Below are 230,686 nucleotides of genomic sequence, written 5' to 3' on the forward strand. Positions count from 1 at the left end.
CAAATTGCGCTAATAGAACCCTAACAGATCACGAAAGTCACCTCAGATCGGGGTATGGACAGGGTATTCCGCCGGCCCAATCGATGGATACGGGGGTCCGGAGGTTTCCATGACTCCCTGCTGGATCGTTCCATTCCGGCCAGCACCGGCCTTTTTTACGCTTACTACCACACATATTATGAGAATAGAAACTGATTCAGTACTGTTGAGCACCTCCGTATGGGCAATGAATTTTGTATCGGGATGAGCAGCACTACGGGAAAACAAAAACATCATGGTGGGTGAAAATGGCGTCTAACGAATCAGCAGCGGTAACAAAAATTCTGAAAAAGATCGAGTCGGACAAAGTAAAATTCATCCGGCTCCAGTTCACGGATATCCAGGGCCAGCCGAAAAATGTCTCGATTCCGGTGATCCAGGCAGAGAAAGCACTGAGCGAAGGTATCTGGTTCGATGGGTCGTCCATCGAGGGTTTTGCGCGGGTTGAAGAGTCCGACATGATCCTCAAGCCGGATCTGGCAACATACGCTGTGCTTCCCTGGAGGCAGGCCGAGGCAAAGGTTGCCCGGTTCATCTGTGACATCCAGACCTATGGGAGCAAACCCTTCAATGGCGATCCCCGGTATGTCCTTCATAAGGCGATTGCCGACGCTTCAAAGATGGGTTTCACCTTCAACACCGGCCCCGAGCTTGAGTTCTTCCTCTTCCGGATGTTCAACGGTCTCCCGACAACCGAGTTCGAGGACCACGGGGATTACTTTGACCTTGCACCCACCGATTCAGCGGAAGATGTCCGCCGTGATGTCGTGCTCGCTCTGAGCGATATGGGGTTCGAGATCGAGGCATCTCACCACGAGGTTGCCGACAGCCAGCATGAGATCGACTTCAAGTATGGCGATGTCCTGACCACTGCCGACCGGGTTATTACGTTCAAGTTTGCCACCAAGTCCATTGCCCTGCAGTATGGTCTCCATGCATCATTCATGGCAAAACCGATTGCAGGAATTGCCGGGAGCGGGATGCACACGCACGGATCGCTTTCGAAGAATGGCAAAAATGCATTCTTTGATCCCAATGCGGAACTCCAGCTCTCGGACACCGCGATGTATTATATCGGCGGCATCCTGAAGCACGCAAAGGCGATCACCCGTCTTGCAAACCCGACCATCAACTCGTACAAACGTCTCGTCCCCGGGTACGAAGCCCCGTGCTATATCTCCTGGAGCGCAGCCAACCGTACCGCACTTGTCCGTGTCCCGGCCGCCCGCGGCAACAGCACCCGTGCCGAGTTCAGGAGCCCTGACCCCATGTGCAACCCGTACCTCACCTTTGCCTGCATGCTTGCAGCGGGTCTTGATGGGATCAAAAACAAGATCATGCCGCCGGAGATGACGAACTCCAACATCTACCACATGGATGAAAAGACGCGGAAGAAGAACAAGATCGACATGCTGCCCGGAAGCCTCATGGAGTCCAATGCTGCGCTCCTGAAGGATGATGTGCTCTGCAAAATTCTCGGCGAACACGTTGTCACGAACCTGACCCGCATTGCGGAGATGGAGACCGAGTCCTTCAACCTTGCAGTCCACCCGTGGGAACTGGACCGGTATCTGGCAACCTACTGATTTTGTCCAATTTTTTCTCTCGTGTTTTTCTAGTTTTAGAAAATCTGTACGGGTGAGTGATAGATTGTGATGGAGCCACGGGCGCTCGGGGTCTGTCGACCCTCGCCCCGTGAAGCATAATCTTATCCGGGTATTCAAAGAAACCAAATTGGGGGTCAAGGGGGCTTGCCCCCTTGGGCTGCCTCCCCCTCTGGGGGAGAGAGGGGGTCACACTCATAACTCCACTGAGTGTGTTGCGAAAAGGATTTCTCTGGAGTTTTTTCCCTTTTTTTCCGAATGAGCTAGTGGTCAAAGAATCTGACCTGCGGATAGATTACTGATATCTTTCCATGTTTCCAGGATGGAACACCCAATCTTACCAGAAAAAAAAGATCCGTAGCCTGCATTCCGGAAAAATTAATGCTTCTTGTTCTTCTTTATCTTGGCCTTTGCCAGTTTCTCAACCGCTGGTACATCTGCCCCTTCCTTGACAAGAAGTTTCTCCCCCCGCACCGCCGCATCGACAAATGCCTTGCCGGTAGCATTCCTGACGAGGAGCGTGGTCTCACCCGCCGGGCTGCCAACTGATCCGGCCGAGATATCCGCATTCAGCGCGGTAAAGTCCGTGCAGGAATGACAGCCTTTTCTGATGCAGGACTCCAGTTCCGCGAGAGGAATGCTCGTTGTGCTGCCATCGGTCTTCTCGATTGAGAGTTTTCCTTTCACATCGAGTTTCTTGATCTCGAATGGCTCCAGGTTGTGGCGGACCCGGAGCTGGGTGTTAATGAGTGACGAATAATCAAACGACTCGGTGCAGAACAGGCCGATCACGAGGCGGATGGCGTTCGCGTAGGGCACGAGGAGATCATTGTCGCTGGTATGGATCTTGCCGAGTGCCTGGACAGCACAGGGGACCCCGACAACCGCAATCCGCCGGTATTTCTTCTCAACTACGGCGGTTTTGAGTGCTGCAAGGAGCGGCACCCACCAGCTGTACCGGCTGCCGGCAACGCTGATGAGCGCTTCGGATCGTGTGATGATCGCCGATGAGGGTTTCAGGGTGAACCGGTCCTCGCTCACGGTAACAACGGCATCAATGAGCCCTGCGTCAAGAGCGTGTGCAAGGATTGCCGTGACGGCTCCCCCGCTCTGCGCATGGGGGACTTCTGATGCTGACCGGGCAGAGAGGAGTTCGAGGTACGTGCCCAGCGTCTCCTCGCCTTGTGGCCCTGTCCTCGGGCAGGCAGCATAACATGCGCCGCAGGCAACAGAATCGGTTGCCTGTTTGCAATAGCCTGAACTGACCGGGCTTGTCACCATCTCCCCTTTTGGAAACGACAATGCATCTGCCGGGCAGACGGCAACACAGGCTCCGCAGCCCGAACATATCCCGGTCTCCCAGACCTCCTTTTTCAGATCAAGATAATTTTTTTGTGCCATCGATCTCACTCCCACGTGTACTTGCTGGCAAAGGGCCGTTTGCTTGCCGGAACGATCTTCGAATATTCTGCGGAGAAGACCGGGTCCGGATCGATCGTGAATGTCCGGACAAAATCTTCCAGGATCGGACGGATCGCCTTTTTCTCATCTTCGGTGAGTTTCTTCTGTTCTGCTCCGCCCCCAAGGCAGGTGGGGTCAACGCGGCCCCGGATTATGATCTCACCGCCATGAATGCCACTGCCGACGCCCCGCTCGCTGACCGGGGTGACTCCATCCACGCCGAGGACGATGACGAGGCCTCCGGCCATGTACTCTCCGAGGAACGCCCGGGCAGAGCCACCAACCACAAGGATGGGGCGTTTTGTCTGGTACTCTTTCATGTTGATGCCCCCGCGGTACCCGATATTGTCCCGGACATAGACCCGGCCGCCCCGCATGCTGTGGGCCACCGCATCCCCGGCACTGCCGTGGATGACAACCTTCCCGTTATCCATGGTGTTGCCCGGAGCATGATCGGCATTGCCGTTGACGATGACGGTCGGCCCGCTCATGAACATGGCGAGATCGCCGCCCGGTACCCCATTGACCGTTATCGTAACATCGTCTCCCCGGATCCCATCGCCGATGAACCGCTGGCCGAGGACGTTATCGAGAATGATGTCCTTCTCGCCGCTGGCAACAAGAGCCCGGACCCGCTGGTTGAGGACCTGGTACGGCATGTCTTTTGCATTGATGCGAACTTCTCCCATTGCCTATGCTCCTACCGTCTTTACATCAAGCACGTTCATCAGCCCTTCATCCAGCATGTATCCCCGGAGCCGGTCGCGGTTGCCGCGCAGGCTCTCGATGCTGTTGATCCCGGCGGCTCCCATCAGTTCGGCAAGTTCGAGAGTCCACCCGTGGATCAGGTTCTCCACCTGGACTGCATTGACTTCGGGGTCCAGCCGTGCAACAAGTTCCGGCTTCTGGGTGGCGATGCCCCATGCGCAGGTGCCCCGGTAACAGGTGCCGCAGACCCGGCAGCCCATGGCAACGAGAGCGGACGTTCCGATGTACACGGCATCGGCGCCAAGGCAGATGATCTTCGCTACATCAGCGCTCTCCCGGATGCCGCCGCTTGCGATGATGGAGACTTCGTTACGGATCCCCTGCTGGCGGAGTTTTGCATCCACGCTTGCCACGGCCGCTTCCACCGGAATGCCGACATGATCCCGGAATACCCGGGGTGTTGCACCGCTGCCTCCCCGGAACCCATCCACCACAACGGCATCGGCACCGGACCGGGCAATCCCGGCCGCTATCGCAGCCGAGTTGTGGACCGCGGCGATCTTGACAAAGACCGGTTTTTTCCATTCCGTTGCTTCTTTCAGGCCGCGGACAAGCTGCTTCAGGTCCTCAATACTGTAGATGTCGTGGTGGGGTGCGGGACTTATCGCATCAGTCCCTTCCGGGATCATGCGGGTGCAGGAGATATCGGCACAGACCTTGTCCCCCGGCAGGTGTCCCCCGATACCCGGTTTTGCTCCCTGCCCGATCTTGATCTCGATGGCCGCTCCCCGCTCAAGGTAATTGATATCCACGCCAAACCGGCCGGATGCGACCTGGACGATCATGTGGCTCTGGTAGGGATAGAGCGACTCGTGGAGCCCCCCTTCCCCGGTGCCCATGAAGGTCCCGATGCGGCTTGCTGCTTTTGCAAGGGCAGTCTGGGCATTGAGGCTGATCGCCCCGTAACTCATGTGCCCGATCATGATGGGAGTCTCGATCTGGAGGTTGGGTGAGAGTTTCGTGCAGAGCTGGACCTCGCCGTTGTCCCGCTGCCGGAGGTCAAGGGATGACGGTTTTTTCCCGATGTAGGTGCGCAGTTCCATGGGTTCCCGGAGCGGGTCGATGCTGGGGTTGGTGACCTGGCAGGCATCCAGGACGAGCCGGTCAAAGATGATCGGGTAGGGCTGTGCATTTCCCATACCCGCAAGGACGATCTTTCCGGTCTTTGCCTGGTTGAAGATCGTTTCCCGTACTTCGCGCGTCCAGACCGGGTGGCTCCGGTAATCCCCGGGTTTTTCTTCGATCTCAATGGCATCGCGCGGGCAGAATGCAAGGCAGCGGTGGCAGGCAACGCAGTTCCGTGATTGTATCGCGATCTTATCACCCTCTTCCCGGAACACGCCATACGAGCAGTTCTCGATGCAGCGTTTGCACTGCATGCACCGCTCCGTGTCGATCTTCACCCGGTATTTCATGGGAGTGCTGCCGATGCTCATGAGTAGACCCTCCCGATCACCGGCTCACCGGCACCGGGCATCCGGATGTTCGTTACATCATCATCGATCCTCCGGATGGCCGCCTCTTCGCTGGAGATGAAGAGCCGGTCGCCGCTCTCCGCGGTTACGAGTGGCCGGAGCTTGATGCGATCGGTGAACCCACAGAGCAGGTTCTCGTTTGCCACGCAGATTGCAAACGGTCCGTTCATGAGCGCAGGGCCGTAGGCAAGCCGGATCGCGCGGTTGAGCTCCTGCTCTTTCTGTTGCATGCGGTCGATCTCATCCCAGAACGGGGGCGCAAATGCCCGGACTGCCATCTCTTCTGAGAGCCCGTGCTTTCGTATCAGGAGATCGATGAGATAGGCAACGACTTCCGTGTCCGTGTGCATCGTGCACTTGTACCCGAAACTTTCTATGTACCGCCGGTTTGTTCCATAGGAGGTGATCTCACCGTTATGGACAACGCTCCAGTTCAGCAGGTTGAACGGGTGTGCCCCGCCCCACCAGCCGGCCGTATTGGTCGGGTAGCGGTTATGCGCGAGCCAGAGGTATCCCTTGTAGTCCTGGATCCGGTAAAAGTTCGCCACATCTTCCGGCCAGCCGGCCGCTTTGAAGACGCCGAGGTTTTTTCCGGAAGAGAAGATCAGAGCGCCATTCCTCTCGCTGTTGACTTTCATCACAAGCGAGGTGATGATGTCCTCCTCCGGCGAGGTGCTCTTGGGCATCATGCTCGGGTTGGGCCGGAAAAAGTAGCGCCAGGGAGTATGGACCTTTCGTAAGCCGGGCTGCTCATAGGTCTTGATCTGTTCATCGTGGATGATCATCCCCCATTTCTCAAGCAGGTTTTCGAGCGGGACTTTGTGCTCCCGGATATTGTCAAAGAAGACATGGAGGGCATAGTACTCCTTGTAATCCGGGTAGATCCCGTATGCAACATACCCGGATCCTTCGCCGCTGCCCCGCTCGTTCATGGACGCGAGCGCCTCCCGGATCTTGGAGCCGTCCATGCACTGGCGGCTCCGGTCAATTACACCAATTATTCCACACATAGCATCACGAATAACCCTGGTTTCTGCTGTTGGACATTGATTCCTGATCCATTAAGCGGTTGCAAGGCTGCATAATCAGGTTAGTTCAATAACTATTTATATTGGTGGGTGGAACATTCCTTCCATTATGACCACGGACGTACAAAAACTCCTGAAAAAAATGGAGACGGAGAACGTCAAATTCATCCGCCTGCAGTTTACGGATATCCAGGGTTTGCCGAAAAATGTGGCAATCCCGGCCATTCAGGCAGAGAAGGCATTGACCGATGGGATCTGGTTTGACGGGTCTTCCATTGAAGGCTTTGCGCGGATCGAAGAGTCTGATATGCTTCTCAAACCGGACCCTTCAACCTATGCAATTCTCCCCTGGAGGCAGGGGGAAGGAAAGGTCGCCCGCTTTATCTGCGATATCCAGACGTACGGCAACAAGCCGTTTGAGGGAGATCCCCGTTTCGTGCTCCGGAAAACCATTGCCGAAGCAGCAAAGCTGGGATTCACTTTTAACACCGGACCGGAGCTCGAGTTCTTCCTGTTCCGGATGATCGATGGCATGCCGACAACCGAGTTCGAGGACCGTGGGGCATATTTCGATCTTGCTCCAACGGACGCGGCCGAAGATGTCCGCCGCGATGTTGTTCTCGCCCTCAGTGATATGGGATTTGAGATCGAAGCCTCCCACCACGAAGTTGCGGACAGCCAGCATGAGATTGATTTCAAGTACGGCGATGCCCTGGTAACTGCTGACCGGGTCATAACCTTCAAGTTTGCAGCCAAGTCCATTGCGCTCCAGTACGGGATGCATGCATCATTCATGGCCAAGCCGATTGGCGGCATCAATGGCAGCGGCATGCATACCCATGGATCGCTTTCGAAGAATGGGAAAAATGCATTCTATGATCCGGGTGCCGAGCTCCAGCTCTCGGACACCGCGATGTACTATATCGGGGGTATCCTGAAACATGCAAAGGCGATCACGCGCGTGGCAAACCCGACCATCAACTCGTACAAGCGTCTTGTGCCCGGCTATGAAGCGCCCTGTTATATTTCATGGAGCGCAGCCAACCGCTCGGCCCTCGTCCGCGTCCCGGCGGCCCGGGGCAACAGCACGCGTGCGGAGTTCCGGAGCCCGGATCCGATGTGCAACCCGTACCTCACCTTTGCCTGCATGCTTGCTGCCGGGCTTGACGGTATCAAAAACAAGATCATGCCGCCAGACATGACAAATTCCAACATCTATCACATGGATGCGAAGCTCCGGAAGAAGCTCCGCATCGACATGCTGCCGGGAAGTCTTGCCGAGTCCAACGCAGCACTTCTCAAGGATGACATACTCTGTAACACCCTTGGCGCTCACGTTGTCGAGAACTTAAGCCGCATTGCCGAACTGGAAACCGACGCGTTCCGGCTCACGGTTCACCCATGGGAACTTGACCGGTACCTGGCAACCTATTGACGCAGAATTGTTGTGATTACGTATGGAACACGGGATGATAATCGGAGGCCGGAAGAGCGGGGAGCTGAACCGTTCCTGCGCCCCGCCAGGAGTTATCCCGCGTCCTGCATTTTTTTCCGGATTGAAGGCAGTTGTTCGTGCGGGTAGCACCCGGACCCGCAAGCCGGTCCGGCGTTTGTCATTTTTTTTCCCGCATGCCCGGAGGTTATGAGATGCATGACCGGGTAAGCACCGGGATGACCGGTTTCGACCGGGTGATCGATGGCCTGCGGCTGGGGGACAATGTTGTCTGGCAGGTGGACTCCATCCCTGATTTCCAGCGGATGGTGGAACCCTATGCTGCCCAGGCTCTCTATGATGGCAGGAGGCTGGTATATGTCCGGTTCGGGAGCCATGAACCGCTGTTAAAGGATGCACCGGAGATCCAGGTGTATCATGTTGATCCAACGCTGGGGTTCGAACACTTTGCAACCGAAGTGCATAATCTCGTGGAGTGCGAAGGCAAGCGGGCCTTCTATGTCTTTGACTGCCTGACGGACCTGTTGCAGTACTGGTATTCAGACCTGATGATTGGCAACTTCTTCAGGGTCAGCTGTCCCTTCCTGTACGAACTGGACACGATTGCTTATTTTGCCATCATGCGAAACGCCCACACGTACGGGACCATTGCCGGTATCCGCGAGACCACCCAGCTCCTCCTCGATCTCTATTATGTGAACGGCAGGATCTACATCCACCCGCTCAAGGTATGGCAGCGATACTCCCCGACAATGTTCTTCCCGCACCTGATCCGCGGGAATGAGGCCGTCTGCATCACCGCCAGTTCTGAAGTTGCAGAACTGTTCTCCAGTGTCGAGCGGAAAGGTGAGAGGCTGGACTACTGGACGGTCGCGTTTGACCGAGCCCACGAGGCACTTGCCCTTCCGGTAAAGCAGCAGGAGCCCGTCAAGCGTTCACTCATGAACATCCTGATCGGCAGGCCTTCCCGGATGTTTGAACTCTGTGCCCGGTATTTTTCCCTTGCCGACATTCTCGCGATCGCTTCAAGGGAAGTCGGGACCGGCTTCATCGGGGGGAAAAGTGTGGGCATGCTGCTTGCGCGGAAGATCCTGGAGAAGGACGGGGGCGACCGGTTCACGCCTCTCCTTGAGCCGCACGACTCGTTCTACTTAGGCTCCGATATTTTCTACACGTACATTGTCCAGAACGGCTGGTGGCGTCTTCGGACAAAACAGAAAACCCGGGAGGGGTATTACAAGTATGCCCCCGAACTCCAGGATAAACTACGGGGGGGCGAGTTCCCGAACACGATCCGCGAAGAGTTCATGCAGATGCTCGAGTATTTCGGGCAGTCGCCCATCATCGTGCGTTCCAGTTCGCTGCTTGAAGACGACTTCGGGAATTCCTTTTCCGGAAAGTACGAGAGCGTGTTCTGTGCAAACCAGGGGAGTCCGGAAGAACGGTACGAGGCATTTGAGAAAGCAGTCCGCACGGTATATGCCAGCACGATGGGTGAGGACGCTCTCGATTACCGGATGACGAGGGGACTTGTTGACCAGGACGAGCAGATGGCGATCCTTGTCCAGCGTGTCTCGGGAGACCAGTTCGAGGATGACTATTTCCCGCATGTTGCCGGTGTGGGGAATTCTTCGAACCTGTACATCTGGGACAAGACCATGGACATGGATGCCGGGATGCTGCGGCTGGTCTTCGGGCTCGGCACGCGGGCAGTTGATCGGACTGTGGGGGATTATGCGAGGATTGTCTGCCTTGACGATCCCACCCGGCTTCCCCCGATGAGTTTTGGTGATGAGAAAAAATTTTCCCAGCGCATGGTCGATGTTCTTTCGCTTGAGGAGAATGCGTGGCGCAACCGGGCCCTGGAAGCATTTGTGTCCTATGACCTGAAGACGGACAAAACTCTCTTCATGAGCATTGACACCCAGACCATCACCCGGCTGCGCGAGATCGGACGGACCGATATCGAGATACCGTACATTCTCGATTTCAAAAAATTACTGAACGACACTGAATTCCCTGCCCTGATGAAGGACATGCTTGCGCAGCTCTCCACGGTCTATGACTATCCGGTGGACATCGAGTTCACCGCGAATTTCAAATCGGAAAGTGACTTCCGGGTCAATCTTTTGCAGTGCCGCCCGCTGCAGACCCGGGGCCTTGGCCGGTCTGTGGAGCTGCCGTACCTCGCCGATGTCAATGACTGCATCTTCTCCGGCAAAGGAAATTTCATGGGAGGAAATGTCAGGATCCCGCTGGACTTCATCATTTATATCAGCCCGCAGGAATACCTCCGGCTCAGTGAGCAGGATAAGCATGCGGTTGCGCGGCATATCGGCGTCCTGAACAGCAAACTGAAAGGAAAGAACGTGATGCTGCTTGGCCCGGGACGATGGGGCACCACAACTCCGATGCTCGGGGTGCCGGTCCGTTTTGCTGAGATCAGCAACATGGCAATCATCGGTGAGATGGCGTCAATGGAATCGGGGTTCATGCCCGAATTATCGTATGGCAGCCACTTCTTCCAGGATATTGTCGAATCCGGAATATTCTATGTGGCAATTTTTGACGGGCAGAAAGATGTTGTCTTCAATCCCCATCGAATCCTGGACCAGGCAAACCTTATAGGAGAGATATCGGGCGCGGATAATCAGCGTGCCTCCGTTATCCATGTCATCGCCGCATCGGGTATTGAAGTGTACTCAGATATTATCACGCAAACAGTTCTTTGCAAATAAAAAACCGGGAAATTTTTTTTGAAATTTTTTCCTGTTTCTTCATTGCGAATTATTTCTGATATTTTTTTGAAAGGATCAATTGAATTTTTTGCGCGCCATGTCGTGCATGCGTATGCGCAATTGCTGTAATCATGTCAACTCACAAGCATGACAAATTGTGCATATAACAATAATTTTAAATATTCATGAAGGAAACTTCTTTCTACCAAAAACAAAACAGAAAACTGAGAGTACGCGGACTCTGGAACAAAAAGGAATGCAACTGCCAAGTGAGGTACCGGATTTATCTTCCGGCATTAGCCTCCTGGTGGGATTCATTCCTTTGAGATTGCCGGAAGAACGGTAATCTCACTGCCAAGGGGATAATGCAAACAGATAGCAGGTGAAAAGAGTGGCACTAGATTCTGGAGCAACTGCATGGATCCTTGCCTCAACGGCGCTTGTCATGCTCATGACGCCCGCGGTGGGATTCTTCTATGGGGGACTTGTTCGCAGGAAAAATCTGATCTCCATGATCACCCTGTCGTTCGTCGCCTTTGCACTGGTAAGTATCCAGTGGGTAGTGATCGGGTACTCGCTTGCCTTTGGATCCGATATCGGCGGGTTCATTGGAAATCTCGAGTACCTTGGGCTGAACAACGTGACAATGGAACCCGGCGCATTCAGTCCGGTTGTGCCGGGACTCCTGTTCATGGTCTTCCAGCTGGTCTTCGCAGCGGTGACGATGGCTATCGTAACCTCGGGTATCGCTGAGCGCGTGAAATTCAGCGCATATCTCGTGTTTGCCCTGCTCTGGACAACGATCGTCTACGATCCTCTCGCCCACTGGGTGTGGGGAGGCGGCTGGGCAGCACAGTTCGGTGCGCTGGATTTCGCCGGGGGGACGGTTGTCCATATCAGTTCAGGGTTTGCAGCGCTTGCACTTGCCCTCGTGATCGGTAAACGTGTCGGCTTTGGCAAGTATGTCATGGAACCAAACAACATTCCGCTGACCATTCTTGGGGCAGCGCTCCTCTGGTTCGGGTGGTTCGGGTTCAATGCCGGGAGCGCAGTTGCAGCAAACGGCCTTGCAGCGAATGCGTTTGTGACAACCAACACGGCAGCAGCCGCCGGGGCACTTGCCTGGATGCTGGTCAGCTGGTTCAACGGCAGGCCAAGCTCTCTGGGCTTTGTCAGCGGTGCAGTGGCCGGGCTTGTCTCGATCACGCCCGCCGCGGGATTCGTGACGCCGATGGCAGCGATCCTGATCGGTGCGGTTGGCGGTGTGTTCTGTTACTGCATCATGCTCTGGCGCATCAGGAAAGGCCTTGATGAGAGCCTTGACGCGTGGGCAATCCACGGCATGGGCGGTCTCTGGGGGGCACTCGCAACTGGTATCTTCGCTGTAGCTGCCGTGAATGGCGCATCGGGCCTGATCGAGGGCAACGTGCACCAGTTTGTTGCAAATGCAGCAGGGGCGCTTGCAGCAGTGGCCTACGCATTCGTGGTTACGTATATCCTTGCGATCGTGATCGACAGGACAATCGGTCTGCGGGTGTCGGAAGAAGAAGAGTATGTTGGCCTTGATTTATCGCAGCACGGAGAACGCTGCTGAGGAGGTGAACCAGTATGAAAATGATAAAAGCAATCATCAAACCGGAACGGTTTGAGTATGTAAAGAAAGCACTGGAGGAGAATGGCTTTGCCGGCATGACCGTGACAGAAGTCCAGGGACGGGGCGACCAGAAAGGGATCACCCTGGAGTACCGGGGCGGCCACATTACCGTTGACCTCCTGCCCAAGATCCAGATCGAGATCGTGGTTGATTATGACATGGTCGAACGCGTTATCACCACCATCTCAGAAGCATGCCGTACCGGAAAAGTAGGAGACGGGCGGATCTTTGTCATGCCGGTTGAGCGGGCCATCCGGATCCGGACCGGGGAAACCCTTGAGGAAAAAGCCGTGGGCGGGACGTTTGGCATCCCAACGCCCAATCCCGTTGAATTCACGACAAGTGTTGAGGATGAAGAGATGATGGTCTGGCTGGATCTCGCGAATCCGCAACCGGCAAAGAAGAATGGAGTGTGATACCCCTGAAACTGGTGAGGGCACTATTCCCCCCGGAGAACCTCATGGTCATAACAAATGCGCTTGAAGCGAATGGGTTTACCGGTATGTTTATCTCTCCCGTTGATGGAAAAGGGAAACAAAAACCATCCTCTTTTTTTCAGTGTGACAGCTTAAGAAAATCGGATCTCCTGCCACGGATACAGCTCGATATGGTGGTTGACTATTGTCAGGCAGATGACCTGATCGGCACGATTGTGGAAACCTGCCGGATTGAATACATCGACGTACATGTCTTCGTCCTACCGGGAGAAAAATCAATACAAATTCAGAAAGAAGAGGTCTTTTTGGAATCCCCGGCAGGAGATTCTTTCGTAGCCATCATTTAAGGATGTACGGGATCCGGGGAATTTCCTGATCGAGAAAATGGGAAGTCCTGTCTCCAGGAAATCTGTGCCGGTAAAAATCGTTATTGTGATTTCTGCCGTTCATGGATAGTGAACGCATCGATGATTTGTAGTGTGATCCGGGCCCCGAGCGTAGGCTGGATGGTTTCCAGCCAGAGGAAAAAACCGACCTTGGGGGGTGTCGGGCGTTCAAACTTGAAATGCCCGTCTTTCATCTGCACGAGTTTATGGTACTCTTTCTTCTGCCGTGACCGGAGGTAGATGATCAGTTCATAACCGGGAAGATCGGTTGCAATGATCGCCTTGGAATACAACTGGGAGAAATCCTCAATTACAATTTTCTTGCCTTTCACGGTTATTCCCCACGTCTCGCAGACCGCCTTGACCGCCGGGGGGAAGAGCCCTCCATAGAGCACCTTTTTCACCAGCTGGCCGGTTGGCCCGGGAATTTCCGGGCTGATCCGGCCGGGCGTATGTGCGATCGCGGTAAAGATCCGGTTCCTGACTTCGTCGTGATAGCCCTTGTAATTGAACGGTTGTTTCATCGGGATGTCCGTTGCCCGGATCAGTTTCGGGTGGTCCTTTGGCTCATTGTAGATGATGCGGGGGCGGTAGTGCTTGACAAGCGACTTGATCTCCTCGCAGGAGCTGGTATGGATGATCGCGTTGGTCTTGTCTTTTGAGAGCCGTTTGACAACGGAATAGTTGGAGAGATCGATGGATGAGACAAGGATGAACGGCGTTATCGTCTGCCCGTACAGGTACCCGAGCAGTTTCTTCTTGTACGCGATCTCCACTTCGAATTCTTTTAAGTCGGAAGGTGACGTGATGACTTCGCCAAACGCCACGTGGCCTCCTGAGTCTACCAGCAAAAAATCGAACTCTGCAAGGTCCTGGCCATTCCCCCGGATCGTGATATCGCCGTACTTTGAATAGAACAATCCGTTCTGCCCTATCCTCACGTTCTCACGACGGCCCGGGGCATCGGCCCCTTTCATTGCAACGTACTTGATCGTACTGGATTTTTTTGCAATGTCAAGGAACATCTCGTAGACAATCGCCTCGAACCACCGGCCTTCCGCAGTCCGCATCGGCTCGATGTCCGGAGAAAATAGTTTCCTGCGCTCGATCTTGTTCATGTGCCGCGTGGCATTGATGGCAATGGCTGCCGTCGGTTTGAAATGCCGGAAATTCGCATTGAGCCACGGGATCATGATTATGACAATGAATCTCTCTCGTAATAGTAAATAACCATCTGCCTTGCAGGGATGCGATTGCGCGGTTCCGCAGATTTCAGGGCAGGATTAATAATACCCGGGGACGATGGCGTGCGGTCGTTGCCGAATCAGAAAAAAAGGATTAGAAAATTCCCTGGGCCTTCATGGCGTTGGCTACTTTTAAGAAACCTGCGATGTTTGCACCGGCAACGAGGTTTCCTTCCATGCCATACTCTTTGGATGCATTGTAGGAATTGTGGAAGATGTTGACCATGATCCCCTTGAGTTTCTCGTCAACTTCTTCAGCGGACCAAGAGAGGCGCTCGGAGTTCTGGCTCATCTCGAGACCAGAGGTAGCGACACCGCCAGCGTTGGATGCTTTTCCGGGAGAGAAGACGATCTTGGCTGCAATGAATGTCTCCGCAGCTTCGGGTGTGCAGGGCATGTTTGCACCTTCGCAGACTGCGATAACCCCGTTCTTCAGGAGGGTCTTTGCATCTTCAGCATCAAGTTCATTCTGGGTGGCACACGGGAGTGCAACCTTGCAGGGGATCTGCCAGATCTTCTTGCAGCCCTCGTGGTACTCGCTGCCGGGCACCATCTTTGCGTACTTGCTGATCCGTTCCCGCTCAACTTCTTTGAGCTGCTTGATGATGTCCAGCTTGATTCCCTTGGGATCGTAGATATACCCGGAGGAATCTGACATTGCAACGACCTTGGCCCCGAGCTGCGTGGCTTTCTCAGCCGCATAGATTGCAACGTTACCGGAACCAGAGATGACTGTAACTTTCCCCTTGAAGGATTCTTTCTTCATGACCGCCATCGCTTCCTGCGCAAAGTAACAGAGGCCATAGCCGGTTGCCTGGGTCCGGACAAGTGAACCGCCAAAGGACAGGCCCTTGCCGGTCAAGACACCCGTGAACTCATTCCGGATCCTCTTGTACTGGCCGAACATGTACCCGACTTCCCTGCCACCGACACCGATGTCACCTGCGGGAACATCGAGGTCTGCGCCGATATGGCGGCAGAGTTCGGTCATGAACGCTTGGCAGAAACGCATGATCTCGGCATCGGATTTTCCCTTCGGGTCGAAATCGGAGCCACCCTTGCCGCCGCCCATGGGCAGACCGGTGAGGCTGTTCTTGAAGATCTGCTCAAAGCCGAGGAACTTGATAATGGAGGCGGTGACCGAGGGGTGGAAGCGGAGACCTCCCTTGTACGGGCCGATTGCCGAGTTGAACTGGAACCGGTACCCGCGGTTTACCTGGGTCTTGCCCTTGTCATCTACCCATGCCACACGGAACTGGATGCCCCGCTCGGGTTCAACGAGTCGTTCGAGAAGTCCGTTCTCAAAGAGTTCAGGCGTCTTCTTGATGACCGGTTCGAAAGACTGGAACACTTCGAAAACGGCCTGGTGGAATTCTTTCTGGTCGGGGTCTCTCTTGACGACTCCGTCATACACTTGCTGTAAGTACTTATCTTTTAAAGAAGCCATGCAATTCACACTCGCTTATTGCCGTATGATACATCAATTAAATGATCCATAAATGGGTTTGGATATCTTCCCAGGTAACACCGGATATTTTTTGGCTGCAGAATAATCTGGCATATCGAAGGTGTTGTCTGATGAGGGGCTCTTCACAAGCCGGTTACATTTAATATCTATTCAGTAATAAGCCGTTGCTTTCCATCCTCTTATAAACATATTGTTTTATACGGGCCCTCACGCGATTTTTTCACCGGATTTTTTGGAAAATCACCGGGAAAAAACAAAAAAGAGGATGAATTTTTACACGTATTTTAAAAATCAGATTTTGATGAGATCATACTTGCGCGATCCCATCCCGATCTCCTCAGCATACCGGACCTGCCGGTACCCATCAGTCTGCTCATGAACACCTTTGAACTTGTCCTCACCCGGATGGTGATGAGCGGTAAGGAGTGAGTCCTTATACCCCTGCTGCTGGTTCACGAGGTCGAAACTCGCGGCATCGATCGCCACCGGGTCCTTCGATGCAAGGATGCCGATATCCGGCACAATCGGTGCATCGGAGAACGGGAAGCAGTCGCAGTCCGGCGTGATCCGGATCAGGAAGTTCATGTACCCGACCTTCTCCTTCTTGCCCTCTACCGCCCCGTACGCGTACTCGACCATACGCTCCATGAACTGCGGGATCTCCGTTTCCCAGTCAATGTCGATCGCATGCTCCGGGCAGGCGTGCATGCACTCGAAGCAGCCGATACAGAGTTCCTGGTCAATGACCGACTTTTTCTTCTTCACAGCGATCGCATCTTTCGGGCAGACCTTCATGCACGATGCGCAGCCCGTACATTTTTCGGGAATGGTGAACGGCCGTGCATTGTGCTGGGCCCGCTTCCCTTCCGGCGGGGCGCAACCCATGGCAAGGTTCTTGATCGCCCCCCCGAAGCCGGAGACGATATGGCCCTTGAAATGGCTCAGCACGATCAGGCTGTCCGCTGCCGCAATATCCCCGGCAATCGAGACCTCGTCAAAATGCTTCTTCCCGATTGAGACCTTCCGGATATTTTTCCCGTTCAGGCCGTCAGCGATAATCACCGGTGCCCCGGCAACTGCGTAGTCGAAACCGTGCAGGATGGCCGTGCCGATATGCTCAACGGCATTGGACCGGCCGCCCATGTACAGCGTGTTCGTATCCGTCAGGAAGGGCAGGCCTTTCTTCTCTTTGACCTTCTCCACGACCTGCCGGACATAGACCGGGCTGATGAACCCGTCACTCCCCGCTTCGCCGAAATGGAGTTTGATCGCGGTCTTGTCCTGCGGTGCAACAAGGTCCGGGAAACCGGCACGGTCGAACAACTGGCGTACTTTTTCCGTTGTGCTTTCCTTTTCGGAAAATGCCCGGAGGCTCGCAAAGTATACGGGACTTTTCACTACACACACTCCCCTTGCGGGGAATGTTGACACCCATACCGTATAATCTCTCGCGTTGTCGCTCGCGGTCACTGAGATGCAGGAGGGCAGATCATAAAAAAGAAAATGGATGGTAAAATTATTCCCGCTTGCCGAGCTGGTGGTCGAGCCAGAAGAGGTGGCCGACAACATCGCCGAGGATCCTGATCTGGTTGAGGATCTCGTTTGCATTCTCCTCCTCTTCCACCTGCTCCTTGACAAACCACTGCAGCATCTCGAACGTTGCATGGTCCTTCTCCTTCATGGCGATGTCCACAAGGTTGTTGATCATGCCCGTGACTTTCTGCTCGTGGGCATACACTTCCTCAAAGACCTTGCCGGCAGAGGCCCATTTCGCTTTCGGGGCTTCAATCGCTTCAAGGGATACAACCCCCCCGCGTGCGATCACGTAATCGTAGATCTTCATCGCGTGGCCCTGCTCTTCCTTTGCCTGGAGCCGCAGCCACTTTGCAAATCCCTTCATGCTCGCGGTCTCAAAATATGCAGACATCGACAGGTAGAGGTATGCAGAGTACAACTCGCGGTTGACCTGCCGGTTTAACGCTGATTCCATGGTTTTTGATATCATCCGGACTCCTCCGTTTGATCGTCCATTGGTTTTTCGTTGGATAATGTTTTGGATGCTGCCAATGGTACGGGCGGGAATACATCAAAAGAGAAACGTGGAAAAATTATTTCCGGACTTTTTTACTCTCTGCCTGGATGTCGAGGATGATCTCCAGTTCAAGAGACCGCCCGTAGGCCTCCTGCGCCTCGTCGCTCCTGCCGACTTCATCGAGGCAGACACCCTTGATGTACCACGCGTTCACATCATTCCCGTTCAGCGAGGCGGCCCGTGTGCTGGCAACGATGGCATCATCGTACCGCTCCAGGTGGTAGAGGGCGAGCGCTTTCTTCGACCATGCATCCGAGTAATTCTGGTTAAGGGCAAGGGCTTTGTCGCAGTCTTCAAGCGCTTCCTTATACTTCCCGGTATCGATATAGATCGACGCCCGGAGGAACAGACCCTCCGCACATCTGGGGTCAAGGCTGAGCGCCCGGTTGTAATACCCGAGGGCTTCCTTGTATTTGGTGCGCTTTGCATAGGCATGCCCCTTCTTTAAGAGTTCAATCGCTTCTTTTAGCGCCATACCACCGGGCCTCCTGTTGGTCTCCCGATGCTCATGATCCTGAGTCCTCCCATGTATCGGTAATGAGATCGCCAAAGATCTTTTTCAGCGCATTCTTCTCGTACTCCTCTTTTTTCTCATGCGCTGCGAGCAGGTGCCGGGGCGGCTCCCAGACATACCAGTCTCTCATCGTCATGTAGGAGACCAGGTTGTCTGTCACGAGGACGCCGACTTTGTAGAGATCATAATAGTAATCAAGCGTGGGCTCATCTACCTTCCAGTTCACCTGCCCGAGCGGCTTGTCGATGATCGCGAGCATATTGTCGCCAAAGACCTTGGACTGGTACCAGGCCGTGTGCGTCCACCTTGTCGTCAGCATCTCCTTGACTTCCAGGTGGTTGAACTTCTTCATCTGGGGGATGTTTAAGACCGGCATCAGCTCGTCTGCCGGCAGGGTCTTTGCAAGGAACATGTCGCGGGCATAGAACATCGCCTTGTCCAGGACAAAATACCGGCGGGGGATGATGGACTCGTGTTCGATCATCTCGTCCATGTCGTTCTTGCTCTCCTTCATGATATGGTAGAGCTGGGTCTTCCGGATCTTCGGCATGCGGTGGTACACGCTCGCGTTCATGATCGCGTTCCACGGCAATTCGTTGATATCGTCGTTGAACTGGGAGAAGAGGATGAAGAGCATCTGGATGAGTTTCTGGACCGGGAGTTTCTTCTCTTTCTTTGCCTCGTCCTTGAGTGCATCGATGTAGATCTGCCGCAGGCCGCTATACACCGAGTCTTCCGTATAGGAGACGATCTTGTAATCGCGTTTTTCCGTTGCTGCGCCCTTGATGAGCAGGTTCGTGCAGTGTTTTGCAATAATGAAGTCTTTTAAGAGGCCGACATATTGTGCGGGAAAGATGATGACGTTTGTATCCATATCGTAGGTGTATTTATCGACAAGGGTACCGCCCGGCTCCGCCTCCGGCTGGCGCAGGAGTGAGATCTCTGTATCAAGCAGTTCCTCGGTCTGGGTAAGGAACCTGCGGATTGGTTTGGATAATGGCATCTCTGTTTTCATGGAGGTCTCCGGGACCTGCCTCATGCCGGCAAGCGGGTCATCACTTATTAACAATCTTCTTACCCGTGGCTTAATAATATGCACGAAAAAAATTCACGTAAAAAAAAGGAAAATTCTCCGGAATCACCGGAAAAAAAGGATAAAATAGGGAACTTTCTGCAATTGCGCGGATGTGCCGGTCCGGATTACACAGCGTATTTTGCCGGGTCTGTATCGAATTTCTTCTTACAGCCCGGGGCACAGAAATAATATTTCTTTCCCTTGAAATCGCTCGTGAACTTCGCAGTTTTTTCATCTACTGTCATACCACAGATCGGATCAATCGCCATACAACACCTCAGTTATTCCTGCCTTTCTTTGCTTCAGGTATATAACTTTTCAACAGGAGCGAGAGGGTGACAACGGTCACGGAACTCGCCGCCATTGCAAGCGCCGCGAGCTCGGGCCGGAAGGTGATCCCGAACGAGGGGTAAAGGATCCCCGCCGCAACCGGGATCAGTGCTGCGTTGTATGCGAACGCCCAGAAGATGTTGCCCTTGATCCTGCCCATCACTTTCTTTGAGAGCTGGATCGCAGCAACCGCATCGACAAGGTCGTCCCGGACAAGCACGATGTCCCCGCTCTCGATCGCAACATCGGTACCGCTCCCGATTGCAATGCCCACATCAGCCTGGGCAAGCGCGGGCGCATCGTTGATCCCGTCACCGACAAACGCGACCACCTCTCCTTTTGCCTGCATGGCCCGGACCTCCGCCTCCTTGTCCTGCGGCAGCACCCCGGCAATCACGCGTTCGATCCCGATCCGGCCGGCAATCGCCTCGGCAGTCCGGCGGTTGTCCCCGGTGATCATCGCGACATTGATCCCCATCTCGCGGAGCCGGGTGATCGCTTCCTGTGTGGTAGGCTTGACCTGGTCCGCAATGGCGATCACCCCGGCAAGTTCCCCGCCCGCGGCAACGAGCACCGCGGTCTTTCCCTCGAATTCAAGTTCCGTGATGCGGGAATCCGTGACGGGAGGGATTACCACGGACCGTTCTTCAAGGAACGCCCGGTTCCCGACAAGCACGGTCTCGTCCAGCACGGTCGCCGCAACGCCTTTCCCGCCAAACGTATCGAAATTTTTGGCGTCCTCAACCTTCGCACCCCGCTCCTGCGCTGCCTTCACGACGGCAACAGCCAGCGGGTGCTGCGAGTTCTTCTCGACACTGGCAGCGAGGGTGAGAAGCGTCCCCTCCGGAATGCCGACCGGTACAATATCCGTCACTTCCGGTCTTCCTTTCGTTAAGGTCCCGGTCTTGTCGAAGACAACGGTGGTCACCTTCCCGGCCAGCTCCAGTGCCTCACCATTCCGGATCAGGACGCCGAGTTCTGCGCCCCGCCCCACTCCCACGGTTACGGCGGTTGGCGTGGCAAGACCCAGTGCACAGGGACAGGCGACCACGAGGACTGAGATGAGGGCGGTCAGCGCAAAGAGGGCAGTCTCGTGGAAAACGAAGTACCAGAGCGCGAACGAACCAAAGGCAATGATGAGCACTGCCGGGATGAAGTAGGTAACGGCAACATCCGCGATCCGCTGGACCGGCGGTTTCGAGCCTTGTGCGTCTTCCACGAGCTGGATGATCTGGGCGAGCACCGTGTCCTTCCCGACCTTCTCCGCCCGGACCGTGAGCACGCTGTTCGTGTTCAGCGTCCCGCCAACTACATGACTGCCCGGGGTCTTCAGCGGGGGCACCGGTTCCCCGGTGATCATCGACTCGTTGACATAACTCTCGCCGGCTGTCACAATGCCATCGACCGGCACGCTCGCGCCGGGTTTCACGATGACAAGGTCGCCGACAACCACGTCTTCGACCGGCATCTCCCGCTCGGTCCCTTCGCGGATCACGGTGGCGACCTTCACCCGCAGGCCGGCCAGCTTTTTGATCGCATCCGATGTCCGGCCTTTTGCCCGCGCTTCGAGATACCGGCCCAGCATCAGGAACGCGGCGAGCATGATCGCGGTGTCATAGAACATGAACTCGTGCGTGAGAATGATCCCGAATGTGCCCATCACGCTGGCAACAAACGATACGCCCGTGCCCATCGCGTACATGACATCCATCGAGAGCATCCGGTGCGAGAGCGAGATCCACGCGGCCCGGAAAATCGGGGCTGCCACGTACACAAAGACCGGGGTCGAGATGACAAGCATCGCGTATGCCAGCGTCTGCATTGAGACCGGGAGCGGGAGGTACATCGCGAGCATCAGCGGGATACTCACCGCAAAACCAACCACGAAGCGCACGAACTTTTCGTGCAGGTCCGCTTCCCGTGCCTTCTTCTCTGCCTCCTCGCTCACCTCGCCCGAGAGCCCAAGGTACTGGTAGCCCGCGTCCTCGATCGCCTTCTTCATGTCAGGGATGCCGGAGAGCGAGGGGTTGTAGGTCACGTACGCTTTCTCGGTGCCGAGGTTCACCGTGACCCGGACGACACCCGGCAATTCCCGGAGTGCGGCCCCGATCGTCTCCACGCAGGTGGCGCACATCATGCCGCCGACCTTGATAGTGACCTCACTGTTCACAACATCATACCCGGCATCTTTCACTGCTTTTTCCAGCGTGCCAAGCGTGACCTTTGCCGGATCAAATTCAACCTGGGCCTTCTCGGTCCCGAAGTTTACCTGGGCCTTCGTATCAGTCCCGATCTTTGATATGGACTCTTCGATATTCACGGCACACGTGGCGCAGTGCATACCGGAAATCTTCAGTTCGGCTTTCTTCTTATCCGGCTCCGGCATACGCGTCTCCTTGTGTGGTGTCTCTGGTTACGGGATAATAATCGTTGTGAATGGGGTAAGTTCCTCCCGTGTGCTTCTCCCGACTAAAGATTTTTTCATGACCGGGCCGGGTTTTTCTCTCCGGACAACGAACTGGTTCTCATGGGTGTGTTCAGGTACGACAACAAATACGCAGCTCCGACAAAGGAGCAGCGCGAGCGGTACATGCGGGGAGAACCGGAAGAACATGTTTTCGGGGAGGATGAGGAGATCCTCCTGATCGTGTACGACGAGGCAGCCTACCTCAAAGATGACCGGGAAAACGTCCGCATCCTTTTCACCGGCATCCACGACAAGCAGAAGGTACATGATGAGATCCGGCGGATGCTCGAGGAGCACGCGCAGAAGAAGCAGGGCCCCCGGGAGTTCTCGTCCGGGGATCGCTGAAATGGTTGCCCGGCTGGTTGACGGGATTCATTTTTCACGTTAAAGGGAGCACCTCTCACGCATGGGAATCATCATCAGGGTCCGTGACGGTCTCTCACGGCTCTTCCGTAAGAAAGAGTATCCCGTGTACGGGACCTGTGCGGTCTGCGGCGAACGGGTGTACCTCCCGTTTCACTGCGAATACTGTAACCGGTACTATTGCGATAAGCACCGGCTGCCGTTCGATCATAACTGCAAGAACATCGATCAATGGAAGAACCGGCCGAAATGAATGGTGGAAAAAAGATCGCCGCACCCGGACTCCCGCCGGGTCCGGTGATGGAAACCTTTTGTAGTTTCATTATATAAGAATGATAAATCAATAATCTGTGATCACTATGACTGAAAAGACTGGGCGCTTTGAGAAGGGGGTCTGGGTGGAAGAACCCGTTGCCCCTAAAACCCCCGCAGCCGCGAACAATGAGAACCCGATCGATGCCCGCCTTGCCGCCGCGAGCCGCTCGGTCATCTCCGCCATGGACGACCTTGCAAAGGCCACGCATGATCTTGTTGCAACGGAAGAGGGCAAGAAGCATATCGGGAAGACCGTGAAAGAGAAAACCGATGAGATCGAGAAGTCCTTCAACGATATCATCAGCAAGGTAAAGGCTGAGGTAGAGAAGGCTGCAAAGCCGAAAAAATAAATCCTGAAAATTATTCTTTTTTCCAGGATCTTTTTACGGGTTATTCGTTCCCGACAAATAATTCCCGTACGCTATACCTTGCCCCGGTGTCCGTATGCCGCTCTTTTCCTGCCGGTGCGCAGGTGAACTGGTGCACACGCCGGAAATCTGTGGTGCCTCTCACTCCCGGATCATTGTCAGCGTCATCTTGAACCGCTGCCGGGCCTGGACGGCGTGCGGCTTGTTTGCCGGCAGGATGATCATCTCGCCGGTTTTGACGGTGAACGGGACGCCTTCGATTGTGACATCTGCCTCACCATCGGTGACCGTGAGGATCGCATCGTACGGGGCGGAGTGCTCGGAGAGCCCCTCACCCGCGTCGAATGCAAAGAGGGTGATCGTGCCGGCCTTCTTGAAGACGATCATCCGGCTCGCGACCGTCCCGTCCTGGTACTGGAGCAGGTCGTTTGTCGCAAGGACTTTTGCTGTCAGCTCCTTGCGTTTTTTGTCAGCGCTCGTCACTTCTTCACGGGGGTCTGTCATGGTTGTTCTCGTTCTTGGATATGTGCGCCGGGGATTATAGGGATATGCCCTGGGATACGCGGATCATACGGCAGGGACCATGCGGGTGCTGGAATCGAAGATCAACAAAAGCGCGTGCGGCAGGCAGGACTGCGGAACATGCGTGCTGTGAGTGAATAAATATGGATGAAACAAAGACTATCAGCAGGATTGGAATATGACGGGCATTGAGTCGCTGTACCGGAAAGAGGATGGCCGCGTCCTGATCGAGATCAAATTATCGTCAGTTGCCCAGCTCTTCAACACTTTCGATCCCGCCCCGTTCTACGTGAGGGCGCTGGACCATGAAGCCGCCGATTATATTGTCGATACCGTGCGGGATTTTCCGAGAAAAACGGAGTTCCGGATTGTCGTGTACCTGCCGGCAGCTATGCTGGACATGCAGGAGGCCCGGAAGATTCCCGATGCGATCGTCAACCACTTCCGTTACATGATGATGGTGCAGGACCGGAAATTCCGGCAACTGTCGATATACGGGAAGTTCACGATGGTGGTAGGACTCGCATTTCTCGCGATTGCGATGATTGCAAGCAAGATTGTTGCGGAGACCTTTCCCGACTCATCCATCGCCCAGCTGGGAGCCATTGCCCTTGAGGTCGCGGGCTGGGTGGCGATGTGGGAACCGGTGACGATCCACCTCTACAAACTCTGGCCGATCATCCAACAGAAAAAGGTGTACGAGAGAATCACCAACATGGAGATCAACGTCTGCCCGTACCCGGAGTCCGGCGTTCCCCCGGGGCAGGGGTGCCTGCTGTTCCGGGAAGGTAGACTGAAAGAGGAGTGAGAGATGGATTGCCGGGTTGGCCGTTAACCGGCATGAACGTTTTTTAGGGCGGCCGTGATATTTCCAAAAAGGAAAAAAATTAGGGCTCACTATTTTAGACTTTCACAAGGATTACCATCGTCATTGGCATCGAGTTTGTGGATATCACCCATTCCCATTGATTTACAATACGCATAACAAGCTTGTGCCTCGGCATGAGATGTGAAATCCTTACAATTATATGCGTCAGATGTGCAAGTGCATGTTCCCGACACACTAGAAGCAGAAACAGATGTTGTTGTGATCTCTGTGGTAGGAATTGTCAGTTCTTCAGTAGGTTCTTGGGTCGGTTCTTGAATCGCTGGAGTTGTTAGTTTTGTTGTTTTAATTATCATAGTAGGCCGAGGAGATGCAACAGTATTTTGCGGTGCCAATCGAGTTATTTGCGTAGTAGGGTGTGAAGTTATGAGTGGCGTGTTTGTTGGCGTCAGGATGTCATTGCCAGACTGCGATGAACTACATCCAGCCATTAATACAAAACCTATCAACAAGGCGATTAGTATTAATTGCCATTTCATAAGATGAGACTCGTGTAGTCAACGATTAAGTTTTTTATTTGGTTGTAGGAATCGTTTTCAATGATTTAACGTCAATATTTTTTCAGAATGATTTTGCTCAATTAAAAAAAATGCGAGAAAATTTGAAAAAAATTCTCACTGTCCAAAGCCATCATATTTCTATAACGATGTCACCCCCTCCCTGTTGATGCAGGGAGTCGCCCGGAGGGCTCGTATCCCCCTCGCCGGGTAAGGGACGTGATCATTTTTTCGTTCAGGTAAGTGCGTAGCGCAAAAGTCGATAGAAATCAGTCGTCGCATCAGCGAGGACTGGTTCGAGAAGCCATCAGGCTTCGAATCGTTTTGCGCGTCAGGTATTCACAATAAATCTGAAAAAATCTAAAAAAATTTCTGACCATTTCATGCGTTCCCAATATTTTTCCGGGTCTCGCTGTAAAACGTTTTCAATTTTTTTCGTACAGAAAATTTCCGGAAAAATTCTAAAGATTTTCCGGAAATTTTTTTTTTAAAATATTTTCCGGAATTTTTCCCGGCCCTGAACAAAACCGGCTTCCGTCTTTCCGCCTCAACGCTGGAAAACGTCACTGGAACCACCCCCCGGAACACCCTTTTTTCCGATCCGGACCATCCCCAATCCGGCCCCTATACAGGCTCCGATTCTCCACTTTTCCGGAAAGAAGCCCTCTACGCGCCCGGATTGGGATCCGCCGACCCCCTGTTTCATCGAAAACTCCTGGAAGTTTTTCACAAACAGGGGGGCCGGCAGATAGTCCAACGACGGTGATACAGGTTTTACGTCGGAGATAAGTCCTGCGAAATACCATGGAGAAGATGCGTTCCGGCAAAGACGGTTCTCAATCGAAGAGTCCTGCGGACTCTTCTCCTGCTCCAGGATCTGATGACCTGTCGCACGTCGGAGAATGATCTCGGGTAGCTGACCCGGCCCGCCCAAAAGTGCGTAATTCCCAAAAAACGGTACAATGAGGAGATTTTGTCGGGCGATACGGGCCCGGATTTGATTTTCTCCGTCAAAGAATAAAAAACACGCTAATAGACGCAATTGGATGGCCGATCTCCTTCCAAACAGGCTAGAGTACCGAAAATTGAAAAGAACCCCTGTTTTGGATCGCAGTTTTAGGGGTCCCTAATACGGGTCAGTTGACCTGTCACAGGTATCTGACCCGTGACAGGTCAGGTGCATCGGACAGGTCAGTGACCTGTGACAGGTATTTTGCATGAGGCCGGATCTGCACTATCTAAGAGGGGGGTTCCAGAGCTGGATTCCGTCGTATACCGGTGTGGGAGGGGGGTTTTGATCCCCCCACTCCCCCTCACAAGAATATTTTCCCTACTCCCTCCTCGCCTTCTGGATCTCCTTTCCGAGTTTCGCGATTCCTTTCCAGCGTTTCCTCTCGGACCGGACAAGTCCGATCTCCGCTTTGTCCTGCTCGAACGCAAGCTCCCGCGTAAGCCGGTGGAAATTCTCCAGCCGGGCTGCGGAAAGAGTGCCGGCCTTCACGGCATCCTGCACGGCACAGCCCGGCTCCTGCTCGTGCCGGCAGTCCGAGAACCGGCAGCACTCCGCCAGTTCCCGGATATCCGGGAACGTCTCACTCATGCCGGTCGAGGCGGTGCCGATGCCCACTTCGCGGATCCCGGGATTATCAATCATGAGCGAACCGCCTTTCAGGATGAAGAGCTGGCGCACGGTTGTCGTATGCCGGCCTTTCCCGTCATCCTCACGGATCCCCGAGGTCTTCTGCGTTTTTTGGCCAAGGAGCCGGTTGATCAGGGTGGACTTGCCGACACCCGATGAACCAATAAGTACGATCGTTTGACCGGGCCCGAGGTACGGGTCAAGCAGGCCGATCCCCTCGCCGCTCATGGCACTGACGGGAACGACCGGGATGCCGGAGGAGACCGGGATAATCTGTCCGGTGAGCGAGGCGGGATCTTCCGCAAGATCGGATTTGTTGATGACGATCACCGGCCGGGCACCGGATGCGTTGACAATCGCGAGATATCGTTCGATCCGGCGGGCGTTCAGGTCAGGGCCGGCTGCGGTCACAATAAAGACTGTGTCGATGTTTGCTGCAATGACCTGATCCGTTCCCTCCCGACCCGATGCTCCCCGCGTGAACACCGTCTTTTGCGGGAGGATTGCAACAATCGTCGTGGATCCGGCCTCCGGCTGGTGGAGGAGCACGACAAAATCCCCCACTGCCGGAAAACTCCTGAGTTTTCGCAGGGCTCCGGAGATCCCGGCCATGACAGGTCCGCTTCCGGTGAATACTTCCCAGACGGTCTTCTGCCTGCAGGCTACGCGCCCCGGTATGTAGGGTCCCGGATATTTTCTGAATGCTTCCTTGTGTTCTTCTGTCCAGCCAAGCTGTTCCAGGGTACAGGGATGCGGTTGCCCGCATCCGGGAATGGATTGGTTCATAAAAAAAACCTGAACTTTTGTGATGAAAGGTGATTTTTTGCGGACCAAGTGCTTTGTGGTCACACTCTCATGCCCCGGCGCACACTTCGTTTTCAATCATATTGACAAAGTTCTGTGAGGAAAATACCGGGACTTTCCCAGTGCCTTTCACGCTATAAAACCTCTGGGGATACCATCTCCCGAAATCCTTCTGGAAGACCTTTTCCGGTCTTCTGCGGCGATCCCCCCCACTCTTCATGTGCGGAAGGTATGACAAGGCAACACCGTCTGCGACCGTGTATTACCAGAGAATGCTGCCGGGATCACAATTGGAAATATTCGAGGACGCTTCGCACTCGCACCACCTTGAGAAAGAGGATGAGTTCCTTGCCATTGTGTGTGATTTTTTTGGAACAAGTACATCCCAAAAAACAGATCTTCGCGTGGTGGAGTGTTGGGATGGACCTTTCCCCGTCTGAAAAGTGTCAGTCGCCGGATAAATCCTGACCTGTGACCCGGAAAATCCCGCAAAATGCCAGACTTTTCTCATTCTGAAGATACAAAAGACCCCCCCACTTTCGGGTAACTGGAATGGATGTGTTTCCTTTTCATTAAATTCTAATAGTGGGATAACTTATACTAGTATGTGATGTCCCATAATGTCCGACAACCCCTGGATCCCGATAACCTCATTGAGGCTCTCTTGCGGATGAAGCATTCCACACCGATAAAGATCTCCGAACTCCTCATCCTGGGATTGTTATCCCATCGTCCCCTGAGCGGGTACGAAATTTTCCGGTTTATGGAAAACAAGGCAGACTCATCAGGCTCTTGGCTCCGGCTGAATAAGACCACCGTGTACAATACCTTGTCACGCATGAAGGCGATGGGGCATATCCGGTTAATGGAGCGGATAGAAGAACAAAACAAGCCCCCAAAGATAATTTATGAGATCACAAATGAGGGAAAGGAGCAGCTGCGACAAATTCTGCTTATCAGTTCAGAAAACCCACCGGGGATTTTTGTAAATTTTTATCTTGATCTGCCTTTCTACCATATTCTTGAGAAAGATGAGATTGCACATATCCTGAAGCATCGTGTCGCTCAGCTTGAAATTCTCATTGAAGCATCAGCTCTTTATTCTGCCACCATGCCCGATTCTCTCATGAAGATCCTTATTGACAGCCAGACCGAAATATTCCGTTCCGTCAGAACATCGATCTTCCATATTCTGGAACGGATAGACAACAACGAAACGCCCGAATTCTTCAAGATCGGAGAGATCAGTGATGAAAAGATTTTCAGATCCATGAAAACGGTCCAGGATCCGCGGAGGGGCCAGTCATGATCACCGTCAATGATCTCTCTTTTTCCTATCCCGGTGCATCCGCACCATCGGTCGGAGGAATTTCATTCTCGATACAGAAAGGTGAGATCTTTGGTTTCCTCGGTCCAAACGGTGCCGGCAAGAGCACGACACAAAAAATACTGATTGGTCTCCTTCGTGGATATAGCGGGAATGTATCAGTTCTTGGAAAAAAACTGGATACTTGGTCGTCGGATTACTATGAACAGATCGGTGTCTGTTTTGAACTGCCCAACCATTACCCGAAACTCACAGCCCGGGAAAATCTTGCGCTGTTTGAATCATTCTATACAAAAAAGACAACAGACATAAACACCCTGCTCCGGATGGTAGGACTCGAGCAGGACATGGATAAACTCGTGGGATCGTTCTCCAAGGGGATGAAGATGAAACTGAACCTTGCCCGCAGCCTTCTCCATGATCCGCAGATCCTTTTCCTTGATGAACCAACCTCGGGTCTGGACCCTGCAAGCGCCCGCCTGGTCAAGGACATTATCATAAGAAAGAAAAACGAGGGAAAAACAATTTTTTTGACAACCCACAACATGGCGCTGGCTGACGAACTCTGCAACAGAGTATCCTTCATGGTGAACGGGAAAATTGCCGTTACGGAGAGTCCCCATATATTGAAAGTGCAGTTTGGAAAACGAATCGTCCGGGTCGAATACCAGACGGGCACCGGAAATCAATCTTCAGAATTTCCCTTGGACGGGCTGGGTAGCAACAAAAATTTTTTCGATCTCTTGAATCGTGCGGATATCCGGTCCCTGCATACTGACGAAGCAACTCTTGAGGATATCTTCCTCTCGGTAACCGGAAGGGGCCTGCAATGAAACACCTTGCATCGATGATCCGGTGGTATTTTCTGCTTGATTACCGGTTTTATATCTTCCATATCTCGTTTGTCACCGTACTTCTTTGGAGTCTCCTCCTCAATGCCTTCCCTCATGCAAACCGTGGAACGATTGTCAGTGCGCTGATCCTTTTGGATCCTGCGATTCTCGGGTTCGTGTTTATCGGTGCACTCGTCCTTTACGAAAAAACCAACCGGTCCCTTCAGGCACTGACTGTGACTCCGATGGAAATCCGCGAATACCTGCTCACCCATATCACCACGCTCACTGCAATCGCCATCCTTGCCAGTTTCCTGCTCCTCGTCATGACAATGGGGGTGGCAGTGAATTACCTGTATTTTTTCGCAGGTGTGATCCTCACATCTGTCTTCTTTGTCCTTGCCGGGTTTGTTGCTGTGAGCAGATTTACGAGTGTGAATGAGTACTTCATAGCTGGTGCAGTCACCCTGCTCATCCTGAACATTCCACTCATCCATCACTTCGGTCTTTCGAACAGTTGGCTATTTTACCTGTTCCCAACCCATGCATCGCTGCTGTTGTTATCCGGGATCTTTGAGCCGGTTACCCTTACAGACAGTATCTACGCATTACTCATGTTGTCGGCATGCATTGCTATCTGTTACGTTCTTGCCGAAAGGATGTTCCATACCCATATCGTTCTTGGGGGATCGTAACATGACATCTATCCTCTCGCTTGCAGCAAACGACCTGAAAATGATCATACGGGACCGGATGCTCGTCGCGGTCTTCTGCCTGCCGCTTCCCCTCCTCTTACTTAGTGCATGGATTATCCCCGAAATTTCTGAACAGTTCTATGATCTTGTGCCATACTCTTGCCTGATCCTCTCGTTTGCTTTTATCCAGATGGCGGTTATCTTTGGATTTGTCTATGCATTTCTGATGATTGATGAACGGGATGAGAATATTCTCAGTGCATTACGTGTCGTGCCGGTATCGCCTGCGGTTTTTATCCTCTCCCGCCTGTTGTGCGCCACTCTCTTTGCATTTTTCTATTCAGTTCTTGCGTTTGTTATTCTCGGACTTGCGGATGTTCCGGTTCCGGACATCATCCTCATCTCCTTCATGTTTGCACTACTTGCACCGATCATTGCTCTGACGATTGTTATTCTGTCCGGAAATAAGGTTGATGCAATTGCGGTTTTCAAGGGAATCGATCTCGCAGTCCTGCTGCCGCTTGTTAGTCTTTTCATCCAGAGTTCATGGAAGTATATTTTTGCGATCTTTCCCCACTTCTGGACGATTCTTGCGTTTGGTGGGTTGCTGCTCTCGGGATCACTTGACTATCTTTCGCTCTCTGTAGGGCTGGTCCTGCAGTTCGTGCTTCTTGGAGGGCTGGTTTACCGTTTCTCCCGGATCTGACTGAGCCCTCCCGTTTTTATTTCCTGGCTATTCATCGGATATTGACAAATCATCAACCGGCTCATTGTACACTTTCCCTATCCCACCACTGCCAACCATCCCCAATAGATTATAATTCGGAGCATTGCCAGCGGCAGCCCGGCGGCCCGTTCGGAAAAAAAGATCGAAATGAAAATTATTTCCCGGTCCCTTTCTCGTATGCGATAATGGCCGCGACCTCCCCTTGCAATAATGGAATCTTATTGACAATGATGTCCCAGAGAATCTCCAGATCAATACCAAAATACCCATGGATGAGCATGTCGCGGAACCCGGCAACCGATTTCCAGTCCGTCTCTGGATACCGCGCCTTCAGATCTCCGCTCAGGTTTTTAACGGCTTCACCAATGATCTCAAAATTGCGCACAACCGCATCGACCCGCATCCGATCGTTCCTGAACTATTCGAATGTCATGGTGCCGACATAGGACCGGATATTTCCCGCCGCCTCATCAATATCGTTGAGGTACAGCAGCTGGGACCTAGGCATACACGACTTCCTGCAGGATTGGGTCGCGGATGAGTGGTTTGAGTGCGGCATCCGTCACCAGATCAACTTTTCTATTGAAGAGATCTTCGAGATAGAATTTTAGTCCCATGAAATTGTCGAACGTCTTTTTATCTTTCTGGAATGTAACAAGGACGTCAACATCGCTCTCCGGGCGTTCTTCCCTGCGTGCGAATGAGCCGAAAATACCAATCTTCGCTACACCAAACCGTTCCTTCAGTTCCGGTTCATGCTCGCGGAGGAGCGAGAGCGCATCCATGATTTTCCTGTATGTGTGTGGTTGGTGTGTTCTTGTTATTAATCCATTGACAGTAAGGATATTTTTTCGCAATCACAGGAAGAAGTGGATATATCTGGCACTCTCCTGGGGAGAAAAAGTGCTATGAAAAAAGTCTTTTTCTGTTAAGGAATGAGCAGCGCTGAATGACTATAAAATGTATTCAATTGAGTAAAAAATGTATTCATTTGGTAGACTGCTATCAGATTTCGATCGGGAGGCGGGTTACCCCATCATCCCCAGCCATCCCCAGTACACCATCACCTGCAAGACAGTGAGTGGCAGCCCGACCTTCATGAATTCAAAAAAAGTCAGGGTCGCACCCTGCTTCTCCGCGTTCTGGATGATGATCACGTTGCTCGCCGCGCCAAGGATCGTGAGGTTGCCGGCAATCGTGCTCCCGACTGCAAGCGCCATCAGCTGTGCGGTGCCGCTTCCTGCCTCCATCACGAGCGGCTGGAAGAGCGCAACGAACGGGACATTGGAGATGAACTGGCTGAGCACAACACTCGTGCCAAGGAGCAGCGGCACCGATGAGAGCATCTCCCCGCTGACCAATGACTGGAAGAACCCGGTCTGCCAGACGCTCTCCATCAGGACGAACATCGCGGCAAAGAAGACGAGCGTGCACCAGTCGATGGTCCGGAGGATCTCAAACCGTTTATACGAAAAGATGAGAACGGGGAGAGCGGCACCGATCGCGATCAGCGGCAGGGCAACGAGCATCGAGCCGGTGATGAGCGATGTGCAGATATTCAGTAACGCGAGCAGCAGGATGATGGCGAGGGAACATTTTACCAGCACGGTCAGCCGGGGATCGCACGGCGGGATGGGCTCGTCAGCAGTCTCGCGGGGCAAAAACTCGTCCTCGTAAAACCAGCGCAGCACTATCCATGCAACACCTATGCAGATGAGAGTCGGTACGGCAAGGTAGAGTGCGAACGTGACAAAGGGAGAAGCCATGCCGGAGTTGATCGCAATGAGCAGGTTCTGCGGGTTGCCGATCGGGCTCATCACGCTCCCTGTTGTGATCGCGATCGCGAGCGTGAACAGCAGGAGTTTCGGAGACATCCGCCGGCCTGCGGCAAGGCCGATCATGAGCGGCGTGCCGATTACCGCAAGGGTATCGTTCATCAGCAGGGCCGAGAGGATGCCCATGCCAAAGAGGATGAAGAGGACGACCTGGTCAGGATTCTTTGCTCGCGCAAAGAAACGGTGGGCGATGCAGGAGAGGTACCCGCTCGCAACGAGCGCCTCGCCGATAACGAACATGCCGAAGAGGAAGAGCATAACGTCACTATCGATTGCGTGGAGTGCATCGATGGGTGAAATCTGGCCGGTGACGAGGACTGCCACCGCTCCGCCCAGCATGATCTGCCAGATCTTAAGATTGAACCTGCCTACCTGACGGACCGTGATGAGGAGGAAGACGGCGGCAAGGACGATGATGGGGATGTACGTACTGGATCTCTCTCATTGCCGGGTGATGAGGATTGGGATTCGGGAATTATTTTCCTTTCATGATGTGATTAAGGGAGGATTCCTATATCTCCGATTGTGATGCTTGCCGCCGCCCCGAAGGGCGCCCCGCGGCGGCCTCAATTACCGTACAGAGATTGCAGGTAATTGTCCCGCCGTGCCCCGCGAGGGGCCCTGAGGCGGGGAGCCCTCATATAGAATAATTTTGAAACAAAATTTTTTAGTTACACATTCATATATATCTCCATCTGACTCGCTGGAAAATCCAGAGTGGCCCGCGATAAGGGATACCTACAGGATAAAAAACCTGAAGGAGTTTGATGGTGTGGGGGTTGTTATAATGTATAAACAAGGAAAGGAAAACGATGATTCCACTTTACGCAACCATACTCCTATGGATATTAATTTTGTTCGGAATCGGATGCATTATTTATCTGATTATTCGAGCGGGAATTGATACGATAGACTCCCTCATAGATGAGGTAAAATCATTCTTCAAATAATTTTTTTATTTTAATAGTTAAGTATGTTATTTGAAAATTAAAGAGAAAGTTTTGATTTTATAATTAATCACAGTTGACTGTGTATTGCTTTCCGATATTTTTTATGAACAGAAAAAGGAACTGTTTCAATCAATGTTCCACGTTCCAGTGGAGGAGGACACCCTGTTCGATCTTGCGGGATTCAAGGAGTGTGAGCTGGCAGAACTCGGCTTCCCTGATAAAGCCCTCTCCGTCTGCCAGAGTCGGTGCGTCCTTCCCGCCGATGATGATGTTGCCGACAAATGTGTAGATCTCGTCCACCAGGTCGTCAGCAATAAGACCGGCGATCAGGGTTCCGCCCCCTTCCACCATGACCCGCCTGATGCCCAGGGTGCCCAGCGCATCCATGAGCTGCACAAGGTTGACCCGTTCGTCCCCCGCAATGATGACCGTGGCAAGGGTCCTGAGCTGTGCGACTTTCTTCTCATCGGCCTGTTCCGATACCGCAATGATCCGTTTTCCCGGTCCCTTGTGGAGCACCTTCGCATCCGAAGGTATACGGGCGTGGCTGTCGACCACGATACGGACCGGGTGCTCGTCAACGCCCCGCTTGATCCGGTTGTTACGGCACTCATCCGCCTTCACGGTCAGTGACGGGTCATCGGCAAGGACCGTCCCGATCCCGACCATCACGGCATCGCTGCCGGCCTTGAGCCGGTCAACGCGGTTGAAGTCCTGGACCCCGGAGATCTTCACCTGCCGCCGCTCCCGGGTGGAGAGCTTGCCGTCCGCACTCATCGCCGTATTGACAATCACGTGAGGTCGCATCTTCCATCGATGGTTGCGTTCCCGGTTATATCAAACCACCGGTTTTTATTTCCCATGATGGTTTTTTCCCGCCAGTCACGTTCCTGCATTTTTCATACAAACCGTAACACTTTGGTAAAAAGAACGGTGTCCCGGTCATAATATTCGGATCCTTACCGTGATCTTCAAATAAAAAGAAAATCAAATGGCGAGTGAAGCCATGGGAGAAAAAGTGGTCCGGATCCTCCGGCATACCCTTACCGAGACCGATCTCGTCCGGATCGTTGTCATCTTCTCACTGACCGTGTCGTGTATCCTGATCACATGGTTGTCGTTCTCCCTCCCGTTTTTCATGATCACGACCCCGCTCTTCTTCATCCCGATCATCTATGCCGTCTATTTTTTCCAAAAACGCGGCCTCTACATTGCCGGGATCTGTGCTGTCGTCTTCCAGGCGATCGGGTATTACTATAGTTTTCCTGATTCCCTGGCACTGGTGAGTATCTCTGCCGAGGCGATCCTCTTTGTCCTTATCGCCGCGATCATCACCTATTTTATCGAGCAGATCCGGGCCGGGGAAGCCCGGTACCGGACGGTCTTTGAACACTCGCAGCTCGGCATCCTGCTCTTCGATGCTGCGACCTTCTCCATAAACCAGACGAATGAGAAGTTTGCCCACATGCTGAATTATTCTCCCGAGGAGATCACGAAGAAAACCGTTCTCGATGTGCTCCTTACTCCCCGGGAGAAGAGCCGGTTCCTTGAACGGATTGGCAAGCAGAAGACCACGGAAAACTTCGAGACACGGTTTGCAACAAAAGACGGGGCTTCCTGCTGGGTGAACCTCTCCTGGGACCACATCGATGACAAAACGGTCAGCTGCTCGGTGATGAACATCAATACCCGCAAGCTTGCGGAGAAACTGAACAACGACAACATGATGAAGTACCGGCAGCTGACCGAGAGCTCGCCGACATCGATCCTCATTGTCCAGAACGGTTATATCCGGTTCGCCAACCCGTCCTTCTCGGCATTCCTGGGGTACCCTGCGGCAGAGATCACGGGCAAGAACCTTGCCACGTTCATCGATCCCCGTGACTCTGAATCATTTGCAGAGTTCTCTTCACAGTGGGGCCAGAAACTTCCCTCCCCGCTCGCAAAAGAGTTCCGGTTCATCACGAAAGACGGTGAACTGCGGGGCGGGGGGATCTTCACGACCCCGATCCGCCACCTTGACAATCCCGCGACCCTCATCAACCTTGTCGACATATCGGAACGGCAGCGGCTTGAAGAGAGGATCCACCGGGACAACGAGCACCGCCGGGGGATCATTGTCACGGTGGCCCACGAGCTGCGTACACCGCTCCAGCCTATCCTCGGGTACCTCAACCTCCTGATCTCCGATCCGGAGAGTTTTGGGATCAAGGACGATGCGAAAAAGATCCTTGAACGGTGCCTGGTGAGTGTCGACCGTGAACGGCAGATCATCAACCAGATGCTGGACCTCTCGATCCTCGAGAGCGGGAAATTCCATCTGAGCTGCTCGGAATTCCCTCTTGCACCCCTTGTCAAGCGAGTCCTTGACGATGGCGGGTATGCGACCAAAGCGGAGCTGACCGTTGCGATCGAAGACTCGGTCACGGTCACCGCGGACATGGACCGGCTGTACAGCATCCTCGAAGCCCTCCTGACCAATGCGGTGAATTACTCCAAGCCCCCGCGGAAGATCGGGATCTTCTACCGTTCGGGGATCGAGGACAAGCAGCACCACATCGCGATCCGGGACAATGGTGTCGGCATCCCGCAGGACCAGTTCACCTCGATATTCGAACCGTTCCAGCTGGTCGATGGCACGGTCCTCTCCCGGAAATACGAGCGCCTCGGCCTGTCGCTCTCGATTGTGAAGAAGCTTGTCCAGATGCATGGCGGGGACATCACGGTGGAGAGTGTCGTGAACGCCGGCAGTACGTTTACCATCCATGTACCCCGGGAACAGGAAGTGCACCATGATGCGTAAGATCATGCTTGTTGAAGATGACCAGCCAATTCTCGACATGATGGACATCATCCTCCGCAAGATCGGATACGAGCCGGTCCTTGTCCCGGATGTGCTGGACGCGCTCGAACGCGTGAAGAGTGATCCCCCTGCCCTCATCCTGCTGGACATTATGATGACCCCGATGAATGGCTGGGAGTTTTTGGAAAAGCTCCGGACGGAATATGACAATAAGGAACTGCCGGTGATCCTGTTCACGGCCTCCCCCTCGGTCGAGGAAAAGATCGCAGTCATGAACGACCCCTGCCTTGGCGTGCTCCAGAAGCCCGTATCGATACCGGAACTCAAGGCCGGCATCGAACGGTTCCTTGGAAAATAAAAATCAGAAAACAAGAAAAATTTTCTTTCTTTTTTGCATGAACCCCGTGTCCCGGTTACGGCACGGTATTTTCTGCGGACGTGGTGTCCGGTGCGTTCATGATCTCTTGAGAGATCTCGTGGCCGACTTTGTTGATCCCCTGACCAAGGTCACTGAGCTGTTTGTCCAGCTCGGCCTTGTGGATCTTCGCTTCAACCTTCTTCATCTCTGTTCCCAGATCGTCGAGCAGTGTCATGATAATCGCTGCAAATCCTCACAAACCATGCGATCTGACACAAAAAAAGACTTTTGGTCGAACGGCCCCCGTGCACGCGTCCGAACCGTTCTGTTTACGCCCTTGTGGTGCAATCTTTCGCAAATCCCGGAAATTTCAGGCAGGAAGTACGAGTTTTTCGAGGAGTGCGACCACCGAGTCTCCTTCGAGCAGGGCGATCCCCCACTGGTCGTCCTCCCCGATGAGGAGTGCAACAGGCTGGAGAGAACCCATCATGCCGTACTCATGGCAGGCCGACACTTCACGGACAACCGGGATGATCGTCCGGTTGCCGTACACCTGCGGTAGCTGGAGCCGGAATTCAGCGTTCATGCCCCGGCTACCCCCGGCTGTTTCTTTGACACGGCTTTTATCGTGTCCTGCGTAGCCGGGTCAAAGAACAGCGTCAGGCCTGCGATCAGAACGAGAAGCGGGTGCTCGATCTTTTCCCGGACGGTCAGGTCAAGTTCGAGGACAACACGGTCAAAGACCGGTCTCATCCCGATATCGATGCGGGACGCGAGGAGGATAAACCGGGACGCCCAGTAGAACCCATAGACCTCGCCGGTCACTGACGGGCTGCCAAGCCCGAGGGTCACCGTACCCGTTGCATTTTCGAACCGGCTCTGTTCCCGGAACACTGACAGGAACGTCCCGACCGGCCCGGTCATCCGCTGCACGATACGGATGAGTTCCCCGGCATCCAGTTTTCCGTTACTCCCAAGCACCTGCTCCGGTATAATTTCTTCGTCGTGTTTCTCCTCCGGTATTTCGCGTGGCATGGTATGTGAAACGATCACGTGGTCCAGGATGAGGGCCTCAATGACCTGACCAGCTCCGTATCCGGAAATCCGGAACGCAATAATACTCCACGAGACCTTGACGGTCTGCTTCTTGTCATCTGCCGTATGGATGAGCGTGGCAGCGGCCCGTACCGGGACTGCATAGAGCAGGAGCATCAGGGCAAGGACCGGGACAAGGAGCCCAAAGAGTATGAAGACCGGGATGAGGAGTGCGTCCATAAAAAAAGATCGAACTTTTTAGAGATCTTCCTTTTTCGTGTCCGGAGCCTTGTTCCGGGTCATGGTCTTGACCGCATCGATCAGCTGCGGTGCGAGCGACTCGCTCAGCGCAGAAATTACCTGCGCGATCTGGCTGTCCTTCTTTAAGGACATGACCTGGACACCTTCGGGACCTTTTACGTCCTTGTGGAGGATGACGAGCGCAACGGGTTCGATCCCGCCTCCGGCCCCGGCCCCCTGTCCCCCGCCGTCTTTTACGTGGCTGCCGCCGGCACCGAACCCGAAGCCATAGCGTGCCACCGGGACCACGAGTTTGTCGCCGAAATCGATCGGTTCGCCCATCACGTTCTTCGTGGAGAGGAATCCTTTCAGCTCGGATGCCGTCTCCTTGAGCATCTGTTCATTGGACATGGTATTCACCGGTGAATCTATTATCGTTCCAGTATTTGAACATGGCAGCAGCCCGGGACAGATCAATCCATTGCGATGCGGTCCGCGAATGAACGGAAACTGGCAGGGAATATCGTGTGCCGGGATCAGGAGACCGGGTTTTCCTCCCTTCGGAAGAGGTGGCGGATCTCTTCTGCCACCTGGTCCGTGGAGAAGATCAGGAGTGCATCGCCGGCCTGCAGGCAGGTGCTGTCGTCCGTTGCGATCATCGCGTTGTTCCGGCGCACGCCAAACTCTGCGACGCCAAAACGGCCCTTGAGGTCCAGATCGTTGATGGCCTTCCCGTCAGCACAGCATCCCGGTTCGACCGTGAGCACATGGATGCGCAGGGAAAGGAGGACCGTGTCCATTCCCATGGCCGGTTTATCGCCGTTCTTTGTGAACTTGGAATAGCCCCAGTTCTGGAGCTTGCTGACGATCTTTGCGATCTCTGGTTCCGGCAGCCGGTATTTCTTGAGTGCCCGGGTGAAGATCTCGCGGGCCGCCTCGAACTCTTCCGACACCACTTCATCGGCGCCAAGGTCCAGCAGGTACTGTGCATGGCGGATGTGCTCGGTACGGGCAATGATATAGATCTCCGGTGACATCCTGCGGGCCTTGTGGACAATGCGGGGCACGGCCTCCTGGTCGGAGACGGCGACAACCAGTGTCCGGGCATCACGGACACCGGCATGTTCCAGCACCTCGTCCTGGACCGCATCGCCAAAGATGAAGTACGGCCGGCGGGCGGATTTCTCCCGGCGGATGATCTCGGGTTTCATCTCGATGACCATGTACGGGATCCCGGTGATCTCGGCAGCGCGGGCAACGCTCTTCCCGGTGATGCCATACCCCGCGATGATGATGTGGTCCTTGAGCGTTGTCCCCCCATATTCCAGGTCAGGTGGTGCGAACAGGTCTTTTTTTGGCAGGTAAGGGATCACCCGGTAGTAGAGGTCGGTGAACCGGGGCGCGGCGTTCATCATGAACGGGGTCAGCGCCATGGTGACAATCGCCGATGCAATGAAGATCTGGTAGATCCGTTCCGGGATGAAACTCGCATCCAGCCCGGTCTTTGCGAGGACAAACGAGAACTCCCCCACCTGGCAGAGGGCAAAACCGGTGAAGATGCTGACGCGGGCCGGCATGCCGAGCGCGGCGGATGCAAACGCGCCGGTCAGGATCTTGATGACGATGATGAGGATGACGATGACGATGATCATCTCGACCAGGGTGGCCTCGGAGAGGAGGAGCTGTATGTCGAGGAGCATCCCTATCGAGAGGAAGAAGACGCTCGCAAAGACGTCGCGGAAGGGGATGATGTGGCTGAGTGCATCGATGTTGTAATCCGATTCCCCAATGATCAGGCCGGCAACGAATGCTCCCAGCGTATAGGAGAGCCCCGCCTGGTTCGTGAGCCAGGCAACGATGACACAGATGCCGGCGATCGTGATGAAGAAGAGCTCGCGGTTCCGCTGCGAGGCGACGCGGTACAGCAACCGCGGGACGACAAAGCGGCCAAGGATGACAATCAGGGCAAGGATGACGACGACTTTTATTATCTCCAGGGGGAGGGCACCCAGGTCAGGGCCGCTGCTGCCCATGAAGACCGGCAGGATCAGGATCATCGGGATGATGGCCAGGTCCTGGAAGAGCAGGATCCCAAAGAGTGTCCGGCCCTGCGTGGTATCCATTTCCCGCCGCTCCTGCAGGATCTTCATCACGATGGCGGTACTGGAGAGCGAGATGATGAACCCGAAGACGAGTGCCGACGTGAAGGGTACGGAAAGGGCGTACGTGACGGCCGTGACTGCGACAATGGTCGTGACGAGCTGGATGAGCCCGCCGATGAGGACGATCCGCCACGATTGTAAGAGTTTCTCGAACGAGAACTCGAGGCCGATGGTGAAGAGCAGGAGGATGATACCGATCTCGCCAACCGTCTCGATCGATTTCTGGTCGGTGACGATACCGAATACGTACGGGCCGGCGAGCATGCCGAGGATGAGGTAACTGACAATGCTCGGGAGCCCGAACTGCTGGCCTACGTAGAGTAAGACGATCGCGATGAGGGCAACGCTGACAAGGCCCATCATGAAGTCCATGGTGCAGTCGCCTCCACAAGGGTGTTACGGTGTTCCATAATGTTCATGCACCGCGGGAAAACAGCGGTACGTTTGCTCGTAAATATGTGTGGAGTGAGATGATATTTTTTATCGCGGGGTATCGCATGCGTCCGGTGAGCCTGAACTCTTTAAGGGAAGATCGGGAAAAAGAAGTGCCCCAGGCCTGATTTGAACAGGCGACAACCAGATCTTCAGTCTGGCGCTCTCCCGGGCTGAGCTACTAGGGCAGGGATACAATTGTTGTCCCTGTTGACTAATAAATGATCTGTTCTTTGGTCTGTTTTTACGAAATGACCGTTCATTTTTATACGCCGGAATACGAGTATTAACCAATGGCGTCCCCGAACAGCAGCGAAGATTCCGGCCTCGCGAGCGCGGTAAAAAGCCGCAGTGCGCATGTCGTCCACCTGACCCACAACGACCTCGATGCTGTGGGTGCGGACGCGGTGCACCGGATGAAGTTCGGCAATGACGGTGTATTCACGATCTGGAGCTCGGTGGGAAAATTTTCGTCCCTCTTCTCCCTTGTTGCCGCGTGTGACGGGAAGGGCGATCTCCTCTCCATCTCGGACCTCGGGTTTCACAACGACACAGAGTCCATTGCGGCAAAAGCAAAAAAGAACGGCTGGGTCGTGGAATGGCGGGACCACCACCGCTGGCGCGAGGAGGAGATAAAGAAGATCGAGAAGGTCGTCCCGCTCCTCCGGATCGATACCTCGTCCTGCGGGTCCGGCATCGTTGCCCGCGACCTCATGCCCGGCGATCCGGTTGCAACGGAAGTTGCCCGCGTGGTCTGCGATTACGACCTCTGGAAACATGAGGACCCACGGTCAGCTGTGCTGGGGCAGGTGCTCCAGCGGAAAGCGAACCGCGACCATGTCCGGGACTGCCTCATCAAAGGGATCTTTTCGGACGAACAGATCGAGCGCGAGTACCGGGAGATCAAGGAGGAGATGGAGTCGATGATGCGGCACAGTCTCCGGCAGGCGACCTTTGCCGGCACGAAATACCGGATCGCGTTTGCCCCGATGTACGGGTACCCGAGCGAGACCGCCCATTTCATCCGTAACGAGAAGAAGACCGATATCGAAGTGATCATCGGCAGGGACGGGAAGTTCTCGATCCGGTCGGTCCCTCCCATCAGTCACCTCATCGCCCGCGAGTTCGGCGGCGGCGGGCACCCGGGCGCAGCGGGCGGCTCGTTCAATTTTACCGTCGTGGAGCGGTTCACGTGGTGGCTCTTTAAGAAGAGCCGGCATTTCGATGAACTCGTGAAGGTTGCCGAGACGCTCTGACCTTCCCGTTTTTCTGCCCGTTTTTTTCCAAAAGGCTAACCCTTATATGCATGGCGGGAAATCTGGTGTGATCAACCTATGAAGCATTTCCTACTCTGTCTTCTCCTTGCGGTGCTCTGTATCAGCATTGCGCCTGTCTCGGCATCGGCACCGCCCGGGGGATCGGGCTGGCTGACGATCAACAGCAATGTTGATGGCGCATCGGTCTATCTCGACAATACGTATAAAGGAACCATCTCCGGAGGATCGCTCGATATCGAGAACGGAGTCTATGCCAGTTCGTATAAAGTAACAAAGGACGGGTATTACGATGCCAGCGGGGATGTCAATTATGTCCCGGGCGGCAATGCGAACCTTGAGATCACGGTCAGCCTCACGCCAAAACCCACCGGCAGCGGCAAGGGCTGGTTTGCGGTCCACAGCAATGTCGATGGCGCAACCGTCTCGTTTGATGGAGTAACGAAGGGAACGGTCAGCGGCGGTGTCTTCTCATTCGAGATCTCCACAACGGGAACGCCGTATACTACCTACTCCGTGAGCAAGAGCGGGTACGTGACCTATTCCGACAGCATCACCAGCATGCCTTCCGATGGCCAGACCGTCAGCCTGTACGCGACCCTCAACCCGGTCCCGACAGCGCAGACATCCGTGCCGACAACGAGCACGACCATCATCGGCGGTGACCAGGGATGGTACAAGGTCACGTGCAACGTGAACGGTGCATCCGTCTATCTTGACAACTCCTACAAGGGAACGATATCCGGCGGATCGCTCTCCATACCGGTGTACAGCACCGGAACACCGTATTCCACCTACCGTGTTGAGAAGAGCGGGTATGCCACCGCCACCGGAAGGGTCCCCTCATCACCGGCAAAAGATCAGACCGTCACCTTCCATGTCGCCCTGACTCAGACCGGCACGGCAGCCCCGACTACGGTGGCGACCACGATCGCGAGTCCCCTGGGCAGTGGCAAGGGATACCTCGCCTTCCATACCAATGTCGACGGGGCAACCGTAACCATCGGCACGTTCATGGCCGGGATCACGAAATCCGACGGCCTCCTGACCGTCCCGGTCTCCACCACCGGTACGCCGTTCGAGGCATTCACCGTCACCAAATCCGGGTATGCGACTGCCACCGGCACCGTCCCCCGCCAGCCGGCACAGGGTGAGACGGTGGATATTTACGTCACCATGACGGCAGAACAGCCGACACCGGTCCCGACAACGCAGTCCCCGGTCCCTATCCCGGTCATCCTTGCCGGTGTGCTCGGGGCAGCGGTGCTGATCAGTGTCCGGCGAAAATAAACCCGGGATCCCCCGGACCTTTTTTTAAAACCCGTTGTTCCTTATCACGACAATGGATTATTATCACTCAGGTCATCCAATAATTTTTTAAACAGTATTTCCCAATGACCCATCACCATGAAAAAAAGACTCTTCATCATGACCGGACTCTGTATCCTGGCGTTTGTGGTGATGCCGGCGCAGGCATTTTCCATGAAATCGCTTTCAATAAACGTCGCAGAGAACGGCGATGCACAGGTCGATGTCCGGTATGACCTCTCATTCATCGAACAGAGCGCGGTGTTCTTCCGGATCGCAGACCCGGCGAGCGAGCTCCAGTCTGCGTTCGCATACGGGTCCTCGCAGCCGGTGACCGTGAGCCAGGCAACGAGTTCTTCGTCCCAGATAATCATCCCTTCCTATGCATCGGTATCCACGAAGGATGGATCAACCACCATGACCACGCCTTCGATGTCATTTGAACAAGCCCAGGCCGTCCTCAACGGGTACTGGTTTGCCCCGCTCGTTTCACCGGATTTCTCCCCCACGCTGACAACGGTCATGTTCCCGGACGGGTACCAGGAGCGGTTTGACGACCAGATCGCCATCCCCTCGATCTCCCACACGGTCCCGTCATAATTCCCCTGCTCCTCTCTTTTAATCCCGGTGAGCAATACGGGTTTTGCGATCATCATCTCAGGGAAAAAATGATGGCCGGCTCAACGCACGTACACTGCCTTTGTGACAAGGTCTTTCCAGTACTCAGTGCAGTCGCCGGTGCAGTATCCTCCCGCAACAATCTGGTCAGGGTCGAGATGCGAGCGGGCAAGTTCGATCGCTTTTTGATCCGGGTCGATGATGAACACTTTTTTGAGGGTGTATTCATTCGTGAGATCAATGAGGGTAGAAAGATGGTCCTTCCCAACGGCGACCCGGTGCTGGTACTCCATGAGCGCCGCGAGGCTTTCCCGGTCAGGCTCCGGCTGGAAGAAGAAGCATTTCTGCCGGGCCAGTGCTGCAAGCTCGGCGTCGTCCATGATATCGCAGACCAGGACATGGCCGGCAACACCGGTATCCCGCATCGCCCGCATCAAGGCCTTGTACGTCCCGCAGATCGCGTCCGACCATTCGTCCCCGTCCTCATAGTACGCATCTTCGATCCCTAGGACATGGGGCGCCGGCATGGCACACTCTGCCCCTCTCTTCTGCACGACAATGCCTGCGGCATCTTCAATAATTGCCGGGGAGTCAAGGTGAAGTTCCCCGACCGCCCGGTTGTCCGTGATGCCGGTGATGCTCTGCCGGATCCGGTCATGGTAGAATTTCCCGCCGGCACAGGGCGACATGATCCCTGCTGAGGCCTGCGGGGCGAGCGACTGGTGGAGCTGGTACGTGATGATGTCCGCGGTCCTGCCCCGGTGCTCCGCAATCCATTCCGCGAGTGCGGCCACGTCCGGCTGCACGGGCTCTGCCCCGAATGCCCGCGTTGCCAGGTTCAGCCGTTTCACCATAATAGAGATCTTATTACTCATAAGCATCTAAAACGTAGTGATGAATAACCAGCCGCTGCTCGTCACCTGCGGGCTGCCGTACACGAACGGCCCCTGCCATTTAGGCCACCTGCGAACGTACGTCCCTGCCGATATGTACGTCCGCTACATGCGGCGGGCAGGCGAAGAAGTTGTCTTCGTCTGCGGTTCGGACAACCACGGGACCCCCATCGTGGTCTCGGCCGAAGAGCAGGGTATCTCCCCCCGGGCGCTCTCGGAGAAATATCACAAGCATTTCGACGAGACCTTCAAGCGGATGGGCGTCATGTTCGACAGGTTTGGCATGACCGATGACCCGGCCACTCACCACCGGACTCAGGCGATCGTTGCCGAACTCGAGAAGAACGGCTACATCTACAAACAGATCGTCCACCAGGCCTACTGCACGAAGTGCAAACGCTTCCTGCCGGACCGGTACGTGGAGGGCATCTGCCCGCACTGCGGCAAGCCGGCCCGGGGCGACGAGTGCGACCAGGGATGCGGCAAGCACCTTGAGCCGGGCGAGATCAAGGACCCGGTCTGCAAGGTCTGCGGCACGAAGGCGGAGTTCCGCGACCAGGAGCACTACTTTTTCAAACTCTCGGAGTTCAGGGACTTTCTCCTCCCCTTCCTCGACAAGGTCCGGGGCACGACCAACGCGAAGAACTACGCGATCGGCTGGATCAGGGACGAGCTCCATGACTGGTGCATCACCCGGACGCTCGAATGGGGCGTGAAGTTCCCGGGCCGTGACGACCTCGTGGTCTATGTCTGGGTCGATGCCCCCATCGGCTACATCGCCTTCACCGAGGAATGGGCGAAAGCGAACGGCAAGGACTGGAAACGCTACTGGTGCGGGGAGAACCGTGTCACCCATTTCATCGGCGGCGACATCATCTACCACCACTCGATCTTCTGGCCGGCGCTCCTCAAGGGTGCCGGTTACGGCGTCCCGCACGCGATCGTGGCAAGCGGGATGGTGAAGGTCGACGACCACAAGTTCTCCAAGTCGCGGGGCTACGTGGTCTGGACCAATGACGATTACCTTGACAAGGGCCTGCCCGCCGATTACCTCCGCTACTACCTGCTCGCGTATACGAGCCATACGAAAGAACTGAACTTCTCGTGGAAGGTCTTCTCCGAGCGGATCAACAACGAGGTGGTCAACATCTTTGGCAACTTCGTGTACCGCACGCTCTACTTTGCGCAGAAGGAGTTCAACGGCGTCCCGCCCGGCGAGGTCGATCCCGCCATCACGGCCGAGATCGAGAAGACCCTTGCAACCGTGGACCAGCTGATGCGGGACTACGAGTTCAAGGGCGCTGTTGACGCGATCATGAACCTCGCAGCGTTCGGCAACACCTACATCCAGACCAATGCCCCGTGGAAACTGATCAAGACCGACCGGGCAGCAGCAGCACAGGTGATTAAGAACGCGATCCAGATTGTCAAGGCCCTTGCCCTGCTCTTTGAGCCGGTGATGCCGGATGCGGCATGGCGGTGCTGGAAGCAGCTTGGGTACTACGATGCCGTTGCGAACCACCCGGTCAGCGATGCCACGCACCCGGTGCCCGAGGCCTGTCTCCACCCCCCCACGCCGCTCTTTGTGAAGATGGAAGAGGACCAGGTAAAAGAGCTTGAAGCCCTGCTCAATAAACGCGTCGCGGAGGCGAACAGGAAGATGGAAAAGACACCCGCCATATCGATCGAAGAATTTGCAAAAGTTGAGATGAAGACCGGCATTGTCCGTGCTGCCGAGGCAATCCCGAAGTCCAGCAAATTGCTGAAGCTGCAGGTGGATATCGGTGGCGAGAACCGCCAGATCGTGAGCGGCATCGCCCGGTTCTACAAGCCGGAGGATCTCGTTGGCCAGAACGTGATCGTGCTGACAAACCTTGCGCCGGCAAAGATCTTCGGTGTCGAGAGCAACGGGATGATCCTTGCAGCGGGTGATGCGGCATCCCTGCTCACGCCGCTCAAGGCCGTGGAACCGGGCACGAAGATCCGGTAATCTTTTTTTATTCAATCATATTCCGGAAGTCCCGGACAATTTTTTTCAAAAGTGAAGAGGAGAACCCATGCCGGTTTGTACTCCCGGCACGGGTGTGGATGAGGTAAGTTACCGGTCCCATGTGCAAAGGACCGGTTCAGAGTGGTGCGGGTGTTACCGCCGAGTCGCGGTGGCGCTGGACGATGGTTGTCGTGCGCCAGTTCTCGCTCGGTGCGATCTCCCCGATCCATCCCATGGCCGGCATCCGGTATGGTCTGGCACGGTTGCCGGTCCGGGATCCTTCCCGGGCATGATGGCAGGTCTCTTGATGACCTGTTCCCGTTGGGGAGTTGCTGTTTGTGGTCATGACATAGTCTCCTGGCCGCCTGCCTGCACGCCATGGCTTGATGCCGTGCTGCCGGCGGTCCGAATGTCTCCTTGCTATCCGTTACCGGCATGATCGCCCCATTGCAGGATCCACCGGGGAAAGTGTGCAGGTGGATCCTTCATGAGGCCGCATGCGGGAGATTTGCGGATACGAGTGCTGTTCGTCCCGTTCCTGTTGGGGCGAAACACTCTGATCAGAGAGTCAGGTGCCACTGCACTTATATTCGTAAAATATGCCGGGTAAGATGGTAGTACCACGCGGTTCAACCAATGAACGAAAAAATACAAGGATACTGGCCCGTTGAGTTTTTTAATAACCCGGCAGAAAAGCCGCAGGCATTCACATCATCATTCATAGATCTGCCGGCTCGTGGTATACCCGCGCCCGCACTTTTCATAGAACTGCTGGTGGCACGCTTCGGCCGGCCAGAACGTGGACGCGGGGAGGAGCTCCGTTACAATCGGGCGGTCACCGTACTGTTTCGATGCCGCGAGCCGGTCACGGGATGCAAGCGCGGCTTCTTCCTGCTTCTCATCGTGATAGAAAATGGTTGACCGGTACTGCGGCCCGGTATAATCGCCCCGCCCGTCCGGCCGGGTCGGGTCGTGCATGGCCCAGAAGATGCCGAGCAGCTGATCGTAGGAGACAACCGCCGGGTCAAAGACAATTCCCAGCGCTTCGACATGGCCGGTCGATCCGGTGCTGACCTGTTCATAATCCGGATCCGGCTCGGTCCCGCCCGTATATCCCGCAACGGTTCCGGCAACGCCCTCAACGTTCCGGAACGCCGCCTCGAGATCCCAGAAACAGCCTCCGGTAAAAGTCGCCTTACTGAGTTGAACGGGTCCGGTCATCCAACGTTGATTGGTGCCGGAGGTTTTTGGGTGTTGCTATCCTTCCCGATACCCTTCAGAAAAGAGGTGTCCGGAACCCAGTACTATTCCGGGGCCGCTACGGGCCCCTTTTGGCAATCCGGGGATCGTGATCTCCACCGAAATGGGAACAATGTCAACGCTTGAAAAAAAGTCCCTGTAAAACCAGTATTTTCAGGATCTGGGGAAATTTGTTCGTTTTAGACCTGCTAAAATAGCGGCCTTCCGGCAGCCCCTGAATTTCCCGTGGGCTCATGGAGGGTGCCAGGGCACAAAACCCCTGTTTTGCGATCCCCGGTTATTTTATCAGGGCCATCTGCTTTACCGTCAGGAGCCAGTGCAGTTCCCCGGACGGGCGCCCGGCGTATGAAAAATTCCGGATCTTTGCAAGGCCCCCTTTTGTCATCACGATGCCGGCACCCTCATTTCCGGAGATGATCCGGCTGATGAGCGATGAGAGCAGCGGTTCGTGGCCGACAAGGAGGACGGCGGCATTGTCCGGGTACCGGCCGATCTCCCGGCAGACGGTATCCGTGTCCCCGCCCGGGACCAGCACCTTCCATGTCGCCATCTTCTGTGGGACTTCCAGCACGTCCGCTATGATCGCTGCGGTCTCCTGTGCACGGGCAAGCGGGCTTGCCGCGATCAGGTCGAACTCAGGGTCATGCGCCGCGATCCAGAGCGCAACCGCGAGAATATCATCGCGCCCCTTCTTTGTCAGCGGCCGGTCCGCATCGCGTCCGCCCGGCTTTGCCACCTCTGCCTTCCCGTGCCGTAAAATGAAGACGTCCACACATGGACTGCTGCATGCGGGAGGATAAAGATTGTGAAAAAAGAACCGGATTATTCGAAGAGCCGGTAGTTCGGCGCCTCGTCCGTGATCATGATATTGTGCGGGTGGCTCTCGGTCATGCCGGCATTCGTGATCCGGACGAACCGTGCCTTCGTGTGCATATCATCGATCGTTTTCGCACCCGAGTATCCCATCGCGGACTTGAGCCCGCCCACGAGCTGGTAGATCACTTCCCCGACATGACCGACATAGGGGGTGACCCCTTCCACGCCTTCGGGCACGAACTTCGTGCTCCCGATCTCCTTCTTCTGGAAGTACCGGTCGCTTGATTCGCCGCTGCTCATGACACCGAGGGATCCCATGCCGCGGTACTGCTTGTACCGCCGGCCTTTCATGGTGATGACTTTTCCCGGGGACTCGTCAGTACCGGCAAACATGCTGCCCATCATCACCGTGTCTGCTCCGGCTGCGATGGCCTTTGCAACATCGCCGCTGAACCTGACGCCGCCATCGGAGATGACCGGGACGTCGGCACTCTGTGCAACCTCCGCTACCTGGGCGACCGCGGTGATCTGCGGCACGCCCGTGCCGGCAACAATGCGGGTTGTGCAGATCGAGCCCGGCCCGATACCGACCTTGATGCCGTCAACGCCTGCGTCCAGCAATGCCTCAGCGGCAGCCTTTGTCGCAACATTTCCTGCCACGACGTCCGCCTTCACGCTCCCTTTGATCTCCTTGACTGCCGCGACCACCTTCATGTTATGTCCGTGGGCACAATCAACAACCAGGGCATCGGCGCCGTTCTGGTCAAGGAGTTCGGCACGGGCGAAATCGAACGGGCCGACCGCGGCGGCAACGCAGAGGTTGCCTTTTGCATCCCGGCTGGCAAGAGGATATTGCCGCTTCTCAAGGATGTCCTGCATGGTGATGATACCGATCAGTTTTCCTTTTGCATTCACGACCGGAAGCCGCTCGACCTTGTTCGTGTACATGACCTCGAGGGCTTTGATTGCGGTGATATCTTCGCCGGCAACGATCGGCTTCCTGGTCATGATGGTCGTGATCTTCTCGTTGCCGCTCTTCTGCACGATCGCCCGGACATCCCGCCGGCTGACAATACCGATAATCTCTCCCTTGTCGACTACGGGCACGCCACCGATATTGTATTGCTGCATGAGGTGTTCGGCGTCGGAAACCGTTGCCGTGTCTTCAACATACAGTACGTCGCGCTCAATCAGTTCCTCTGCCTGCTTGACCGCAACGAGCTCCTGCATCTCGTGCTCGGGCGTCATGTTGCGGTGGATGACGCCGATACCTCCCAGCCGTGCGAGCGTGATTGCCATCGTGGCTTCGGTCACGGTGTCCATCGCGGCCGAGACGAGCGGGATATTAACGCGGATATTTTTCGAGAACCGCGAGCGCGTGTCAACCTCGGAGGGTTCAACCCATGATGCCAGCGGTTCCAGGAGGACATCATCGAAGGTTAACGAGAGTGGAACATCCAGTTTTTCAATAAACATACGTCACCTGATCATCGCGAGTGCTTTCCTGATCAAATCTTCTCTCACGGTTGCATTCCGGTCCCCGCCGCAGACCATGCCGCGGACGCCAATGATATCGGGGTCGATCCGCCTGAGTGCATCGATGTCTTCGAATTTCAGGGCGCCTGCAAGCGCTGTCCCGAGGCCGAGTTTCCGGTTCCCTTCCGTGAATGAGCGGAGTGCGTTCTCGTCCATGAACGCAAAGGTGCTCTGGCGGTCCTTGATGCCGGTGTCAACCATGGCAAAGTCGGCCTCGCACTCTGCGGCAATCGGTGCAACATCAAAGGGCGAGATGGTATGCATGCGTTCGTAGTCGGAGTACGCGGCGATGACCACATACTTCTTCGGGAACGGGTCTTTTACCGCTTTCACGACAGCCGAAATAACTTCGCGTGCCTTGTCCTTTCCATCGAACGCGAGCCCGATCTTCACGTAGTCAGCCCCGGCGCACGCGGCACCGTATGCAGCAAGCGAAGCACCGCCCGGCTTGTAATCAAAATCACCAATCGCAGCGCTCACCGGTTTCTGTGCAAACTCCTTGATCTCGCGGATCACCCAGGGGAAATTGGCACCGAGCGAGCCTTCGGATGGTTTCTTGACGTCGATGATGTCAGCGGCAACGGAGTCTTTAGCCTCGTTGAGAGAGCTTGGGCTGACCAACAATTGCATAAGATTTAATGATCTTTTGACCTAATAGTGGTTTGCGTTCGTCTATGGAACTCGTACTGGCGATGGATTTGAAGAATAATCTGGTCGTGCACGGCAAATCCGGGCAGCGGGACCGTTACAAACCGCTCGACTGGGGACGTTCCCCGACGGCAGAACCGGTTCGGTTTGTCAAGGCGATCCGGCCCAGGTCCATCTATATTGCGGATCTCGACCGCATTAGCGGAACCGGTTCCCATGACATGGTTGTCCGGCAGTGCGCACGCGAAGTGTCGGCCTGTTACATTGACCGGGGCTCGCGGTCGCCCGGCGACCGGCTCGAAGGCTACCATATCAAAAATATTGTTGGTACGGAGACCGGGGGCGACGATCTCGTACAGTACCCGGGCGGTTTCTTAAGCCTCGATATCAAAAACGGCCGGGTCATCCCGTCCGGCCGCGACCCGGTAGACGTGCTCCGGCAGGCCAATGGCTGGAAGTTTGAAGGATGCATCATCCTCAACATCACGGCCGTGGGAACGGAATCGGGGATCGACCGGCAGCGGCTCGAAGCCATGCGGTCGGCCTATCACCGGAAATTATACTATGGCGGGGGAGTCTCGACCATCGCGGATCTCGAAGCGATCAGCGCTGCCGGGTTCGATGGTGCGATCATCGCAACGGCCCTGCACCACAAAACAGTCCCCATCGAATGGATCAGGAGGGGTCGCTGTTGTTAGTCACACTGGAAGGCATTGACGGGAGCGGGAAGAGTACGCTGCACACTGCGCTCAAAATCCTGCTCGCGGATCTCGACCCGATCTTCACCCGGGAGCCCGGGGCCACGTGGGTGGGCGATTCGGTCCGCCGGGCCATCGCGGAGCAGATCGATCCGGTAACGGAAGCGACATTGTTTGTTGCGGATCACGCAGCCCATCTCGCAACCGTTGTCCGCCCGGCACTCAAAGAGGGAGTGCTCGTTATCTCCGACCGGTACAGCGACAGCCGGTACGCATACCAGTCCGTGACCCTGCAGGGCATTGTGCCAGAACCGGAGAAATGGCTGCGGGCCATGCACAATGGCTGGACGATCATTCCCGACCGGACATTCCTCTGCGTGCTTCCCGTTGACGATGCCCTGACCCGGCTCAAGCCGGATGCCCAGCGCGAACACTTCGAGAAGCGCGAGATTCTGGAGAAAGTCCAGAACAATTATCTGGCATATGCAAAAGCCGAGCCGGGTCGGTTTGTGATTGTGGATGCGATGCTTTCTCCGGAGATTGTTGCGAAGTTTGTCGCTGATGCGATCCAACAGGATTTGAAGACCGGGAAGAAGAGAGGAGATAAGAAACGTTCACCGGAATAATCGTGCATAAATTCTCCGGATATCGGTATCACGTTCCCCCCGTCACCTCATCCCGGTGACCGTTTTCCAGTCATCATAGACCCGCTCCTTGATCTCCTGTGCCCGTTTCGTGTATACGGATACCCCCTCAAAATTCGGGATACCGGCATGGTGCTGCATCAGGATCCCGTCGTCACCAAACCAGCGGGGAAGGGCCCCGCCTATGAAATACCCTTTTGCCCGGAGGATGCCGACCGCCGTGCCAACGCAGGGCATAGTGAGGGGCAGGATAACCTGCGTGATGACCGGTGCGGCTCCTGCTGCTTCACTCTCGCGTTCCTGTATCCAGCCGGAGAAATCACTCCCCACCCCGGTAACAGTGATCCGTGCAATACCGACATTTTGGAGCACGTCCATCGACCCGCCCGTGCGGGTGCCTCCCGGCAGTTCTCCACCAGAGATCGCAAGCGTGGACCCGTGACCGATCTCCTCGTAAAGGAAACGGAAGAGATCCTCGTACACGCAGGGGATATAGAGGGTCTGGGGACGTTCCGTGGTTATCTTGAAGAAGAGAACTGCCGAGACACGGCCCCCGACAGACAAGCACGTCGGCAGAGGTTTATCGGATTTAGGTATGATATCCATCTCAAGCCCGGTTTCGATATAGTCATTCTGTTCAGCCATCTGCTGGGAGACGAGGTGGCTGGTAACTGCCTCCCCCCAGATATCGAGAGTATGGTTCTGGATAATCTCGCGGGCAAATGTGTGATCCAGCTGGGAACCCACGCCCTTCTTCCGGTAATCCGGCCGGATCATCAGCTGCCCGATCTCGTACAGGTTCCGGTTGGGCACCGTCAGGATAGAACGGTAGACTGCAATATGCCCGATCACCTCCCCCTCCGGGTTGCGGGCGACCATGCGGAGAGTCTCGCGTGTTTCCTCCTGCCGAAGGATTTCCCGGGCATCGTAGATGCTCTTCACCGGGTAATGATCCCCGTACACGGCACGGTATAATGCAACGACGCCGTCTGCGTCCTTTGGCCTGAAACAGTCAATCTCAAACGGGATGTCTTCGGTCATTTTCAGTACTCATTCCATATACCGGAATCCGGGCGTTCATCTGTCACGCAATGCTGCTCCTGAGCGCCTGAACGAACCCCTCCATGACGGGCAGGTCGTGAAGGGTGACCCGGATATGGTTGGGGAAGCGGAACCCCGTCATGGTACGGACCATGTAGCCTTTTGCCATGAGCCGACGGTATACCAGCGTATCGGATACCGGGAGCCGGATCACGACAAAGTTGCCTTCCCCCGCGATCCAGGGGAGATTCATGCGGTCCAGTTCGCTGATCAGAAACTCCTTCGATGCTCTTACCAGTTCCCGCGTCCTCCGGATATGGGAACCGTCGTCGGCCAGAGCGCCGAGCGCTGCCTCCTGGGCAAGCGTGTTCACGGAATACACGATGCAGGTGCGGCGGATGATGTCGACAAGGTTGCGGTTCCCGGCAAGGTAGCCGATGCGCAGCGCGGCCAGGCCGTACATCTTTGAGAACGTACGGAAGACGACCAGGTTGGGGAACTCGCTGATGAGGTTCATCCCCTCGGGGTAATCCGGCTGGTCGACAAACTCGGCATAGGCTTCGTCCACGACTACGATCTGCCTGCCGTCAACCCTGCGCAGGAAGGAACGGAGCCGGGCCTCGCTCCAGTAGGTGCCGGTCGGGTTGTTGGGGTTGCAAATGAAGATGACCTTGGTCCTGCCATCGATCGCGCCAATCATCGCTTCTTCATCGAACGCATGATCCTTCAGGGGTACCAGCCGGGCCTCGACGCCGGAGAAGCCGGCTGCCCACTCGTAGACCGCGAAGGTCTTGTCAGTTGTGATAATGTTGTCCCCTTTCTGACAGAACGTTTTAATAACGAAGGTGATCACCTCATTTGCCCCATTGCCGATAAGAAATGAACAGGCCGGGTGCCGGAACACTTCGGAGAGCCGGTGCCGGAGGTGATAACTGTCCCCATTGGGATATATCGCTGCCCGCTCCGGTGTAAAGTTCATGATAGCCTCGATGGACTTCTGCGGGGGGCCGATGACGTTCTCGTTGTTGTTCATCCGTACAAGGGACGATGTATGGTACATGGACCTGAGCACATCGTCCGGTTTACTGGGGACATAGGCCTCGATCTTCCGGATGTACGGCGGGACCAGAGTATCGAGCGGAGGTTGCGTCGGGGCCATCTCATGACCCCTGCCTTTGCCTATGTTCAAAGACCACGATGTCCCCGGTTCCTCCCCATGGGAGGAGGTAGCAGGGGGAGAAGCCCGCGGACCGGAGCGCAGGTACCAGGACCTGTTCGGATTCATCCCCGAGATCCAGCTTGAACCTTATCCGCGTGATTCCGTCGTCATCCAGCGACGACACGTACTGGGCCAGGATGTGGGCCGCGTCCCTGCCGGCCACGATGGTCGAGAGGATTGCAAGATGCCGCTTCCGGGCCACCTGAACCCCGAATGCCGCATGGGGCTCGATGAACTCGCCGGCATAGGTGGTGACAACGATGTTCCTTGGCAGGACAAGGCGATCGATACACTGGCGGACGAACGGCTCGAGGTTGGGATGGACATAGACGGTGGACCCCGTATCCTCATCCAGCTGGCGGTAGAGGGGCCGTTCGCATAAAAGCCCGTTGTCCTCTACCTGGGGGGGAGCAAGTTCCTCGAAGAATGCTTTCGGGACATCGGGAACCGGCAGCCGGTTCACCATGCAGACCGCACCTTTCCTGCTTACATTTTCAAGGACCTTCTGGATGATCGCCTCGGCAAGACCGGGCTGCGGGACAAAGACGTACGGCCCGAGGGAATCGATCATCTTTTCTCCCTGCCGCCAGAGCATGCCGCCGCCGATATTTCCTTTGCCGTCGGTGGCGAGCTGGATGCCAAACTCCCTGCTCCGGACCATATCCGCGACCTTCCCCGGGAAACGGAAGAACTCCGGGATGACCGATGGGTATGCCTGCTGGACGCGCTGGGCGAACTGCTTGATATCCTCCTGGCCGTAGGGGCCCGGTGCATAGGGCCCCGGGGGAAGCACCTGTACCGGAAGGATCTGTTCCGGATAGATCTTATCCATCGTGAAGCAAATCGACATCAGGCCATCCTGTTCCCGGACAAGGCGGAGACTGTCCACAACGCGTGCGGCCAGGACGATGCCGAGGTTCTCGATGACCGATTCGTCATATGGGTTTTGCACTTTTGTCACGTTCAGGGCGGATACCGGGATCCGGTGGGGCGGGAAATAACAGCAGGCCTCCGTGTAATAGCCCCCGTCCCTGACCGTGACACGGATTTTTTCACCGGCGCCGGGGGCGGCGGCAAGGACATTGAGGAGTTCTTCAACGGCAAGGCAGAGATTCTGGGCACCCTCCTTTGTGAGCCCGAAGGTGATTGCCGATTGTTCGACCATGCCGGTAACGACCGGGAGATACCGGAGGTCGATTCCAACAATCAGTTCTGCAGTGTCCGCTGTATTCATGGGAACCGTTCTTCCGTTGCCGTCAGGTGGATCTCTCCCGGCAATAGCTCCATCTGCCCGTGCAAGAGGATCCCCGGCCGATAGTATCCGAAAGAGTTCCTGACTGCGTTACGCACGATGCGTTCAGCCCGTGCGGGTGGCATCCCTCACTTCCATGGTAAGGTTCATCAGATCGACTATCATGTATTTCGGGGCAAACACGATCTCCCGGGATACCAGGGGGGTATCCCGGAGAAGATATGCCGTTACTTCGGACGCCATGAGCGTGCCTGCCATGTTGGCACCGATGCTTGTGGTTGCATATTTTCCCGTTTCTGCTGCGGTCTTGTCGATCCGCTCCATGGTAATCCTGTTGAACCGTTCTGACATAACAGAAGGCAATGCACCGCTGGTGGATTGGGATTGTGCATTCACCAGGTCCCAGAACTCATCCGGCATCATGCCCTGCGGGTGATGGTTGATCATGATGGTCCCAAACCCGATTGCCCCGGACGTAAAGAGAGGGATATTGAATTTTTTCAATAGTTCCGGCGTCTTGGCCTTGACATCAAACCCTTTTTCAACATCGATGATCCCGACGTACACATCGGATCCTTTGAGAAATGCTTCAAGGTTTCCTGCTGACAGCCCTTCCGGAACCAGTTCCAGTTCAATGTCGGGATTGATATCCCGGGCCAGTTGTACATAGACATCCAGCTTTGGCTTTCCCATGGTTGATTCATAGGCACCGACCTGGCGGTTCATATCCGGGGGATCGAAGATGCCATTTTCTGACACCCGGAATCTCCTGATTCCCAGGCGCACCATGGCAAGGAACATAACCCCCCCGATTCCGCCAAGCCCGCCAATAGCGACAACGGGTTTTGACAAAGCATCGATTCCTTCTTCTGTCAATATGGGACGTGTACGATCGCGGAATGTTTGCATGACTTCTGTGTATTTTTGTAATATTTTAAATACCTTTTAAAATGATTCCGCTCCGGAAAAGATCGCGATTCTTACTGCCCGGACACCGGTTCCCCTATTATTCACATTCTCCCTGCTCCGTAGGGAGTCAGTACGATGAGTCGAAGTTACCACTTCTCCAATCCATCTTCGTTGATGCAAAGATGGCTTCCTCTCGGGTCGCGCCTGGGCAAGGTTCTGTAATGTTGATTGCAGGAAATTGCCAAACCGTGAAATCCCCTGTCCACGGGGGTGTGTTAGGCCTGTAAACTCTTGTGAAATCATCTCCTTGTAAATCGCTCCGATTGGCGAACGGAGCCCATTTTGAAAAACGGGTTTTCTGATACTCGCATTTTTTTGCGAATTATAGAACAGTGTTTTTGAAAGAAGGCCATATCATCGATATTTTGCGGATATGAGTGGCATTTCAGCCCCTAAAAAACGTCTAATTGTTGCCTTTTGGATGAGCGACTACTGCCAAAACGGCAGTAGGAGCTTGAGAAAAAGGCCGGCGGCCTTTTTCGAATCATGATCCCGAATCGAAATCCAGTAGAAACGGCTACCGGTGAAACCGACTGGACATCCGTTCAGGAGGTCGAGAAGATTCCATAGAAATCTTCGAGTTTGGCGGGGGGTTTATAGGAGTTCCCCCGAAGAGGAACCAAAAAAATTATCCCTTGAGTGAAACTTCACCGGCAGGAAGCGGGCGCATGCAGAGTTTTTTCTGGTGGGCGTCCCGCATGACGCCATCAATTTTCCGGGAGATCGCGGCCGTGTAATAGGCTTCTCCGCATTGCTCGCAGACATACGCAGGTACATCTTTGATAACAATGACCTCCCCGGCAGCGTGCGCCAGAAATTCCGTCTTTCCTTCGCGGAGTTTTCCTTTGCAGAAACTGCAGTGATCCGGAATCATGGTTCAGTCCTCCTTTTACGATACTCAATCCATTTGTCTTCTTCCGGGATATAATCTGTAATGACCCGGATATGATCGGTGCAGACTGCAATTACGGTGTGGTACGCAATCGTCACAATCACATCGCCAATAGTGAGCACATCCACCATCGCTCCCTATTCAGGTCAGGGAAATTGCGACCGTTCATCTGCCGTTGCTGGAACTAGTCAATGTTGGGAGAAAAAGACTATGTTCGGTTTTTTCCGAACAATCCAATCTGGTTTTATATATTTTAATCCTGAACTAGATATTGTCTCAAAGTATTCTGGTTTTAGATACGTGGGGAGAGATGTCAATGAAAAGATATTTTTTAATATTGATAACCGGTTGCCTGCTGGCCGCCATGTCTGGTCCGGTAAGTGCACTGCCAGCAGCACAGAACTCTGATTGTTCAGATACCTCTCTGTCAGCGTACGATGCATTTACCGAAGATACTGATGGCAACACCATCTCTAAATTACCCGTCATCTTAACCTAATATGATGCATTCAAGGATTTGGGTTTGGACCGCTATTATTGCCTCCATAATTCTTATTCTTTCAATATTTTTTTTAATACCACTCGTGTCTCCTTCAGGACATGAACATCAGAAGGAACCCATTCACATGACATACTGGATACTGTCGTCAGGTTTGGAACGTGGGCCTTATGCATTTGAGCACCCTGTCATCAATTATGACAAAGAGAACGGCGGAACATGGCAAATCCGGGATAAGGATCGGTTGAACAACGCGATAGTAATCGAAGATCGCAACAGTAATAATCAATCCTCCCGGGTAGACTCCTTGTACACTCCTGATGTAGCAATTGATGGTAATAATATCAGTCTTGATTTTTTGATCTGGAATGGTGCCGGTGAAGACTGTGCCAGCGCTGTTCTTAACATGACGACCGATTATGTGACCCTGAACGAAGAAACGGGTTCTCCCGAGGGACCTTCCTTCACAGGTACCGCAACCCAGATGCATATACTCAATTTGTCGTCAGGGGAATCTGCGGAAGTCCGGGTAACGGTGGATCTTCCGAAACCAGACCCTGAAAAAATACTCCGTCTGACGATAACACTTAAGTCTCCAGATGCATTCATGACCAAGACGGGCACTTTGCGCACGTATGATCCTCATAGGCTTCCACAAGGAACAGCAATGTTTGTAGTAAAAGAAAAGGATGCACCAGAATTAGAACCGGCACCAACACTCCGTGCAGGATGTGAGAGACCCACCCCCAAATCTTGGGGAGCCCGGCGGTTTGCCGAGACCTCGCTGGGCTAGGAACCTGATCAAAATTTTTGTACAGGTAAGTGCGTAGCGCAAAAGTCGACAGACCTTTTGCGCGTCTGGCATCGCAATGATTTTTAAAAATCCTTGAAAAAATTTCATATTCACTTACGCTTTCTCAATTTTTTCTGGCCTTGTCGCAAAACGTTTCAAATTTTTTCATACACAAAATTTTCCGGAAAAATTTCGAAAAGTCCCCGAAATTTTTTTAAATTTTTTTTCGAAAATAATTCCCGGCCCGGATTGAAAAAACCCGGCCTCTAAACCCTGCTCCCACAACTGAAACAATCCAGGAAACTACCCGTTCGGGATCCTCATTTTTCGAGTTGACAACCTTCCAAATCCAGGCATTCTACGTGCCCCGTTTCCCGGAAAAGTGCTAACAGGCCTCAAATTGAGCCCCGATTGGGATCCGACAACCCCCTGTTTGATGCGAAACTCCTAGTGTTTTTCTATAAACAGGGGGGCCGTAAGAAGTTCTTCGACGAAAGGAGATATTCTCCGACGTGATACTTCTTGTTCCAGGAGATGTGTTTGCCCTGTAAACACCCTTAAATTTATCTCCCCGAAAAACAGTCCGTTTGGCAATCGGAGCCCATTTTGAAAAACGGGTTTTCTGATACTCGCGTTTTTTTGCGAATTATAGAGTACCGGTTTTAAACGAGGGCTTAATTGCCGTTATTTTGCCCATATGAGGGTTATTTCAGCCCCTAAAAAACGTCTAATTGTTGCCTTTTGGATAGTCATGGAATTGAAATCCTGTGGAAAAGGCTGTCCGGTGAAATGGCGGGGGGTTGGATCTGGGGCATCTGCAGGGAGAAATTGGGAATTATCCATTCTTCGATAAACTTATTGCTCCTTTTATCAATTATGCAAATATGTGCGATATTCCAAAACTGTGGGATACTTACAAATGATGGATAATAGGAGCCATTATCCTTATCGGAATTATGATGACACCGTTTGGTTCAATTCTCTTTGCCATTGGATTGATCCTAGTTCTCGTAGGATTTGGATTTGGGATCTACTATTTTTCGATTAAAAATTTTTGGCCGAGAATTCTATTTTTAATTATCATTTGGGCAGTTCTTATTGGAGTTATGATGATAACAAATGAAATAGCCGCTGATAAAATTCAGAGTCTCTTAAGTTTGTTTGTCACAATTAATATTGCAATAATTACAATTGCGTTTGCAGCAATAGCGATAAAACCTGAAAGTTTTCTATCGATTAAAACAGATTTTCGAAATTTTCTGTTGATTACCGCTTTTTGGATTTTACTTGAAATAATGGTTTATTGTTTAAGTTTCTTTGATATTTTCGATAAATCGATTGGTTTTAAAGTTTTTTTAGCCGGCTCAACGATTATCCAGATCGTCTTAATATTCAATCTGATGTTTTATACAATAAAAATGTTTGATGCGGTCGTTGTTCCGGTTGAGAAAAAACCGACTGATTAGACTTTTTTTATAGGGTCAAAAAATGAGATGGTAGTAAAAGAACCAATCTCACTTCTTCGCAATCGTCACGATCACATCCCCAACCGTTAAAACATCCACCTTCGCCCCTTCCTCCATGTAGGAGTACTTGGGCGTGAACACGTTCTCCGGCAGGGCGACTTCGGTACCACCGAACTGGATCGTCTTGGGCGGGTTTGCCAGCTGCTCCGGTGAGAGCGCCTTCACCGCGTCCATGAATGCCTGCCCCTCCTTCCGGAATGTCTTGCCGACCACCGAGCGGTTGAAGTCGATATCGGTTATGGCCCGGTCAAGTTTTGCCGCATCGGTGCGCCAGTGCACATCAGCGTTAAGCGTCCGCCCGGTATCTCCTTCATCATTGACCGTGTGCGGGGCATAGATTGTAACCTTCCCGAGCGGGGCATTGAGGGCCATGCCATTGTCGTGCTTGTACTTCCGCACTTCCGCCACTACCAGCACGAGCGTGTTGCCCTCAACCCGCGCCGCTTCGTCATCGTACGTGAACGAGACCCACGGTTGCTTGTGGACACTCTGTCCCGGGTTGAAGTACGAGTAACACTCTTCGGCAAAGTAGGGCGTGAACGGGGCGAGCATCCGGCAGAGGGCGTCGAATGCGGTGTGGAGCACGAGGCATGCGCTTGCACGGGATGCGTCCTGCTGGTAGAGCCGGCCCTTGACGAGTTCAATGTAATTGTCGGCCAGTGCGTCCCACGCGAACTCTCGGATCGCCTTGAGTGCGACATCGAACTGGTATGCCTCCATTGCATCACTGACCTGCTCAACGGTGTCCGAGAGCCGGACCAGGAGCCAGCGGTCGGCGAGCGCCGTGACGGGCGTGTTCTTGTCAAAGCCACCCTTTTCGAGCTGGATCAAGGCGAACTTCGTGATGTTCCACATCTTGGTCTGGAACCGGGACGCGGAGACCACGTCGTTCCAGTTGAACATGATGTCGGAACCGGTTGCGGCTCCCATGGCGCCCCACTGCCGCAGTGCATCGGCGCCGTTCTTTTCCAGGATCTCCTCCGGGACAATGATGTTGCCCCGGCTCTTGCTCATCTTGAACCCGTCCTCGCCCAGCACCATGCCGTTGACAAGGATCTGGTCCCATGGCCTGCTGCCGGTCAGTGCTACCGCCCGAAGGATCGTATAGAATGCCCATGTCCGGATAATATCATGGCCCTGCGGGCGGATCTGGGCGGGGAAGTAGGGCGGCTTGCCGCTGCCGTCCCAGCCGGTCACGTTCAGGACCGAGATGGATGAGTCCATCCAGGTATCGAGCACATCCACTTCGCCGTCAAACTCGGTACTGCCACACTTTTTGCAGGCATGCTTTGGTTTCACGAGCGTGGGGTCGATCGGGAGGTCTTTCTCGTCCGGCACCACCATCTCGCCGCACTTCCTGCAGAACCAGACCGGGATCGGGGTGGCGAAGATCCGCTGGCGGGAGATGCACCAGTCCCACTCCATCTGCTCGACCCAGTTCCCCATCCGGAGGAGCATGTGCCCGGGGTACCAGGTGATCTCGTGGGCCGCCTTCTGGATCTCGTCCGGCTTGATCTTCACGAACCACTGGCGCTCGGAGAGGATCTCGATGGGCGTCTTGCAGCGCCAGCAGGTTCCTACGCGCTGGGCGAGTTTCTCCTGGCGGTGGAGGATCTTCTTCTCCTTCATGTCGGCAAGGATCGCGGCCCGGCAGTCCGTGCTGTTCAGTCCCTGGTACTTGCCGGCAATCGCGGTCATCTTTCCCTGCCGGTCGATTGCCTTCCGGAGCGCAAGATTGTGCTGCTTCCACCAGTGGACATCCTGCTTGTCACCGAAGGTACAGATCATGACCGCACCGGAGCCGAATGCCGGGTCGACCGCTTCGTCCTGCACGACCGGGACATCGTGGCCGAATAGCGGGACCTTCATGGACGTGCCCTTCAGCTTGTGGTACCGCTCATCATTGGGGTGGACTGCGACTGCGACACAGGCAGCAAGGAGTTCGGGCCGGGTGGTCGCGATCTCGACGCCGTCAAAATCGAAGTAGTTGAGCTGGGTCTCGCGGTCTTCGTAGGCAACTTCCGCGAACGCGATCGCGGTCTCGCACCGGGTGCAGTAGTTCACCGGGTGCTCACTCTGGTAGATGTACCCGGAGGCCAGCATGCGGAGGAAGGAGAGCTGCGTCTTGCTGTAGTACTTCGGCGTCATCGTGATGTACTCGTTGGACCAGTCCGTGGAGAACGCCATCTTACGGAGGGTGATGCGCATTGCCGCGATGTTCTTCTCGGTCAGTTCGCGGCACATCTTCCGGAACTCTTCCCGTGACACGTCATTCTTTGTGATGTGGTTGAGTTCCTCCACTTTCACTTCCGTGGGAAGGCCGTGGCAGTCCCAGCCCTGCGGGAACATCACGTTGAAACCCTTCATGCGTTTGTACCGGGCAAAGAAATCGATATAACACCAGTTCAGTGCATTGCCGATATGGAAATTCCCGGTCGGGTACGGCGGGGGGGTATCGATGACGAACTGCGGCTTCTTCGAGTTCCGGTCAAAATAATGATCCTCGTCGCGCCAGGTGCTTCGCCAGCGCTCCTCCACTTCAGCGAAATCATAGTTTTTCGGCAGTTGATCTGATGACGCCATTCGGGACAAGGTTGGTTGTTGAATAAAATATAGTGATCGCATTGCGCAGGATGCGGCACGATAAAACTCTTTTTCCTTGAAGACAAATGACTGTTCAATGCAACGACAACCGGGCCTGGGGTATGCAGCAGCGCTCGCCGGTGGGACAACGCTTGTCGGCCCCTACCTGAAGCCCGACTGGCTGATGGCCCTTATCGTTATCCTGTATGCCCTGATCCTCTGGAAGTTTTTCGATTCAAAATATCTTACCTACACGATCTGTGCCCTTGCCGCGCTCTACGGGGTCGGGCTCCTGCCGTTTTTTGTCTTTGCAACCACGCTTGCGATGATCGTCCTGGGGGAACTGGTCTTCCAGAACGGTGCCGATGACCTGAATACGTACCTGTATTATATTATCTCGACTGCCTGGGCCGGCGTGCTCGTCATGGCGTACCTCCACGAGAACGCGATCCTGACAATCATCTTTGGTATCATCGCCGCCGTCCTTCTCAAGGTGATCCTCCTGAAATTCGAGGATTCGCTGGTTATCGAGGGGATCGGCACCGCGATGACGATGCTGCTGATCCGGGAACTCAATTTCCAGGCCGACCTCCAGATGGTGGTGGCGGCAGTCATTGTCGCATTCGCGTTTGCGTATTTTGCCTACCGCTCGAAGACCGCGGACCTGTCCGGGCTCTTCTCCATTGCCCTTGTCGGCATCATCCTCCTTGTATTTGCCAACCCCCGCTGGCTCATGGTCATGATAGTCTTCTTCATGCTGGGATCGATAGCTACGAAGTATAAATTCGAATATAAAAGGCGGATTGGGGTCGAGCAGGGCCAGAGCGGGGCACGGGGATACAAGAATGTCTTTGCAAACGGGATTGCCGCGACCGCCGCGGCGGTCCTCTACGCGGTTTTCCTGCACCCGGTCTTCATTGTCATGTATGTCGGCTGTGTGGCAACGGCGGCAGCGGATACGCTGGCCAGCGAGATCGGGGTCACCGGCGGGATCCCGCGTCTTATCACGACCTTGAAGCAGGTCCCGATCGGTACGAACGGCGGGGTGACTCTGGTGGGCGAGGTGGTTGCGCTGCTTGGCGGTTTTATCGTATCCCTGGCGGCATACCTGCTTGGGGTCATCACGCTTCCGATGCTTGCAATCTGCACGCTTGTCGGATTTATCGGCACCAACATCGACAGTCTTGTCGGGGCAACGCTTGAGAACCGGGGATTCCTCGGGAACGCGGGAACGAACCTGCTGGCCACCTTCGGTGGCGGCATCGTGGCTGCTGTGCTGTATCTTCTGATCAGCGGATAAAAAAGGATCCGGTATCCTTTTTCGGGATACCCGGGTAGTGATTTTTCTTTCAGGTTTTTTGGATCAGTATTTGTACCACCGGCCCTTGCTGTCATACTCCCCGCTTTCCTGCCGGATTTCAATGGTGTTGGCGGCGAATTTCCGGAAGAAACAGGCCTTGTAACTGATGATGACGGGTATCAGCACGAGCCCGGCAATAAACAGGATCACCGCAGTCACCCAGATGCCGTCGGTGCCGATCAGTGCCAGCAGCTGGTCCGGGGTGAATGCCTGCAACTGGGCTTCCGTGTACCGGGTCAGAGGTTCGAGACGGGAAAACAGGAGTGCTTCCCAGATGACCATCAGGCTGAAGATGAGCGCAGAGCAGACGATGGCACACGTTACGAAAAACAGGATTGCCCGGGAAAAGTTATTCGTGACCTGTTCAATGCTCCGCTGGATGGAGTCGAACACTTTCCTGTCCTCAAAGACTGCTGCGATATCCGTGAAGAACGTGAAGAGGATGCTGGGTATTGTGACGCCGAACGTGAGGAATACGATGAGTGTCGGGTCGGGAGTGGTCCCGATAAGTGTCAGGGTCAGGATGACCAGCACGAAGACCAGCACGATCATGAAGGTGACAACGAGCAGGGGAAGCAGCACGCGGAAATAATACTGCCGGCCTCCCGCTATCATTGACCGGATGTCCCCGCCATCATTTTTGATAAGGGTGAGTGATCCGGTGATGAAGAACAGGAGTACAAGACCTGATATGATGAGGAGCCGGCCGGCAAAGAATGTCCCTGAAAACATGAGGACCAGCCAGAGAGCGCCGGCTAATAGTCCGCCGGCAATGCCCGGTATCCAGAGAAGTGGCATGCGCCGGAGAAGATGCAATGCCTCGCTGAGTGCTGCCATCGCCATTGTTAACGGACCCTCGGCATGGCGACGATCTCGCGCACCTGGAGATCAAAGAAATTTGCCGTGTGCGCCGGGTGGATGACACAGACCGTGTCTGCCCCGCTCGCGGTTCCCCCGACTGCAATGACCTCTTCGGTGACCCCGATTGCACCCTGGTCGGCTGCGATCAGCACGCATTCAACGCCGACCTTGAGGCCAACTGCGACCGTGCGCCGGAGTGCTTCGGCAATCGCTTCGGTGCGGGACCCGCCGCCGACTTTGGGCGAGCGCGAAAGGGCGCGTTCGAGACCGGAGAGCGCGTGAGTGCCCATGACGATCTTCACGCCGTCCTTCCGCAGCTTTTCCGCGATCTCTTTCGAAAACTCCCACTCGCCTGGTTTAGTGAACCCGACAACGTGGGTGACCACAACGAGCTGGAGCCCGGAGCCCTTCATCGCGTCAAAAAACGTCTGCGCGGTCTTTCCCGAGGAACTTGCCACCACGATGGTTTTCAGGCCCAGTTCCTTTGCCCGCTCGACCGAAAACCGGGCGGCATCACCCGTATTTGCCTCCCCCGGCGTATCAAAATAGTAACATTTCTTCTGAACAAACGTCATAAGTACCTTTTAATAAGCCGCAGGGAAAAACTTTGTCAGATTCTGTCCGGGTATATCCGGCATCACCATTTCATTTATATGAGGAACAGATCATGCTCACGCTTGCACTTGCAGGAAAACCCAACTGCGGGAAATCCACCTTTTTCAAGGCGGCCACGATGGCAAATGCCGAAATTGCCAACTACCCGTTCACCACGATCAACCCGAACTTCGGGGTTGCCTATGTACGGACGAAATGTGCCTGCACCGAACTCAAGGTGAAGTGCAGCCACTGCGTGGACGGGAACCGGTTTGTTGCCGTCAACTTAATCGATGTGGCCGGGCTTGTGCCCGATGCGCACAAGGGTAAGGGCCTCGGCAACCAGTTCCTTGACCACCTCCGGCAGGCGAACGCGATCCTCCACATCATCGATGCGAGCGGCGGGACTGACAGCGAGGGAAACCCGGTGGGTGTGGGCAACCATGACCCCGCAGAAGACGTGAAGTTCCTCGGGTACGAGATGACGATGTGGGTTCACGGCATCCTTGCCAAGCACTGGTCCCAGATCAGCCGCGGGTCGCAGGGGAAAGGCGCCGCGATCCAGCAGGGTATTGCCGACACCTTCGTGGGCCTCGGGATCACGCTCGAAGATGTGCGCGATGTGGAACTGAATCTCAAGCTCGATCTCGTGCACGCGAATATCGAGGACTTAATCCCGCTCTGCGCGGAGATGGTGAAGATCTCAAAGCCGATGCTCATTATCGGCAACAAGTTCGATGAAGCCCCCGAGGCACTCCGGACAAAACTCGCAGAGCAGAAGGTGGCATTTGCGAGCGCGGCATCCGAACTGGCGCTGCGCAATGCGGCAACCGCGAATGTGGTGAAGTACCTGCCGGGCGATGAGCAGTTCACGGTTGTTAACGAGGCATCGCTCTCTGCACCGCAGAAGGCAGGCCTCGCAAAGATCGCGGGCGTGATGAAGGAGTGCAAGGGCACGGGCGTTCAGCAGGCGATCAACCGTGCGGTCTTCGAACTTCTTGACATGATCGTGGTCTACCCGGTGGAGGACGAGAACCACTACTGCAACAAGCAGGGCGACGTGCTGCCCGATGCCTACCTGATGCGGAAGGGTTCGACACCGCACGACCTGGCATACCAGGTCCACACGGAGATCGGCAAGGGATTCCTGTACGCAATCGATGCAAAGACCAAGATGCGGATCAAGGAGACCCACGAACTCAAGAACGGGGATGTCATCAAGATCGTTTCAGCTGCCAAGTGAAGGCAGGCGCGGCGGGTACCCGGCGGTGTATGACGGTTGTCATCCAATCGTCAGACAATCCAGCCGCACTTTGCCAAAATGTCTCTTTTTTATCGGTTTTTTTGCGCAAAAACCGCAATTTTCCCATAAAGTTTATAAGCGGGCAATGAGAACAGTCCATTTACCGAATAGAAGGCAGGAGGTGGAGAAAATAGGAGGAGAGATCTATCAGGCCCAGGTGATCAGGAATTTCTTTGACTGCATCACCGGCACCGACCGGAACCTGACCCGGATATACATGTGTGTCATGAGCCTTGCAAAACTCCGCATGGAATCCCCCGAGAAGATGGCGGCACTGTTCGACCAGCTCAAGAAGAGCAAGATCCAGAAGGAACTGTCGGTCGACATCCTTGACTACATGTGCGATGCCGCAAACCAGCTCGAACTCACCCAGGTGCAGACTGCCTTTGGTGTCAAGGATATCCGGGAAGTTGCGCAGGACTTCACCGGGATCAGCATGGATAGTTTGTAACCGGGCTGTTCACCGCTTTTCTTTTTAATTAACATTTTTTACGACCAAATTTTTTTGAATAATACACAAATTAATGGGGATTATTAAAAAAAAAGTAATGCCCGAGAGATTACATTAATGATAGATCAAACGTACTTTTTTTTATGACAGATATTATAATGCCAGATTATATCTTTGCTGTTTTTTTGTTTGCATTTTGTGCTCTCATTGTTTTCAGCATTGGTAGAAATATGAACGATCATTCAAATATGAAGCACACTCAAAAATTAAAAAACAATATATCATTTAGTAATTTTGATTCTTCAGAGAAAATCACGATAGTATTAGGAATCGCTATGATAGTGGCGGTTCTAATATTTTTTTTAGGATTATTCCAACTTAATTCAATAATTCCATCAATAACATCAGAGACTGTAAAACAAGACATCAATGCACTGATGTTATCCTTTTTTGGATTAGGTCTTGCAATGTTTGCTATGTGTATAAATTTTTTATTTACAATTTCTAATGGTGCAATCTCAAGACTTCGACATGAAGAGGTTATTGGGTACTTAAAGAAAATTCCCTCAAAGTAAGGGTGCGTCATTTAGGCCTATACCTCTATTTTTCACAGGATTTAGTTATGCTAAAAAAAGCTTTTTCACTCCAGAATGTCTCCTTTATTATTAGTTGAACAAGGACTGTGCAGGGAGTCGCTCGGGTACCTGCCGAACCTTCGCTTAGCAAGGGTGTGGATCGGTATTGAAAAACGGTAAGTGCGTAGCGCAAAAGTCGACAGACCTTTTGCGCGTAAGGCATCGCACTGGGCCGGTACTTCCGGAACTGGTTAAATTTTCACAACCAAAGTCTGCTCAAAATTTTTTATCCAAGGTCTAGTTGATCCGGATCAGCATTTTAATCGCGATCGTGATCGCGCCGAATATTTTTCAAGCAAGGTCCGGCAAAAAAATTTCAATCAAAGTCTGCTGAAATTTTTTTAATCAAGGTTTGATGAAAATATTTCAAACAGGGTCTGGTTGTTTTCCCGGATTTCTTCACGTCGGAGTATAATTTTCCGGATGCAGGTTCATACAGATCTGTTTAACATTTCACAACCAAGGTCCGGCAAAAAATTTTCAATCAAGGTCTGCTCTGAAAAATTTACGCAAGGTCCGGTTGATCCGGATCCGGTTTTCAATTGCGATCGGTTTTGCGTTCAAAAAATAATGGGCACGGTCCGGTTAAAAAATTCAGAACGAATCCGGTTATTTTTACTGTACCAGACCCCCCGGCATTCTGTACCCATGTGACCCCCCACCCCCGCCAAAAAAATGCAGCGCTTGTGCTTAAGCATACACCAAATCTCACACGTGAAAGAAACAGGAAAATTTGCCCGGCATCTGCAATGTCCGGTCAGATAAAAAAAGAGTTTATTCCATGCCCATTGCTTTCTTGTAATCGGTCAGGAGCCGGATGATCGTCCGGCGGTGTTCGTCAAGTGTCTCCTCGTCATCCGGGGAGGTGATGAGCGCGACAACGTAGATCAGGATGAGGGCATTGTCGAGTTCAAGCGTCCCCGGGTCCTCATTCATCTCCGGAGGGATATTGATTGCAGTATACGTGTGTTCATCGGGGGAAAACGCAATAGAGTGGTTTGCGGTGACCTGTGCATTGTTCCGGTCCTCGGCATTTGCACGGATGATCATGAGGGCTTTTTTCAGCGCAGCATTCGCGGCACTGTCGGGAATAAGCGAGATGGCGTTCGTGCACTCAGTGGCTGCCTTCTCGTACAGGCCGTACTTGAAGGCCAGGAATGAAGATGCGATCTCGTGGGCGGTCCCGGACGGGAAATGGGGATAGTGTGTTCTCATGCGTCCGGTGTATGCGTCAAGGTATTTTTCCATCAGGTCAGTCCTCCCGTTCACGGTCCACGGGTGGTTGTATGTTTCGGGCCGTAATCTCCCGTGGATACCCGTAATGTGCCGCAGTTCTGGAATCAGGAACCCCCGCGGCACCGGGCTACCGGATAATTATGTGAACCGGTGTCACATGAACATATCCATGGGGATAGGTTGAACCCCGGGTATCAATGGTATATATCAGAAAGAAACACCAATAAGTTTCCTTACGGTATGGGTGCAGTTATCTTTTCTGATGTGCACGCTGATGTGGACGCGATTGGGGCGTTTGCATCCTGCATCAGGTCACCGGCATTCGGCAAGGAATTCGGTCCTGTTGATGTCCTTGTAAATATGGGTGATCTTCTTCACCGCGGGAGCCGGCCGCAGGAGACGCTTGAGAAAGTCCACACCCTGTCGCAGGAGTTCCGGCTGGTATCGGTGCTTGGCAATCACGACCACGCGTTCCTTAACGGTATTCTTGTGAGCGGCAGCGATGCGGCAAGCACGTACCGTCACGAACAGCTCCGTGACTCGCCGCTCCTCTCCATTTTCGATACCATGCCCATGGAATGGGTGGACAACGGGATGTTGTTTGTACACGGCGGCCCGCTGGACTTAGGTGACCAGACCCTCCGGCTCAAGTGCTGGCAGCGCCTCTCCCACGAGAGTGGGGATTTTTTTACCGGGTACCATTATACGGCACCAATGGCATTCGATGCACTTTCCAAGCGCGGGCTGACGCATATGTGCTGCGGCCACCAGCACGAACATATCTGTTGCCGGAAGACTCCGGACGGAATCATTGAGCAGCAGCTGGATTTCGTTCCTCTGAACCTGACCGGTGGGACGAGCGATGTCAATCTTGAAGTTGCCCGTGTCCCCCTTGACTACCCGACCCTCTTACGCGTTGGCGGGTGTCACGGAGATGCTCCGGAATTTGCGTACGCGGATTCTTCTGCGTTCACATTCATCCGGTTGCTGCCGGATGAGTGATGACTGCGGCAGCATGAGGAGTCCGGGTCCTGCCGGCTATTTTGAAAAATCCTGATCTCGATAATTTTCGGCTTGTTTTGTCATTGCATATAAAGTCAGACGCGTATTTTCGCATTTTCTGAGATATATTTATATGGTGTAACCACAAAGTGGTAATTATGCCTCGTGCAGGCGAGGGGCGATCCATACGAATCGATCCTGAGGTGTATGAGGCGCTTCTCACACTGAAGTGTGGGAATATGACGTTTTCGGACGTCATAGCAAAAATGCTCCATGACTTCTATGGCTGGTCGGATGATTGTTCCGCGAGCCAGAAGGAACTGGAGGATTTCATCGAGATGCCGTCCCGTTGAACCAACGGGCTCGTCCCGCGGGAATGTTCCCGACTGATAAAAAGGAATGAAACCTTATGACAGGATCAGCCAGTCACCCTGCTACCCTCACAAAGGTGTCTGGTCGATAACCTGAAATTGCACGTTATCCCCCATCATCCCCTCGATTTTTTTCCGGAGTTCCTCCATAAGATCGGGTATCCGTTTCTCGGTCTTCAAACACCACTCGTCAAGTTCCGCGAGCATAGCATTTTCTTTGACAAGCATGGCCGCAAGCTGTGTTTTTTCCCGTTCAAGGGACTCCCTCTTCATGACAAGCGGGTGGGTGGAGAGAGATTTTTCCGCCTTCAGATATTCCGCTTCCAGGGCACGGAGGGATGAGGCGGCCGTGGAGATATCCGAACGGAACCGGGCCGTGTCGGAAAAAACCGTGCGTTCTTCCTTGTTCTTCAGGACAATTTCTGCATCCGCGATCATCCTTTCCGCTACCGGGCATGCAGCCGAAAGCGAATCGTTCATCTGTGTCATGTCCGGAATATCATGGTTTGAGAGGAGATCCATGGCGTGATGAAGCACCGCGATCTCTGATGGGTGGTGTTGCCGCGTGGCAATTTTTTCCGCTTTCCGGAGGACATGGGATGCAGTCATGGAGAGTGCTGAATATGTCCGGGCCGCATTGTCACGTTTTTGGGTAATGGCCTTGAGTGCGTCGTTATGGATGGAAATCTCTTCCATGCGGGGGTCGTCGGGGATCGTGCCCAGTTCTTTCTCAATTTCTGCCTGTCGGGCCGTGATCTCAACCACCCGTGCATGGGCCCTCCCGACTTTTTCCCCCGACTTCCCATAATCGGTTTTGAGATCAACGATGGCATCGCAGAGGGATCGTGCCGCTGCAATGTCCGTCATCTCTTTCCGGTAGGTGGCAAGCAGTGGATTGATAGTGTTGATCCCGTGCCCGATCGCATCGATCCCCTGCCGGACATCTTTCATCTCTTCCTGGAATATGGCCTGGAGGTACCGGCCCTGGCCGTGCGAACTGTTGATGCAGCCTTTCACGCACTCTGCTGCAGCAGTATAAAATTCCTCGATGTCGTCCGGGAGCTCCTTTGCAAGGGATGCGTTCATTGCCCTGACAAACTGCGGCAGGGAATTTTTGGCAATTGTCCTGAGTTTCGGGTGGAGGACCGGGTCATGTTCTGCCCCTGAGATCCCGTTGACTATGAGCTGGAGCTGGGCGGTCGCATTCCGGATCGCGTTCATCGGTTCTTTGGTACTGGAAACGAGGGTTGCTTTTACTGCACTTTCATGATCTGCCAGCCAGGGTGGTATGGCATCAAGCGCCATGCTCTTTGATACCGGCTCGCTCCCGCCAAAAATTTTTTTCAGGAACTTATGCATGTGTATCCTCTGTGTGTATGGTGAGTGAGAGAAATTTTACAAGACATCCGTATGCTAATCATCGCGGGAAATCTGGCGCAGCCGCTTCTCGCCATCGATCTCTTTCAACACCTGCACGACTGCCGGGGGAACGAGTTTCTTCCATGGTTCGCCCTGCAGCATCCTTCGTCGGATCTCGGTACCGCTCAGTATCTCCCTCTCGTACATCGCCGGTGACTGGACTTTAACTCCGGCCTCACGGAAAAGCCGGACAACAAGCGGGTTTGAGGAATAGCAGGTATCAAACGGTGGCGCCATGGAACGGACATGGGCGACCCAGAGGGCATTGCGCTGGAGGTCCTCTATGGGGATGACATAGTATGGGCATCCGAGCGAGGTGAGGGCGCGGGTGATCATGAGCACCCGTTCACCGGCTGTAAACGGGTTGTCCACATGGTGGGACAGCTGCGCGCTCCCGATACCGATGATGATCTCGTCGACTTTGTCTGCGATGTGTTCGAGCACGGACTGGTGCCCGTTGTGGTATGGCTGGAACCTTCCGATATAAAACCCGCGTTTCATGATCCTTCTCCTCTCCCTGCTCCCATGTTGGCGATCTGCGCTGCAAACGCCCCTCCAGTAAATCCGGCATCGATGTTGACGACCGCGATGACCGAGCAGGACTGGAGCATGCTTGCAAGGGCTGCTTTCCCTTTTCCCATGTACCCGTACCCGACGCTGACGGGAATGCCAATCACGGGTCTGTCAACGAGCCCCGCTACAACGGCAGGAAGGGTTCCCTCACGCCCGGCACATACGACAAACACATGGGCCCCGAGAAGGGGTTTGAGTGCCGGGAAGAGCCGGTGGATGCCGGCAGCGCCGACATCGTAGGCCGTACGGACCTCGCATCCCATCTCCTCTGCGATGATGCGGGCCTCATCAGCGACCCGGATATCTGATGTCCCTGCGGTGATAATGGCAACAATCCCCCCGGTACGTTTTGGCACCGGACTATTGCCGGCAACAAGGACGCGCCCCTGCTCCCGGTATTCGACAGTAATACCTGTTTTACCGGCCTGTTCCCGGATCCCGGTAGCCTGTTCAGGAGTCACCCGTGTCACAACGCATCGCCCGGCAGTCCCGGCAATGCGAATGACGATCTCTGCAAGATGGGCCGGGTCTTTACCCTCCGCAAGGATGACCTCGGGCATGCCGCATCGCACATTACGTCCAAGATCGATACACGCGAAATCGCCAATACGGTCGAGCCGCAGCCCTTCGATCGCTTCCGACGCGGATTCAAGCGAAATCCGGCCATCCCGGTACTGCTCGAGAAGATTCTGTAACTCTTGGTTTGCCGGCATGATTGTAATAATACAGATATGGATCGGCGTATAATAATACGTTCATTGTCATGTCGTACCTCATTTACGTTGCCGTGTTCGGGACTGCGGTTGTGATCTTTCTCTGGCTGCGTGATACGAGGATCTTTTTCCGGACCGGCCTTGCGGGATACCGGAAGGCCGCATACTGGGGTGTTGCCTACGGCGCGCTTGCCATGTTGGGCTTCCAGATCGCCAGGTACATGCCGGATTACGAGATCCTGGGCCTGGGCCTGATCCTTGGCGCGCTCTATCTCCAGTCCAACCGCGTGAAGGAGAAGGTCTGGAGGAACGAAGGCACACTCGAGCGTCTCCTTGGCAGCGTGCCCATAACAAGGACGAATAAGAAATAATGGGATACGAACAGAATTAAAATAGGGATTTTTCATCATGCTCCAGAAACCACGAGGAACCAGGGATTTTTTACCGGATGAGATGGAGGCCCGGCGTGCGGTTGAGTGGCGCCTGCGGGATGTGGCGCGGCGCTGGGGATACCGGGAAGTTTGTACTCCCGAGTTCGAGGATCTCGAACTCTTCACCATGCGCTCAGGAGAAGGGATCATTGGGGAGATGTACGTCTTTGAGGACAAGGGTGGGCGGAAACTTGCCCTGCGCCCGGAGATCACCGCTGCGGTGATCCGGATGTACATCAACGAGGCAAAGGTCGCCCCCAAGCCCCTGCGCTGGTGCTACTTTGCTGACTGCTTCCGGTACGAGCGGCCGCAGAAAGGCCGGTACCGCCAGTTCTGGCAGTTTGGCGTGGAACTGATCGGCGCCGATACGGCCATTGCCGATGCCGAAGTGATCATGCTCGCCGCCGACATGCTCAATGCAACGGGCGTGCGGTACGAACTGAAGGTTGGCCACCTCTCGTTTGTGAAAAACCTCTTGAAGGATGTGGAGCCTGCCCTACAGCGGACGATCCGTGCGCAGCTCGATAAGAAGGACTTCGAGGGGCTGAAGGCGACCCTCGATGGCATGAACCGGCCGGAACTCGCCGAATCCTTAATGACCATCGTCTCCTGCCAGGACCTGAAGAAGGCCTTCGAGATCGCGGGGGACATTCCTGAACGGGAGCGGATCGAGCAGACCATGGGATATCTCGATGCTGCCGGTGTCCGCTACTCCCTGAATCTCGGCATTGCCCGGGGACTCGACTATTATACCGGCATCGTCTTCGAAGGCTTTGCCGACAACCTCGGGGCCGAGAACCAGATCCTGGGCGGGGGCGTGTACCGCCTCGCCCACCTCTTTGGTGGGGACGACGTGGCGTCCTGCGGGTTTGCCATCGGGTTCGACCGGGTGATGGTCTCGCTCGGGGAGACAGCCCGCACCAAAGAGACCGTTGCTGCCATTGTCTGCACGGATGAGGGCAGGACACGCGCCCTTGCCGTGGCACGGGCATTCCGTGACGCCGGCATCCGCACCGAGATGGACCTTATGGGCCGGGGCTTTGGCGCGCAACTCGGGCACGCTGCCAAGTCCGCCACCTTTGCCGTGATCATCGGCCAGCGCGAGGCCGCTTCGGGAGAAGTGACCCTCAAGAACCTGCAATCGGGAGAGCAGAAGACCATCACGCTGGAAGCCGCGCTGGCCGAGGTGGGTGCCGTTGGTTCTCGCGGATGAGCTCGCCAAGCAGCAGCGCAGTATCAGCGTAGCAGAATTCTTCGAGAAGAACAAGCACCTGCTCGGTTTCGACTCCCCCACCCGCGGGGTAATTACCACTATTAAGGAAGCGGTGGATAATTCCCTTGATGCCTGCGAAGAGGCACAGGTGCTGCCGGACATTTTTATCAGCATCAAGAAGACCGGCAATGATCTCTTCCGCATTATTGTCGAAGACAACGGGCCCGGCATTACACCGGCGCAGGTCCCATTCGTCTTTGGAAAACTGCTCTATGGCTCACGGTTCCACCAGATCCGGCAGACCCGCGGGCAGCAGGGTATCGGGATCTCCGCCGCCGTTTTATATGCCCAGCTCACGAGCGGGCTTCCCACGATCGTTATCTCCCGCACCGGTGCAAAGGAGCCTGCTCACCGGTTCGAGATCCAGATCAAGATCGAGACCAATGAACCCGATATCATCGCGCAGGAACCGTTCGAATGGGACCGGATCCACGGGACCCGGGTGCAGATCGAGTTCAAGAGCACGATGGCCGCAAAGAAGAAGCTGCTCGAATATCTCCGGTACACTTCGGTTGTGAACCCCCATGCGCGGTTCCGGGTGGAACTCGATGATGAGGCATTCACCTTCGAGCGCGTCAGCCAGGAAGTGATCGTCTGTCCGGTCTCTATCCAGCCCCACCCGCACGGCATCGAACTGGGGCAGTTCAAGCGCATGGCGGCTGCAAGCGACCAGAATCTGATCGATTTCCTTGTCGAAGGGTTCAGCAGGGTCGGGAAGAAGATCGCACAGGATATGTGCGACCGTGCCGGACTGAAGAGCACCTTAAAAGCAAAGGGACTTTCGGCCGATCAGCAGAAAGTCCTGCTCGCGGCCATGCAGGAGATCGCGGTTCCTGCGCCCCCGATCTCCCAATGCCTCTCACCCATCGGCGAGGAACTGATCCGGCGCGGGCTTGATAAGGAGTTCCAGATGGACTTTGTCGCTGCCCGAACGCGCGCAACTTCTGTCTTCTCGGGCCACCCGTTCATGGTCGAGGCGGCGATCGGATACGGGGGGAAGCTGACCTCGGAAGGGAATGCGGTTATTCTCCGGTTTGCCAACCGCGTCCCGTTGATGTACCAGCAGGGTGCCTGCGCCATCACGGAGTGCATCATGAACGTGAACTGGAAGGCCTACAACCTCTCGCAGCAGGGGCTCCCGATGGGCCCGGTGCTGATCCTCGTTCACGTGGCCTCGACCAATGTCCCTTTCACGAGCGAGAGCAAGGATGCGATTGCGAGCATCTCCGAGATCGAGAAGGAGATTGTGCTGGCCCTGCAGGACCTTGGCCGCGAACTCAAAAACTTCGTCTCGCGCCGGGACAAGAACAAACTCGCCGAGGACCGGGCCCGGGCGGTCTGCGCAATCATCCCGGAGATTGCGGAGAAGGTGAGCGAGATTGTGGAGAAGCCCCTTATCGATACCACGCCCATCGAAGGAAAACTGATGAAGAAACTGATTGCGAAGAAGGCAACCCGCAACGGGAAGGTCACGCTGGAACTTGCCAACTACAGCAGTTATGACGGGGAGATCACGGTCTACGACATCTCTGCCGATGATGCAGCCGATGCTGTGCCCAAAGCCGATTTTGTGAGCGAGATGGACGGGCAGTTCACAAAGGTCTGGAAGATGGTAATCCCCCCGAAAACGGTCTGGCATGCAGAGTATTCCGGCAAGGGCGGGGGCATCCTTGATGTACGCGGGATAGACGACAACAAGAAGATGGTGGTGGATCTCGATGTCTAAAGAGGAACTGGAGAAGAAGGCGCTGGTATCGCTCCTCAACATTGCAAGCGCATGGTACGACCAGATGAAATCGGGTGAGATCCCCTCCATCTCGCTCCCCACGCGGACGAAGTATAATATCGAGTTCGACGATGCGAGCGAGGTCTGGAAGTACGGGGACAAGGAGAGCATGCGGACTGCCGCCTCCGCCAAGAGCGCCACGCACCTGCTGAAGATGGCGTACGTGATCGCGTTCATCAAGCAGCAGCTGGCCGAAAACCGCTCGTCAACGCTGAGAGAGATGTATTACATCTCGGAAGGCTGGAAGCGCGCGAAATTCGGCGCACAGGACGAGAGTAACTTCTTAATTGAAGACCTTGAGATCCTGTCGGAAGTGCCGCGCGAGGGTTTCCACCTCCATCCTGAAGAGAACGGGGCCTCGATCTACGGCCCGATGCGGATCCGCGAGGAGACCCGCCGCGGAATGAAGACCCTCCACTGCCAGGATGATGTCGGGCAGGCCGGCTACACGATCCCGAACAACGTGGAGAACATCGAGTTCGTGGACCATGATGCGAAGTTCGTGATTGCCATAGAGACGGGTGGTATGTACGACCGTCTGATCGAGAACGGGTTCGACGAGGAGCATAACGCAATCCTCGTCCACCTCAAGGGCCAGCCGGCACGGTCGACCCGCCGCATGCTTAACCGCATCAGCACGACCTGGGACCTGCCGATCCTGGTCTTCACGGATGGCGACCCATGGTCTTACCGCATCTACGGCTCGGTTGCCTACGGTGCCATCAAGAGCGCCCATATGTCGGAGATGCTTGCCACCCCGAAAGCCCAGTTTCTCGGCCTTCAGCCCAGCGACATCCGTGACTACAATCTCCCCTCCGACAAGCTGAGCGATAAGGATATCGAGGCGTTACGATCCGAACTGACGGATCCCCGGTTTGCCACCGATTACTGGAAGAAGGAGATCAACCTGCAGATTGAGATGGGGCTCAAGTCAGAACAACAGGCGTTTGCAGCGCGGGGGCTGGATTTTGTGACGAAGAAGTATTTGCCGGACCGGCTGAGTGAGATGGGGATTATTTGAACACGATTATGACTATCGCTGTCTCTTACCCGGACAAATATTCCGTTGAGGAGGCCTTCCAGCTCCTTAAAATACCTTGGGTATGGTATGAGGAGGGATGCCACTATGATGTGGTCATTGCCCATAAGGCGGATGTACCCGGATATGACGGACCATTGATTGATCTTACGGATAATGATTTTTTAAAAAAAAACAGCGACCTGCTTAATGCTGGGCAGCAGCATCTCCATGAGCCAGTATGTGATCTTCTGCTCGACAAGATTCGGGAAGAGCTTAAAAAATACGTGATCCTTGTGGAGATACCCCCAGTACCCTGGGGATATCCCTATATGGTGGCCCTTACCCATGATGTGGATGTTACCTCTGTCAGGGATTGCAGGCTTGTAACTGTGGGATATGCAGCATTCCAGTGCATCCTGCATGGTTCGGTTTATGCAGGACTCCGTCTTGGCCTTTCACGCTTTGGGATCGGAAGTGATTCCTGGGCTCTCTTTGACCGCTGGAAAACATTTGAGGATCAACTGGGTGTGCGCTCGACATTCTTTTTTGTTCCAAAGAAAGATGATCCGGGTGTTCGGGCACACCCGTACCGGGCCGTTGGTTATGATCTCAACATGGATGTGCTTCGAGATCTGACACAGGGTGGATGGGAAGCCGGTGTTCATGGTATCGACAACTGGACTGATTCCCAACGGGGAAAACAGGAGATGGCCCCGATCAGTCCCTGCGGTAAGATACCTGGTAACCGGACGCACTGGCTCCTCTTTGACCAGAACAGCTGGAAGGCACTCGATGAAGCGGGCTACTTGTACGATACCACATTCGGGTACAATGATGATGCTGGTTTTCGTGCGGGAACGCTTCAGGTATACCGGCCGCGCACTGCACAGAAACTGCTGGAACTCCCGCTCCATATACAGGACCTCGGGCTCTTTGGTAAATTCTGCTGGGCAACAACTGGCAATGAATGGGTAAAGACACCCTGCCTGCACCTGGATGCCCCAGCAGCACTCACGTACTGTGATCGCATATTTGGTTTTGCAAGGAAATACGGAGGGGCAGTTACATTACTCTGGCACTACGAGAACCTGACCCCCCCCAGGGACTGGTCCGGCACGTATGCGGAACTGGTGAACCGTGCGCAGGCCGATGGTGCATGGGTGACAACGGCCGGATCGGTAGTCGGATGGTTTGAGGTACGGAGGAAAACGGGTATTGGATATGAAATGAATAATAAACTAATTACTATCAGGATCTGTAATCCGGATTCCGGCCATCAACCCCCGATGCGCGTGCGGGTCCATATCGATCCGGCCATGGTATCCTCTGTAAATGCTGAGCACAAACCGGGGAACGGTTACCTTGATATTGAATGCACCTGGCCGGAAATAACGGTGGCACTCAAATGAACGTCCTTCTGACTGATGGGAATTTCAAACATACTCTGGCAGCGGTACGCTCTCTTGGGAAAAGAGGCATTGAGGTAACTGTCCTATCACATCTTTCTGTCAGCATCTCATTTTTTTCTAAATATTGTCATCGCCGTGTGATTGCACCGGATCCTGAAAAGGATCCCCTGTTTGCAGCATTTCTGCTCGATTACGTCAAAAAAAATCATGTGGACGTTGTGTTGCCAGTCAGTTTTGCTGCGGTGATGCAGGTCTCCCGGATTCGCCACGAACTGGAAAAATATACGAAAATTCCCCTTGCGGATGAAACGGCACTGGATATTGCCGGGAGCAAGGACCGTACTATCCAGTACGCTGAAAAGATCGGGATCCGGGTCCCGAAAACCTGGTACCCCCGCACAGAAGCCGAAGCCGGGGCAATTGCACACGAGGTTTCGTATCCTGCTGTGATCAAGGGGTCAGAAGAATCGGGATTTGTCAGGTATGCAAATGCCCCTTATGAATTATCTGAAAAATACCGTTTTATCGCCAGATACTCTCCGGTAATTCAGGAGTACATTACGGGTGAGGGGTACGGTTTTTTTGCTCTTTATAATCATGGGACTGCCCGGGCGATCTTCATGCACAAACGGATCCGCGAATATCCGGTTACCGGTGGGCCAAGTGCCGTAGCAGTAAGTGTCAATGATCCGGCATTACGCGATGCGGGACTACGTATCCTTGATAGTCTGCACTGGCATGGTGTTGCAATGGTGGAGTTTAAAAAAGATGAGAAGACCGGCGCATTTGTCCTCATGGAGATCAATCCAAAATTCTGGGGTTCTCTTGGACTCTCCATTGCAGCCGGTGTGGATTTCCCGTACCTTGCCAGCAGGATGGCAATGGATGGCGATATCGAGCCGGTATTCCACTATGAGTCCGGTGTAAAATACCGCTGGCTTTTCCCGGCGGATCTCTTTAATGTGATAACAAATCCCCGTTCGTTCCCGGATTTTATCAGGGATTTCGGGGATAGATTCATGCAATACGATATTGATATGCACGATCCCGTTCCTGCGTTTATTCAGATGGGCATGACCGTTGCTGAGTTTATGCTCCGGGTAAAACAGAAACGGTTCTGGAGACCTCATGGACGACCTCATTGCTGATTTCCATATTCATTCAAAATACTCCCATGACTCGGTGATGTCACCGGAGAGTATTATAAAACGGGCAAAAAAGGTTGGGCTGACCTGCATCGCGATAACGGATCACGGGACGATTCGCGGGGGTCTGGAGGGAAAACGGGTTGCACGTACTCATGGTATTGATGTTATTGTTGGTACTGAGATTGCGACCGATTGCGGGGATATAATCGGGCTCAACCTCCATGAGGATATCCTGATTACCCGGTGGCAGGATGTTATCCCGGCGATACGGTCGCAAGGGGGCAAGGTTATGTTTCCACATCCATATCGCGATCATTCTTCTATTGAAGAGATTGCAGAATGTGTGGATTTTATTGAAATATGGAACGGCCGGTCGACCCTCCAACAAAATATGGCTGCACAGGATCTGGCAACCCGCTTCTCAAAACTGGTGATGTACGGAAGCGATGCCCATGTCAGTTCAGAAATTGGATCTGTAAAAACCCGTATCGATCCAGAATCCTTCCAGTTCAGGGAGCTGCTCACAGAACGTTATTCCACGGCTTCTGAAATTCATCGCAGCCAGATCATCAGCCTTGTGAAACAACGAAAATGGGGAACATTGATTTCTCAGGGGACCAGGTATATTGGCAGAAAAGTATGGCGGTTCCCATAACCGGTAAGAAGTTTTTCTGAGGTTATTTTGTCTTATGTCTAAATTCGAGCCCGTTCCGCTTCGAGCATATCTTGTAATGTCTTTTTAAGGGGAATCTCCGGTTTCCAGGCTGTGACGTTGTAGATCCGTGAAATGTCACTCTGCTGCGAGGGGATAGTGATCTGTTGTGGATCTGTTGGAAGATTGACAGGATACTTCACTCCAGTGATCTTCTCCAGTGTTGCGATCACCTCAGAGATCGGGCACGATCTTCCCGAGCCGATATTGAAGGCTTTTCCGGTACAGTCCTCCTCAAACCGGGGATGGGTCACAAGTGCCCAGTATGCCCTGACGACATCCCGGACATCAATAAAATCCCGGGCTGATTGAGTTTCCAGAAGATCAAGTGAATCTCGTTTTCCCTGTTCGAATTCGACGATCTGCCGGATAATTTTTCCGCACAAAAATGTGTCAGCCTGGCCGGGACCCGTGAGATTGAACGGGCGGGCAATTGTCAGGTTGATGCCCCTCTCCCGGTAATGCATCAAGGCAAGATTATCCTGTGCAGCTTTTGCAGCACCATATTCGGTCAAAGGCTGGAACGGAGATTCCTCGGTTATGGGTGATGATCCCGGGTATCCGTATACTGCAGATGAACTTGTTATGAGGACCCGGCAATCAGGATTTGTACTGGATATAACCTCAATCAGGTGTTGAGTACCACAGACATTGGTCATGAATAAATCCGCGGCTGAGCCGCGGTTCAGACCGGCAAGATGGATGATCGCATCCGGTTTAACGGAGGATACCAGTGTAAAAATACGATCCCGGTTGAGGAGATCTGCTGCAACCCAGGTTATGTCTCCGCCGGGATATGGCCGGGATGGTACGTTTCGCGCAAGGCTGGTAATCTGGATATCCTTGTCTGGAGCAAGAAACCGGATCAGGGCAGTTCCGGTAAAACCGGATGCCCCGGTAACCAGAAGTTTCATGGAAGAAAACGATCTTTATAGCGCTCGAACTCTTCGATAGATCGGGCATAGTCATCCGGCCTACCGATATCCAGCCAGTAACCGGTATGAGGATAGCTGTACACTGCCTCGTTCTTTGCCGTAAGAGCGTACATCAGCTGGTCAAATCCGAACGGTTCTCCTTCCGGGACATAGTCCAGCACCTTTTTTGAGAATACATAGACCCCCATGCTGACATCGAAGTGGAATGTGGGTTTCTCCCTGAATGCCGTTATCTTACGGTTCTCGTCCTTTTCAAGGACACCGAAGTCGATATTCACATCGCGCTGATAGGTTGCCACGGTTGCGATGGCCTTGTTCCTGCGGTGGCTCTCAATAAGATCAAGATATTTGATATCGGTCAGGATATCCCCGTTCATCACAAGAAATGTATCATCAAGATCATCAATGAGCCGGAGCGGGCCGATCGTTCCAAGCGGTGAATCTTCGTGTACATAGGAGATATTGAGGCCAAGCGTCTTGTTGCTGTCAAGGTATGCATGGATTAGTTCGTGCAGGTACCCGGTACTGATCGTTACCCTTTCGAATCCGCAGTGTTTGAGCTGACGGAGGATCACCTCAAGGATGGGATAATCTCCGATAGGCATGAGTGGTTTGGGAAGCACTGTGGTATACGGCATCAGCCGCCGGCCTTTTCCTCCAGCCAGAATGATCGCTTGCATAAATTCCTCCTAAACGGTATATACTCCGGTTTTATACGAAGCAATGTGATCCTTCATCCATCCGATGGTCAGGTCAAGTCCGTCTTCAAGGGTAAATGACGGTTGCCAGCCCGCCAGCTCTTTTGCCGACCGGTTATCGCACAACAATTGTATAACTTCGCTCTTCTCCGGGCGGATACGCTCCTGCTCGCACACGATTTTTGCCTTGGGGTTGACTTTTTTGACGATAATATCTGCGAGTTCCCCTATAGTCACACCGCGGCCTGAGCCTGTATTGATCGTCTTGCCCACGGTATTCTTGCTCTCCGCGAATTTAATGAAACCGGAAACCGTGTCCGCAACATACGTGAGATCGCGGACCGGTGTAAGCGAGCCGAGTTTGATCTTGTTAGAGGTGAGTGCCTGGGTGATGATCGTAGGGATTACTGCGCGTGTCGATTGCCGGGGCCCGAAGGTATTGAATGGACGGATGGTCGTGACCGGCAGGCCAAACGAGCAGTAAAAGGATTCTGCTATTTTATCGCCGCCAATCTTACTCGCAGAGTAGGGCGACTGACCCTGGAGCGGGTGTTTCTCGTCAATGGGTGTATATTGTGCCGTCCCGTATACTTCGCTTGTTGATGTATGGACAACGCGGTTGACACCTTCATCAATACATGCCTGCATCACGTTCAGGGTGCCTTTTATATTGGTATTGACGTAGGATTCCGGGGCAACATAGGAGTACGGGATGCCGATGAGTGCTGCAAGATGGAAGACATATTCTTTATTGGCAACCGCGTTTCTTACAAAGAGCGCATCAGTGACATCACCGGAAATTACCGTGAGATTCGGTGTTGAATCGGAATAGCGTCCTTCCAGCATGCCCCAGTCATTGCGGGCATTGTAATGTACAAATGCGGTGACGTCTGCTCCCCGATGCAGTAACTCGTCAACAAGGTGACTGCCAATAAAACCCCCGGCACCGGTCACCAGTACTTTTTTGTCCTGCCATTTCATGGTGAGTCCTGTCTATATGTTTTTATGAGTTCCTGATAATCTTTCTCTGCCTGTGCCATGAGTATTTTCCATTGCCCGGTATTTACGACAACCTGCCTGGCGGCGATTCCCATCTGTTTCCGCAGTTCCGGATCACGGGCAAGTTTGAGAAGGGCAGATGCAACTTCATCCGGAGATCCAGGTTTGATTAAGAGTCCCGTACTATTGTTAGTTACCCATTCCGGAATGCCTCCGACAGATGTAGCAATGCAAGGAAGGCCGCTTGCCATGGCTTCGAGGATCGAGACCGGGGTTCCGTCAGAAATTGAAGTTGTAAGGAAAATATCCGTATCTCGGTAATCCTGAGGCACGTCACAATATTCGGTTTTTTTCCTGAAGGTGATCCTGTCATTCAATCCCAGACATGAGACAAGGCTTCGGATAGATGGTTCATCCGGGCCCTCCCCCTTGATTGTCAGGTAAAGTCTCGGGTCTTTTTGGCACGCGAGTCCGAATCCCTTGACCAGGGTAGCATTATCATAGACCGGGAAAAAACCACGGTTTGAAAAAACATCTATCCTGTTTTTGTCGCGGGTATCATGTTCACAATCCGGCACAAATAGATCGGTATCTATGCCAAAAGGGAGGTATCGGACCGTGGATTCCGGAATGTGATAATCCTCGATAATGTGTTTCCTGATATCTTTAGAGACGGAGTATATGAGATTTGAGGAACTGAGAACTTTTTTAGTGAAATACCGAATTAATACGCTTTTTTGTGGAAGGATGAGTATATCATCGCCCCATGCGGAGACGACTGTGGGCCGGAAATGAAGCCCCGGTAAGTGGAACCCGAATTTTGCTATGAACTGGGCATGAATAATATCAGGCTGAATTACTCGTATGATCTTTTTGATCTGCAAGTGGCGGGGGATGAACGCGAGATAGAGATTGTTCCATCGCGAGGATAATACATGTTCAGTTACTCCCGGCAGGATGCGGTTCATGGGATCATATGTGATAAGGTGGACTTCGTGACCGGACTCGGCGAAATATTCAGCCCAGCGCTGGTTATGTGTGCTGCGGCCGTCAGCGATGAGGAGGAGGATCATAGCGTTGGAACTCCTTCGGGAATATGCTTCCATGATTCGAATTTAGGAAGGATCATAACTCGGGATTGTTTCAATGTGTTCATTAACAGGTTTCTTTTTATGTTTGTGGCCATGCGATCTTATACATTCCGGATGTATTATCTCGGATTGGCTGATTGTGTTTCTGAAGAATAATCAAAAACCCGTGCCATTTCATACTATTTTCAGCCTTATAATGTCGTCATCAATAACTGTCCCTTCGGGAAAAAAATAATGCTCTTACCATCTTTCTGGGGAGGGACCAGCTTATCAGGAGTCCCGCAGGGAGAATTATTAAGAGATCCCGGAGTTTACCGAACATCTGGGAAATGGAATCGGTTTTTTCCATGGTCCAGCATGTAAGTGAGAACCCGGTAAATATTGATGGTGAGAAACCGGGCATAGCATCCCCCCGAGTGAAGCCCGCAAACAGGCAGTCGTTAATGAAACGCCGCTGTGCCGCAAGAAGTTCACCGGTATACTGATCTGATTCGTTTCCAAGATCCATCTTGATTTGGACAAACATCCTCAACATATCCATATATCCCTGGGGCGATGAGAACATAAATCGGAACGTTTCAGAATGCTGCCCCTGATGGTAAAAGAGACAGGCACCACTCACAAATCCTATATCATACCTACGCGCAATTTTCAACCACTGGTAATAATCGGAAGAATATGGATATTCAAGACTGAATGATCCCACTTCCTTGTAGATGTCGCGCCGGACCATGACTGATGGGCATACAATAAATGAACGGGCGGAAAGCAGACTCCGGAATCCATCCGGTGCCGAATAAACTCTGTCCGTATCGTTGTATGACATTTCTTTATCCTCCGTTTCAGTCACAATGCGAGCACTGGTAGTTGTCAGAACCACCGAGGGATGCTCCTGAAAGAACGCTACACACCGAGAAGTAAAACCCGGATCGATGAAGTCATCGGAATGGAGGATATGCAGGTATGTGCCGGTTGCCAGCTCGATGCAGCGGTTGCAATTCCCAAACAATCCCAGGTTTCTCTCATTTTTTACATACCGAAGCCTTTTGTCAGAGTGGGACGCCACAACGGTAGCAGTATTGTCATTGGAATTATTATCTACAACAATCACTTCGATATTACGATAGGACTGGGCAAGCGCACTCTCAATCGCTCTGCCGATCATGCCGGCCCGGTTATACGTCGGGATACAGATGGAAACAAGGGGAGTGTCAGGCATAGCAGTAATCCTGCAGGTTGTGTATCCGGATACGATAGGACATAACGGGTAGTCTGATCTGCATCATCTAAGGTCTTTCTGCTGGAAAAAATCCCTGAACCATGCAACGGTCATCCGTATGCCCTCATCGAGTCCACGTTGTGGAGTCCAGTGAAGTTCATCTTTTGCCTTTGTAATATCTGCGGAATTATACCAGACTTCGTTAGGCCTGTGTGCTACTGATCCCCAAGGCAGATTGATATCTGAACCGATATTTTCCCGAATCTTCTCTACCACAGAACGGATGGATACCGGATTACCCGTGCCAATATTGAAGATGGCATGATCATTCCTGAATGGATATGATTTCAGCACGGCCACGTAAGCATTGACAATATCATCGACGTAAACAAAATCCCATTCCTGTTTTCCGGTCGTAAGGTTTGGAGGAGTGTTTTTCAGGATGGATTCGATGACATAGGGAATTAACCGTCGTTCATGATCGCCGGGACCGAATGGTGGAAACACGCGGAGGGTCACACAGGGGAGATGAAACGTACCAGCATAATAACTGCACGCCTCCTCCGCTTGGATCTTGGTGAGCGCGTACATATTCTGGGGTCTGATGGTGTCGTCTTCCCTCAAGCGGTGCTTTTTCTCTTCATAGACGGCACACGAACTGGTATTCACAAAGAGCCTTACGCCACCGGTCTCTTTTGCAGCTTCCAGAAGATTTATCGTTCCCCTCACATTTGTGTCCGTCATTACGCCAATTTCATCGGCACGATGCATAACCGCGTAGTAGGTGACAAGGTGAATGATGGCATCCGGTCTAAAAGCAGACACCGCAGATGAGAGATCATCGTAATTCCTGATATCCCCTGTAAAATACGAGACCCCATCGGTTGTCCCGGCAGGTTTTGATGACGATGCAGATCGAACCAGTGCACCGACATCATAGCCTTCAGAGATTAACCGGCGAACCAGATGCCGGCCGATAAAACCCGTTGCACCGGTCACAAAGATCTTTTTTATTGTCATAGTGATGAAATCCCGGATTATCCGTGACGAATATCCCAGTTATACCCGATCCTCTTATCAAATGGGTTCAATCGTTCAATCTCACTCGGATCATGAGGGATTGTTGAACAGTTTGCTACAATCGAAGGGGTTGTCCCCACACCTTTGAAGCCATTCCAGACAAGAGGGGGGATCTGGACAAGGCAGTAGTTATCAGATCCAAGGAAAATCTCCTGCAGTTCTCCCCGGGTCCTGCTCGATTCCCGGTCATCATAGAGAACGAGTTTGATGGTACCAAATGGCACTGCATAATTCAGGGTCATCTTCTTGTGAAGATGCCACCCCTTGATTACTCCAGGATAGACACATGAGAAATAGATCTCACCAAAACTGATAAAGTCGGGGTCGTCATTACGTATCATGTGCATGATCTTGCCCCTCTCGTCGGGAATTTGCCGGAGGGGTTTAACTAAAACACCGTCAATCATGATCACTCAATTCTCCATATATTCAATAATCTGCTGCCGGGTGACCGAGTGGGCATCTTCTCCATCTTTAACTGCTTTATACCAGTATGCAGTCTGTTCAACAGTCTTCCTGAAATCCCATCGGGGATACCAGCCTAGGATGTGATGTGCCTTATCGCAGTTCAGGTGCAAGAGACCTGCTTCGGGAGGATCATTGTCGCTGCGGGTGATTTTAATCTCCCCGGTACCCCATGTGGAGATCAATTCCCGGGCAACGTCCTGTACCGTATGCATCTCTCGGGTATCAGGTCCGAAATTATAGGATCCCCGGAACTGCACCGGTTCGTTGTACATCCGGGATGCTAGAAGGAGGTAGCCGGACAATGGTTCAAGTACATGCTGCCACGGTCGGGTGGCATGGGGATTTCTCAGCTCAATCGGTTTTCCGGCTTGGAGCGCCCGTATGCAGTCAGGGACAATACGATCAACTGACCAATCACCACCACCGATCACATTTCCGGCTCTGACACTTGCAGCACCGAATTGCGGTCGTCCGCTGAAAAAAGAGTCGTGGTATGCGGAGTACACGATCTCGGCAGCTGCCTTTGAAGCACTATAGGGGTCTTTGCCACCCAGCTCATCGTTCTCGCGATATCCCCAGCACCACTCCTTATTACGGTAACATTTATCGGAAGTAATGGATACAAGAACCTTGACGGATGGCGTAAGCCTTACCGATTCAAGGACATTCACGGTACCACCAATATTGGTATCCAGAGTGAGTTTTGGTTCCCGGTAAGATCGCCGGATAAGGGGCTGGGCTGCGAGATGAAAAACAAATTCCGGCTGTACCCGTTTCATCAAATCCTGAATCTGTGAATATTCCCCGATCTCCCCTTCATAATGGTGTATACGCTTTTCGAGACCTATCATCACGAAATGATCATAATCTCTCTCAGGGGGGAGGGCAAATCCGTATACATCGGCACCAAGGAGGTGAAGCCAATATGTAAGCCATGAGCCTTTGAACCCGGTATCTCCGGTTACCAGCACTTTTTTATTTTTAAAGATTGCGTATCTGGAGTTCACCAGATCACCCAAGGGGCTTTCTTCTGTTCGTACACCTGATTGAGGAGTTTATACTCCCTCGATGTATCCATTGGCTGCCAGAACCCATCATGCTTGTACACCATCATTTCTCCGGCACTCACAAGGTTCCGCAGAGGCTCCTGTTCAAAGATGGTGTCTTCCCGGTCATCGATGTAATCAAAAATCTCCTTGCGGCAGATAAAGAAACCCCCGGATATTCTCCCTCCGGTGGATTGTGGTTTCTCATTGAACTCCGTGACAAGTCCGGAGTTATCGCACTGGAGTTCTCCGAATCGTCCAGGGGGTCTCACGCCAGTCACAGTCAGAATCTTTCCATGAGAATTATGGAAGGCAACCAGTTTTTCCAAATCAATGTTACCGACTCCATCACCATAGGTCAGCATGAAATTGTCATCGTCTTGGAAATATTTCCTGACCTTCTTGATCCGTGCGCCGGTCATTGCATGTTGACCAGTCTCGGCTAGCGTAACCACCCAGTTTTCTGCAATCTGCGAATTATGGTATTCAACGGCTGACTTCCCGCTCATATCGATAGTAAAATCCATGGTGTGGGACCGGTAATTGGCAAAAAAATCCCGGATAATGTCTCCCTTATATCCAAGGCAAAGAACGAACTGATCATGACCCCACGAAGCATAATATTTCATGATATGCCAGAGAATGGGATATTCACCAATCGGGATCATTGGTTTGGGGATATTATCTGCCACATCCCGAATACGTGTCCCATATCCACCACAAAGAATTGCAGTTTTCATGTTTTTCGGAAACTCCTGAGAATCAAAATTAATTCATAGTTATTATTTATGGTATTGTTCTTGAGCATTAATACTCTTGACTTCATTATTTATTTTCCGAAAGGTGAGAATAAATGTCGTAATATTTCTGTGCCACTAAGTTGATATCAAACATTGCTTCTACACGTGATCTGCATTTTTGTGAGATCTCTCTCCCGTTTTCATTATTTGATAAGCACCACTCTATTCCACTAGCCAGACTGGTTGCATCAAACATATTGGCTAGGTAACCACTGGATTTATGTTCAATGATATCCCGTGCCCCTCCGGTGTTAAACGCAACGACAGGAGTTCCACAAGCCATAGATTCCAACACGGTAAGACCGAATGCTTCTTGGGTTGCCGGTGAAATATAAACATCGGCTGCTGAGTACATCAAGGATAATGCAATTTCGCCGTCTATTTTTCCCAGATTATGATGGGGAATTCCGCCAGAATCAATTTTTGGCGCTAGCGTATCCCCAAATGTGAGGAGTTCGCAATTAGATTTTACTGATAAAGGCAGATTTTGTAATGCAGATTGGAGATACCGGAATCCTTTCCTAGGAAGACTCGCTGCTCCAATTGCTCCAAAAAGGATAAATTTTTTCTCCTGTCGCAGGTTAAGGATCTCCCGTGCCCATCGCTGATTTATTGGTTTATAAACTGTCAAATCAACGCCATTAGGAATTACATGAATTTTTTTTTCCTTGAGTAGTGTGCTATTCTGTGCGCAATCCGCAAGCCATCGACTTGGAGAGATAATCTCGATGTTCTGGTTCTCGAGACATTTTCTTTTTCTCTCAAATAGGAAATAACTGAGATCCCAATAAAACTTCGAGTTCAACTCGGGACATGCTCCGCAGTGTGATTTATATTTTTCACAATTTTCATTATAACAACAACCTCCGGTGAATGTCCACATATCATGGAGGGTTATAACAACAGGTTTCTTTATTTTTTTTAATTGTGAAAGCGGAAAAAATCCTCCGTTAATCCGATGAATATTGATGATATCAGGTTTTATCTGATTGATTTTTTTAGAAATATTATATGGGAGCCACCCGACACACCATGGTATTTTTTGTGGTTTTTTATAAAAAATAAGTGGTGCTGAATCGGCATAGTCCCGCACCATTGTTGTACTTTGGTACAATTTTGAATCTGATGTCAGGATGCTCGGATCATCCGTGTTTTTTACCTGAACATACATTTGAGCATCCGCTCCAATGTTTTTTAAGCCTGATAGAAGCCTTTTTGCAGCTAGTGATGCACCCCCAAGATCTTCATAGGTGCTTAGCAGCAGTGATTTCATTGAATATTCTCTGTAGTATTTTCATTTATACCGTTCGATGATATATCATGCAATTTTTAAATATTATTATCTTGAGATTATCAAACTCGTATTTACATTGCAGATTGTAAATACCACGTGTTGTTTTTAGTAATAGATCCTTTATGATGAACTGATGCGATAGGAAATATGTCTATGTTCCGTCGGGAATGAGAAATACATATGAATTCTGGATTTAATCTGAGAAAGGATTACATATACCTCGTTGTAATGTGGCAGGAATATGGCCAAATTATATCTTGCTTCTGAAAAATATGGGGAGATATGATGAGTAATCCTGAACAATGGTAGCATAACGAAAAGGGATCGACATTAACGCTCTGTCAATAAATGCGATACAGATACATTACCTCATTAAATCCTAACAAAATATTCAAAAGTTATTATTTTTCGATTCTTTTTGCATGCAGATTATATGTTGTACCCAAAATAGTTTTTAAAGTATTCCAGTTATTTTGAATGTAATTAACAAGTTCTGGATTTGATCTTTCAGTCGGATACATGTCTGGATGTATTTCCATCTCAATACGTCGGATCCCATCCAGATCCGATTTATTGATGAACCATTCTCCTCCTTCACAATCGCATTTTAAAAAATCAATTTTTTCACCGCACATATTAACAATTTCTTTGAATGTGTGTGTTTGGATATCCGTTTTTTTCGATACGAAGAAAGATAAATTAACCTTCTCACCGTTACCTAGAGCGAGAGATAGTATTGTGACATTGGTTAGTCCGTTGAGTCGAACGTTCTCACGTAATTCTTCGGTAAATATGGGTTCAATTGCAAAAACGTGCTTTACTTTGCGTGCCGCCGGTATCGTAACGGATCCAATGTGGGCACCAATATCAAGCAAAATGTCTGTATCGCGCATATCACTCCAGTCATATCCGCATCTGACCTCATCAAGAACAACCCAGAAGTTTTTTGTTGATTTAAATACTGAACCATCATTTAGAGTTACCGAATCAATATGCTTTAATCCAGAAAGAATTGTATTTGGATCATAACATGATTGAATGCCATATATTTTTTCAATCAGCCAAACCATTACATGATTTTGTAAAAACGATTGAATGCGGTGCTTTAATTTCATATTAGGAATCCACTAATTACTTGGTATGAATAATAATTAAATCGATCACTAATTAGAAAACAACATATGAATAATCAAAATTTCTTTTGTTGGATATATGAACAAAATATTTCCCACAGGGGTTTTTCTGGTGTCCCTTGTTTTTTTATGTAGAGATTTTTATAACTGAGATATGCCATGTTATTAATTTTTACTTCATTTTCCCAGTTAAAGTCAGACAGATGATCGATATTTATGGGTAATCTTCCCAACTCCGAAGCCATTGCATGAATATCTATACCTATGATATTTTTTCCTGTAATCATTTTTTCCAGATCATCCGAAGTGATAAAAAAAATGGGCTTTTGATAGAGTACAGCAAAATCTATCGAAGTACTGCTATGTGCAATTACAAACGACGATTCCTTGACAAGACGTGCAGTATCTCCTTTAATGATAGTTCTGCCACAGAAATAGTCCGGTAAATTATCATAATCTGATTTGGGGTGGGCTGCAATTACTATTTCTGCATGCATTTTTTTTTCGAGATTTTTAAAAAAATTACAGAGTTTGGGATAATACGAATCCGGAGTACATGGGTACTCAATTCCCATATAGAGACAATCCGGGTGAAGGGGAAGATATTGATCCAGAAAAACCCCGGTTTTTTTATAAGAATCATTAGGTTCATCTTTATGATTTAGATAAATATCATAATCCCAATAATGAGTCCATAATCTCAGGGTTGTATTATCTACAGGATACGAAAAGGATCCTGGCACCTTTTCACCGCCCAATAGGACAAGTGAAGCTGGGGCAATACCAAATAAAAAAAAATATTTCAACAGTATTTTATCGATAATGTGCTGAAATATTTCTTTAATTGATAATGCATTTGCTTTTTTCAGAAGTGAGAAGAAACTAACTATATAACTATTTTGAATAGGTGGGGGACTTGGATATGTAACCATTCCTAATATGCAATAGTCGATTTTGTATCTTGAAATTGCCCTGAATATGTGAAATGAACGATAACTATACTCTATAAAACAGTTTATAAGGCATTCATTATTTAAAGATGAGATTGCATCGATAATTTCAGATTTATCTTTGAATATTCGCAGATCCTTAAAAAAAGTGGGTCTATCTCCAACAAGTTGCTCGTGAAATTTTTTATGCAAATACGGTGTAATGTCCCATATCTCAACCTCAAGTCCCTTGTTGCGTAAGAGATCGATCCCAAATCGATTATAGTCAGAATTGTTAAATGGATAATCCCTAATGACAATTATTTTTTTTTTGAGATCCATTAACTATTTTTTGTCTTTAAAATTTTAAAATACTATGCTGGTTCAGATCATGATGGCAACTATTTTCTCGCTATATGGGAAAGTCTAATATGGATTTATTTAATTATTGGACATAGCCCCTTTTTCATCAAGAAGGGTCTTTTCACCAGAAAATATGTTTTTTTGATGTAAAAACAAAATTCCTAGTCTGATATGTGTCGTTTGTCTCCCCGGTCTATCTACCATAAAAAGATTTTTTAAACAATGAAACGAAAAATGAACACGTATACGGGGAATATTTCTTGAGATACCTGCTTGTAGGGCTGGGGAGTATCGGAAAACGTCACCTGAGTAATATCAAAACACTTGATCCGGGTGGATACATTACCATCTGGCATACCCATACAAAAAAAAGTGAAGCCGCACTTCCCGACCCCCGGACCGACAGGTTTGTCTACTCACTTGAGGAAGCGATCGATCCAAAGCCCGATGTTGCGTTCATTGCCACTCCCGCATCGGCACATATCCCGATTGCTATAAAGCTCGCCCGCGAGGGGATCGATCTCTTCATCGAAAAACCCCTGTCATCTCATTTATCGGGTATCGATGAGCTCTTGGAGATCCAAAAAGCCCAACAAATCCTCATTATGGTCGGGTACTGTCTCCGGTTCCATCCGCCATTGCAGCTCCTGAAACAATGTGTCAGTGAGGGCAAAATCGGAAGACTTCTTGCAATACGGGCTGAAGTTGGGCAGTACCTTCCGGACTGGCGGCCGGGTACCGATTACCGGACCTCTGTCAGCGCACGACGGGAACTGGGGGGCGGGGCGGTTCTCGAGCTCAGCCATGAACTGGATTATGTGCTGTGGCTGGCAGGGGAGATTACTGTTGTCACCGCACAGGCTGACCGAGTGAGTGATCTCGAGATCGATGTCGAGGATACCGTGGATATAATCCTGAAATTCGCCAGTGGGGCACAGGGAAGCATTCATCTCGACATGGTTCAGCGGCCGTCGACACGGTGCTGCAAGGTTGTGGGAACGGAGGGGATCGTCATATGGGACGGCACAACCGATTCCGTACAGTTCTTTTCAAACGAGACGGGTGAATGGTCCATCCTGCATCCCGGACAAAAAGTGGATCGGAACCTTATGTACCTTTCAGAACTGGAACATTTTTTTGCCTGTATCCGTGAACGAAAAGAACCGCTTGTCACCGGAACGGATGCAGAACGGGTACTGTCTCTCGCCCTCGCCGCGTTACAATCGTCCCGGGAACAGAGGAGCATTTACCTATGATGCCGGGCGTTGTGGGATTCATCTTTGCCCGGGGGGGATCCAAGGGTGTGCCACGTAAAAATATCCGACCCCTTGCCGGTAAGCCCCTCATCGCCTGGTCAATCCTGGCGGCAAAGGAGAGCCGGTTCATCAGCCGGGTGATTGTCTCCACCGATGATGACGAGATCGCCCGGATCGCCCGGCAGTACGGTGCGGAAGTCCCGTTTATGCGGCCGGCGGAACTCGCCGGGGACCGGGCAACTGAATGGTCTGCCTGGCAGCATGCCATCACGGAAGTTAAAAAAGACCATCCCCATCCCCTTGATGTCTTTGTCAGTATCCCCGCTACTTCTCCTATGAGGGCTTCAACTGACATCGACGCCTGCATATCCCGGCTCCTTGAAAGCGATGCGGACATCGTGATCACGGTCAAGAAAGCGGAACGGAGCCCCTATTTCAACATGGTGAACCTAGATGACGGGGGTTATGCCCATGTGGTAATCAGTACCGGCAGCAACATGACCCGGCGCCAAGATGCCCCTCCCGTGTTCGACATGACCACCGTCGCTTACGCGGTCCGCCCGGCATTTATAATGCGTGCGCACGGTATCTTTGACGGAAAAGTGGTGGTGGTGGAAGTGCCGACGGAGCGGGCCTTGGATATTGATACGGAATTCGATTTCAGGATCGCTGAATTTCTCATGAAAGAGAGACTGGATTCCATCAGGAATCCGATATGAAGGTGCCTCATGAAACAGGTAAGTGAATTGATGAATATGAAAAACCGCGTGGCCCTGATCACCGGCGGGGCAGGGCATATCGGTTCTGCGATCTGTGATGCACTGGCGGAGAATGGCGCCGATATCGTGATCATTGACTGCAACAGGGATTTGTGTACTGAAAAATGCGAACAGCTGACGAAGGATTACGGTGTGACTGCCCGCCCTCTCGTCATTGACCTGGCAAGTGAGATGGAGTTGCGGAAGGTTCCGGAGACGGTTCTGAAACAATTCGGATCCCTTGATGTCTTGGTGAACTGTGCAGCGCTTGTCGGGACATCGGAGCTGAATGGATGGGGGGTCGGTTTCCGGGAGCAGAATGCGAACACCTGGAGACTGGCACTTGAAATCAATCTCACAGCCCCGTTCATTCTTACCCAGGTCTGCTCGGAAGCCCTAGCCCTGTCGCACCGCGGATCGGTGATCAATATTGCTTCAATCTATGGCATCAACGGCCCGGATATGCAGCTGTATGAAGGAACCTCCCTGGGAAACCCAGCTGCCTACGCAGCCAGCAAAGGCGGGCTCATCCAGCTGACTCGATGGCTGGCGACGGTTCTGTCCCCTGACGTGCGGGTTAATGCGATAACGCTTGGGGGGGTTTATCGCGGCCAGCCCGAACAATTCCATGCAAAATACATAAAGAAAACCCCCCTGCAGCGGATGGCTACGGAAGAGGACATCAAGGGGGCTGCCCTATTCCTCGCGAGCGATCTGTCTGCTTACGTGACCGGCCAGAATCTCGTGGTTGACGGGGGATTCACCGTCTGGTAACAAAAAAACTGAAAAAAATTCCAATCCTGCCTTCATCGGGGGATGGGGTGCATTCCGAGGTCCTGGCATTACCTGTGCAGGAAAAATAAAGACCGCTGGATTCAGATGATGCAGCACAATCATAACCGGGGGCACCGTAGCGGCGGAGCCCCCGAGAGCGTCATAATAGAGATAAAATTATTTTTACAGAGCAGAAAAGCCGGGTCAATAAAAAAATCAGCGGGATTTAAAGATCCCTCAGCACCCGCTTGAGTCCGTCCTTCCCGATAAGGGGTGCATCCTGAGAAGAGAAACTCCGCTTCTTTGTCTTTTTGAAACCTTTGAAATATGCGGGATCCAAGGGATCTTCGTGGGCCAGGGTATGCGGTACGATCAGGAACATGTCATCCCGTTCGTATGCCCGTTCCGCCTCCTCTTCCGCCATGAGGTCCTCGTAGAGTTTCTCGCCGTTCCTCTTACCGATGATCTTTATCTTGATTTGTCCCGGACGGTAGCCGGCTGCAGGGGAATATTCATCGATCATCGCCTCAGCGAGATCGGCAATACGGAGTGCCGGCATCTTCAAGATGAAGATCTCCCGACCTTTCGCGATCTCCCCGGCGGTCATGATCAGATGGCTTGCGGACGGGATCTCCATGAAGAACCGGGTCATCTCCTTGTCGGTGATCGTAACCGGGCCGCCTTCACGGATCTGTTTCCTGAATAGGGGGATGACCGATCCTCGCGAGTTCAGCACATTGCCAAACCTCACGCTGGAGAAGACCGTCTTCTTGTTCCCGGCGTAATAATTTGCCGAGATGGTCAGGCGTTCCGCCAGCAGTTTTGTCGCCCCCATCACGTTTGTCGGGTTGACGGCCTTGTCCGTGCTGACATTGATCACTTTCTGGACTTCATTGGACAGTGCCGATTCGAGGACGTTCTGGGTGCCGAGGACGTTCGTCTTGACCGCGTCGAAGGGATTGTACTCGCAGAGCGGGACGTGCTTCAGTGCCGAGGTGTGAAAGACGATATCGATCCCGTTCATCGCCATGTTCAACCGGTCCTTGTCCCGGATATCGCCGAGCAGGGTCCGGATCTTGTCCGACTGCAGCTCCTGCTCTAGGTCAAAGAGGCCGGTCTCATTATTATCGAAAACCCGGATGATGGCCGGATTGAGTTGTAAGAGTTTCCTGACCAGGTTACTGCCGATCGAACCTACGCCGCCGGTGACAAGGATCTTCTTGTTTTTATAAAAATTGTGATACATCATTGACTCTTCGCCCCGAATTCCCTGATTGCCTGAATGACGGTATCCATTTCATCCCTTGTAATACCCGGGTAAAACGGCAGGCTGACGATATCCCCGGATACGGTATCCGTCATGGGCAGGGACGAGGTATACCGGAGGACGTTCTGGTAATAGTGTGTTTTATGGACCGGCGGGAAATAGATTTTGGTCATGATCCCTTTCCCTTCAAGGTATTTCATCAGGGCATCACGTTTCTTCGCCCTGATGGAAAATAACTGGTACACGGAAACGGTATCCGGCTGTTCGGGCGGCACGACCACGCCGGGGACTTCCGCCAGTCCCGCACGGTAATACGCGGCATCGGACTTTCGTATCCCAATCAGGCGCCCGATCTTGTCCAGCTGGGCGATGCCCAGCGCTGCGGTCATGGTCGAGATGCGGAAGTTATACCCGAGCGAGACATAGTCCAGGACCTCGATCGTGGAGAAATAATCGAGCGTGTCGGGGCGCCCGTGCGACCGGACGAGTTTCATCTTCTCGTAGAGATCCCGGTTGTCGGTGACTACGGCACCCCCTTCACCCGTAGTGATGATCTTGTTCTGGCAGAAACTCAGGATTGAGGAATCTCCGAAGGTCCCCACGTACCGGCCGCCCACTGTTGCACCCATTGCTTCAGCGGCATCTTCGATCAGGACGATATCGTGTTCATCGGCAATCTTCCGGAGTTCCCGGACCTGGCAGGGGAATCCTCCAAAATGGATCGGAACGATCGCCTTTGTCCGCGGGGTGATCTTTGCTTCGACATCTGCCGGGTCAAGGCCGAACGTGGCGTCTTCGATATCGGCAAAGACCGGTGTTGCACCGACAAATTTCGGGGCATTCGCAGTGGCAATAAAGGTGAACGAGGGGATGATCACCTCGTCGCCGATGCCAATCCCGTAGGACAACAGCGCCGCGTGGAGGGCGGAGGTGCCGGAATTGAACGTCAGGCAGTATTTTGTCCCGACGTATTCCGCAATTTTCCTCTCAAATGCGGGAATCTGCGGGCCCAGTGCCCAGTTCATGCCGGTTTTTATCGCTGCGTTCACTGATGCGACATCCTCGTCATCCCAGTACATCTTAAACAGGGGTATCTTCCAGGTCATATTCACTCCTCGGTGGTATCGGTTGCTCTCTCTTCGGGGGTCAGGGGCCGGATCACGCGGGCAGGGACGCCGAATGCGAGCACATTGTCCGGTATGTCGGTCGTGATGAAACTGAACGCACCGATCCGGGAATTCTCGCCAACGGTCACGCCCGGCATGATGACCGAATGCGAGCCGATGCGGCTGTTCCTCTTTAAGTGAACCGGGCCGTGTTTATTGTCGATCGTGGAGACTGAGTAGAGGGAACAATGAGAACCGATCTGCACATACTCTTCGATCGTCACGCCATGCCGGGCATTGATATACGTGAACGCTCCGATGTCCGTCCGGGCACCCAGGTCCAGGTTTTCTTTGTGCTGGACAACCCAGTTGTACTGGTTTAATTTTCCTTCTTCGAATTCAGGGTATTTCCAGTTGGCAAATCTCATCAGTACATCATCCTTTTTTGCAGTAATGCCGGTGATATTTTTATTTTTTCCAGGCACTCGACAATCTTTCTGCTGATGTCCCCGTTACCATAGGGATTTGTTGCTGTTTTTACTTTTCTTTTGAATTCTTCATCTGACAGGGCATAGCGGATTGCCGCAGCGATCTCGCCGGCATCATACCCGGTATCGATCACATTCTCTCCCTGCTCGCGCCCCCTCTGGCGGGTGCCGATGTTGACCGCAGGAACGCCAAACGACGGTGCTTCGATGATCCCGCTGCTGGAATTCCCCACGATCACGGAGGATAATTGTAAGATCGCCAGGTAATCCGCGTGGCCGATGCTCGGGAAGGAACGGATCTTTTTTGCTGCTGCATACTTCTTTATCACGTCGATCATTGCCCGGCCCCCGGCATCTGCATTCGGGTAGAGGACGATGACCTGGTGGTGGAAACTGCAGGCGGCCTCCAGGGTCTCGTTCATCCGGGCGGCCGGATCGCCCGGTTCAAGGGGGACCGGGTGCTGGATCACGAGGATGAGCGGCACGGACGGATCGATCCCGTACCGGTCCGCGACCTCCTTCACCGAAGCAGCGGGCAGCTTCCTGATCGCGTCCAGTCCGGGTGCCCCGACAACAAAGACATGGCGCGGGTCCTCGCCCATCTTTACGATCCGTTCTGCGCTCTTCACTGTTGCAGGCAGGTGGATGTGCGATAATTTTGTGATTGCATGGCGTGCGGATTCGTCGGCAGTGGACGTGACCTCCCCGCCATGGATATGCGCTACCGGTATCCCGAGGTAGGCTCCTGCGATCGCACCCCCCAGCATCTCGCCGCGATCCCCAAGAAGAAGGATAATGTCAGGGCGGATCTCCCGGACGAGCCCGACAAATTCCTTGATAAAACTGCCGATAAATATGGCCATCGATTCTTTTGAATCCTGTTCGTATGTTACGCTGACCGGATGACAGGCAAAGCCATCCTTCCGGATCTCATCGATGGTATTGCCGAACTCCGGCATGAGGTGCATGCCGGTGGCTGCAATATGCAGCTCCATGCCGGGATGGTTGTGGATCCGGAAAAGAACGGACCTCATCAGGCCGTAATCCGCCCGGGTCCCGCTCACATAGAGGATCGTTCTCTTCATTCGATCATGTCCCGAGTTATCAGGGTATCTTTCTCTATTGCCGTTTTAACTCTTTTTCCCACGAGATCCTTCAGGAATTTTGGTTCGAGACCCGTGCCCGGGCGTTTCAGGGTAAGCATGGTTTCCAGCAGGAGTGATCCCCTTGAGATATCTTCTCTTGCCACCACGCTCTTCCGTACCACGTCCCGGTTTTTGATCTCACAGGCATCCGGTCTTTTATCATCCGTGCCCAGCGCCTTTTCGACCTGCCGTATGGCGGCGATCATCTCTTTTAAGGTACCCGGCTCGATGGATGCCGCATGATCGGGGCCGGTGAGGGTCCGGTCGAGCGTGATATGTTTCTCGATTACACAGGCCCCCCTTGCGACCGCAGCGACTGGCACGAGAATGCCCTCAGTGTGATCGGAATATCCCACGGGCAGGTGGAATGTTTCGCGGAGCGTGTCCAGTACCCGTAAGTTCACCGATTCCAGCGGTGCCGGGTAACTGGTGGTACAATGAAGGATGATGATCTCCTGACAGCCATGCGCTTTCAGGCAGTTCACCGCCTCCCTCACTTCATCCATGGTGGACATGCCCGTGGAGAGGATGACGGGTTTCTTCTCGCGGGCAATTCTCTCTATGCAGGGTATATTCGTGATCTCCCCGGAGGGGATCTTGAACGCGGGAACATCAAGCCGGATGAGCAGGTCCATGCTCTCTTCATCGAATGCCGTTGATAAGAAGAGAATTCCCCTCTTTTTTGCATAGGTGGATAATTTTTTGAACTCCGTATCGGATAATTCCAGTTTCTTCAGCATCTTGAACTGGGTGGTCCCGGCGGCACCGGTTTTTTTCTGATACTCGGCTTTTTCTGCATCCTTTGTAACCAGGTGCGAGGTCTTAAATGTCTGGAATTTGATCGCGTCGGCGCCGGCTTCGCAGGCAACATCGATCAGTTTTTTTGCAAGCGCGATATCACCATTGTGGTTCACGCCGGCCTCTGCGATAATGAAACAGGGTTCGCCATCCCCGATCTTCTTGTTACCCATGGAGATGACGCCTTCCTTCGCTTGCATTTTACCTGCCGTACCGCATTTCACCGGGATTCTTTTAATGTCCATATGCCATCGTTCTTCTCGAAAATATCCCGGTTATAGAATTTATCGACAATCTCCCAGAACTCATGGTCAGTATAACCGGTAAAGTGAAGGAAGTCATCGAGCGCTCTCTGGTCGAGTTTATGGTCGTGTTCACGAATCAGCCGTACCCCTTCCTCTTTCGTGATCCTCCCGCTGCGGATCCAGTAACCGACCACATCGGTGGCCCGGGCAAACCCAAACTTGGGATATTTCAGCCAAGGATGTACTAGGTACGCGATGGAGTCGACCTGATCGTAATCCTCGATAAAGCCCTCGCGTTGCCATTCGTGGGAGAGATCACGGAACCCGTATTGTTTTGCGATTTGGAAATTCCGGTACCCGTCCCAAGGGATGAAATAACTGAGGTAGATCGGTTCCAGGCCGGCGGCATCGATCTCTTCGTCCGTGGGATTGCGGAGCATTCCGATCTCTATCTCGGAGATCCCCCTCTTGAACCAGAAATCCCAGTCAATGCTCTTGACCACATCGTTCTTGATCTGGTCTCGGGCGCTCCAAGTCTCTTTCTGGAGCACTCCCCCGTATTCCCAGCTCACATTCTCCCCGTATACCACGAGGGGGATCTTCCAGCGTATCGCCATCTTTACCGGGAAGGTATAGATTGCCCGGTCAATGGGCCAGGTCGGGCTGCCCATCTCTTCAAAGGCGATCCGGACCATCTTCCGGACCAGGGCCGGGTTCTGGTGAAGCGCGATGATGTCGCACCCGAACGCGTCGGCAATATTCTGGAAATTATGTTCGCCGGCCTTTGTCTTGGAGAAGGGATCGCGGACCGACACCAAGAGAGGATTCATGCCGAGCAGGACCTTCATGACGTAAACTTGGAAATGGCTGTCCTTACCCCCGCTTATTGCCACAATGCAGTCATAGGAGCCGTCATTCTTCCGGTACTTATCTGCGAGTTTTTTGAGTTCTTCAAACCGGGACTGGTAATTCACGTTTTTCCGCTGTTCATAGTGACGACAGGCCTGGCAGATTCCCCGACCATCCAGAACCAGCCCAGGTTTTGTATCCGGCATCAGGCAATTATTACAGTGTCTCATATTAATCTCTCAATGGTATATTGATAGTCGCTGATAATATCATTCTGAGATTTCTGATATATTTCAACTGATTTCTAGATTGAATAATCTAGTTTTTCATCCTATAAATGTCAATATAGTGAATAAATTTTTATTTCTGGTAACATAAAAAATTAGCTTCTATTCTTAAAACAAACAATAGACAAAAATAGATAATGTCATTATGTTTAATAACGCAACGGGGTATAAATCTATTCGATTATTGATAATCTCAATCTTTTTGGGCATTTACGAAGAATGCACCGATAAACTATCATTACATCTGTATTTCAGATGGTTAAAGATTGAGACGATAAATAATTGTCAGTTGATATTTGAACATGAGAACTGCTGATTATAGTCAATCGCTCTTGATAATTAAGCATCTGAAATTCACTAGTATCTCCCAATAGATCTAGAAAACCGTGTTGAATATTATAGTAAATATCATATCGTTACCGGTTTTTATTAATACACTCACTCCTGTCCCAGATACAATTGATAATATTCGCCCTTCTTTTCCATCAATGACTCATGGGTGCCACTTTCAACGATCTCTCCGTTTTGCATCACATGAATAATATCTGACCCCTGAATCGTTGATAATCTGTGAGCTATTGTAATAACAGTCATATTTTCAGATAACATTTGAACTGAATCAATAATCTTCTTTTCAGAAATATTATCCAAAGAACTGGTAGCCTCGTCCAGCAGTAAAATATCTGGATTTCGGAGGATAATCCTTGCAATGGCTATTCTCTGCCTTTGTCCCCCTGATAATCGAATTCCCTGATCTCCGATAATTGTATTATAGCCATGTTCGGTTTCAATGATAAATTCATGGGCATCAGCAAGTTTTGCAGCCTCAATTATTTCTTGATCGTTACGTTCCAGCCCAAATCTGATATTTTCCTTGATAGTATCATGATAAATAAATGTCTCCTGACCAATATACCCCAGAGACTTTAGATAATCCGAACGGTCAAACTCTTCCAAATTGACCCCATCCACGAAAATACCGCCTTTTTCCGGTTTGTACAGTAATGCCAGAAGATTTGCCGTAGTTGTCTTGCCAGAACCTGAATTTCCCACAATGGCAACCTTTCTGTTTTTACCAATATCAAAAGAGAGATTGCGAATGACGTCCTGGTTCGCCCCAGAGTACCTGAATGATACCTCTCTGAACTCAATTTTGTTTTTGAATGAAAATGTTTGTTTTATCACACCTTTTTTTCCAGTAGATTCATTTCCACTATCGACGTTCAGTTCCCCATACACAAGTATTAATGCGGGAAGAGCCCGAACAATGGCAGCTAAATTAGTCTGCGCTAAATTAACACATGGAATTAACCGGTACAATGCGAGCATAATAGTCCCGAATACACCAATATATCCAATAAAATCACCTCCGGTAATAAAGTACAGACAAATGGCGCCCAATGAAATTATTGAAAACATGATAAAATCATTGATAACCGGGGGGGTTTTATTAAGGACATCGACATTGATGTATGTTTTTAACAGTTTTTTTACCGCGAAATCATATTTTTTCTTGAATAATCCAATGGAATCGGTTATAAATATGGTTTTGATTCCCGTTATAAGCTCCTGATATATAACAGATTTCTCCATAAACGCTTTTGTTAATTCAGAACTGTTTCTAAAAATTCTTGAAAACAAATATTTCCTAATGATCAATGCGTATATTACACCAACAATGATCAATCCCACCGTGAGCCAGAATGAGAGATAAAAAATAAACATGAGGTAAAAAAAAGCCATCAGTGAATTTTTTGTAAAGTCAACAAATGATCCTACCGCTTCGTTGGCTTCAGTCACTGCTCCCTGACCGATATAGAGTAAATCTCCTTGTTTTTTCCTTGCAAAATAACTGTATGGGTTATTTATGATCTTTTCAAAAACACGACGGTCCAGTGAATCACGGACTGAGGCAATGACATGCGCCCCATGATATACAACGAACGCGTAAAAACCGGCTACTATAATCGAGGCAATGATCAGTAGTATTGCGGATGCGATAAATGGATCGAGTGCTGACGGTAGTAAATGGGCATAAAATGCATCCAGAAGTTTTGGCTTATTTTGCACCCCAAGACCATAGTTAATGATTGGGTATACCAGTGAGACCCGGAATACTTCAAGCCCGCTGAGGATGATCACTGCAAGCAGATAAAATGCAAGTGTTTTTTTAAACGGGCTGAAAAGATGCCATAAAATTTTCATTGAGTCTCTGATATTTGACAATCTGAAACCTCCTAGTTATCTCATGCAGGTACGATATATTCCCCTCACACATGTCTCCAACACTTGGGGCTACAATCAATTTATGACACTCTATATGTATCCGCATCTTGTTGAAGGTAGTCTTTGTGGCGTGAACGCCATGTTAAAACTTGACTTTTTTCCAGTCCTGTAGGAATCGTTCCAATCCCGTATCGGTCAGATTATGCTTAGACATTAATTCAATCACTGAAGGGGGGATTGTCACTACATGGGATCCGACTTTTGCAGCGGCAAGAACATGCAGAGGATTGCGTATACTGGCGGTAATGACCTGTGTCGGATAGTTATGTCGGGTAAAAATTTCGACGGTATCTTTAACAACCTCCATCCCGTTGTGACCAATATCATCCAGACGGCCTACAAACACGCTTACATAGGTTGCTCCACAATGTGCGGCCAAGAGCGCTTGATTTGCCGAAAAAATAAGTGTGACATTCGTTTTAATTCCCATCTGACTCAAGCGTTTGGTTGCTTTCAAACCTTCCATGGTCATGGGGACTTTAATAACAATATTGGGTGAAATACGGGCAATCGTTTCGGCTTCTTCTACCATAAGACCGGATTCAAGACTGATAATTTCCGCGCTTATCGGGCCCTGCACTATTGTTGATATTTCCTGAATTAAATCTTCAAACGAATATTCTGTATTTACTTTAGCAATTAAACTGGGATTAGTGGTGACCCCCTCTATAATAAAACTGTATTTTCTTATCTGATCAATATCTGCAGTATCGAGAAATAATTTCATTATCTGCTCCTCTTCATCCATCTGTGGTTCTGATTACTTCTATCTATTCGTTTATAAAATAAAATTCTGAACTGCATCGAGTAAGTCTGTTGCTATATAATCGACAGGTTTTTTTATATTCTTGAATTCCTGAAAACCATGACCCGTTTTGACCAATACTGTTTTACATCCTGCTACTTGCCCGGCTTCAATATCGCTCCATTTGTCGCCAACTAGAAAAGAAGATTTAAAATCTATGTTATACTTTTTCGCACCTTCTAAAAGCATCCCGGGTTTTGGCTTTCTGCAATTGCAGTCAGTTCGGTATTTTTGTACTTTTGCTTCGGGATGGTGAGGACAATAATAGATTGCATCGATATGGGCATCAGTTTGTTTGAGTTGTCTAACCATCTCTCGGTTGAATATTATAATCTCCTTTTCTTCATACATGCCTTTTGCCACACCTGATTGGTTTGTAATAACGATTACCTTAAACTGTGCATCATTCAGTTTTTTTATCGCAAGTCCACTTCCCTCAATTAACATGAGCTGGTCGATGCGATGGGCATAATGTGGGGGATCCTGAGTTATTACCCCATCGCGATCAAGAAAAACCGCTTTATTCGTATTCATCACACATTCCATTTAAGTAATGTTTGATATTTCCTATTCAATGCAGCGCCGCTTCTTAAATTATTTCTTACAGAAAACAACCCGGCACCATGAGGAATAAATTTCTATGAATCCAGCTATTAATTTTTCCCTTGTCAGAAATTCCCTTAAGATCAAGACAATGCTGCGAAGCGATCTGGAATAGTCTACCTACCCTTCATTTATCAGAAATAATCAATGGCTCTGAAAAATGAGGAAAGGCGAATCTTTGACTGCAATGGTTTCAGTTATTAAAAATATTGAAGTTATCTGTTCAATTAATCGTAAATAAAGATCAAAAAAATTTCGGATTAATTTAAAAAATCATCTCCTTTTGAACGGAGCCATGTCGCTCCAACTCTCGCCTTAAATTGGATCCAGCCGTGCCACCCTGGAAATTGTGGGAGCGAATCAAGAATTTCCCAGAACCTTTGATAGCGCTGGAGATCCTCTTCAGTATCGACCCATGTTCCTTGTAGTCGCTGCCACTGTTCCTGCACTGCTGATAAAATTTCTTCAGGTGTTAAATCAATAATCCTGATACCGATACGATCGTAGTACTCCGAGTGGGTGTTTAAAGCAAAGTACTCTTTACAGTTAAGGGGAATTCCTGATGCCTGCCAAAGTAATGTTTTGGGCAAGTGCGTTGTATTAGAAAATGATGTGGTCATCCAGAGTGGAAGGTAATTTAGGTACAGAATAGGTCTGCAATAAATATCACTGATGGTATCTATACCCGTACCTGTACTTACACATAAATCACAGTGAGCGAACAGCCAGATATCTAGAAAATCGCTTTTCTCTGGATGGAACGCATAGTCGATTAGACGCGAATGGTTGCTGGGGATGGGTCTGGCCATTACCTTTCCCATTCGCAGTACCCACACGCCCTGACCGGCCAGCCATTCTGCTGCAGGAACATATGTGGAAATATCTGAATCACGATAGTTGAGATGGTTCCAACCATAACCATACTTTGGGTGATATTTTGCCCCCGTTTCTTCTGGGGGTGTGGTATTCGGATACGTGTTATCCATATAACTACTGTCTCTTACAAGCAGACAGACAAACGGTTCACCTTCATGCCAGCCCTGCTGGCATAACCAGGCTTTGGCCCATGCGTCTTCTTCAGGGGAAAATGGCAGTACTTCCTGAATCATCTTTTGCCAGTCTTGGATATCCGAAGAGAGCTGGAGCATACCAACGGGAGGAAGATGGTGCATGGCGCCGCCGGGCAATATCTGATTCCACAGATCCAATGGACAAACAAAGGGAGAAACGTGAAATGTCCGTTGCACCATTGCCGCAAAAAAATCATTACTTATAGGCAGATCGAACCAGTATAAATCCAAACACCCTTTAGATTGCCGTTGACATATACCTGCAACTTCATTAACAAAGGTACCAATACGGCTTGTACTAATTGGACCAAAACGGATTACGTACCATGGACGCAAGCAACGGATGATAATAACCAGCGGGATTGCCCAGAGACCGCAGATAAGTAATATCAGGTATTTAAGCAAGGAGAGAATTTTCGATTGAATTACCGGCCAACCCCCAGAGGAAATTTCAGAGAATTGTTTGTTCAGAGACTTCATTGAAAACCTCAAATAATACCTTTTGTCATCATAATTATTCGGGAATTACTATGAAATGCAGGATAAGATTTATTTTCAGGACATGTCAGAAATATTATTTCGTTGTTTACAGTATTTCTACTCTCCATTTCCACTCAATTATCTATGGTGAATGATTTTAAATTCATGTTATTTTTGAATTTGACCCCCCAATATCATCAATTATAAATTTATTAATTATTTTTTAAAATGATCAAATACAATTTTTTTACATATTGTGTTGATATCGTGCAATTGAATTTTTGTTGTTTTGATCAATTTATCTGATTTCATTGAAATATTCAATGGTCGTTTCTCGATGAAAGGAAAATCATGAATGCTGCATCTTACTACTTCTGTTTTTATTTGTGATTTACCCCTGAAATGTTTGAGTAGTATCTCCAAGAGATCCAATCGGGAAAATGCTACATTACCTGATATATGGAAAATTCCGTTACAATCATTATCGATTAATTCTATGATCGCTGTGGTCACATCATCAATATAAACCGGGGAGAAAATTTGATCATAAGCGCAGGATATCTTTTTATTGCTTGTGATCTCCTCAAGCCAATTTGTAAAAAGGGTCCCATCTCCTTCTTCAGAACCGTATACTTTCGAGAATCTGACGATAATATACTTATCACATGTCTTTTGGATAAATTTTTCAATTTCCACTTTCTGTTTACCATAAGTGATAATTGGATTCACCGGATCTTCTTCAGTATAATTTCCTTTTATTCCATCAAAGACATAATCACTAGAACAAAAAATTGGTGTGATATTATGGTGATTTAAACAATTTACAATCAATTTTAAGCTATCGATATTTAATGCATTTGACTTTTCAATATTTTGGGCACTTGTTTCGAAATTCGTATCATTTAATAGAATCACTGCATGAGAGACTGAGTTTAATTCTTTCAAAATCTGTGCGAGATCCATTGATAATGAATCGAAATAAATTCCATTATTTATAGGGTTTTTATAATATGTGGGAATAGCACGATCTTTCCCAAGGGCATTAAATAAATATCTTCCGATATAACTGCTCCCTCCTAAAATTAGAATCTTTGTTTTATTCATTTTAATCACCGTACCCTCAATATTCAAACTATCTTTCTTACATAGATCTGTAAGGGTCTTCATTTATTTACCTAGTGCCAATGAGATGATATTCGCTGCTATTTTATTATAATTAATTATTTTATTAAACGCACTTTTTGAATTTCGTGTACATAATTTCGTGTACATGTATTATAAGAAATCTTCTGCATCATAATTCATGTTAACAACAGTTCAATATCACGAAAATTAACCTTCTGAAAATACAGAATCATTGTTTATGTATGACGGATTAAAAAACCGTTCAAAATTCATCTCTCTAAATTTTTTTGATTTATTCTCTTCATGAATTGAAATATACCTTTTTCATCTCCCTCTTCAGGAGCCCAGTCCGCAAAAATTGTGTTTTCACGGATAAATGGTCCTTTCGTTGATTCATGAAAAACCGTGCTTTCAGATTTTATCACGATTGAATGAAAGATTGGGTTATCAATTCTGTAGTAAAAAATTTTACCGGAATTATAGTCTCCCATTTGAATAACTTCTCGGAGATTGCCGTTATCTTCAAATAATAATAATAACACTTCACCATCAATTAAATGAAAAGATTCGCTTTTTCCCAAGTGTTTATGGGGACGAACATAAGTATCTTGTTTATGGACAATCAGCATTTCATGAAGGGGAGACCTGATATCTTTATGAGCACATAGACGACTGCGTTTACGCGTTGTTCTTTCAGCCAATTGTTTTAAATGGGTAATATCTTCCTTACTGATTTTTACGACCGGATCGATCGCAAATAACACCTCGTCGTTAAATTTTGAATAGTTCATGAAAACACCTGCTTGTGCAATGAGCGTTGACTAGATGGAAAAATTGAGTAAAATTTTCCCCCGTTCTCAATGAACTTCCGGAAATTAGCAATCACCTTATCTTCATTCAACGGATTCAAGCTCAATATGCAAAGTGAATAATTACCATTCATAAGAGCGGACGAAGATACGATGGGTAATTTCGAACCCGGCATAAATAATCCCTGTTTATTAGGGTCATCATCAATAATACAGTCAATAAAGTCCTGCAACTGAAATAACCATACAAACGTACATGCAAGATGACCTGCTCCGAAAAATGCGATTTTACCATTATTTCTCCGGTGATGCGCGAAAAAAGAATAAAAATTTTTACGGTATTCGCCAAATTTTTGCGCAAACATCTCTCCCCGTAATAATTCTGTTTTCAGGATCGGAGCAGGCATTACCGGATTAAAATTATTTATGGGTCGTGTAATTGCAATAAGTGAATTTTCAAAGGGGTACTGGATATTTTCGAATCTGATAATTTGTAATCCACACGCAGCCAGTAAAAATTTGAAGGTCTCCGGTGTGAAATAATATAAGTGTTCCTCCCAAATCGTAGTATAATCATTTTGTTCTAAAGATCTTGTGCAATCAGGAACCTCAAATATAATAAACGCATTTTTTGCAACAAGTGTCTTCAATGAGTTGATGAACTCATCCAAATTATAAACATGTTCTAGGATATGTCTAGCAATCAAAATCTCCGCTTTTCCATATTTTTGAGTGATTTTTTTAGCTGTATCTGTTGTTAAAGCTGACTGAATACTTTCAATGCCAGCACCATTGTAGTGGATATTTAAATCCTGATTGGGATCAAGTCTCCATGTCTCAAAACGACGGGATCTAAACCGATGAAGTGTGGTGTCATCTTTGAATGATAACCCACCTATTTTTGAATTCTCTGATACGCCCTCTAAATCACATACAAAATTTACGAGGTAGTCAAGATGGCCCTCCGGCTCTCGATAGGTTATCCAGTCATATCTGGGTTTCAATTCTTCATTTGGAAACGGCGTCATTAATTTGATTAATCCACTTTTTTGACATTGGCCAAGAACTAAATGATATAATTTTTCAAAGTCAGTTGAATTGCAGAGATACCGGTTTGATATCGGTTGCATCCCTACATCTAGCAGCGGTTTCACGATATCTTTAGAACAATTACCTGATGAAATTATAATCCCCTCTTCTGCTGTTCTTTTTTTACTATTTCCCCCAATCCCTCATCCAATTCTGTAAAGTGAAATTCTGGAAAAGTTTTCCGGAGTAAATCGTTTGAGAACCGGTTATCGACTTTATCCTTCGTGCGTTCCCTGTATGTGATCGTTGGTGTTTTTCCTGTCAGCGATATAAGTCTATCAAGTACGTATTGAAATGAGTGACTCTTCCCATTGACAGGATTCAACACACCATTAAACTTGGATTGAACAACGCCATACACAATGCGTGCAATATCCTTGATGTACAGGAATTCACGGAGTTCGGAACCGTTTCCCCAGATGATAATTTCTTTATCATTCATAATATTATCCAAAAAATATGATGGTCCGTATCCGTTTGAAAGATCCCCGTTTCCATAAATAAGCGGTGGGCGGAGTATCGCAAGTGAAGTTGACCCTGATTGAAATGTAGTTGATAATAGCCTTTCAGAAGTAAATTTTGCTATCCCATAAAATGAACGGGGATTAACCTGTGTATTTTCTGTAATTTGCATATTGTGAATGTCTTCTCCATAGACCGCGGCCGAACTAAAATAAACGAACTGTCTCAACGGCCTCTGTTGTACCATTTCACAAACATTTTCAATCATGCTCATATTTTGCATGTATATCTCCAGATTATCCCCGAGTTGCTTTTTAATTGCTGCCAGCATTATTACCGTGGTATCGGGAGAAAGATAATCAATTATCCGTCGGGAACTATCGCGGTCACAAAGATCGATTTCAGGACGGGATAGTCCAATAATCTCTATATCAGGGGCCTGTGAATTGAAATACTCAGTAATCTGATGTCCAATGAATCCGTTATGCCCAAGAATTACAACTTTCATCAGATCACGGATTTATCAAGTCATATTCATCGTCGATGCTTCTAATTTCTTTTTCAAAGTCCTTTCATCATCCCTTCATATATTACATTCCGATAACTTCAGAATTCCTCGTTCATTGGTTATTCTATCAAATTATGATAGAAACACGAATTACAATTATATCCCTTTTTAAATGAATATTTCAACTATATCATTAGTACTCTTTTTGAAGATTCCTGCAATATCATTCAATTGTTACACCATCGTGATTAAAATCCTCCCAGAAGTCCCGCTTTTCATCAACTGGATAGCTTCGTTGATATCATCTAATTTGAATTCATGTGTAATAAGCCCGTCAAGTTTCAGGATCCCGGCATTGGCAAGCCGGACATACCTTGGAATATCTACCTGAGGGACACAGCTCCCACCGTGACTTCCTTTCAGGACTTTATTGAAGTGGATCGGGAGGGTGTAGATTGATACATTATCTCCCTTTCGCGGAACCCCGACAAGAATGGTCCTGCCATCCGGATGTGTCAGATCATACGCCTGTTCAATTATCCGTGAATTTCCTGTAGTATCTATAACGACATCAGGTCCGGAAGCGCCGACAATCTTTTTGATCTGATCGATAAGATCCGGTGTTTTCGCTGAGTTGAAACAATAGTCTGCTCCCATTTTCCGTGCCATATCCAGTTTGTTATCATGGAGATCAATACTGATAATCGGGTGAGCGGAGACCATTTTTGCAGCCTGAACGATATTAAGACCAACTCCCCCCACACCATAGACCACGACGGATTGCCCCATCTTTACCTGGGCATCGTTATTGATTACTCCAAGAGCGGTCGTTACGGCGCAACCAAAAAGAGGCGCAAGTTTCATATCAAAATCCTTGGGTATCGGAGTGAGACGGTTTTCCGAAACAACTGCGTATTCATTGAATGTCGTAACCCATCCGGCGTTCAGAGGCTTTCCGTTCCAGTGGTATTTCGGAGTCCCTGACTCGATCCCATTGCTCTTCCTCCAGTGGAGAACCACGTTATCCCCGGTTTTAACCGTAGTGACGCCCGGGCCTGTTTCCAGCACTACTCCCGAACCTTCATGCCCGAGGAGGTGCGGGAGAAATTTATCCTGGCCTTTTGCAGCCGATATCTCATTTATCTGAGCCCCGCATATACCGCTGTAGATGATTTTTACCAGGACCTGCCCGCAGGTAAGCGTATCCGGGAGCTGGACCTCATCAACAACCAGAGGTTTATTTGTCTCTGTCAGTATCGCTGCTTTCATCCGTGAAACTTGCATAATCAACCTTCATTCAAAATATATAAATTCGTAATCACCGGTATAACCGAACTCATTGTAGATCCAGATCCATTCATCCAGATCGAAGAGGGACTCTGCAGTCAGGGCCCAGCATTCAAGGTTGAACATCTCGAGTTCATTCCGGTAACTTTCCACCATGATAAATTTGTTTTTTCCCACCCTTTCAATTTCTTGAAGTGCAACCTTGAGTTCAAAAAATCTCAAGTTATGGAGGGTGGCAAGAGAGATCACCAGGTCAAATTCATTGTCTTTGAACGGGTAGGGATCCTGTGCCCGGTGCCGGAAGAGGTGCCCTTTAAAGTCCGGGTGGCAGTGATCCATCCCATACTGGGAGATATCGAATCCCTGGATCTCCAATCCCGGAATCAGGAGTTGCAGTTCGTACAGGAGGTAGCTTTTCCCGCACCCGACGTCCAGAACCTTGTCACCGGCCTTGAGATGATATCGTTCAATAATCTTTTCCGCAACAGGTTTCCAGTATCCCGGACGATAGCTGTAGCCTCCGTAGCCATACCGCCGATCCCCGTCCCAGTATTCATATCCGTACTCTTTTGCCTTTTGCATACAATGGACTTTGTCGTCCACCATTCTGGCCAGATAATCCCGTTTTGTCCTTGTGTGCAGAGGTGTCACAAAGTTCAATAATTGTCCCATACGTGCCCCTTTTCTCTTGATCTAATATTATTTCTATTCATTAGTGAATAAGATAATTGAGGATTTTTTAAAAAGTCTTGAGATCAGATATGCTCTCAATCAGAACATCGCAGTAACTGCGTGACCGGAATTCACCAGCATTCAGTATATCGTAATCACGGTGCGAGGTAAGTAGAATATTCATCTGCCTTAAATCATTGTATTGGCCATTTTGAACATATTCTTCGCTTTTTTGAGTTGTTTCCCTTTTATCTCATTCATATCCAGATCGCTGTTTGCAAATATTCTCCGGGCCCTCCCTACGGGAAGGAACTCGTTGAGAATTATACAGCACCATTTGATTGTGTGAACCGGTAGAAGCATCTTCAGTCTTCGGTAGTGGGACCCGGGATTGTCCAGGGAGTCCAGTACACGGGCCGAGAACATCGGGAGATATGAATGGGGTACTGGCACTTCCGGCTGACAAAAGAAATCACAAATCATTTTCACTGGATCATCGAGTCCTGCATACTCGAAATCAATGAAAAATACTGTGCCCGCATCAGTCTGGATTGCATTATGAAATCCAAAGTCTGAAGGGGAGATACAGATATCCCTTTTCTTCAGGCAGTCATCAAGGCCGGACAGTCCTTGTTTTTCCTGTTCCAGGATATCCTTGCGGACGTTTTCCCACCGGGGAATGAGTTCATTTCTGACAAAGTGAATGGCGGACCTGTCAATCTCTGATCCGGTATCCATCTGCAGAAGTCTGTCGATCCTTCTGTTCACGCATTCCAGATGATCTCTCATTGAAAAACAGGACTCCGCTGCCGGTAAGAGATTTTTGGGCGTGCCGGAATCATAATTTTTATTAATGGCCTCGAAAAAATCCAGTGCCTGTGTGATATGGTTCCCACTCAGGTGTTCTGTTGGGACCTTGTGGCCATGAATGTATTCATAAACCGCGATTCCTCTGTCAGGATCGCAGATAATCGGCTTTGGCACACAGGATATCCCGGCATCTGCCGCATACTCAAGAAAGGTCCATTCTGCCCGGCAACGATCCCGGGGATCAGCTGCATGCCGGAAATAGTGCTTCATCACATATTTCGGGATCCCATTCATTTCAAGAATGAATACCTTGTTGTTGCCGCCGCCGCTCTTGGGGTAAATCACAAGGTTATCAGGACAGTCAATACCGGATAATAACTCCCGTGAAAGAGAGTGGAGGTCTTCTTCAGGGTTATCCATGATGCCTCTCAATGATCCCGCATATTTGATCCCAGCTCCCTGCAGTAAAATAGCCGGGGTCCGGCGTACTCTTTCTGTCCGGATCATACAGGATTTTGATTATCCCCTCCAGAAGATCCGGGTGCAGGAGAACCTCCGCCAGATCATCTATCATAATATCACAACCAAGCTGGTTTATCCGGCCGACCTTCTCTGATCGCGTTGCTTCGAAAAAGACTCCCTCTACTGCCCCGCGGATATCCATTCCAAAAATCCTGTTTTTTTCCAGCCAGTTGATCGCAGGAGTACGCAGGTTGAATTTTTCACCAACAATTGAGTCCTGGGTCTTATGGCTGATGATAAAAATCTTCCAGCCATTTTCATAACAGAGATCGGAGAACGGTGAAAATCCATCCATTACTTTTGCGTTCCGAATGTATTCCCCATACACGAGCCCCTGAATTTTGATCCAGTCGTCTTCCCGCCCAATTCCGATGAGATACTCACGGATGGTTTTTTTACTGAACCCGGCATTATCCGGCAAGACACCCAGTGACAATCCCGCCTCGTAAAAAAGATCGCTGTAATTAATGATAGTGTTATCAAAATCAATGCCGATAATCATATCCACATCATTCAGTTTCAGGGATCGTTTCATCAATTCAACCGGGAGCTCTGCGATAGCACGTTATTCATGATTTAATGAAGGTATTGATGTACTTTCTGATACTGCTTATGGATTGTTTCTGCAAGTTTTTCTGGGGAGAGTGCATAAGCCTCCCGAGCATTTTTCTGGTTTATTGCATAATGTAAAAATTCATCCGGTATTCCGATTCTTAAAAGATGACCTTTTTGGGGAAGAGGCTGATCGCTGATCCATTCGGCAACTGCGGATCCAAGACCTCCGATGAGACTATGTTCTTCGACTGTCACGACAAGAAGATAGTCAGAGAATGCTGCCTCGAGAAGCTCGGTATCCAGTGGCTTGACAGTATGATAACTGACTACGCGGATTTTTAGACCGTATTCCCTGAGAAGGTGAGCCGCTGCAATAACATTCGGCATTATTGTTCCTGTCCCAAGAATGCAGATATCCGTGCCCTCTTCAATGGTTATCCCTTTCCCAATGACAAAGTCAGGTAATTGTTGATGTATCACCGGTTCATTTTTCTTCCCAATGCGGATATACACGGGACCTTCTTTCTGAAGAGCAGCTTTTATGGCAGCCCGTGTCTCAACGGCATCCGCTGGACAGATAACCGTCATGTTGGGGAGGGCCCGGGTGATCGCCAGATCTTCACAGATATAATGGGTGGGTCCAAGCGGCGAATAAGTGAGACCGCCCCCGAGACCAATGATCACGACAGGAAGGTTCTGAAACGCCAGGTCAACCCGTATCTGTTCGAAAGGCCGGCCGACATCGAATGCCGAGAACGTATAGACAAAGGGACGGAACCCGCTCATCGCAAGTCCCGCAGCAACACTGATCATATTTGATTCGGCGATACCGCAATTGAAAAAACGCGTGGGATACAGTTCTTTGAACCGATCAAACATATGGTTGCCGATATCTGCCATAAGAAGGACGATGCGGGGATCTGAACCGGCAAGATTTGTCAATTCCGATGAAAATGTATCTCTCATGGGAACCCCAGTTCCTGATGCGCTTTTTGGACTTCGTCGGCAGTGGGGATGCGGTAATGCCAGTTATTATCGTCTTCCATGAAAGATACTCCCCTTCCCTTGAGGGTATGAGCAATGATCGCCACGGGTCGCTCCTGTGATGGGAGTACTGACCGGAAGAGCGTCATCATCGCGCCAATATTATGCCCATCCACTTCATACGCTGTCCATCCGAATGCAGAAAACTTCTGCATAAGCGGGGAGAGATTCATGATCTCGTTGCTCCGGCCACATGCCTGCCATTTATTATAATCAATGATTACGACCAGGTTTCCAAGATTATGTGCCGGTGCAAAAAGGGCAGACTCCCAGACCGACCCTTCATCGCATTCGCCATCACTCATGAGAACAAAAGTCCGGTACGGTTTTCCGGAAATTTTTGCGGCAAGTGCCATACCGCTGCCAATCCCCAGGCCATGTCCAAGTGATCCCGATGTGGCGTCAATACCGGGAATATTTTTCCACACCGGATGCTCGGTATACTGACTCCGGTCTTTATTGAATGTATCAATCTGTTCACAGGGATAGAAACCACGATGAGCGAGAACGGTATACAATGCAAGGGCTGCATGCCCTTTACTCAGGATAAACCTGTCGCGGTCCGGCCAGCCCGCGTCTTCCGGATGAACCGACATACAACCAAAATACAAGGCTACCAGTATGTCAACACAGGAGAGGCAGCCCCCAAGATGCATAGCTTCAGATTTATACGAGGTTTCTATGATCTCAGCCCGTATCTGTCTGGATAGCAGAGCGAGTGCCAGTTGGTCCGGAATATTTGTATTATCAGTCATAACGAACTATATTAAATAAAATTTACATGCGGATGAGGATTTTTTAGTTGCGAAAGATACCGGTTTATTGCGTCCAGCCTGCACCCGTCCCGGCAGTGTTCTATTGTATTTTTCGTCAGTTGCTGTAAAATATGTTTCCTCGTTTTGCCGTTCCAGATATCGGAAAATGATTCAGTGTTCAGGTTTCCATAACAGAAATCCGGGTTATGATGGAACAGATTACAGGGAATTATTGTGCCATCTGCTTCTACTAGTGTGAAAAACGGCAACCCGTAACACTCATGATAGTTTCGTTTCGTCATCAATCGATGAGCGGTCTGTGACCGGAAGATCACTTGAAATTCTGGTGTTTCATATCTCCTGATGGTGTCCTCAATACCTTGATATTGTGCATATTCGATAGAATAGCGGTTTTTGCTCAACGGGTGCTGGGAATAGGGTTTGATCTGGACATTGTCCACACCAATTTCTTTAAAAGCCTCGATGAATGGTATAAGATCGTTAAAATTATCCGGAATCAGTAAGAACTGGACGCCAAGGACGACCGGTAAATGATCTCGCTTTTTAATCGCTACAGCATCGCGGACATTTGTTAAAATCCTTTGAAAATCGTATGATCCCCCGCAGTGGATTTTTTTATGAGTGTCAGGTGTACCCGCGTCAACACTAAACCGAACCCATGATATCGAGGGGAGTGTCTTTTCCAGTTTTTCCCGGTTGAATAACACGCCATTTGTGGCTATTGCCACATCGAGACCCTGTTGTCTGGCATGCGTGATCAAATCACAGATGTCCCGGTGCATCAATGGCTCTCCGTCTCCGGCAAACATCACCGATTTTACACCGCACTCAGCCATTTCATGAAGTGCACGTTTCATCACTTCAGTATCAATATCGAGAGGATTTTTTTCGCACCAGTCCAGAGCACAAAAAACACACCGGTGGTTGCAACGGTTTGTCACCCCGATCTCGACATAGATGGGAAAACAATCTCCTGTTCTGATCCACTCGGAGACTCTTTCGGGGTGATATATCAGTTTATGACTGTCAACCTCAACTTTCATGAAACCTCCATGAATTAAAGACTGTGATTATTGTACGGATCAAACTTATTTTTAATCGACACCTTATTTATTCAGTTTTTGCGGTCTGATCTGAAATGTAATGTGTAAGTACGGAGTGCACCAGTTCTACATACCCATACTCTCTGGAGGAGACATAAAGGTTAAGATCCCCCATACGCCGGAGCGGGTTATCGGGAAGAAATCCCGATACTGTAATGATCGGTGTGCATCCATGATCCCGTGCGGTAGTAACCGCATTAAGGATGTTCTGGGATCGGCCCGAACTGCTAATCGCAATAAGTACATCATCATTATCCGCCCAGAGGTTCACCAATTCCCGGTATGCCGCGGTATAACTGATATCATTTGAGAGTGCCGTCAACAGTGGTGGTTCGGTAAATACCATTACCCGGATTTGTGCTGCCTTGCAGAGATCATTCTGTAAATGACTGGCAATCGCTGCACTACCGCCATTTCCAATGACCATCACTTTTTTACGGGTAGTTTTTATCTTATGGAGGAGGGTGATAATCAAGGACAATCCTTCATCAATATTTACGTTTTGTCCGTTACTATCCGTAATTACAACTCTTTCCAGAAATGTCTGTAATTCTCCGGAGTACTGAGTAAAGGGCATCATTTTTACGTCAACGGGTGTTTTATTTGAGCAGTGTCGATAAATATTTTTTGAAGGAGACCTTTTCAATCGAGTTCCGGTGCCCAACTGTTGATACAGCAACTGCGGCGGCGGCATTTCCGACAAAACCGGTAATCATTGCCGGAGCATGTTGAACCGCACATAGCGAAGCAATTGCAATCAGTGCATCTCCTGAACCTATGCGATCAACTACTTTCTTGGCAAACGCAGGGACAATAAAAAGTTCACTCTCTCCTGTTTCTGTGTGATAACAGATACACCCTTCTTTACCCTGTGTGACGATGGTTATCGAACTTGAAAGTTTCATCATCACACTTTTGACCATATCGAAAATTGACCCCGGGTTATTTCGTTCTTCAAGCCGTACTTCCAGATCATTAAGGCAGACAAAATCCGCCGAGGGGTATTTTGAAATTACATTAAATCCCCGGTTACCGGAATTCGTCTGGGTGTTTACCGCAAGGAATTTTGCGTTCGCTGAGATCAATTGCGCGGTAGCGTGTGTGATGAACCCATGCCCGAAGTCAACAACCAGCACAAGATCATAATCGCCAATCCGAGAGAGGATGAGATCATTGAGTCTTGACTGTTCCGGAAGGGTTAGATCGCGCTGGTTTATCCTGTGCACCTCAAATAGTTTCTGGATAGCCGGACCTTCAAGAACATACCGCTGCTTGACGATTGTAGGGGAATTATCCTTGTAAAAGAAAACAGGGTTTACATTACCAGCAAGTTTTTCTTTAATAAATGACTCTTCCGTTTCAAATTGCCCGAGCATCGCAATAATATCAACGCTATCACAAAAATTCGCGAGATTATTCGCAACTGCAAGTATTCCACCAGCAAATCTTTCCTGTGATAAGTAGCGTACTCCGAGTGCAGGATCTTTTGTTGCTACACCAATCATATCACAATAATTATATTCATCGAGAATTGCTTCACCGATAACAAGCACTTTAAGTGATCTGGCATTATCGATGTAGGATAATACTCCGTTCTCACCATGCAGTTTTGAGAGCGCCTGGAAAAACTTCAGTGTCTCTTCCGGGAAATCGACATAAAACTGGTTGAGGAGGGTGGATGAGCTGAATACAATATCTTCGGTAAAAAACATTGATCCCCCGATTGCTAATAGCGCTCGCTCTTCCTCAACAATCATCCCTGTCAGATCATTTTCCGATTTTTTATATTCGGATCCCTTTGCATAGATATCGGGTTTTAAAATCTGTATTGTTTCAACAGCGGTGGGCCATTCATTCAACGCCACGTAATCCACAACACCGAGAGCAGCTATTGCATCGCATCGTAACTGCTCTGGGAATGCCGGCCGGTTCGGCCCTTTATTTACAAACCGATCGGGGGTAACCGTAACAACGAGAATATCCCCCGCAGTTTTTGCACTCTCAAAATATTTGATGTGCCCGATGTGAAGGAGGTCAAATACTCCGTGACACAAAACAACTTTCTTATTCCTGCGAATTATGTCAAGGTGGTGGGCAAGATCCTGAATAGAAAAGATTTTGGGATTGCTGGTTGTCATGATTATTAACCTCTGCCAAGATATGAGAACCAGTCTTTTGTGGCGGTGGCAATTGACTTTTCATCCCAGACTGGCGCATCACGCCACAGATCAATATGATCGAGCATTTCTTTTACCCCGCTTTCAAAAGAGACATTTGGAGACCATCCCAGATCCTGCCGGATCTTATGAGTATCAGCAAAGGTACAGTCAGGTTCACCGGGACGTTTGGGGATATACATCACTTCACCCCCAAGAAGCTCGACTAGACGGTTCACGGAATAAGTTCCTCCCGATCCTACATTATAAATTTCTCCCCGCTTGTCTGACTCTGCAGCTTTGATGAATGCGTCAGCAACATCGGTCACATAGGTGAAATCCCGTGTTTGTCTCCCGTCACCGACAACCGTGAACGGTTTCCCGGCAAGCTTCTGCGCAAGGAAAACGCCGAAGACTGCCCCGTATGTGCCCGATGTCCGGGAACGCGGACCATATACATTGAAGAGACGGAGGGAGATGCAAGGGAGGTCATACGTCTGGTTCCAATGCATCACATATTGCTCACCGATATACTTTGTTAATGCATAGGGATACATCGGGCGGATGGGTGCAATTTCCGGTGTCGGATAATGATCCGGTATTCCGTAACATGAAGAGGAGGCAGCATAGATAATTTTCTTGACGCCCGCTCTTCGAGCCGCTTCCAGAACCGTGGTTGTGCCGTTTACATTGGCATGATGATATTTCAGGGGTTCCTGGATTGACGGGACAATATCTGCAAGTGCGGCAAGATGGAAAACAAATGTTGTATCTTTAAAGGCGTTTGCTACTGCAGAAAAATCAGTGGTATCGATTTTTTCAACGGAAACACGGGAGGATGTCTCGAAATCCTTAATATTTGCAATTCTTCCTGTTGAGAAGTTATCAAGGATTACGACCTGATATCCTTTGCTAACAAGAGCTTCGGCAAGGTGACTGCCAATAAACCCGGCACCGCCAGTGACAACAACTTTTTTCATTAGATTCCTCCAAATTCTTGTAATTCAAATTTAAAAACCCGAATGACGAAATTTGATCATTTGATCATTATTTGTATATTATGGTACCTGATCTTTTGATACATCAGTCATAGCAGAAATTTTATCTTCAAATGTTATGGCTACTATTGTTCAAACCTATTTTGATTTTTGTTTCATTAATGTTTTTGCAGGATTAACCAGTGCGTTATTGTAATATATTAGATGATATTCGGAGACCGTGAAATTATTTTTCGTATAATCCAAAAAAAATCCACATAAGGTTACGAAAAATATAATAAAAATCTGTAAAAATGTTTAGCTTACAACGTTTTAATAAGTCCTTGATCAATCTGATTTTTTGTAAAAATATTTGGAATTGAAAAAAATTGAATAAGCCTCAGCCGTGATTTGAACACGGGACCTGCTGATTACAAGTCAGCCGCTCTGCCAACTAAGCCACTGAGGCGCCATAGTATTTTGACGTTGGATGGTAAAAAAGATGGTGTCTGGCCCGGTAGTTTTCCCGCCATTACCCCGCAGGAAAGATCTCGATCAGCCTGATCCGGAAACACATCCAAATATCTTATACCCCCCGGCACAGACGTAGTAGTACAGATGGCCCAGCTGACCGTGGATATTGGCGGAAGCCCCGGCATCAACTGCCGCGGATACTGCGAATACTGCTATTTCAAAAAAGTCAAGGGTGAAACAGAGCTCGGGTGCCGGTACTGCCTGCCGTTCAAGAAAGGCTGCGACTACTGCACCCGTGGTGTAAAAGAGGAGTACTCCGGGTTCAAGGACCTCCGGAGCATCGCAGATGAGACTCTCGCGAACCTCCAGTTAAAGCAGGGCGAGATCGAACGGATCACAATAAGTGGTGGTGGTGATCCGAGCTGCTACCCGCAGTTTAAGGATCTCATCGAGCTGCTCGGCAGCACGGAAGCCCCGCTCCATATCGGATACACAAGCGGGAAGGGCTGGGATGACCCGGCGATTGCCGATCTCCTGATCGAGAACGGACTTACAGAGATCTCATTTACAGTTTTTGCCACGGACCCGAAACTCCGTAAGCAGTACATGCACGACCCGACACCGGAAGCCTCGCTTGTAATTCTCGAAAAACTTTGCGGTGCGGCAGATGTGTACGCAGCAACGGTTGTTCTCCCGGGTGTGAACGATGGCAAGGTGCTGGAGGAGACCTGCCGGTGGCTCCAGGACCGGGGGGCAAAGGGCCTTATCCTGATGCGGTTTGCCAATGCCACGGAGCAGGGGCTCATCCTCGGCAACGGGCCGGTCATGGGGAAACAGAACGTCCAGAGCGTGGAATCGTTCCGTGACATGATCACGGACCTCCGGAAAAAATTTACGATGAAGATATCCGGCACGCCGCTCTGGGATCCGGAGATCGGCTCGCCGTTTGCGATCCGCTATGAACCGGACCTGCTCGCAAAACTCCCACGGGTCACGAAACGGGCGAGCGTGATCAGCGGAAGCATTGCCACGCCGTTCATCGATACGATCCTCTCTGCCTGCGGGTCGGTAGTGTCAGTTGTTCCGGTAACAAAAGAGATCGCCTGCCTGATCACCGCGGACGACCTCCGAGGGCTCGACCTCGCGTCTCTCGAAACGGTGGTGATCATTCCCGGCCGTGCGTTCGTCCATGATGCCGAGGCAGAGGAGATCCTCTCGCGCGACGGGATCGAGCGTTCGGTGATCCGGGGGCCCGATATGCTGACTGCCGATGCCGAGACCAGTATGGGGATGACCCGTGACCAGGTACTGGAAATGGAGATGAACGGGTTTGCTGAATTGATCCAGATGGTCAACCGGTATGGGAAATGATCCGGCAAGACCGTACGGTGACGAGAAAAACAGTATGCTGCGAGAGGGTTACGATCCCCCGATCTCCAGATCTCTCGAAGCGTGAACGTGTAATTTGTGTTCAACAACCCTATGAGTCTGGCGCCCTAACCAGCTAGGCCACCGCAGCACAAAAGTGCATAATAAAAACGCCGTAAAAACTATTAAAGGTTCTGACGCAACAGGCTTTGCACCTAAAGTCAGATCAGATTCCTCCTTTGGGTGCAAGACCGTTGTAAGCACATCATCAAAAAATCGCAGCAGTACATCCCTGCCATTTCGGGTGTTTATTCTTTATAAAAAGCCCTGATCAATTCGATGATCTCTTTCTCGCTTATGCCGAGCGATTTGTAATACGCAACGTCTTTCTTTATTTTATCGAACGCCATTTCATCCCGCTTGTCCAGCCGCTCAAAACTGCTCAGCGGAGCAACGAAGCACCCCCGGCCAACCATTGAGTGGATTAAGCCTCTGCGTTCCAATTCCTCCCATGCCTTTTTTACCGTTATTACACTGATTTGAAGTTCCTTCGCCACCGTGCGTATCGGCGGGAGGCAATACCCTTCCTGCAGCTGTCCTAATATTATCTGCGAGGACAGTTGCTCAAAAAGCTGTTGATATATGGGTTTTTCAGAGGATGACGAAATTACAATATCCAGCGACATTACAAGTCAACCTTACTAAAGCGTTTAATTGATACGCGGATTGAAATCCATGTGAGCAGTATAAATGCGGCAATTCCGCAAATAAGTACAGGTATTTGCCCAATCAGCGCATCCAGACTGATGCCGTCCAGCACAAGCGCGGCCGCCGGTACGGTAACTATTAGAAACTCGATACCTGCAGCAAATACACTGGTAAATATCATAGCGACAATGAGCGGTGCGACAAATTTGTATGCCGTCTTATATAACATCGGGAAAAATATCACGTTGAAAATCCCATACATAGCGAAAATGCAGCCGATGTATGCCACGTTGGTGTCAATTAAAAAATTACCGGTATGATACAGTATTATATGTAAGGCCACGAATATTGCGATGACAAATATCTGTACTACCTGAAAAAGTGCGATTGCCAGTACCCTTGCCCTAACAGCGTCGCTTTTTCGGACAGGCAGCAGCACGGTAAATTCAATATCGTTTTGAGCCTTTGCGGTTCCAATAATACTCGGCACAGCGATAAACAACAAATACATAGGCACGACAAGAAATACCCATTCCGGAATAAGAAGCAATACGCCGAACAAGGTAATCAAGAAAAAAAGCGGAGTGATTACGAGCCGGAATTCTTTATTCAGCAGATTCTTCATGGCGATTCTCCTTTTTTTGCGTGATAAATCATTATATCCTCCAGGGAAGGCGCTTCTGCCGTAACCGTATCGCTGTCGGTCAGGTCTTTTGTTTGGATCAGTCCCGTGAAGCCAAATGCATGCGTTTTTTCGGATATCAGCCGCGCCTTAACGTCTGATAGTTGAGCAGCTGTGCCCTTTACAAGGCGATATGACGCGATCAATTCATCTTTTTCGCAGCTTGTAATAATTCGGCCGTTTTCGATATAAGTGATGAAATCCGCACACTTTTCAAGATCGCTTGTGATGTGGGTCGAGAATAAAATGCTCATTTCACCGCTTTCGATGAGTTCTTGAAACAACGTAAGCAGGTCGTCACGGGCAACAGGATCCAGACCTCCGGTAGGCTCGTCAAGAATCAGCAGTTTTGCATGGTGCGACATTGCAAGTGCTAAAGAATATTTGATTTTCATACCACCGGACAGTTCCGATGGGCGTTTATCTTCATCCAGATTAAATCGTTGCATGTAGGATTTATACACCGTATTGTCCCAATTTTTGTAAAATCGGCTGACAACATCCGTTATTGTTCTTAATTGAGTTTTGGTATAGTAGTCTACACCGCCGAAAGACACGCCGACAAGCTGCTTACATGCAAGCTCGTTTCGGAAGAAGTCATGTCCAAACATCTGCACCTCGCCGCCATCGGGCTTTACTAAGCCGAGCATGCATTTCAGCGTAGTCGTTTTCCCTGCACCGTTGGGGCCAATGAAGCCCATGATATACCCTGCTTCCAAAGAAAAGGATACATCTTTCAGTTCAAACGAACTGTACCGTTTTTTCAAGTTGTCTATCCTTAAAAGCTCCATTGTCCTCCTCCTAAACCATGAATATTGTATATATTGAACATACACAATATATCATCATTGCTAAGGGTTTTACACTTAAAGCCTATCTTGCACAGCTAGCAAAGATAATAGATTTCCTGAATTACTGCCGCATACCATCGATAATTCCATCATTTTTGAAATTGACAATGAAAACAGATGATAGAAGGATGACAACAATAAGAACAAACTAAGAACAAACCTTCGAAAATTTTGATCATTAGTCAGTTTTCTGACTATAATTAAAATACAACTGGTCGTACCTAAAGTCATGGATTTGCACTTAAAGTCCGATCAGATCCTTACTTTAAGTGCAAAGCCGACCCGACAGCCTTATTCCTTCTTCTGCTGGAGGTACATGTTGATCGCGGCGGTGATCGCAGCCACTTTCTTCCCCTGGTCAAACGACCCGGCTAGCGTCTGCATGCGGGTCTCCTCATCCCGCTTGTACCGCTCGAGTGTACGTAATATATGCTCTTCCTGCAGGAAGTGCGTGTGGGTATTCCCCTCAATGAACTGCTGGTTGTTCATGATTGCGTAATGAAGGGGGAGCGTGGTCCTGATGCCGAGAACGATATATTCCGAGATTGCCCGTCGCATCCTCATGATCGCATCGGTGCGGGTGCTGTCCCAGGCACAGAGTTTTGCAATCATCGAGTCGTAATTGGTGGGGATCGTGTATCCCATGTGGATGCCGGAATCGACCCGGATGCCGGGCCCGCCCGGTGACCGGTAACGGAGAATCTTGCCCGGGTCGGCCGCGAAGTTATTGAGCGGGTCCTCGGCATTGATCCTGCACTCGATCGCATGCCCGCGGATCGAGAGGTCATTCTGCTCGAACGGGAGTGATTCACCCGCTGCAATGGCAATCTGTTGTTTGACAAGATCGACACCGGTAATGATCTCCGTGATCGTATGCTCTACCTGGAGGCGGGTGTTCATCTCCATGAAGTAATAGTTCCCTTCACTGTACAGGAACTCGACCGAGCCGGCATTGGAATAATCCGATGCTTCGACGACCTTGAGTGCCGACTGTGACATCCGCTCCCGCAGCTCGTCAGTCATGATCGGGGAGGGGGCCTCCTCGATCAGTTTCTGGTGACGGCGCTGGATCGAGCACTCCCGGTCGTACAGGTGGACAGCGTTCTTGTGTTCGTCGGCAAGCACCTGGAATTCGATATGCCGGGGCTGGGTGAGGTATTTTTCGATGAATACTGTTGCATCCCCAAACGCAGACTTTGCAATTCGCTGGCTCGCCGTGACAGCCTCTTCCAGGGACTGCTCGTTGTCCACGATTTGCATCCCGATGCCGCCACCCCCGGCACTCGCTTTGACAATGACCGGGTACCCGATCTCCGTGGCAACTTTTTTTGCTACATCAATGTCTTTGATACCGCTATCCGTACCCGGGAGTACCGGGACACCGGCATCTTTCATCATCTGCTTGCTGCCGATCTTGGAGCCCATCGCCTTGATGGTCTTCCATCCGGGGCCGACAAATGTGACGCTCTCGTCCTGGCAGAGCTTGGCAAACCGGTAATTCTCTGCAAGGAACCCGTACCCGGGATGGATCGCCTCGGCACCGGACTTCTTGGCAATATCGATGATGCGCTCCATGTTGAGGTAACTCCTGGAGGGGGGCGCTTCGCCGACATGAAATGCCTCGTCCGCGTACTTGACATGGAGGGCGTTCTTGTCCGCATCGGAATAGATCGCCACGGTCTCGATGTCGAGCTCGCGACAGGCCCGCATCACCCGGATCGCAATCTCGCCACGGTTGGCGATTAAGAGTTTCTCAAAAAATTTCATTGCACCACCAGCAGGACATCGCCGTTCTGGACGACATCGCCGGTATCGACAAAGATCTCGGTGACCTTGCCGTCAGCCGGGCTGTGGATCGGGTTCTCCATCTTCATCGCTTCGAGGACAATAAGGGTATCGCCCTTCTTTACCGCGGAACCCCGGCTTACAAGCACCTGGAGGACCATGCCCTGCATATTGCTCTTGATGCCGCCAGCAAATTCCCCGCGCGGGATCTTCTGGGGTGCTACACTGGTCACTTCGACTTTACTCCCGCCAACGGATACGATCTTGACGGAGAAGACCTCGCCATCCACTTCAACTTCCATCTGGCTGGGAATGTCACTGGCAGGTTTCTGGGCCGGCTGCCTTTTTGGGATCTCTTCAATCGTCCGCTCTCCCTTGAGGAACGAGGGGGCAATGGCGGGATAGAGGATGTACGTCAGGACATCCTCCTCTTTTTTTACCAGTCCTGCTTTCGTTGCCTCCGCTTTCATGCTCTCGTACGCGGGTTCGAGCAGGTCGGCAGGCCGGGAGGTAATTACGTTTTCATCACCAATAATGAGCGTGCGGATCTCATCGCTCACCGGCCCGGGGGATTTGCCATAGAGGCCGCGCACATAGTCTTTGACCTCCTTGGTCACGTTCCGGTACCGCTGGCCGTTGACGAGGACGTTCAGCACGGCCTGGGTGCCGACAATCTGGCTCGTGGGCGTGACGAGCGGAGGGTAGCCAAGGTCTTTTCGGACCCGGGGGATCTCCGCAAGGACTTCGTCCCAGCGGTCAAGTGCGTCCTGTTCCTGCAGTTGCGAGACGATATTGGAGATCATGCCTCCGGGAAGCTGGTAGATGAGGACGTCGCTGTCCACGCGTTCCGAGATCGGGTTGAAGAGCCCGCCGTATTTTTCCCGGATCTGCAGGCACTGGTTGCGGACTACCCTGAGCTTGATCAGGTCGATGCCCGTATCGCGGGGCGTCCCGATCAGGGATGCGACAACGCTCTCGGTTGGCGGTTGGGAGGTACCCATGGCAACGGGTGACATTGCGGTATCGAGGATGTCGACACCGGCATCGATCGCTGCCTGGTAACTCATGGGCGCGATACCACTCGTGCAGTGGCTGTGGAGACAGACCTTCACATCCACCGCTTTCTTGATGCCGGTGATAAGTTCCCGTGCCTCGGCTGGCATAATGAGGCCGGCCATGTCCTTGATGCAGATCGAATCGCAGTCAAGGGCGTACAGTTCCTTTGCCAGATCGATGAATGATTTCGTGCTGTGGACCGGGCTTGTGGTATAGGATATCGTGCCCTGCAGGTGCGCCCCGGTCTTCTTGACCCGCTCCATCGAGCGCTTCATGTTCCGGATATCGTTCAGCGCATCGAAGATACGAAAAATATCGACTCCGTTCTTATGGGCAGCGTCAACAAACTTGTCGACGACATCATCAGGATAGTGACGGTACCCGACAAGGTTCTGTCCCCTGAGGAGCATCTGGATGGGAGTATGCTTGAGTTCTGCCTTGAGAGCCTTCAGCCGGTCCCACGGGTCATCGTTTAAAAACCGTATGCAGGTATCGAATGTTGCACCGCCCCATGCCTCAACGGAAAAAAAACCGCAGTGATCGATTTCCTGTGCAAGAGGAAGCATGTCCTCAGTCCGGAGCCGTGTGGCAATCAGTGACTGATGGGCGTCACGGAGGGTGGTATCGGTAATCAGGACTTTTTTTGTGGACGCAGCGTGCATGAAGGAGACCTCTGCCGGGCAGCAGGATTAGATATTCAGCCTCTCAAAACTTCATCGGTAAAGTATAAAAAATTCACTAACGGGAATGAGAGCGATGATGAGCACGCAGAGCGCTGTACCTGTGGAAAGGATGTCCATTTTTGGTGTAATGAACTCCGGGCAGAGCGATCCTCCGTCACGATACCCCCGCACCGCCATGAGTTCAGCGGTGCTCTCGGCCCGGGAGAGTGTACCATTCACGAGAACGAAACCGGCAGGGACCAGCGTCTTCCACAGGGGATTTATCCCTTTGAGTGTTTCTGCAAGGCGGATCTGGTGGAAGTCATGGATCAGGAGGTGCAGGGTCTGCATGCCCATATCCGCCATCATGCCGAGCTCGAATCCTGCGCGTTCTCCCAGCAGCCATACGCCAAACCGGAGGAATTCGCCGCTCTTCTGTTCCGTGTATAACCAGAACCCGATGAGGATGATAACCATCATACGGATAAAATAGGATGCCCCGTCGCCCCCGGTCAGCGCGAGCACGATACTGAAAAAAGCGATCATGGCTGCAACGGGAAGCATCATGCGGAATTGTTTTACCTGTGCAAACCTGCCCGTGAAGATGAGCCACCAGAGAAATGCTGCAACTGCTCCCGGGATACTGTAAAAGGCTGATATGCACAGGAGTACTGCCGCAGCGGTCCGCAGTCTTACGTCCTGCATGCCGCCTCCAGGAGATCGGATGGAGTGATATTTTCCGGCACTTTCCCCCGTGCTATGAGTTTTTTTATCATTTCTGGTGCATGTTCCCATACCTCAAACGCACCGGGAATTGATCCCCTGCTGTGAAGTGAACCATGGGCGATCTCCCAGATATAATCCACCCGCGGGAACTGCATCTGTTCATGCGTAAAGATCACCGTTACACCGGTTGTACGGTGTGAGATCTCAATGCACACGCGTTCTTTTTCCCGGCAGTCAAGGGAGCTGAAGGGTTCATCAAGTACCAGGAGATCGTATTCCCGGGCCATGACGCAGGCAAGGTGAAGGCGTTTCAATTCGCCCCTGCTCAGTTTCAGCGGGGAGTGATCCAGTCGGTCACGGAGGTTCGCTGCGGTTAATATGGCCGTGGGATCGACACCCCATGAGATACATTCGTCCCTGATGGTTGTTCCCGTGACATGATATTCCGGGAACTGGAACGAGACCATCAGCGAGGATATCCCTTCGCGGTAAACCGTGCCGGAGGACGGGGGTAACAGCCCGGCGAGCATCAGTGCGAGTGTGGTCTTCCCGGTGCCGGTATCGCCGCTGACCAGGTGGATGCCTTCTGCGAATATGCCCCGGGCGGAGAGGGACCATCCTTCCCGGGACAGGCAGGTGTTGTCCAGGAGAACTCTCATGTGCCGCACCTCAGGGAAAGCGGGTAAAATGCACTGCCAGAAAGAGTGGAAAAGACCTCGTGGGGCGCTCCGTGGTGCACGGCCCTGCCATTTTCAAGATAAACAATCCGGTCGCTCAGTGCAGCGGTCTCCATCTGCTGGGTGCACCGGATCACGTAGGGTATCCCGCCCGACCTCAGGATGCCATCGATCGTACGGGCCCTGCCGGCATCGAGATGGGAGTCATATTCGTCAAGCACAAGGACCCGGGGGGAATGGACAAGGGCCGCAGCAAGGGCCACAAGGATCTTCTCGCCTCCTGAGAGATCGCGAACCGCCCTGTCCCGGAGGTGAATGATGCCCATCACCCCAAGCTGATGGTCGACCCGGCCGGAGATCATGTCACACGAAACCCGACGGAACCTTAACGGGGACGCAACCTCGTCCGCAACTGTTTCGAACAGGATATTGCGGTCCGGGAACTCGTTTACCCAGCCGGTCTCCGTCTCCCGCGGTGGGAGGCCATCGACAAGCACCGACCCCGCAGCCGGTTCAGTGATCCCGACACAGCATTTGAGGAGCGTGGTCTTGCCGCTGCCATTTGGCCCGATCACTGATGTGATCCCGGGCAGGATATCCAGTGAAGGAATATCGAGCGCCTGGTGCCGGAGGTTGCGTATCAAAATCATGGAAGCCTTCGGGCAATCACGTACGCGGCAACGCACTTGATGGTGCCACCAATGACAAAGGGCAGGACGCCGGCAGAAAATGCCGGGAGTAAACCCATCCCGAGGGAATACATCAGCCACGCCATGCCAAAGAGAAGGGTAATGGCGGTCCCGCATGCAATCCCGGCGATATGCACATACCGGGATTCTCTCTCATATGCCAGACCGACAACCAGTGCAGTGAATATAAAACCGATAAGGTATCCCCCGGTCGGGCCGAGGAGCACACCCGGCCCGGCCATGCCGTTGTGAAATACCGGGAGGCCGAGTGCTCCCAGTACAACATACGCGGCAACCGGGATCACGGCCCTGCGCTTCATCACGGCGCCGGCAAGCAGCACGAACAGTGTCTGGAGGGTGAACGGCACCGGGATACAGGGAATGGAGATCCAGCTCCCGAGCGCGATGAGGCCGATGAAGGCAGCGGAATATGCAATGAGCCGTGATCGCTCCAGGTCACCAAACATCGTCAACCATTAAAAAAATGATGGTTGACGATAAAAAGGTAATCCTGTCACTGGTGATAGCAGTCGCCGGCAATGACGCGTTCGAGCTTGCCATTGGGCTTTCTGATGATCAGCGCGCCGAACTCGTCAATGTCCACCGCTTCGCCTTCAAAGCTGTTCTTGAGCGTCCGGATCTGGACCCGGTTATCCAGCGTGCAGGAGATGCTCTTCCATTCCTGGATGATCGCGTCATATTCGCCGCTCTCGATCAAAAGGTAATGGCTCTCAAATTCTTTTAAGATGCGGGCAAGGAATGCGGCACGGTCAACCTTGTGGCCCACCTCCGCACAGATGGAGGTGATCTGGTTCTGGAGTTCCGGTGTAAAATTGGTGATAGGTACGTTCACGTCAATCCCAATGGAGAGGAGGCAGTGGTGGACCACATCGGAATCTGCCGAAAGTTCGAGCAGGAGGCCGGCCACTTTCTTGTTGCCGATGAAGATATCGTTGGGCCACTTGATGAGGGCACCGAGATTGAACTCCTTACGGATCGCCCGTGCGACCGCAATCGATCCGGCCATCGTGATCATGAAGATATGGTCGATGGGCACATGGGGCTTGAGGACAATGGTCAGCCAGATCCCGCCGCTGGGTGAGATCCAGGCCCGTCCCATCCTGCCGAAACCGCCGGTCTGCTCCTCGGCGATGATGACCATACCATGCATCTTATCGACATCGCCTTCGGAACAGAGCTGCTTTCCCACCCAGATGGTTGAGGACGTGTTCTCGAAGTACCGCATCTTTTTACCGATGAACCGGGTCTGCAGCTTCTTATGGATCTCGTACGGGAGCAGTCGGGTGCTCGGATGGGTGAGCTGGTATCCCGCTTTCTGCGACGAGGAGATATCATACCCCATCATGCGGAGTTCGTTGATATGTTTCCAGACTGCCGAGCGGGTAATGCCCAGTTCATTGCTGATTATCTCCCCTGAGAGCGGGCCTTCTGCACGTTCGAGAATCTCAAGTACTTTAAACGCGGATTCCGGCATGACATTACCTCCGGGAATTGCTCTGTTCTGAATCGAGAGGGCAGGGGTCCTTGCCGCACACCTGCTTGAGGATCGCAGACTGGTGCTCCATGAGCGTGGCGAGATCGAATATGCCCGTGATATCGACAATACCGATCGCACCGATCGCGTTCCCGTCCTTATCCCGGATGGGTGTAACGGTGACCGGCACTCCTTTATAGGCCCCGGTTGAGGGGGTTGTCTTGATCAGCGTGTTCTTTTCAATGGCATCGAGAAGGATCGGGCCGGTGTACTTGCGGTCAATTACTCTCCCGTCCTCAACCCGGATGCCGTCCCGGTCAACGGACTTCGCAGTGACGGGAAGCCGGTGTACCAGGTCATGGACGGCAAGGACAATGGGCTCAAGCTCGTCTGATTCGGCACTGCAGGATAAAATATAGCGGTGCATAAAGAATGCCTCAATACTCTGGTCATTCTTTATCCAGATGAAGGTTGCGTATCAGGCAGGGCCATTTCCCTGCAAAACGAAAAAATTCTGTAAAAATTCTTTAAATCCTCTTAATGACGCTTTGTCCGGATTACCGGCGTGTGATTAAAAGGTCGTCTGATCTCCATTGCAGCAGAATGTTTTGAGGAAACTGCGTGAAGGGAACTCATGGACACTGGTCACGATGATCGTTCCCTTCCCGCAGGTGTGCTCAATGATGACATCCGATGATCCATCCGCCCCGATACCCCGCCCCTCATGGACCGGGAATGTCCCGTCGCATTCGATATTCTCCGGATTATATTCATCAACAATCGTCGTGGCAACAGACCCCCCGGAAAAGGCGAGGCTCCTGGGATGGCAGTCATGCCGGTAGGTCACCTCAAACGGCAGCCAGTCATAGGCATCCGGCCTGTCATCCGCGGCCCCGAAGACAAGGAGGTTCCCCCCGCCTTCCACGAACCTCCTGATCCGCGATGACGAGGCCCGGAGTGCCGGGAGGAGGTTTGAATACCGGGGGTTCCCAAAGCCGGTGGGGATGATCAGGCAGTTGAACGAGCCCCGGAAGAACGGGGCTGCGAGCATCTGGGGCGTGACGATTTCACAGATGATCCCGCAGTCCTCGATCAGCCGGCTGAAGTGCTGCGGGGAGTTCCAGACAAATCCTGCCCGGCAGCTCATCCCTTGATCACCCCAACGGGACTGAGCCGGGCCACGAGCCGCGAGATGCCGACATCGTGCACAACCCGGACTACCTCGTCGCTGGGCTTGTATACGCCGGGTGCTTCGTCCGCGATCGCGTTCTCGTGGGGGGCCCGGACAATGATCCCTTCCTTTAACAGGTTCTCCGTCACCTCCTTCCCGCTCATCCGCTTCTTGGCCTGCGAGCGGCTCATGATCCGGCCCGCCCCGTGACAGGTGCTGCCAAAGGTCCTCTCCATGGCGGTCTCGGTCCCGCGGAGGATATAGGAGGAGGTGCCCATGCTGCCGGGAATGATCACCGGCTGGCCGATGGAGGAGAGTTCCGGGGGGATATCCGCCGAGCCCGGCCCGAATGCCCGGGTAGCGCCCTTGCGGTGGACACAGACCTTCATGGACTTCCCATCGACAACATGGTCCTCGAACTTTGCGACATTATGGGCAACGTCATACACGAGCGGCATGTCCTCGTAATCGATCCGGAACAGCGTTGAGAGGACCTGGCGGGTGGTGTGCGTGATCATCTGCCGGTTTGCCCACGCATAATTTGCCGCGGCGGCCATGGCGCCGAAATATTCCCTGCCTTCCGGGGACGTGAGCGGTGCGCAGGCAAGCTGCCGGTCGGGAAGCTTGATCTGGTATTTTTTTGTCGCCGCTTCAAGGAGTTTTACGTGATCCGTGCAGACCTGGTGCCCGAGCCCCCGTGAACCGCAGTGGATCATGCAGCAGACCTGGCCTTCCCGGATCCCGAACGCCTCCGCGGCAACCGGATCGAAGATCTCGCGGACGACCTGGACTTCAAGGAAATGGTTGCCGGACCCCAGGGTGCCACCCTGCGGTATGCCGCGCTGCCGCGCCTTTGCCGATACATGGCGCGTATCGGCCCCGTTCATGCAGCCGCTCTCTTCGCACCTGACGAGATCGCGGGGGACGCCATACCCGTTCTCCACGGCCCAGCGGGCACCTGTTGTCATCATCGCATCGAGCGAACGCGGCGAGAGCTTCAGGGAACTTTTCGCACCAACCCCCGTGGGGACTGCATGGAAGAGCTGGTCGACCAGGTCCCGCCTGCCACTGACATCCGCAAAGGAGAGCGGCGTGGTCATCAGCCGGACGCCGCAGTTGATGTCAAACCCCACGCCCCCGGGCGAGATGACCCCGTCTTCGAGCGAGAATGCCGCAACCCCCCCGATGGGAAACCCGTATCCCCAGTGAATATCCGGCATGGCGAGGGCATTCTTGATAATGCCCGGCATGGTTGCGACATTCGCGAGCTGCTGCAGTGCCCCGGGCTCAAGGCTCTCTCCAAGGGACTCCGAAAGAAAAAACCGTCCCGGGACCCGCATGCCGGGAATAAATCCCTCCGGCACCTCCCACTCGTTTGTATCGATCCGTTTTACGCCTTCAATCATCTGCTCACCTGCCGGGTTTCTTTATACATCAAATATGATGTCCAGCATATATCCGTTCGTATCGCGGGTAACGGACATGCCAGAATAGGAGATCCCCTTCACTTCACTGCCGCCGGCATGCCGTGACGGATCAAATGGTTCCCCTTCAAGCACCGCGTGCAATTTTCCCCCGGCGATCCGGATATCTGCACGGGAAAAGACCAGCCTGTCAACTTCTGAGATAAAAAGGATCTCGGAAAGGAAGTCCGCAAGAAGCGCCTCGTTGTCGGAAGATTCGACATCGATCTCTTTTGAGACCCTGCCCTTGCGGTCTTTCCCGTACATCACCTGCATCAGCGCATCGAGTGCATCGGAAAAGAGGGCGTCAAGGGTGGGGGCGCATGCCCGGATCTTTACATCTGCCGTGTGGGGCAATTCCGTAAAACTCATTCGCGGTCGTACCCGTTCTGCTCGTTGTCATCAAAAAACGGGATCATGTCCATCTGGAGCGAGTGGAGAAACCGGGCCTGGTGAATGGAAATGTAAACGGTATGGTTACCTGCTTTTAAGAGCAGATCTGTTTTTTTCGGGGGTTTGATCCGGATGGGTAACAATATCGGACCGCCACAGGAAGTACAGACCCTGAAATCACAGTCCCGTTTATTGATATAGTCAATAACTTCCGGGTAAACGGTGACGTCGCTCAGATCTGCGCTGCCATGAGGATGAGTGTACATGATGCTACAATCATAGGAATGATGGAGTAAAAACCGTTATGGATCGGAAACCGGGACACCCTTTCAGGCAGTCCCGACAATCCCGGTCACAATGTCGACATACTTTTCCTTGAGTTCGTAACTGTTCACGCCATCGGCATTCCGCGATGAGCGGAGGATACCGATGCGGGAAGCAATGATACCAACCATCGACGCAATCGCATGAAAAGTAACGGTGAACTGCTTCTGCAGTTTTGCCACCAGTTCGGCGATTGTGATCGATTTCTTCTTTACAAAGAGCCTGAGGACTTCGCGCCGGATACCGGTCTTGTCGCGGGACAGGTATGACCGTAACCGGCCCTCGATGACTCTCTTGATCTCTGAAGGAGATCTCATAATTGTAGTCTAAAAGTTCACCGTATATATAATTTTTGATTTTGTGCGTTTTAAAATCCCCAATTGCAGATTCGGCCATTTAAAGAAGGAACAAAAATTTTCTGCGCAATCCGGAAACCGGCCTTCCGCGCATACCCGTTCACGGCGGTATCCATCAGCGGGTAACGGCACAAGGGTCTGATAACTATTTATTCGTCCATTACAGATGAATACGATATGGGATTGATCAACTATAATATCGAGAAATACTCGCCACAACAGTTGGTGGTAATCCCGCTCGTGCTTCTTGTACTATCCCTGGCATTCGTTGCTTTTTACATGGCGACAACAGGGATGCCGGTCACCCCCGGCCTTGATTTTTCGGGAGGCACTGCGGTAACTATCCGGACAACGGACAGCCACGATCAGCTGCGGACCGTATTTGCTGACTATCCGCTCGTGGAGATCAGCGACATGAACGATGCAAAATTCTTAAAATTCGGCACCATGGATGATGCCACATCGCGGTCATTGTCAGCACTGGTCAGCGAGAAGTACGCGGATGCAAGCATCAACCAGATCAGCGAAACATTCGGGAAATCCCTGCAGTACCAGGCCTTCATTGCCCTGATCTTTTCCTTCATCGGCATGGCAATCGTGGTCTTCCTCTCGTTTCGGACATTTGTCCCGTCCGTTGCAGTCGTACTGTCAGCATTTGCCGACATGGTAATGACCGCCGCAGCGATGAACCTTGCAGGCATCACCTTAACGCTGGGGACAACCGCAGCACTCCTTATGCTCATCGGTTATTCCGTGGACAGCGATATCCTGCTCACCAACCGTGTACTGAAACGCCAGGGAAAACTGAACGACAAGCTTACCGGCGCGTTCCATACCGGTATCAGCATGACCACGACCACCTTTGCGGCGATTGCGGTACTGTTCGTTGTCTCCTGGATCGGCTCGATCCAGATCCTCATGGAAATTTCTGCCGTGCTCCTCATCGGTCTCTTCTTTGATGTCATCAATACCTGGCTGACCAATGTTGGAATTATCAAATGGTACGTCCTTAGAGGAGGTGGGAAATGAACGCAAAGGAGATAAAAACCATTGTTTCGGACTGGCGTGTCGCCGTCCTGATCATCCTCATCCTCGGGTCCCTTATTGCCATATATCCCCACTTCGATGAGAACGGCCACCTTGCCTCGAACCTGCAGTACGGCCTTGACCTCCAGCAGGGCGCATGGATCCAGCTGGAACTCCGCGCCGAAGTGGTTGGTTTCACCACAGACCGCCCTCTTAACGACTTTGTCGGCAACCTCTCGCAGAGTCTCGATGCCGATATGGAGTTGATTGATGCCAACCATATTGAGATCCGGAAATATTTCACCCGGGAAGAACTTGAAGCAAAGTTCAGTGAACAGGGTGGCACGCTCACCAGTTACCAGGAGGGTGTTTCCAAGGACTCCGCGGCTCATATCAAGACCATCCTTGAAAACAAGATCAACTCGATGGGCACCAAGGATGCCAAGGTCAACACGCTTGCAGGCCTGAACAATGTAGTCCGGTATGTCCGGATTGAGCTTGCCGGCGTTAACATGAACGAAGCCCAGCAGATCGTTGGTAAACAGGGCAAGTTCGAGATCCGGGTGCAGACAACCGGTAACCAGTCGGAGCACGTGGTCTTTGGTGACAAGATCTCCAGTGTCCAGGTGCCGGAAAAAGATCTCCAGTCCGGGTCATGGGGTGTGTCGTTCACCCTGGACTCGGCGGGAGCGGCTGAATTCCAGGATGCCGCGATCAAGTACGGTGCAACGGATGACCCCGATAGCCACGAGCTGATGATGATCCTCGACAACGTGACCGTCTACTCGGCGCCCCTGAACGATCGTCTTGCATCGTCGCTCAAGACCGAACAGGTCCGGCAGATGATCGCATCGACCGGTACCGGGACGGCCGGGGCAAATGCTGCAACGAACCTGGAGATCCACCTCAGGGCCGGGGCATTACCGGTTGATGTCAGTATTGCCGGTTCAGGCTCAACGTCCGCACCCCTTGGGGAGCGGTACAAGGCAATGGTACTCCTTGCCGGCGTGCTTGCACTGCTCATGGTCGCGTGTGTCATTTACTACCGGTACCGGGAACCAGGTATCGTCCTGCCGATGGTACTGATCAATGCCTCGGAAGTGCTCATCCTGCTCGGGTTCATCGCCGCGATTAAATTCCAGCTGGACCTGCCGACCATTGCGGGTCTGATTGCCGTCCTCGGAACGGGTATCGACCAGCTCGTGATCATCACGGATGAGATCCTGCACGAAGGAAAGGTCCCGTCCCCGAACCTCTATCTCAAGAGGCTGGCACGGGCACTGGGTATTATCATTGCAGCCGCTGCCACGGTGATTATTGCGATGGTCCCGCTTGTCCTGATGGACCTCTCGACCCTCAAGGGTTTTGCCATCATCACGATCCTTGGTGTGCTCGTCGGTGTAATCATCACCCGTCCGGCATACGGTAAGATCATCATGGCGATCCTCTCCAAGTAACAATACCATAGATTTATCTTTTTTTCTTCCACAACTCTTCCGGGTACGTTCGAATGAGCAAACCGGTATTGTTTGATTTTTTTGCCACCTGGTGCGGTCCGTGCAAGCTGCAGACCCCCATCTTAGAGGAACTGGCAAAAAAGATGGGCGACTCCGTTGAGATACGGAAGATCGACGTTGACCAGCATATGGACCTTGCGGAGAAATACGGGATCCGGGTTGTCCCGACCCTGGTCATCGAGAAGGATGGAAAAGTTGTCAAGTCCATGGAAGGGGTCACGGACATTTCGACCCTTGAAAACCTATTAAAACCGGTGGTGGACTGAATGAAGATCGGCATTGTCGGCGGGACCGGGGATATCGGAGAGGGGATGGCGATGCGCCTCTCCGCACACTATGATGTGGTTGTCGGCTCACGGGAACAGGACAAGGCAGAAGCCACCTGCACGATGGGACGCACGGAAGTCACAAAACGCGGAAAGCCCTGCTCGCTCACAGGGGTTACCAACCAGCAGGCGATCGATGCAGCGGACGTGATCATCCTCGCGATCCCGTTCAAACACGCGGCCTCGACCCTTGCAACCCTCCACGGTTTTGAGAATAAGATCGTGGTCAGCCCGGTCAACCCGATGGAGAAGACCGATCACTTTGTCTTTGTGCCTCCGGCAGAAGGCTCTGCGGCCCTGATGATCCGGAAGATCCTGCCAAAGGAAGCCCGGATCTGTTCGGCATTCAACACGATTGCCGCAAACAAGTGGAAAGCCCTTGACGAGGAACTCGATTACTCCGTCCCGGTCTGCAGCGATGATGCCGAGGCAAAGAAGACCGTCATGGAGATTGTAAACAAGGTCTCCCGGTTCAAAGCCTTTGATGCCGGCCCGCTTGCATCCTCCTGTATGGTGGAATCATTAACCCCGCTCCTGCTCAATATCGCGCGATACAACAAGATGAGGGATGTCGGCATCAGATTCATTTAAAGTGCGGAAGATCGTCCGGGCCCTGAAGAAAAAATACGGGAAGATCCCGTGGTGGCCCGGCGACTGCGACGAGGTGATGATCGGTGCGATCCTCACCCAGCAGACCCGGTGGGAGAACGTTGAGCGGGCACTTGACGAACTCCACCGGCGTGATCTCTGTTCCCTGTCCACGATCCGTACCGCTGATTCAACGGCAATTGAGGAGGCGATCCGGTGTACCGGTTTTTACCGGATCAAGGCCGGGAGGCTCAAAGCCCTTGCGACATTTGCTGAGGTGACCTGCGGTGGCGTCCAGAAGATGGAAAAAATTCCAACCCGGGCGCTCAGGGAAGGCCTGCTGGGTGTCCATGGAATCGGTGAGGAGACCGCTGACAGCATCCTCTGTTATGGGTTCTCGCGTCCGGTTTTTGTGATCGATGCATACACGGACCGGATGGTACGGTGCGCCGGCGTGACCGAGCCGCGCAACCGGCTGAAAGACCTGTTCGAGAGCGTACTGCCGGAAAATAATGAGACCTGCCGCCAGACCCATGCACATATCGTGGAGTATGCAAAAGAGTTCTGTGGAAAGAAAAGGTGCGATGCATGTATTCTCGTGAATTCGAACGGATAGGAAAGCGGCTCTTTGCCGAGCATCTCGTGGGGGGCAACTTCGGCAACATGAGTGCCCGCGAAGACAACAAAGGTTTTCACATCAAACAGACCGGTGATTATCTCGATGCGGTCAGCGGCCTTGTCTTTGTCCCGTTTGAGGGGACCGTTCCGAAGAATGCGTCCAGCGAATACCGGGTCCATCTCGCGGTATACAAAAATTCCCCGCATTCAGCAATCGTCCACGCGCACCCGCAGGCCGCGATTGCTGCCTCGCTTGTTATTGACAAAATAATTCCGGAAGACAGCGAAGGCAAGATGTTCTGCCCGGAAATTCCGGTTGTTGATGGTGCACCGGGATCACAGGAGATTGCCGACAATGTCGCAGCGGTACTTTCACAATCGAAGCTGGTGATTGTGCGGGGCCATGGCACCTTTGCCGCGGGAAAAAATCTTGACGAGGCGTACCAGTTCACATCGCTTGCCGAGCATTCGTGCCGGGTGCTTGCACTGAAAAAGAATTTTCTGCCCGGATAATTTTTAAGAGATCCGGGACGGCTGCCTGCAATGATTCGTTGAGTATAGTACTGCATCAAAGGAGTACGACTGGTAACAATACCTATAGCCCGCAAAACTCATAATCTAATAATCTAAGTTGTGAGTGCATATGCCAGATACGACACTTGTCAAGGTCTCATCCAAGGGACTCGTCACCCCCCCGAAAAAGATCCGGTCCCGTCTCGATATACAGGAGGGTGATTACCTTTCGATCTCTTCGGATAACGACCAGATCATCTTCCGGAAAGCCAAAATCGAGATCGATTACGAGAACCCTGACGATGCATGGAAGGAACATACGAAGAGAAGGCTGATGCATGGATGAACCGGCACAGGGATCGGTTGTCCTTGTGGATTTTTCCTATTCCAACCAGATACAATCAAAAGCACGCCCGGCACTGGTTGTGAGCAATTCCCGGTATAACACGATCTCCCGCGACGTGATCGTCATGAAGATCACATCCCGGAAACCAAAAATGATGGCGGTCAGTCTGACCAATGAGGACCTGTTATCAGGATCGCCGGATCATCCCAGTTATGCGCAGGCTGACGGGATCTATGCCCTGGAAAAAGATCTCATCTGCAACACAATCGGTATCGTGCGGCCGAAGAAAATGCAGGAGATCCGGAACCTGGTTTCAGATCTGTTCTCCGTGGACCCTTTCTGACGATATCCTCATCTGCTCCAGCGTGTAACTGATGGTACAGGATATGGATTTTCAGTATACAAAAGACAGGATCGTACTTGGCGGAAAACACCTTACCCTCCTTGATGACTTTGTCATTGGTTTTATCCGCGTACTGGAACCCCACACCCCGTACGTCATTGTCAGCGGGTATGTTGCCATCCTGTTCGGACGGTCACGGGGTACTGAAGACATCGACATCCTGATCCCTCCACTCGGCAGGGAATCGTTCGACAAACTCCATGCAACGCTTCTTTCAGAGGGGTACGAATTTTTGAATGCTGAAGATGCCGGCGGCCTTTGGGAAATGCTCAGGCAGCATATGGGAATACGTGTTGCACAGAAGGATCGTTTCATCCCGAACATTGAGCTCAAGTTCCTCAAGGATGAAGTTGACCGGAGGGTTTTTTCCGGCCGGGTGCTTCTTGATATTCCCGGAGCCGGCCTGTATATCTCTCCTGTTGATATCCAGATAGCGTACAAATTATATCTCGGTTCCGAAAAGGATATTGAGGATGCACTGTATCTTTATGAAATATTCAAAAACGATCTGGACCGTACCGAACTGAAGACGTGGATGGAAACCTTCCGCGTCCGGGGGGACGATTATGGAATTGAGCTTTGATAAAAGCGCAAGGAGAAAAGAGCGCCTCGCATTTATCCGGAGCTATGCCGCATGGGTGAAACAAACGCCCAATGCAGAGTGGAGCGCCCGGCAGGCCGGCCTGATTGACAGCCTTGTGGAGAATGCCCGGAACATGCCGTTGTCCCGCAGCGAATACCTGCGGATAGTTGACGGGAGGAACAGGCGCCCCTCAATCCATTGAGGGACCGGCTGGTGGGTGTGGAGATGGTGGACCCGGCGCCATTCTCATCCTTCAGGTTTGGAGAGGTTCGCACGAACCTCGACAATGAGAAGGTTGGCTGAGGCCAGCCTTCGAAATTTTGAGGGTCACCAGACCCGAGAAACGAGAAGAGCCATCAGGCTCTTCGAACGGGGATGACCTTCAGGATTTCCGGGAGTACGACTGAAATCGCATCCACGCGGTTCCACAATTTTTCCGGCCCGGCTCATCCATGCGGCCGGGCCCCGTTGCAAATTTAAAAAAAAATTACTTGGGCGGTTTTTCCGGCTGTTGTAACTGGATCTCCCGGATAATTTCCCGGTGGAAGACGAGCAGCATGTCGCTGATCATACCGAACATGAAGATCTCGATACCAACGACGATCAGCAGCACGGTGAGGATCGTAAGCGGGATATGCTCGATATGGCCAAGGGGGCTGAGCCATTCCAGCAGGACATAGATGCCGACGAGAAATCCGAGGAGGGTGGTGAATATTCCCATCATGCCAAAATAGAACATCGGGTTATTGATACGGGCGAGCCGGTAGATGGTGCTGACGATTTTTATCCCGTCATGGAAGGGGGACAACTTCGTTGCGGTCCCGGGCCTGCGCAAATACCTGATGGGGACAACCATGACCCGCTGGCCGTTCCTCACGGCTTCAACAGAGATCTCGGTCTCGATCTCAAACCCTGTCTCTCTTAAGTGCATCTGCTGGATGGCAAGCCGGGTGAATGCCCTGTACCCGGACAGGATATCGTGCAGGTCCCTGCTGTGGGCGATCTTGAAGAGGAGATTGAGCATGTGGTTGCCAAAAAGATTGAGACTGGAGAACGAACCCTCCTCTGCATTGATGAGCCGGTCGCCGATAACCTGGTCGAACCCGAGGAAGAGGGGAGTCAGCATCTTCTCGGCATCTTTTGCAGAATAGGTGCCGTCCCCGTCAAGCATGAGGATGTACGGCTGCTCGATCACCTCAAATGCCTCGATGATTGCATTCCCTTTCCCTTTGCCGGACTGCGTCCGGACATTGGCACCGGCCTCGCGGGCAATCTTCACGCTGTTGTCCGTGCTCTTGCCGTCAACGACGAGGATATGGTTATAGCCGAGGGCCTTGAACTCCTTGACAACATTACCGATTGTCGGCCCCTCGTTCAGGATGGGAATTAAGATGCAGACCTCATCTTTGTTGAATTTCATTGGTATAGTATTTTTAATCGGTTGTCATAAGGTCTTCTATGCATCTGCCCAAAAAAGGCCTGCGGGCACTTGGCATTGCAGAGAGTTATACCGGCAGGACGCGCTCGACCCTTGCCGGGGTCGTGATGAGGAAAGATCTCCGCATCGATGGTTTCTCGTTTGCCACGGTCACGGTTGGCGGAATGGATGCAACAGATACTATCCTGAACATGATCCATGACCTGCAGCGCAGGGACCTCAACGTCATCCTGCTCTCCGGCTGCGTGATTGCCTGGTTCAACGTGATCGATCCTTCACGTATAGAGAAGGAGACCGGTATTCCGGTCATCTGTGTCACGTACGAGGATTCCGGTAGACTCATCGAGGATATCCGCCACCATTTCCCGGATGATGCGGGTCGTCTTGCCGCATACACTGCGCTGGGGGAACGCACTCCCGCCCGGCTGCACACCGGCCAGACAATCTTCATCCGGTCGTGGGGGCTTTCCGATGACAACGCAGCGCGGTTCTGCGATGACTTCACTCTTGAAGGAAAAATCCCCGAACCCCTGCGGGTGGCCCGGCTCTGTGCCCGGAACCTGCCCGGCAGTCCTGAAAGCGGTTGCCCTCATGATTGATTTCATATAACTAGAGAGAAGAAACATAATGGTTTCACAACCGGTTGTTACGGAGTTGTTTATGATGACAAAGGATGCAAGGTCAGCACGGTGGGTCTGTCTCGAATGCCACTACATCTACGATCCTGAGAAGGGCGATCCCCGAAACGGGGTGCCTGCCGGGACACCCTGGGAGCAGGTCCCGGACACCTGGCGCTGCCCGGAATGCAAGGTCCTCAAATCGAAGAAGGGCGTCTTTAAGCGCCTTGACGACTGAGATATAAATCCATCATTTTTTCCTGGTTGCTTTCTTCGGTGTGAGGATAGGTATCGCGGGAAATGATCTTTTTTGTTGTCGCATCATAGATCTCGATGGTAACGCTGTCTTCGGGATGGATCGTCTGGTCGCTGTAATCAATAGCCAGGCGTTCTCCGGAAGTCCAGACCGCATTGCCATTCTTCCTGGAACCGGATGCACCTTCCCCCTCAAGAACCTGAACGCCATGGTGGTGAGTGTCCGCAGCCTGTTCATTGGCATTCAGCGTTGGGATCTCTGCCGGGATTTTCTTTCCGTTAACATAGGTAATGGCATACAGGTTCCAGTTCTGGTACCCGGTCTTTGCAGTATTTTGCAGGATTACCCGGCTTTCATAGGTCATCCTCCCATAACTGTCGATATGCCGGATTTTCGTAATCTTAAAAATCACAGGGACCTCCGGATCCAGCGAGAGGTTCGGCATCTGGAGTGCCATGAGCAGGACCAGTGCTGCAAGAGCAATGGTGATCGCAAGCGCAAGTATAACGCTGATTACCACTGATGTTGCGCCATCCGGTATTTTCTTCGATCGTGGGGACAATAAGAAAAAGTCAGCTTCAGTTAATATAATATTTTTTAATTTATCCTGCAAACAAAATGTTAATATATTTTATATCCGGCACATTTTCGGAGATCCTGCAACAATCCGGGCCTGATTCGCTATTTTTCCCGGTTAACATAAATATCACATGCACCAATCTCTGTGAAAATCAGTATCCCTTCGCCGGGATCACTCCCCAGGTTCATTATGCCGGATGTTTCAGACCGTGCCAGTATCCGCCGGAAAAGTATGGATGACTATTACGAAGGTCTCGCATTCGGACGGGATGGGCGGCATGAGGATGCATTAACCTCTTTTTCCCGGGCACTGGCATCCGATCCCACCTTCGCCCTTACATGGGTAGGCCGGGGGTTTGCGCTTGGCAAACTGGGACGGTATGAAGAGGAGATCGAGTGTTGTGACAAGGCAATCCTTCTTGACCCCCGGTGTGTTGATGCGTGGGTCAACAAGGGATTTGCCTGTGGCATGCTCAACCGTTTCGATGACAAGATCATGTGCTGTGAACAGGCATTGCAGATCGATCCGGGGAACGCAACGGCCTGGAACAACAAGGGCGTTGCCCAGGGGATGCTCAAAAAGTTCGAAGCGGAGATCCGCTGCTGCGACCGTGCCCTTGAGATCCGGCCGCGGTACCTTTCAGCATGGGTCAACAAGGGATTTGCCTGCGGGAAACTGAAACGCTTTGAGGACGAGGTCGCCTGTTATGATCGTGCCCTGAAAATATACCCCTATTACCAGTCAGCCCTGCTCAAGAAGGGGATTGCATTGATCCACCTGAAGAACTACAAAGAGGCCATCGAAACACTGGACCGTTCACTCGCCATTGAGCAGAGGAATGCAAAGGCCCTCTACCGGAAAGGCCTTGCACTCTCCATGCTGGGACGGCACGAAGACGCGATCAGGTGTCTTGAGAATGCGCTGGAGATCGATCCATCCATTGCTGACGCGTGGGTGGTGATGAGCAACTCCTGCTTCATGATAGGGCGGCTGGAAGAATCGGCCCGTGCGTTCGACCGGGCATATTATATCGATGTGAAGGATGTCCGCACGGGCGTTGTCAAGGGCCTGTCGTTACTGAAGAACGGTAAGTTTGACGACGCGATCCGCAGTTTTTCCGATGTGTTCGGCATCCTGCTCAGGTAATTTCCGGGCACATCCGGGATCATGATACTCCGCCTTTTTATGCCTGTTTCACGTACAGAAAAGTATGGATGTCGAGGAGTATGCCCGCAGGGGACTCGCAGAAGGTACTGAAGAAAAAACCCTGCAGGAAACGCTGGCCGATCACGTTGTCCGTTTGAAAAATGCCAGCCCCTCCTATGCATCGGCGTTCGCTCGCGCCGTTATTGAAGAAGTGAAGAATACCCGGGGGTTGTCCGGCGACTTTTTTACGTTTGAACCGGCCGGCGTCCGTATGGGCGAGTTTGGTGTGGGCTCCCGGGGAAAAGGGGATTTTTTTGCCCACCGCCAGATCTCCCGCATCATCGGGAAGACGTCTGCCTCCGTTGGTGTTGACGAGATGGACGATGCCGGTGCGGTCTGTGCCGGGGGAAAATATATTATCTGCACGGTCGACGGGATGCACTCGCGCCTTTCCGATTACCCGTATCTTGCCGGCTTTCACGTGACCCGGGCAACGCTCCGTGACACGTACGTGATGGGGGCAAAGCCGATCATGCTCTTCTCGGATATCCATGTTGCCGATGACGGGGATGTGGCAAAGATCTTCGATTATACTGCCGGTATCACGACCGTTGGCGAGGCAATGGACGTACCGCTTGTCACCGGGTCGACCCTGCGCATCGGCGGCGACATGGTCCTTGGCAGCCGGCTCACCGGGTGTGTCGGTGCCGTGGGTGTGGCCGAACACCTCACCGCCCGGAAGTCCACGCAGCCCGGGGATGTCCTCTTAATGACGGAAGGTGCCGGGGGCGGGACGATTGCGACAGCCGCGATTTATTCAGGATTTCCGGAAGTGGTCGAAGAGACCATCAACCTGAATTTCCTCATGGCCTGCGAGGCCCTGATGAAGAGCAGCGTCTTTACGCAGGTCCACGCGATGACGGATGTGACGAACGGGGGGCTCCGCGGCGATGCGTTCGAGATGGCCGAGACCGCCGGCTGCCGGATCGTCATTGACGAATCCGATATCGGCAGCCTGGTCCAGCCCCAGGTGAAGGAGATGCTCGAAGCGCTGAAGATCGATTACCTTGGCGTCTCGCTCGATTCCCTGCTCGTGGTTGCACCGGCCGGAGCCGCCGATGAGATCTGCCGCGTGATCCGGTCGGCCGGTGTTACGATGAAGCAGGTCGGGCACGTGGAAGAGGGGAAGCCGGAGGCAGTGCTCCGTGCCGGAGGTAAAGACCATGACTTCTCGCCCCGGTTCCGGGAATCCGCGTACACTCCGGTGAAGAAGGTGGCGGATACGGAGACGCGTGACTTTGAGGAGATGAAAGCGGGAGTTGTGCGTGCCTCTGAAGCGGCGATACAGAAAAAGCAGCGAGTGCTGAGCCGGCTGAGGGCCGGGAAAGGCGGGTTTTAAAAAATTTCTCTGTAGAAATCCTTCCCACAACTCACTCAGTGGAATTGCGAAGGTAACCCCCTCTCTCGCTCGAAGAACGCTAAAGCGTTCTTCTCGACCTCCCTTCGGTCGGTCCCCAGAGGGGGAGTCCGAATGGTCCAACAGGACCACGAGGGCGCAGAAGAACCTGAAGGGTTCTTCGAGGCAACCCAAGGGGGTAAACCCCCTTGACCCCCTTTTCGATCCTTTTTTATGGTGTCCATATACGGCCATGCTCCACGGGGCGAGGGTCGATTAGACCCCGAGCGCCCGTGGCTCCATCACAATCCAATACTATCCCTCGCAGGTTTTCCATAGAGCCAAAAGAATTTTTTGTGAACAGAAATTTTTTTTTGGAAATTTTTTGATAACGTACCTGCTCTTACAATTTTTTTCCTAGGGGTAAGGGGTCTCATGAATTATTTTTGGTGAGGGGGGATGGGGGTCATTGAAAAAAATTGGTGAGGGGGGGGGGGTGTCATGCAAATTTTTTAGTGAGGGGTACACCCCCTCATTGAAAATTTTCCATGAGGGTCTGCCCCTGTTTTCGAAACGGTTTACGACGGGACGTTGTGTTTTTGCGTGGGGGAATGTCTGAGGGGTCAGGGGGGTCAGCGAAAAATACGGATGAGGGGGGTGGGGGCTCAGGTAAATATTCTTGTTAGGGGTAGGGGGCTCAGGGGGATCGGAAACTCCGTCTCACGCCGGTATACGACGGAACCCCGCCCCGGGACCATCTCTTAGATAGTGCAGATCCGGCCTCTTCAAAAATACCTGTCACAGGTCAGGTGACCCGTATTAGGGAGCCCTAAAACTGCGATACAAAACGGGGGTTCTTTTCATTTAAGTGAGGGTCGGTCCGACCCGAACTTTTAGGAAAAAACAGGGTTTTTTCCGTGTCGAGCCCACCATAGCCTGTTTGGAAGGAGATCGGCCATCCAATAGCGCCCATTAGCCCTTTTTTTATTCTTCGACGAAGAAAATCCAATCGGGGCCCGTATAGCCCGAGAAAAGAACCTTATCGCACCGTTTTTTGGGAATAAGACACGTTTGAGCAGGATCAGGCTGGTTCCCTGGTATCGCTCACCGTCGAAGATTTTCTGCGGAAAATCTTCTCCTCCTCCAGGTCTTAAGACCTGTCGGACATCGGAGAATCAAGTTCTGTTGATGGTATCTTCCCGCAGGTATTCCGGAGGGATGATCTCCGACGTGAAATCTACTCCTCTGTCGGGGATGATCTTACAGGCCCCCTGTTTGGGAAAAACCCCCTTGGTTCTAGGGAGGGTGTCTCAGATGGGGGCGGTTGTTTTTAGTGGGTGGAGTGTGGGGGATAATGGGATGAGTGGATCGGAATATTTTCCGTGACGGGTAATTTTTTGAAGATGTTCCGGGAAAATTTTGTAAAAAAATTATAGGAAAAATCTCTGAAAACATTTTGGAAAAAATTTCTAAAATAATTTTTAGAAAGATCTCGGAAAAAAATTTGCATAAAAATTCTGAAAAACATTTAAGAGAAAAATCTCCGGAAAAAAATTTGTAAAAATTTTTCAAAGGAAAATTCATTGATCAGTGCTGGCTGTATTTGGTTTTGAAAATTGTGATGCACGACGCCGCCCCCGACGGGGCGCCCCCGCGGCGGATCAGTGACTAACATCAAATCGAAAAAAACTTCCTTGCCCCGCCGTGCCTCGGAGAGGCCCTGAGGCGGGGAGCCCTCACATTTTTTTGTAGTTTTGATTTGAACTGGATCTGTTGCTCCCATTTTCCACAGGGCAAAAAATCTCCGGTTATTCCCGGGGCTTCTTAGCACTCACAAAAATATTATACGCCAGCTGCGGCACCCGCTTCTCGACAAACGGTTCGATCTTACTGGCGAGGTTGTACAGCGGGTCGATCATGTCGATGTGGGCAAACGAGCACCACTTGACCGCAATGTCCGAGAACCCGGCCTGGTTGAACAGATCGTTCATCTCTTCTTCATTGTAATAATGCTCGCCGAAATCCTTCATGACCACGTGCCGGACATTCATCTTCTCGCTGATCTGGTACAGTGCCGGGATGCCCCGGGTCAGGAGTTTCTTCCCAAGCGTGCAGATCGCAATCGCTCCACCGGGCCTGAGCACGCGATACGACTCCGACAACATCGTCTCCGGGTCCCTGACATAACTGAACACCAGCAGGCTCGAGACGGCATCGAACGAATTGTCGCGGAACGGTAACGTCTCACCATTCCCCTCGGCAAACTCACACCCGGCACAACGGTGGCGCGCCCGTGCGGTCATCTTCCGGCTGATATCGAGGCCGACCGCGGTCCCCCCATGGCGGAGATACTTCTCGACAAAAAGTCCCGTTCCGCACCCGATATCGAGCAGGTCGCCCTTTTCCGGCAGGGCCCTGATAAGATAATTGCTGATATGGGTGTGGTAGTTCCTGCCGCGGGGATGATCGTAATGGTGGTCGTAGGTATCCGCGACGCTGTTATAATGGTCGCGGATCTTCTCCTGTTTGATGGAACTCACGAAAATGTCTCCTGTATTCCTGCGGTCAGTGCCCCGATCTGGATGTATTCGTTGTTTGCATGCCGCATCCGGTATTCTGCATCGGCGAGGGCGATGGCGAGGGCCGGGTGGTTGTACTCGCGTTTCAGTACTTTTCTGATCTCGGAGAGGACCTCGCTGCCGGAAAGGCCGGAATCGATCATCAGCGATTCGAGGCGACGGGTTGCGACCCGGACATCCCCTTCCTTGAGCGCGGCAATAGCCGATGTGGCAATGTTCCCGGTCTCTGACTGTGAAATGGAAAACAGGTCCTGGCATTTCCCGGTTTCGAACGCAACCTGCGTCAGCAGGATCGCACGCCGCATATCCCCGGCGGCGGCCTGCACGATCAGGTCAAGATCGTCATCGGAACACGATGTGTTCTCCGGGTTCTCCCGGTCCTTGATCATCCGGAGATGCCCAAGCACGACCTCCTGATCGACCGGCGCAAAGAACAACGGCAGGCAGCGCGACGTGATTGCCGGGATGATCGCGCTCTGGTTTGTTGTCGTGAAGATGAACCGGCAGGTGCTGCTGGTCCGCTCCATGATCCGGCGCAGTGCCTGCTGGGCATCGCGGGTCAGCGTATGCGCATCCTCGAACACCAGGAGCTTGAACTCTGCATCGAGCGGGCGCAGCGAGGCATACCACTTGATGATGTACTTGAAATTCGTGATCAGGGACTGGCTCTTCTGGTACAGGTGGGTGTACCGCTCGTCCTGTTCGAGCAGGGCTTTTCCCTGGAGGAAGATGTCCGCGGTCTGGAACACCGTGGTGTTCAGTTCCCGGTTCTCCCCGTACATGTCCCTGGCAAAGCATTCGATCGCAACGCTCTTTCCGGTACCGTGCGGTCCGGAGAGGATCAGGTGGGGTACGTTTTTGGAACCGGCAAAAGAGGTGAGGTGGCGCATGACTGCGTCCTGTCCCAGGATCTCCTGCGATGAAGACGGCCGGTATTTTTCAGTCCAGAGCATGCGATAACCTCATTGTCATCTCACGTATTGCCTCTGACAAAAGATAATGATTGTCGGTTGCGGAAAGGAGCCGCTCGCGGTCAGCGGCTGACAGCTCCCGGCACGCCCGGGTGATCTCCGGAAGGGCCCGGGTCAGTTCATCGACAATGGTGAGGGTGGCCCGTTGTGCCGTGCGGGACAGCGGGTTGAGGTCGACTGCGATCACCTTCTTCCCCATGGCGACCAGCGCCTCGCAGCGGTCCCCGTCTTCCAGCGGTACGATGATGACATCGGCAGAGAACATCCCCTCCCTCCGGCACCATGCCCGGTCGTGGGAGAGGGGGAGCAACCGTTCGGCCTCACCGGAGAAGACCTCTGCCCCGGCCTCCCGCAGGAGGTTCTCGATCCGGGCAACGCGATCCTCGGTCCGGTGGAAGAGGTTGACTTCCACGAGCGCCCCGGATGCTGCCTGCAGCCCGGCAATCTCATGTGCTGCAAGCGCTGCCGTATTACCGTTGACCGAGATTACCGGGCGTCTGGCCGTCATCAGCATTGCCGCCGCGGTCTGTTCTGCAAGGAGTGCGCTCGCGGTTGTCCGTTCTCCGATTAAATAATCAAATGCCTCGCCCCGCCCGTGGGCAGTAAGGCCTTCCATTGCCACGATCCCCGACCTGGCACATTCCGCAAGGCGCTCGCGGGTGACGAGCGAGCGGTACCGGGGGTGATCGGGCGGTATCATGGTCTTTCTCCGGTGATGCGGACCCCGGACCGGGCCATGGCGCATTCGTACACTTCGCCGAACTGCCCGAGAAGATCCCGGGCATCCCGGCCGTACGCGAATACACCATTTCCGAGCATGGTCATGCTTGCGGGGATCCCGTGGGATCCGCAGTGCTGGATGACCTCCCGGACTTCGCGGGTAACGAGCCCGCTGGCAACAGCAAACTCCTGCGAGATCCGGAAGAGATCGTCTACGTTATCTGGGGACCTGCGGGGGAATGCGGAGGCGACCCGTTCCATCTGCTGCTGCGAGCCTAAAACCGACGGGGTGTGGATCGGACCGAAACTGACGGCATAGAGGGGTTCAGTCAGATCATACCGCCGCTGGATCGTGGCATCGATACCCGGCCCTTTCCGCACAACCCACCCGCCACCCTGGCATGCGGCAACATCCCCAAGCCCGGTATGGTACATGACCTCGGCTTCATGGGCGAGAAGGGCGATATCGTGCCCGGCCTGGTTAAGACCGTACAACCTGTTAAGGGCAGTCAGCGTGGCAAGCAGGGCTGCTGCCGAAAGGCCGAACCCGGCCCCGATCGGGAGGCGGCATTCCGTGACAACCGATGCGGTGACGCCGAGCCGGTCCATGACCGATGACAGCAGGGGAGATTCACTGGCATACTCAGTCCTCTTACCGTTTGCATCCACGCGGTCCACGTGGATGGATGTGCTCCCGGCTTTTACTACCGTGGCAGTGACACCCTTGTCGATGATGATCCCCGCCCCAATGCTCCCGGTATCCGCTCGTGTCGTACCATTGACGCGTTTGAAATAGCCGGATATATGGCCGGGGCAAAAGGCAGTAACCATTCCAGGTCTCATGGATGTCCCATCGTGTACTATCAGTTGGTGTTTTTGGACTTTAAGGGATTGTAGAGATAATAGATCAGAGAAAATGAGCAGGGATGATCAGATTATAATGATGGGGGTTGAGACCCCCATACCCCCATTTAGATTAACGCCGCCGCCCCGAAGGGCGCCCCGCGGCGGATCAATTACCGTAAATAATGATAGGAGATGAAACCGTCATGCCCTGCCGTGATTCGAAGTTCTTACGAACTTTTCGATCTCGTGGTTCTATGGAACCACTCAATCCTCGGAGAGGCCCTGAGGCGGGGAGCTCTCGTATTAAATTAACATATTTTGGTTTTCCGGGTTCCAGTACGAACCCACAATATTATGAGATTAAAAAATAACCGTAATCCCTCAGGACGTACGCTCAAAAGAGCACAGGATCTCATCCCAGATTTTTCCGGCAACCTCCTCTTTTGTCCCGGCGATACGAGTAGATCCTCCCTTGCGGAGCAGCTCATACTCGCCCTGCCGGCTGCCCATGGTCTCCGGATGGTTCATCAGCACCATCGAGACGCCCTTCTTAAGCATCGCCTTTGCCGGCCCCTCCGGCTTCCGGTCGATCTTGAACGCAACGGTGAATGGTGCGTATTCCTTCACTACTTCATCCAGCAGTTTCGGGAGCGGGGTGAGGGCGATCACCGCAGGCTTTCCGCTCTTAATTTTCCCCTCTTTCCGCTGCGGGGCAAAGTCCGATATGGCTGCGGCGCTGATGTAGATGTCGGGCCCGCCCTGCGCTGCAAGCTCGTTTCTTACCGCATCCCGCATCTCGCCCGCGGTCTCTGCATTCACGTTTGTTACGCAGGGAATGGTGTCCCCATGGACAATGGTCACGTCCGCGCCGAGCCGGAATGCCTGCAGGGCCAGTTCCCGGCCCATCTGCCCGCTGGACCGGGTGGTGAGGACCCGCACGTCATCGACGGGCTCGCGGCAGGGCCCGCTCGTGATGAGCACGCGTTTCTCGGCAAGGGGCTTTCCCGATACCGCCCGCTCGGACGCAAGAACGATCTCATCGATATCTGCGATCTTTGCTTTCCCTTCCTCAATGCGGGGGGCGAGGACGCGGATCCCCCAGCCTTCCAGTTTTTCAATATTCCCTGTCAGGCCCGGGTGCCGGAACATGCTGTGGTGCATGGCCGGGACGATCAGTACAGGTATGCCGCTCCCGATTGCGGTCGTGGCAAATGTCGTCACCGGCGTATCGTCGATCCCGCAGGCAATCTTGCTGATGGTATTTGCCGTGCAGGGTGTGATGAGGAGGAGATCTGCACTCCCGCCATCCCCGCAGTATGTCACGTGTTCCACCATGCCGGAGATCCGCGTGATGGCCGGCCGGCCGCAGGCATACGTGATGGCATCGGGCGTGACGATACCTGAAGCGGCATCGCTCATGACTGCCTGGACTTCCGCCCCCCTCCTCCGTAATGCATGGACCAGTCTCACCACTTCGACCGCGGCGATACTTCCCGTAACGGCAACAACGACCTGTTTTCCGGCAAGGGTCTGTACGGGTATCATGTAATGGTCACGTCCTGCACCACATGCCAGGCATGCGGCCGGTATTTCTTCACTCTATGTACCTGGATTGTACCAGAAAAACCTGCGCTCTCAATCTGTTCCCGGATCCGGTCTTCGGCCGGGCCGATACTGTGGACATGGAGGATACTTCCTGTTCTGACGTGCCTGAGTGCATCAGCGACCATGGTGACTGCATCAAAATGTCCCATCACGATCCGGTCGTAGATGTCAGTCAATGATACCCGGCAATCCCCGGGTGTTGCAGTAACCCAATCAGTGAATCCGTTCTCACGGATGTTCTGCTCAAGGTACCCGAATGCCACCGGGTTGATTTCCATTGCGTGGACATGTGCACCGGCGCCTGCCATGGGTATGGTGAAGTACCCGATGCCGGCAAACATGTCGGCCACGCGTTCGTTGCCGGTCCCGGTACGGATCAGGTCCGCTATGCGCATCTTCTCGTTCCGGTTGCCCATCGAGAACATGACCTTCTGCGGGTCAAGGTGGTAGGTATACCCGCTCTCTTTATGGCGCACCTCGCCTGCCGTTCCCCACAGGATCTCTGTATGCGGTGTGCGGGTGACACCATGAAGGGATTCAATCCAGACAATCCCGCGCGGGTGCCGGAACCCGATGATCGCGTCAAGCGCGGCACCTGACGGTTTATTTCCGTGGATGACCGCAACGTCCCCTACCATGTAATAGCCCTTCCCGGTGTAGGGCGAGCGTTTACGGACCTCCGCATCGCAGGGCTCGTGGGGTTTTACCGGGACCCATGCAACATCCCCGTCAACAAACACGCCCCGTGAATGGTCTACCCAGTCCTCACTGCTTACTGTTATGAGCTGCTCCCGTACGATCTTCCTTGCCCGCATTGTTACCTGACAATGATGAACTGCTCCCCGTCCCTCAGGATATTGACATGGTCGCCGGCCCGGATCTCCATCCATCCCGGTCGTGCGATCTCATGCGTCCTGCCGCTGACCGGGTCGAGAATGCCCACGATTGTATTGTCAGAAAATGCTGCGAGAGCGGACTCCACGTTCCGCGAGTTACCGATGATGCGTTCAACGTCATCGGCCCGTAACGACTTCGATGTCCCGTCTTTAAGGTCCAGCCCCCGCACGTGGTTCGACTCAACACGTTCGACTTCGTAATACCGTTTCCTGACCATGACAACATCGTGCTTCTGGAACCGGGGCAGGCGCACCGAATAGGTGATCCGGTACAGCTGCCGGCCGTTCTTCTCACCCACCAGTTTCGGGTGCGTGGTGTACCTCCCGCCAAGCTGGGCAACGATCCCCTGCGATATGAGGAGACCGATGTGCTGCGTCCCGATGATGATATCTATGCCGTCGTGGATTTCGTTCATGTCCGAGATGAACGAGAGACGCTCTCCCCCCGACTGGAGCGTTTCCTCGATCTGCTGGGCGATCGATGCCGACATCTGGACCTCGAAGGTGCTCGGGATCCTGCCTTCGGCACGGACCTGGACAATCCCCTCGTAATAACTCCCGCTGATCCGGTTGCAGCGGTCGCACTGTTCCTTGTCCCAGATGATCTCGACCGTACAGGTCCCCGTGACCGGTGTCTTGTACAGGGTCCCCCGGATAGCAAGGGTGGCGCGGGACCGGTTCACAGTCAGCTCCTCAACCACCACATCGATCTCCGGTTTTTTGACATCGGGATGGAAATGCACGGCAGACGTTGCGAGTCCGGGTGCCAGTTCCTGCCGGGTGCGGGTGCTGTCTGTCCACGTGTTCACCTGCTTGATCGCGCCGCAGCTGGGACACTGGACATTTCTGGCGCGGGCGTCGCAGGTAAACCACGGTGTACTCCCGATCCGGCACTGCATGCAGAGCCCTTCCTGATCGGAGGGCTTCCCGCATTTTGGACAGAAATTATCACGGATACTCATAGCTGGTAGATTTGTACGTGAGGAATTTTCCCGATCATGATACAACCGGACCACGTGATCAGTCCCATGGCAACAGCGAGGCTGACCGATCGCTCGCCCATGAGGTTGATATTGCCGGCATTGTTCAGCGCTGCACGGACGTCCTCTTCGGTTGCCGGTCTGCTGCCATAGAACGATTCGGTGATCGTGACCGTGATCTTTTCATGGCTGATTGTCGTATTGATCAGTTCGCGATCACATACTGCCACGACATCCCCCGAGCCCGGGGAACGGTGAATCTTCAGAAACATTGATCACTCATTGGCTGGCGGGGATAAAAAAAGGTGAGTCTGTACTATTCGTCAGTCAAGGACAATTGTCACACCATAGACGTCCTCGATGGTCTCTGCATGGATCCGGAAACAGTCGTCCCCGGTCATCTGCCCGGATTCGAGCAGCTTGTTGGTATACCGGGGCACGGACTTTGGGCCGATCACGGCGCCCGGCCGGGCATTTTCATCCATGTAGTCGCTCTCCATGGTGAACGGCCTTCCGCTGCGTATCAGGTCCGGGATCGCTTCGTGCTTTGCGATCAGTGACGGGTGGAGCGGGGTGTCGGGTGACCCGTAGTGCTTGACAACCCGTCCGGCCGGTACCCCGGCATGACGTGCCATTTCTATAACATCATTGCAGGGCCCGGTCTCTGCATGGATCTGGAGTGCGCACCCGCAGTCCGCGGCACAGGCAAGGGCATGCATGAGCACGTCGTTGGATGCAGCCAGCAGCTCCGGGCTTACTTCATAGTGCGGGCGGCCGCTCTTCAGGGCAACCGCTGTTCCTTCCCGGACATACCGGGCGGCACAGTCAATCCCGCCTTTCATCGTATCGACCGCTTCCGCAAGCGACATACGCTCCGTAAGGTGCGTGATCTCGGCAGGGTGGACACCGAGGACGGGGAATGCGACCACGCCCGTCTCGTTGATCAGGCCGGCAATCCTGACGGTTTCATCGAACACCGTTGCATAATCAGCGCCGGATGCCGGGTGGACGGACAAGGACCAGGAGGGTTTTGAAACAAGGAAGAGGTGCGTTCCCCCGGCCCGGTAAAAGTCCTTCACCGCTTCGAGGCCGCGGCCATTGACCGGGTCGATATGGATATGGTCGTCAGTTACGGGATATCGTCTCGATTTCATGGCACTCCACGATCTTCATCAGGGGATAGCCCTGTTCCGGTGAAAGGTGTGCCCGGCAGTACGCAAACCCGACCCGGGTCACCATCTCCACAGTGAACATCATGCCGGACAGTTCGCTGTACCCGAACCGGTTCTCCGTCATCAGGTCCCGGTCAAGCCGGACCGTGATCTCTTCTACGCATGGCTGGAGGATCACTGCCCGCTCGATTGCTGTCTCGACACTTGCCGCGGATGCCCGGGAAATGGGAGTCCCCACCCACTGGTGGTAGAGCGCCCCGAGCTTGATCCCGGCTTCAAACACTGCCTGTTCCCTGTCGCTTGTCATGGATGCTGCTCCTGGATCAACTTATTAGATCAACTGGATGATACCGGATTTCGGTTCCATTGCTTCCCCGTGGCGGAGGAGCATGTCGATTCCCTCCCTCACTTTGTCCCGCTGGAACCCCTTTGCACTGACCGCATCGATCACCTGGTCGATGCCCGCCCGGCGTCCTTCGCCGCCAATATCGCGGATCGCGTCCTTGATGACCCGCACGATGTCGCGTTTCTCCTTGGAGATGCCGGTGACAACTTTATCGATATCGAACGTCCCGGTCTTTGCATCGTACGCGATCTGCCGCAGGCAGGCATCGACGATATGGATAACGCGCTCTGCATCGCTCAGTTCGATCTTATCCGAAAGCCGGATACGCGCACTTGCCTCTGCCAGCCGGACAAGCGCTTCGAGTTGCCGGGCGGTCACCGGGACCGGCTTGTTGGGTTCCGCAATACCCCTGAGTTTCAGGTAGTACCCGACAAGCGCTTCCCGGGATTCGACCGAGAGCATCGGGAAACAGGAACGTTTTGCGTATGCCACGTATTTCCGGAAGAGGCCGGGGTCGATATCCGGCATGACCGGCGCGAGCTGCTGCTGGATGTACTCATCCGTGACGCCGGGTATGGGGGTCTTCCTGTGTTGCGCGATCAGTTCCCCGGTGCTGTGCGCCTTGAGGATGTGTTCCGCGATTGCCAGGTCCCGTTTCTGCTCGGGCTGGTCGGTCATGATGAAGATCAGGTCGAATCGCGAGAGCAGCGAAGGCGGCATGTTGATCTGGTCGGAGATGTCCCCGAACATGTCGAACCGGCCGTACTTCGGGTTTGCCGCACCGAGCAGGGCGCACCGTGACTTGAGGGTTGCCGTGATCCCCGCTTTTGCAACGCTGATCGACTGCTGCTCCATTGCTTCGTGGAGTGCGGAGCGGTCACCCTTTTCCATTTTGTCCATCTCATCGACTGCCGCGACACCCATATCGGCAAGCACGAGCGCACCGGCTTCAAGCGTCCAGCGCCCTTCCCCGAATTCGTCTTTCACGGCGGTTGCGGTCAGGCCCGCGGCAGTTGAGGACTGCCCGCTTGTATAGATCGCACGGGGGGAGAGTTTGACAACGTACCGGAGCAACTGACTTTTTGCGATACCCGGGTCACCGATCAGGAGGACATGGATATCGCCCCTGAGGCGGCTGCCATCCGGCATTTCTTTTGCGATCCCGCCGAACAACTGGAGGGCGATCGCCTGCTTCACGTCCTCGCTCCCGTAAATGGTCGGGGCAACCGAATGGGTGATCATCCGGTAGATCATCGGGTCCCTGCTCAGGCGCCGGATCTCGTCTTCGGCCTTCTCGTCAATCTCGACTTCCTCGAATTCCTTCTCCGCGACCTCGATGGAATTGCATTCAAGGAAGATGTCGAAGACTGTGCTCTTCTCGCCCTTGACGATCCGCTGCATCGAGCGCAGGATGCCGTTGATGATGACGCGGTCGCCCGGAGAAACTTTACCGGAGAGGTCATCCGTGACATCGATATCCAGCGTCTGCGGCTGTTCGCCCCCGCGCAGGCCTTCCGGGGATTCCTGGATCCTCAGTTTCTGGGAGTCCACGAACTTCGATCGCTTGGGCATGAGCTCGAGCTTCTTGAACGTGCAGCCATCCGTGGCACAACCCTCAGGCTCGATGAATTTCCCGTACTTCTGCTGCTTTAGAGTAAAGTGGCCGGCAGGGCAGCGGAACACGGCATCGACAATGCGTGGCCGGACCTCCGTGGTCTTGCGGAGGATGCCCTCTACAGAAACGAAGCGGTTGATGTCATCGGACCGGATATAACGGATACCGGTCTTTTTCGGGAGATTGGTGAACCGTATGTTGATGCCTTTGGGCTCTTTGCCGTCTTTGGTCCGGATCAGCTGGCTGTTTTTTATTGCGTCCCAGACATCCTCAAGGACCTTCCCGGGATTTTCCAGGAGTTCATCGGCAAGCGCGATACCGGTCTTGCCGAACCGTTCGACATGACGGTAATCGATGTAGAGCGAACGCTTGTGGGGGTATTCCCGGGACAGTTCCCCCAGTTCTTTCTTGTACTTGCTCTTGAGCAGGCGGCTCCAGTCCCCGGTCTTGTCGCCTTCGTGAAGGTCAGGTTCCTTATCCATATCGCACCTGTTACCTGCCCTTCTGGGTGGTGAGCACGAACCGTGCGATCAGCGCTTCCATCTGGATATCGCTGTTCGCACCTTCGGAGAGCCGGAAATCCGTCTCCCCGAGGTGATCGATGAGCTGAACTTTCAGTCCCCGGTCCATGTCGCGTTTCAGGAGCGCCCGGTAGCACTGGTTGATCAGTTCGTTCGGGGCGATCCCCCGTTCATGGAGGAGCTGGGCAAGGAGCGATTCAGCCCCGTCAAAATCTCCCTTGAGGGACAGGGAGAGGAGTTCATCGATCTCATCCGGCCGTGCCGTGGAGGTAATCGAATAGATCTGCTTCGCATCGATCGTGGGGGTGATGATGGCTGCGCCCTGTATCGCGTTGATCGCCTTGCGCATGTCGCCCTGTGCGATATAGACAATTGCATCCATCGCGCCGTCGGTGACCGTGAGCCCCTCATGAGTTGCGATGCGGCGGACTTCTTCGCTGACCGCATCCGGCCCGAGCGGCCTGAACCGGTAGATCGCGCACCTGCTCTGGATCGGGTCGATGATCTTGGATGAATAATTGCACGAGAGGATGAACCGGCAGGTCTGCGCATAGGTCTCCATTGTCCGGCGGAGGGCGGACTGTGCGTCCGTGGTGAGGGCATCCGCCTCGTCAAGGAAGAGGATCTTGAACGCAGCTCCCCCGTCAGGCATGGTCCGGGCGAACTCCTTGATCTGGTTCCTGACCACGTCAATCCCGCGCTCGTCCGAGGCGTTCAGCTCGCGGAAATTCCTCTGCCAGTTGTCCTTAAAAAATTCCCGTGCGAGCGTGACCGCGGCCGTGGTCTTCCCGACCCCGGCACTGCCGGTAAAAAGGAGGTGGGGGAGATTACCGCTTTTTACATAGGATGACAACCGTTCAACTATCTCGTCCTGCCCGACGATATCGGCAAGTTTCTGCGGACGGTATTTCTCGATCCAGATCGTGTGGGTCTCATCCATGAATGTTCCTCCGGGACAGGAAGTGCACTTTCGTGTGAGCTGTTATTTGTCACACTTCCATGAGAACTCTTGTATGGGCAGCGGGAATTTCCCGCTGTGACTAATGAATGTCATAACGTTTATCATAAGGGTTTTGAAATTACTTTTCATGCACGGAAAATATATTTTATCCGCTCTTGTTGTAATTCTTCTGGTCTGCTCCCCCGTAGCAGCCACAACGGCCAAAATTGCCGCGGGCGCGCCTGTCTTTATCGGCGAGAGCAACCTCAATATTGCATCGGCAATCGGCGACTGTCACGTGATTGCCTGGTGGCCTGACCAGGGCAACATGACCGGGCCCGCGGTAAGGAACCTGACCGTCAAACGGCTGAATGAGGCTAATGACCTTGTCACCCGTTTCAATGTCAGCCCCCAGGTCTTTGAAGGGTACACGGGCAACTGGTATTGTGAAGACAAGGCACCGCATTTCGTTGTTTTAACGGTACTCGAACCCGGTATCTCAATCAAAGTGTGGAATATCGACACGGACGAGGATATTACCGGACAATCTGTGCCCTTTTCGACAAATATTACCTACCGGATTGACACAAACCTGAACCAGGCGCTGAACTATTATAACCGTACTGAGCTGACCCCCGCAGATGGTTTTTTCACGGTCAAGGTGACCAACCCGAGCGGCCAGGCGTTTACCAATATCTATACCGGCAGTGTTGGCAGTGCGGACACCCAGATCCTTTCCTTTGACGGCAACCCGTTCATCACCACGCCCACATACTTCGGGCAAAAGATGGATTCCTGGAACCGTCTTTCCCGTGATGCGAGTGGCAGTTTAATGTACCCGCCGGGCACCTATACCTTCACGGTATCGCAGGACCTGAGCCACATGCAGGAATCATACGCATCCACGGGTAAAACCACATCATCGGCGAGTGTTGCGTTCCAGCCGTTACCGTTTTTGACTTCGACACCAGTGACACCAATACTTTCGCAGGAAAACGTGACGGTTGTTCCGGTGACCACCCAGCCTCCCGTAACGGTGATCAAATCAACCGTACCGACACCCGTACCTGTTGCCACGAAAACAACCTACTCTCCCCTGCCTGCGTGGATAGCGATCATTGGTCTTGGTTGTGCCGCTCTCATCATGGCGAGAAGAATGCAGTGATCTTTTCAATACCCGGAACTTTTCCTTTTTTTATTCACGTTCTTATACGATGAAAAACTAACCTTATTAACGGAGTATTTCGATGCATTTTAAGTCAATTGTTTTATTCATGGTTGTGGGGCTCCTGCTTATTTCACCGGTACTTGCGGCAGATGATGCAGACCAGTCGGAAAATCCCTGGTACTGGTACAACAAGGCAGTCGACCTTGCCTATGCCGGCCAGTTCACCGAGGCATTGCAGGCAAATGAAAAGGCGCTGGCCCTCAACCAGAGTTTTCCTTTAGCCTGGGCAAATGAGGCAGGGATCCTCGTTCAGCTCGGAAGATATGATGATGCGATAAAAGCCGCGGATATGGTACTTTCCGTCAACAGCACATACTTACCCAACACGTACGCTGCAGCATATTACAGTAAAGGCGATGCTCTCCGTCTCCTTGGGAAGACCAGTGAAGCAAAGGCCGCGTATGCAAAGGCATCCGAACTCGATCCGACCCTGGTTGCACCTGATATGCCCTCAGGCACGGTCCCCTCCGGTGTACCCTCGTTATCGTCAACACCTTCAGCCCCTCCCGCCAGTGAACCGGTCCAGGCAACACCTTCTGCCACCCGTACCCCGTTGTCACTGGCAGTTGCAATCGGGGCTGTCATGATTGCATTTGTCTGGTGCCGTCAGGGCCGGCGTCCCTGAAACACCATCCTTTTTTTGTTCCGGCAGAAATGCGCACACCCTGACGAGTTCCGGGTATACGGCCCGGTCCCCGTGATGCCGGAAAATATTCTGATGTATATTCTGTCCCTGCAGGAATTTCCGTTCATTGTCCGATATCAGTTCGCCAACTGGCGGTTTCAGGATCTGCATTCCTTGTCACTGGCTATATCTTGAATATCCCCGCCCTGCAATAATGTAAAGGAACATGGATGGATCAACCAGGGTATTTGCCGGGGAGTTTTACCAGTCGACCCTCGTCTTACCTTCAGCGGAGCCGGGTATGCCGGGATGGGTCGTTACACCCGGCGGGGCCTCCTGCTGCCGGATGTACATCGCCGGTGCCCTCACCGAGACGGTTGAGGCTGGCGACCTGCTCCGCTGCCGGGTTGCCGATCCCACGGGGGCCTTCGATATTGTTTCCGGCGGGAGGAATGCCGCACTTTCCCGGGCAATCCGTACCATCCCCGTCCCCTCATTCGTGGCAATCACCGGTTATGCACAGGCATACCAGAAAAACGGGAGTGTTATCCTCTCCGTGCGACCGGAACAGGTCCGGGTAATCAACCGGACCTGCCGCGATACAATCCTGCTTAATACTGCCGAGTATTCACTCCGCCGGCTCGGGCGGCTGCATGGTGCCGTTGACGGAACGTGCACGGACGAACTGCTCCTGCGCACGATCAGTCACTACGCGGTCACGGTCCCGAAGATACTCGAACTGGTCCGGATGGTTGAAGGTGCCGTGGAGAGCGTGCGCCCCCGGGAACCTGAGCCAACCGGTGAACAAACGGATGTATGTTCTGTTGTGATGGAACTGATGGAGACTGCTGCCGGACCCCGCGGCATTGCTGTTGAAGAGATCCTTGAAACCCTGGCGCTCCGGGGGATCAGGAAGGAAGATGTGCTCGGGGCGCTGGAATCTCTCATCAGGGATGATGAGTGCTACCAGCCCCAGAAGGGATTTGTCAAACCGCTATGAACCTGGAATTCATCCGTGATGGCCCGGCGCTCGTGGTCGAAGGCGAACAGCATCTCCTTGTTGTAGCCGACCTCCACTTCGGGATCGAGGCGGAACTCGCCGCCCACGGCCTCCATTTTAAAAGCCGTAGCACCGAACGGCTCGAACGGCTGATGAGGACCATTGACCATGCCGACCCGGATGCGCTCATACTTCTTGGCGATATCAAGCACAGCATCCCCACCCTCACCCGCCAGGAATATTACGAGATGCCCGGTATCCTTGAGACCCTCCGGTCCCGGGTCCCGCTCATTGTCTTCCCCGGCAACCATGACATCGGCATCGAACGGTTCGTTAAGGATGCCGAATTGAAACCCCGGGACGGGGCACTTATTGACGGGGTGGGATACCTGCACGGGCACATGTACCCGGCACCGCACCTGTACGGCAACCTCCTCGTCATCGGTCACCACCACCCGCTCATCTCCCTTAAGGACGAGGTAGGCTGTGCCCTGCAGGCCCCGGCATACATCAGGGCCGGGCTGGATGCTGAAAGGCGGGATGCACAGGACGCCCGGTCGCCGGCCGGATCTACCCGGGTACTCTTCATGCCGGCCTTCAACGAGCTCGCCGGGTACGATATCTTCCAGATGGTAAAACATCCCTTCTCCCCCTTGTCACGGGGTATGAATGTCAATGCAGCAGAGATCATCCTTGCCGACGGGACATATCTCGGCTCCCTGAAATCCCTTGAGCTGGATGAAGACGATTGAACGGCTGGACCCCCGGGTCCGCACATGTATCAGGAAACGCGGGTTCACTGCGCTGTCGGATGCGCAGAAACAGGCGATACCACTTATCCTTGACGGGAACAACATCGTCCTCATTGCCCCGACCGGCACCGGCAAGACCGAGAGCGCGATGTTCCCGGTCTTCAATGGCCTGCTCCCGCTGCCGGCCGGGGGCGGGTTTAAGGCGATCTACATCACGCCTCTCCGGTCGTTAAATCGCGACATCCTCTCCCGCATGCAGTGGTGGTGTGCGGAGCTCGGCCTCACGGTCGGCGTCCGGCATGGCGACACGCCGATGGGCGAGCGGAGGAAACAGGCCCTGTCCCCTCCCGACCTCCTGATCACGACGCCCGAGACATTCCAGGCGCTGTTCATGGGGAAGCGTCTCCGGCAGCACCTTGCCCACGTGAAGTACGTGATCATCGATGAGATCCACGAGCTTGCCGGCAGCAAGCGGGGCGCCCAGCTCGCCGTCGGACTGGAACGGCTCCATGTGTATGCCGGGGATTTCCAGAGGATCGGCCTCTCCGCGACCGTGGGGAACCCGGAAGATATTGCCGGGTACCTTTGCGGGTCCCGGCCCTATGCCCTTGTCCAGGTGCCGGTGGCAAAGCAGCTGGATCTCGCCGTGCAGTATGTCGGGGACGATTTTCGGCACCAGACGGCCGTGCTCTCAAAACTCCTCAAGCGGGAAGGGTCGACCCTTGTATTTGTCAACACCCGGGTTACTGCTGAAGCGCTCGGCCATGCCCTCTTTACACACGGCGATGTTGAGGTGCACCACGGGTCGCTGTCAAAAGAGGTCAGGATCGATGCGGAGGAACGGTTCAAGAACGGGGAGATACGGACCCTCATCTGTACATCGTCCATGGAACTGGGCATCGATATCGGCCGGGTCGACCATGTAATCCAGTTCGGCTCTCCCCGCGAGGTTGCCCGTCTCGTCCAGCGGGTCGGCCGGGCCGGCCACCAGCTGAATACGATCTCCCGCGGTACTGTTCTTGCCACCGGGTTCGATGACCTCCTTGAATCCCTCGTCATCGCAAAAAAGGCCCGGGCGAACGAGATCGAGCGCGTGGTGCCACACCGTAACGCCGCGGATGTCCTTGCAAACCAGGTCGCAGCAATTGCCGTTGAATATGGTGAGATCGAACGGTCGAAGATACGGGAGATCTGCGAGCGGACCGCATTGTTTCCCGACTGCGATGCGCTCCTTGAGGATGTCTGCCGCCAGATGGAGGACCACCGCCTGATCCGGATCGACGGGAGCCGGATCGTCACCACCGCCCGCGCCCGCCGCTATCTTGCCGGGAACCTCTCGATGATCCATGATGAGCGCAAGGTGCCGATCTTCGATATCGTCTCCCGCAGGACTGTCGGAACGCTTGACGAATCGTTTGTCGTGGGCTGGGTGTACACCGGGGTTGTCTTCATTACCAAGGGGCAGCTCTGGCGAGTCCTCGAGATCGCGGATGGCAGGCTCACCGTTGAACCGGCAAAGAAGGCGATCGGCGAACTCCCCTCGTGGGAAGGCGAGCAGATCCCGGTACCGTTCTCCGTTGCCCGGGAGGCTGGCGCAATGCGCAGGACCCGCGATGTTGCGGCATATGGTCCTGAACAGGACGGGCTCGCGTTCGCTGAAGCCTTTCTCCGCGAAATGGACAAGAACCGCTCGCTCGTCCCGACCGACGAACTGATCACGCTTGAAAATACAGAAGACGGGGTAGTCTGCAATGTCTGTGCCGGCCACAAGGCGAACGAGGCGCTCGGGCGTGTCCTCTCGATCCTCATATCTGCCCGGCACGGGACAACCGTGGGCCTCGAGCTGGATGCCTACCGCATGCTCCTGCGCCTCCCCTCCTCAATCCGTGCCGCCGATGTCCGGGACTTCCTCCTCTCGCTTGATCCCGACCATATGCCCGGTGTCCTGCGCCTTGCGCTGAAACGCACCGCGCTCTTCAAGTGGAAACTGGTCCAGATCGCAAAGAAGTTCGGGGCGATCGATCCCGATGCCGATTACGAGAAGATCAGTATCCACCGCCTGCTCGAATATTTCGATGGAACAGTCGTCCAGCAGGAGGCCTACCGCGAGCTGCTCTCGGAGTACATGGATATCGACACTGCGGCGGCGATTGTCAGTCTCATACGCGAAGGAAAGATCCGTGTGGAACTCGGCCCCCACTCGCTGATCGGGGCAGGGGGGCTTCTCTCGTCGCGCGACCAGATCCCGCCCCCGACTGCGGACGGTGCCGTGCTTGCGACCCTGAAACGGCGGCTTCACCAGGATGACGTGCTGCTGGGCTGCATGAACTGCCGCGACTGGAAGAGCCGCACGGTTGTGTCAAGGGTGGCGGATCACCCGCAGTGCCCGAAGTGCGGAGCACGTCTGATTGCGGCGCTCAAACCCTATGAAGAGGAGCAGTACGCACTGATGAAAAAGCCGCGGAAGAATGCTGAAGAACGGGTGATCGAACAGCGTCTCATGCGTAATGCAAACATCGTGCTGTCGAGCGGGAAGAAGGCGGTAATTGCACTGTCAGCTCGTGGTGTCGGGCCCGAAAATGCCTCGCGTATCCTTGCAACGCTGACCGAGGGGGATGCATTCTACCGCGAGATCCTCAGGGCAGAGAGGAATTTTGTGCAGACGCACCGGTACTGGGCGTGAGGATTTTGGGAGAAGTTTCATGATCTGGGTCCGGCAGCATTTGTTTTTTAGCACAGGGTCTGTTGGGTGAAAATTCCGAAGGATGGAAACGCCCCCCACCCCCCCACAAGTCGAAGTGCCGCCACGGGCAGGCACTTCTTTGTTGCGGGGGAGTCCGGAATACCGAGGTACAAAAAAGTTTGTTATTTTATCCTCTCTCTCGAATTAAAATACAAATAGTCCCTAGAAATCCTGTCACAGCAATGATAAAAACCACTGCTAAACCTCATAATGGCATTGTTTTATCAAGCATTGCTATCATAGGGGAGACAGAAGATTTGGAAAATTCCGCCAACAGTGCCAGCCCCGACGCCAAGAAGTAATATCAATAAATTTTCTTTCAATTTAATTTTTTATTTATTCACTGTCTATTGCGTGTTATTAAAAAAATATTTTTTATGAAAAGGTAATCTGCCCCGCCGTGCCCCGGAGGGGCCCTGAGGCGGGGAGCCATCCTTACGTTCCACTATCAGCGAAAACTTATGATAGAAGAAAAAGTATAAAAATTTACAGTATGCTCTCGAGCTTCTGCTCGAGGAAGTCAAGGCCTTTCTTGATGTCCTCAATGGTCTTGCCGCCCGTGAGGATGATCTTTCCTGATGAGAAGAGGAGTGCGACGATCTTGGGGTCCTTGATGCGGTAGACCAGGCCCGGGAACTGTTCCGGCTCGTACTCGATATTCTCAAGGTTCAAAGTAATGACCACTTTATTGAGGTTGATGTATTTGCCGATATCGTACGAACAGACAATATTGGTGACCGCAACCTTGGGTTCCTTGAACGTGTCCACACCCGCCTCCTTGAGGGACGTGATGATGATGCCAAGACCATCCTTGAGCGCCTTATTGTCACGGATACCGGTCAGCACGACCTTGCCCGATGAAAAGATCAGGGACGCGATCTTCGGTTTCTCGATACGGTAAACAGCGCCCGGGAACCGTTTCGTATTGAGTTCGCAGCTCTTGATCTTGCTGGATACATCAGCAAGGTCAATTGAATCGGCAATCACACCGGAGGCTACGATGTTCTCAATTTTTAATGAAGCGTACTTTTTATCAGCCATCCATTACACTATGCTGCCCCCTGAATCATAATACTAATGGACAACCTTTATGTCCCCTCGCTATGCCCTTATGTGTCGGCGGAATACGTCCTGAATTTACCCGGTTTTTAATAGATCCTGAAGGCGATTCTGGTCCTGAAGTGCATGCTTTTTACTATCGGTTTTTACCATTGGCGGATATGATGCGGGCCGGAAAAAAGGGACAGATTGAAGACGAACCGGATGAAACACTGTTCTCGATTCTGATGAAGAAGACCGGGCATGGGACGGAAAGCTACGAGAAGATGTGCGGACAATTCGCCATCGATATCCCGGAATATTATAACTTCGGGTTTGATGTGATCGATCAGTGGGCAAAAAAGGACCGCAACAAGCTGGCCCTGATCTGGGTAAACCAGCAGGGTGAAGAGAAAAAATACAGCTTCCTTGACCTGGCCAACCTCTCCAACAAGGCGGCAAATATCCTCCTGAAGTATGGCATCAACAAGGGAGACCGGGTCCTCGTCATGCTCCCCCGGATCCCGGAGTGGTGGATCTTTGCCATCGCGCTGATCAAGCTCGGGGCGGTATTTGCCCCCTGCCCGACGATGCTGACGTCACGGGATATCAAGTACCGGGTGAACAAGGGCAGGTTCCGGATGGTCATCACGGACCTTGAGAATGCCTCAAAGGTAGAGGAGATCTGCAACGAGTGCCCGACCCTGACCTCCCGGTTCCTGGCCGACGGGGAACTCAAGGGGTGGGCCAGTTTTCCCTATGAACTGCTCTACCCGGCGCCGGTCTCCCACCGTTCGGTGAGCATCCCTGACGACCTCAGGACAAAGAGCACAGACCCGATGCTGATCTATTTCACGTCCGGTACTACCGGTGAACCAAAGATGGTGCTCCATAACCACGGGTATCCCCTTGGGCATATCGTAACTGCCCGGCTCTGGCAGGACATCCGGCACAATGACCTGCATTTCACGGTCGCCGATACCGGATGGGCAAAATGCGCATGGGGCAAGATCTTCGGCCAGTGGATCGAAGGCGCCTGTCTCTTTGTCTATAATTTCACCGGCAAATTCCAGGCAACCGAAGTCCTCCCCCTGCTGGAAAAATACCAGATAAGCACGTTCTGCTGCCCCCCCACGATCTACCGGATGCTGATCCTCGCTGACCTGGATAAGTTCGACCTGTCGTCACTGCGTCACTGCACCAGTGCCGGTGAACCGCTCAACCCCGAAGTGATCCGTGTCTGGAAGGAAGGGACGGGACTGACGATCTGTGAGGGGTATGGACAGACCGAGACTGCCTGCTGTGTCGCATCATTCCCCTCAGTCGAGCCCCGGCCCGGCTCAATGGGGAAGCCCTCCCCGGGATGGAAGATCGAGGTGCACGATGATGACGGGAAACCGCTCGGCGTCCATGAGGAGGGCAGGCTTGCGATCCACTGCAAACCCCGCCCCCCGGGCCTCTTCGTTGAATACATCGATAACCCGGAAGAGAACACGAAATCGTTCGTAAACGACTGGTACTATACCGGTGACAAAGTCTACTATGACAAGGACGGGTACTTCTGGTTCGTCGGGCGCGACGACGACGTGATAAAGAGTTCCGGGTACCGGATCGGGCCGTTTGAGGTGGAGAGTGCCCTGCTGGAGCACCCGGCGGTGCAGGAAGCCGCGGTTGTGGGGTCTCCCGACCGTATCCGCGGCCTGATCGTCAAGGCATTCGTTGTCCTGAACAACGGGTACGATCCCTCTGAATCACTGGTAAGGGAGATCAAGACCCATGTCAAACACACCACCGCTCCCTACAAATATCCCCGGGAAATCGAGTTTGTTGCAGACCTTCCAAAGACAATCTCCGGCAAGATCAGGCGCAGCGAACTCCGGGCGGCCGAACTGAAAAAGTACCATAACCAGAAATAATAACCAGAAATACCTTTTTTTCAGGCTCTCATTGTGGTGCATTTTTTTCTCTCTCATAAAACGAATGTACGACAATGAATTTTCCGCCCGGTCTCTATCGGGTATGGTGCACTATTAATCGAAAGATGTAATAAGTGCACCACTAAATGGATCTGTATGGTGCGATACTCCGTTACAATGAATGATAACCTGGCAGAAACGATCGATAAATCTGCCAAAGTGGAGAAGATGTCCCGGTCCGAATGGATCACCGAGGCCTGCGAGGCCCGGCTTGCTCCTTCTTCCGGCACCGGCACACTTGGTGCAACCACTCTTCCCTCTGCGGGACCGGTTGTTCCTGCAGACCACTACAACATCGGCGATTATGATGCTGCAAGCCGGAACTTCAGGATCGATGTACCCGAGTATTTTAATTTCGGGTTTGACGTCATCGATGCCTGGGCGCTGAAAGACAGGAACAAGCTCGCCATGATCTGGCTGAACCAGCAGGGCGTGGAGAAGAAGTTCACGTTCTGGGACCTTATGCGTCTCTCCAACCAGATCGTCAACATGCTGATCAAGTACGGTGTCAACAAGGGAGACCGTGTCCTGATCATGCTCCCCCGCGTCCCCGAATGGTGGACCTCCACGCTTGCCCTGATCAAGCGTGGTGCAGTGTACTGTCCCGCCCCCACCATGCTCACCGGCAAGGACCTGAAATACCGGATCAATCTTGCCGAGATCAAGATGGTAATCACGAGCATGGAGCATGCCGACAAGATCGATGAGATTGCCAGGGATTGCCCGTCACTGAGCTGTAAAATGGTGATTGACGGCAAGCGGGACGGCTGGATCAGTTACCCGGTGGAGCTCGATTACCCCGCGCCGGTCTCGGCAAAGCTCGTCAACCTGCCGGGAATGAAGAAGACCCGGAGCACCGACCCGCTTGTTATCTTCTTCACCTCCGGCACCACGGGCGAGCCGAAGATGGTGCTCCATGACCACAGTTACCCGCTTGGCCATATCGTTACGGTGCGGTTCTGGCACGATGTGCGGACCACCGATCTCCATTTCACCCTCTCCGACACCGGATGGGCAAAGAGTGCATGGGGCAAGTTCTATGGCCAGTGGATCGAAGGAGCAGCAATCTTCGTGTACGATATACGGGGGAGGTTCAATGCAACCGAGATCCTGCCGCTCATCGAGAAATACGGCATCAACACGTTCTGCGTCCCCCCGACCATCTACCGGATGCTCATCCTCGCGGACCTCGACAAGTTCGATTTCTCGGAACTGCGCCACTGCACCAGTGCAGGCGAACCGCTTAACCCTGAAGTGATCAAGGCATGGAAGGATGCGACCGGCCTGACCATCTACGAGGGATATGGCCAGACCGAGACGGTGCTCTGCGTGGGGACCTTCCCGGGTATGCAGCCGAAATTCGGGTCAATGGGAAGGCCATCGCCCGGCTGGCAGATCGAGCTGCACGATGATCACGGAAAACCGGTCCCGCTCCACGAAGAAGGCAGGATCGCGATCCGGGTCAACCCCCGCCCGGTCGGCATGTTCCGGGAGTATCTCAACAACCCCGATGAGAACAAGAAATCCTTTGCCGGCGACTGGTATTATACCGGTGACAAGGCATACCAAGATGAAGATGGCTTCCTCTGGTTCATCGGCCGTGATGATGACGTGATCAAGGCATCGGGATATCGTATCGGGCCGTTCGAGGTCGAGAGTGCCCTCATGGAGCACCCCGCGGTGCAGGAAGCGGCAGTTGTCGGTTCGCCGGATGACATCAGGGGTCTTGTTGTCAAGGCCTTCATCATCTTAAAACCGGATATCCGACCTTCGGAAGGTCTCGTGCACGAGATCCAGAACTATGTCAAGAAAGTAACCGCCCCCTACAAGTACCCGCGCAAGATCGAGTTTGTGGAATCGCTCCCCAAGACGATCTCCGGCAAGATCCGCCGTAAAGAACTGCGCGACCAGGAGATGAAGAAATACCAGAATGATATGAACGGGCAGAAGAAGGCGTGAGCCGTCCTTTACCTACCCTACCTTTATTTAATCCAACAAGGTAATCTATACAGGCGCGAGGGTAGCCAAGCCAGGTCAACGGCGTCAGGTTCAGGGCCTGATCTCGCAGGAGTTCTTGGGTTCGAATCCCATCCCTCGCATTTTTTTATTATTTTTCCACTACTCCACGCTCGATCAGCAGCTTCGCATAGTCTTCTCCCGATAATGTGCAGCGGATAAGAACATCCAGTTCTTTTCCGGACAGGTGCAGCTGGACCCGCATATTAGCGAGCAGATCCGCGTTGTACTCTTTGACCCCGTGACTCAGGAACGTGTGAACGCCGGATATCTTCCCCTCGATGCAGAGATAAAAGATCCTGTGATGGGTGGACCGCTCTTCAAATCCTTTCCTGAGAAGGGCGGCCGAGATATCCCGGGCCTTCCAGGACTTCAAGAACCGGCCCCGGCAGCAACAAGAGATTTGAGGTGGGAACGGAGCTGGAGTGCATCTTTCGTAAGGTTTGCCGGATTATCAGCTACATAGACTTCCCAGAGTGCTGACAACTCCTCAGAGATCCCGGCAATGCCTTCCTCAAGAGTTGGTGCTGAAACCAGAAGCCCGAACTCTTCGTTTGACAGGGTGAGCCGGTCAGCATCGTGCTCGACTGTAATACGGAGTTCACGAGCGAGCCTGCAAATACGATCGTTGATTTTCAGCCGGTCGAGCGTGATAATCTGGTTTGCCATCTTCAGCATACGTACGCAAGTGTATCATTCAGAAGATGATAGGGTTTTTGATCAGGATAATTCCGGTACATGGAAATCCTGTTGATATCAAGACGAGATAAGGGCAGGGACAGCATCCATGATAATCTGTCACAACCCGAAAATAAGATGCCATTGAATTACATCAGGTCCAAGGCCTAGTCCCGCAGGGGTTCGCCGGTTCGAATCCGGCTCCTCGCATCCCCATCCTTCTTGATTTTCTGTGTCGTGAGCTCTGCCGGTCTCCCGGAGAACCGGTATGCGTCCTTCGGCACGGTGATCTCAAAGCGTGCGCCCGTGCCGAATTCCCCGGTCTCCTGGATCGCCATCCCGGTGATCGCAAGGATCTCCTTTGCCAGGAACATGCCAAGCCCGGTATTTTTCCCGAACCCGCGGTTGAAGATCAGCGGCTTGTCTTTTGGAGGAATCCCCATGCCATTGTCTTCATAGACACAGATGATCTCCTCCCCGTTCTCCTGGCACGAGAACCGGATCAGGTCCAGCTGGTCTCCTCCATGGCGCAGGGAATTATCGACAAGATTGTAAAAGACCTTGGTCAGGAGCGGATCGGCCAGCACTTCGAGGTCCGACCGCGAGGACTCGATCCTGACATTCCGGAGGGTGAGGCCCCGTGTGGACTTGACCAGCTGCATGCTTACGTTCTGCCACGAGGGTGCGATCATACCCATGGTCTGGTAATCCCGCGTGAACAGGATCTGCTCTTCGATCGTTGCAACAACCTTCTCTTCCTTTGTCAGCAGCTCCACTTTTACCGGGTCTGACTCCTCGTCCTTCATCAGGTCGAGATATGCCCTGAGTGCGTTCAGCTGGTTGAGGATATCATGGCGCGTGATGCTCGATAAAAGCTGCAGTTTGGCATGGGCAATCTTGAGTCCGCTCTCCGCAAGACAACGGTCGGTGATGTCTTCGGTTGTTCCTTCAATGGCGATGATCTCCCCCCTGGCATTTTCGATCCCCCGTGCGTTCAGGTTCAGCCAGATGTGGCGCCCGTCCTTGCGGATACATTCAACATCCATTGCCCGGACCGCTTCGCTGCGTCCGATCCGCATCACGATCTTGTCCCGGTCCTCCGGGTGCACGTACAGGTTCCGCATGGTACTGACTGAAGATTTCAGGTCTTCAGGCGAATCATATCCCAGTATCCGGGCAAAGGCAGGGTTAATCTCGATAATCTTTCCCTCCGGTGCGGTCCGGTATATGCCGAGGATCGCGTTCTCAAAGATGTTCCGGTACCGCGTCTCGCTTGCCCGGAGCGCCTCCTCACTTCGTAGGAGATCTTCGTGGTGGTGGCGGAGTTCCTCTTCAATGGCGGTGAGTTCCTCAAAGGATGCGGCCAGGTCCTCATTTTTCCGGAGCAGCGACTCCTGCATCTTCCGGTGTTCGGTGATGTCCTCGATGATACAGACCGCCCGGAATAAAGCGCCGGACTGGTCCTTAAGCCCGCTTGAACTGACGCTCACATCGATCTGCCCGCCATCTTTTTTGAGCATCCCGTACATCTGGTTTCGTGAGGATCCGTTTGTCAGCACCAGGCGCAGGTATTCCTGTGCTGCGGTACGATGGTCCGCATGGACAAGGGATGCAAATGGCTTTCCTGTGATCTCCTGCTTCTGGTACTGGAGCACATTCTCTATCCTACGGTTGCAGTCAACAATGGTCCCCTCGCGGTTCACCGAGATGATGAGGTAAGGCGCTGCATCAAAGATATGGCGGAATTTTTTCTCGTTTCTTGCCAGCTTCTCTTCTGCCAGTTTCAGGTTGGTGATGTTTGTCACCATGGCAAACGAACCGCTGAAATTACCGGCACTGTCATACAAGGGGGAACCCGATACCAGGAGCCAGCAGGTGCTGCCATCCTTCCGGATAAAACGGCGTTCGTATTGTTCGCTCTTCCCGCACTTGCGGTTCATTTTCCGGAGCAGGTGATCCTGGGTATCGTCCGGTCGCATGAAATCTGCAATATTTTTCCCCAGCATCTCACGTTCAGTGAATCCAAGGAATTCGGCGAGTTTTTTGTTCACGAAGGTTGTTGAAAAATCCGCGTCCAGCATCCAGATGCCTTCGTTGGCAGTCTCGACAATCCGGCGGTATTTCTCCTCGCTCTGGCGCAGGGTGTCTTCTCCCCGTTTCAGTTCGTCATAGTTGGCACGGAGTTCTTCTTCCTGCGCCGTCAGTTGCTCGTAGGCAGCAGCCAGCTCATGGTTCTTTTTCTGGAGTTCTGTCTCAGTACGCCGTCGCCGCTCGTCATCTTCCCGTACTTTGAGCGCAAAGGTCAGGTCACGTGCCATCTCGTCCAGGAGCGAGATGATCTGGTCATCGAAGAAACCGGTCTCGGGAGCACAGAGCGTCAGTGCGCCGGCATATCGTGTGCCTTCGGCAAAGGGGAATGCCGCAATCGCATGGTAACCCCTCCGTATCGCCTCTGCCTTCCAGGGATACATGAGCGGATCTTCCGGCGTGATATCGCAGATCTCGTACTTTCCTGTACGGACTGCTGTTTCGGTCGGGTTTTCCGCAGAACGTGCATCGTCCGTTGAACCGGTCAGGTGCTCCAGGTACCCTTCGGTATGCCCGTACGATGCAACCGGGTCGATCGTATTGGCCGGCCCGTTGACCATGCCTGCCCATGCCATCCGGAACCCCCCGTTCTCAACGGAGATCCTGCAGATCTCTTCAAGCAGGTCATGGACATCATAATTCCGGACAATTGCCTTGTTGGTTGCGCTGAGCACCGAGAACAACCGGTTGAGTTTATAGATGTGGAACTCGCCCTGGCGGTGTTCGTGTGCAGTGATGATCTTCCGGGCAAGCTCGGTGAACTGCGGTTTTGGCGCACCCCCTTTCTGGAGATAAAAATCCGCGCCGTATTCGAATGCTTCGACCGCCACTTCTTCGCGTCCTTTGCCGGTAAAGATGATGAACGGGATCTTCGGGAACAGTGCCCGGAGTTTCTTGAGGAACTCGATCCCGTCCATCTCCGGCATCTGGTAATCGGATACGATCACATCGTAACGGGTGACACTCATAAGTTCCAGCGCGTGTGAAACCGATGTGGTGATATCCACCTTCAGTTTGCCGGTGCGCTCAAGGTAACGCTTGCCGATGTCGAGGAGTGCGTCCTCATCATCCACATAAAGAACGGAGATCATATGGTGCTTACCTGAAGCGTGGCAATGCCCATTTTGTTATAATTGGATTTTTTTTTTAGAGTAGATATAAGACTCGATTTGATCCTGACCGGAATAACCGACGGCAGTCCTGTCGAGTTAACGGAGTCGTTGACATAATTACTGGCAGGTGTACTTTTCACCGGGAACCGGACTGGCTTCCGGACCGGTGGCATAAAAAGGCTGGTGGTTTATACCAGCATGAACGTGAAGAAGTAGAACGCGATCATCGGGATGAATAACGCAAGATAGAGTGAGCGGTTCCACCGCCAGATCGCACCGCCATCCATCGTGGAGATGGGCATCAGGCTGTAGACCGCGGTGATGAGGTTGATCGTGAACCCGACTCCGCCGGCAATGGCCCAGACCCCGCCGAGCCGGACCATCGCAAGGAAGAGGACCATCAGGATAATGCTCACGACCGGACCGGCAACCATCTCGATGCCCGTCTCCCGGGTCTCGTCCGGTCCCCCTTCGCGGTTCACGAGGTTCCGGTACGGCTGGGCAAAGGCGTTGCCAAAGAGCCACGCGGTCAGGAACATGATGGCCGTCCCGAGGCCCCAGAACCGGGTGTCGGCATCGTACCCGTGTTTCGTGGCAAAATACCGGTGCGCAAAATCATGGAGTACGACTGATACTGCACCGACAAGCACGTAGATGAGCACCATCTGCAGGTCCAGTTCTACCCGGTCTGCAAGCAGGAACGCGAGCGCCACCATGATCACGGCAGCCTCGATCACGAGGACTTCCGTTGCGGACAGGCCGAAGAAGTGCTGTTCCCTCGTACGCGCAGCGATACCCCGTGCCTCGATCTCTTTATCGCTGAGTTTTTCGACCGCATGCTCACCGACAAGATCCGCGAGGAACCTGGCCGCCCTGAACGCGATCTGGGAGAGCATGCCGATATTGGCGATCAGGACCTGGATCACGATCACCCCGAGGCTCGTAATAACCGCGGCAAGCGCCATGAACTGCGGCGGGATATATGCGGCGGTTGGCAGGTTTTTCTCCGTGGTCCCTTTTGCCACCTGGATCAGGCCGACGATTCCTTCATCCCGCTCTTTTTCCGGAGCAGCGGGAACGGTTACGAGTACCGTGCCCGGGAGGCTGGCATTGATGAAACCGGCCTGTGCAAGGGCATCGCTGCCGAAATTATTGGACCCTTTCAGCTTCACGGTATACGTGCCGGGCTGCTGGTAGGTGTGTGACGGGTCCTGTTCTGTTGATGATGTCCCGTCACCAAAGTCCCAGTCCCATGCGGTTGGTTTGTTCTTCGAGATGTCCGTAAACGAAACGGCCAGCGGGATCGTTCCCTGTTGCGGGGTGGCGGAAAAATCCATGACCGGTGGGTTGCCCACACCGATGTACGCGGTCCCGGTTTTGGTATCAGAACCGTACTGGTTGGTGACGGTGAGCCGGACCGTGTATTCCCCATCAGCGGGATAGGTATGCGAAGGATTCTGCAGGGTGGATGTGGTGCCGTCGCCAAAGTCCCAGCGATAGGTCATGGGAGTATATCCCCGCGAGGTATCCGCGAAACTGACCGTGAACGGCGCAGACCCGTACCGCGTACTGGAAAAGAAGTCTGCAACCGGCGGGTTGGTCACGGTAATGTAGCCCGCCCCGGACCCGTTTCCCGTATCCGCGGCCACGGGAACGAAGAATATCCCGGCAATGATTACCAGAAGGAGCAGGATGAGCTGTGGGAGATGTTTCATGGTTCACCAGAGGAAAATGCCCGGGTGAAGGACAGACAGGGGCATTTCCGGTTGTATCAGTTCAGGTATTCTCTCAGCACGTTTAAAGAAATTGGTTAAACGAGGGGTCATCAGACCCCGAGTTGGAGAAGAAGGTCAACAGACGTTCTTCGACTTACGAGGGGTTCGAAGAACCTGCGGTTCTTCTCTTCCTCATAGTTCTGAAGAACTATTCGGATTCTGATGAAGGTCTCGGATTCATACGCCCCGGGCACAAGAAGAAAATCATCAGATTTTCTTCGAAGTGAGAGAGGACATCAGTCCTCGAACATGAAAAGAAGATTCTCAAATCTTCTTTGTCGTGTCCCCTTTCATGAGATGCTTAACGAGAATGAAGATGACCAGAGCAATAATGACGAAGTCAATGATTGCCCCCACGTAGTCGCCGACAAGGAATTTCAGGGGCCCGATCTCAAGCGTGGCCATCTGCCAGTCCCCTCCGGGTACCACGACCGCAATGATGGGCATGATGAGATCGGTCACCGTAGAATTGACCAGTTTCGTTGCTGCCGTTCCGATAACAAACGCAACCGCCAGGCCAATGACCTGGTATTTCTGCAGGAAGTCCATGAACTCCTGACCGAATCCCTGAGCACTTTTTCCCAGGGCCGGGACTCCGCCCCCGATCAGTTTCTCTGCATCGCCAAGTGTTTTGTCAACCATCGTGAATCACCAGTGTTTTTGAGACGCGGGACGATATTGTCCTCAAAACGATCGATCGTGTTTGATCCTGATTATTGTTTGGTACAAAAAAGGAGGTTCAAATCCGGAATTCATGGGATTTCATTACGATACACGTGTCATGGTACCGATGATTGCGGTTTTTCCCTGGTAATGTGTCTTTGAACCGAGAATCTCGATCGTCATTATTTTTCCGTCCGGCATGAGGCCCCGTACGGAGTATTGTTCGGATCTGGTAATCCCATCAATACGTTTTTGAACAGCCTGGAGAATGCGCTTCCGGTCTTCCTCAATAAAAATCATGACAAAATCCGGCAATGCCAGCAGCTCGTCAGCACTGCGGCTAAAGAGCGCCGCGAATGCCGGGTTCACATACACGAACCGGTTGTCCTGGATCATGTAGATCCCGACCATCATCGACTCAGCCAGGCTCCGGAATTTCTCCTCGGATTCTACAAGGGCGGTCCTTGCCCTCTCCAGTTCCGTGATGTCGATGATCGAAACAATGCTCTTCTTCGTGCCGGGGATCATCACGACCGTAATGAATGCCCTGACACGGGACCCGTCCCGGGATATGAACGAGAACTCGTAATTGCGGGGCACCGATGCCGGGTCCTCCCGCCGCTGCCGGTGGTACTCTGCCATCCTCTGGACGTCTTCTGATGAAACAAACAGGGTCCACGGCAGTTTTCCTTCAATCTCTGTCCGCGAGTACCCGGCGATCTTCTCAAACTCGCGGTTGACTTTTATGACGATTTTATTCTCGCCAAGGATCATCATGGCAGTACCGGTTGACTCAAATACCGTCCGGTAAATCTCCTCGGATTCATGGATTGCCCGATCAGCGTTCCTGCGGGCAAGAGCATTCGCGATGATCTGGGCATAGATCTTCAGGATATCGACGTCCTCGTCCGGCCAGGCAGCTTCCTTTCGTGTGGTGTCAAGGCCCAGCGTCCCGATGACGACCGGGCCGGCCGTAAGGGGAACGAGCAGGTATGATTTGATCCCCAGTGCCTGCAGAAAATCCTTGTACTTCGCGGCTTCCTCCGGCTCAGATGGCAGGGCAGCAACGCTTTCGACCCTCACCGTCTCAAACGATTGGGCACGGCCCGGTGCCGGGGGAAAGGCGCCTGCCGCCATCGTGCCAACCATCTCTTTTAACGAGGGGATCCCTTCAGCCACCCATTCATGGGTCCAGGTGATATGGCCGGACACGTTTATATCCCGCGCAAGATAACAGCGATCGGCCCCGGCCTGTCTGCCAATCTCCGCGAGGAGCTCGCTGATTGCCCCATCGATCTGGTCTGCAGGCAGCCGGATGAACCGGGTCGAGGCTACCGAGGCCTGCCGGATCAGTCCGACCCTGTTATGCAGGGCCTGCTCGGCCTGCCTCCGGGATATGGCCTGGAGGACCTTGTGCCCGAGCTCGGCGAACTGCGCTCTCGCGTCCCCGCCTTTCTGGAGATAAAAATCAGCCCCGGAATTGATCGCTTCGATCACCACTTCTTCCCGGCCTTTCCCGGTAAAGAGGATGAAGGGGATGTCGGACGATCTCCTCAGGGCCCGGAGAAACCGCAACCCGTTGCACTCCGGCATCTGGTAATCGGAGATGATGGCATCGAATGACTGGTTGACCATCATCTCCATGGCGGTACTCCCGGATTCGGCTGTTGAAACAGAGAACTGCCCGGATTGTTCAAGGAACAGTCTGCCCAGTTCGAGGAGGTCCGGTTCATCATCCACGTAGAGGATGGAATAGTGAGCAGGCATGATCGGGATACAGTATAAAATCCGATTATATTCTGGTAATTGGCTGTATTGATAAAAAAGTATCTCTGTGCCTAAACCAGCGGTTCGGGCTGCTGGCCGGAAAGCGAGGGGAGCCGGGTCGGCTTGATTAAGACCTGCTCGCTGGTCCGGCGTATCTTTTCCATGATGAGTCCTTTTCCTTTTTCCGTCATGGCAAAGATGGGAATGGAGACGCCGGCCTGCACGAGCGCCCTTGGGCCGGCTGCATCGCGGATCGTTTTCGATGCACAGGAAGTCACGAGGTCAGAGGCCGATACCAGTCGCCCGGCCTCTTCGTCCGTGAGACCGGTCACGTGGACGCCGAAGATGAGCGTATCCGGGTGGATCCTGCGGATCGTCCCTGCTGCGTCCGGTCCTGCCACGGTCACGGCAATGTTCCGGAACCCTTTACTCGCAGCGAGAGCAACACCGGCAACCGCGTCCATCGCGGCATGTTCCCGGTCAAGCACAAACCCGCCGTCTTTCTCGATCCGGTCCATGACCTGCGGGTAGGGGCAGGTCGAGAAGAGGCCGGACATCCGGCCCCCGATACCCTGCGCCATCGCGGGCTTTGTGACGACGACCGTGCCGGCCCCGTCACAGGCAATGACCGCGGCGTCAATGATGCCGGCATGGAGGCCGAAGCTCAGCAGCTCGGAAGCCCCGAACCCGACAAACTCCCGGGTATCGAGGACTTCGCGGTCGGGGGTACACATGCCGAATGCCTTGATCCGGTACTCGATGTTCGCCTTGACGGACTCTGCCGTGATGTCAGGGACCGGGTACGCAAACCGTCTGGCCAGCGGGCAGTCCTGGATCTGCGGCTTGCCAACGTCCACGACGTTGCCGTTGCGGACCACGATCCGGCACCGGCCGATCGCCTCGATGATGTGCTCGTCTTTGTCGTGCGCCATAGTCTCGCTCTCATAAGAATTTCCGGGTCGGTACTTAAGGATATTGCCCCGGGCAACCGGCAAATCCGTTATGCATATCACACAAGGGAGTGAATGATGGTGCATGCAAGCAGCATCGCGCCTGTGGGAGATCGATTTAATCCGCGGGATCGCGATCCTCATGATGATTATTTTCCACACGGTCTTCGATCTCAGCTTCTTTGCACTCTGCCCGGTGGACGTTGCAACCGGTTTCTGGCGGTATTTTGCGTACGCAACCGCCGCACTCTTTCTCCTGATCGTTGGGATCTCGCTCGTTGTCAGCCATGCCCGGGCCAGTGCAACGCTGTCCGGTTTTTCCCTTGCGAAAAAATTTCTCATCCGCGGTGCCGGCATCTTTGCACTGGGGCTCCTTGTCACGCTCGCGACATGGTTTTACCTGCATGAAGGGTTCGTGATCTTCGGCATCCTGCACCTGATCGGGATCTCGGTGATGCTCTCGCCGCTCTTCTTCCGGTTCGGAAGACTGAATGTGCTGCTCGGGCTCGCGTGCATTCCGGCCGGCTGGATCATTTCCGGCCTGAGCGGCCCGGCATTCCTGCTCCCGCTCGGGATTATGCCGGCTGGTTTTACCTCCGTGGATTATACCCCGCTCCTGCCGTGGTTCGGCATGGTGCTGCTCGGCCTGGGTCTGGGTGCGTACCTGTACGCCGGGGGCGTGCGGCAGTTTTCCCTGAAGCCATTGCCGGATGGTATTGTCACGCCGCTCTCGTTTCTCGGCCGGCATTCACTCCTCATCTACCTGGTCCACCAGCCGGTGATCATCCTCCTGCTTGCCGCGGTTACCGGTATGAAGGTGCTGTAATCTCGCGAGACGTTTTTTTAGAAATTTTTTTCATAGCATCGCGATCGGGCAAGGGACGCAATCAAAAATTTTGGACTTGTCAATGCGTCAGGCATTTTAACGAAATTAAAAAAAAAATTCTCACGCTCGTACCTTACTAAAAAAAATTTTCGGGTTCTGCCTAATAACTTTTTAAAAATTTTTCTCGCTGAAAGTATTTTCCAAAAAGTTTTGAAAAAAAATCATGAAGTGACTGCCGGATTTTCAATTGCATTTTTTGATCCATTGCGATGTCTCCCCCTCCATGCTATGCATGGAGTCGGCGCGACGAGTCGAAGTTACCACTTCTCCAATCCATCTTCGCTGATGCAAAGCGGGCTTCCTCTCGGGTCGCGGCTGGGCAACGTTCTGGATTTTACCAAGGGAAACGGTAAGTGCGTAGCGCAAAAGTCGATAGACCTTTTGCGCGTAGGGCATCGTAATGTATTTGAAAAAATTTCAGACAACGAGATTTCAATTTTTTCTATGCAAAAAATTTTCCGGAAAAATTTTAAAAGTTCCGGAAATTTATTTTTATTTTTTCGAAGCCTGATGGCTTCTCGTGCTTCGGGTTCGGAGAGGTTGCAAACCTCGACGAGCTGAAGGGAGGCATCGGCCGACCTTCAGGTTTGATAACCATCAGCATTTCAAAAAAATTTTCCGAGCCGGAATAAAAAACATGTCACCACGATTCCCGCCAGTTACGCTGTAAAACCTCTTCAAAAAACACTCTCCAATAAGCACCTTTTTCGGGATTTGGACCATCTCCTATCCGGCCCCTATACGTGCTCCGATTCACTATTTTTCCGGAACGGGGCACGATACGAGCCCGGTTTGGGATCGAACGACCCCCTGTTTGATGCAAAACTCCTGGTGGTTTTTCATAAACAGGAGGTCCGGTAGATAGTCTACGACGTGGAATGTATACTTCACGTCGGAGATCATCCCTGCGAAATACCTGAGAGCAGATACCTTCCGGCAAAGACGGTTCTCAATCGAAGAGTCCTATGGACTCTTCTCCAGCTCCAGGTCTGACGACCTGTCGCACGTCGGAGACCCGTGATGGGAAACTGACCTGACATTGTTCAAACACGTGTAATTCCCAAAAAACGGTACAATGAGGAGATTTTCTCGGGCGATACGGGCCCGGATTGGATTTTCTCCGTCGAAGATCCAAAAAGGGGCTAATAGACGCTATTGGACGGCCGATCTCCTTCCGGACAGGCTTTAGTGCTGGAAAATGAAAAGAACCCCTGTTTTGGGGATCGGAGGGGTTTCGTCGAAACCCCGACGAGGAGAAGACGAAGTCTTCGACTTCGGGTTCACGTCGGAGATGTAGATCTTACCGTCGAAGAACTCTGATGTGTTGGAGAGGTGCATCAGGACCTCGACAACGAGAAGGGAGGCATCGGCCGACCTTCGAATTCTTCTCCTGCTCCAGGTCTGATGACCTGTCGCACCTCGGAGAAACTGCGGGATTCTGGAAGGCAATAAGGGCATACCGGAAAAATTTCGTGAGTTGAAAATTTTTTGGAACTTTTGAAAAATGTTTTGAAAATTTTTTGATGCGATGCCCAACGCGTTTACCTTGATCATGTTCGTTGTTGTGAACCGGAACCTTGCCCAGCCGCGACCCGAGAGGAAGCCCGCTTTGCATCAGCGAAGATGGATTGGAGAAGTGGTAACTTCGACTCGTCGCGGCGACTCCATGCGTAGCATGGAGGGGAGACATCACAATAAAAATAAAAATCCGGTAATCACTTCCGGAATTTTTGAAATTTTTTTAGAATGCTGAGGGTTATCAAACCTGAAGGTCGGCCGATGCCTCCCTTCAGCTCGTCGAGGTTTGCAACCTCTCCGAACCCGAAGCATGAGAAGCCATCAGGCTTTGAAAAAAAAAGGAAAACTTCTCCGCGTGAAATTTTTTTGGAAAATTATTAAAATATATTTCAACATCTTTAACGCGATTGAGAGCGACACTCAATTAATGGCAGTCCCTGACAGCATCCAGCCCCTTGTTGAACGGTACACGTACCACCGCGACGCCTATCTTCGCGGCCAGGAAAAATACAACGAGTCACAACTCCGCCAGGATTTCACCGATCCTTTTTTCCATGCACTTGGCTGGGACGTCAACAATAACAAGGGACATTCGGAAGCCTATCGTGAGGTGCTGCACGAAGAGCCGGTCCGGATCCGGGGGGTCACCAAGTTTTTCGATTATACTTTCCGTATCGGGGGCTCCCGGAAATTTATTGTCGAGACCAAGAAGCCGTCCGTGCGGATCAAGGACGATGCCGATGCTGCCCTCCAGCTCCGCAGGTATGCGTGGAACGCAAAACTCCCGCTCTCCATCCTGACAAATTTTGAGGAGTGGGCGATCTATGACTGCACGATCAAGCCGGAGAATGGCGACAATGCTGCCAAAGGCCGGATTGAATATTTCACCTTCAAGGAGATTTCGGAGAAGTGGGAATATCTTGTCTCGATCTTCTCGCAGGACTCAATCCTGAAAGGATCGTTTGACAAGTACGCCGATTCGCAGAAGGGCAAGAAGGGGACGGCGACCGTGGATGACGATATCCTTTCCGAGATCGAATCATGGCGGGACGCGCTCGCGAAGAACATCGCGCTCCGTAACGACAAACTCTCGGTCGGGGAGCTGAACATGGTTGTGCAGCGGACGATCGACCGGCTCCTCTTTTTGCGGATCTGCGAGGACCGGGGAATCGAAGAGTACACAACGCTCCACAAACTGCTCGAAGGCGAGCAGGTCTATGCCCGGCTCTGTGAGATCTTCCGTCTCGCGGATGCGAAGTATAACTCCGGGCTCTTCCATTTCGAGAAGGAACAGGAGAGCGGCGAGATGCCGGATACAATCTCCTTATCGGTTGCGATTGATGACAAGGTCTTAAAAGCGATCATCAGACGGCTCTACTACCCGGAGACGCCGTACCTCTTCTCGGTCATCCCACCGGCAATTCTCGGCCACGTGTACGAGCAGTTCCTCGGGAAGGTGATCCGGCTCACGGACGGCCACCAGGCCAAGGTGGAATACAAGCCCGAAGTGAAGAAGGCAGGCGGGGTCTTCTACACGCCGCAGTATATCGTGGAATACATCGTGAAGCACACCGTTGGCGAACTCACGAAGGACAAGACCCCCCGCGATGTGGCAAAGCTCCGCGTCCTCGATCCCGCGTGCGGCTCCGGTTCGTTTTTGATCGGGGCGTTCCAGTTCCTCCTTGACTGGCACCGCGACTGGTACATCGCAAACCTCGTCCCGGTTTTCATCGACAGGAAGTCCGTGACCGACCCGGCCGTGCTCGCACTCCTGCCCGAAGCCATACCGCGTGGTAAGAAGCATCTTGCGCAGGCCGGGCTCCCGATCTACAAGGCCGGCACGAGCGGCGACACCACCCGGACGCGGAGCGACTGGCGGCTCACCACGGCCGAGAAGAAACGCATCCTCTTAAACAACATCTTTGGCGTGGACATCGATACGCAGGCGGTTGAGGTGACGAAACTCGCGCTCCTCTTGAAAGTGCTCGAAGAGGAGAACGAGGAGAACATCGATAAGCAGATCAAGCTCTTTGCGGAACGGGCGCTGCCCTCGCTGCACGAGAACATCAAGTGCGGGAACTCTTTGATCGGCACGGACATCCTGACACCGGAAATGTCTTCTGAAGAAGTGAAGCGGATCAATCCGTTCGACTGGGACCGGGAGTTTGCCGATGTGATGAAGGCGGGCGGGTTCGATGCGGTAATTGGGAATCCGCCGTATGTGAGGCAGGAGGGGTTGAAGGAGCAGAAGAAGTACTTTGAGACTCACTATGCGGTTTATCTGGCAACTGCGGATCTCTATGCATATTTCTTCGAGAAAGGAATCTCTCTGTTGCGTCCAAAAGGACTATTCTCGTTTATCGTTGCGAATAAGTGGATGCGGGCGAATTATGGGAAGCCCCTCCGGAGATATCTGCTCACAAAACACATTGAGGAGATTATTGACTTCGGGGATTTGCCGGTGTTTGAAACGGCAACAACGTATCCATGTATTATTCGTGTTTGTCAGGAAAAACCGTCCAATGAATTCCGTGCTTCAAAAGTTGAATCACTTACGTTCTCAAGTCTGGATGAATATGTAAAAGAAAATTGGCATCCGATTAACTCAAATATCCTAAATGATGATGGCTGGACTTTAGGTGATGAGATTACAGAATGTCTGATTAAAAAGATATCAACCGTTGGAAAAACTCTAAATGATTACGTCTCCGGAAAAATCTTTTTTGGAATAAAAACAGGTTTGAATGATGCGTTTCTCATCGATGAAAAATTGAAAAATAAACTCATTAATGAGGATCTAAAATATCAACCGTTAATAAAGCCATTCTTGGTTGGGAAAGATATCAAACGATATCAGCCAATCTATGCCCGTCAATATTTGATATTACTTCCTAAAGGTTGGACAAATATTCAATCAGGGGATATCAAGAATAAATGGAAATGGCTTAAGGAAACATATCCCGCGATCGCAAATCATCTTGAACCCTTTACACTTCAAGGAGAAAATCGATCAGATAAGGGCGATTATTGGTGGGAATTGCGAACATGTGACTATTATCCAGAATTTGAAAAACAGAAAATTTTCTATCCCGATATCGCTCCAAAAGGATATTTCACAATCGATGAAAGCGCATCAAATTATTGTGCAAACTCATGTTATTTCATTGGCAATAATGAAAAATATCTTCTTGGTTTACTCAATTCAAAACTGATCACCTTTTACTATAGTAAAAAATCCGCTCTTCTTCGCGGAGGATACTTAAGATTCTTCACTCAGGATATCGCAAAACTCCCCATCCGCACCATCAACTTCGCCGACCCCTCCGACAAGGCCCGGCATGACCGCATGGTCGAACTCGTCACGAAGATGCTCGACCTCAATAAACAGGTGCAGGATGCCAAACTCGAACACGAGATGACGCTGCTGTCCCGGCAGGTCGAGGCAACGGATGCGGCGATTGATGCGCTGGTGTACGAGCTCTACGGGCTGACGGAGGAGGAGATTAAGATTGTTGGTGGAAACTAATTTATCCTAATTTAAAATAAAATTTCTTCAAAAATTTTTTCCTCCTGCCATTTTAAAATTAAATTCGTAACAAAATTTAACGAGTATTGAGCCTCTTCTTTTAACTCATCATCGCTTAATTCATCAATCTTTTTAAGAGTTATCATAAATTTTAAAAAATCCATTCGATATTCATCTAAAAACTGCATTCCTGTGGATGACATCCCCAACTGAAGCATCGCTTGACTTAGCTCCATTACCGGTTTATAAAATTTTTCCTTTTTATATCGATCTGCGTAATTGTCGCTTATCACCTTGCTAAATTCTTTAGAAGACGTCCAATATGAAGTGAGACGTCCAGCCTTTCCATAAATATCCGCAATATCTAAAGTTGCGTGGGTAATAATCCCTTCGGACAATTTCATACAACGTTTAAAATCATTTTTTTCAAAGGCTCTTTCAGCGGATCTTACTTTTGCACTTAATTTTTTATCATAAATCAATTGCGAGAGATTTATTTTTTCAAAGGGAGTTCCGAATATTTTGTTGCATACTTCTTTGAAAAAATCCTCTGTATAATTTCTGTATTTCTGAACTCCATCAAATGAAGGGATATCACCTTCGTGTTGAATCTGATTTCTCCAAGTATGTTGAGACATTATTTGATTTTTTAAAGGTAAAGAATATTTATCCCCCTCAATTTTTTGAATTAATTCTTCGAAATAAAAATTCATTTTCCGCGGTTCAATTCCGCGTTTGATTGCTATCCCTTTCAATAACATCTCAACGCAATTATCAAAATGATGAATGGCTAACATCCTGCTAATCTCATCTTTACCAGATGCATGATCATATCCATGAAGAAACATTTTTTTTGCTAAAACTAATCGTCGTATTTTGAAATTTTGATTTTTTATCATTATATCCGAAGTATTTCGGTGTGGGAATAAATAACTATGTAGATCAAAAAAAGGAACCGTTGAGCATAAGTTGTCCAAGATTTCATTTTCACACCCCCCACTTTCCTGTTTATATATTACCTCAGCAGTTGATCGATTAGGAGGCATTCCATGTTAGATCCATCGATTACATATTTTCCGGTTGGAAATGGGGATACGAGCTTGATTCAATTATCCAATGAAGGTACGATCCTCATCGATTGTAACATAACAAACGATTCCAGAGATGTGAATGAAGAGTCAATATATGACGTTCATGAACATCTTTTGTCAACCTTGAAAAAAGATAATAACGGTGTTCCGTTCGTGGATGCGTTTATTCTAACACATCCAGATGAAGATCATTGCCTGGGATTTAGTGAGACCTTTTACACAGGTGATCCCGCGAAATATTCTGAAACCGACAAAAAGAATGGTTTAATTCGAATAGATGAACTGTGGTTCACACCAAGAATATTTTCTCCTCACGAGAAAGATATGTGCGATACCGCCAAGGTCATTCGCAATGAAGCCGAACGAAGGAAAAAATTATATCTGGATAAAAAAACCGAGAAAATTTCGGGTAACCGGATCCGTATTATTGGCTATTCTGACAATAGCGATCTTGAAGGACTCGAAGAAATAATTACAACTCCCGGGAATTCAATCAACTTCGTAAATGGGAATACTTTGAAGGACTTCTCATTCTTTGTCCACGCTCCATTTAAAAAGGATACTGACTCGAAATGGAGTGAAAGAAATGATACAAGCGTCGTTCTCCAAGCTCGTTTCGATATTGATGGAGAGAAAAATGCTGCCCTGGCATTTTTTGGTGGGGATTCGGAGTATGGAATTTGGGACGAAATTGTTCAACGAAGTGATGAAGACACCCTTAAATGGGATATTTTCATGGCGCCTCATCACTGTTCGTGGACATTCTTCAATGAAACCCCCCAAGAGGATAACAAAAAACCTTGCAAATCTGCTATCGATCTCTTGAATAAAAAGCGTGTCGGAGCAAAAATTGTAGCTTCGTGCGACCCAATCAAAGACGACGATAACAATCCCCCGCACTTCGCTGCAAAAGAGGAGTATATAAAAATCGTCGGAAAGGAAAATTTTTTTGTGACAGGGGAATATCCACCGGGATCAAAAAAGCCCCTTCCGTTAACCTTCATCTTGACTAAAAATGGGCCCCGTGAAAAGGAGTTATCGCGGTCCCAATCGAACAGCTCCAAATCAGCAATTCGCAAGATTGGTGGGACCCCTCATACCTATGGCTGACACCTCATTTACATCATCTCGACTTCCTGAAAGTGAGGCTTCACTTAGCAAAGACATCCAATTGACGCTTGTCGAGATCAGATCATTTTTTCCTCACCAAAAAATTCCAGTTTTGCAATATGAAGAGAATTTGGTTGCAATCCCGTTTGAGCTAACGATTAATCTTCCGTCACGCGGTCCGGTTAACGAAGTTGATATCCGAAGAACTGAACCAATTTTCCTATTATTGGACAAAAGATACTATCCGTATAAAGCCCCAACTGCTTGGTCGAACCGTACTGATTTTCCGAAAAACCGCCTCCCACATCTTAACCCTAAACGGCCAGGTAGTCCTGCTAATTTTTGTTTACATCGTGGAAGCATTGACACATGGTTTTCCGAACACGACATTATCGATTACATTGATAGAGTTCGTGATTGGCTAACCGATGCCGCAAGTAACAGATTAATCAAAGAAGATGGATTTGAATTCACAAGAATTGATCAAGCTACGGGGATTTGCATATTCGAACGCTCTCAAATATTTAACAAAATCGTAAATGAGTGGAAATCAAAAGGAGGAAATTCGGGATTTTGCTATTTACGTTATGTTTTGTTAAATAATCCGGAAAAAGATCCGTTAGTTGGGAACCGTACCGATTATGCGATAAGATTGGAGAAAATTCCTACAAATGGTTCAATTGCTGCAGATCTCAAAGACGCTCAAACTAGGATAGCTAATTTCCATGAAGGATTAAAAACAGATCGCTATTTTTTTGGGATTCTCGCATGGCCTTCAGAAGGTCCCTTGCATCCCAAGTATTTTGCAGAATTACCTGACACACTCGCCGACCTCATCACTTTATCTGAAGAATTGGGAATTCCTCTTAAAGAAGCGATAAACACCTTTTTGTCAAAAAATCTCCAGCTGTTCGGAGGTATTCCTGTGACAATTGTTATCCCTCGTCCTCAAAAAATAATTTACACTAATTCACATCTTGAACTATTAAATTTTGTAATATCGTTTAAGACCGGAGGAAACAAACTCCCTGAAAATAGCAAACTCGATGAAAGGGTAATGAATATGAGTCACAGATCTCCGATTACATTGGCTCGTGCTAGAGAAATATCTTCAATGCCTCAGGGTTACGAGATGGGGAAGATTTTATTATTAGGATGTGGAGCAATCGGTTCAAAATTCGCAATCCACTTAATAAAAAGTGGTCAATGTAAAAAAATAACATTTGTCGATAACGACGAACTTTCCCCACATAACTTGATTCGCCACGGGCTTCTACATGAGTATTTGGGAATGAATAAAGCTCAGGCGTTGAAACGGGTAACTGAGGGAATATTTTATGCAGAAAAGGATTCGATCAACGCAACGGCGATCCAAGAAAACGCATTGGATCTGATTGTTGGGAAAGATAACAGAATTTTATGCAACCATACTTTGCTAATCGATACAACCGCATCTCCCTCAATCCGGAACGCTTTAGTATCCTGTAAAAACTTACCCTCATCCCTATCGGTCTATCGTTGTGAGATTGCCGATAATGGAAATCTTGGATTTATGTCGATTGAGGGTCCAAAGAGAAATCCAAGACTCGACGACATTTTGTACTATCTTTTTGATTCAGCAATCAATGATCCCGAAATATCTGATTGGCTGAAGGCAACTGAAAAGCAACGAAATTCAAATTCGGACGCGACATTAGAAGAAATAAATATAGGAATCAGTTGCAATTCGGACACAATGAGGCTGGCGGACGACATTGTCTCATTGCATAGCTCTTCATTTTCTCTTGGATCTCGGAAAATAATCCGGGAAAATAAACAGATGAAATCGGGATATTTACAAATTTCATACATCAATAAAGAATCTGGAAACCATTCAGTTCGGTTATTTGAAATCTCACCCATAATAAGGATCCCTTGTGAAAATAATCCGAAATGGGAAATAAGGGTAAAGGAAGAGGTTAAACAATCAATAATGCAGTGTGCTCGTGATTCTGGTCGAAACGAAACAGGCGGGTTATTAGTCGGTCAAATTGACCAAAAAAATAAGGTAGTGTATGTGACGCGTTTTTTGCCCGCGCCCCCGGATAGTATCTGTGAACCTCATAGATTTGTGAGAGGAGTTCAAGGAGTTCCTGAAAAAATTTCAGAAATTGTAAATCTCACAGGAGGCTTGATCAAATACATCGGTGAGTGGCATTCTCATCCGAATGGTGTAAAAAAATTGAGTGGAATCGATAGATATGAAGTAAAAAAAATAAAAACAGTGTTCGATCCCGTACCACTCTCAACATTCATGATGATCGTAACCAAGGAAGGACTGCATCCGTACATGTTTGATTCAAATGGCGGGAAATAATGGACTGGCTTGATTCGTATGAAATCAGGGCACGTTTTGCCCCCTCAATAATTGTTTTTTCCCCTCTTGCATTATTGGCAGTTTTCATCTTGCCCGAACTTATCAGTTCTCTAAATTATGTATTGGGTGAAACCGTTGTGCTGGTTTTTTTTATTTACGCCCTTTCATTTGTTGTAAAACATCATGGGAAAAAAATTGAACCTGTTCTTTGGAGCAAATGGGGTGGGGCACCATCAACCCGATTTCTACGTTGGAGTGACTCAAAATTTGATTCGAAATTCAAAGAAAAAATCCATGAATCTCTTAAAAAACAATTTGAAATTTCCCTGTTATCTACAGAGCAGGAAAAAATGAATCCAGTTGAAGGAGATAAGCAAATCGATGCTGCTTTTTTACGCGTTAAAACATATCTCTATCGCAATGATCCCGTGGGAATCTGGAAAAAACATAACATGGAGTATGGATTTAACCGAAATTTGATGGGAAGCCGATGGATCTGGCTATTTTTTTCCATCATTGGAACGATAATATTCACAAATTTGTGGTTGAATGGTGGCGAGAAGTTGTTATTTTTCGGAATGCTCTTATGTTCTACTGAAGTGATTTGTTCGATTATAGCAGGATGGTACTATCTACCTTCGTCAGCGAAAGAAGCAGCAGATCGGTATTCTGAAAATGCCTGGACAACATTTTTGATCATTTCTAGAAAAGAAAAGTCAAGAACGCTTACGGAGAAGGAAATTGCGATCGTGGAAGGAAATGCGAAATGACCGGACATGAAAAGAACCTGATAAGAAACAGCACCGCAGAATTCCTGATATTTACTTCAACTGCCGGTGAAGAATCGATTGAAGTCAGGTACGAGGATGAGACGATCTGGCTGAGCCAGAAGATGTTGGCAACGCTCTTTGATGTGAGCATTCCGACAATAAATTTTCACCTGAAAAAAATTTTTGAGAGTGGTGAACTGACCCGCAAAGCAACTATTAGAAAATTTCTAATGGTTCGAACCGAAGGCAGCCGTGAAGTGTCCCGGAATCTGGAATACTACAGTCTTGATGCGGTAATCTCGGTCGGGTATCGTGTCAATTCAAAGAGAGCAACCCAGTTCCGCCAGTGGGCAACCCGGGTGTTGCGGGAGTTCGCCATAAAAGGATACGTACTTGACAAAAAAAGAATGGAGAACGGTACCTTCCTTGGCGAAGATTACTTTGAGCGGCTGCTCGCAGAGATACGGGAGATCCGCCTCAGCGAGAGACGGTTCTACCAGAAGATCACCGACATCTATTCCACAAGCGTTGATTACAACAGGGGTGCCCCGACAACCCGTGATTTTTTTGCAAAAGTCCAGAACAAATTGCATTTCGCAATTCACGGTCATACCGCAGCCGAACTAATAATAAAGCGTGCCGACAGCAGAAACGATCACATGGGACTGACCTCGTGGGAGAACAGTCCCGACGGAAAGATTCTGAAGACCGACGTAGTGGTTGCAAAAAATTACCTGACTTCGCCCGAGCTCGAATCTCTTGGCAGGATCGTCAATGCCTGGCTTGATCTTGCTGAAGATCGTGCCAGACGACAGATACCCATGACCATGGAAGACTGGGCAAAACGTCTTGACCGGTTCCTTGAGTTTGATGACCGGAAACTGCTTGAAGATGGTGGGAAAGTAACAGCAGAGATGGCAAAAGAGTATGCTGAGACTGAATTTGAAAAGTACCGTATTGTTCAGGACCGGCTTTTTGAAAGCGATTTTGACCGGATGCTAAAAGAAACAAAATTTCCGGAAAAAATGGACCGGGATGATGAGCCGGATGATCCTGCTGACCTGTAACAGGGTGATTTTGTTCAATAACCAGAAATTCTGGCCCCATCCCAATCTCTCTCTTCTGCATACCCGCAATGGGGAAGGGGACATCAACCCATCAAACCCCGCTGATATCGCCCGCCACGATCGCATGATTGCGCTCGTCACGCAGATGCTGGAAATCCGTTTCTGGCCATCAGGACAGAGACGGATTCGAGAAGAACGCATCAGCGTTCTTCGCTGGTTAAATAAAAAGTTACAGGACGCCACCCTCGATCACGAAAAGACGCTGCTGTCCCGACAGGTTGAGGCGACGGATGCTTCGATTGATAAACTGGTGTACGAGCTGTACGGGCTGACGGACGAGGAGATTGCGGTTGTTGAAGGAAATGCGAAATGACCGGGCATGAAAAGAATCTGATAAGAAACAGCACAGCAGAATTCCTGATATTTGCTTCAATCGCCGGGGAAGAGTCGATCGAGGTCCGATACTAGGATGAAACGGTCTGGCTCAGCCAGAAGATGATGGCTGCGCTCTTTGATGTGAAGATTCCGACAATAAACGAACATTTAAAAAACATTTACGAGGGCGCTGAACCGACCCGCAAAGCAACTATTCGGAAATTCCGAATAGTTCGAACTGAAGGAAACCGCGATGTTGCACGGAATCTTGAACTGATTATCAGAACTGATGGGGATCTCGATAAAGCCAAAACATTGATCGCCCAGAGTTACGATAAAATGTAACAAAAATTATTGGATGAACCGGAGTGAAGTAACACCTTCACACTGCATGGCCACTTTTTTATATTTATCAAAATTCGATTGCTCTTTATGCCATACACATGTGGCGAAACATCCGGAAAAGGATAGTATCGTTGTCGAAAAGAGGGGGATGTCATCAGACTGGATCGGGATTCTGATGTATTATCGCCATGTCCCCGATGCGCAGCATGTAGCTGGAATAAAATTTAATTTCTCTGGATATCTTATCAATCTCTTCAAAGAATAGGAATCAAATTATAATTCACAATCTTTAATTCATTGCAGACAAATCATCAACTCAGGATTATGGCGGTTATTGAAATTTCCCAGGATGAGGCGAATACACTCATTCAGATGCCGAAGGTTCGGATAAATGACGAAATCTGGCATTTTCCCGGCCGGGGACGTTCCATCAATATTCCATTGCTATCCGAAGACAAGCGGAATAATTTCCTTCTCGATATCTGGCGGGGCAGGCTGGAACTGAATAAAATCACCTACCAGAACCGGGTACACCAGATGATAATTCTGGTCAGATTAGATTTGACGGGCAAACCCCACAAGAACCCGGACGAAGAAATAATTATCGGACCACACATTCACATCTATCAGGAAGGATATGCTGATAAATGGGCATATCCTGTGTCACCCGATTCATTCTCAGATTTAACGGATCAATGGCAGACACTGAAAGACTTCATGACGTATTGTAATATTGTACAAGAACCAAACATAATTGCAGGAATTGAGTAATGATCAGCGACATACAGAGGTTGCTCAATGGATATCTCCAGTGGCTCAATGAATCAATCAGCCTGCGCCAGGTTGATGAATGGGTAGAAATAACCACGCCATTCCTTGACAGGCATAACGATTACCTTCAGATCTATGTCAGAAAAGATAATGGCGGGTATATCCTGACTGATGATGGATATATTCTGGAAGACCTGAAAATGTCAGGATGCAAAATCGATACCGAAAAGAGGCAGGCGCTCTTATCCACGACACTCAAGGGGTTTGGTGTACAGAACGATCGGGGAATCCTCACAATAAAGACAACAGAGAGATCATTCCCTCAGAAAAAACACAATATCTTACAGGCAATGCTTGCGGTCAATGATATGTTCTATCTTTCAGAACCCATTGTTGCGAGTTTATTCTATGAAGATGTCGTTGCCTGGCTGGATGAAACCGAGATCCGGTATTCACCCAAGGTAAAATTTACCGGCAAATCCGGCTATGATCATCTTTTTGATTTTGTCATTCCGAAATCCCGGCAGGAACCCGAAAGAATTCTCCAGACAATCAATAATCCGAACAGGTCTCAAGCGGAAATGTTATCGTTCTCATGGATTGATACGAAAGATGTCCGCGCCCCTGATTCAATGGCATACGCTATCCTCAATGATAAGGAACAGCGCATTCCGGAAGAAGTTCCAACCGCCCTGGAAAATTATGGTGTAATTCCACTCATGTGGAGTAAGCGTGAGAAGTATATCGCTGAACTCCTTGCTTGAGTAAGATCAAGGTTCACCGGGTTCAGACATTTACGGGCCCATCGATTCCTGGAATTTCTCCAGATGGCGGAGCTTGACATCGAGATAATCAAGGGCATCACTGTTACTGATATGACCTTTCCGGACATTCTCCATGACAAGGGCCACATAGCCGGCACCTTTTTCGGCCACACATTTCCGGTCCAGTGAAATACCCCCAAAGCCCCCTTCTTCCTCTTCGCCAGTCAGCTCTTTCTTTTTCTTCTCCGCTTCCCGCAATGCATATTCAGCACGCAGCTGGTCTCTTCCCTGAATGAATTGCGCTGAAGAGATCTTCTTCAGCGTGAGCAAACGCATCAGCCCGGCCTCTTTACTGATCAGGAAGCGCTGCCGGATCGAACCTGCGGCTCGTAAATAATTCCCGGATGCAAGTGCCTGACGGATCACCGGGTTCTCTTCTATCTCCTCCTGGGGAGCAAGGAACGCACCGGCAAAATGGTTGCACCAGCGTTCGACCCCGGCATACTCTGCGAGATCATTTTCGCCCTGGTTACATACAACCGGCATATTCAGGAGGATATGGGCATATTCATGGAACAAGGTAAAGAGCCGGGCACGGTCTGCGTCAGCAGAATTCACAACAATGACAAATGGTTCACCGTCCGTGAGGGAAAAACCCCGGGCATCATCAACAGGCATCTTGATCTTCAGGACCGAGATGTTCCGGGACTCAAGCCATTCCCGCCATATTTCAAATGCCTTGACCGGAGTTATTCCAACTGAATCGCCATGTATCTGAATACCTGAACGCTCACGTTCCTGTCGTGCCACATCTTCAGGATCCTCTTTCAGGGTTCTGATTTTCAGGGGGATTTTTGAGGGGATGCTCAGGTTGTCCGTCAACTCATGATGAATCTCCTGAATCCGTCTCGCTTTGCGGATTACCAGGAGCAATTCTTTGGAATAGCCGGTGCCGGAATCCGGATGCCGCCGGAAATCTTTTGGAAGGCCTGGTTCTTCCGGAGGCTCTGAAAGAAGAAACGCCGCAAGAGGGCGTTTGAACATCTCGGAGAGCTGCTCAACTTTCGAAAGAGGAAGTACCGGTCTCTGTGCTCCATCACACCATGATTTAACAACACGTTCAGACACACCGATCTTCCTGGATATCTCAGAAGGTGCAAAGCCCGAACTACCGCAAAGCCATTGAAAGACATCGGGTACGATGACAACATCGGGAGATGAACGGGACATAGAACTATACAAGAGATTTTTTTATAATCTATTAAAAGATACCCAGCGTCGATGGCGTGAAAGTGATCGCATGATTGCGCTCGTCACGCAGATGCTCGAAATCCGTTTCTGATCTCAGGGTAGAGACGAATTCGAGAAGAACGTTTCAGTGTTCTTCGCTGTCCGAGAGGTTCATCAGAATTCGAAAGGTTCGTCAGAACCTTGAGAAAGAGAAGATTTCCGCAGGGAATCTTCGAACATCGAGGAGAAGAAGAACCCGTCCGGGTTCTTCGAGTTCAGGGAAATGATTATCCACTTCCGGACAAAACAGAATCATCAGCAGAGCAGTTCCATGCTCACCATTCCGTGAACTGAAGGAAAGGGATTGTATGAAAGGAAAAAGATCGCAGGAGAATCCGGCAGTACTCAAAAAGATCGTTGAACTTATCACGCGATCCGCCGATCCTGACCGCATCATCCTCTTTGGCTCACGATCAAAAGGAACGCAGACACATGCGAGCGACTATGATATCTGCGTCATCAAGCGGGGGGTAAAACACCGTCGCGAACTCGCCATGAAACTCTACCGGGATCTGTACGGGGTTGGCGTGCCGGTCGACATCATTGTCGAGACTCCCGAGACGTTCGAGGAACTAAGCAGCAACCCCTTCATGATATACCATGACATTGCCCGGCAGGGCAGGCTCATCTATGAAAAACCGGTCCCTTGCTGACACATGGATTGTACGGGCACGAAGTAATCTCGCCCGTGCCCGCCAGGGAAAGAGCGCTCCCGACATTTTGTTCGAAGACCTCTGCTTTGACTGTGAACAGGCAGCAGAAAAAGCCCTGAAAGGCCTCTTGATCCTCAGAGGAATCGTCCCGCCCCAGACACACTCGCTCGCTCTTCTTGTCGAGGCACTCGAAACGCATCATGCCGATGTGCCGGATGCGGTGAAAACCGCTGTATCACTCACCCATTATGCGGTATCAACCCGGTATCCCGGATCGTATGAACCTGTTAAAGAGCGGGAATTCTTAAAAGCCCTGAAAGGTGCGGAGACTGTTTTTTTGTGGGTTGAACAACAATTCAACGAAATGAAATGAGCGCCAGGACATTACACCAGATCCAACAGGAAGGACTCAACGTACTGGTTGAGAAACTTGGTCCTGACGATGCGATCCGGTTCCTCCGTATCTATGAGCCGGGCAGCGGTGACTGGACACAAGACCGGAAAAAAATCCTTAAAAACGATCCGGATAAAATCATTAAAAGCATCATGGCGCGAAGAAAAAAAGTCCCGGCTCCATGAATGCAACTCCTCTTTTTCCCGTGATAATTACCTTTCCTCTCCCCTGCCTTCGCACCATCAATTTCTCCGACCCGGCAGCCCCCCCATCGGAATTGATTTATCGCGCCATACGAAAGATCCATGGCAGATTATAAACAAAAATTGTGGTGATGTGGTGAACAGGTCCTGGCATGTCGGCATTTTTTTCATGGCAATGTTATTTGTCGCAGGTGCCGGTTGTACCGCACCGTCCGGAACGATCAATGCAAGTGAAAACGCAACGGCCGCTCCCGGCACCATTGCAGCCTCCTACGTTGCCACCCTCAACCAGCCCAGTGCGCAGTCCGGTTACCTGAAGATGGACACGGATATCTACAATGCCGGGGAGGTTGTCGGGTTCACGGTGACAAACGATGGCTCCGAAACGCTCGCATGTGCAGGCAACCCCCCATCGTTCTCGGTACAATTCCAGGCAGGCAATGGCCTCTGGGCAACGCGGATGGGGACTGGTGAGCCGAACGCATCGGAAACGTCATCGCTTGCACCCGGTGCATCCACGCAGGTGTACCGTTTTGTCACGACCGGCTGGGACCCGGCCCGTTACCGGATCGTGCACGACTGCGGCGTTGAGCGCGAGTTCCTGGTCCGTGCGTTGCCGGCTGCAACCCCGGCCCCTGTTGCCTGCCCTGCGGATACTGTCACCGTCACTCCGTGGATCACGATCAGTCCCCCCGGTGACCTGTATGCTGCCCGCTCGTTTACCCTCCATGGAACGACAAACCTCCCTGCCGGGCAGGAACTGTTCTTTACGATCTTCTCGGTCGTAGACGAGGACCCGGACCAGGCTGCCGGCGATGAGGAATTGTTCACAACCCCGGTTGAGGAAGGGAGCTGCGGCACCAACACGTGGAGCGCAACGGGAGAGATCCAGGCAACCGGTGAGTTCTTCATCTGGATCTCCGATGCCGGACGGAACACCACGGCAATCAAACGGTTCACCGTGTATCCGGAATAATTTCGGGTTCCGCACGGACCATTCGTGACGGACCAGGAAATCCCTTATTTCCCCGGGCATCCCTGTTGTACGTGAGCACCCGCATGATCCTCCCCGTCTTCACCCTCTTCATCGAACCGGCAAATCCCCTGCAGTTCTCCCTGCCCGAGGCCCGGTCATCTCTCACGCGCCAGCTTGCGGAGTACCGGGCCCCGCACCAGCCCGGCGCTCCGGCCGGAAACGTCATTCACCGGTACCCTGCGGTCCAGTGCAAACAGGTCAGACATGATCTGGTCGTGATCGGCATCTGCCAGGGCGCAGGATTTCTCCGGCAGATGGTGGAAGGCAATGCGGAGATCATGACGGGGGACAACCGCTGCACCATCGCATCACGCGACCCGGAGATCCGCAACGAGGAGTTCGGGATTGGCCCGATTATGTACGAGTACGAGTTTCTCACCCCCTGGATTGCCCTGAACCAGCAGTATGCAAAAAAATTCTATGACCTGAAAGGCAAGCCCGCACGCGACGCCTTCATGCAGAAGATCCTTGCCACTCACCTGAACACGCTGGCAAAATCCTTAGACTATGCGCCCGCCGAGCCGGTTACCTGCATGGCGCATGTCCGCTTCATACGGGAGCGGATCGATCGCGAGAATGTGATTGTATTCCTGGGAAAATTCAGGACAAATCTCCGCATCCCGGATTACTTCGGGATCGGCCAATCGGTTTCCCTCGGGTACGGGACGATCCGGAAAATTCCTGAAATGATCCCTTCGCATCCGGACGTGGACGCGGACTGACCAGGTCGTCCGCTCCTGCATCACGGTCCGGGATTATCGTACCTCACGTTTTTCCCTGTCCGGCAGATACTACTCTTAATACATGATCGCCATCCGCCCGCTCCGGCCTGAAGATATTCCTGCCATCAGGTCGTGGCCGCCCTATCCCCCGGAATTTGCCATGCCCGACTACTCCCTGCGGGACGGGGGCTGGCTTGACGAGTATTCCAAAAAGGACGGGTCAGAGATCCTTGTCGCGGAAGATGGCCGCGACCGTGCCGGGTTCTCGGTCCTGTCCCGTGAACCAGGGGGTACGGCTGAATTCCGGATCGCGCTCCACCCGCACCGGCTCCTCGCAGGGCCTTGGAAAGACCATTGCCCTTCTCACCTTAAACCACGGTTTCTCCGACCCGGGCCTGCGTGTGGTCCGCCTGGTTGTCAGAAAGAATAATCCCCGGGCACAACGATTGTACGAATCACTCCGGTTCCATCCGGACGGTGAATGCACGGAGCTTATCCACGGCGAACCGGTGGCATTCTGGCGGATGGCAATCGACCGGGAAACATTTGAGGGAGCGGACACACCATGAACGAAGCATTGCTGGTCATCGATGTCCAGAACGAATATTTTACCGGAAAATTACCGGTCACGTACCCGCACGGCAGCATCGTGAATATCCTGCAGGCAATGGACGCTGCACACGCGGCGCACGTGCCGGTCGTCGTGATCCAGCACGCGAACACGGCAGCAGGGGCGGCCACGTTCGTGCCCGGGACCCCGGCGTGGGAACTCCACCCGGACGTGAAGAGGCGCCCGCACGATCTCCTGATCGGGAAGACCATGCCGGGCAGTTTTACCGGTACCGACCTTGGTCCCTGGTTAAAGGACCGGGGGATCAATACGGTCACCATTGCCGGCTACATGACCCAGATGTGCTGCGACACGACCGCCCGGCAGGCATTCCACCTCGGGTATACGGTGAAGTTCCTGTCCGATGCCACCGGCACGCTCTCCATCACGAACAACGCAGGGTCGATCAGCGATGCGGACCTCCACCGGGCGATCCTCGTGACCCAGCAGATGCGGTTCTCGCAGGTCATGACCACGGCCGAATGGATACGGTCATTGCCGATCTCCTATCAGTAACCGGTTATGTTCTGGGCACTTCTCTCCGGCATCGGCGCGTGTGCCAATTCCCTCTATTTTATCGCGAACAAGAAGTTCCTGCAGTCCATCGGGCCGGACATTCTGGCGGCATCCGGCTTCCTTTTCACCTCGTTCTTTCTTTTATCCATCGCAGTGTCACGGGGGATCCCTGCTCTCGGCCCGGACTTCGTTTTTGCGGTGGCTGCCACATCCACGATCAATGTTGCTGCAACCACCCTCATCTTCTGGGCCCTGAAGTCCACCGACATCTCGCTTGCAGTGCCGATGCTCTCCTTCACCCCGCTCTTCCTGCTCGTTACGGCCGCGCTGCTGCTCCACGAGACCCCGTCCGTCATCGGGTTTACCGGCATCATCATCATCGTCACCGGTTCGTACATCCTCAATACCGCTGCGGAACATACCCGGCTTTTGGATCCCTTCCGGTCCATGGTCTCGCACCCCGGGATTTTTTCCATGCTCATTGTCTCATTTCTCTACGCGATTGCAATCGGGTTCGACAAGATGGTCGTGCTGAACTCCGACACCGTGTTCGGGTCCGGTGTGGTCTTTCTTGTTATCGGGAGCGGGTTCCTGGGAATCCTGCTCCTGAAACGACGGTCAGAAAGAAAACGATCCGGGTTGTCAGTCAGTACTCCTGTTGTGACCGCGGGAACATCGTACCGCCATCACCGCGATATCCTTGTGGCGGGAATGGCAATCGGGCTGATCGTGACCATCGAGGCGATGGCGATTAACACGGCATATCTTGAACAGATTGCCCCGTATGTCATTGCCATCAAACGGATGAGCATCCTGATCACGGTCCTCTACGGAACGGTTGTCTTCCATGAGGGAGGGATCATCCGGCGTATCTCCGGTGCCGGCCTGATGGTATGCGGGGTTGTCTTAATCCTGCTCTTCCCGTAACTCTTCCTGCTCCCGGAATTCTTCCGGGAATAGTGCAGCATCATTCAATAAACAGCGGAACGTCCCGGAACATGGTGCAGTCGAAGACGCCCCGGTCGGTGATGCGCAGGGACGGGATCACGGTAAGCGCAAGGAACGAGAGGTACATGAAGGGATTGTCGATACCGCCCATCCGATCGGTCACGTCCTGCAGGTCTTTTTGTTTGCTGACAACGTCTTCGTAGGGGAGCGTTGACATCAGTCCGGCACAATCGAGGGGCAGAACCGAGATCTCTGAACCTTGGATTGCGACCATGGCCCCCTGGGCCCGGATCACTTCCCGGATTGCATTCCGGATTGCCTCATCGCTGGTGCCGACAGCGACGATGTTGTGCGCATCGTGGGAGATGCTGCCGGCAATGGCACCGTCACGGAACCCAAAGCCGTGGACCAGGCCGATGCCCCATGGAGCATCGCGATACCGGTTGCAGACCACCACTTTGAGAATGTCGCGGTCAAGGTCCGGTATATCGTCGCCATTGCATTCATACCGGAGGGATTCGGTCAGGATCTGGCCGGGTACGAGCCCGATCACCCGCGCAACGCCACGGCCGGTAATCCTGATTGACGTTTTGCCCGGCAGGGGACAGCGGACCGTCGGGGGGAACGCGGCCTGCCGGGCCGGTGGTGCTGCGGGTACGTTTGCACCACGGATGAAAACCTCCCGGACCTCAAACTTCTCCGGGTCATCGACAATGCAGAGGTCCGCACGGCGCCCGGGAGCAAGTGCGCCCCGGTCTGCCAGACCGAACCGTTCAGCGGGAGACAGTGTGGCCATGCGGATGGCGAGTTCGGGCGAGAGCCCGCAGGCAACGGCCTTTCGGATGCACCGGTCGATATGCCCGTCTTCCATCAGCAGGTCGGCATGGCAGTCGTCGGTGGCAAACGAACACCGGGAGACCGAGGCCGGTGTCACGAGCGGGACCAGCTCCTCGATGTTATGTTCGGTTGAACCGTCGCGGATGTAGATATGCATCCCTTTCTTGAGTTTCTCCTCTGCCTCCGCACACGTCGTGCACTCGTGGTCGCTCTGGAGGCCCGCGAGGATATAGGCATTGAGGAGTTTTCCGGTAAGGCCGGGTGCGTGCCCGTCGCGGACCGATGAGAGTGCGAGCTTATCCCCAATGGCACGATCAGCGGCAAGCACCCCCGGGACATTCATCATCTCGCCCAGTCCAAGGATGCCGTCTTTTCCTATGAACCGGGATAAGTCTTTTGCATCAAGCACTGCTCCACCGGCATCGGCGGGAGTTGCCGGGACGCAGGACGGGAGCATGTACTGGATATCGATCGCCTGGTTCTTCCGGGCAGCCAGCATGTACTCAATGCCTTCGATGCCGGCAACGTTGGCGATCTCGTGAGGGTCCGCGATGACGGTCGCTGTGCCGTGCAGGGCAACAAGCCGGGCGTATTCGGGAGGAGTGAGGAGCGAACTCTCGATATGGACATGGGCATCGGTAAGGCCCGGGACGATATACTGCCCGGAACAGTCCCTGGTTTTATCCCCCTCGTAATCCCCGGTCCCGAGGATTGTGCCGTTCTTTATCGCAAGCGAGCCCTTGTCCCAGGACGCGGTAAATACGTTGAAGAGCCAGGCGTCTTCCAGCACCAGGTCCGCATGCCGGGCACCCGTGGCAGCTAAGATCATCTCCTTTGAAAAAGAGTTCATAAAAATCACACAACGATATCGCGGATAACGGCGGTCCTGCGGTCGCCGTCATGGAGCACATAGACAAATAATTTGTAGGAGCCGGGCTTAAGTTCGACCGGCACAAAAACAAGGTTCTCGCCATTCACCAGCGTGGCTGGTGCACTGACAATGGTATACTGTTCCTGTGCCAGGCCTGCAATCCGGTTTACGGTTACCTGTATGTGCACGTCGACCGGATCGCCCGCATGGCTGATGCTGACCAGGACCGACCGGTTGTCATACCGGGTATCCCCGACCTCAGTTGACAGGCACCCGGCACAGAGTGATACCACGAAGAGTACCGATAATCCTGCAACGATCGTGTAAACAGACCCTCTCATTATCCAGATGTAACGCGTGTAACCATAAAAATCCTGTTGGAGTATTTCCGGGCAGGTGTCCAGGCCGGGTATTTTGCCCGCTGGTAATTATCTGACAGGCAACCCGTGAAAAACAATAAAAAACGGCTCTGTAGAAAACCTGTGTGGGATAGTGTCAGATAGGGATGGAGCCACGGGCGCTCGGGGTCTGCCGACCCTCGCCCCGCGAAGAATCCTTCGGATTCTTCTCATCCTCACAGTCTGACGACCGTTCGGACCGTGGAACTTAACCGTATGCGAGCCTTGAAAAAAATTGAACCGGAGGGGTCAAGGGGGCTTGCCCCCTTGGGCTGCCTCCCCCTCTGGGGAGCCTGCGGTTCCCAAAGGGAAGCGGAGGCTTGAGAAGAACCGCAGTTCTTCGATATGAGAGAGGGGGTCACACTCGTAATTCCACTGAGTGCATTGTGAGCGGGATTTCCCATGAAAATTAACTAAGTTAAGTTAACAATTCACCTCAAAATAAAGTCTGGATTTTAATTTTCATGGTTCGGGTGTGAATCCCGTTCATGTGCGTTTCTACAGAGCCTAAATAACAGTACTGGCCTGAATTAAATTTCAGGACCGATAAAAAATGGAGAAAAAGAAAGAATATTCATGGAATTATTCAAAAAAGGGCATTTTCCCCGACATAAATCAAACATACCTTATTATACCATTATTCCTAAAAATCTCACTAAGGTGATAGTATAACAGTCATAACTTTTTCCCATCATAAAGGTGGTACCGGAAAGACCACTTCCTGTCTCAACATTGCGGGCTTTCTGGTCCAGGCTGGGAAAAAGGTCCTTGTCGTTGATTGCGACCCCCAGGCGAATGCAACGGTCGGCCTCAGGTACATTTCCCAGGCAACCGGGAAGAACATGTATGACGTGTTCATGAGCGGGTTTGAGGATTTTCCCGAGACATTCCCGGTAACGCCGATCTCTGAAATTATCCGGAATACCCCGTCAGGAATCGACCTCGCGCCGTCCCACCTCGACCTGGTCGGTGCCGACCCGTACCTGTACCGCATGGAAGGGCGTGCCGGTATCTTAAAAGAGGCGCTTGCAACGGTCAGGGACCAGTACGATTACATCCTGATCGATACTCCCCCGAGCCTGGGCCAGCTGGTGATCAATGGACTCTATGCCGCCGATCATCTGATCGTCACCCTTGATTCCGGGTCGTTTGCCCTTGATGGTGTCGCGACACTGTCCACCATTTTTTCGGATATGAAAGAGGATCTCGGCCGGGAGATCAAGCCCGATATGGCGATCGTCTCCCGCTGGGCTGAAGGTGCCACACCTGCCGGTCATCCGGAGGAACCCGGGGAAAAGAAGGACCTCATGTCGCTCTTCCGGGCACTCTTTTACAAAAAACCCGAACCCACGCAGGACGAGATCCGGTCTGCGGAAGAGCAGAAAGCCGAACACGAACGCCTGATCACGATGATGAGCGAGGTCCAGCGGCTGTTCCCTGTGGTCTATACGATCCCCTTCTCCCCCCTTATTTATGAAGCACAGAAACGGGGACTGCCCATCTCACATTTCGCTCCGGACAGCAGTGCCGGTGTTGCGTACAAGACCATCGCCGAAGAGGTGTTGAGATGGCATTAAAGGATTTTGAAGCAGTACTTGCACGTGCAAATAATGGTGATTTCTCAAAGCGAATCGATGAAAAGACTGTTGATATGGATCTCCGATCCATGGCACAGCAGATAAACCTCACAATTGACCGGCTTGCGGATGCTGCTGATACAAAACGCAAAGCGGATGCGATGATCCGGGATAATCCTCTTGCGATTGCCGTGCTCCGGAAGGACAAGAGCCGTGTTGACATCAACAAACAGTACGAGGTTGCGTGGCGGGGTTCCCGTGAAGAACTGATGAAGAAGAAACTCTATGACTTCGACATCACGGTGCTGTCCGGAGAAGACTTCTATGCCTGTTTTACGACAAAGAAACTCGCCGTGACCGAGGCAATGGTCAAATTCCCCGACGGGGTGAAGAGATATCTCACGCTCTATGCGATCCCGATACTCGACAACAATAACGAGCTTGACGGTGCGTTCTATGTCTGGGTGGATTATACCGATCTCCACGAGAAGATGGATGCGGTCAGGGAGATGGAGCACCGGGTCGACACGATGATCCAGGACAACCCGCTCGCGATTGCCGTGCTCCGGAAGGACAAGAGCCGGATCTCCATCAACAAACAGTACGAGGTTGCGTGGCGGGGTACCCATGAAGAACTGATGAAGAAGAAGCTCTATGACTTCGACATCACGGTGCTGTCCGGAGAACATTTCTATGCCTGTTTTGAGACAAAAAAACTCGCCGTGACCGAGGCGCTTGTCAAATTCCCCGACGGGGTAAAAAAGTATCTTACGCTTTACGCGATCCCGATCCTCGATGAAGCCGGGGAGATTGACGGTGCGTTCTATGTCTGGGTGGACTATACCGAACTCCACGAGAAAATGGACGCTGTCGAGGCAATGGAGTACCGCGTCGATCGTATGATCCAGGATAACCCGCTCGCGATTGCCGTGCTCCGCAAGGACAAGAGCCGGATCTCCATCAACAAGCAATACGAGGTTGCGTGGCGGGGTTCCTATGAAGAACTGATGAAGAAGAAACTCTATGACTTCGACATCACGGTGCTGTCCGGAGAAGACTTCTATGCCTGTTTTACGACAAAGAAACTCGCCGTAACCGAGGCAATGGTCAGGTTCCCCGATGGTGCAGTACGCTATCTCACCCTCAACGCGATCCCGATCCTCGACAAAGCCGGTGAGCTTGACGGTGCGTTCTATGTCTGGGTGGACTATAGCGATGCACACCTGAAGATGGAGGAGATCCAGAAACTCATGGATTCTTCAAAGAAGATGACAGATCTCCTTTCCCGCAGCGCGAACGAACTGGGAAAATCGATGAACCTGCTGGCCCAGGGGGACCTGAGGATGCGGGCTGAGATCCTCGAAGGAGACCCGCTGGCAACCCTTAAAACTGATTTCAACAAGGCGCTTGATTCGATCCAGCCTGTCATTACGGAACTGGAAAAATCGGTGACCCAGATGGATGTTACCATACAGGAGACAAGCCGGAGCACCACCGAGATCACCAGGTCGAGTGAACAGGTTGCAATCCAGACCCAGAAATCGGCAGACGGGGCAAAGCAGCAGATGGACGGGCTTGAAAAAATCGGGAAAGAAATATCGGATCTCTCCGCGTCCATTGAGGAGATCGCCAGTACATCCCATACCCTTATGGACCATGCGCAGAAAGCAGCCACCGAAGGAAACACTGCAGCTGAACTGGGAAAGGTTGCTACCTCAAAGATGATGATGGTGGAGAAGATCTCCGGAGAGAGTGTTACCGAGATCACTGCACTGAATGAGCGGATGAAGGAGATCTCAAACATCGTAAAGATGATTGCCGATATCTCAAGCCAGACGAACCTGCTCGCTCTCAATGCTGCCATAGAAGCCGCCCGGGCCGGGGAACACGGGCGCGGGTTTGCCGTTGTTGCCGGTGAAGTGCGCAACCTTGCCGGTGAGTCCAAGACAGCAACGAACCAGATCGGCGAACTCATCAATTCCATCCAGGACAACAGCAACAAGACCGCCACTGCGATCAAGAGTTCCTATAACGAGATCCAGTCCGGCATAGAAAGTGTTAACCAGACGATCGAGGCGCTGAACCGGATCACTACGGAATCGAACGTAGTTGCACAGGGGGTGACCGAGATCACCAAGGCAACCGAAGACCAGGCAGAAGCCACTACCCGCGTTATGGGAGGCATGGAGCAGTCCCGCACGCTCACGCGGGAAAACCAGGAACGGATGGAAGACATGGCAGCCCTTGCCGAGGAGAGCAGTGCGTCAACGGAAGAGATTGCCAGCGCAACGGATGAACTCGCCTCCATGGCCGAACGACTGAAGAATATGATGGAAAAGTTCAAGACGAGGTAAGGAATGGCATCAACAATCGATATTGTCGAATTCGAACTGGATGGGGAACGGTATGCCCTTGATATCCAGCTGGCAAGGGAGATCGTGGAGATGATCCCCATTACCCCCATCCCCCGTGCACCTGCGTATATTTCGGGGGTCATCAACCTCCGCGGTGAGATCACCAATATCATGAATCTCAACACCCTGCTGGGTCTTCCGGAAAAGGAAATCCGGAGCAACCAGAAGATCATTGTCCTCGTTCCCGAAGCAGCCGGTGGGAGCAATGTGGGGATCATCGTTGATGATGTCAGCAGCGTGATCCAGGTGTCCGAATCAGATGTCGATAAGATCGGGGCCGGGTTTTCATCGGAGTTCGCGTCGTTTGTCAAGGGGATCATCAAGATGAAAACCGACGAGGCGGAAGATACAAAAAAGAACCTGATCATCTGGCTCGACATGGAGAAAGTCATTAAGGATCTCGTGGAGAAATAAGCTGGAGGAGATGAGCGTTGTTGTCACTGGTGGCCTGTATGTATGTCCGGAGGAATGGATTTGACTGAACGACCGGGAAGAAAAGCATTATTCAGCGGGGCAAAGGCAACGGGCACTCCGTCGTCCGGATCCACTGCGGAGATTGCGGCCCATGTCCGCCAGCTGAACGAAGAGATCGCGTCAGTACTATCATCTGCTGTTGCAGGGAGACCGGCAAATTCCCTGGACGCGGTGAAATTCGGGGCAGAATACACGACCCTGGTAGGCGCGGTAAACGCAGTCCTTGCCATCCTTAAAACCGGGGGACGTTCGCCCGAACCTGCGGTACCCAAAGCGTTTATTTCCGGACAATCAGGGTCTGATAACGATATTGTCACCGACCTCCGGAACCGCCTTGAGATGATGGTTACGAAAAACCCGGTCCCGATGCTGGTCACCACCCCGGCGTTTTCCATTATTGAAGCCAACGAGGCCTTTATACAGATGAGCGGCCTGCGCCTGGATGATCTGAAAAATACCAGCCTTGCGGAATTCAGGCGCATCTCCCAGACGGGTGAAGGTGCAAAAGTCGCACTTTTAGAAAAACGGCGATCCTTTGGGGAGGTCACGATTGAACTGCCGTCCGGTGTGCACGTGCTCGAACAGTACTGCATCCCTGTACTAGGGAACGACGGTGCTGTCTCCTCCCTGCTCTTTGTCTATTATGATGTAACGGCCCAGAAGAAGAAGAGCGAGGAGATCGAACAGCTCAAGCACCGTTCCGAGACGATCGTCCAGCAGAACCCGATGCCGATCATCCTTGTCGACAAGACCTTCCACATCAGGGTTGCGAACGAGGCCTATACCACGCTCAGCGGGATCAGCCGGGCCGATCTCGTGAAGATGACCCTGCACGACTTCAAGGTACTGGAGCAGTCCGGGGAAGGGCTCAAGCGGGTGATCAGCGAACGGCACCGTTCAAAGGGAGAGGTGCTGGTGGAGTTCCCGTCAGGTATACGAAGACTCCAGCAGTACGGGATCCCCATCGAAGATGCCGGCGGGAACGTATCCAGTATCCTGATTGTGTACAACGATATCACGGAAGAGCGGAAGAAGCTCGAGGAGATTAATGCTCTTGTTGCGAGCCAGCAGAAGAGCCAGCAGGATCTCCAGAAGCAGGTGGAGGAAGTCGCCATCCTCAAGCAGCGCTCCGATACTATTGTCAAGCAGAACCCGATGCCGATCATGCTGATGAACCCTGAGTTCAAGATCATCATGGTGAACGAGGCATACATCACGCTCACCGGCCTTGCCAAAGACAAGCTTCGCGGGATGAACGCCCGGGACTTCAAGATCACGAGCCAGAAAGGCGAAGGGTTAAAACGGGTCCTTACCGAGAAGAAACGGAGCTTCGGGGAGATTGTCATCACGTTCCCCTCCGGGGAGCATGTGCTCGAACAATACGGTATACCGATCGTTGACGCGAAAGGAGATCTTACCACCATCCTGTGCGTTTACAACGACGTCACGCACCAGCGTGAACAGGAAGCGAAGATCAAAGAGATGATGGATGACGCCAAGGCCAATGCCGAACTGCTGACGGTCAGCGCAGAAGAACTGCAGACTGCCCTTGCCCGGATCGCCTCAGGAGATCTCACGTTCCGGGTAAGTGTAGACGAGGCCGATCCGCTCGTCAAACTGAAAGTCGATTACAATGCTGCCGGGGAGTCCATCCACAAGGTCCTCGGGAACACCGTTGAAACCGTGAACAAGCTCGACCTCACCATCAAGGACACCATCAAGAGCACGGAAGAGATCGCAAAAGCAACAGAGCAGGTGGCGATCTCAAGCCAGAAATCTACTGATAACGCGAAAATGCAGATAGACCGTGTCCAGAAGATCTCCAATGATGTCTCTGAGATCTCCGCATCCATCGAACAGATCGCAAGTACTTCCCACGATGTCATGACCCATGCAGAGAAGGCGTCCGAGGAAGGGGCCGAAGCTGCCAAGATCGGGAAGATCGCGACCGGCAAGATGGAGACCGTTGAAAAGATCTCCAAGGAGAGCGTGGACGAGATCACGGCACTCAACGACCAGATGCGCGAGATCTCCAAGATCGTCAACCTCATCACGGATATCGCCAACCAGACCAACCTCCTTGCACTCAATGCCGCGATCGAAGCAGCCCGTGCCGGCGAACATGGGCGTGGATTTGCAGTGGTTGCCGGGGAAGTGAAGAACCTGGCCGGAGAGTCCAAGAAGGCGAGCAGCCAGATCGAGGCGCTCATACGCTCAATCCAGGCAAAGAGCGAACAGACCTCGACCTCCATGCAGCAGTCGTTCGAGGAGATCAAGGGCGGCATCGACAGTGTCAACAAGACCGTGGAATCGCTGAACCGGATTGTGTCGGAAGCCGCGATCGTATCTGCCGGCGTGGGCGAGATCACAAAAGCGACCGAGGACCAGGCAAAGGCCACCACCCAGCTGATGTCCGGTATAGAATCGTTCAGTACGCTGACCAATGAGAACCAGCAGCGTATGGAAGATATGGCCGCACTTGCCGAGGAGACCAGTGCATCCACCGAAGAAATAGCGAGTGCGTCTGCCGAACTTGCAGCAATGGCAGACCAGTGCAGGAAGGAGATGACACGGTTCCGTCTTAACTGACGGGACTGTACCGTTCCGGCAAACCACAGATGGGATAACACAGAGCGGGATAGTTGTTTCCGTATTTCGGGAACCGTAACTCAACCAGAACGATGACGGGGAATCTGATGGATGACTTTGATGCATTAAAGCGGCATATCGAACAGACGCTGAAGATCCAGTGTGGCAACTACAAGGAAGATTATATCAAGCGCCGTCTCCTCTCGCGGATGCGATCGACCAATACCACGAATCACGGGGAGTATCTCAAATACCTCAAGGCAACGCCATCCGAACTCGAGGTGCTCAGGAATGCCCTGACGATCAATGTTACCGAGTTCTTCCGGGACAATGATGTGTACGAGATCCTGAGAAAAGAGATCCTGCCCGATCTCTTCTCGAAGCGCAAAAGGCTGCGGATCTGGTGTGCCGGCTGCTCCACCGGAGAGGAACCGTATTCGATTGCCATGATCCTTCATGAGATCATGTCCACGAACAAGGAGCTCTCGGTCCAGATCCTTGCTACGGATATCGATAAGGTAGTGCTTGCAAAGGCCCAGGAAGGCATCTATTCGCCAAAAGCGATGGTGAAGCTTTCAGATGCGCAGACCCACCATCACTTCAATAAGCTTCCGGACGGGAACTTCCAGGCAAAACCGCACCTGAAAGAACTCATCCGCTTCCGGCCCCACGACCTCATGGGAGGGACTCCGGTCTCACGCTGGCTCGACCTGATCACCTGCCGCAACGTAACGATCTATTTCACGGAAAAACAGAAGGATGATCTTGCACGACTGTTCCATGATGCTCTGGTCAGCGACGGCTATTACATCATGGGCAAGACGGAATATCTTGGCAGGCAGGTCGAAAATCTTTTCGTGGCAAAGAACTCCGTGCAGAAAATATTCATGAGAAAGGATTGACCGGGATCCATTACAATTTTCTCTCTTCTTCCACTTCGGTTTTCCGCTCGAAATCTTTTGTCAGTTCACGCTGGAATTCCAGGCGGGCTGCATGTGCCTTCAGCTGGTTTAAGACCGTCACAAAATTCACCCCGACGATGACGATGACCAGCAGCAGGCTCACCCAGAGCATCACACCCTGGGCGGAGAGAAAGGCTGCCCAGAGCAGTACGACAAACGAGATGAGGTAAAAAACCACCCATGTCCGTATCCCGGGCAACTCCATGCTGATCCATTTTCACCCGTCAGGATAAGAATATATCCAGATTCACCCGGTGGATTTCCCTGCTGTAGCGAAAAAGCCGGCGTTGATCATGGATCGCGGCGATCCTGCGCCATCCGGGTCGATCGTCATGTTTTTTTAGATATGCCCCCAGTACTACATGTGGAAAAAGGGGATATCATCACACTTGTCGTGGGTGTGATACTGGTGCTTATCATGGCCGTTGTTGCAAATCCCCAGGTACAACTTTTCCCAGGTCAGCCAGCTCCAGTCCCGACTCCTGGAGAAACCCCTGTTCCGACACCTGTGGAAACCCCGGTCATCTCCAGTACACCATTGCCGACCAGCACGCCTACTCCTGTCCCGACCATCGCGCCGCCGTACCAGATCTATTACAGCAGCGATCCGTTCACCTACCCGAGGTTCAAGATGCCTGAGAACATGAATACATTCGGGGCCGGGGACCTGCTTCGCAGGGACGAGATGGTCACCTTTGCATTTATGAACGGGACCCGTGGCGGCTTGTCCCAGAAGTTCCGCGTCCCGTACCCGGTCTGGGTGCTTAACACGACCGTGACGGCAGACCGTAACCCGCAGTACGGGAATTTCCGGATGGTCCTCTGCTATGCAGCCAACGGGACGATCATCGACGGTGAAGAGATCCTGAACCGCGGATCGATGACCCGGGTTGTCGAGACATCCGGTGCCGAAGTCTACATGATCATCACGACCGCGTATGTCGACTATTTCCGGATTGAGCTTGCGACCCCGCGGGATTACTACGACGCCTATACGCCAGCGTAACAAACGATCCTGGCAGGGTCGGAGCAATTCACGGCTTTAAAAGCATAACCGGATTATATTTTTTCCACGGTTACGCGGACACGGTCGCCGTTTTTCAGGATGTGCCCCTTCGGGATGTCGATGTTGAACCAGAGTGCCTCCGGGTGATCCTGCGTGGGATCCTGCGACATCAGGCAGTCCTTGTGTTCGTTGATGTTTGCAACAAATTCTACCGTTGATTCAATCTCAAGAACTTTCGTCATAATAAAAGGGAAAGATGATGTGGGGATATTCAGATGGCACGCGGGGTGACCATCCAGGTTGTACTGTTCGAATAGCTCCACCGGATGATATCCAGTTCCTTACAGATCTCGGCAAGGATTGCCATGTTTGTACCCACCTCTTTTGGTGACAGGCCAAGGTCTTTTGCAATATATTTTGATTTGAAATAGTGCTTGCCCTTGGTAATGCCTGAGCTGAGATACGAAACGATCTTGTGCTGGGTCTCGTTGTACGTCTCACGTATTTTTTTTGTTGTTGACATGTTGTGCCTCAGCATTAAAAACTCATATGAATTAACTGGTATTTATGTGTATCTAATAACCCGGCCGTAAATACTGTCTTGTTTTTTTCACGCAGCCACAATTCTGACCAGAAAGATTATATCCCGCCTTCCGGTAGCGTAGTTTTTCCTTGAAGGCATTTCCGGGCATTCATGGCATTTCCGGGTAAAAATTATACGTTTTTCCGGATTGCCGGGATCCTAAGCCAGCTGCTGGACCTGTGCATCTGCGATCTTTTTGATGAGCGCTTCAAGGACTACCTCGCGCATGCCCTCAACGAATTTTATGCTGCCGACCACAAGGTGCCCGCCGCCACTGATCCCGCCGCCGGGGATCTCAACCCGCAGTTCCCTGACCATACGGGGGATATTCATGAGTACCCCCCGTGACCTCAGCACGGCAAAGTCCGGGCCAAACCCGATGGTAACCACGGGTTTTCCCGCGTGCTCGCGACAGAGCCGGTCGTGGACCTCTCCGCTGGTCTTGCCCGGTGGCGGGAAGGTGAACTTGTGGGCATGGATCTCGACATCGAGGAGGAAGAGATGTGCGTCGTTTGAAAGGACACGCGAAACCACGTGGGGCATACTGGCACTCATCTGGTCCTCGATCATGGTATTTGCCCCGTCCACAAGGAGAGCGATCAGTTTCTTGTGGCGCTCGGTCCTGCCATTGATGTTCAGGATATCCTTGACGATCTCGCGACCGTCATTGAACCGGAGCCAGAACTGTTCGTAATCCAGGGCAAGGGCGATGTCCTTGCAGGCCTCCTCCGGGTACTGGTCGCGGACAAGCGCAAGGAAGAGGGCCCGCTCGGGTGCCTCGCTCCGGTCCCCCACACCGGCAACGGCCGGGAGGTGACGGATTACCGGTTCGACCTTTGGGTTGATCAGCCGGGCAACTTCGGTGCCGAGCATACCTGCCGTGATCCCGAAGTCCCCGCCAACGTGGTAGGGATTGACATGGGCCTTGACATACTTGTCAATGGTTGCATCGGGATGGTGGTGGTCGACGACAATGAAATCGATATCGTATACGCTTGCGATCTTGTACGCCGGCTCGTCTTCCTCGGTCGAACCATTGTCCGTGAGGAGCACGAGGGGCATCTTCTGCCCGAACCTCACATGGTCCTTCAAGGCAAAGTCGAGGTCGCGGGTGATGTCCTCGATCTCGTAGAACGGGGCTTTTGAAGGCGCACGCTTGAAGAGGAAGTAATCGGCATCGAAGTCCCCACCGGATTCCCGGATCAGGGATACAACTGCCTGTTCGATGGCAACCGCGGAGCAGATGCCGTCCGCGTCCGCATGGTGGCGGAGGATGATCGGCTGCGAGGTGAAGACCGCTTTCCGGATGATCTTCGCGACCTTCTTCATCTCGGGCCGGAGCTTCTCCATGACCTCGCTCTTGACAAGGAGCGGGATATCCTCGGGCTCGGAGCGGAGATCAAGGGCTTTCTCGATCCTGTCTTTTACCGCCAGCGCATCGTCCCCGGCAAGGACGCTCATTGCATCGACCTCGATCTGGAGCTGGTTGTTCCGCATCATCACTTCGCCAATGACCTTGACGATGTTTTCCAGCTCGACTTCGGGGTATGCCCGAACGCCGGCTTCAACGAATGCTGCGGCATTCTGGGTGCCGGTCTCATCGACAATCGTGAAGATCGTGGGGCCGCTGGTCTGCTTGACCTGGGCGACTTCCCCTTCAATAGCAACGGTCTTCCCGACTTTTGTGCTCAGGTCCGCGATCCGCACGGTCGTTGATTTCCGCTCGATATTCTGTACCTGGTATACCTGGATCAGGATCTCTTCAAGGTCGATATTGCCGTTCGGGCGGATCTGCCGGACCCGCACAAGGATCGAATCGCGTTCCTTGTGTTCGGCCTTGACATTGCTCTTGTGCACAAGGCCCTTGATCCGGTCGTTCAGCTGTACGAACATGCCGAAGGTGGCAAAACCCTGGACCTTTCCCTGGTATACGTTCCCTTCCTCGATATCGGCAAGGTCACAGCCAGTGCCAAGCCGGTAGACGAGGACATCGTCATCTAATGAATCTTTCATGTTTCTCTCTCACCACACACAGCGTACGGAAATAGGGTTGCGATATGGTATCCGGTATCGTCAACGGTCCGCGGATATGAATGATTTGTATGATCATCAATGGGAGCCTGAATGTTTAATTTACTTGTTATCTGCAAAAGAAGGGGACCGCCGGAGGAACCGGCCATCAGTCTCGGAATGGGACTTCAACCATCTCCAGGTCATTGGGGACGAGGATCCGGCCGGAGAATTTTTTCTGTGCATCGCTGACATGTGCCTGGGTATCGGTGTAGCGCGAGCTCGTGTGGATGAGGACGAGCGTCCGGGCATTGAGTGCCGCTGCCGCCTCGCCGGCCTGGGCTGCCGTGGCATGGTAGAACTCCGTGGCACGGGCCGTCTCAGATTCGTCATAGGTTGCATCGTGGATCAGGAGATCGGCGTTATGGGCGATGTCCATGATCGCGTGGTGAACGGCACGGGTGTCACCGGTATAGACGATCTTTCGTCCCGGCCGGGATGAACCCATGACCTGTTCCGGCCGTATCTCAACAACGGTCTCGCCGTTCTTCACGGTCACCGTTTCCCCCCGCTGGAGCCTGCCGAAGAGCGGCCCGGGCGGCACTCCGAGGGCGATCGCCCCTTCACGGTTGAACCGGCCCGGGCGCGGGTCCTCTTCGAGAATAAACCCGAGGGCCGGGAGGCCGTGGTTTGCGCCAAATGCCGTTATCGTATAGCCGTCAAACCGGACCCAGGAGCCGTGCGTGAGTTCCACCGACTCCATGGGAAATTTCAGGTTGAACCGGGCTACGTGCCGGAGTGTCCGGACAAACTCGTGCACCCACTCGGGCCCATAGATCGTGAGCGGTTCCGTGCGGCCGTTGAATGACATCGTCTGGACGAGGCCGAATATTCCCAGGAAGTGGTCGGCATGCCAGTGGGAGACGAAGATCGCGTTGATGGTGAACCCGCACCTTGCCCGCATCATCTGCTGCTGGGCGCCCTCGCCGCAGTCAAAGAGCAGGGTATCGGAACCCCGCCTCACCATGATGCAGGGCGGGTTGCGTGTCGGGGTAGGGAGGGCGCCGGCGGTGCCTAAGAAATAGACCTGTAATGTCTCGCCGCTCACGGTACATCACTCCGTGATATTCCTGTCGTCGTCTGTTTACCCATCACACGAATTCCCTCCGGAACACCGCAAGGCTCTTTTTTGCTTCTTCTACCGAGCGCCCTTCAATCACGATCCGTTCTCCCCGGTACCGTGAGGCAACCGTCTTCCCTACGGTTCCCCATGCGATAGTGCCGTCTCCGAGCGGGAGGTGTTCATCGGAGATGCCGTGGTTGTCGTGGATATGGATATGGTCGGCCTTGTCCACGTACCGGAGGAACTCGCTGACTTTTCCAATGGTGTTGGCATGGCCGAAATCAAAGGTCATCCCGATACCCTCGATGCCTTCTGTCATGCCGATGAGCTCTTCCGGGAGCCTGCAGAGGAATTCCTTGAAGCTGATCATGTTCTCAAGGCAGGCCAGCACCCCGTGTCCAGCAGCACACCTGCCGATCTGGCGGAGTGCCTCTTTCTGGAGGTCCCAGACTTTCTGGGGCATCATCTTGCCGACAGGCGAGATATAGCCCGGGTGAATGGTGACCCGGTCGGTAAGCGGTGCCGCGTGCTCGATACAGGTGCAGAGCTGCCGGATGGATTCCCTCCAGATGGGATCATTGAGCGTTGCAATATTCAGGTCGCCGTACGGCGCATGGACCGAAGCGCCGAGCCGGGTGGTCGCAAGTACCTCCTGCACTTTTCTGAAGCATTCCGGGTTCTCAAGACGGTAATTCCCATCGCTCACGATCTCCCACCCGGCGTACCCTGCTTCCTCAATACCGTACACCCACGAGATGTCGTCCCAGACCTTTGCCGACGATGAGAAATACAGCGCCGCGGTCACGGGTCATCCCTCAGTTGCCGGATGAGACGCTGGACAGCACCGGAAAATTCTGCCAGTGTCCCCTCATTCTCAAGCCGGACATCTGCCTGCTCCAGGGCATGGCCCAGGCCCCAGCCCAGTTCCCGTTCGTCCCGGTTGTGCAGGGCACCAGCGGTCGTGAAATCGTCCGACCGCGCCCGTGCCGCGATCCGTGCAAGACGGTCCTCGAACGAGGACTCGATACTGATCAGGGTGAACCCCGGGAAATTTTTCCGGAAGAGTGCCACCTCGGTGTCCCCGCGGATCCCGTCAACAAGCACAAGGGGGGATGATTGCCGTTTGATCTCGGGAACGCAGAGCCGGGCGATCGCGTCCATGCCCTGTTCAGCCCGGAGCCGGTTGGCCGTTGCCCCGAAATTCGTGTCGTTCGGTTCGAGCCCCGCTACCTGCACGGCTTTCCGTATCATGTCGCCCATGACAATGACCGGAATGCCCATCTCCTGGGCTATACGGGAGAATTCACCTTTTCCGCTTGCGGGCATGCCGACAACGCCAATCACTTTCATAGGATATCTCTCCAATCTCCCGTGTCCGAATCCGTACTGTCCGTCCCAGCTCGTCGGCGATCTTCTTCAGTTCTGCCAGCGTGAGGGGAGGATGGTTCTCCTGAAGATTTCGTTGTTTACAGATATATTCCCCATTGGTCATATCAGGAGCAGTCTCGCGCATCCGGATGATCTTGTGCTCGCCCTGCTGGAGCACGAGCGGCGTAGTCCCGATCTCCGCTGAGATCTTTTTGATATACTCTGCATTCTCGTAGAATGCGGTGATGACGATCTCTAATTCCGACAGGATATCCTCACGGGACGCTTTTTTGCAGATTTGAATGGATCTCTTCAGGTTTTTCTCATAGTTGTCCACAGGGACCGTCGTGTACCCTCCCTGTAATCCGGAGAAACCTTCCCAACGGGTCTTGTAATCGATCGCGATCCTGTCTGCCAGGTGCTGCCGGATGAGTTCTTCCAGCGTACCGGGAAAAAGGCCGTTTGTCTGGAGTGCTACCGCAAGTCCCAGTTTCTTCGCATAGTTCGCCAGTTCAATGAGAGCCTCTTTCTGGAGGGTGGGCTCCCCGCCGGAAAAAACCACTCCGCTGATGAACGGCGATGAAGTCTTGATCATTTCTTTGATTTCATCGAGATCCCGGTGGTCTTCCCCGGACTGGATCGCCTCGTTCTGGCAGTAGGAACAGCGCAGGGGGCACCCCCGCAGGAATACTGTGCAGACCGCCCGCCCCCGCCAGTCGATCGTGGAGACCGGGACAAAACCCCCGAAGTTCAGCTGTATAGGATCACCGTGCCGGAATATTTATTCCCGTGGTTATTTGAGTGTATTGAGTTATGGGTCTGCAACTAAAGAGGTGCTTCCTGCTGCGGGTGATAGCAGCATTTCACAAGTACTGAACTACCGTTGAAAAAAATATGTTGTAAAAATGGATGGGATAATCAGAATTTGAAGTGGCGGTTGACGATCTTGATCGCACAATAATCGCCGCACATCGTGCAGCCGTCAGTATCGGCAGGCATGCGCTCTGACCGGATGGCCTTTGCCCGGGCAGGGTTCATGGCAACAGCAAACTGCCGGTCCCAGTCAAGGTCACGGCGGGCGTGCCCCATCTCAAGGTCTAACTCGCGTGTCTTCTTCAGTTTAATCATGTCGCCGACGTGGGCGGCAATCCGTGAACTCATCACGCCTTCGTACACCTCTTCGGGGGTCGGGAGGGCAAGGTGCTCTGCCGGGGTAACGTAACAGATGAAATCTGCGCCGAGCGAGGAGGAGATAGCGGCACCTATGGCGGCGACACGGTCGTCGTAGCCGGGGGCGATGTCGGTGACGATGGGGCCGAGCATGTAGAACGGCTTGTGGTTGGTGACCCGTTTCATCAGCTGGACGTTGGTTGCGATCTCGTCGATCGGCACATGGCCCGGACCTTCAACGATCACCTGTACGTCCTGTGCGTGCGCCTTGTCTGCGAGTTCGGCATTGATGAGCAGTTCCTGGATACCTGCCCGGTCGGTTGCATCGTGGATCGCGCCGGCCCGCATGCCGTTGCCCATGGAAAGGGTGACTTCGTGCTCCTTCATGATCTCAAGCAGGTAGTCGAACTCCGAATAGAGCGGGTTCTCCTTCTCGTTGTGGAGCATCCACGCGGTCATGAATGCCCCTCCCCGGGAGACAAGTCCTCCATGACGGCCCTGGTTCTTCAGGCGCTTCACTGTCTCCCAGTTGATGCCGGTGTGGATGGCCATGAAGTTGGTGCCCGCCTTTGCCTGTTCGGCCGTGATCCGGAACAGGTCGTCCTCTTTCATGTTCACGACGGCCCCATCCTTCTGCGCCGCTTCAATGAATGCCTGGTACAGGGGCACGCAGCCAACACTGAGGTTTGTATTGGCGATAACCTGGCGGCGGATCTCCATGAAGTCCCCGCCGGTCGAGAGCTCCATGAGCGTGTCAGCGCCGGCACGTTCTGCCTGCTTTGCCTTCTCGATCTCTTCAGGGATATTAACGATATCCGTAGATGTCCCGATGGATGCATTCACCTTGGTGCGGAGCCCTTCGCCGATACCGCAGATCTTCACCTTGCGGTAGGGGGAGACCGGGATGACGATGTGGCCTTCGGCAACGCTGCGGCGGACGAAGTCTTCCGTGACTCCTTCCTGCTTTGCCACCAGTTTCATTTCTTCAGTTACGACGCCGCGCTTGGCATCTGCGACAATACTCATGGCATACTGGTTGCTGTAAAGACAAGATAAAGGCTTGTTTTTTCAATTCTTGACTAAATCTGGCTTGTTAAGTAAACAAGTAAAGTTGAATTGGAATAACGCAGAATTTTTTGTGTTGCCCTTTTCCGCGATATGGTTGCCTTTTGCCCGTTTTCCCCCGGTTAAAAGAGAAATGAACGGCCATGGCTTATGCGCAATGTTTATATAATATCTAGCACTAACTATTGGTAAACCTTAAACAAACGAGGTGTTTTACGATGACAGAAAAGGATTATTTCGACGTTACAGTAAAAGAAGCAGCCCACGATGACGCAGGCCGCGGCATTGCACGGCTCAGTATCGAGGTGATGAAGAAACTCGGGCTGGTCTCCGGCGATGTGATTGAGATCCAGGGCAAGAAGAAGGCCGCTGCAATCGTCTGGCCGGGATTTGCCCAGGACACCGGGTCAGGCACACTCCGGATTGATGGGAACATCCGGGGGAATGCCGGCACCGGTATTGACGAAAAGGTCAGGATCTGCAAATCAGAGGCAGAGTATGCGAAGAAGATCGTGGTCCAGCCCACCCAGCCGATCCGTCTTGTCGGGGGTGAGCAGTACCTTTCACGGGTATTGCGCGGGCGGCCGGTGATCGAAGGCCAGGCTGTCCGCGTTGACGTGATTGGGAACTCCATCACCCTCATCATCACGAAGGTCACCCCCAAGGGCATGGTCATCGTTACCGATGACACCGAGATCGAGCTGAAGGAAGAGGCCTACAAACCCGAAGAGGGCAAGCAGGAGATGTCCGATATCCATTACGAGGATATCGGCGGTCTCGGCCGCGAGCTCCAGCTCGTGCGCGAGATGATCGAACTCCCGCTCCGCCACCCGGAGATCTTCGAGCGTCTTGGTATCCAGCCGCCCAAAGGTGTATTACTCTACGGTCCCCCGGGCACAGGTAAGACCCTGATTGCAAAGGCGGTTGCAAACGAGGTTGACGCCCACTTCATCACGCTCTCCGGCCCGGAGATCATGAGCAAGTACTATGGCGAGAGCGAGAAAGGGCTCCGCGAGAAGTTCGAGGAAGCGGAGCAGAACGCACCCGCCATCATCTTCATCGACGAGATCGATGCGATCGCCCCGAAGCGCGCCGAGGTGCAGGGAGAGGTCGAGCGCCGTGTTGTCGCCCAGCTCCTCTCACTCATGGACGGCCTCAAGGGCCGCGGGCAGGTCATCGTCATCGCGGCAACCAACCTGCCGGACTCCATCGACCCGGCACTCCGCCGCGGCGGACGGTTCGACCGGGAGATCGAGATCGGTATCCCGGACAAGAAAGGACGCCTTGAGATCTTCCAGGTGCACAGCCGCGGCGTGCCGCTCGCTGACGACGTAAAGATCGAGGAGTTCGCAAACACCACCCACGGTTTTGTCGGTGCCGATATCGCGCTGCTTGTCAAGGAAGCGGCGATGCACGCGCTCCGTAAGATCATCCCCCAGATCAAGATCGACGAGGAGATCCCAAGCGAGGTGCTCGATGCGCTCCGGGTAACCAACGAGGACTTTGCCGAAGCCCGGAAGAACGTTGAACCCTCCGCAATGCGCGAGGTGCTGGTGGAGGTCCCCGATGTCACCTGGAAACAGGTCGGCGGGCTCGAGGACGTGAAACAGGAGCTGAAGGAGGCGGTGGAATGGCCGCTCAAATACCCCGATGTGTTCGAGCGGCTCCAGACCAAGCCCCCAAAAGGCATCCTGATGTTCGGCCCGCCCGGTACTGGCAAGACACTACTCGCGAAGGCCGTGGCAAACGAGAGCGAGTGCAACTTCATCGCAATAAAAGGCCCCGAACTGCTGTCGAAGTGGGTAGGCGAATCCGAGAAAGGTGTCCGCGAGATCTTCCGCAAGGCACGACAGGCATCCCCGTCGATCATCTTCTTCGACGAGATCGATGCGCTGGTGCCCAAGCGCGGCACCTTCCAGGGATCATCCCATGTAACCGAGAGCGTTGTCTCCCAGATCCTGACTGAGCTTGACGGTATGGAGGAGCTGAAGAACGTCACCATACTCGCGGCCACCAACCGGCCGGATATGCTGGACGATGCCCTGCTCCGCCCGGGCCGGCTCGAGCGCCACATTTACGTCCCCGCACCCGATGCGGAGAGCAGGAAGAAGATCTTCGACGTTTATCTCGGCGGGGAGACCGGCAACATCCTTGCAAAAGACGTTGACGCTGAAGCTTTGGTGAAACAGACCGAAGGCTATGTTGGCGCCGACATCGAGGCCCTCGTCCGCGAGGCGAAGATGGCGGCAATGCGGGACTTCATCGTCGAGATGGGCGGCAGGAACGAGCAGGAGCGCAGGGACGCGATCAAGAACGTGATGCTGACCAGGGCCCACTTCGATGCGGCCCTGCTCCGGGTGAAGGGATCGCTTGATGCGGACGCGATCGAGAAGTCCGAGCGCCAGGCATGGGAGATGCTCTACAACCAGGAGCAGCGCACCATCCTTGACAAGGCTGCAATGCTGATCGCAAGGGCAGGCATGGCCCATAAGAAGGCCGATGAAAAACCGGCCGATGAACTGCGCAGTGCCGTTTATGCACGGAAGAAGGACTTTGCCGCGATTGCAAAGATGTCCGAATCGCTTGAGAAGAAACTGGAAAAGGCATAACCTTCGAGTGAAGTAAAAACGAGGTGAGAACAATGTACAAAGACCCCATGGATATGTTTGAAGAGATGGACGAGATGTTCGCCCGGCTCTTCTCACGGATGGACCGGGAGTTCATGGACGGCAACCCTGATGTGTACGGGTACCGGATCGAATTCCGCAACGGAACCCCCGTGCAAGGGATGACGGAGGCACCGTTATCCCCGCCCCGGTCAACCCATGAACCGGTTGCCGAAGTCCACCGGATCGGTGACGAGACAAAGGTGATCACTGAACTCCCCGGTGCAACGGAAGAGATGATCCGGCTTGACGTAAAGGGGGACACGCTTGTCATTGACGCAGGCGATGCGGAGAATCACTACCACACCACCGCCGATCTCCCCCCGGTGGAGACGGCCTCGATGCAAAAATCGCTCAGGAACGGCGTGCTGGAAGTCACGTTCCGGAACCTGCCCGATACTGAGGCTACTCATGAGCCCGGCAAGAATTAATCCTCTTTTTTTCTGCACTGCAAAAACGTGTATGAACAAAAGTTCATACTCAAACGATGAAAGTCATTGAAATTTTTGCTCTGTAGAAAACCTTGTCACAACGCACTCAGTGGAATTACGAGTGTGACCCCCTCTCTCGCTCGAAGAACGCTAAAGCGTTCTTCTCGACCTCCCTTCGGTCGGTCCCCCAAGGGGGAGTCCGAATGGTCCAACAGGACCACGAGGACGCAGAAGAACCTGAAAGGTTCTTCGAGGCAGCCCAAGGGGTGCGCCCCCTTGACCCCCGTTGTAATCTCGAAAGTTTTCAAACAACATTCTTGCCCAGCGAGGCCCCGACGAGGCGGCCGAGCGACCCCTGAAGGGGGTGGGCTTGCTCATATCCGTGATTATTTTGGGAAATTATTTCGGGATAGGACACTATACCTCATACCTGTTTAATTCAATTCTCCGGCAAAATCCTCTTTAAGTGATCTGATTTTCCCCACGTGCGCCGGATAATAATCCTCATAAACCCCGCCATCAATAGACTACACACATCAGGGTGTCCGGCAGGACGCCCCGGGTTGCATGCCCTGATGTGGCAGAGGAAGGCGGTACCACATGAAACTCAAAGATTTCCTTGTCAGCGAAGGAACGGAAAAGAACCTGGCGGACCTGATCCTCTTTTTAAGCGAACAGGCCCCCGCCGTCAGGAAGGGTTTTCTGGTTGCCGGCAAAAAGGCAGCCGCCGGTGAGAAGACCCGGAATGTCTATGGCGAGGAGCAGATGCCCCTCGACAAGTACGCCGATGCGGTCTTCATCGACGGGCTGAAAAAATCCCGGCTTGCCCGGTATGTTGCAACGGAAGAGCAGGAGCAGGTTGTTGAGATAGCGAACCCGAAGGCTGGCTTCGGCGTGGTCATCGACCCGCTCGACGGCTCCTCGCTCATCGATGTGAACCTCTGTGTCGGTACCATCATCGGGATCTATCCCGGCCACGTACTTGAGAAGGGTTCCACTATGGTCGCCGCCATGTACATGCTCTACGGGCCGCTCACGAGCCTGACCTTCACCACGGGCAAGGGCGTCCACGAGTTCGCAATGGACGATACCGGTGAATTTGTCCTGCGCCAGCGCGACCTCAGGATCCCCGAGGGGAAGGTTTTCGCGCCCGGCGCCCTCCGGAAGGACTACCTCCCCGCCCATGCCCGCTGGATCGCGCAGCTCGAACAGGAAGGGTACAAGCTCCGGTTCAGCGGCTGCTTCGTTGCCGACGTCCACCAGATCCTCCACAAGGGCGGTGTCTTCACCTACCCGGGGACCCGGGGAAAGGAGAAGGGAAAACTCCGCCTCCTCTATGAGGCCAACCCGATGGGCACGATCATCCACCATGCCGGCGGGGCGATCAGCAACGGCAGGACGGACATTCTTGGTATCGTACCCAAAGCGATCGATGACGTCACCCCGATCTATGTGGGGGGCAAAAAGGAGATCGCGCTGATTGAAAAATTTATGCGTGAAGCGTGAATAAACAGGAGTGATACAGTATGACAACAACTGATTTTGGTCCTCTCCCCGGCTCGACCATCTTAAAGGCGGTCGCCGGCCAGAAGACGATCGTCATGGCGGCGAACATCCGGATCGCCTCTGTGGCCCAGGGTATCTTCAGGGCAGCAAAAGACACGGACTCGGCGGTCTTCATGGAACTGGCCCGGTCTGAGTGCGACCTCAAGGGCGGGTATACGGGGCTCACCCCGCAGGCCTTCTCCCGGCGGATGAGCGAGGATGCAAAAGCAGTCGGGTTCGATGTCTGGGCCCTCCACGCGGACCACATCACCGTCAAGAAGGGCGATGCCGCGGAAGTCGAAGGCACGAAGCAGCTGATCGATGCGCAGATCGCGGCCGGCTATACCTCGTTTGCGATCGATGCCTCCCACCTCTTCAATTTCGAGGGAAAGGATGTCCGGGAAGAACTTGAACCGAATATCCGGGTCACCACGGACCTTGCCCGCTATATTAAGAACAAAATGAACGGGAAGGAGTTCGGCCTTGAAGTGGAAGTCGGGGAGATCGGCAGGAAAGACGGGAGCGGCCTTGTCCTGACAAAACCCGAAGAAGCGGTCACGTTCATTAAGGCGCTCAACGAGGCCGGTGTCTTTCCCAATGTACTTGCCATCGCAAACGGCAGCACCCATGGTCACACGTACGATGCACTCGGGAATGTGGTCGAACAGCTCTCCATCGACATCCCCCAGACGAAGGCGATCGCAAAGGCCCTGCGGGATAACAATCTCCCGGTCGGGATCGCCCAGCACGGGATCACCGGCACGCCCCGCGACCTCATCAACCTCCACTTCCCGAAGGGCGACATCATCAAGGGCAATGTCGGCACCTTCTGGCAGGACGTGGTGTTCAGCACCCTGAAGGTGTACGAACCTGAACTGTACAGGAATATCCAGGAATGGACGCTGGAGAAATACCGGCCATTGAATGCCGGCAAATCCGACCGCCAGGTGTTTGACGGGAACTGCAAGATGGCGATAAAAGAATTCTACAAAGACCTCTACTCCCTTCCGGAAGAGACCGAGCATGCGATCCGGTCCATGGCCTATGCCGAGAGCCTCGTCTTCTTCCGTGCGTTCGGGGCGTACGGGTCCGCGTCCCTTGTACGAAAGTCCCTGAAATAAAAAAACACCGTAATATTTTAGTGTCCGGATGGGAGATGTCGTGGAATCCGAATAGTTCTTCAGAACTATGAGGACGAGAAGATTTCGATAGAAATCTTCGAATCTCGACAATCTGAAGGGAGGCGAGAGCCGACCTTCAGGTCTCGCGACCCTCAACAAGTCGAAGAACCTTTCGGGTTCTTCTCCTACTTCGGCTCTTATGAGCCTCAGTATGCACAAACTTTAATTATCTTACATCCCAAATTAGGGCAGATGGTTAACGGAATTGTTTTGCCGATAAAAAAAGTGTTTGCTCTCGTTGATTCAAAAATTTCTGTCGAGATCAAGGATGAGGGGCGGAAGCTGCAGGGACGGCTCGTTGCAGTGGATGAATACCTCAACATCCATATGGAAGAGACCATTGAATTTGTCGACAACCAGAGGGGACGAAGCCTTGGGGCCGTCGTAATCCGGGGTAACAATATTCTTACCATTGCACCGGTGATCTGAGTCAATACAGAAGGTGGAGACTGTGGGAGATCCTGTTGAGGAAGGACTGAAGCTGATCCAGTCAAAACCGGAGGGCGTGCTCCAGAGCGAGCTCTGGAAGGAACTGGGCGTTGACAGCCGGAAATGTTCGCGGATTGTCAAGAAACTGGAAGAGAGCGGGCTCATCGACCGGGTCGAATTCAAAAAGGACGGTATCAAGACCTACCTCTTAAAAGCGAAACAGATGCCGGTCAACCCGTGCGACCTGCTGGCTGGCGACGAGCTGATCCCGTGTATCGGGTGCGACCTCGAATGCGTTGTCGAGGAGTGCCACCCGCTGATGGACTGGATGTACCAGCTCGCGATTGTCTCCCATTCGGAAGAATAATCTTTTTTGGCCCTTCTGATATCCGGATAACGGGCCTCTATTTCTTATCGTGTCGTGCCGGCATGGCCGTACTGCCCGGCAACCCGCCGGCCGGAAAGGAATTGTCGTGGATTACAGCCTTCATTTCGCACAAACTCCCTGTTTTCAACAACTATTTATCGCTCCACCATCTACCTGTTTATAGTAATTCTACGCCGTTTTCGGAAGATGCACGATGATTTCCGTCTTGTTTATCGATGACAACACCGATCTTCTTGCCCGGATCCGCACGTTTCTTGAAAAGACCGGTGAGATCAGAATAGAACCGGCCCACTCCATCAAGCAGGCGACAGAGAAACTCCGGGGCAGGACCTTTGATGTCATCATCTCGTACGAACAGCAGCCCGATGTGAACGGCATCGAGTTCGTGCCGGACATGAACGGCATCGATTTCTTAAAGTACCTCAAGTTGCAGGGAAACACGACGCCCGTGATCCTCCTCAGCCGGAGGGGCCAGAACAAGATCGCCATCGAGGAAGTGAACAACGCGACGGAGATCGCGGTCCCGCAGTCCGGGGACCTCCGCCCGCAGCTCATGGAGATGGTCACCCTGATCAAGCAGACGATGCTGCGGAAGAAAGCGGAACGCGAGCTCAAGGTCCAGAACGACCAGCTGGCGACCATCCTCTCCGCAACGCCCCTTGGCATCTTCCAGATGCGCAACGGCATCCTCGAATGGGTGAACGGCCCGCTGGCCACCATGCTCGGGTATACGGAGTCTTCGCTTGTCGGCACGGAACTCCGCACGCTGCTCCGGACCCCTGAAGAGTATGAGCAGATCTGCCGCGAATTTTTAATCCGGAAGGATGCAACGGGACTCGGGCATGCAGATGTCCGGCTGGTAAAAAACGGCGGGACAACGGTCCCCTGCCACATCCAGGTGCACCCGCTCGACCCCATGGACATTACCCGGGGCGGGACCTTTATTGTCACCGACAACACGGAGAAGCAGAAGATCGCCGACGAACTCCATGAGAGCGAGGCAAAGTACCGCGAGATGCTCCAGAACTCCCAGAGCATCATCATCCGGATGGACACGCAGGGCACGATCACGTTCTTCAACCACTATGCCCTGACCTTCTTTGATTATACGTCGGAAGACGTGATCGGGAAGAATGTTGTCGGGACGATCGTGTCCGAGAAGGCCCGCATCCAGCACGGGCTTTCGATGATGGCAAACGACATCGGGTTCAATGCAGAAGGCTATGCGGTCAATGTCAACGAGAATGTCCGGCGCAACGGTGACCGCGTCTGGATCGCGTGGATCAACAAGGCGATCCGGGACGAGCAGGGCCGGCTCACCGAGATCCTCTGTATCGGCCACGACATCACGGACCGGCGACGCGGCAGCAGCGAGGTGCGGATCAGCACCGATACGTGGAAGGACATGGTCGTTGCGGATACGGATGTGAAAGAGGATGTCTTCGATGCGGTCTTCCACATCTGCACCGAGATCTCGATCGAGGGCCGGGAAGGAAAGCCGGTCGGCACCACGTTCCTGATCGGCGATACGAAGAACGTGCTGGAGAAGTCCCGCCAGATCATCTTAAACCCGTTCGAAGGCCACCGGCCCGAGCTGCGGGTTGTCACCAACGACAGTCTCAGGGAGAACATCAAGGCCCTTGCACAGCTCGATGGCGCATTCGTCATCACGGGCGATGGTTTTGTCGAATCGGTGGGGCGCTACATCACCGTCGATTCAAGCAATGTCTCCCTGCCCCCCGGCATGGGGACCCGGCACAACTCGGTGGCAGCAATCACATCGGTAACCCACGCGGTGGGCATTGTCGTCTCGCAGAGCGGCGGGGGTATCACGGTTTTCAGGGAAGGACGGATTTTAAAGAAGATTACGCTGTGATCAGGGCGGCGATCGCGTACGAGAAGTTCGATCACCCTGGACAATCACCCCCTCAGTTCTTCACCCCCTCCCCACTACAGCCAGAACATCATCCTCTCAACCTATTCTCGATTAAAACAAGCTCTAAACAGGCCGGTTTTTCTCCTCGCAAAACCTCCGGATAGCCAGCCGGGGCCAATAGCGGGATTTCCCGTGAGACTCCCCGCAAAACCCCCGAAACAGGCCGGTCGCTGAAATCCCGAAAGAGTGAAACGGGGCTCGATACGGGCCCGGATGGGTCATTTTTACCGATCCGGGCAGGTGAGAGTACTGATACTCTAAAAAAGAGGCGGTTATCCTCCCTCGTCGGGAGAGGGGTCAGATCCCACCGGGGATAGTCCCGGCAGACTCGCCCTATCCGGTACAGGTGCGGGTGTGGAATCCGGTGCGGAATCTGGTACGGGATCCGGTATCGGGGCTGGCACAGATGCCAGTACAGGTGCCGGCACACATGCAGGTGCGGGATCCGGCACCGGAGCAGGAGCAGGTGACGGAACTTTAGCCGGCCCCACCCTCTCCTGAATGAGAGGTGTCCCGTTCTCCCGCTTTATCCCATGTTGTTTGCCATCTACCAGAAAATCGGCAAATATGATGAGGTCGTCGAGGAGTTCCGAAACTCCGGGACGAGCATGAATGCTACAAGGAGGAGTATCATGGATACTGAAAACGTGCAGCCGGTTGCAACGGTGACCGGGCTGTACCGTGGAAAGTCCGGTGGGCGTGGGGAAGACGATATGCCCCTTCACTGCCCCTTTCGCCCCATTCATTTATCGTCTGTCCCGGTTTTATTCATCATATATTCGTCATTTACACCATGTATTCGCCACAGAAAGATTCACGTCTGAACTGTCTGACCAGTTGAATTGTATCAAAATCCCCCGTCAATTTAGCAGACAGTGTCTGCTGAATTGATTCCCGTAACGACTTCTGACGGAGATTTCACAGACACC

The 230,686-nt window shown here is 52.5% G+C and carries 225 protein-coding genes, 4 tRNA genes and 1 pseudogene; 95 read left to right on the forward strand and 135 right to left on the reverse strand.

What is annotated here, in order from left to right; translation table 11 throughout:
* Nucleotides 1-287: 287 nt before the first annotated feature.
* A complete protein-coding gene (glnA, locus tag M0R30_RS00985; RefSeq protein ID WP_292542229.1) occupies nt 288-1,625 on the forward strand; it encodes a type I glutamate--ammonia ligase in 1,338 nt (445 codons plus the stop codon).
* A gap of 396 nt (nt 1,626-2,021) precedes the next feature.
* On the opposite strand, the gene M0R30_RS00990 is transcribed toward glnA (M0R30_RS00985), so the two are convergent.
* From M0R30_RS00990 to M0R30_RS01005, 4 genes are read right to left on the reverse strand one after another with little or no spacing between them, the layout of a single operon-like run.
* On the reverse strand, nt 2,022-3,044 hold the full coding sequence (locus tag M0R30_RS00990) for a Coenzyme F420 hydrogenase/dehydrogenase, beta subunit C-terminal domain (RefSeq protein WP_292542231.1): 1,023 nt from the start codon (nt 3,042-3,044) through the stop codon (nt 2,022-2,024).
* A gap of 5 nt (nt 3,045-3,049) precedes the next feature.
* A complete protein-coding gene (locus M0R30_RS00995; protein ID WP_292542232.1) occupies nt 3,050-3,793 on the reverse strand; it encodes a hypothetical protein in 744 nt (247 codons plus the stop codon).
* A 3-nt stretch (nt 3,794-3,796) separates the two neighbouring features.
* Nucleotides 3,797-5,308: a glutamate synthase-related protein gene (locus M0R30_RS01000; protein WP_292542234.1), complete on the reverse strand. Its 1,512-nt coding sequence runs from the start codon at nt 5,306-5,308 to the stop codon at nt 3,797-3,799.
* A complete protein-coding gene (locus M0R30_RS01005; protein WP_292542236.1) occupies nt 5,305-6,357 on the reverse strand; it encodes a glutamine amidotransferase family protein in 1,053 nt (350 codons plus the stop codon). Before M0R30_RS01005 ends, M0R30_RS01000 begins: the two co-directional genes overlap by 4 nt.
* A 127-nt stretch (nt 6,358-6,484) precedes the next feature.
* Here M0R30_RS01005 and glnA (M0R30_RS01010) point away from each other — a divergent pair, with 127 nt between their 5' ends.
* The 5 genes from glnA (M0R30_RS01010) to M0R30_RS01030 all read left to right on the forward strand — a co-directional run bounded on the left by glnA (M0R30_RS01010) (nt 6,485) and on the right by M0R30_RS01030 (nt 13,004).
* Complete coding sequence (gene glnA / locus M0R30_RS01010; protein WP_292542238.1) at nt 6,485-7,810, forward strand: type I glutamate--ammonia ligase; 1,326 nt, start codon at nt 6,485-6,487, stop codon at nt 7,808-7,810.
* A gap of 212 nt (nt 7,811-8,022) precedes the next feature.
* Nucleotides 8,023-10,566, forward strand: a complete 2,544-nt coding sequence (locus M0R30_RS01015) for a PEP/pyruvate-binding domain-containing protein (protein WP_292542240.1) — start codon at nt 8,023-8,025, stop codon at nt 10,564-10,566.
* A 391-nt stretch (nt 10,567-10,957) separates the two neighbouring features.
* Nucleotides 10,958-12,160 carry an ammonium transporter gene (locus M0R30_RS01020; protein ID WP_292542241.1) on the forward strand — a complete coding sequence of 401 codons (1,203 nt, stop codon included), beginning with the start codon at nt 10,958-10,960 and terminating at the stop codon, nt 12,158-12,160.
* A gap of 14 nt (nt 12,161-12,174) precedes the next feature.
* Nucleotides 12,175-12,636 (forward strand): P-II family nitrogen regulator, encoded by a 462-nt coding sequence (locus tag M0R30_RS01025; RefSeq protein WP_366513075.1) that lies wholly within the window; start codon nt 12,175-12,177, stop codon nt 12,634-12,636.
* A gap of 14 nt (nt 12,637-12,650) precedes the next feature.
* Nucleotides 12,651-13,004 (forward strand): P-II family nitrogen regulator, encoded by a 354-nt coding sequence (locus M0R30_RS01030; protein WP_292542772.1) that lies wholly within the window; start codon nt 12,651-12,653, stop codon nt 13,002-13,004.
* Nucleotides 13,005-13,084: 80 nt separating this feature from the next.
* On the opposite strand, the gene M0R30_RS01035 is transcribed toward M0R30_RS01030, so the two are convergent.
* The 8 genes from M0R30_RS01035 to M0R30_RS01070 form a co-directional block, all read right to left on the reverse strand.
* Entirely contained in the window at nt 13,085-14,236 is a 1,152-nt protein-coding gene (locus tag M0R30_RS01035) for a hypothetical protein (protein WP_292542242.1), read from the reverse strand.
* 145 nt (nt 14,237-14,381) lie between these two features.
* Nucleotides 14,382-15,734, reverse strand: coding sequence for an NADP-specific glutamate dehydrogenase (gene gdhA / locus M0R30_RS01040; RefSeq protein ID WP_292542243.1), 1,353 nt, complete (start codon nt 15,732-15,734; stop codon nt 14,382-14,384).
* A 312-nt stretch (nt 15,735-16,046) separates the two neighbouring features.
* The gene (locus tag M0R30_RS01045; RefSeq protein ID WP_292542244.1) at nt 16,047-17,153 is read right to left on the reverse strand and encodes a DUF362 domain-containing protein; all 1,107 of its coding nucleotides are present in this window, start codon (nt 17,151-17,153) and stop codon (nt 16,047-16,049) included.
* A 118-nt stretch (nt 17,154-17,271) separates the two neighbouring features.
* Nucleotides 17,272-17,760 carry a ferritin gene (locus M0R30_RS01050; RefSeq protein WP_292542245.1) on the reverse strand — a complete coding sequence of 163 codons (489 nt, stop codon included), beginning with the start codon at nt 17,758-17,760 and terminating at the stop codon, nt 17,272-17,274.
* 103 nt (nt 17,761-17,863) lie between these two features.
* Complete coding sequence (locus M0R30_RS01055) at nt 17,864-18,322, reverse strand: tetratricopeptide repeat protein (RefSeq protein ID WP_292542246.1); 459 nt, start codon at nt 18,320-18,322, stop codon at nt 17,864-17,866.
* 31 nt (nt 18,323-18,353) lie between these two features.
* Complete coding sequence (locus M0R30_RS01060; RefSeq protein WP_292542248.1) at nt 18,354-19,430, reverse strand: hypothetical protein; 1,077 nt, start codon at nt 19,428-19,430, stop codon at nt 18,354-18,356.
* A gap of 131 nt (nt 19,431-19,561) precedes the next feature.
* Complete coding sequence (locus M0R30_RS01065) at nt 19,562-19,705, reverse strand: YHS domain-containing protein (protein WP_292542249.1); 144 nt, start codon at nt 19,703-19,705, stop codon at nt 19,562-19,564.
* A gap of 8 nt (nt 19,706-19,713) precedes the next feature.
* Nucleotides 19,714-22,152 carry a heavy metal translocating P-type ATPase gene (locus tag M0R30_RS01070; RefSeq protein ID WP_292542251.1) on the reverse strand — a complete coding sequence of 813 codons (2,439 nt, stop codon included), beginning with the start codon at nt 22,150-22,152 and terminating at the stop codon, nt 19,714-19,716.
* 141 nt (nt 22,153-22,293) lie between these two features.
* Here M0R30_RS01070 and M0R30_RS01075 point away from each other — a divergent pair, with 141 nt between their 5' ends.
* The 3 genes from M0R30_RS01075 to M0R30_RS01085 all read left to right on the forward strand — a co-directional run bounded on the left by M0R30_RS01075 (nt 22,294) and on the right by M0R30_RS01085 (nt 23,261).
* A complete protein-coding gene (locus M0R30_RS01075) occupies nt 22,294-22,578 on the forward strand; it encodes a hypothetical protein (protein ID WP_292542252.1) in 285 nt (94 codons plus the stop codon).
* A 61-nt stretch (nt 22,579-22,639) separates the two neighbouring features.
* Nucleotides 22,640-22,849, forward strand: coding sequence for an AN1-type zinc finger protein (locus tag M0R30_RS01080; protein WP_292542254.1), 210 nt, complete (start codon nt 22,640-22,642; stop codon nt 22,847-22,849).
* 106 nt (nt 22,850-22,955) lie between these two features.
* Nucleotides 22,956-23,261, forward strand: a complete 306-nt coding sequence (locus M0R30_RS01085; RefSeq protein ID WP_292542255.1) for a hypothetical protein — start codon at nt 22,956-22,958, stop codon at nt 23,259-23,261.
* 159 nt (nt 23,262-23,420) lie between these two features.
* Here the strand turns inward: M0R30_RS01085 and M0R30_RS01090 are convergent, their stop codons facing one another.
* A complete protein-coding gene (locus tag M0R30_RS01090) occupies nt 23,421-23,783 on the reverse strand; it encodes a cupin domain-containing protein (protein WP_292542257.1) in 363 nt (120 codons plus the stop codon).
* Nucleotides 23,784-23,979: 196 nt separating this feature from the next.
* On the opposite strand from M0R30_RS01090, the gene M0R30_RS01095 reads away from it, so the two are divergent.
* The gene (locus M0R30_RS01095) at nt 23,980-24,609 is read left to right on the forward strand and encodes a hypothetical protein (protein WP_292542258.1); all 630 of its coding nucleotides are present in this window, start codon (nt 23,980-23,982) and stop codon (nt 24,607-24,609) included.
* An 89-nt stretch (nt 24,610-24,698) separates the two neighbouring features.
* On the opposite strand, the gene M0R30_RS01100 is transcribed toward M0R30_RS01095, so the two are convergent.
* On the reverse strand, nt 24,699-25,166 hold the full coding sequence (locus M0R30_RS01100) for a hypothetical protein (RefSeq protein ID WP_292542260.1): 468 nt from the start codon (nt 25,164-25,166) through the stop codon (nt 24,699-24,701).
* A 1,348-nt stretch (nt 25,167-26,514) separates the two neighbouring features.
* A complete protein-coding gene (gene rsgA / locus M0R30_RS01105) occupies nt 26,515-27,609 on the reverse strand; it encodes a ribosome small subunit-dependent GTPase A (protein ID WP_292542261.1) in 1,095 nt (364 codons plus the stop codon).
* Between the two features lie 688 nt (nt 27,610-28,297).
* On the opposite strand from rsgA, the gene M0R30_RS01110 reads away from it, so the two are divergent.
* Genes M0R30_RS01110 through M0R30_RS01125 form a run of 4 tightly spaced genes read left to right on the forward strand, consistent with a single transcriptional unit; the run spans nt 28,298 to nt 31,188 of the window.
* On the forward strand, nt 28,298-28,936 hold the full coding sequence (locus M0R30_RS01110) for a PadR family transcriptional regulator (RefSeq protein WP_292542775.1): 639 nt from the start codon (nt 28,298-28,300) through the stop codon (nt 28,934-28,936).
* Nucleotides 28,933-29,787 (forward strand): ABC transporter ATP-binding protein, encoded by an 855-nt coding sequence (locus M0R30_RS01115; protein WP_292542262.1) that lies wholly within the window; start codon nt 28,933-28,935, stop codon nt 29,785-29,787. Before M0R30_RS01110 ends, M0R30_RS01115 begins: the two co-directional genes overlap by 4 nt.
* Entirely contained in the window at nt 29,784-30,482 is a 699-nt protein-coding gene (locus M0R30_RS01120; RefSeq protein ID WP_292542263.1) for a hypothetical protein, read from the forward strand. The genes M0R30_RS01115 and M0R30_RS01120 overlap by 4 nt, the downstream gene beginning before the upstream one ends.
* 1 nt (nt 30,483) lies before the next feature.
* Complete coding sequence (locus M0R30_RS01125; RefSeq protein WP_292542265.1) at nt 30,484-31,188, forward strand: hypothetical protein; 705 nt, start codon at nt 30,484-30,486, stop codon at nt 31,186-31,188.
* Nucleotides 31,189-31,363: 175 nt separating this feature from the next.
* Here the strand turns inward: M0R30_RS01125 and M0R30_RS01130 are convergent.
* The 4 genes and pseudogenes from M0R30_RS01130 to M0R30_RS01145 all read right to left on the reverse strand — a co-directional run.
* Nucleotides 31,364-31,615 (reverse strand): annotated as a pseudogene (locus M0R30_RS01130) (HepT-like ribonuclease domain-containing protein); the annotation flags it as partial.
* A 94-nt stretch (nt 31,616-31,709) separates the two neighbouring features.
* Entirely contained in the window at nt 31,710-31,994 is a 285-nt protein-coding gene (locus tag M0R30_RS01135; protein WP_292542266.1) for a nucleotidyltransferase family protein, read from the reverse strand.
* A gap of 243 nt (nt 31,995-32,237) precedes the next feature.
* A complete protein-coding gene (locus tag M0R30_RS01140; RefSeq protein ID WP_366513080.1) occupies nt 32,238-33,467 on the reverse strand; it encodes an anion transporter in 1,230 nt (409 codons plus the stop codon).
* A 656-nt stretch (nt 33,468-34,123) separates the two neighbouring features.
* Nucleotides 34,124-34,801 carry a 2,5-diamino-6-(ribosylamino)-4(3H)-pyrimidinone 5'-phosphate reductase gene (locus tag M0R30_RS01145; protein WP_292542267.1) on the reverse strand — a complete coding sequence of 226 codons (678 nt, stop codon included), beginning with the start codon at nt 34,799-34,801 and terminating at the stop codon, nt 34,124-34,126.
* A gap of 184 nt (nt 34,802-34,985) precedes the next feature.
* Here M0R30_RS01145 and M0R30_RS01150 point away from each other — a divergent pair, with 184 nt between their 5' ends.
* Together M0R30_RS01150 and M0R30_RS01155 are read left to right on the forward strand one after the other, a co-directional pair.
* Nucleotides 34,986-36,797 (forward strand): PAS domain S-box protein, encoded by a 1,812-nt coding sequence (locus tag M0R30_RS01150; protein ID WP_292542268.1) that lies wholly within the window; start codon nt 34,986-34,988, stop codon nt 36,795-36,797.
* Entirely contained in the window at nt 36,787-37,155 is a 369-nt protein-coding gene (locus M0R30_RS01155; protein WP_292542269.1) for a response regulator, read from the forward strand. Before M0R30_RS01150 ends, M0R30_RS01155 begins: the two co-directional genes overlap by 11 nt.
* Nucleotides 37,156-37,210: 55 nt before the next feature.
* Here M0R30_RS01155 and M0R30_RS01160 read toward each other — a convergent pair whose 3' ends face one another.
* The 6 genes from M0R30_RS01160 to M0R30_RS01185 all read right to left on the reverse strand — a co-directional run bounded on the left by M0R30_RS01160 (nt 37,211) and on the right by M0R30_RS01185 (nt 41,212).
* Complete coding sequence (locus tag M0R30_RS01160; RefSeq protein WP_292542271.1) at nt 37,211-37,390, reverse strand: hypothetical protein; 180 nt, start codon at nt 37,388-37,390, stop codon at nt 37,211-37,213.
* Between the two features lie 135 nt (nt 37,391-37,525).
* A complete protein-coding gene (locus M0R30_RS01165; protein ID WP_292542274.1) occupies nt 37,526-37,741 on the reverse strand; it encodes a hypothetical protein in 216 nt (71 codons plus the stop codon).
* A complete protein-coding gene (locus M0R30_RS01170; protein ID WP_292542275.1) occupies nt 37,738-38,430 on the reverse strand; it encodes a DUF2953 domain-containing protein in 693 nt (230 codons plus the stop codon). Before M0R30_RS01170 ends, M0R30_RS01165 begins: the two co-directional genes overlap by 4 nt.
* A gap of 18 nt (nt 38,431-38,448) precedes the next feature.
* The gene (locus M0R30_RS01175; RefSeq protein WP_292542276.1) at nt 38,449-38,841 is read right to left on the reverse strand and encodes a spore germination protein GerW family protein; all 393 of its coding nucleotides are present in this window, start codon (nt 38,839-38,841) and stop codon (nt 38,449-38,451) included.
* 125 nt (nt 38,842-38,966) lie between these two features.
* Entirely contained in the window at nt 38,967-40,964 is a 1,998-nt protein-coding gene (locus tag M0R30_RS01180; protein WP_292542278.1) for a cation:proton antiporter, read from the reverse strand.
* Nucleotides 40,965-41,138: 174 nt separating this feature from the next.
* Nucleotides 41,139-41,212: transfer RNA gene (locus tag M0R30_RS01185), tRNA-Phe, on the reverse strand.
* A gap of 105 nt (nt 41,213-41,317) precedes the next feature.
* Here M0R30_RS01185 and M0R30_RS01190 point away from each other — a divergent pair.
* From M0R30_RS01190 to M0R30_RS01200, 3 genes are all read left to right on the forward strand, one after another.
* Nucleotides 41,318-42,280 carry a phosphoesterase gene (locus M0R30_RS01190; protein ID WP_292542279.1) on the forward strand — a complete coding sequence of 321 codons (963 nt, stop codon included), beginning with the start codon at nt 41,318-41,320 and terminating at the stop codon, nt 42,278-42,280.
* Between the two features lie 78 nt (nt 42,281-42,358).
* Entirely contained in the window at nt 42,359-43,588 is a 1,230-nt protein-coding gene (locus tag M0R30_RS01195; protein WP_292542280.1) for a PEGA domain-containing protein, read from the forward strand.
* 117 nt (nt 43,589-43,705) lie between these two features.
* Nucleotides 43,706-44,206, forward strand: coding sequence for a hypothetical protein (locus tag M0R30_RS01200; RefSeq protein ID WP_292542281.1), 501 nt, complete (start codon nt 43,706-43,708; stop codon nt 44,204-44,206).
* A gap of 80 nt (nt 44,207-44,286) precedes the next feature.
* Here the strand turns inward: M0R30_RS01200 and M0R30_RS01205 are convergent, their stop codons facing one another.
* The gene (locus tag M0R30_RS01205) at nt 44,287-45,099 is read right to left on the reverse strand and encodes a hypothetical protein (protein WP_292542283.1); all 813 of its coding nucleotides are present in this window, start codon (nt 45,097-45,099) and stop codon (nt 44,287-44,289) included.
* 19 nt (nt 45,100-45,118) lie between these two features.
* Here M0R30_RS01205 and metG point away from each other — a divergent pair, with 19 nt between their 5' ends.
* Nucleotides 45,119-47,107, forward strand: coding sequence for a methionine--tRNA ligase (gene metG, locus M0R30_RS01210; RefSeq protein ID WP_292542284.1), 1,989 nt, complete (start codon nt 45,119-45,121; stop codon nt 47,105-47,107).
* A gap of 136 nt (nt 47,108-47,243) precedes the next feature.
* Here metG and M0R30_RS01215 read toward each other — a convergent pair whose 3' ends face one another.
* The 5 genes from M0R30_RS01215 to M0R30_RS01235 form a co-directional block, all read right to left on the reverse strand.
* Nucleotides 47,244-47,453 (reverse strand): hypothetical protein, encoded by a 210-nt coding sequence (locus M0R30_RS01215; RefSeq protein WP_292542286.1) that lies wholly within the window; start codon nt 47,451-47,453, stop codon nt 47,244-47,246.
* Nucleotides 47,454-47,821: 368 nt separating this feature from the next.
* Nucleotides 47,822-48,328, reverse strand: coding sequence for a peptide-methionine (S)-S-oxide reductase MsrA (gene msrA, locus M0R30_RS01220; RefSeq protein ID WP_292542288.1), 507 nt, complete (start codon nt 48,326-48,328; stop codon nt 47,822-47,824).
* Nucleotides 48,329-48,644: 316 nt separating this feature from the next.
* Nucleotides 48,645-49,139: a phosphohistidine phosphatase SixA gene (sixA, locus tag M0R30_RS01225; RefSeq protein WP_292542290.1), complete on the reverse strand. Its 495-nt coding sequence runs from the start codon at nt 49,137-49,139 to the stop codon at nt 48,645-48,647.
* A 50-nt stretch (nt 49,140-49,189) separates the two neighbouring features.
* On the reverse strand, nt 49,190-50,659 hold the full coding sequence (gene guaB, locus M0R30_RS01230; RefSeq protein WP_292542292.1) for an IMP dehydrogenase: 1,470 nt from the start codon (nt 50,657-50,659) through the stop codon (nt 49,190-49,192).
* A 3-nt stretch (nt 50,660-50,662) separates the two neighbouring features.
* Entirely contained in the window at nt 50,663-51,349 is a 687-nt protein-coding gene (locus M0R30_RS01235) for a (5-formylfuran-3-yl)methyl phosphate synthase (RefSeq protein ID WP_292542293.1), read from the reverse strand.
* Between the two features lie 44 nt (nt 51,350-51,393).
* Here M0R30_RS01235 and M0R30_RS01240 point away from each other — a divergent pair, with 44 nt between their 5' ends.
* Together M0R30_RS01240 and tmk are read left to right on the forward strand one after the other, a co-directional pair.
* Nucleotides 51,394-52,065: a HisA/HisF-related TIM barrel protein gene (locus M0R30_RS01240; RefSeq protein WP_292542295.1), complete on the forward strand. Its 672-nt coding sequence runs from the start codon at nt 51,394-51,396 to the stop codon at nt 52,063-52,065.
* Nucleotides 52,059-52,691 carry a dTMP kinase gene (gene tmk / locus M0R30_RS01245; RefSeq protein WP_292542297.1) on the forward strand — a complete coding sequence of 211 codons (633 nt, stop codon included), beginning with the start codon at nt 52,059-52,061 and terminating at the stop codon, nt 52,689-52,691. The genes M0R30_RS01240 and tmk overlap by 7 nt, the downstream gene beginning before the upstream one ends.
* Before the next feature lie 42 nt (nt 52,692-52,733).
* Here tmk and M0R30_RS01250 read toward each other — a convergent pair whose 3' ends face one another.
* The 7 genes from M0R30_RS01250 to M0R30_RS01280 all read right to left on the reverse strand — a co-directional run bounded on the left by M0R30_RS01250 (nt 52,734) and on the right by M0R30_RS01280 (nt 58,571).
* Complete coding sequence (locus M0R30_RS01250; protein ID WP_292542298.1) at nt 52,734-53,750, reverse strand: GNAT family N-acetyltransferase; 1,017 nt, start codon at nt 53,748-53,750, stop codon at nt 52,734-52,736.
* A 43-nt stretch (nt 53,751-53,793) separates the two neighbouring features.
* Nucleotides 53,794-54,909 (reverse strand): histidinol-phosphate transaminase, encoded by a 1,116-nt coding sequence (gene hisC / locus M0R30_RS01255; protein WP_292542299.1) that lies wholly within the window; start codon nt 54,907-54,909, stop codon nt 53,794-53,796.
* 1 nt (nt 54,910) lies between these two features.
* A complete protein-coding gene (locus M0R30_RS01260) occupies nt 54,911-56,203 on the reverse strand; it encodes a hypothetical protein (RefSeq protein ID WP_292542300.1) in 1,293 nt (430 codons plus the stop codon).
* Nucleotides 56,204-56,326: 123 nt separating this feature from the next.
* Nucleotides 56,327-57,097, reverse strand: coding sequence for a ThiF family adenylyltransferase (locus M0R30_RS01265; RefSeq protein ID WP_292542301.1), 771 nt, complete (start codon nt 57,095-57,097; stop codon nt 56,327-56,329).
* 721 nt (nt 57,098-57,818) lie between these two features.
* Nucleotides 57,819-58,064, reverse strand: a complete 246-nt coding sequence (locus tag M0R30_RS01270; protein WP_292542302.1) for a type II toxin-antitoxin system MqsA family antitoxin — start codon at nt 58,062-58,064, stop codon at nt 57,819-57,821.
* Nucleotides 58,061-58,213 (reverse strand): hypothetical protein, encoded by a 153-nt coding sequence (locus tag M0R30_RS01275; RefSeq protein ID WP_292542303.1) that lies wholly within the window; start codon nt 58,211-58,213, stop codon nt 58,061-58,063. The genes M0R30_RS01270 and M0R30_RS01275 overlap by 4 nt, the downstream gene beginning before the upstream one ends.
* A 145-nt stretch (nt 58,214-58,358) precedes the next feature.
* Nucleotides 58,359-58,571, reverse strand: a complete 213-nt coding sequence (locus tag M0R30_RS01280; RefSeq protein ID WP_292542304.1) for a hypothetical protein — start codon at nt 58,569-58,571, stop codon at nt 58,359-58,361.
* A gap of 137 nt (nt 58,572-58,708) precedes the next feature.
* Between M0R30_RS01280 and M0R30_RS01285 the strand changes: the two genes are divergently transcribed.
* Both M0R30_RS01285 and M0R30_RS01290 read left to right on the forward strand, forming a co-directional pair.
* Nucleotides 58,709-59,374 carry a hypothetical protein gene (locus M0R30_RS01285; RefSeq protein WP_292542306.1) on the forward strand — a complete coding sequence of 222 codons (666 nt, stop codon included), beginning with the start codon at nt 58,709-58,711 and terminating at the stop codon, nt 59,372-59,374.
* 956 nt (nt 59,375-60,330) lie between these two features.
* Nucleotides 60,331-60,840 carry a hypothetical protein gene (locus tag M0R30_RS01290; RefSeq protein WP_292542307.1) on the forward strand — a complete coding sequence of 170 codons (510 nt, stop codon included), beginning with the start codon at nt 60,331-60,333 and terminating at the stop codon, nt 60,838-60,840.
* A 48-nt stretch (nt 60,841-60,888) separates the two neighbouring features.
* Here M0R30_RS01290 and M0R30_RS01295 read toward each other — a convergent pair whose 3' ends face one another.
* Nucleotides 60,889-63,483 carry a valine--tRNA ligase gene (locus tag M0R30_RS01295; RefSeq protein ID WP_292542309.1) on the reverse strand — a complete coding sequence of 865 codons (2,595 nt, stop codon included), beginning with the start codon at nt 63,481-63,483 and terminating at the stop codon, nt 60,889-60,891.
* A 97-nt stretch (nt 63,484-63,580) separates the two neighbouring features.
* Here M0R30_RS01295 and M0R30_RS01300 point away from each other — a divergent pair, with 97 nt between their 5' ends.
* On the forward strand, nt 63,581-64,783 hold the full coding sequence (locus M0R30_RS01300) for a TIGR00297 family protein (RefSeq protein WP_292542311.1): 1,203 nt from the start codon (nt 63,581-63,583) through the stop codon (nt 64,781-64,783).
* A 63-nt stretch (nt 64,784-64,846) separates the two neighbouring features.
* On the opposite strand, the gene M0R30_RS01305 is transcribed toward M0R30_RS01300, so the two are convergent.
* The gene (locus M0R30_RS01305; RefSeq protein ID WP_292542313.1) at nt 64,847-65,686 is read right to left on the reverse strand and encodes a hypothetical protein; all 840 of its coding nucleotides are present in this window, start codon (nt 65,684-65,686) and stop codon (nt 64,847-64,849) included.
* 2 nt (nt 65,687-65,688) lie between these two features.
* Nucleotides 65,689-66,279, reverse strand: coding sequence for a pyruvate kinase alpha/beta domain-containing protein (locus M0R30_RS01310; RefSeq protein ID WP_292542315.1), 591 nt, complete (start codon nt 66,277-66,279; stop codon nt 65,689-65,691).
* A gap of 92 nt (nt 66,280-66,371) precedes the next feature.
* Between M0R30_RS01310 and M0R30_RS01315 the strand changes: the two genes are divergently transcribed.
* The 3 genes from M0R30_RS01315 to M0R30_RS01325 all read left to right on the forward strand — a co-directional run bounded on the left by M0R30_RS01315 (nt 66,372) and on the right by M0R30_RS01325 (nt 68,627).
* Entirely contained in the window at nt 66,372-67,541 is a 1,170-nt protein-coding gene (locus tag M0R30_RS01315) for a redox-regulated ATPase YchF (RefSeq protein ID WP_292542316.1), read from the forward strand.
* 190 nt (nt 67,542-67,731) lie between these two features.
* A complete protein-coding gene (locus M0R30_RS01320; RefSeq protein WP_292542781.1) occupies nt 67,732-68,052 on the forward strand; it encodes a hypothetical protein in 321 nt (106 codons plus the stop codon).
* 143 nt (nt 68,053-68,195) lie between these two features.
* Nucleotides 68,196-68,627, forward strand: coding sequence for a hypothetical protein (locus M0R30_RS01325; protein ID WP_292542318.1), 432 nt, complete (start codon nt 68,196-68,198; stop codon nt 68,625-68,627).
* An 834-nt stretch (nt 68,628-69,461) separates the two neighbouring features.
* Here the strand turns inward: M0R30_RS01325 and M0R30_RS01330 are convergent.
* Complete coding sequence (locus M0R30_RS01330; RefSeq protein ID WP_292542320.1) at nt 69,462-69,935, reverse strand: hypothetical protein; 474 nt, start codon at nt 69,933-69,935, stop codon at nt 69,462-69,464.
* Between the two features lie 228 nt (nt 69,936-70,163).
* Here M0R30_RS01330 and M0R30_RS01335 point away from each other — a divergent pair, with 228 nt between their 5' ends.
* Nucleotides 70,164-70,925, forward strand: a complete 762-nt coding sequence (locus M0R30_RS01335; protein ID WP_292542321.1) for a metallophosphoesterase — start codon at nt 70,164-70,166, stop codon at nt 70,923-70,925.
* A gap of 158 nt (nt 70,926-71,083) precedes the next feature.
* The gene (locus M0R30_RS01340; RefSeq protein WP_292542323.1) at nt 71,084-71,278 is read left to right on the forward strand and encodes a hypothetical protein; all 195 of its coding nucleotides are present in this window, start codon (nt 71,084-71,086) and stop codon (nt 71,276-71,278) included.
* 87 nt (nt 71,279-71,365) lie between these two features.
* On the opposite strand, the gene M0R30_RS01345 is transcribed toward M0R30_RS01340, so the two are convergent.
* The 3 genes from M0R30_RS01345 to larB are packed head-to-tail and all read right to left on the reverse strand — an operon-like array spanning nt 71,366 to nt 74,001.
* Nucleotides 71,366-72,655: a hypothetical protein gene (locus tag M0R30_RS01345; protein WP_292542325.1), complete on the reverse strand. Its 1,290-nt coding sequence runs from the start codon at nt 72,653-72,655 to the stop codon at nt 71,366-71,368.
* Between the two features lie 54 nt (nt 72,656-72,709).
* Nucleotides 72,710-73,216 carry a nicotinamide-nucleotide adenylyltransferase gene (locus tag M0R30_RS01350; protein WP_292542327.1) on the reverse strand — a complete coding sequence of 169 codons (507 nt, stop codon included), beginning with the start codon at nt 73,214-73,216 and terminating at the stop codon, nt 72,710-72,712.
* Entirely contained in the window at nt 73,213-74,001 is a 789-nt protein-coding gene (larB, locus tag M0R30_RS01355) for a nickel pincer cofactor biosynthesis protein LarB (RefSeq protein ID WP_292542329.1), read from the reverse strand. Before larB ends, M0R30_RS01350 begins: the two co-directional genes overlap by 4 nt.
* A gap of 50 nt (nt 74,002-74,051) precedes the next feature.
* Between larB and M0R30_RS01360 the strand changes: the two genes are divergently transcribed.
* The 7 genes from M0R30_RS01360 to M0R30_RS01390 all read left to right on the forward strand — a co-directional run bounded on the left by M0R30_RS01360 (nt 74,052) and on the right by M0R30_RS01390 (nt 81,724).
* Complete coding sequence (locus tag M0R30_RS01360) at nt 74,052-74,372, forward strand: ABC transporter permease (RefSeq protein ID WP_292542330.1); 321 nt, start codon at nt 74,052-74,054, stop codon at nt 74,370-74,372.
* Nucleotides 74,373-74,409: 37 nt separating this feature from the next.
* The gene (gene hisS / locus M0R30_RS01365) at nt 74,410-75,645 is read left to right on the forward strand and encodes a histidine--tRNA ligase (RefSeq protein ID WP_292542331.1); all 1,236 of its coding nucleotides are present in this window, start codon (nt 74,410-74,412) and stop codon (nt 75,643-75,645) included.
* Complete coding sequence (locus tag M0R30_RS01370) at nt 75,629-77,431, forward strand: DNA topoisomerase VI subunit B (protein ID WP_292542334.1); 1,803 nt, start codon at nt 75,629-75,631, stop codon at nt 77,429-77,431. The genes hisS and M0R30_RS01370 overlap by 17 nt, the downstream gene beginning before the upstream one ends.
* A complete protein-coding gene (locus M0R30_RS01375; protein WP_292542335.1) occupies nt 77,424-78,512 on the forward strand; it encodes a DNA topoisomerase IV subunit A in 1,089 nt (362 codons plus the stop codon). Before M0R30_RS01370 ends, M0R30_RS01375 begins: the two co-directional genes overlap by 8 nt.
* 8 nt (nt 78,513-78,520) lie before the next feature.
* The gene (locus M0R30_RS01380; RefSeq protein WP_292542337.1) at nt 78,521-79,921 is read left to right on the forward strand and encodes a hypothetical protein; all 1,401 of its coding nucleotides are present in this window, start codon (nt 78,521-78,523) and stop codon (nt 79,919-79,921) included.
* Between the two features lie 137 nt (nt 79,922-80,058).
* On the forward strand, nt 80,059-81,069 hold the full coding sequence (locus M0R30_RS01385; RefSeq protein ID WP_292542339.1) for an ATP-grasp domain-containing protein: 1,011 nt from the start codon (nt 80,059-80,061) through the stop codon (nt 81,067-81,069).
* Nucleotides 81,050-81,724 (forward strand): PHP domain-containing protein, encoded by a 675-nt coding sequence (locus M0R30_RS01390; RefSeq protein WP_292542340.1) that lies wholly within the window; start codon nt 81,050-81,052, stop codon nt 81,722-81,724. Before M0R30_RS01385 ends, M0R30_RS01390 begins: the two co-directional genes overlap by 20 nt.
* Before the next feature lie 38 nt (nt 81,725-81,762).
* Here the strand turns inward: M0R30_RS01390 and M0R30_RS01395 are convergent, their stop codons facing one another.
* The 12 genes from M0R30_RS01395 to M0R30_RS01450 form a co-directional block, all read right to left on the reverse strand.
* A complete protein-coding gene (locus tag M0R30_RS01395) occupies nt 81,763-82,695 on the reverse strand; it encodes an NAD-dependent epimerase/dehydratase family protein (RefSeq protein ID WP_292542342.1) in 933 nt (310 codons plus the stop codon).
* Entirely contained in the window at nt 82,692-83,396 is a 705-nt protein-coding gene (locus tag M0R30_RS01400) for a sugar phosphate nucleotidyltransferase (protein ID WP_292542344.1), read from the reverse strand. Before M0R30_RS01400 ends, M0R30_RS01395 begins: the two co-directional genes overlap by 4 nt.
* Nucleotides 83,397-83,405: 9 nt before the next feature.
* A complete protein-coding gene (locus M0R30_RS01405; RefSeq protein WP_292542346.1) occupies nt 83,406-84,395 on the reverse strand; it encodes an SDR family NAD(P)-dependent oxidoreductase in 990 nt (329 codons plus the stop codon).
* Nucleotides 84,392-85,486, reverse strand: coding sequence for a glycosyltransferase family 4 protein (locus tag M0R30_RS01410; RefSeq protein ID WP_292542349.1), 1,095 nt, complete (start codon nt 85,484-85,486; stop codon nt 84,392-84,394). The genes M0R30_RS01405 and M0R30_RS01410 overlap by 4 nt, the downstream gene beginning before the upstream one ends.
* Before the next feature lie 223 nt (nt 85,487-85,709).
* A complete protein-coding gene (locus M0R30_RS01415; RefSeq protein WP_292542351.1) occupies nt 85,710-86,723 on the reverse strand; it encodes a glycosyltransferase in 1,014 nt (337 codons plus the stop codon).
* 63 nt (nt 86,724-86,786) lie between these two features.
* Complete coding sequence (locus M0R30_RS01420) at nt 86,787-87,743, reverse strand: NAD-dependent epimerase/dehydratase family protein (protein WP_292542353.1); 957 nt, start codon at nt 87,741-87,743, stop codon at nt 86,787-86,789.
* 17 nt (nt 87,744-87,760) lie between these two features.
* Nucleotides 87,761-88,210 carry a dTDP-4-dehydrorhamnose 3,5-epimerase family protein gene (locus tag M0R30_RS01425; protein ID WP_292542355.1) on the reverse strand — a complete coding sequence of 150 codons (450 nt, stop codon included), beginning with the start codon at nt 88,208-88,210 and terminating at the stop codon, nt 87,761-87,763.
* A gap of 6 nt (nt 88,211-88,216) precedes the next feature.
* The gene (gene rfbG, locus M0R30_RS01430; RefSeq protein WP_292542359.1) at nt 88,217-89,278 is read right to left on the reverse strand and encodes a CDP-glucose 4,6-dehydratase; all 1,062 of its coding nucleotides are present in this window, start codon (nt 89,276-89,278) and stop codon (nt 88,217-88,219) included.
* A complete protein-coding gene (gene rfbF / locus M0R30_RS01435; RefSeq protein ID WP_292542361.1) occupies nt 89,275-90,057 on the reverse strand; it encodes a glucose-1-phosphate cytidylyltransferase in 783 nt (260 codons plus the stop codon). Before rfbF ends, rfbG begins: the two co-directional genes overlap by 4 nt.
* Before the next feature lie 85 nt (nt 90,058-90,142).
* The gene (locus M0R30_RS01440; RefSeq protein ID WP_292542364.1) at nt 90,143-91,390 is read right to left on the reverse strand and encodes a glycosyltransferase family 4 protein; all 1,248 of its coding nucleotides are present in this window, start codon (nt 91,388-91,390) and stop codon (nt 90,143-90,145) included.
* A 422-nt stretch (nt 91,391-91,812) separates the two neighbouring features.
* Nucleotides 91,813-92,526, reverse strand: coding sequence for an FkbM family methyltransferase (locus tag M0R30_RS01445; protein ID WP_292542367.1), 714 nt, complete (start codon nt 92,524-92,526; stop codon nt 91,813-91,815).
* 74 nt (nt 92,527-92,600) lie between these two features.
* Nucleotides 92,601-93,815, reverse strand: a complete 1,215-nt coding sequence (locus M0R30_RS01450) for a hypothetical protein (protein WP_292542370.1) — start codon at nt 93,813-93,815, stop codon at nt 92,601-92,603.
* 281 nt (nt 93,816-94,096) lie between these two features.
* On the opposite strand from M0R30_RS01450, the gene M0R30_RS01455 reads away from it, so the two are divergent.
* From M0R30_RS01455 to M0R30_RS01465, 3 genes are read left to right on the forward strand one after another with little or no spacing between them, the layout of a single operon-like run.
* Nucleotides 94,097-95,092 (forward strand): Gfo/Idh/MocA family oxidoreductase, encoded by a 996-nt coding sequence (locus M0R30_RS01455; RefSeq protein ID WP_292542373.1) that lies wholly within the window; start codon nt 94,097-94,099, stop codon nt 95,090-95,092.
* Nucleotides 95,089-95,811, forward strand: a complete 723-nt coding sequence (locus tag M0R30_RS01460; RefSeq protein ID WP_292542375.1) for an acylneuraminate cytidylyltransferase family protein — start codon at nt 95,089-95,091, stop codon at nt 95,809-95,811. Before M0R30_RS01455 ends, M0R30_RS01460 begins: the two co-directional genes overlap by 4 nt.
* A 9-nt stretch (nt 95,812-95,820) precedes the next feature.
* Complete coding sequence (locus M0R30_RS01465; RefSeq protein WP_292542377.1) at nt 95,821-96,624, forward strand: SDR family oxidoreductase; 804 nt, start codon at nt 95,821-95,823, stop codon at nt 96,622-96,624.
* Between the two features lie 226 nt (nt 96,625-96,850).
* Here M0R30_RS01465 and M0R30_RS01470 read toward each other — a convergent pair whose 3' ends face one another.
* The 25 genes from M0R30_RS01470 to M0R30_RS01590 all read right to left on the reverse strand — a co-directional run bounded on the left by M0R30_RS01470 (nt 96,851) and on the right by M0R30_RS01590 (nt 122,417).
* On the reverse strand, nt 96,851-97,873 hold the full coding sequence (locus tag M0R30_RS01470) for a UDP-N-acetylglucosamine 4,6-dehydratase family protein (protein ID WP_292542380.1): 1,023 nt from the start codon (nt 97,871-97,873) through the stop codon (nt 96,851-96,853).
* Nucleotides 97,870-98,997 carry a DegT/DnrJ/EryC1/StrS family aminotransferase gene (locus tag M0R30_RS01475; RefSeq protein WP_292542383.1) on the reverse strand — a complete coding sequence of 376 codons (1,128 nt, stop codon included), beginning with the start codon at nt 98,995-98,997 and terminating at the stop codon, nt 97,870-97,872. Before M0R30_RS01475 ends, M0R30_RS01470 begins: the two co-directional genes overlap by 4 nt.
* Nucleotides 98,998-98,999: 2 nt before the next feature.
* Nucleotides 99,000-99,425 (reverse strand): acyltransferase, encoded by a 426-nt coding sequence (locus tag M0R30_RS01480; protein ID WP_292542385.1) that lies wholly within the window; start codon nt 99,423-99,425, stop codon nt 99,000-99,002.
* Entirely contained in the window at nt 99,425-100,570 is a 1,146-nt protein-coding gene (neuC, locus tag M0R30_RS01485; protein WP_292542388.1) for a UDP-N-acetylglucosamine 2-epimerase, read from the reverse strand. Before neuC ends, M0R30_RS01480 begins: the two co-directional genes overlap by 1 nt.
* Nucleotides 100,567-101,628, reverse strand: coding sequence for an N-acetylneuraminate synthase (neuB, locus tag M0R30_RS01490; protein WP_292542391.1), 1,062 nt, complete (start codon nt 101,626-101,628; stop codon nt 100,567-100,569). Before neuB ends, neuC begins: the two co-directional genes overlap by 4 nt.
* A 20-nt stretch (nt 101,629-101,648) precedes the next feature.
* Nucleotides 101,649-102,752 (reverse strand): N-acetyl sugar amidotransferase, encoded by a 1,104-nt coding sequence (locus M0R30_RS01495; RefSeq protein ID WP_292542394.1) that lies wholly within the window; start codon nt 102,750-102,752, stop codon nt 101,649-101,651.
* A gap of 495 nt (nt 102,753-103,247) precedes the next feature.
* Nucleotides 103,248-105,035 (reverse strand): ABC transporter ATP-binding protein, encoded by a 1,788-nt coding sequence (locus M0R30_RS01500; protein ID WP_292542396.1) that lies wholly within the window; start codon nt 105,033-105,035, stop codon nt 103,248-103,250.
* 142 nt (nt 105,036-105,177) lie between these two features.
* Complete coding sequence (fsa, locus tag M0R30_RS01505; RefSeq protein WP_366513081.1) at nt 105,178-105,822, reverse strand: fructose-6-phosphate aldolase; 645 nt, start codon at nt 105,820-105,822, stop codon at nt 105,178-105,180.
* 51 nt (nt 105,823-105,873) lie between these two features.
* Nucleotides 105,874-106,434: a D-glycero-beta-D-manno-heptose 1,7-bisphosphate 7-phosphatase gene (gene gmhB, locus M0R30_RS01510; protein WP_292542402.1), complete on the reverse strand. Its 561-nt coding sequence runs from the start codon at nt 106,432-106,434 to the stop codon at nt 105,874-105,876.
* A gap of 329 nt (nt 106,435-106,763) precedes the next feature.
* Entirely contained in the window at nt 106,764-108,053 is a 1,290-nt protein-coding gene (locus M0R30_RS01515; RefSeq protein ID WP_292542405.1) for a TIGR04372 family glycosyltransferase, read from the reverse strand.
* 216 nt (nt 108,054-108,269) lie between these two features.
* Nucleotides 108,270-109,220 (reverse strand): sugar nucleotide-binding protein, encoded by a 951-nt coding sequence (locus M0R30_RS01520; protein ID WP_292542408.1) that lies wholly within the window; start codon nt 109,218-109,220, stop codon nt 108,270-108,272.
* 227 nt (nt 109,221-109,447) lie between these two features.
* Nucleotides 109,448-109,969 carry a WbuC family cupin fold metalloprotein gene (locus M0R30_RS01525; protein WP_292542411.1) on the reverse strand — a complete coding sequence of 174 codons (522 nt, stop codon included), beginning with the start codon at nt 109,967-109,969 and terminating at the stop codon, nt 109,448-109,450.
* On the reverse strand, nt 109,966-111,141 hold the full coding sequence (locus tag M0R30_RS01530; protein WP_292542414.1) for a methyltransferase domain-containing protein: 1,176 nt from the start codon (nt 111,139-111,141) through the stop codon (nt 109,966-109,968). The genes M0R30_RS01525 and M0R30_RS01530 overlap by 4 nt, the downstream gene beginning before the upstream one ends.
* Nucleotides 111,142-111,170: 29 nt before the next feature.
* On the reverse strand, nt 111,171-112,046 hold the full coding sequence (locus tag M0R30_RS01535) for an NAD-dependent epimerase/dehydratase family protein (protein ID WP_292542417.1): 876 nt from the start codon (nt 112,044-112,046) through the stop codon (nt 111,171-111,173).
* A 234-nt stretch (nt 112,047-112,280) separates the two neighbouring features.
* Nucleotides 112,281-113,315 (reverse strand): zinc-binding dehydrogenase, encoded by a 1,035-nt coding sequence (locus tag M0R30_RS01540; RefSeq protein ID WP_292542420.1) that lies wholly within the window; start codon nt 113,313-113,315, stop codon nt 112,281-112,283.
* A 24-nt stretch (nt 113,316-113,339) separates the two neighbouring features.
* Nucleotides 113,340-113,939: a class I SAM-dependent methyltransferase gene (locus M0R30_RS01545; RefSeq protein WP_292542423.1), complete on the reverse strand. Its 600-nt coding sequence runs from the start codon at nt 113,937-113,939 to the stop codon at nt 113,340-113,342.
* Between the two features lie 255 nt (nt 113,940-114,194).
* A complete protein-coding gene (locus M0R30_RS01550) occupies nt 114,195-115,322 on the reverse strand; it encodes a phosphotransferase (RefSeq protein WP_292542426.1) in 1,128 nt (375 codons plus the stop codon).
* Nucleotides 115,228-115,839 carry a hypothetical protein gene (locus M0R30_RS01555; RefSeq protein WP_292542430.1) on the reverse strand — a complete coding sequence of 204 codons (612 nt, stop codon included), beginning with the start codon at nt 115,837-115,839 and terminating at the stop codon, nt 115,228-115,230. Before M0R30_RS01555 ends, M0R30_RS01550 begins: the two co-directional genes overlap by 95 nt.
* A gap of 74 nt (nt 115,840-115,913) precedes the next feature.
* Complete coding sequence (locus tag M0R30_RS01560; protein WP_292542433.1) at nt 115,914-116,858, reverse strand: transketolase C-terminal domain-containing protein; 945 nt, start codon at nt 116,856-116,858, stop codon at nt 115,914-115,916.
* Nucleotides 116,855-117,691 carry a transketolase gene (locus M0R30_RS01565; protein WP_292542436.1) on the reverse strand — a complete coding sequence of 279 codons (837 nt, stop codon included), beginning with the start codon at nt 117,689-117,691 and terminating at the stop codon, nt 116,855-116,857. Before M0R30_RS01565 ends, M0R30_RS01560 begins: the two co-directional genes overlap by 4 nt.
* 11 nt (nt 117,692-117,702) lie before the next feature.
* A complete protein-coding gene (locus M0R30_RS01570) occupies nt 117,703-118,755 on the reverse strand; it encodes a radical SAM protein (protein WP_292542438.1) in 1,053 nt (350 codons plus the stop codon).
* A gap of 67 nt (nt 118,756-118,822) precedes the next feature.
* Nucleotides 118,823-119,509, reverse strand: a complete 687-nt coding sequence (locus tag M0R30_RS01575) for an SIS domain-containing protein (RefSeq protein ID WP_292542440.1) — start codon at nt 119,507-119,509, stop codon at nt 118,823-118,825.
* Nucleotides 119,415-120,953: a PfkB family carbohydrate kinase gene (locus M0R30_RS01580; protein ID WP_292542442.1), complete on the reverse strand. Its 1,539-nt coding sequence runs from the start codon at nt 120,951-120,953 to the stop codon at nt 119,415-119,417. The genes M0R30_RS01575 and M0R30_RS01580 overlap by 95 nt, the downstream gene beginning before the upstream one ends.
* Before the next feature lie 5 nt (nt 120,954-120,958).
* A complete protein-coding gene (locus tag M0R30_RS01585) occupies nt 120,959-121,951 on the reverse strand; it encodes an SDR family oxidoreductase (protein ID WP_292542444.1) in 993 nt (330 codons plus the stop codon).
* A gap of 393 nt (nt 121,952-122,344) precedes the next feature.
* Nucleotides 122,345-122,417, reverse strand: a tRNA-Thr gene (locus M0R30_RS01590).
* Between the two features lie 149 nt (nt 122,418-122,566).
* Here M0R30_RS01590 and mmp10 point away from each other — a divergent pair.
* Nucleotides 122,567-123,793 carry a methyl coenzyme M reductase-arginine methyltransferase Mmp10 gene (mmp10, locus tag M0R30_RS01595; RefSeq protein ID WP_292542445.1) on the forward strand — a complete coding sequence of 409 codons (1,227 nt, stop codon included), beginning with the start codon at nt 122,567-122,569 and terminating at the stop codon, nt 123,791-123,793.
* A gap of 35 nt (nt 123,794-123,828) precedes the next feature.
* On the opposite strand, the gene M0R30_RS01600 is transcribed toward mmp10, so the two are convergent.
* The 17 genes from M0R30_RS01600 to M0R30_RS01680 form a co-directional block, all read right to left on the reverse strand.
* Nucleotides 123,829-123,941: transfer RNA gene (locus M0R30_RS01600), tRNA-Met, on the reverse strand.
* A gap of 157 nt (nt 123,942-124,098) precedes the next feature.
* Entirely contained in the window at nt 124,099-124,476 is a 378-nt protein-coding gene (locus M0R30_RS01605; protein WP_292542448.1) for a GntR family transcriptional regulator, read from the reverse strand.
* On the reverse strand, nt 124,476-125,123 hold the full coding sequence (locus tag M0R30_RS01610; RefSeq protein ID WP_292542450.1) for an ABC-2 transporter permease: 648 nt from the start codon (nt 125,121-125,123) through the stop codon (nt 124,476-124,478). The genes M0R30_RS01605 and M0R30_RS01610 overlap by 1 nt, the downstream gene beginning before the upstream one ends.
* Nucleotides 125,120-125,971, reverse strand: a complete 852-nt coding sequence (locus tag M0R30_RS01615) for an ABC transporter ATP-binding protein (protein ID WP_292542453.1) — start codon at nt 125,969-125,971, stop codon at nt 125,120-125,122. Before M0R30_RS01615 ends, M0R30_RS01610 begins: the two co-directional genes overlap by 4 nt.
* Nucleotides 125,972-126,322: 351 nt before the next feature.
* Nucleotides 126,323-127,798 (reverse strand): acetyl-CoA carboxylase biotin carboxylase subunit, encoded by a 1,476-nt coding sequence (locus M0R30_RS01620; RefSeq protein WP_292542455.1) that lies wholly within the window; start codon nt 127,796-127,798, stop codon nt 126,323-126,325.
* A complete protein-coding gene (locus M0R30_RS01625; RefSeq protein ID WP_292542457.1) occupies nt 127,795-129,534 on the reverse strand; it encodes a pyruvate/oxaloacetate carboxyltransferase in 1,740 nt (579 codons plus the stop codon). The genes M0R30_RS01620 and M0R30_RS01625 overlap by 4 nt, the downstream gene beginning before the upstream one ends.
* A 51-nt stretch (nt 129,535-129,585) precedes the next feature.
* Entirely contained in the window at nt 129,586-130,239 is a 654-nt protein-coding gene (locus M0R30_RS01630) for a hypothetical protein (protein WP_292542459.1), read from the reverse strand.
* On the reverse strand, nt 130,227-130,919 hold the full coding sequence (locus M0R30_RS01635) for an ATP-binding cassette domain-containing protein (RefSeq protein WP_292542462.1): 693 nt from the start codon (nt 130,917-130,919) through the stop codon (nt 130,227-130,229). Before M0R30_RS01635 ends, M0R30_RS01630 begins: the two co-directional genes overlap by 13 nt.
* The gene (locus M0R30_RS01640; RefSeq protein ID WP_292542465.1) at nt 130,916-131,587 is read right to left on the reverse strand and encodes an energy-coupling factor ABC transporter ATP-binding protein; all 672 of its coding nucleotides are present in this window, start codon (nt 131,585-131,587) and stop codon (nt 130,916-130,918) included. Before M0R30_RS01640 ends, M0R30_RS01635 begins: the two co-directional genes overlap by 4 nt.
* The gene (locus tag M0R30_RS01645; RefSeq protein WP_292542468.1) at nt 131,584-132,093 is read right to left on the reverse strand and encodes a biotin transporter BioY; all 510 of its coding nucleotides are present in this window, start codon (nt 132,091-132,093) and stop codon (nt 131,584-131,586) included. The genes M0R30_RS01640 and M0R30_RS01645 overlap by 4 nt, the downstream gene beginning before the upstream one ends.
* A gap of 47 nt (nt 132,094-132,140) precedes the next feature.
* Nucleotides 132,141-133,121 carry a biotin--[acetyl-CoA-carboxylase] ligase gene (locus tag M0R30_RS01650; RefSeq protein ID WP_292542470.1) on the reverse strand — a complete coding sequence of 327 codons (981 nt, stop codon included), beginning with the start codon at nt 133,119-133,121 and terminating at the stop codon, nt 132,141-132,143.
* Nucleotides 133,122-133,125: 4 nt separating this feature from the next.
* Entirely contained in the window at nt 133,126-133,548 is a 423-nt protein-coding gene (locus M0R30_RS01655) for a DUF2111 domain-containing protein (protein ID WP_292542473.1), read from the reverse strand.
* A 144-nt stretch (nt 133,549-133,692) separates the two neighbouring features.
* The gene (locus M0R30_RS01660) at nt 133,693-134,268 is read right to left on the reverse strand and encodes a hypothetical protein (RefSeq protein WP_292542475.1); all 576 of its coding nucleotides are present in this window, start codon (nt 134,266-134,268) and stop codon (nt 133,693-133,695) included.
* The gene (locus M0R30_RS01665; protein WP_292542478.1) at nt 134,265-135,698 is read right to left on the reverse strand and encodes an RtcB family protein; all 1,434 of its coding nucleotides are present in this window, start codon (nt 135,696-135,698) and stop codon (nt 134,265-134,267) included. Before M0R30_RS01665 ends, M0R30_RS01660 begins: the two co-directional genes overlap by 4 nt.
* A gap of 21 nt (nt 135,699-135,719) precedes the next feature.
* Nucleotides 135,720-136,127, reverse strand: coding sequence for an archease (locus M0R30_RS01670; protein ID WP_292542480.1), 408 nt, complete (start codon nt 136,125-136,127; stop codon nt 135,720-135,722).
* On the reverse strand, nt 136,124-136,414 hold the full coding sequence (locus tag M0R30_RS01675; RefSeq protein WP_292542482.1) for a hypothetical protein: 291 nt from the start codon (nt 136,412-136,414) through the stop codon (nt 136,124-136,126). The genes M0R30_RS01670 and M0R30_RS01675 overlap by 4 nt, the downstream gene beginning before the upstream one ends.
* Before the next feature lie 63 nt (nt 136,415-136,477).
* Nucleotides 136,478-136,789, reverse strand: coding sequence for a DUF2551 domain-containing protein (locus M0R30_RS01680; protein ID WP_292542484.1), 312 nt, complete (start codon nt 136,787-136,789; stop codon nt 136,478-136,480).
* A 216-nt stretch (nt 136,790-137,005) separates the two neighbouring features.
* On the opposite strand from M0R30_RS01680, the gene M0R30_RS01685 reads away from it, so the two are divergent.
* The 10 genes from M0R30_RS01685 (at nt 137,006) to M0R30_RS01730 (ending at nt 142,950) form a co-directional block, all read left to right on the forward strand.
* Nucleotides 137,006-137,857 carry a protein translocase subunit SecF gene (locus M0R30_RS01685; RefSeq protein WP_292542487.1) on the forward strand — a complete coding sequence of 284 codons (852 nt, stop codon included), beginning with the start codon at nt 137,006-137,008 and terminating at the stop codon, nt 137,855-137,857.
* The gene (locus M0R30_RS01690) at nt 137,854-139,311 is read left to right on the forward strand and encodes a preprotein translocase subunit SecD (protein WP_292542490.1); all 1,458 of its coding nucleotides are present in this window, start codon (nt 137,854-137,856) and stop codon (nt 139,309-139,311) included. The genes M0R30_RS01685 and M0R30_RS01690 overlap by 4 nt, the downstream gene beginning before the upstream one ends.
* Nucleotides 139,312-139,364: 53 nt before the next feature.
* Entirely contained in the window at nt 139,365-139,637 is a 273-nt protein-coding gene (gene trxA / locus M0R30_RS01695) for a thioredoxin (protein WP_292542493.1), read from the forward strand.
* Nucleotides 139,638-140,288 (forward strand): NADPH-dependent F420 reductase, encoded by a 651-nt coding sequence (gene npdG / locus M0R30_RS01700; protein WP_292542496.1) that lies wholly within the window; start codon nt 139,638-139,640, stop codon nt 140,286-140,288. It abuts the gene before it with no gap.
* Nucleotides 140,266-140,901 carry a Fe-S cluster assembly protein HesB gene (locus M0R30_RS01705; protein ID WP_292542499.1) on the forward strand — a complete coding sequence of 212 codons (636 nt, stop codon included), beginning with the start codon at nt 140,266-140,268 and terminating at the stop codon, nt 140,899-140,901. Before npdG ends, M0R30_RS01705 begins: the two co-directional genes overlap by 23 nt.
* Nucleotides 140,874-141,416 carry an aldolase gene (locus M0R30_RS01710; protein WP_292542501.1) on the forward strand — a complete coding sequence of 181 codons (543 nt, stop codon included), beginning with the start codon at nt 140,874-140,876 and terminating at the stop codon, nt 141,414-141,416. The genes M0R30_RS01705 and M0R30_RS01710 overlap by 28 nt, the downstream gene beginning before the upstream one ends.
* A gap of 130 nt (nt 141,417-141,546) precedes the next feature.
* The gene (locus tag M0R30_RS01715; RefSeq protein WP_292542503.1) at nt 141,547-141,762 is read left to right on the forward strand and encodes an AbrB/MazE/SpoVT family DNA-binding domain-containing protein; all 216 of its coding nucleotides are present in this window, start codon (nt 141,547-141,549) and stop codon (nt 141,760-141,762) included.
* Entirely contained in the window at nt 141,755-142,105 is a 351-nt protein-coding gene (locus tag M0R30_RS01720; RefSeq protein WP_292542505.1) for a type II toxin-antitoxin system PemK/MazF family toxin, read from the forward strand. Before M0R30_RS01715 ends, M0R30_RS01720 begins: the two co-directional genes overlap by 8 nt.
* Nucleotides 142,106-142,148: 43 nt before the next feature.
* Nucleotides 142,149-142,748: a hypothetical protein gene (locus tag M0R30_RS01725; protein WP_292542507.1), complete on the forward strand. Its 600-nt coding sequence runs from the start codon at nt 142,149-142,151 to the stop codon at nt 142,746-142,748.
* Entirely contained in the window at nt 142,732-142,950 is a 219-nt protein-coding gene (locus tag M0R30_RS01730; RefSeq protein ID WP_292542509.1) for a hypothetical protein, read from the forward strand. The genes M0R30_RS01725 and M0R30_RS01730 overlap by 17 nt, the downstream gene beginning before the upstream one ends.
* A gap of 285 nt (nt 142,951-143,235) precedes the next feature.
* Here the strand turns inward: M0R30_RS01730 and aglJ are convergent, their stop codons facing one another.
* Nucleotides 143,236-144,168: an S-layer glycoprotein N-glycosyltransferase AglJ gene (aglJ, locus tag M0R30_RS01735; protein ID WP_292542512.1), complete on the reverse strand. Its 933-nt coding sequence runs from the start codon at nt 144,166-144,168 to the stop codon at nt 143,236-143,238.
* Between the two features lie 38 nt (nt 144,169-144,206).
* Between aglJ and M0R30_RS01740 the strand changes: the two genes are divergently transcribed.
* Nucleotides 144,207-144,785: a DUF99 family protein gene (locus M0R30_RS01740; protein ID WP_292542515.1), complete on the forward strand. Its 579-nt coding sequence runs from the start codon at nt 144,207-144,209 to the stop codon at nt 144,783-144,785.
* Between the two features lie 61 nt (nt 144,786-144,846).
* The gene (locus tag M0R30_RS01745) at nt 144,847-145,041 is read left to right on the forward strand and encodes a rubredoxin (protein WP_292542518.1); all 195 of its coding nucleotides are present in this window, start codon (nt 144,847-144,849) and stop codon (nt 145,039-145,041) included.
* Here M0R30_RS01745 and M0R30_RS01750 read toward each other — a convergent pair.
* Nucleotides 145,022-145,621 carry a hypothetical protein gene (locus tag M0R30_RS01750; RefSeq protein ID WP_292542520.1) on the reverse strand — a complete coding sequence of 200 codons (600 nt, stop codon included), beginning with the start codon at nt 145,619-145,621 and terminating at the stop codon, nt 145,022-145,024. The two genes, M0R30_RS01745 and M0R30_RS01750, sit on opposite strands and share 20 nt — an antisense overlap.
* Before the next feature lie 207 nt (nt 145,622-145,828).
* On the opposite strand from M0R30_RS01750, the gene M0R30_RS01755 reads away from it, so the two are divergent.
* Together M0R30_RS01755 and M0R30_RS01760 are read left to right on the forward strand one after the other, a co-directional pair.
* Nucleotides 145,829-146,785 (forward strand): tetratricopeptide repeat protein, encoded by a 957-nt coding sequence (locus M0R30_RS01755; protein ID WP_292542523.1) that lies wholly within the window; start codon nt 145,829-145,831, stop codon nt 146,783-146,785.
* A gap of 64 nt (nt 146,786-146,849) precedes the next feature.
* Nucleotides 146,850-148,184 carry an AIR synthase-related protein gene (locus tag M0R30_RS01760; protein ID WP_292542525.1) on the forward strand — a complete coding sequence of 445 codons (1,335 nt, stop codon included), beginning with the start codon at nt 146,850-146,852 and terminating at the stop codon, nt 148,182-148,184.
* 1,805 nt (nt 148,185-149,989) lie between these two features.
* On the opposite strand, the gene M0R30_RS01765 is transcribed toward M0R30_RS01760, so the two are convergent.
* The 12 genes from M0R30_RS01765 to M0R30_RS01820 form a co-directional block, all read right to left on the reverse strand.
* Complete coding sequence (locus M0R30_RS01765) at nt 149,990-150,721, reverse strand: class I SAM-dependent methyltransferase (RefSeq protein WP_292542527.1); 732 nt, start codon at nt 150,719-150,721, stop codon at nt 149,990-149,992.
* Nucleotides 150,718-151,713 carry an AAA family ATPase gene (locus M0R30_RS01770; protein WP_292542530.1) on the reverse strand — a complete coding sequence of 332 codons (996 nt, stop codon included), beginning with the start codon at nt 151,711-151,713 and terminating at the stop codon, nt 150,718-150,720. The genes M0R30_RS01765 and M0R30_RS01770 overlap by 4 nt, the downstream gene beginning before the upstream one ends.
* The gene (locus tag M0R30_RS01775; RefSeq protein ID WP_292542531.1) at nt 151,700-152,431 is read right to left on the reverse strand and encodes a 4-phosphopantoate--beta-alanine ligase; all 732 of its coding nucleotides are present in this window, start codon (nt 152,429-152,431) and stop codon (nt 151,700-151,702) included. Before M0R30_RS01775 ends, M0R30_RS01770 begins: the two co-directional genes overlap by 14 nt.
* Nucleotides 152,428-153,282 carry a pantoate kinase gene (locus M0R30_RS01780; protein WP_292542533.1) on the reverse strand — a complete coding sequence of 285 codons (855 nt, stop codon included), beginning with the start codon at nt 153,280-153,282 and terminating at the stop codon, nt 152,428-152,430. The genes M0R30_RS01775 and M0R30_RS01780 overlap by 4 nt, the downstream gene beginning before the upstream one ends.
* Before the next feature lie 396 nt (nt 153,283-153,678).
* Nucleotides 153,679-154,842 carry a bifunctional phosphopantothenoylcysteine decarboxylase/phosphopantothenate--cysteine ligase CoaBC gene (gene coaBC / locus M0R30_RS01785; RefSeq protein WP_292542537.1) on the reverse strand — a complete coding sequence of 388 codons (1,164 nt, stop codon included), beginning with the start codon at nt 154,840-154,842 and terminating at the stop codon, nt 153,679-153,681.
* A complete protein-coding gene (locus M0R30_RS01790; RefSeq protein WP_292542539.1) occupies nt 154,839-155,717 on the reverse strand; it encodes an SAM-dependent methyltransferase in 879 nt (292 codons plus the stop codon). The genes coaBC and M0R30_RS01790 overlap by 4 nt, the downstream gene beginning before the upstream one ends.
* A gap of 2 nt (nt 155,718-155,719) precedes the next feature.
* A complete protein-coding gene (locus tag M0R30_RS01795; RefSeq protein ID WP_292542542.1) occupies nt 155,720-156,760 on the reverse strand; it encodes a 60S ribosomal export protein NMD3 in 1,041 nt (346 codons plus the stop codon).
* On the reverse strand, nt 156,757-157,050 hold the full coding sequence (locus M0R30_RS01800) for a DUF424 domain-containing protein (RefSeq protein ID WP_292542543.1): 294 nt from the start codon (nt 157,048-157,050) through the stop codon (nt 156,757-156,759). The genes M0R30_RS01795 and M0R30_RS01800 overlap by 4 nt, the downstream gene beginning before the upstream one ends.
* A 51-nt stretch (nt 157,051-157,101) precedes the next feature.
* Nucleotides 157,102-157,932, reverse strand: a complete 831-nt coding sequence (locus tag M0R30_RS01805) for a TatD family hydrolase (protein WP_292542545.1) — start codon at nt 157,930-157,932, stop codon at nt 157,102-157,104.
* The gene (locus M0R30_RS01810) at nt 157,904-158,257 is read right to left on the reverse strand and encodes a dihydroneopterin aldolase family protein (RefSeq protein WP_292542547.1); all 354 of its coding nucleotides are present in this window, start codon (nt 158,255-158,257) and stop codon (nt 157,904-157,906) included. The genes M0R30_RS01805 and M0R30_RS01810 overlap by 29 nt, the downstream gene beginning before the upstream one ends.
* 24 nt (nt 158,258-158,281) lie before the next feature.
* Nucleotides 158,282-160,393, reverse strand: a complete 2,112-nt coding sequence (locus tag M0R30_RS01815; protein ID WP_292542549.1) for a minichromosome maintenance protein MCM — start codon at nt 160,391-160,393, stop codon at nt 158,282-158,284.
* Between the two features lie 10 nt (nt 160,394-160,403).
* Nucleotides 160,404-161,372: a replication factor C small subunit gene (locus M0R30_RS01820; RefSeq protein WP_292542552.1), complete on the reverse strand. Its 969-nt coding sequence runs from the start codon at nt 161,370-161,372 to the stop codon at nt 160,404-160,406.
* Between the two features lie 148 nt (nt 161,373-161,520).
* On the opposite strand from M0R30_RS01820, the gene M0R30_RS01825 reads away from it, so the two are divergent.
* The 5 genes from M0R30_RS01825 (at nt 161,521) to M0R30_RS01845 (ending at nt 167,660) form a co-directional block, all read left to right on the forward strand.
* Nucleotides 161,521-162,537: a DUF3821 domain-containing protein gene (locus M0R30_RS01825; RefSeq protein WP_292542554.1), complete on the forward strand. Its 1,017-nt coding sequence runs from the start codon at nt 161,521-161,523 to the stop codon at nt 162,535-162,537.
* Between the two features lie 82 nt (nt 162,538-162,619).
* Nucleotides 162,620-163,225 carry a tetratricopeptide repeat protein gene (locus M0R30_RS01830; RefSeq protein ID WP_292542556.1) on the forward strand — a complete coding sequence of 202 codons (606 nt, stop codon included), beginning with the start codon at nt 162,620-162,622 and terminating at the stop codon, nt 163,223-163,225.
* Nucleotides 163,226-163,451: 226 nt separating this feature from the next.
* A complete protein-coding gene (locus tag M0R30_RS01835) occupies nt 163,452-164,225 on the forward strand; it encodes a hypothetical protein (RefSeq protein WP_292542558.1) in 774 nt (257 codons plus the stop codon).
* Nucleotides 164,222-164,977, forward strand: a complete 756-nt coding sequence (locus tag M0R30_RS01840) for a metallophosphoesterase (protein ID WP_292542560.1) — start codon at nt 164,222-164,224, stop codon at nt 164,975-164,977. Before M0R30_RS01835 ends, M0R30_RS01840 begins: the two co-directional genes overlap by 4 nt.
* Nucleotides 164,964-167,660: a DEAD/DEAH box helicase gene (locus tag M0R30_RS01845; protein WP_292542563.1), complete on the forward strand. Its 2,697-nt coding sequence runs from the start codon at nt 164,964-164,966 to the stop codon at nt 167,658-167,660. The genes M0R30_RS01840 and M0R30_RS01845 overlap by 14 nt, the downstream gene beginning before the upstream one ends.
* Before the next feature lie 546 nt (nt 167,661-168,206).
* Here the strand turns inward: M0R30_RS01845 and M0R30_RS01850 are convergent.
* Complete coding sequence (locus M0R30_RS01850) at nt 168,207-168,761, reverse strand: TATA-box-binding protein (RefSeq protein ID WP_292542566.1); 555 nt, start codon at nt 168,759-168,761, stop codon at nt 168,207-168,209.
* 245 nt (nt 168,762-169,006) lie between these two features.
* Between M0R30_RS01850 and M0R30_RS01855 the strand changes: the two genes are divergently transcribed.
* From M0R30_RS01855 to M0R30_RS01865, 3 genes are all read left to right on the forward strand, one after another.
* Nucleotides 169,007-170,674 carry an AMP-binding protein gene (locus tag M0R30_RS01855; protein WP_292542783.1) on the forward strand — a complete coding sequence of 556 codons (1,668 nt, stop codon included), beginning with the start codon at nt 169,007-169,009 and terminating at the stop codon, nt 170,672-170,674.
* A gap of 156 nt (nt 170,675-170,830) precedes the next feature.
* Complete coding sequence (locus tag M0R30_RS01860; RefSeq protein WP_292542568.1) at nt 170,831-172,693, forward strand: AMP-binding protein; 1,863 nt, start codon at nt 170,831-170,833, stop codon at nt 172,691-172,693.
* Nucleotides 172,694-172,748: 55 nt separating this feature from the next.
* Nucleotides 172,749-172,833, forward strand: a tRNA-Leu gene (locus M0R30_RS01865).
* Between the two features lie 8 nt (nt 172,834-172,841).
* Here the strand turns inward: M0R30_RS01865 and M0R30_RS01870 are convergent.
* The 7 genes from M0R30_RS01870 to M0R30_RS01900 all read right to left on the reverse strand — a co-directional run bounded on the left by M0R30_RS01870 (nt 172,842) and on the right by M0R30_RS01900 (nt 181,765).
* Nucleotides 172,842-173,126 carry a hypothetical protein gene (locus M0R30_RS01870; protein WP_292542570.1) on the reverse strand — a complete coding sequence of 95 codons (285 nt, stop codon included), beginning with the start codon at nt 173,124-173,126 and terminating at the stop codon, nt 172,842-172,844.
* Nucleotides 173,123-173,428 (reverse strand): hypothetical protein, encoded by a 306-nt coding sequence (locus M0R30_RS01875; RefSeq protein ID WP_292542572.1) that lies wholly within the window; start codon nt 173,426-173,428, stop codon nt 173,123-173,125. Before M0R30_RS01875 ends, M0R30_RS01870 begins: the two co-directional genes overlap by 4 nt.
* A gap of 167 nt (nt 173,429-173,595) precedes the next feature.
* Nucleotides 173,596-176,607, reverse strand: coding sequence for a PAS domain S-box protein (locus M0R30_RS01880; protein ID WP_292542574.1), 3,012 nt, complete (start codon nt 176,605-176,607; stop codon nt 173,596-173,598).
* 209 nt (nt 176,608-176,816) lie between these two features.
* A complete protein-coding gene (locus tag M0R30_RS01885) occupies nt 176,817-178,343 on the reverse strand; it encodes a PKD domain-containing protein (RefSeq protein ID WP_292542576.1) in 1,527 nt (508 codons plus the stop codon).
* 324 nt (nt 178,344-178,667) lie between these two features.
* Nucleotides 178,668-179,045, reverse strand: coding sequence for an MscL family protein (locus M0R30_RS01890; protein ID WP_292542578.1), 378 nt, complete (start codon nt 179,043-179,045; stop codon nt 178,668-178,670).
* Nucleotides 179,046-179,168: 123 nt separating this feature from the next.
* A complete protein-coding gene (locus tag M0R30_RS01895) occupies nt 179,169-180,833 on the reverse strand; it encodes a PAS domain S-box protein (protein ID WP_292542580.1) in 1,665 nt (554 codons plus the stop codon).
* A gap of 71 nt (nt 180,834-180,904) precedes the next feature.
* Nucleotides 180,905-181,765 carry a methanogenesis marker 8 protein gene (locus M0R30_RS01900; RefSeq protein WP_292542582.1) on the reverse strand — a complete coding sequence of 287 codons (861 nt, stop codon included), beginning with the start codon at nt 181,763-181,765 and terminating at the stop codon, nt 180,905-180,907.
* Nucleotides 181,766-181,868: 103 nt separating this feature from the next.
* Between M0R30_RS01900 and M0R30_RS01905 the strand changes: the two genes are divergently transcribed.
* Together M0R30_RS01905 and M0R30_RS01910 are read left to right on the forward strand one after the other, a co-directional pair.
* Nucleotides 181,869-182,609: a heparan-alpha-glucosaminide N-acetyltransferase gene (locus tag M0R30_RS01905; RefSeq protein ID WP_292542584.1), complete on the forward strand. Its 741-nt coding sequence runs from the start codon at nt 181,869-181,871 to the stop codon at nt 182,607-182,609.
* A gap of 210 nt (nt 182,610-182,819) precedes the next feature.
* Nucleotides 182,820-183,230, forward strand: a complete 411-nt coding sequence (locus M0R30_RS01910) for a hypothetical protein (RefSeq protein ID WP_292542586.1) — start codon at nt 182,820-182,822, stop codon at nt 183,228-183,230.
* Between the two features lie 624 nt (nt 183,231-183,854).
* Here M0R30_RS01910 and M0R30_RS01915 read toward each other — a convergent pair.
* Nucleotides 183,855-184,223 (reverse strand): hypothetical protein, encoded by a 369-nt coding sequence (locus M0R30_RS01915; protein ID WP_292542588.1) that lies wholly within the window; start codon nt 184,221-184,223, stop codon nt 183,855-183,857.
* Between the two features lie 391 nt (nt 184,224-184,614).
* Between M0R30_RS01915 and M0R30_RS01920 the strand changes: the two genes are divergently transcribed.
* The gene (locus M0R30_RS01920; protein WP_292542590.1) at nt 184,615-187,713 is read left to right on the forward strand and encodes a TaqI-like C-terminal specificity domain-containing protein; all 3,099 of its coding nucleotides are present in this window, start codon (nt 184,615-184,617) and stop codon (nt 187,711-187,713) included.
* Between the two features lie 11 nt (nt 187,714-187,724).
* On the opposite strand, the gene M0R30_RS01925 is transcribed toward M0R30_RS01920, so the two are convergent.
* Nucleotides 187,725-188,612 carry a hypothetical protein gene (locus M0R30_RS01925; RefSeq protein WP_292542591.1) on the reverse strand — a complete coding sequence of 296 codons (888 nt, stop codon included), beginning with the start codon at nt 188,610-188,612 and terminating at the stop codon, nt 187,725-187,727.
* Between the two features lie 150 nt (nt 188,613-188,762).
* On the opposite strand from M0R30_RS01925, the gene M0R30_RS01930 reads away from it, so the two are divergent.
* The 8 genes from M0R30_RS01930 to M0R30_RS01965 all read left to right on the forward strand — a co-directional run bounded on the left by M0R30_RS01930 (nt 188,763) and on the right by M0R30_RS01965 (nt 196,362).
* The gene (locus M0R30_RS01930) at nt 188,763-189,914 is read left to right on the forward strand and encodes a hypothetical protein (protein WP_292542593.1); all 1,152 of its coding nucleotides are present in this window, start codon (nt 188,763-188,765) and stop codon (nt 189,912-189,914) included.
* Nucleotides 189,907-192,270 carry a ThiF family adenylyltransferase gene (locus M0R30_RS01935; RefSeq protein WP_292542595.1) on the forward strand — a complete coding sequence of 788 codons (2,364 nt, stop codon included), beginning with the start codon at nt 189,907-189,909 and terminating at the stop codon, nt 192,268-192,270. The genes M0R30_RS01930 and M0R30_RS01935 overlap by 8 nt, the downstream gene beginning before the upstream one ends.
* Nucleotides 192,270-193,040 (forward strand): hypothetical protein, encoded by a 771-nt coding sequence (locus tag M0R30_RS01940; RefSeq protein ID WP_292542597.1) that lies wholly within the window; start codon nt 192,270-192,272, stop codon nt 193,038-193,040. Before M0R30_RS01935 ends, M0R30_RS01940 begins: the two co-directional genes overlap by 1 nt.
* Nucleotides 193,037-194,107, forward strand: coding sequence for a virulence RhuM family protein (locus tag M0R30_RS01945; protein ID WP_292542599.1), 1,071 nt, complete (start codon nt 193,037-193,039; stop codon nt 194,105-194,107). The genes M0R30_RS01940 and M0R30_RS01945 overlap by 4 nt, the downstream gene beginning before the upstream one ends.
* Nucleotides 194,088-194,480: a hypothetical protein gene (locus tag M0R30_RS01950; RefSeq protein ID WP_292542601.1), complete on the forward strand. Its 393-nt coding sequence runs from the start codon at nt 194,088-194,090 to the stop codon at nt 194,478-194,480. Before M0R30_RS01945 ends, M0R30_RS01950 begins: the two co-directional genes overlap by 20 nt.
* 122 nt (nt 194,481-194,602) lie before the next feature.
* Nucleotides 194,603-194,827 (forward strand): hypothetical protein, encoded by a 225-nt coding sequence (locus M0R30_RS01955; protein WP_292542603.1) that lies wholly within the window; start codon nt 194,603-194,605, stop codon nt 194,825-194,827.
* A 324-nt stretch (nt 194,828-195,151) separates the two neighbouring features.
* Nucleotides 195,152-195,598, forward strand: coding sequence for a hypothetical protein (locus tag M0R30_RS01960; protein ID WP_292542605.1), 447 nt, complete (start codon nt 195,152-195,154; stop codon nt 195,596-195,598).
* Nucleotides 195,598-196,362 carry a DUF1829 domain-containing protein gene (locus M0R30_RS01965; RefSeq protein ID WP_292542607.1) on the forward strand — a complete coding sequence of 255 codons (765 nt, stop codon included), beginning with the start codon at nt 195,598-195,600 and terminating at the stop codon, nt 196,360-196,362. The genes M0R30_RS01960 and M0R30_RS01965 overlap by 1 nt, the downstream gene beginning before the upstream one ends.
* A 30-nt stretch (nt 196,363-196,392) precedes the next feature.
* Here the strand turns inward: M0R30_RS01965 and M0R30_RS01970 are convergent, their stop codons facing one another.
* Nucleotides 196,393-197,244, reverse strand: coding sequence for an ImmA/IrrE family metallo-endopeptidase (locus tag M0R30_RS01970; protein ID WP_292542609.1), 852 nt, complete (start codon nt 197,242-197,244; stop codon nt 196,393-196,395).
* A 716-nt stretch (nt 197,245-197,960) separates the two neighbouring features.
* On the opposite strand from M0R30_RS01970, the gene M0R30_RS01975 reads away from it, so the two are divergent.
* From M0R30_RS01975 to M0R30_RS02010, 8 genes are all read left to right on the forward strand, one after another.
* Nucleotides 197,961-198,305 (forward strand): nucleotidyltransferase domain-containing protein, encoded by a 345-nt coding sequence (locus M0R30_RS01975; protein ID WP_292542611.1) that lies wholly within the window; start codon nt 197,961-197,963, stop codon nt 198,303-198,305.
* Nucleotides 198,283-198,678 carry a HEPN domain-containing protein gene (locus tag M0R30_RS01980; RefSeq protein ID WP_292542614.1) on the forward strand — a complete coding sequence of 132 codons (396 nt, stop codon included), beginning with the start codon at nt 198,283-198,285 and terminating at the stop codon, nt 198,676-198,678. The genes M0R30_RS01975 and M0R30_RS01980 overlap by 23 nt, the downstream gene beginning before the upstream one ends.
* A complete protein-coding gene (locus M0R30_RS01985) occupies nt 198,675-198,884 on the forward strand; it encodes a hypothetical protein (protein ID WP_292542616.1) in 210 nt (69 codons plus the stop codon). Before M0R30_RS01980 ends, M0R30_RS01985 begins: the two co-directional genes overlap by 4 nt.
* A gap of 193 nt (nt 198,885-199,077) precedes the next feature.
* A complete protein-coding gene (locus M0R30_RS01990; RefSeq protein ID WP_292542619.1) occupies nt 199,078-199,878 on the forward strand; it encodes a hypothetical protein in 801 nt (266 codons plus the stop codon).
* A gap of 83 nt (nt 199,879-199,961) precedes the next feature.
* Nucleotides 199,962-200,660: a CRISPR-associated endonuclease Cas6 gene (locus tag M0R30_RS01995; RefSeq protein WP_292542621.1), complete on the forward strand. Its 699-nt coding sequence runs from the start codon at nt 199,962-199,964 to the stop codon at nt 200,658-200,660.
* 278 nt (nt 200,661-200,938) lie between these two features.
* Nucleotides 200,939-201,229 (forward strand): GNAT family protein, encoded by a 291-nt coding sequence (locus tag M0R30_RS02000; RefSeq protein ID WP_292542624.1) that lies wholly within the window; start codon nt 200,939-200,941, stop codon nt 201,227-201,229.
* Nucleotides 201,226-201,786, forward strand: a complete 561-nt coding sequence (locus M0R30_RS02005; RefSeq protein ID WP_292542627.1) for a cysteine hydrolase family protein — start codon at nt 201,226-201,228, stop codon at nt 201,784-201,786. Before M0R30_RS02000 ends, M0R30_RS02005 begins: the two co-directional genes overlap by 4 nt.
* A gap of 6 nt (nt 201,787-201,792) precedes the next feature.
* Nucleotides 201,793-202,713: an EamA family transporter gene (locus M0R30_RS02010; RefSeq protein WP_292542629.1), complete on the forward strand. Its 921-nt coding sequence runs from the start codon at nt 201,793-201,795 to the stop codon at nt 202,711-202,713.
* A gap of 40 nt (nt 202,714-202,753) precedes the next feature.
* On the opposite strand, the gene ade is transcribed toward M0R30_RS02010, so the two are convergent.
* Together ade and M0R30_RS02020 are read right to left on the reverse strand one after the other, a co-directional pair.
* On the reverse strand, nt 202,754-204,421 hold the full coding sequence (gene ade / locus M0R30_RS02015) for an adenine deaminase (protein WP_292542632.1): 1,668 nt from the start codon (nt 204,419-204,421) through the stop codon (nt 202,754-202,756).
* 5 nt (nt 204,422-204,426) lie between these two features.
* Complete coding sequence (locus M0R30_RS02020) at nt 204,427-204,783, reverse strand: hypothetical protein (protein WP_292542635.1); 357 nt, start codon at nt 204,781-204,783, stop codon at nt 204,427-204,429.
* Nucleotides 204,784-205,517: 734 nt separating this feature from the next.
* Between M0R30_RS02020 and M0R30_RS02025 the strand changes: the two genes are divergently transcribed.
* From M0R30_RS02025 to M0R30_RS02045, 5 genes are all read left to right on the forward strand, one after another.
* Nucleotides 205,518-206,417 (forward strand): AAA family ATPase, encoded by a 900-nt coding sequence (locus M0R30_RS02025; RefSeq protein WP_366513082.1) that lies wholly within the window; start codon nt 205,518-205,520, stop codon nt 206,415-206,417.
* Nucleotides 206,408-208,771 carry a methyl-accepting chemotaxis protein gene (locus M0R30_RS02030; RefSeq protein ID WP_292542638.1) on the forward strand — a complete coding sequence of 788 codons (2,364 nt, stop codon included), beginning with the start codon at nt 206,408-206,410 and terminating at the stop codon, nt 208,769-208,771. Before M0R30_RS02025 ends, M0R30_RS02030 begins: the two co-directional genes overlap by 10 nt.
* Before the next feature lie 3 nt (nt 208,772-208,774).
* The gene (locus tag M0R30_RS02035; protein ID WP_292542640.1) at nt 208,775-209,245 is read left to right on the forward strand and encodes a chemotaxis protein CheW; all 471 of its coding nucleotides are present in this window, start codon (nt 208,775-208,777) and stop codon (nt 209,243-209,245) included.
* A gap of 60 nt (nt 209,246-209,305) precedes the next feature.
* Nucleotides 209,306-211,894, forward strand: a complete 2,589-nt coding sequence (locus M0R30_RS02040; RefSeq protein WP_292542643.1) for a methyl-accepting chemotaxis protein — start codon at nt 209,306-209,308, stop codon at nt 211,892-211,894.
* Nucleotides 211,895-212,001: 107 nt separating this feature from the next.
* Nucleotides 212,002-212,796, forward strand: coding sequence for a protein-glutamate O-methyltransferase CheR (locus M0R30_RS02045; protein ID WP_292542646.1), 795 nt, complete (start codon nt 212,002-212,004; stop codon nt 212,794-212,796).
* Nucleotides 212,797-212,806: 10 nt separating this feature from the next.
* Here M0R30_RS02045 and M0R30_RS02050 read toward each other — a convergent pair whose 3' ends face one another.
* Nucleotides 212,807-213,061 carry a hypothetical protein gene (locus M0R30_RS02050; protein WP_292542649.1) on the reverse strand — a complete coding sequence of 85 codons (255 nt, stop codon included), beginning with the start codon at nt 213,059-213,061 and terminating at the stop codon, nt 212,807-212,809.
* Between the two features lie 159 nt (nt 213,062-213,220).
* On the opposite strand from M0R30_RS02050, the gene M0R30_RS02055 reads away from it, so the two are divergent.
* On the forward strand, nt 213,221-213,862 hold the full coding sequence (locus tag M0R30_RS02055) for a hypothetical protein (RefSeq protein ID WP_292542652.1): 642 nt from the start codon (nt 213,221-213,223) through the stop codon (nt 213,860-213,862).
* Between the two features lie 53 nt (nt 213,863-213,915).
* Here M0R30_RS02055 and M0R30_RS02060 read toward each other — a convergent pair whose 3' ends face one another.
* The 8 genes from M0R30_RS02060 to thiC all read right to left on the reverse strand — a co-directional run bounded on the left by M0R30_RS02060 (nt 213,916) and on the right by thiC (nt 221,142).
* The gene (locus M0R30_RS02060) at nt 213,916-214,104 is read right to left on the reverse strand and encodes a hypothetical protein (RefSeq protein ID WP_292542654.1); all 189 of its coding nucleotides are present in this window, start codon (nt 214,102-214,104) and stop codon (nt 213,916-213,918) included.
* 29 nt (nt 214,105-214,133) lie between these two features.
* Nucleotides 214,134-214,385 (reverse strand): hypothetical protein, encoded by a 252-nt coding sequence (locus tag M0R30_RS02065; protein WP_292542656.1) that lies wholly within the window; start codon nt 214,383-214,385, stop codon nt 214,134-214,136.
* Between the two features lie 219 nt (nt 214,386-214,604).
* On the reverse strand, nt 214,605-216,458 hold the full coding sequence (locus tag M0R30_RS02070) for an OB-fold nucleic acid binding domain-containing protein (RefSeq protein WP_292542658.1): 1,854 nt from the start codon (nt 216,456-216,458) through the stop codon (nt 214,605-214,607).
* Between the two features lie 166 nt (nt 216,459-216,624).
* Nucleotides 216,625-217,563 (reverse strand): ribonuclease Z, encoded by a 939-nt coding sequence (gene rnz / locus M0R30_RS02075; RefSeq protein WP_292542660.1) that lies wholly within the window; start codon nt 217,561-217,563, stop codon nt 216,625-216,627.
* 43 nt (nt 217,564-217,606) lie between these two features.
* Nucleotides 217,607-218,383, reverse strand: a complete 777-nt coding sequence (locus M0R30_RS02080) for a sugar phosphate isomerase/epimerase family protein (protein ID WP_292542662.1) — start codon at nt 218,381-218,383, stop codon at nt 217,607-217,609.
* On the reverse strand, nt 218,380-218,928 hold the full coding sequence (locus tag M0R30_RS02085; RefSeq protein ID WP_292542665.1) for an AAA family ATPase: 549 nt from the start codon (nt 218,926-218,928) through the stop codon (nt 218,380-218,382). The genes M0R30_RS02080 and M0R30_RS02085 overlap by 4 nt, the downstream gene beginning before the upstream one ends.
* Nucleotides 218,882-219,727, reverse strand: coding sequence for an anaerobic ribonucleoside-triphosphate reductase activating protein (locus M0R30_RS02090; protein WP_366513083.1), 846 nt, complete (start codon nt 219,725-219,727; stop codon nt 218,882-218,884). Before M0R30_RS02090 ends, M0R30_RS02085 begins: the two co-directional genes overlap by 47 nt.
* Nucleotides 219,728-219,864: 137 nt before the next feature.
* Nucleotides 219,865-221,142 (reverse strand): phosphomethylpyrimidine synthase ThiC, encoded by a 1,278-nt coding sequence (gene thiC, locus M0R30_RS02095; protein WP_292542667.1) that lies wholly within the window; start codon nt 221,140-221,142, stop codon nt 219,865-219,867.
* Nucleotides 221,143-221,399: 257 nt separating this feature from the next.
* Between thiC and M0R30_RS02100 the strand changes: the two genes are divergently transcribed.
* The 7 genes from M0R30_RS02100 (at nt 221,400) to M0R30_RS02130 (ending at nt 229,697) form a co-directional block, all read left to right on the forward strand.
* Entirely contained in the window at nt 221,400-223,790 is a 2,391-nt protein-coding gene (locus M0R30_RS02100; RefSeq protein WP_292542670.1) for a CDC48 family AAA ATPase, read from the forward strand.
* Between the two features lie 32 nt (nt 223,791-223,822).
* Nucleotides 223,823-224,278 (forward strand): hypothetical protein, encoded by a 456-nt coding sequence (locus M0R30_RS02105; RefSeq protein ID WP_292542672.1) that lies wholly within the window; start codon nt 223,823-223,825, stop codon nt 224,276-224,278.
* Nucleotides 224,279-224,878: 600 nt separating this feature from the next.
* Nucleotides 224,879-225,784, forward strand: a complete 906-nt coding sequence (locus M0R30_RS02110) for a class 1 fructose-bisphosphatase (RefSeq protein WP_292542676.1) — start codon at nt 224,879-224,881, stop codon at nt 225,782-225,784.
* Nucleotides 225,785-225,804: 20 nt separating this feature from the next.
* Nucleotides 225,805-226,944 carry a class II fructose-bisphosphate aldolase gene (locus M0R30_RS02115; RefSeq protein WP_292542678.1) on the forward strand — a complete coding sequence of 380 codons (1,140 nt, stop codon included), beginning with the start codon at nt 225,805-225,807 and terminating at the stop codon, nt 226,942-226,944.
* 252 nt (nt 226,945-227,196) lie between these two features.
* A complete protein-coding gene (locus tag M0R30_RS02120; RefSeq protein WP_292542680.1) occupies nt 227,197-227,433 on the forward strand; it encodes an LSM domain-containing protein in 237 nt (78 codons plus the stop codon).
* Nucleotides 227,434-227,455: 22 nt separating this feature from the next.
* The gene (locus M0R30_RS02125) at nt 227,456-227,800 is read left to right on the forward strand and encodes a MarR family transcriptional regulator (RefSeq protein WP_292542684.1); all 345 of its coding nucleotides are present in this window, start codon (nt 227,456-227,458) and stop codon (nt 227,798-227,800) included.
* 214 nt (nt 227,801-228,014) lie between these two features.
* Nucleotides 228,015-229,697, forward strand: a complete 1,683-nt coding sequence (locus tag M0R30_RS02130; RefSeq protein ID WP_292542687.1) for a PAS domain S-box protein — start codon at nt 228,015-228,017, stop codon at nt 229,695-229,697.
* The last annotated feature ends 989 nt before the right edge of the window (nt 229,698-230,686 follow it).

It is taken from the genome of Methanoregula sp. (assembly GCF_023227875.1).
Classification (GTDB): domain Archaea; phylum Halobacteriota; class Methanomicrobia; order Methanomicrobiales; family Methanospirillaceae; genus Methanoregula.

Coding starts and splice junctions, on each gene's coding strand:
- M0R30_RS01960 (WP_292542605.1), top strand. CDS start 195,152: ATGGCGGTTATTGAAATTTCCCAGGATGAGGCGAATACACTCATTCAG.
- M0R30_RS02045 (WP_292542646.1), top strand. CDS start 212,002: ATGGATGACTTTGATGCATTAAAGCGGCATATCGAACAGACGCTGAAG.
- M0R30_RS01520 (WP_292542408.1), bottom strand. CDS start 109,220: ATGAAGACCCTTACAGATCTATGTAAGAAAGATAGTTTGAATATTGAG.
- M0R30_RS01470 (WP_292542380.1), bottom strand. CDS start 97,873: ATGATGTATCACAATTTTTATAAAAACAAGAAGATCCTTGTCACCGGC.
- M0R30_RS01795 (WP_292542542.1), bottom strand. CDS start 156,760: ATGAGTATCCGTGATAATTTCTGTCCAAAATGCGGGAAGCCCTCCGAT.
- M0R30_RS01160 (WP_292542271.1), bottom strand. CDS start 37,390: ATGACACTGCTCGACGATCTGGGAACAGAGATGAAGAAGGTTGAAGCG.
- M0R30_RS01305 (WP_292542313.1), bottom strand. CDS start 65,686: ATGGCGATGGCAGCACTCAGCGAGGCATTGCATCTTCTCCGGCGCATG.
- M0R30_RS01810 (WP_292542547.1), bottom strand. CDS start 158,257: ATGACAAGCGACAGGGAACAGGCAGTGTTTGAAGCCGGGATCAAGCTC.
- M0R30_RS01150 (WP_292542268.1), top strand. CDS start 34,986: ATGGCGAGTGAAGCCATGGGAGAAAAAGTGGTCCGGATCCTCCGGCAT.
- M0R30_RS01655 (WP_292542473.1), bottom strand. CDS start 133,548: ATGCACCGCTATATTTTATCCTGCAGTGCCGAATCAGACGAGCTTGAG.
- M0R30_RS01095 (WP_292542258.1), top strand. CDS start 23,980: ATGACGGGCATTGAGTCGCTGTACCGGAAAGAGGATGGCCGCGTCCTG.
- M0R30_RS01200 (WP_292542281.1), top strand. CDS start 43,706: ATGAAAAAAAGACTCTTCATCATGACCGGACTCTGTATCCTGGCGTTT.
- M0R30_RS01535 (WP_292542417.1), bottom strand. CDS start 112,046: ATGAAAGTTGTAATTCTTGGGCATAACGGATTCATTGGACATCAGATT.
- M0R30_RS02065 (WP_292542656.1), bottom strand. CDS start 214,385: ATGTCAACAACAAAAAAAATACGTGAGACGTACAACGAGACCCAGCAC.
- M0R30_RS01665 (WP_292542478.1), bottom strand. CDS start 135,698: ATGATTGAAGGCGTAAAACGGATCGATACAAACGAGTGGGAGGTGCCG.
- M0R30_RS01260 (WP_292542300.1), bottom strand. CDS start 56,203: ATGAATACAGCGGACACTGCAGAACTGATTGTTGGAATCGACCTCCGG.
- M0R30_RS01610 (WP_292542450.1), bottom strand. CDS start 125,123: ATGAAGAATCTGCTGAATAAAGAATTCCGGCTCGTAATCACTCCGCTT.
- M0R30_RS01170 (WP_292542275.1), bottom strand. CDS start 38,430: ATGGACGCACTCCTCATCCCGGTCTTCATACTCTTTGGGCTCCTTGTC.
- M0R30_RS01465 (WP_292542377.1), top strand. CDS start 95,821: ATGAAACAGGTAAGTGAATTGATGAATATGAAAAACCGCGTGGCCCTG.
- M0R30_RS01780 (WP_292542533.1), bottom strand. CDS start 153,282: ATGGTTACTGCCTTTTGCCCCGGCCATATATCCGGCTATTTCAAACGC.
- M0R30_RS01920 (WP_292542590.1), top strand. CDS start 184,615: ATGGCAGTCCCTGACAGCATCCAGCCCCTTGTTGAACGGTACACGTAC.
- guaB (WP_292542292.1), bottom strand. CDS start 50,659: ATGTTTATTGAAAAACTGGATGTTCCACTCTCGTTAACCTTCGATGAT.
- M0R30_RS00990 (WP_292542231.1), bottom strand. CDS start 3,044: ATGGCACAAAAAAATTATCTTGATCTGAAAAAGGAGGTCTGGGAGACC.
- fsa (WP_366513081.1), bottom strand. CDS start 105,822: ATGAAATTATTTCTCGATACTGCAGATATTGATCAGATAAGAAAATAC.
- M0R30_RS01950 (WP_292542601.1), top strand. CDS start 194,088: ATGATCCTGCTGACCTGTAACAGGGTGATTTTGTTCAATAACCAGAAA.
- M0R30_RS01330 (WP_292542320.1), bottom strand. CDS start 69,935: ATGGAAAAATACCTTGACGCATACACCGGACGCATGAGAACACACTAT.
- M0R30_RS01425 (WP_292542355.1), bottom strand. CDS start 88,210: ATGATTGACGGTGTTTTAGTTAAACCCCTCCGGCAAATTCCCGACGAG.
- hisS (WP_292542331.1), top strand. CDS start 74,410: ATGCTCCAGAAACCACGAGGAACCAGGGATTTTTTACCGGATGAGATG.
- M0R30_RS01165 (WP_292542274.1), bottom strand. CDS start 37,741: ATGAACGCTGAATTCCGGCTCCAGCTACCGCAGGTGTACGGCAACCGG.
- M0R30_RS01360 (WP_292542330.1), top strand. CDS start 74,052: ATGTCGTACCTCATTTACGTTGCCGTGTTCGGGACTGCGGTTGTGATC.
- M0R30_RS02100 (WP_292542670.1), top strand. CDS start 221,400: ATGACAGAAAAGGATTATTTCGACGTTACAGTAAAAGAAGCAGCCCAC.
- M0R30_RS02130 (WP_292542687.1), top strand. CDS start 228,015: ATGATTTCCGTCTTGTTTATCGATGACAACACCGATCTTCTTGCCCGG.
- M0R30_RS01100 (WP_292542260.1), bottom strand. CDS start 25,166: ATGAAATGGCAATTAATACTAATCGCCTTGTTGATAGGTTTTGTATTA.
- M0R30_RS01205 (WP_292542283.1), bottom strand. CDS start 45,099: ATGAGTAATAAGATCTCTATTATGGTGAAACGGCTGAACCTGGCAACG.
- M0R30_RS01820 (WP_292542552.1), bottom strand. CDS start 161,372: ATGGATGAGACCCACACGATCTGGATCGAGAAATACCGTCCGCAGAAA.
- M0R30_RS01515 (WP_292542405.1), bottom strand. CDS start 108,053: ATGAAGTCTCTGAACAAACAATTCTCTGAAATTTCCTCTGGGGGTTGG.
- M0R30_RS01460 (WP_292542375.1), top strand. CDS start 95,089: ATGATGCCGGGCGTTGTGGGATTCATCTTTGCCCGGGGGGGATCCAAG.
- M0R30_RS01980 (WP_292542614.1), top strand. CDS start 198,283: ATGAAAAACCGGTCCCTTGCTGACACATGGATTGTACGGGCACGAAGT.
- M0R30_RS01395 (WP_292542342.1), bottom strand. CDS start 82,695: ATGAAACTTCTGGTTACCGGGGCATCCGGTTTTACCGGAACTGCCCTG.
- M0R30_RS01525 (WP_292542411.1), bottom strand. CDS start 109,969: ATGAACTATTCAAAATTTAACGACGAGGTGTTATTTGCGATCGATCCG.
- M0R30_RS01115 (WP_292542262.1), top strand. CDS start 28,933: ATGATCACCGTCAATGATCTCTCTTTTTCCTATCCCGGTGCATCCGCA.
- M0R30_RS01390 (WP_292542340.1), top strand. CDS start 81,050: ATGGACGACCTCATTGCTGATTTCCATATTCATTCAAAATACTCCCAT.
- M0R30_RS01280 (WP_292542304.1), bottom strand. CDS start 58,571: ATGACGGGTAATTTAGAGATGGTGTTGCCATCAGTATCTTCGGTAAAT.
- M0R30_RS01730 (WP_292542509.1), top strand. CDS start 142,732: ATGGAATTGAGCTTTGATAAAAGCGCAAGGAGAAAAGAGCGCCTCGCA.
- M0R30_RS01645 (WP_292542468.1), bottom strand. CDS start 132,093: ATGTTTGGTGACCTGGAGCGATCACGGCTCATTGCATATTCCGCTGCC.
- M0R30_RS01285 (WP_292542306.1), top strand. CDS start 58,709: ATGACATACTGGATACTGTCGTCAGGTTTGGAACGTGGGCCTTATGCA.
- M0R30_RS01235 (WP_292542293.1), bottom strand. CDS start 51,349: ATGCAATTGTTGGTCAGCCCAAGCTCTCTCAACGAGGCTAAAGACTCC.
- M0R30_RS01335 (WP_292542321.1), top strand. CDS start 70,164: ATGGGTGCAGTTATCTTTTCTGATGTGCACGCTGATGTGGACGCGATT.
- M0R30_RS01890 (WP_292542578.1), bottom strand. CDS start 179,045: ATGGTTGACAAAACACTTGGCGATGCAGAGAAACTGATCGGGGGCGGA.
- gmhB (WP_292542402.1), bottom strand. CDS start 106,434: ATGAATACGAATAAAGCGGTTTTTCTTGATCGCGATGGGGTAATAACT.
- M0R30_RS01275 (WP_292542303.1), bottom strand. CDS start 58,213: ATGGTGGATGTGCTCACTATTGGCGATGTGATTGTGACGATTGCGTAC.
- M0R30_RS01760 (WP_292542525.1), top strand. CDS start 146,850: ATGGATGTCGAGGAGTATGCCCGCAGGGGACTCGCAGAAGGTACTGAA.
- M0R30_RS01035 (WP_292542242.1), bottom strand. CDS start 14,236: ATGATCCCGTGGCTCAATGCGAATTTCCGGCATTTCAAACCGACGGCA.
- ade (WP_292542632.1), bottom strand. CDS start 204,421: ATGAACTCTTTTTCAAAGGAGATGATCTTAGCTGCCACGGGTGCCCGG.
- M0R30_RS01070 (WP_292542251.1), bottom strand. CDS start 22,152: ATGCCGGAGCCGGATAAGAAGAAAGCCGAACTGAAGATTTCCGGTATG.
- M0R30_RS01050 (WP_292542245.1), bottom strand. CDS start 17,760: ATGATATCAAAAACCATGGAATCAGCGTTAAACCGGCAGGTCAACCGC.
- M0R30_RS01480 (WP_292542385.1), bottom strand. CDS start 99,425: ATGAGATTTGCCAACTGGAAATACCCTGAATTCGAAGAAGGAAAATTA.
- M0R30_RS01085 (WP_292542255.1), top strand. CDS start 22,956: ATGACTGAAAAGACTGGGCGCTTTGAGAAGGGGGTCTGGGTGGAAGAA.
- M0R30_RS01410 (WP_292542349.1), bottom strand. CDS start 85,486: ATGATCCTCCTCCTCATCGCTGACGGCCGCAGCACACATAACCAGCGC.
- M0R30_RS01380 (WP_292542337.1), top strand. CDS start 78,521: ATGACTATCGCTGTCTCTTACCCGGACAAATATTCCGTTGAGGAGGCC.
- M0R30_RS01860 (WP_292542568.1), top strand. CDS start 170,831: ATGGTGCGATACTCCGTTACAATGAATGATAACCTGGCAGAAACGATC.
- M0R30_RS02085 (WP_292542665.1), bottom strand. CDS start 218,928: ATGAAAGTGATTGGCGTTGTCGGCATGCCCGCAAGCGGAAAAGGTGAA.
- M0R30_RS01135 (WP_292542266.1), bottom strand. CDS start 31,994: ATGGATGCGCTCTCGCTCCTCCGCGAGCATGAACCGGAACTGAAGGAA.
- msrA (WP_292542288.1), bottom strand. CDS start 48,328: ATGACCGGACCCGTTCAACTCAGTAAGGCGACTTTTACCGGAGGCTGT.
- M0R30_RS01930 (WP_292542593.1), top strand. CDS start 188,763: ATGTTAGATCCATCGATTACATATTTTCCGGTTGGAAATGGGGATACG.
- M0R30_RS01175 (WP_292542276.1), bottom strand. CDS start 38,841: ATGTCCAATGAACAGATGCTCAAGGAGACGGCATCCGAGCTGAAAGGA.
- M0R30_RS01940 (WP_292542597.1), top strand. CDS start 192,270: ATGGACTGGCTTGATTCGTATGAAATCAGGGCACGTTTTGCCCCCTCA.
- mmp10 (WP_292542445.1), top strand. CDS start 122,567: ATGGCCCAGCTGACCGTGGATATTGGCGGAAGCCCCGGCATCAACTGC.
- M0R30_RS01145 (WP_292542267.1), bottom strand. CDS start 34,801: ATGCGACCTCACGTGATTGTCAATACGGCGATGAGTGCGGACGGCAAG.
- M0R30_RS01755 (WP_292542523.1), top strand. CDS start 145,829: ATGCCGGATGTTTCAGACCGTGCCAGTATCCGCCGGAAAAGTATGGAT.
- M0R30_RS01850 (WP_292542566.1), bottom strand. CDS start 168,761: ATGGCTGATAAAAAGTACGCTTCATTAAAAATTGAGAACATCGTAGCC.
- M0R30_RS01555 (WP_292542430.1), bottom strand. CDS start 115,839: ATGATTATCGGCATTGATTTTGATAACACTATCATTAATTACAGCGAT.
- M0R30_RS02035 (WP_292542640.1), top strand. CDS start 208,775: ATGGCATCAACAATCGATATTGTCGAATTCGAACTGGATGGGGAACGG.
- M0R30_RS01710 (WP_292542501.1), top strand. CDS start 140,874: ATGTATTCTCGTGAATTCGAACGGATAGGAAAGCGGCTCTTTGCCGAG.
- thiC (WP_292542667.1), bottom strand. CDS start 221,142: ATGAGTATTGTCGCAGATGCCAAGCGCGGCGTCGTAACTGAAGAAATG.
- M0R30_RS02010 (WP_292542629.1), top strand. CDS start 201,793: ATGTTCTGGGCACTTCTCTCCGGCATCGGCGCGTGTGCCAATTCCCTC.
- M0R30_RS02030 (WP_292542638.1), top strand. CDS start 206,408: ATGGCATTAAAGGATTTTGAAGCAGTACTTGCACGTGCAAATAATGGT.
- M0R30_RS01725 (WP_292542507.1), top strand. CDS start 142,149: ATGGATTTTCAGTATACAAAAGACAGGATCGTACTTGGCGGAAAACAC.
- M0R30_RS01215 (WP_292542286.1), bottom strand. CDS start 47,453: ATGACCACAAACAGCAACTCCCCAACGGGAACAGGTCATCAAGAGACC.
- M0R30_RS01250 (WP_292542298.1), bottom strand. CDS start 53,750: ATGACCGAAGACATCCCGTTTGAGATTGACTGTTTCAGGCCAAAGGAC.
- M0R30_RS01905 (WP_292542584.1), top strand. CDS start 181,869: ATGCAAGCAGCATCGCGCCTGTGGGAGATCGATTTAATCCGCGGGATC.
- M0R30_RS01895 (WP_292542580.1), bottom strand. CDS start 180,833: ATGCCTGCTCACTATTCCATCCTCTACGTGGATGATGAACCGGACCTC.
- M0R30_RS01840 (WP_292542560.1), top strand. CDS start 164,222: ATGAACCTGGAATTCATCCGTGATGGCCCGGCGCTCGTGGTCGAAGGC.
- M0R30_RS01190 (WP_292542279.1), top strand. CDS start 41,318: ATGGCGTCCCCGAACAGCAGCGAAGATTCCGGCCTCGCGAGCGCGGTA.
- M0R30_RS01995 (WP_292542621.1), top strand. CDS start 199,962: ATGATCCTCCCCGTCTTCACCCTCTTCATCGAACCGGCAAATCCCCTG.
- M0R30_RS02110 (WP_292542676.1), top strand. CDS start 224,879: ATGAAACTCAAAGATTTCCTTGTCAGCGAAGGAACGGAAAAGAACCTG.
- M0R30_RS01620 (WP_292542455.1), bottom strand. CDS start 127,798: ATGAAATTTTTTGAGAAACTCTTAATCGCCAACCGTGGCGAGATTGCG.
- M0R30_RS01405 (WP_292542346.1), bottom strand. CDS start 84,395: ATGAAATGGCAGGACAAAAAAGTACTGGTGACCGGTGCCGGGGGTTTT.
- M0R30_RS02050 (WP_292542649.1), bottom strand. CDS start 213,061: ATGGAGTTGCCCGGGATACGGACATGGGTGGTTTTTTACCTCATCTCG.
- M0R30_RS01315 (WP_292542316.1), top strand. CDS start 66,372: ATGCTCACGCTTGCACTTGCAGGAAAACCCAACTGCGGGAAATCCACC.
- hisC (WP_292542299.1), bottom strand. CDS start 54,909: ATGGCCCCGACGCAACCTCCGCTCGATACTCTGGTCCCGCCGTACATC.
- M0R30_RS01830 (WP_292542556.1), top strand. CDS start 162,620: ATGCATTTTAAGTCAATTGTTTTATTCATGGTTGTGGGGCTCCTGCTT.
- M0R30_RS01270 (WP_292542302.1), bottom strand. CDS start 58,064: ATGATTCCGGATCACTGCAGTTTCTGCAAAGGAAAACTCCGCGAAGGA.
- M0R30_RS01635 (WP_292542462.1), bottom strand. CDS start 130,919: ATGAGAGTTCTCCTGGACAACACCTGCCTGTCCCGGGAAGGATGGTCC.
- M0R30_RS01650 (WP_292542470.1), bottom strand. CDS start 133,121: ATGCCGGAATCCGCGTTTAAAGTACTTGAGATTCTCGAACGTGCAGAA.
- M0R30_RS01540 (WP_292542420.1), bottom strand. CDS start 113,315: ATGAAAGCAGCGATACTGACAGAGACAAATAAACCTCTGGTTGTTGAT.
- M0R30_RS01585 (WP_292542444.1), bottom strand. CDS start 121,951: ATGAAAAAAGTTGTTGTCACTGGCGGTGCCGGGTTTATTGGCAGTCAC.
- M0R30_RS01945 (WP_292542599.1), top strand. CDS start 193,037: ATGACCGGACATGAAAAGAACCTGATAAGAAACAGCACCGCAGAATTC.
- M0R30_RS01845 (WP_292542563.1), top strand. CDS start 164,964: ATGAAGACGATTGAACGGCTGGACCCCCGGGTCCGCACATGTATCAGG.
- M0R30_RS01400 (WP_292542344.1), bottom strand. CDS start 83,396: ATGCAAGCGATCATTCTGGCTGGAGGAAAAGGCCGGCGGCTGATGCCG.
- M0R30_RS01985 (WP_292542616.1), top strand. CDS start 198,675: ATGAGCGCCAGGACATTACACCAGATCCAACAGGAAGGACTCAACGTA.
- M0R30_RS01800 (WP_292542543.1), bottom strand. CDS start 157,050: ATGTTTCTGAAGATTCACCGTTCCCCGGGCTCGGGGGATGTCGTGGCA.
- M0R30_RS01640 (WP_292542465.1), bottom strand. CDS start 131,587: ATGATTTTGATACGCAACCTCCGGCACCAGGCGCTCGATATTCCTTCA.
- M0R30_RS01720 (WP_292542505.1), top strand. CDS start 141,755: ATGGATGAACCGGCACAGGGATCGGTTGTCCTTGTGGATTTTTCCTAT.
- M0R30_RS01475 (WP_292542383.1), bottom strand. CDS start 98,997: ATGACCTGGAAGATACCCCTGTTTAAGATGTACTGGGATGACGAGGAT.
- M0R30_RS01015 (WP_292542240.1), top strand. CDS start 8,023: ATGCATGACCGGGTAAGCACCGGGATGACCGGTTTCGACCGGGTGATC.
- M0R30_RS01955 (WP_292542603.1), top strand. CDS start 194,603: ATGATGGCTGCGCTCTTTGATGTGAAGATTCCGACAATAAACGAACAT.
- M0R30_RS01745 (WP_292542518.1), top strand. CDS start 144,847: ATGATGACAAAGGATGCAAGGTCAGCACGGTGGGTCTGTCTCGAATGC.
- M0R30_RS01565 (WP_292542436.1), bottom strand. CDS start 117,691: ATGACTGATAATACAAATATTCCGGACCAACTGGCACTCGCTCTGCTA.
- M0R30_RS01290 (WP_292542307.1), top strand. CDS start 60,331: ATGATGACACCGTTTGGTTCAATTCTCTTTGCCATTGGATTGATCCTA.
- M0R30_RS01685 (WP_292542487.1), top strand. CDS start 137,006: ATGGGATTGATCAACTATAATATCGAGAAATACTCGCCACAACAGTTG.
- M0R30_RS01815 (WP_292542549.1), bottom strand. CDS start 160,393: ATGGATAAGGAACCTGACCTTCACGAAGGCGACAAGACCGGGGACTGG.
- M0R30_RS01690 (WP_292542490.1), top strand. CDS start 137,854: ATGAACGCAAAGGAGATAAAAACCATTGTTTCGGACTGGCGTGTCGCC.
- M0R30_RS01155 (WP_292542269.1), top strand. CDS start 36,787: ATGATGCGTAAGATCATGCTTGTTGAAGATGACCAGCCAATTCTCGAC.
- M0R30_RS01775 (WP_292542531.1), bottom strand. CDS start 152,431: ATGATACCGCCCGATCACCCCCGGTACCGCTCGCTCGTCACCCGCGAG.
- M0R30_RS01715 (WP_292542503.1), top strand. CDS start 141,547: ATGCCAGATACGACACTTGTCAAGGTCTCATCCAAGGGACTCGTCACC.
- M0R30_RS01740 (WP_292542515.1), top strand. CDS start 144,207: ATGCATCTGCCCAAAAAAGGCCTGCGGGCACTTGGCATTGCAGAGAGT.
- M0R30_RS01770 (WP_292542530.1), bottom strand. CDS start 151,713: ATGCTCTGGACTGAAAAATACCGGCCGTCTTCATCGCAGGAGATCCTG.
- M0R30_RS01625 (WP_292542457.1), bottom strand. CDS start 129,534: ATGCACGCTGCGTCCACAAAAAAAGTCCTGATTACCGATACCACCCTC.
- M0R30_RS01790 (WP_292542539.1), bottom strand. CDS start 155,717: ATGCGGGCAAGGAAGATCGTACGGGAGCAGCTCATAACAGTAAGCAGT.
- M0R30_RS01110 (WP_292542775.1), top strand. CDS start 28,298: ATGAAGCATTCCACACCGATAAAGATCTCCGAACTCCTCATCCTGGGA.
- M0R30_RS01065 (WP_292542249.1), bottom strand. CDS start 19,705: ATGGCGATTGATCCGATCTGTGGTATGACAGTAGATGAAAAAACTGCG.
- glnA (WP_292542238.1), top strand. CDS start 6,485: ATGACCACGGACGTACAAAAACTCCTGAAAAAAATGGAGACGGAGAAC.
- M0R30_RS01965 (WP_292542607.1), top strand. CDS start 195,598: ATGATCAGCGACATACAGAGGTTGCTCAATGGATATCTCCAGTGGCTC.
- M0R30_RS02105 (WP_292542672.1), top strand. CDS start 223,823: ATGTACAAAGACCCCATGGATATGTTTGAAGAGATGGACGAGATGTTC.
- M0R30_RS01990 (WP_292542619.1), top strand. CDS start 199,078: ATGTTATTTGTCGCAGGTGCCGGTTGTACCGCACCGTCCGGAACGATC.
- glnA (WP_292542229.1), top strand. CDS start 288: ATGGCGTCTAACGAATCAGCAGCGGTAACAAAAATTCTGAAAAAGATC.
- M0R30_RS01005 (WP_292542236.1), bottom strand. CDS start 6,357: ATGTGTGGAATAATTGGTGTAATTGACCGGAGCCGCCAGTGCATGGAC.
- M0R30_RS01055 (WP_292542246.1), bottom strand. CDS start 18,322: ATGGCGCTAAAAGAAGCGATTGAACTCTTAAAGAAGGGGCATGCCTAT.
- aglJ (WP_292542512.1), bottom strand. CDS start 144,168: ATGAAATTCAACAAAGATGAGGTCTGCATCTTAATTCCCATCCTGAAC.
- M0R30_RS01375 (WP_292542335.1), top strand. CDS start 77,424: ATGTCTAAAGAGGAACTGGAGAAGAAGGCGCTGGTATCGCTCCTCAAC.
- M0R30_RS01450 (WP_292542370.1), bottom strand. CDS start 93,815: ATGGATCTCAAAAAAAAAATAATTGTCATTAGGGATTATCCATTTAAC.
- M0R30_RS01295 (WP_292542309.1), bottom strand. CDS start 63,483: ATGGCGTCATCAGATCAACTGCCGAAAAACTATGATTTCGCTGAAGTG.
- M0R30_RS01915 (WP_292542588.1), bottom strand. CDS start 184,223: ATGATCAAGGTAAACGCGTTGGGCATCGCATCAAAAAATTTTCAAAAC.
- M0R30_RS01300 (WP_292542311.1), top strand. CDS start 63,581: ATGCAACGACAACCGGGCCTGGGGTATGCAGCAGCGCTCGCCGGTGGG.
- M0R30_RS01025 (WP_366513075.1), top strand. CDS start 12,175: ATGAAAATGATAAAAGCAATCATCAAACCGGAACGGTTTGAGTATGTA.
- M0R30_RS02070 (WP_292542658.1), bottom strand. CDS start 216,458: ATGAAAGATTCATTAGATGACGATGTCCTCGTCTACCGGCTTGGCACT.
- rsgA (WP_292542261.1), bottom strand. CDS start 27,609: ATGAACCAATCCATTCCCGGATGCGGGCAACCGCATCCCTGTACCCTG.
- M0R30_RS02060 (WP_292542654.1), bottom strand. CDS start 214,104: ATGACGAAAGTTCTTGAGATTGAATCAACGGTAGAATTTGTTGCAAAC.
- M0R30_RS01545 (WP_292542423.1), bottom strand. CDS start 113,939: ATGGTGGACGACAAAGTCCATTGTATGCAAAAGGCAAAAGAGTACGGA.
- M0R30_RS01310 (WP_292542315.1), bottom strand. CDS start 66,279: ATGACGTTTGTTCAGAAGAAATGTTACTATTTTGATACGCCGGGGGAG.
- M0R30_RS01805 (WP_292542545.1), bottom strand. CDS start 157,932: ATGAAATCGAGACGATATCCCGTAACTGACGACCATATCCATATCGAC.
- M0R30_RS01415 (WP_292542351.1), bottom strand. CDS start 86,723: ATGCCTGACACTCCCCTTGTTTCCATCTGTATCCCGACGTATAACCGG.
- M0R30_RS01855 (WP_292542783.1), top strand. CDS start 169,007: ATGAAGAAGACCGGGCATGGGACGGAAAGCTACGAGAAGATGTGCGGA.
- M0R30_RS00995 (WP_292542232.1), bottom strand. CDS start 3,793: ATGGGAGAAGTTCGCATCAATGCAAAAGACATGCCGTACCAGGTCCTC.
- M0R30_RS01705 (WP_292542499.1), top strand. CDS start 140,266: ATGTCGGCATCAGATTCATTTAAAGTGCGGAAGATCGTCCGGGCCCTG.
- metG (WP_292542284.1), top strand. CDS start 45,119: ATGAATAACCAGCCGCTGCTCGTCACCTGCGGGCTGCCGTACACGAAC.
- M0R30_RS01605 (WP_292542448.1), bottom strand. CDS start 124,476: ATGTCGCTGGATATTGTAATTTCGTCATCCTCTGAAAAACCCATATAT.
- neuB (WP_292542391.1), bottom strand. CDS start 101,628: ATGCAAGCGAAGGAAGGCGTCATCTCCATGGGTAACAAGAAGATCGGG.
- gdhA (WP_292542243.1), bottom strand. CDS start 15,734: ATGGCTTCTTTAAAAGATAAGTACTTACAGCAAGTGTATGACGGAGTC.
- M0R30_RS01345 (WP_292542325.1), bottom strand. CDS start 72,655: ATGCATAAGTTCCTGAAAAAAATTTTTGGCGGGAGCGAGCCGGTATCA.
- M0R30_RS01880 (WP_292542574.1), bottom strand. CDS start 176,607: ATGATCTCCGTTCTTTATGTGGATGATGAGGACGCACTCCTCGACATC.
- M0R30_RS01670 (WP_292542480.1), bottom strand. CDS start 136,127: ATGAGTTTTACGGAATTGCCCCACACGGCAGATGTAAAGATCCGGGCA.
- M0R30_RS01885 (WP_292542576.1), bottom strand. CDS start 178,343: ATGAAACATCTCCCACAGCTCATCCTGCTCCTTCTGGTAATCATTGCC.
- npdG (WP_292542496.1), top strand. CDS start 139,638: ATGAAGATCGGCATTGTCGGCGGGACCGGGGATATCGGAGAGGGGATG.
- neuC (WP_292542388.1), bottom strand. CDS start 100,570: ATGAAGAGAACGATCCTCTATGTGAGCGGGACCCGGGCGGATTACGGC.
- M0R30_RS02005 (WP_292542627.1), top strand. CDS start 201,226: ATGAACGAAGCATTGCTGGTCATCGATGTCCAGAACGAATATTTTACC.
- M0R30_RS02120 (WP_292542680.1), top strand. CDS start 227,197: ATGGTTAACGGAATTGTTTTGCCGATAAAAAAAGTGTTTGCTCTCGTT.
- M0R30_RS01445 (WP_292542367.1), bottom strand. CDS start 92,526: ATGAAATTAAAGCACCGCATTCAATCGTTTTTACAAAATCATGTAATG.
- M0R30_RS01495 (WP_292542394.1), bottom strand. CDS start 102,752: ATGAGACACTGTAATAATTGCCTGATGCCGGATACAAAACCTGGGCTG.
- M0R30_RS01580 (WP_292542442.1), bottom strand. CDS start 120,953: ATGACAACCAGCAATCCCAAAATCTTTTCTATTCAGGATCTTGCCCAC.
- M0R30_RS01660 (WP_292542475.1), bottom strand. CDS start 134,268: ATGAGCTGCCGGGCAGGATTTGTCTGGAACTCCCCGCAGCACTTCAGC.
- M0R30_RS01340 (WP_292542323.1), top strand. CDS start 71,084: ATGCCTCGTGCAGGCGAGGGGCGATCCATACGAATCGATCCTGAGGTG.
- M0R30_RS01075 (WP_292542252.1), top strand. CDS start 22,294: ATGGGTGTGTTCAGGTACGACAACAAATACGCAGCTCCGACAAAGGAG.
- M0R30_RS01630 (WP_292542459.1), bottom strand. CDS start 130,239: ATGCAGGACGTAAGACTGCGGACCGCTGCGGCAGTACTCCTGTGCATA.
- M0R30_RS01350 (WP_292542327.1), bottom strand. CDS start 73,216: ATGAAACGCGGGTTTTATATCGGAAGGTTCCAGCCATACCACAACGGG.
- M0R30_RS01090 (WP_292542257.1), bottom strand. CDS start 23,783: ATGACAGACCCCCGTGAAGAAGTGACGAGCGCTGACAAAAAACGCAAG.
- M0R30_RS01935 (WP_292542595.1), top strand. CDS start 189,907: ATGGCTGACACCTCATTTACATCATCTCGACTTCCTGAAAGTGAGGCT.
- M0R30_RS01835 (WP_292542558.1), top strand. CDS start 163,452: ATGGATGGATCAACCAGGGTATTTGCCGGGGAGTTTTACCAGTCGACC.
- M0R30_RS01570 (WP_292542438.1), bottom strand. CDS start 118,755: ATGAAAGTTGAGGTTGACAGTCATAAACTGATATATCACCCCGAAAGA.
- M0R30_RS01240 (WP_292542295.1), top strand. CDS start 51,394: ATGGAACTCGTACTGGCGATGGATTTGAAGAATAATCTGGTCGTGCAC.
- M0R30_RS01195 (WP_292542280.1), top strand. CDS start 42,359: ATGAAGCATTTCCTACTCTGTCTTCTCCTTGCGGTGCTCTGTATCAGC.
- M0R30_RS01325 (WP_292542318.1), top strand. CDS start 68,196: ATGACAGATATTATAATGCCAGATTATATCTTTGCTGTTTTTTTGTTT.
- M0R30_RS01120 (WP_292542263.1), top strand. CDS start 29,784: ATGAAACACCTTGCATCGATGATCCGGTGGTATTTTCTGCTTGATTAC.
- trxA (WP_292542493.1), top strand. CDS start 139,365: ATGAGCAAACCGGTATTGTTTGATTTTTTTGCCACCTGGTGCGGTCCG.
- M0R30_RS01080 (WP_292542254.1), top strand. CDS start 22,640: ATGGGAATCATCATCAGGGTCCGTGACGGTCTCTCACGGCTCTTCCGT.
- coaBC (WP_292542537.1), bottom strand. CDS start 154,842: ATGATACCCGTACAGACCCTTGCCGGAAAACAGGTCGTTGTTGCCGTT.
- M0R30_RS01615 (WP_292542453.1), bottom strand. CDS start 125,971: ATGGAGCTTTTAAGGATAGACAACTTGAAAAAACGGTACAGTTCGTTT.
- M0R30_RS01680 (WP_292542484.1), bottom strand. CDS start 136,789: ATGAGATCTCCTTCAGAGATCAAGAGAGTCATCGAGGGCCGGTTACGG.
- M0R30_RS01000 (WP_292542234.1), bottom strand. CDS start 5,308: ATGAGCATCGGCAGCACTCCCATGAAATACCGGGTGAAGATCGACACG.
- M0R30_RS02020 (WP_292542635.1), bottom strand. CDS start 204,783: ATGAGAGGGTCTGTTTACACGATCGTTGCAGGATTATCGGTACTCTTC.
- larB (WP_292542329.1), bottom strand. CDS start 74,001: ATGCCGGCAAACCAAGAGTTACAGAATCTTCTCGAGCAGTACCGGGAT.
- rfbF (WP_292542361.1), bottom strand. CDS start 90,057: ATGAAAACTGCAATTCTTTGTGGTGGATATGGGACACGTATTCGGGAT.
- M0R30_RS01180 (WP_292542278.1), bottom strand. CDS start 40,964: ATGGACTTCATGATGGGCCTTGTCAGCGTTGCCCTCATCGCGATCGTC.
- M0R30_RS01900 (WP_292542582.1), bottom strand. CDS start 181,765: ATGGCGCACGACAAAGACGAGCACATCATCGAGGCGATCGGCCGGTGC.
- M0R30_RS01560 (WP_292542433.1), bottom strand. CDS start 116,858: ATGAGAGATACATTTTCATCGGAATTGACAAATCTTGCCGGTTCAGAT.
- M0R30_RS01925 (WP_292542591.1), bottom strand. CDS start 188,612: ATGATAAAAAATCAAAATTTCAAAATACGACGATTAGTTTTAGCAAAA.
- M0R30_RS01975 (WP_292542611.1), top strand. CDS start 197,961: ATGAAAGGAAAAAGATCGCAGGAGAATCCGGCAGTACTCAAAAAGATC.
- M0R30_RS01825 (WP_292542554.1), top strand. CDS start 161,521: ATGCACGGAAAATATATTTTATCCGCTCTTGTTGTAATTCTTCTGGTC.
- M0R30_RS01550 (WP_292542426.1), bottom strand. CDS start 115,322: ATGATCCGGACAGAAAGAGTACGCCGGACCCCGGCTATTTTACTGCAG.
- M0R30_RS01420 (WP_292542353.1), bottom strand. CDS start 87,743: ATGACAATAAAAAAGATCTTTGTGACCGGTGCAACGGGTTTTATCGGC.
- M0R30_RS01125 (WP_292542265.1), top strand. CDS start 30,484: ATGACATCTATCCTCTCGCTTGCAGCAAACGACCTGAAAATGATCATA.
- M0R30_RS01875 (WP_292542572.1), bottom strand. CDS start 173,428: ATGCTGAAGATGGCAAACCAGATTATCACGCTCGACCGGCTGAAAATC.
- M0R30_RS01440 (WP_292542364.1), bottom strand. CDS start 91,390: ATGAAATCACTGCTGCTAAGCACCTATGAAGATCTTGGGGGTGCATCA.
- M0R30_RS01575 (WP_292542440.1), bottom strand. CDS start 119,509: ATGCCGCCGCCGCAGTTGCTGTATCAACAGTTGGGCACCGGAACTCGA.
- M0R30_RS02115 (WP_292542678.1), top strand. CDS start 225,805: ATGACAACAACTGATTTTGGTCCTCTCCCCGGCTCGACCATCTTAAAG.
- M0R30_RS01675 (WP_292542482.1), bottom strand. CDS start 136,414: ATGTACACTCATCCTCATGGCAGCGCAGATCTGAGCGACGTCACCGTT.